193 protein-coding genes, 2 tRNA genes, 1 pseudogene and 1 riboswitch (2 of these 197 cut by a window edge) are annotated in these 228,345 nt (G+C 67.4%); of the genes and pseudogenes, 125 read left to right on the top strand and 71 right to left on the bottom strand.

Annotated features, from left to right (window positions below; translation table 11 throughout):
• From ACX9OW_RS11345 to tkt, 11 genes are all read left to right on the top strand, one after another.
• On the top strand, positions 1-44 hold the 3' end of the coding sequence (locus ACX9OW_RS11345) for a type IV pilus inner membrane component PilO (protein ID WP_053518455.1). The gene continues 613 nt to the left of window position 1, outside the view; only the last 44 of its 657 coding nucleotides appear in the window; its start codon lies off the left edge, out of view; the stop codon is at positions 42-44.
• Positions 44-577 carry a pilus assembly protein PilP gene (locus tag ACX9OW_RS11340; RefSeq protein ID WP_053518457.1) on the top strand — a complete coding sequence of 178 codons (534 nt, stop codon included), beginning with the start codon at positions 44-46 and terminating at the stop codon, positions 575-577. The genes ACX9OW_RS11345 and ACX9OW_RS11340 overlap by 1 nt, the downstream gene beginning before the upstream one ends.
• Before the next feature lie 21 nt (positions 578-598).
• Positions 599-2,569: a type IV pilus secretin PilQ gene (locus ACX9OW_RS11335; protein ID WP_053518459.1), complete on the top strand. Its 1,971-nt coding sequence runs from the start codon at positions 599-601 to the stop codon at positions 2,567-2,569.
• A gap of 172 nt (positions 2,570-2,741) precedes the next feature.
• A complete protein-coding gene (locus ACX9OW_RS11330) occupies positions 2,742-3,767 on the top strand; it encodes an AAA family ATPase (protein ID WP_065175742.1) in 1,026 nt (341 codons plus the stop codon).
• An 8-nt stretch (positions 3,768-3,775) separates the two neighbouring features.
• Positions 3,776-4,705, top strand: a complete 930-nt coding sequence (locus tag ACX9OW_RS11325; protein WP_459062278.1) for a DUF58 domain-containing protein — start codon at positions 3,776-3,778, stop codon at positions 4,703-4,705.
• Positions 4,702-5,151, top strand: a complete 450-nt coding sequence (locus ACX9OW_RS11320; protein ID WP_065175744.1) for a DUF4381 family protein — start codon at positions 4,702-4,704, stop codon at positions 5,149-5,151. Before ACX9OW_RS11325 ends, ACX9OW_RS11320 begins: the two co-directional genes overlap by 4 nt.
• Complete coding sequence (locus ACX9OW_RS11315) at positions 5,148-6,152, top strand: vWA domain-containing protein (protein WP_065175745.1); 1,005 nt, start codon at positions 5,148-5,150, stop codon at positions 6,150-6,152. The genes ACX9OW_RS11320 and ACX9OW_RS11315 overlap by 4 nt, the downstream gene beginning before the upstream one ends.
• On the top strand, positions 6,149-7,948 hold the full coding sequence (locus ACX9OW_RS11310) for a tetratricopeptide repeat protein (protein ID WP_459062277.1): 1,800 nt from the start codon (positions 6,149-6,151) through the stop codon (positions 7,946-7,948). Before ACX9OW_RS11315 ends, ACX9OW_RS11310 begins: the two co-directional genes overlap by 4 nt.
• Positions 7,945-9,639, top strand: coding sequence for a BatD family protein (locus tag ACX9OW_RS11305; protein WP_459062276.1), 1,695 nt, complete (start codon positions 7,945-7,947; stop codon positions 9,637-9,639). Before ACX9OW_RS11310 ends, ACX9OW_RS11305 begins: the two co-directional genes overlap by 4 nt.
• Positions 9,640-9,696: 57 nt before the next feature.
• Positions 9,697-11,016 carry a dicarboxylate/amino acid:cation symporter gene (locus ACX9OW_RS11300; RefSeq protein WP_459062275.1) on the top strand — a complete coding sequence of 440 codons (1,320 nt, stop codon included), beginning with the start codon at positions 9,697-9,699 and terminating at the stop codon, positions 11,014-11,016.
• A 202-nt stretch (positions 11,017-11,218) separates the two neighbouring features.
• On the top strand, positions 11,219-13,216 hold the full coding sequence (tkt, locus tag ACX9OW_RS11295; RefSeq protein ID WP_053518470.1) for a transketolase: 1,998 nt from the start codon (positions 11,219-11,221) through the stop codon (positions 13,214-13,216).
• 118 nt (positions 13,217-13,334) lie between these two features.
• Here the strand turns inward: tkt and ACX9OW_RS11290 are convergent, their stop codons facing one another.
• Complete coding sequence (locus tag ACX9OW_RS11290) at positions 13,335-15,287, bottom strand: acetyl-CoA hydrolase/transferase C-terminal domain-containing protein (RefSeq protein WP_277381050.1); 1,953 nt, start codon at positions 15,285-15,287, stop codon at positions 13,335-13,337.
• A gap of 32 nt (positions 15,288-15,319) precedes the next feature.
• Entirely contained in the window at positions 15,320-15,877 is a 558-nt protein-coding gene (locus ACX9OW_RS11285; RefSeq protein WP_053518474.1) for a flavin reductase family protein, read from the bottom strand.
• A gap of 121 nt (positions 15,878-15,998) precedes the next feature.
• Here ACX9OW_RS11285 and ACX9OW_RS11280 point away from each other — a divergent pair, with 121 nt between their 5' ends.
• The 3 genes from ACX9OW_RS11280 to ACX9OW_RS11270 are packed head-to-tail and all read left to right on the top strand — an operon-like array spanning position 15,999 to position 18,167.
• Positions 15,999-16,364, top strand: a complete 366-nt coding sequence (locus tag ACX9OW_RS11280; RefSeq protein WP_065181668.1) for a BlaI/MecI/CopY family transcriptional regulator — start codon at positions 15,999-16,001, stop codon at positions 16,362-16,364.
• Entirely contained in the window at positions 16,357-17,610 is a 1,254-nt protein-coding gene (locus ACX9OW_RS11275) for a M56 family metallopeptidase (protein WP_459062274.1), read from the top strand. Before ACX9OW_RS11280 ends, ACX9OW_RS11275 begins: the two co-directional genes overlap by 8 nt.
• Complete coding sequence (locus tag ACX9OW_RS11270; RefSeq protein ID WP_053518479.1) at positions 17,607-18,167, top strand: hypothetical protein; 561 nt, start codon at positions 17,607-17,609, stop codon at positions 18,165-18,167. Before ACX9OW_RS11275 ends, ACX9OW_RS11270 begins: the two co-directional genes overlap by 4 nt.
• Positions 18,168-18,222: 55 nt before the next feature.
• Here the strand turns inward: ACX9OW_RS11270 and ACX9OW_RS11265 are convergent, their stop codons facing one another.
• Complete coding sequence (locus ACX9OW_RS11265; RefSeq protein ID WP_053518482.1) at positions 18,223-19,023, bottom strand: MBL fold metallo-hydrolase; 801 nt, start codon at positions 19,021-19,023, stop codon at positions 18,223-18,225.
• A gap of 11 nt (positions 19,024-19,034) precedes the next feature.
• Positions 19,035-19,853, bottom strand: a complete 819-nt coding sequence (locus tag ACX9OW_RS11260; RefSeq protein WP_277381049.1) for a S1/P1 nuclease — start codon at positions 19,851-19,853, stop codon at positions 19,035-19,037.
• A 114-nt stretch (positions 19,854-19,967) separates the two neighbouring features.
• On the opposite strand from ACX9OW_RS11260, the gene ACX9OW_RS11255 reads away from it, so the two are divergent.
• Positions 19,968-21,092: a GGDEF domain-containing protein gene (locus tag ACX9OW_RS11255; protein WP_053518485.1), complete on the top strand. Its 1,125-nt coding sequence runs from the start codon at positions 19,968-19,970 to the stop codon at positions 21,090-21,092.
• Positions 21,093-21,189: 97 nt separating this feature from the next.
• On the opposite strand, the gene ACX9OW_RS11250 is transcribed toward ACX9OW_RS11255, so the two are convergent.
• Entirely contained in the window at positions 21,190-21,819 is a 630-nt protein-coding gene (locus ACX9OW_RS11250; RefSeq protein WP_053518487.1) for an OmpW/AlkL family protein, read from the bottom strand.
• Between the two features lie 192 nt (positions 21,820-22,011).
• Between ACX9OW_RS11250 and gap the strand changes: the two genes are divergently transcribed.
• The 8 genes from gap (at position 22,012) to ACX9OW_RS11210 (ending at position 33,275) form a co-directional block, all read left to right on the top strand.
• Positions 22,012-23,016, top strand: coding sequence for a type I glyceraldehyde-3-phosphate dehydrogenase (gene gap / locus ACX9OW_RS11245; RefSeq protein ID WP_053518489.1), 1,005 nt, complete (start codon positions 22,012-22,014; stop codon positions 23,014-23,016).
• A 127-nt stretch (positions 23,017-23,143) separates the two neighbouring features.
• Entirely contained in the window at positions 23,144-25,801 is a 2,658-nt protein-coding gene (locus ACX9OW_RS11240; RefSeq protein WP_459062273.1) for a DUF2339 domain-containing protein, read from the top strand.
• Positions 25,798-27,171, top strand: coding sequence for a DUF3999 domain-containing protein (locus ACX9OW_RS11235; protein ID WP_193396514.1), 1,374 nt, complete (start codon positions 25,798-25,800; stop codon positions 27,169-27,171). Before ACX9OW_RS11240 ends, ACX9OW_RS11235 begins: the two co-directional genes overlap by 4 nt.
• Positions 27,172-27,294: 123 nt before the next feature.
• A complete protein-coding gene (locus tag ACX9OW_RS11230) occupies positions 27,295-28,470 on the top strand; it encodes a phosphoglycerate kinase (protein ID WP_053518495.1) in 1,176 nt (391 codons plus the stop codon).
• Positions 28,467-29,153, top strand: a complete 687-nt coding sequence (locus ACX9OW_RS11225) for an HAD hydrolase-like protein (RefSeq protein WP_053518497.1) — start codon at positions 28,467-28,469, stop codon at positions 29,151-29,153. Before ACX9OW_RS11230 ends, ACX9OW_RS11225 begins: the two co-directional genes overlap by 4 nt.
• 214 nt (positions 29,154-29,367) lie before the next feature.
• Positions 29,368-30,834 (top strand): pyruvate kinase, encoded by a 1,467-nt coding sequence (gene pyk, locus ACX9OW_RS11220; protein WP_065175757.1) that lies wholly within the window; start codon positions 29,368-29,370, stop codon positions 30,832-30,834.
• A 166-nt stretch (positions 30,835-31,000) separates the two neighbouring features.
• On the top strand, positions 31,001-32,005 hold the full coding sequence (locus tag ACX9OW_RS11215; RefSeq protein WP_053518502.1) for a class I fructose-bisphosphate aldolase: 1,005 nt from the start codon (positions 31,001-31,003) through the stop codon (positions 32,003-32,005).
• Between the two features lie 130 nt (positions 32,006-32,135).
• Complete coding sequence (locus ACX9OW_RS11210; protein ID WP_065175758.1) at positions 32,136-33,275, top strand: ABC transporter substrate-binding protein; 1,140 nt, start codon at positions 32,136-32,138, stop codon at positions 33,273-33,275.
• A gap of 74 nt (positions 33,276-33,349) precedes the next feature.
• Here the strand turns inward: ACX9OW_RS11210 and ACX9OW_RS11205 are convergent, their stop codons facing one another.
• Both ACX9OW_RS11205 and cysK read right to left on the bottom strand, forming a co-directional pair.
• Positions 33,350-33,949 carry an O-acetyl-ADP-ribose deacetylase gene (locus ACX9OW_RS11205; protein WP_053517092.1) on the bottom strand — a complete coding sequence of 200 codons (600 nt, stop codon included), beginning with the start codon at positions 33,947-33,949 and terminating at the stop codon, positions 33,350-33,352.
• Positions 33,950-34,222: 273 nt separating this feature from the next.
• Positions 34,223-35,182, bottom strand: coding sequence for a cysteine synthase A (gene cysK / locus ACX9OW_RS11200; RefSeq protein WP_459062272.1), 960 nt, complete (start codon positions 35,180-35,182; stop codon positions 34,223-34,225).
• A gap of 206 nt (positions 35,183-35,388) precedes the next feature.
• Here cysK and ACX9OW_RS11195 point away from each other — a divergent pair, with 206 nt between their 5' ends.
• The 8 genes from ACX9OW_RS11195 (at position 35,389) to ACX9OW_RS11160 (ending at position 46,740) form a co-directional block, all read left to right on the top strand.
• Positions 35,389-36,372 carry a LysR family transcriptional regulator gene (locus tag ACX9OW_RS11195; RefSeq protein WP_053517088.1) on the top strand — a complete coding sequence of 328 codons (984 nt, stop codon included), beginning with the start codon at positions 35,389-35,391 and terminating at the stop codon, positions 36,370-36,372.
• 351 nt (positions 36,373-36,723) lie between these two features.
• Complete coding sequence (locus ACX9OW_RS11190; protein ID WP_053517087.1) at positions 36,724-37,830, top strand: efflux RND transporter periplasmic adaptor subunit; 1,107 nt, start codon at positions 36,724-36,726, stop codon at positions 37,828-37,830.
• Positions 37,827-40,952 (top strand): efflux RND transporter permease subunit, encoded by a 3,126-nt coding sequence (locus ACX9OW_RS11185; protein ID WP_065181659.1) that lies wholly within the window; start codon positions 37,827-37,829, stop codon positions 40,950-40,952. The genes ACX9OW_RS11190 and ACX9OW_RS11185 overlap by 4 nt, the downstream gene beginning before the upstream one ends.
• Positions 40,945-41,529 carry a GNAT family N-acetyltransferase gene (locus tag ACX9OW_RS11180; protein WP_459062271.1) on the top strand — a complete coding sequence of 195 codons (585 nt, stop codon included), beginning with the start codon at positions 40,945-40,947 and terminating at the stop codon, positions 41,527-41,529. Before ACX9OW_RS11185 ends, ACX9OW_RS11180 begins: the two co-directional genes overlap by 8 nt.
• Positions 41,530-41,697: 168 nt before the next feature.
• Complete coding sequence (locus tag ACX9OW_RS11175; RefSeq protein ID WP_065175761.1) at positions 41,698-43,206, top strand: alanine/glycine:cation symporter family protein; 1,509 nt, start codon at positions 41,698-41,700, stop codon at positions 43,204-43,206.
• Positions 43,207-44,043, top strand: a complete 837-nt coding sequence (locus tag ACX9OW_RS11170) for a TrmH family RNA methyltransferase (RefSeq protein ID WP_065175762.1) — start codon at positions 43,207-43,209, stop codon at positions 44,041-44,043.
• 246 nt (positions 44,044-44,289) lie between these two features.
• Entirely contained in the window at positions 44,290-45,279 is a 990-nt protein-coding gene (locus ACX9OW_RS11165; RefSeq protein WP_111186758.1) for a hypothetical protein, read from the top strand.
• Positions 45,280-45,288: 9 nt separating this feature from the next.
• Positions 45,289-46,740 (top strand): alanine/glycine:cation symporter family protein, encoded by a 1,452-nt coding sequence (locus ACX9OW_RS11160; protein ID WP_459062270.1) that lies wholly within the window; start codon positions 45,289-45,291, stop codon positions 46,738-46,740.
• 118 nt (positions 46,741-46,858) lie between these two features.
• Here the strand turns inward: ACX9OW_RS11160 and ACX9OW_RS11155 are convergent, their stop codons facing one another.
• The 4 genes from ACX9OW_RS11155 to ACX9OW_RS11140 form a co-directional block, all read right to left on the bottom strand.
• Positions 46,859-48,280 carry a M28 family peptidase gene (locus ACX9OW_RS11155; protein WP_053517073.1) on the bottom strand — a complete coding sequence of 474 codons (1,422 nt, stop codon included), beginning with the start codon at positions 48,278-48,280 and terminating at the stop codon, positions 46,859-46,861.
• A 178-nt stretch (positions 48,281-48,458) separates the two neighbouring features.
• Positions 48,459-48,863, bottom strand: coding sequence for a large-conductance mechanosensitive channel protein MscL (mscL, locus tag ACX9OW_RS11150; protein ID WP_053517072.1), 405 nt, complete (start codon positions 48,861-48,863; stop codon positions 48,459-48,461).
• A 52-nt stretch (positions 48,864-48,915) separates the two neighbouring features.
• Complete coding sequence (locus ACX9OW_RS11145; RefSeq protein ID WP_065181655.1) at positions 48,916-49,632, bottom strand: fumarylacetoacetate hydrolase family protein; 717 nt, start codon at positions 49,630-49,632, stop codon at positions 48,916-48,918.
• Positions 49,633-49,710: 78 nt separating this feature from the next.
• Positions 49,711-49,992 carry a hypothetical protein gene (locus ACX9OW_RS11140; RefSeq protein ID WP_128988456.1) on the bottom strand — a complete coding sequence of 94 codons (282 nt, stop codon included), beginning with the start codon at positions 49,990-49,992 and terminating at the stop codon, positions 49,711-49,713.
• Between the two features lie 180 nt (positions 49,993-50,172).
• On the opposite strand from ACX9OW_RS11140, the gene ACX9OW_RS11135 reads away from it, so the two are divergent.
• Positions 50,173-50,508 (top strand): Rieske (2Fe-2S) protein, encoded by a 336-nt coding sequence (locus ACX9OW_RS11135; protein WP_111186756.1) that lies wholly within the window; start codon positions 50,173-50,175, stop codon positions 50,506-50,508.
• A gap of 293 nt (positions 50,509-50,801) precedes the next feature.
• Here the strand turns inward: ACX9OW_RS11135 and ACX9OW_RS11130 are convergent, their stop codons facing one another.
• From ACX9OW_RS11130 to thiS, 4 genes are all read right to left on the bottom strand, one after another.
• Positions 50,802-52,649, bottom strand: coding sequence for an SLC13 family permease (locus tag ACX9OW_RS11130; protein ID WP_053517063.1), 1,848 nt, complete (start codon positions 52,647-52,649; stop codon positions 50,802-50,804).
• A 27-nt stretch (positions 52,650-52,676) separates the two neighbouring features.
• A complete protein-coding gene (trmB, locus tag ACX9OW_RS11125) occupies positions 52,677-53,411 on the bottom strand; it encodes a tRNA (guanosine(46)-N7)-methyltransferase TrmB (RefSeq protein WP_053517060.1) in 735 nt (244 codons plus the stop codon).
• On the bottom strand, positions 53,411-54,205 hold the full coding sequence (locus ACX9OW_RS11120) for a thiazole synthase (protein ID WP_053517058.1): 795 nt from the start codon (positions 54,203-54,205) through the stop codon (positions 53,411-53,413). The genes trmB and ACX9OW_RS11120 overlap by 1 nt, the downstream gene beginning before the upstream one ends.
• A 114-nt stretch (positions 54,206-54,319) precedes the next feature.
• Positions 54,320-54,520, bottom strand: coding sequence for a sulfur carrier protein ThiS (gene thiS, locus ACX9OW_RS11115; RefSeq protein WP_053517056.1), 201 nt, complete (start codon positions 54,518-54,520; stop codon positions 54,320-54,322).
• Positions 54,521-54,727: 207 nt separating this feature from the next.
• Here thiS and ACX9OW_RS11110 point away from each other — a divergent pair, with 207 nt between their 5' ends.
• The 10 genes from ACX9OW_RS11110 to ACX9OW_RS11065 all read left to right on the top strand — a co-directional run bounded on the left by ACX9OW_RS11110 (position 54,728) and on the right by ACX9OW_RS11065 (position 63,409).
• Positions 54,728-56,563: an autotransporter outer membrane beta-barrel domain-containing protein gene (locus ACX9OW_RS11110; protein ID WP_459062269.1), complete on the top strand. Its 1,836-nt coding sequence runs from the start codon at positions 54,728-54,730 to the stop codon at positions 56,561-56,563.
• Positions 56,564-56,691: 128 nt separating this feature from the next.
• A tRNA-Gly gene (locus ACX9OW_RS11105) sits at positions 56,692-56,765 on the top strand.
• Between the two features lie 309 nt (positions 56,766-57,074).
• On the top strand, positions 57,075-57,302 hold the full coding sequence (locus tag ACX9OW_RS11100) for a hypothetical protein (protein WP_459062268.1): 228 nt from the start codon (positions 57,075-57,077) through the stop codon (positions 57,300-57,302).
• Between the two features lie 30 nt (positions 57,303-57,332).
• Positions 57,333-58,490, top strand: a complete 1,158-nt coding sequence (locus ACX9OW_RS11095; protein ID WP_459062267.1) for a hypothetical protein — start codon at positions 57,333-57,335, stop codon at positions 58,488-58,490.
• Positions 58,491-58,578: 88 nt separating this feature from the next.
• On the top strand, positions 58,579-59,457 hold the full coding sequence (rimK, locus tag ACX9OW_RS11090) for a 30S ribosomal protein S6--L-glutamate ligase (RefSeq protein WP_065181793.1): 879 nt from the start codon (positions 58,579-58,581) through the stop codon (positions 59,455-59,457).
• 253 nt (positions 59,458-59,710) lie between these two features.
• Positions 59,711-60,187, top strand: a complete 477-nt coding sequence (locus ACX9OW_RS11085; RefSeq protein WP_459062266.1) for a hypothetical protein — start codon at positions 59,711-59,713, stop codon at positions 60,185-60,187.
• Between the two features lie 89 nt (positions 60,188-60,276).
• A complete protein-coding gene (locus tag ACX9OW_RS11080) occupies positions 60,277-60,750 on the top strand; it encodes a hypothetical protein (RefSeq protein WP_065175768.1) in 474 nt (157 codons plus the stop codon).
• An 8-nt stretch (positions 60,751-60,758) separates the two neighbouring features.
• Positions 60,759-61,436: a response regulator transcription factor gene (locus ACX9OW_RS11075; protein ID WP_053517044.1), complete on the top strand. Its 678-nt coding sequence runs from the start codon at positions 60,759-60,761 to the stop codon at positions 61,434-61,436.
• Positions 61,399-62,766, top strand: a complete 1,368-nt coding sequence (locus ACX9OW_RS11070) for a sensor histidine kinase (protein ID WP_065181651.1) — start codon at positions 61,399-61,401, stop codon at positions 62,764-62,766. The genes ACX9OW_RS11075 and ACX9OW_RS11070 overlap by 38 nt, the downstream gene beginning before the upstream one ends.
• A 259-nt stretch (positions 62,767-63,025) precedes the next feature.
• The gene (locus ACX9OW_RS11065) at positions 63,026-63,409 is read left to right on the top strand and encodes a hypothetical protein (protein ID WP_459062265.1); all 384 of its coding nucleotides are present in this window, start codon (positions 63,026-63,028) and stop codon (positions 63,407-63,409) included.
• Positions 63,410-63,463: 54 nt separating this feature from the next.
• Here ACX9OW_RS11065 and coaE read toward each other — a convergent pair whose 3' ends face one another.
• From coaE to ACX9OW_RS11050, 3 genes are read right to left on the bottom strand one after another with little or no spacing between them, the layout of a single operon-like run.
• Positions 63,464-64,075: a dephospho-CoA kinase gene (coaE, locus tag ACX9OW_RS11060; protein WP_459062264.1), complete on the bottom strand. Its 612-nt coding sequence runs from the start codon at positions 64,073-64,075 to the stop codon at positions 63,464-63,466.
• Positions 64,076-64,085: 10 nt separating this feature from the next.
• Positions 64,086-64,949, bottom strand: coding sequence for a prepilin peptidase (locus tag ACX9OW_RS11055; RefSeq protein ID WP_053517036.1), 864 nt, complete (start codon positions 64,947-64,949; stop codon positions 64,086-64,088).
• Between the two features lie 6 nt (positions 64,950-64,955).
• Positions 64,956-66,215, bottom strand: a complete 1,260-nt coding sequence (locus ACX9OW_RS11050; protein WP_065175778.1) for a type II secretion system F family protein — start codon at positions 66,213-66,215, stop codon at positions 64,956-64,958.
• A gap of 361 nt (positions 66,216-66,576) precedes the next feature.
• Here ACX9OW_RS11050 and ACX9OW_RS11045 point away from each other — a divergent pair, with 361 nt between their 5' ends.
• The 3 genes from ACX9OW_RS11045 (at position 66,577) to pilB (ending at position 71,962) form a co-directional block, all read left to right on the top strand.
• Positions 66,577-67,017, top strand: a complete 441-nt coding sequence (locus ACX9OW_RS11045) for a pilin (RefSeq protein WP_111186751.1) — start codon at positions 66,577-66,579, stop codon at positions 67,015-67,017.
• A gap of 158 nt (positions 67,018-67,175) precedes the next feature.
• Entirely contained in the window at positions 67,176-70,223 is a 3,048-nt protein-coding gene (locus ACX9OW_RS11040; protein ID WP_459062263.1) for a fused MFS/spermidine synthase, read from the top strand.
• 11 nt (positions 70,224-70,234) lie between these two features.
• Positions 70,235-71,962: a type IV-A pilus assembly ATPase PilB gene (gene pilB, locus ACX9OW_RS11035; RefSeq protein WP_053517028.1), complete on the top strand. Its 1,728-nt coding sequence runs from the start codon at positions 70,235-70,237 to the stop codon at positions 71,960-71,962.
• Positions 71,963-72,031: 69 nt separating this feature from the next.
• Here pilB and ACX9OW_RS11030 read toward each other — a convergent pair whose 3' ends face one another.
• Together ACX9OW_RS11030 and ACX9OW_RS11025 are read right to left on the bottom strand one after the other, a co-directional pair.
• The gene (locus tag ACX9OW_RS11030) at positions 72,032-73,405 is read right to left on the bottom strand and encodes a sigma-54-dependent transcriptional regulator (RefSeq protein WP_053517026.1); all 1,374 of its coding nucleotides are present in this window, start codon (positions 73,403-73,405) and stop codon (positions 72,032-72,034) included.
• Positions 73,406-73,459: 54 nt separating this feature from the next.
• Positions 73,460-75,079, bottom strand: coding sequence for a sensor histidine kinase (locus ACX9OW_RS11025; RefSeq protein WP_053517024.1), 1,620 nt, complete (start codon positions 75,077-75,079; stop codon positions 73,460-73,462).
• Between the two features lie 330 nt (positions 75,080-75,409).
• Here ACX9OW_RS11025 and sucC point away from each other — a divergent pair, with 330 nt between their 5' ends.
• From sucC to ACX9OW_RS11010, 3 genes are all read left to right on the top strand, one after another.
• Positions 75,410-76,579, top strand: a complete 1,170-nt coding sequence (gene sucC, locus ACX9OW_RS11020; RefSeq protein WP_005418614.1) for an ADP-forming succinate--CoA ligase subunit beta — start codon at positions 75,410-75,412, stop codon at positions 76,577-76,579.
• Between the two features lie 24 nt (positions 76,580-76,603).
• Positions 76,604-77,479, top strand: coding sequence for a succinate--CoA ligase subunit alpha (gene sucD / locus ACX9OW_RS11015; RefSeq protein ID WP_005418610.1), 876 nt, complete (start codon positions 76,604-76,606; stop codon positions 77,477-77,479).
• Positions 77,480-77,687: 208 nt separating this feature from the next.
• On the top strand, positions 77,688-79,322 hold the full coding sequence (locus ACX9OW_RS11010; RefSeq protein ID WP_065181642.1) for an NAD+ synthase: 1,635 nt from the start codon (positions 77,688-77,690) through the stop codon (positions 79,320-79,322).
• Between the two features lie 72 nt (positions 79,323-79,394).
• Here ACX9OW_RS11010 and ACX9OW_RS11005 read toward each other — a convergent pair whose 3' ends face one another.
• Positions 79,395-80,282 (bottom strand): outer membrane protein assembly factor BamD, encoded by an 888-nt coding sequence (locus tag ACX9OW_RS11005; RefSeq protein ID WP_053517021.1) that lies wholly within the window; start codon positions 80,280-80,282, stop codon positions 79,395-79,397.
• A 113-nt stretch (positions 80,283-80,395) separates the two neighbouring features.
• Between ACX9OW_RS11005 and rluD the strand changes: the two genes are divergently transcribed.
• Genes rluD through ACX9OW_RS10985 form a run of 4 tightly spaced genes read left to right on the top strand, consistent with a single transcriptional unit; the run spans position 80,396 to position 83,073 of the window.
• Positions 80,396-81,385: a 23S rRNA pseudouridine(1911/1915/1917) synthase RluD gene (gene rluD, locus ACX9OW_RS11000; protein ID WP_053517019.1), complete on the top strand. Its 990-nt coding sequence runs from the start codon at positions 80,396-80,398 to the stop codon at positions 81,383-81,385.
• The gene (gene pgeF / locus ACX9OW_RS10995; protein ID WP_065175783.1) at positions 81,385-82,155 is read left to right on the top strand and encodes a peptidoglycan editing factor PgeF; all 771 of its coding nucleotides are present in this window, start codon (positions 81,385-81,387) and stop codon (positions 82,153-82,155) included. Before rluD ends, pgeF begins: the two co-directional genes overlap by 1 nt.
• 20 nt (positions 82,156-82,175) lie before the next feature.
• Positions 82,176-82,682, top strand: coding sequence for a DUF4166 domain-containing protein (locus ACX9OW_RS10990; RefSeq protein WP_459062480.1), 507 nt, complete (start codon positions 82,176-82,178; stop codon positions 82,680-82,682).
• Positions 82,657-83,073 (top strand): thiol-disulfide oxidoreductase DCC family protein, encoded by a 417-nt coding sequence (locus ACX9OW_RS10985; RefSeq protein WP_277381033.1) that lies wholly within the window; start codon positions 82,657-82,659, stop codon positions 83,071-83,073. The genes ACX9OW_RS10990 and ACX9OW_RS10985 overlap by 26 nt, the downstream gene beginning before the upstream one ends.
• 25 nt (positions 83,074-83,098) lie before the next feature.
• Here the strand turns inward: ACX9OW_RS10985 and ACX9OW_RS10980 are convergent, their stop codons facing one another.
• The 5 genes from ACX9OW_RS10980 to ACX9OW_RS10960 all read right to left on the bottom strand — a co-directional run bounded on the left by ACX9OW_RS10980 (position 83,099) and on the right by ACX9OW_RS10960 (position 91,264).
• Positions 83,099-84,409 carry an OmpA family protein gene (locus tag ACX9OW_RS10980; RefSeq protein WP_253120075.1) on the bottom strand — a complete coding sequence of 437 codons (1,311 nt, stop codon included), beginning with the start codon at positions 84,407-84,409 and terminating at the stop codon, positions 83,099-83,101.
• 322 nt (positions 84,410-84,731) lie between these two features.
• Positions 84,732-86,096 carry an alpha,alpha-trehalose-phosphate synthase (UDP-forming) gene (gene otsA, locus ACX9OW_RS10975; RefSeq protein ID WP_346475860.1) on the bottom strand — a complete coding sequence of 455 codons (1,365 nt, stop codon included), beginning with the start codon at positions 86,094-86,096 and terminating at the stop codon, positions 84,732-84,734.
• A complete protein-coding gene (locus ACX9OW_RS10970) occupies positions 86,093-87,874 on the bottom strand; it encodes a glycoside hydrolase family 15 protein (protein WP_053517094.1) in 1,782 nt (593 codons plus the stop codon). The genes otsA and ACX9OW_RS10970 overlap by 4 nt, the downstream gene beginning before the upstream one ends.
• Positions 87,875-87,914: 40 nt before the next feature.
• A complete protein-coding gene (gene otsB, locus ACX9OW_RS10965; RefSeq protein WP_053517008.1) occupies positions 87,915-88,673 on the bottom strand; it encodes a trehalose-phosphatase in 759 nt (252 codons plus the stop codon).
• A gap of 158 nt (positions 88,674-88,831) precedes the next feature.
• Complete coding sequence (locus ACX9OW_RS10960) at positions 88,832-91,264, bottom strand: TonB-dependent receptor plug domain-containing protein (RefSeq protein ID WP_459062261.1); 2,433 nt, start codon at positions 91,262-91,264, stop codon at positions 88,832-88,834.
• A 214-nt stretch (positions 91,265-91,478) separates the two neighbouring features.
• On the opposite strand from ACX9OW_RS10960, the gene ACX9OW_RS10955 reads away from it, so the two are divergent.
• The 4 genes from ACX9OW_RS10955 (at position 91,479) to ACX9OW_RS10940 (ending at position 96,967) form a co-directional block, all read left to right on the top strand.
• Complete coding sequence (locus ACX9OW_RS10955; protein ID WP_053517005.1) at positions 91,479-91,961, top strand: DUF3574 domain-containing protein; 483 nt, start codon at positions 91,479-91,481, stop codon at positions 91,959-91,961.
• 36 nt (positions 91,962-91,997) lie between these two features.
• Complete coding sequence (locus ACX9OW_RS10950; protein ID WP_459062260.1) at positions 91,998-92,849, top strand: XAC2610-related protein; 852 nt, start codon at positions 91,998-92,000, stop codon at positions 92,847-92,849.
• Positions 92,850-92,958: 109 nt separating this feature from the next.
• Positions 92,959-94,677, top strand: a complete 1,719-nt coding sequence (locus ACX9OW_RS10945) for a thiamine pyrophosphate-dependent enzyme (RefSeq protein WP_180875516.1) — start codon at positions 92,959-92,961, stop codon at positions 94,675-94,677.
• A gap of 679 nt (positions 94,678-95,356) precedes the next feature.
• Positions 95,357-96,967 carry a SulP family inorganic anion transporter gene (locus ACX9OW_RS10940; protein ID WP_111187260.1) on the top strand — a complete coding sequence of 537 codons (1,611 nt, stop codon included), beginning with the start codon at positions 95,357-95,359 and terminating at the stop codon, positions 96,965-96,967.
• Positions 96,968-96,993: 26 nt separating this feature from the next.
• On the opposite strand, the gene ACX9OW_RS10935 is transcribed toward ACX9OW_RS10940, so the two are convergent.
• A complete protein-coding gene (locus ACX9OW_RS10935) occupies positions 96,994-97,704 on the bottom strand; it encodes a glutathione S-transferase (RefSeq protein ID WP_459062259.1) in 711 nt (236 codons plus the stop codon).
• Between the two features lie 171 nt (positions 97,705-97,875).
• Between ACX9OW_RS10935 and ACX9OW_RS10930 the strand changes: the two genes are divergently transcribed.
• The 3 genes from ACX9OW_RS10930 (at position 97,876) to ACX9OW_RS10920 (ending at position 102,913) form a co-directional block, all read left to right on the top strand.
• Positions 97,876-98,697 carry a DUF3014 domain-containing protein gene (locus ACX9OW_RS10930; RefSeq protein ID WP_459062258.1) on the top strand — a complete coding sequence of 274 codons (822 nt, stop codon included), beginning with the start codon at positions 97,876-97,878 and terminating at the stop codon, positions 98,695-98,697.
• A gap of 192 nt (positions 98,698-98,889) precedes the next feature.
• A complete protein-coding gene (gene clpB / locus ACX9OW_RS10925; protein ID WP_065174752.1) occupies positions 98,890-101,475 on the top strand; it encodes an ATP-dependent chaperone ClpB in 2,586 nt (861 codons plus the stop codon).
• Between the two features lie 151 nt (positions 101,476-101,626).
• Positions 101,627-102,913 carry an O-acetylhomoserine aminocarboxypropyltransferase/cysteine synthase family protein gene (locus ACX9OW_RS10920; RefSeq protein WP_065182586.1) on the top strand — a complete coding sequence of 429 codons (1,287 nt, stop codon included), beginning with the start codon at positions 101,627-101,629 and terminating at the stop codon, positions 102,911-102,913.
• Positions 102,914-103,094: 181 nt separating this feature from the next.
• Here ACX9OW_RS10920 and ybaL read toward each other — a convergent pair whose 3' ends face one another.
• A complete protein-coding gene (gene ybaL, locus ACX9OW_RS10915; protein ID WP_053519386.1) occupies positions 103,095-104,792 on the bottom strand; it encodes a YbaL family putative K(+) efflux transporter in 1,698 nt (565 codons plus the stop codon).
• A 179-nt stretch (positions 104,793-104,971) separates the two neighbouring features.
• On the bottom strand, positions 104,972-107,359 hold the full coding sequence (locus ACX9OW_RS10910) for a TonB-dependent receptor plug domain-containing protein (RefSeq protein ID WP_459062257.1): 2,388 nt from the start codon (positions 107,357-107,359) through the stop codon (positions 104,972-104,974).
• 332 nt (positions 107,360-107,691) lie between these two features.
• Between ACX9OW_RS10910 and ACX9OW_RS10905 the strand changes: the two genes are divergently transcribed.
• Entirely contained in the window at positions 107,692-109,557 is a 1,866-nt protein-coding gene (locus ACX9OW_RS10905) for an ABC-F family ATP-binding cassette domain-containing protein (protein WP_053519381.1), read from the top strand.
• Between the two features lie 82 nt (positions 109,558-109,639).
• On the opposite strand, the gene ampR is transcribed toward ACX9OW_RS10905, so the two are convergent.
• Complete coding sequence (ampR, locus tag ACX9OW_RS10900) at positions 109,640-110,503, bottom strand: LysR family transcriptional regulator AmpR (protein WP_053519379.1); 864 nt, start codon at positions 110,501-110,503, stop codon at positions 109,640-109,642.
• 176 nt (positions 110,504-110,679) lie between these two features.
• Here ampR and blaL2 point away from each other — a divergent pair, with 176 nt between their 5' ends.
• The 3 genes from blaL2 (at position 110,680) to ACX9OW_RS10885 (ending at position 113,586) form a co-directional block, all read left to right on the top strand.
• Positions 110,680-111,591 (top strand): L2 family extended-spectrum class A beta-lactamase, encoded by a 912-nt coding sequence (gene blaL2, locus ACX9OW_RS10895; RefSeq protein ID WP_193396486.1) that lies wholly within the window; start codon positions 110,680-110,682, stop codon positions 111,589-111,591.
• Positions 111,592-111,675: 84 nt separating this feature from the next.
• On the top strand, positions 111,676-112,890 hold the full coding sequence (locus ACX9OW_RS10890; protein WP_193396485.1) for a cation:proton antiporter: 1,215 nt from the start codon (positions 111,676-111,678) through the stop codon (positions 112,888-112,890).
• Between the two features lie 48 nt (positions 112,891-112,938).
• On the top strand, positions 112,939-113,586 hold the full coding sequence (locus tag ACX9OW_RS10885) for a hypothetical protein (RefSeq protein WP_193396484.1): 648 nt from the start codon (positions 112,939-112,941) through the stop codon (positions 113,584-113,586).
• 93 nt (positions 113,587-113,679) lie between these two features.
• On the opposite strand, the gene ACX9OW_RS10880 is transcribed toward ACX9OW_RS10885, so the two are convergent.
• On the bottom strand, positions 113,680-114,417 hold the full coding sequence (locus ACX9OW_RS10880; RefSeq protein WP_197601399.1) for a DUF3011 domain-containing protein: 738 nt from the start codon (positions 114,415-114,417) through the stop codon (positions 113,680-113,682).
• A gap of 158 nt (positions 114,418-114,575) precedes the next feature.
• Here ACX9OW_RS10880 and aspS point away from each other — a divergent pair, with 158 nt between their 5' ends.
• From aspS to queC, 18 genes are all read left to right on the top strand, one after another.
• Entirely contained in the window at positions 114,576-116,327 is a 1,752-nt protein-coding gene (aspS, locus tag ACX9OW_RS10875; RefSeq protein ID WP_053519369.1) for an aspartate--tRNA ligase, read from the top strand.
• Between the two features lie 16 nt (positions 116,328-116,343).
• A complete protein-coding gene (locus tag ACX9OW_RS10870; RefSeq protein ID WP_128990548.1) occupies positions 116,344-116,661 on the top strand; it encodes a DNA primase in 318 nt (105 codons plus the stop codon).
• 31 nt (positions 116,662-116,692) lie between these two features.
• Complete coding sequence (locus ACX9OW_RS10865) at positions 116,693-117,214, top strand: GNAT family N-acetyltransferase (RefSeq protein ID WP_065182592.1); 522 nt, start codon at positions 116,693-116,695, stop codon at positions 117,212-117,214.
• Positions 117,215-117,293: 79 nt separating this feature from the next.
• The gene (locus ACX9OW_RS10860; RefSeq protein ID WP_053519363.1) at positions 117,294-117,926 is read left to right on the top strand and encodes an esterase/lipase family protein; all 633 of its coding nucleotides are present in this window, start codon (positions 117,294-117,296) and stop codon (positions 117,924-117,926) included.
• A 193-nt stretch (positions 117,927-118,119) separates the two neighbouring features.
• Positions 118,120-118,851: a YebC/PmpR family DNA-binding transcriptional regulator gene (locus ACX9OW_RS10855; protein WP_053519361.1), complete on the top strand. Its 732-nt coding sequence runs from the start codon at positions 118,120-118,122 to the stop codon at positions 118,849-118,851.
• A 105-nt stretch (positions 118,852-118,956) separates the two neighbouring features.
• Positions 118,957-119,478, top strand: a complete 522-nt coding sequence (gene ruvC / locus ACX9OW_RS10850) for a crossover junction endodeoxyribonuclease RuvC (protein WP_053519359.1) — start codon at positions 118,957-118,959, stop codon at positions 119,476-119,478.
• Positions 119,479-119,491: 13 nt separating this feature from the next.
• A complete protein-coding gene (ruvA, locus tag ACX9OW_RS10845) occupies positions 119,492-120,085 on the top strand; it encodes a Holliday junction branch migration protein RuvA (RefSeq protein ID WP_053519357.1) in 594 nt (197 codons plus the stop codon).
• 47 nt (positions 120,086-120,132) lie between these two features.
• Entirely contained in the window at positions 120,133-122,052 is a 1,920-nt protein-coding gene (locus ACX9OW_RS10840; protein WP_053519356.1) for a potassium transporter Kup, read from the top strand.
• A gap of 246 nt (positions 122,053-122,298) precedes the next feature.
• On the top strand, positions 122,299-123,339 hold the full coding sequence (gene ruvB / locus ACX9OW_RS10835) for a Holliday junction branch migration DNA helicase RuvB (RefSeq protein ID WP_065174760.1): 1,041 nt from the start codon (positions 122,299-122,301) through the stop codon (positions 123,337-123,339).
• Entirely contained in the window at positions 123,329-123,760 is a 432-nt protein-coding gene (gene ybgC / locus ACX9OW_RS10830) for a tol-pal system-associated acyl-CoA thioesterase (protein WP_053520250.1), read from the top strand. Before ruvB ends, ybgC begins: the two co-directional genes overlap by 11 nt.
• A 10-nt stretch (positions 123,761-123,770) precedes the next feature.
• Complete coding sequence (gene tolQ, locus ACX9OW_RS10825) at positions 123,771-124,550, top strand: protein TolQ (protein ID WP_053520249.1); 780 nt, start codon at positions 123,771-123,773, stop codon at positions 124,548-124,550.
• 24 nt (positions 124,551-124,574) lie between these two features.
• On the top strand, positions 124,575-125,003 hold the full coding sequence (gene tolR, locus ACX9OW_RS10820) for a protein TolR (RefSeq protein WP_053520248.1): 429 nt from the start codon (positions 124,575-124,577) through the stop codon (positions 125,001-125,003).
• Positions 124,993-126,045, top strand: a complete 1,053-nt coding sequence (tolA, locus tag ACX9OW_RS10815) for a cell envelope integrity protein TolA (protein ID WP_053520247.1) — start codon at positions 124,993-124,995, stop codon at positions 126,043-126,045. The genes tolR and tolA overlap by 11 nt, the downstream gene beginning before the upstream one ends.
• A 181-nt stretch (positions 126,046-126,226) precedes the next feature.
• A complete protein-coding gene (tolB, locus tag ACX9OW_RS10810) occupies positions 126,227-127,546 on the top strand; it encodes a Tol-Pal system beta propeller repeat protein TolB (RefSeq protein ID WP_053520246.1) in 1,320 nt (439 codons plus the stop codon).
• A 64-nt stretch (positions 127,547-127,610) separates the two neighbouring features.
• Positions 127,611-128,129 carry a peptidoglycan-associated lipoprotein Pal gene (pal, locus tag ACX9OW_RS10805; RefSeq protein WP_005418510.1) on the top strand — a complete coding sequence of 173 codons (519 nt, stop codon included), beginning with the start codon at positions 127,611-127,613 and terminating at the stop codon, positions 128,127-128,129.
• Between the two features lie 3 nt (positions 128,130-128,132).
• The gene (gene ybgF / locus ACX9OW_RS10800) at positions 128,133-128,948 is read left to right on the top strand and encodes a tol-pal system protein YbgF (protein WP_053520245.1); all 816 of its coding nucleotides are present in this window, start codon (positions 128,133-128,135) and stop codon (positions 128,946-128,948) included.
• A gap of 229 nt (positions 128,949-129,177) precedes the next feature.
• Positions 129,178-129,879 (top strand): 7-carboxy-7-deazaguanine synthase QueE, encoded by a 702-nt coding sequence (gene queE, locus ACX9OW_RS10795; protein WP_053520244.1) that lies wholly within the window; start codon positions 129,178-129,180, stop codon positions 129,877-129,879.
• 76 nt (positions 129,880-129,955) lie between these two features.
• Positions 129,956-130,621: a 7-cyano-7-deazaguanine synthase QueC gene (gene queC / locus ACX9OW_RS10790; RefSeq protein WP_053520243.1), complete on the top strand. Its 666-nt coding sequence runs from the start codon at positions 129,956-129,958 to the stop codon at positions 130,619-130,621.
• 317 nt (positions 130,622-130,938) lie between these two features.
• Here queC and ACX9OW_RS10785 read toward each other — a convergent pair whose 3' ends face one another.
• Positions 130,939-131,895 carry a DUF2268 domain-containing putative Zn-dependent protease gene (locus tag ACX9OW_RS10785; protein ID WP_459062256.1) on the bottom strand — a complete coding sequence of 319 codons (957 nt, stop codon included), beginning with the start codon at positions 131,893-131,895 and terminating at the stop codon, positions 130,939-130,941.
• 175 nt (positions 131,896-132,070) lie between these two features.
• Between ACX9OW_RS10785 and ACX9OW_RS10780 the strand changes: the two genes are divergently transcribed.
• Positions 132,071-132,146 (top strand) — tRNA-Lys (locus ACX9OW_RS10780).
• Between the two features lie 178 nt (positions 132,147-132,324).
• On the opposite strand, the gene ACX9OW_RS10775 is transcribed toward ACX9OW_RS10780, so the two are convergent.
• The 4 genes from ACX9OW_RS10775 to ACX9OW_RS10760 form a co-directional block, all read right to left on the bottom strand.
• Positions 132,325-132,549: a hypothetical protein gene (locus tag ACX9OW_RS10775; protein ID WP_128990225.1), complete on the bottom strand. Its 225-nt coding sequence runs from the start codon at positions 132,547-132,549 to the stop codon at positions 132,325-132,327.
• A 363-nt stretch (positions 132,550-132,912) separates the two neighbouring features.
• Positions 132,913-133,350, bottom strand: coding sequence for a hypothetical protein (locus ACX9OW_RS10770; protein WP_459062255.1), 438 nt, complete (start codon positions 133,348-133,350; stop codon positions 132,913-132,915).
• A gap of 57 nt (positions 133,351-133,407) precedes the next feature.
• A complete protein-coding gene (locus ACX9OW_RS10765) occupies positions 133,408-133,737 on the bottom strand; it encodes a hypothetical protein (RefSeq protein ID WP_111186739.1) in 330 nt (109 codons plus the stop codon).
• 74 nt (positions 133,738-133,811) lie between these two features.
• Positions 133,812-134,168, bottom strand: coding sequence for a hypothetical protein (locus tag ACX9OW_RS10760; RefSeq protein WP_180875526.1), 357 nt, complete (start codon positions 134,166-134,168; stop codon positions 133,812-133,814).
• A 714-nt stretch (positions 134,169-134,882) separates the two neighbouring features.
• Here ACX9OW_RS10760 and ACX9OW_RS10755 point away from each other — a divergent pair.
• Both ACX9OW_RS10755 and ACX9OW_RS10750 read left to right on the top strand, forming a co-directional pair.
• Positions 134,883-135,731 (top strand): alpha/beta hydrolase, encoded by an 849-nt coding sequence (locus ACX9OW_RS10755; RefSeq protein ID WP_180875527.1) that lies wholly within the window; start codon positions 134,883-134,885, stop codon positions 135,729-135,731.
• An 82-nt stretch (positions 135,732-135,813) separates the two neighbouring features.
• On the top strand, positions 135,814-136,752 hold the full coding sequence (locus tag ACX9OW_RS10750; RefSeq protein ID WP_180875528.1) for an alpha/beta hydrolase: 939 nt from the start codon (positions 135,814-135,816) through the stop codon (positions 136,750-136,752).
• 37 nt (positions 136,753-136,789) lie between these two features.
• Here ACX9OW_RS10750 and ACX9OW_RS10745 read toward each other — a convergent pair whose 3' ends face one another.
• Both ACX9OW_RS10745 and ACX9OW_RS10740 read right to left on the bottom strand, forming a co-directional pair.
• Positions 136,790-137,212, bottom strand: coding sequence for a response regulator (locus ACX9OW_RS10745; RefSeq protein WP_065174769.1), 423 nt, complete (start codon positions 137,210-137,212; stop codon positions 136,790-136,792).
• 92 nt (positions 137,213-137,304) lie between these two features.
• The gene (locus ACX9OW_RS10740) at positions 137,305-138,066 is read right to left on the bottom strand and encodes a CPBP family glutamic-type intramembrane protease (RefSeq protein ID WP_459062254.1); all 762 of its coding nucleotides are present in this window, start codon (positions 138,064-138,066) and stop codon (positions 137,305-137,307) included.
• Between the two features lie 150 nt (positions 138,067-138,216).
• Here ACX9OW_RS10740 and ACX9OW_RS10735 point away from each other — a divergent pair, with 150 nt between their 5' ends.
• The gene (locus ACX9OW_RS10735; protein ID WP_053520162.1) at positions 138,217-138,534 is read left to right on the top strand and encodes a TFIIB-type zinc ribbon-containing protein; all 318 of its coding nucleotides are present in this window, start codon (positions 138,217-138,219) and stop codon (positions 138,532-138,534) included.
• 33 nt (positions 138,535-138,567) lie between these two features.
• On the opposite strand, the gene ACX9OW_RS10730 is transcribed toward ACX9OW_RS10735, so the two are convergent.
• From ACX9OW_RS10730 to ACX9OW_RS10705, 6 genes are all read right to left on the bottom strand, one after another.
• Positions 138,568-139,080: a GNAT family N-acetyltransferase gene (locus ACX9OW_RS10730; protein WP_065174771.1), complete on the bottom strand. Its 513-nt coding sequence runs from the start codon at positions 139,078-139,080 to the stop codon at positions 138,568-138,570.
• An 81-nt stretch (positions 139,081-139,161) separates the two neighbouring features.
• Positions 139,162-140,106 carry a copper resistance protein B gene (locus tag ACX9OW_RS10725; RefSeq protein ID WP_459062253.1) on the bottom strand — a complete coding sequence of 315 codons (945 nt, stop codon included), beginning with the start codon at positions 140,104-140,106 and terminating at the stop codon, positions 139,162-139,164.
• Positions 140,103-141,911 (bottom strand): copper resistance system multicopper oxidase, encoded by a 1,809-nt coding sequence (locus ACX9OW_RS10720; RefSeq protein WP_459062252.1) that lies wholly within the window; start codon positions 141,909-141,911, stop codon positions 140,103-140,105. Before ACX9OW_RS10720 ends, ACX9OW_RS10725 begins: the two co-directional genes overlap by 4 nt.
• A gap of 74 nt (positions 141,912-141,985) precedes the next feature.
• Positions 141,986-142,366, bottom strand: coding sequence for a CopL family metal-binding regulatory protein (locus ACX9OW_RS10715; protein WP_053520158.1), 381 nt, complete (start codon positions 142,364-142,366; stop codon positions 141,986-141,988).
• Positions 142,367-142,520: 154 nt separating this feature from the next.
• A complete protein-coding gene (gene recQ, locus ACX9OW_RS10710; protein ID WP_053520157.1) occupies positions 142,521-144,323 on the bottom strand; it encodes a DNA helicase RecQ in 1,803 nt (600 codons plus the stop codon).
• A 567-nt stretch (positions 144,324-144,890) separates the two neighbouring features.
• Positions 144,891-145,439: a Dps family protein gene (locus ACX9OW_RS10705; RefSeq protein ID WP_053518946.1), complete on the bottom strand. Its 549-nt coding sequence runs from the start codon at positions 145,437-145,439 to the stop codon at positions 144,891-144,893.
• 87 nt (positions 145,440-145,526) lie between these two features.
• On the opposite strand from ACX9OW_RS10705, the gene hrpA reads away from it, so the two are divergent.
• Complete coding sequence (hrpA, locus tag ACX9OW_RS10700) at positions 145,527-149,609, top strand: ATP-dependent RNA helicase HrpA (protein ID WP_459062251.1); 4,083 nt, start codon at positions 145,527-145,529, stop codon at positions 149,607-149,609.
• Positions 149,610-149,655: 46 nt separating this feature from the next.
• Here the strand turns inward: hrpA and ACX9OW_RS10695 are convergent, their stop codons facing one another.
• The gene (locus ACX9OW_RS10695; protein ID WP_065174777.1) at positions 149,656-150,192 is read right to left on the bottom strand and encodes a hypothetical protein; all 537 of its coding nucleotides are present in this window, start codon (positions 150,190-150,192) and stop codon (positions 149,656-149,658) included.
• Between the two features lie 129 nt (positions 150,193-150,321).
• Between ACX9OW_RS10695 and ACX9OW_RS10690 the strand changes: the two genes are divergently transcribed.
• The 8 genes from ACX9OW_RS10690 (at position 150,322) to tsaB (ending at position 162,100) form a co-directional block, all read left to right on the top strand.
• Positions 150,322-152,475: a RelA/SpoT family protein gene (locus tag ACX9OW_RS10690; RefSeq protein WP_279942989.1), complete on the top strand. Its 2,154-nt coding sequence runs from the start codon at positions 150,322-150,324 to the stop codon at positions 152,473-152,475.
• A 30-nt stretch (positions 152,476-152,505) separates the two neighbouring features.
• Positions 152,506-154,077: a hypothetical protein gene (locus ACX9OW_RS10685; protein WP_459062250.1), complete on the top strand. Its 1,572-nt coding sequence runs from the start codon at positions 152,506-152,508 to the stop codon at positions 154,075-154,077.
• A 68-nt stretch (positions 154,078-154,145) separates the two neighbouring features.
• On the top strand, positions 154,146-155,138 hold the full coding sequence (locus tag ACX9OW_RS10680; RefSeq protein ID WP_459062249.1) for a glycosyltransferase: 993 nt from the start codon (positions 154,146-154,148) through the stop codon (positions 155,136-155,138).
• Entirely contained in the window at positions 155,135-156,079 is a 945-nt protein-coding gene (locus ACX9OW_RS10675; protein ID WP_262218571.1) for a glycosyltransferase family 2 protein, read from the top strand. Before ACX9OW_RS10680 ends, ACX9OW_RS10675 begins: the two co-directional genes overlap by 4 nt.
• A gap of 75 nt (positions 156,080-156,154) precedes the next feature.
• Positions 156,155-158,596 carry a penicillin-binding protein 1B gene (gene mrcB / locus ACX9OW_RS10670; protein ID WP_459062248.1) on the top strand — a complete coding sequence of 814 codons (2,442 nt, stop codon included), beginning with the start codon at positions 156,155-156,157 and terminating at the stop codon, positions 158,594-158,596.
• Positions 158,593-159,132 (top strand): hypothetical protein, encoded by a 540-nt coding sequence (locus tag ACX9OW_RS10665; protein ID WP_459062247.1) that lies wholly within the window; start codon positions 158,593-158,595, stop codon positions 159,130-159,132. Before mrcB ends, ACX9OW_RS10665 begins: the two co-directional genes overlap by 4 nt.
• 202 nt (positions 159,133-159,334) lie before the next feature.
• Positions 159,335-161,377 (top strand): ATP-dependent DNA helicase, encoded by a 2,043-nt coding sequence (locus ACX9OW_RS10660; protein ID WP_253118623.1) that lies wholly within the window; start codon positions 159,335-159,337, stop codon positions 161,375-161,377.
• Between the two features lie 9 nt (positions 161,378-161,386).
• The gene (tsaB, locus tag ACX9OW_RS10655; protein WP_459062246.1) at positions 161,387-162,100 is read left to right on the top strand and encodes a tRNA (adenosine(37)-N6)-threonylcarbamoyltransferase complex dimerization subunit type 1 TsaB; all 714 of its coding nucleotides are present in this window, start codon (positions 161,387-161,389) and stop codon (positions 162,098-162,100) included.
• A gap of 156 nt (positions 162,101-162,256) precedes the next feature.
• On the opposite strand, the gene ACX9OW_RS10650 is transcribed toward tsaB, so the two are convergent.
• Both ACX9OW_RS10650 and gshB read right to left on the bottom strand, forming a co-directional pair.
• A complete protein-coding gene (locus ACX9OW_RS10650; RefSeq protein ID WP_053518928.1) occupies positions 162,257-163,141 on the bottom strand; it encodes an energy transducer TonB in 885 nt (294 codons plus the stop codon).
• Positions 163,141-164,088 carry a glutathione synthase gene (gene gshB / locus ACX9OW_RS10645; RefSeq protein WP_065174786.1) on the bottom strand — a complete coding sequence of 316 codons (948 nt, stop codon included), beginning with the start codon at positions 164,086-164,088 and terminating at the stop codon, positions 163,141-163,143. The genes ACX9OW_RS10650 and gshB overlap by 1 nt, the downstream gene beginning before the upstream one ends.
• 242 nt (positions 164,089-164,330) lie before the next feature.
• Between gshB and pilG the strand changes: the two genes are divergently transcribed.
• The 8 genes and pseudogenes from pilG (at position 164,331) to ACX9OW_RS10605 (ending at position 176,116) form a co-directional block, all read left to right on the top strand.
• On the top strand, positions 164,331-164,732 hold the full coding sequence (pilG, locus tag ACX9OW_RS10640; RefSeq protein ID WP_005418455.1) for a twitching motility response regulator PilG: 402 nt from the start codon (positions 164,331-164,333) through the stop codon (positions 164,730-164,732).
• Between the two features lie 18 nt (positions 164,733-164,750).
• Positions 164,751-165,113 (top strand): response regulator, encoded by a 363-nt coding sequence (locus ACX9OW_RS10635; RefSeq protein ID WP_053518925.1) that lies wholly within the window; start codon positions 164,751-164,753, stop codon positions 165,111-165,113.
• Positions 165,113-165,643, top strand: coding sequence for a chemotaxis protein CheW (locus ACX9OW_RS10630; protein ID WP_053518924.1), 531 nt, complete (start codon positions 165,113-165,115; stop codon positions 165,641-165,643). The genes ACX9OW_RS10635 and ACX9OW_RS10630 overlap by 1 nt, the downstream gene beginning before the upstream one ends.
• Before the next feature lie 41 nt (positions 165,644-165,684).
• Complete coding sequence (locus tag ACX9OW_RS10625) at positions 165,685-167,721, top strand: methyl-accepting chemotaxis protein (protein WP_053518921.1); 2,037 nt, start codon at positions 165,685-165,687, stop codon at positions 167,719-167,721.
• Between the two features lie 100 nt (positions 167,722-167,821).
• Positions 167,822-168,094, top strand: a pseudogene (locus tag ACX9OW_RS10620) (Hpt domain-containing protein); the annotation flags it as partial.
• 12 nt (positions 168,095-168,106) lie between these two features.
• Positions 168,107-174,352, top strand: coding sequence for an Hpt domain-containing protein (locus ACX9OW_RS10615; RefSeq protein WP_459062479.1), 6,246 nt, complete (start codon positions 168,107-168,109; stop codon positions 174,350-174,352).
• Positions 174,339-175,655 (top strand): chemotaxis protein CheB, encoded by a 1,317-nt coding sequence (locus ACX9OW_RS10610; RefSeq protein ID WP_459062245.1) that lies wholly within the window; start codon positions 174,339-174,341, stop codon positions 175,653-175,655. The genes ACX9OW_RS10615 and ACX9OW_RS10610 overlap by 14 nt, the downstream gene beginning before the upstream one ends.
• The gene (locus ACX9OW_RS10605) at positions 175,652-176,116 is read left to right on the top strand and encodes a chemotaxis protein CheW (protein ID WP_053518915.1); all 465 of its coding nucleotides are present in this window, start codon (positions 175,652-175,654) and stop codon (positions 176,114-176,116) included. Before ACX9OW_RS10610 ends, ACX9OW_RS10605 begins: the two co-directional genes overlap by 4 nt.
• A 70-nt stretch (positions 176,117-176,186) precedes the next feature.
• Here the strand turns inward: ACX9OW_RS10605 and ACX9OW_RS10600 are convergent, their stop codons facing one another.
• Positions 176,187-176,924: a 16S rRNA (uracil(1498)-N(3))-methyltransferase gene (locus tag ACX9OW_RS10600; RefSeq protein WP_197601054.1), complete on the bottom strand. Its 738-nt coding sequence runs from the start codon at positions 176,922-176,924 to the stop codon at positions 176,187-176,189.
• Positions 176,915-178,306, bottom strand: coding sequence for an adenosylmethionine--8-amino-7-oxononanoate transaminase (bioA, locus tag ACX9OW_RS10595; protein ID WP_065174790.1), 1,392 nt, complete (start codon positions 178,304-178,306; stop codon positions 176,915-176,917). Before bioA ends, ACX9OW_RS10600 begins: the two co-directional genes overlap by 10 nt.
• A 77-nt stretch (positions 178,307-178,383) precedes the next feature.
• On the opposite strand from bioA, the gene nudE reads away from it, so the two are divergent.
• The 10 genes from nudE to ACX9OW_RS10545 all read left to right on the top strand — a co-directional run bounded on the left by nudE (position 178,384) and on the right by ACX9OW_RS10545 (position 185,734).
• A complete protein-coding gene (gene nudE / locus ACX9OW_RS10590; RefSeq protein WP_053520252.1) occupies positions 178,384-178,947 on the top strand; it encodes an ADP compounds hydrolase NudE in 564 nt (187 codons plus the stop codon).
• A complete protein-coding gene (gene cysQ / locus ACX9OW_RS10585; protein ID WP_053520253.1) occupies positions 178,944-179,747 on the top strand; it encodes a 3'(2'),5'-bisphosphate nucleotidase CysQ in 804 nt (267 codons plus the stop codon). Before nudE ends, cysQ begins: the two co-directional genes overlap by 4 nt.
• Positions 179,748-179,759: 12 nt before the next feature.
• Positions 179,760-180,599: a nucleoside triphosphate pyrophosphohydrolase gene (gene mazG / locus ACX9OW_RS10580; protein ID WP_053520254.1), complete on the top strand. Its 840-nt coding sequence runs from the start codon at positions 179,760-179,762 to the stop codon at positions 180,597-180,599.
• On the top strand, positions 180,596-180,922 hold the full coding sequence (locus ACX9OW_RS10575) for a YnfA family protein (protein WP_053520255.1): 327 nt from the start codon (positions 180,596-180,598) through the stop codon (positions 180,920-180,922). The genes mazG and ACX9OW_RS10575 overlap by 4 nt, the downstream gene beginning before the upstream one ends.
• Positions 180,923-180,990: 68 nt before the next feature.
• Positions 180,991-181,293, top strand: coding sequence for a DUF962 domain-containing protein (locus ACX9OW_RS10570; RefSeq protein WP_053520256.1), 303 nt, complete (start codon positions 180,991-180,993; stop codon positions 181,291-181,293).
• A 66-nt stretch (positions 181,294-181,359) separates the two neighbouring features.
• Complete coding sequence (locus ACX9OW_RS10565) at positions 181,360-182,319, top strand: SPFH domain-containing protein (RefSeq protein WP_053520257.1); 960 nt, start codon at positions 181,360-181,362, stop codon at positions 182,317-182,319.
• Position 182,320: 1 nt separating this feature from the next.
• Positions 182,321-182,755, top strand: a complete 435-nt coding sequence (locus tag ACX9OW_RS10560; RefSeq protein ID WP_053520258.1) for an NfeD family protein — start codon at positions 182,321-182,323, stop codon at positions 182,753-182,755.
• 102 nt (positions 182,756-182,857) lie between these two features.
• Positions 182,858-183,970, top strand: coding sequence for a glycine cleavage system aminomethyltransferase GcvT (gcvT, locus tag ACX9OW_RS10555; RefSeq protein ID WP_053520259.1), 1,113 nt, complete (start codon positions 182,858-182,860; stop codon positions 183,968-183,970).
• A 93-nt stretch (positions 183,971-184,063) separates the two neighbouring features.
• On the top strand, positions 184,064-184,459 hold the full coding sequence (gene gcvH / locus ACX9OW_RS10550) for a glycine cleavage system protein GcvH (RefSeq protein WP_180876607.1): 396 nt from the start codon (positions 184,064-184,066) through the stop codon (positions 184,457-184,459).
• A gap of 774 nt (positions 184,460-185,233) precedes the next feature.
• Positions 185,234-185,734: a histone gene (locus ACX9OW_RS10545; RefSeq protein WP_065174792.1), complete on the top strand. Its 501-nt coding sequence runs from the start codon at positions 185,234-185,236 to the stop codon at positions 185,732-185,734.
• Positions 185,735-185,874: 140 nt separating this feature from the next.
• Here the strand turns inward: ACX9OW_RS10545 and ACX9OW_RS10540 are convergent, their stop codons facing one another.
• Complete coding sequence (locus tag ACX9OW_RS10540) at positions 185,875-187,275, bottom strand: serine hydrolase domain-containing protein (RefSeq protein WP_065174793.1); 1,401 nt, start codon at positions 187,273-187,275, stop codon at positions 185,875-185,877.
• Positions 187,276-187,560: 285 nt separating this feature from the next.
• On the opposite strand from ACX9OW_RS10540, the gene ACX9OW_RS10535 reads away from it, so the two are divergent.
• Together ACX9OW_RS10535 and ACX9OW_RS10530 are read left to right on the top strand one after the other, a co-directional pair.
• The gene (locus ACX9OW_RS10535; protein WP_053520263.1) at positions 187,561-188,889 is read left to right on the top strand and encodes an NTP/NDP exchange transporter; all 1,329 of its coding nucleotides are present in this window, start codon (positions 187,561-187,563) and stop codon (positions 188,887-188,889) included.
• 75 nt (positions 188,890-188,964) lie between these two features.
• On the top strand, positions 188,965-189,315 hold the full coding sequence (locus ACX9OW_RS10530; RefSeq protein WP_053520264.1) for a DUF1304 domain-containing protein: 351 nt from the start codon (positions 188,965-188,967) through the stop codon (positions 189,313-189,315).
• A 472-nt stretch (positions 189,316-189,787) separates the two neighbouring features.
• On the opposite strand, the gene ACX9OW_RS10525 is transcribed toward ACX9OW_RS10530, so the two are convergent.
• The 3 genes from ACX9OW_RS10525 to ACX9OW_RS10515 form a co-directional block, all read right to left on the bottom strand.
• The gene (locus ACX9OW_RS10525) at positions 189,788-190,255 is read right to left on the bottom strand and encodes a hotdog fold domain-containing protein (RefSeq protein ID WP_459062244.1); all 468 of its coding nucleotides are present in this window, start codon (positions 190,253-190,255) and stop codon (positions 189,788-189,790) included.
• A gap of 74 nt (positions 190,256-190,329) precedes the next feature.
• The gene (locus tag ACX9OW_RS10520) at positions 190,330-192,807 is read right to left on the bottom strand and encodes an acyl-CoA dehydrogenase (protein ID WP_459062243.1); all 2,478 of its coding nucleotides are present in this window, start codon (positions 192,805-192,807) and stop codon (positions 190,330-190,332) included.
• Positions 192,804-193,721, bottom strand: a complete 918-nt coding sequence (locus tag ACX9OW_RS10515) for an alpha/beta fold hydrolase (RefSeq protein WP_368865986.1) — start codon at positions 193,719-193,721, stop codon at positions 192,804-192,806. The genes ACX9OW_RS10520 and ACX9OW_RS10515 overlap by 4 nt, the downstream gene beginning before the upstream one ends.
• Positions 193,722-193,862: 141 nt before the next feature.
• Between ACX9OW_RS10515 and ACX9OW_RS10510 the strand changes: the two genes are divergently transcribed.
• Positions 193,863-194,465 carry a TetR/AcrR family transcriptional regulator gene (locus tag ACX9OW_RS10510; RefSeq protein ID WP_053520195.1) on the top strand — a complete coding sequence of 201 codons (603 nt, stop codon included), beginning with the start codon at positions 193,863-193,865 and terminating at the stop codon, positions 194,463-194,465.
• Positions 194,466-194,604: 139 nt separating this feature from the next.
• Here the strand turns inward: ACX9OW_RS10510 and ACX9OW_RS10505 are convergent, their stop codons facing one another.
• The 3 genes from ACX9OW_RS10505 to hslO form a co-directional block, all read right to left on the bottom strand.
• Positions 194,605-197,349 carry a TonB-dependent receptor gene (locus ACX9OW_RS10505; protein ID WP_065174797.1) on the bottom strand — a complete coding sequence of 915 codons (2,745 nt, stop codon included), beginning with the start codon at positions 197,347-197,349 and terminating at the stop codon, positions 194,605-194,607.
• Positions 197,350-197,733: 384 nt separating this feature from the next.
• Positions 197,734-198,582 (bottom strand): XOO1806 family protein, encoded by an 849-nt coding sequence (locus ACX9OW_RS10500; RefSeq protein WP_128990771.1) that lies wholly within the window; start codon positions 198,580-198,582, stop codon positions 197,734-197,736.
• A gap of 117 nt (positions 198,583-198,699) precedes the next feature.
• Entirely contained in the window at positions 198,700-199,593 is an 894-nt protein-coding gene (gene hslO / locus ACX9OW_RS10495) for an Hsp33 family molecular chaperone HslO (RefSeq protein WP_180876610.1), read from the bottom strand.
• 77 nt (positions 199,594-199,670) lie between these two features.
• On the opposite strand from hslO, the gene mtgA reads away from it, so the two are divergent.
• Genes mtgA through ACX9OW_RS10480 form a run of 3 tightly spaced genes read left to right on the top strand, consistent with a single transcriptional unit; the run spans position 199,671 to position 201,876 of the window.
• Positions 199,671-200,420, top strand: a complete 750-nt coding sequence (mtgA, locus tag ACX9OW_RS10490; protein ID WP_053520199.1) for a monofunctional biosynthetic peptidoglycan transglycosylase — start codon at positions 199,671-199,673, stop codon at positions 200,418-200,420.
• Between the two features lie 45 nt (positions 200,421-200,465).
• A complete protein-coding gene (locus ACX9OW_RS10485; protein WP_053520200.1) occupies positions 200,466-201,485 on the top strand; it encodes a glycosyltransferase family 2 protein in 1,020 nt (339 codons plus the stop codon).
• Positions 201,445-201,876, top strand: coding sequence for a CBS domain-containing protein (locus ACX9OW_RS10480; RefSeq protein WP_053520201.1), 432 nt, complete (start codon positions 201,445-201,447; stop codon positions 201,874-201,876). Before ACX9OW_RS10485 ends, ACX9OW_RS10480 begins: the two co-directional genes overlap by 41 nt.
• Positions 201,877-202,192: 316 nt before the next feature.
• Here ACX9OW_RS10480 and ACX9OW_RS10475 read toward each other — a convergent pair whose 3' ends face one another.
• From ACX9OW_RS10475 to ACX9OW_RS10460, 4 genes are all read right to left on the bottom strand, one after another.
• On the bottom strand, positions 202,193-204,166 hold the full coding sequence (locus ACX9OW_RS10475) for an AsmA family protein (protein ID WP_459062242.1): 1,974 nt from the start codon (positions 204,164-204,166) through the stop codon (positions 202,193-202,195).
• A gap of 85 nt (positions 204,167-204,251) precedes the next feature.
• Positions 204,252-204,890: a PAQR family membrane homeostasis protein TrhA gene (gene trhA, locus ACX9OW_RS10470; protein ID WP_053519889.1), complete on the bottom strand. Its 639-nt coding sequence runs from the start codon at positions 204,888-204,890 to the stop codon at positions 204,252-204,254.
• Positions 204,891-205,003: 113 nt separating this feature from the next.
• Positions 205,004-206,608 (bottom strand): peptide chain release factor 3, encoded by a 1,605-nt coding sequence (locus tag ACX9OW_RS10465; RefSeq protein WP_065174802.1) that lies wholly within the window; start codon positions 206,606-206,608, stop codon positions 205,004-205,006.
• A 66-nt stretch (positions 206,609-206,674) separates the two neighbouring features.
• On the bottom strand, positions 206,675-207,559 hold the full coding sequence (locus ACX9OW_RS10460; RefSeq protein ID WP_053519887.1) for a M23 family metallopeptidase: 885 nt from the start codon (positions 207,557-207,559) through the stop codon (positions 206,675-206,677).
• A 135-nt stretch (positions 207,560-207,694) separates the two neighbouring features.
• A riboswitch (SAM riboswitch) is annotated at positions 207,695-207,813 on the top strand.
• Between the two features lie 77 nt (positions 207,814-207,890).
• Between ACX9OW_RS10460 and metX the strand changes: the two genes are divergently transcribed.
• From metX to ACX9OW_RS10445, 3 genes are read left to right on the top strand one after another with little or no spacing between them, the layout of a single operon-like run.
• Positions 207,891-208,922 carry a homoserine O-succinyltransferase MetX gene (metX, locus tag ACX9OW_RS10455; protein ID WP_197571440.1) on the top strand — a complete coding sequence of 344 codons (1,032 nt, stop codon included), beginning with the start codon at positions 207,891-207,893 and terminating at the stop codon, positions 208,920-208,922.
• Entirely contained in the window at positions 208,919-210,154 is a 1,236-nt protein-coding gene (locus ACX9OW_RS10450; protein ID WP_459062241.1) for an O-succinylhomoserine (thiol)-lyase, read from the top strand. Before metX ends, ACX9OW_RS10450 begins: the two co-directional genes overlap by 4 nt.
• Entirely contained in the window at positions 210,151-211,218 is a 1,068-nt protein-coding gene (locus tag ACX9OW_RS10445; protein WP_197601062.1) for a homoserine dehydrogenase family protein, read from the top strand. Before ACX9OW_RS10450 ends, ACX9OW_RS10445 begins: the two co-directional genes overlap by 4 nt.
• Before the next feature lie 86 nt (positions 211,219-211,304).
• Here ACX9OW_RS10445 and ACX9OW_RS10440 read toward each other — a convergent pair whose 3' ends face one another.
• Together ACX9OW_RS10440 and ACX9OW_RS10435 are read right to left on the bottom strand one after the other, a co-directional pair.
• On the bottom strand, positions 211,305-212,300 hold the full coding sequence (locus tag ACX9OW_RS10440; RefSeq protein WP_459062240.1) for an alpha/beta fold hydrolase: 996 nt from the start codon (positions 212,298-212,300) through the stop codon (positions 211,305-211,307).
• A gap of 74 nt (positions 212,301-212,374) precedes the next feature.
• A complete protein-coding gene (locus ACX9OW_RS10435; protein ID WP_074899552.1) occupies positions 212,375-213,757 on the bottom strand; it encodes an L-serine ammonia-lyase in 1,383 nt (460 codons plus the stop codon).
• Positions 213,758-213,898: 141 nt separating this feature from the next.
• Between ACX9OW_RS10435 and ACX9OW_RS10430 the strand changes: the two genes are divergently transcribed.
• On the top strand, positions 213,899-214,084 hold the full coding sequence (locus ACX9OW_RS10430; RefSeq protein ID WP_053519891.1) for a thioredoxin domain-containing protein: 186 nt from the start codon (positions 213,899-213,901) through the stop codon (positions 214,082-214,084).
• A 69-nt stretch (positions 214,085-214,153) separates the two neighbouring features.
• Here the strand turns inward: ACX9OW_RS10430 and ACX9OW_RS10425 are convergent, their stop codons facing one another.
• The 3 genes from ACX9OW_RS10425 to ACX9OW_RS10415 are packed head-to-tail and all read right to left on the bottom strand — an operon-like array spanning position 214,154 to position 215,943.
• Entirely contained in the window at positions 214,154-214,726 is a 573-nt protein-coding gene (locus tag ACX9OW_RS10425) for a YceI family protein (RefSeq protein WP_459062239.1), read from the bottom strand.
• 3 nt (positions 214,727-214,729) lie between these two features.
• Positions 214,730-215,302, bottom strand: coding sequence for a cytochrome b (locus ACX9OW_RS10420; protein ID WP_053519880.1), 573 nt, complete (start codon positions 215,300-215,302; stop codon positions 214,730-214,732).
• Entirely contained in the window at positions 215,299-215,943 is a 645-nt protein-coding gene (locus tag ACX9OW_RS10415; protein WP_065174806.1) for a YceI family protein, read from the bottom strand. The genes ACX9OW_RS10420 and ACX9OW_RS10415 overlap by 4 nt, the downstream gene beginning before the upstream one ends.
• Positions 215,944-216,107: 164 nt before the next feature.
• Between ACX9OW_RS10415 and ACX9OW_RS10410 the strand changes: the two genes are divergently transcribed.
• Positions 216,108-219,656: a sensor histidine kinase gene (locus ACX9OW_RS10410; protein ID WP_253118630.1), complete on the top strand. Its 3,549-nt coding sequence runs from the start codon at positions 216,108-216,110 to the stop codon at positions 219,654-219,656.
• 97 nt (positions 219,657-219,753) lie between these two features.
• Positions 219,754-223,284 carry a hybrid sensor histidine kinase/response regulator gene (locus tag ACX9OW_RS10405; protein WP_193396754.1) on the top strand — a complete coding sequence of 1,177 codons (3,531 nt, stop codon included), beginning with the start codon at positions 219,754-219,756 and terminating at the stop codon, positions 223,282-223,284.
• A 21-nt stretch (positions 223,285-223,305) separates the two neighbouring features.
• Here the strand turns inward: ACX9OW_RS10405 and mdtD are convergent, their stop codons facing one another.
• The 5 genes from mdtD to ACX9OW_RS10380 form a co-directional block, all read right to left on the bottom strand.
• Positions 223,306-224,715 (bottom strand): multidrug transporter subunit MdtD, encoded by a 1,410-nt coding sequence (mdtD, locus tag ACX9OW_RS10400; RefSeq protein WP_253118631.1) that lies wholly within the window; start codon positions 224,713-224,715, stop codon positions 223,306-223,308.
• A 91-nt stretch (positions 224,716-224,806) separates the two neighbouring features.
• Complete coding sequence (hemE, locus tag ACX9OW_RS10395) at positions 224,807-225,880, bottom strand: uroporphyrinogen decarboxylase (RefSeq protein ID WP_065182628.1); 1,074 nt, start codon at positions 225,878-225,880, stop codon at positions 224,807-224,809.
• Between the two features lie 36 nt (positions 225,881-225,916).
• The gene (locus tag ACX9OW_RS10390; protein WP_053518663.1) at positions 225,917-226,156 is read right to left on the bottom strand and encodes a WGR domain-containing protein; all 240 of its coding nucleotides are present in this window, start codon (positions 226,154-226,156) and stop codon (positions 225,917-225,919) included.
• Between the two features lie 121 nt (positions 226,157-226,277).
• A complete protein-coding gene (gene aroB, locus ACX9OW_RS10385; RefSeq protein ID WP_197601064.1) occupies positions 226,278-227,390 on the bottom strand; it encodes a 3-dehydroquinate synthase in 1,113 nt (370 codons plus the stop codon).
• Complete coding sequence (locus ACX9OW_RS10380) at positions 227,387-227,929, bottom strand: shikimate kinase (RefSeq protein ID WP_065174808.1); 543 nt, start codon at positions 227,927-227,929, stop codon at positions 227,387-227,389. Before ACX9OW_RS10380 ends, aroB begins: the two co-directional genes overlap by 4 nt.
• A 97-nt stretch (positions 227,930-228,026) precedes the next feature.
• Here ACX9OW_RS10380 and ACX9OW_RS10375 point away from each other — a divergent pair, with 97 nt between their 5' ends.
• Positions 228,027-228,230, top strand: a complete 204-nt coding sequence (locus ACX9OW_RS10375) for a dodecin family protein (RefSeq protein ID WP_053518657.1) — start codon at positions 228,027-228,029, stop codon at positions 228,228-228,230.
• A 6-nt stretch (positions 228,231-228,236) separates the two neighbouring features.
• On the opposite strand, the gene ACX9OW_RS10370 is transcribed toward ACX9OW_RS10375, so the two are convergent.
• A protein-coding gene (locus ACX9OW_RS10370) for a kinase (RefSeq protein ID WP_111186370.1) crosses the window boundary here: on the bottom strand, positions 228,237-228,345 show its 3' portion. 719 nt of this gene lie beyond the right edge of the window; only the last 109 of its 828 coding nucleotides appear in the window; its start codon lies beyond the right edge, outside the window — the gene reads right to left on this strand; it ends in the stop codon at positions 228,237-228,239.

The raw sequence follows: 228,345 nt of genomic DNA, 5'->3' as shown, positions 1-228,345 counted from the left end.
AGGCGCAGCAGAGCGCTGACGCCGGCAAGGAGGGCGGGAAGTGATGCGCGCACAGATCGTACGCGGGTCGATGGTGCTGGCGGTCCTGCTGCTGGCGGGCTGTGGCCGCGGCGTGACCAGCACGCCGGGCGATGCACCGAACCTGGAGAAGTGGGTGGAGGGCGAGCGTGCGCGACCGGCGCAGCCGCTGGAGCCGCTGCCGGTGATGCAGCAGTTCGAGACCTTCGAATACTCCGCGCAGGGCATGCGCGATCCGTTCACCGATGCCTGGACCAATCCGCAGCAGGGGAACGGCGGATTGCGACCGGACCCGAACCGGCGCAAGGAGCCCCTGGAGGGCTTCCCGCTGGACGCACTGGACATGGTCGGCACCATCGGCACCGGCGGCAGCACCGTCGCGCTGGTGATGGGGCCGGACAAGGTCACCTACCGGGTCCGCCCGGGCGGCTACCTGGGGCAGAGCGACGGGCGGGTCACCGCGGTCTTCGAGGACCGCGTTGAACTGATCGAACTGGTGCCGGATGGCGCGGGTGGTTGGCTGGAACGGCCAGCGACGCTCGCGCTGGAAGATCAATGATCGTTTACTGGGGATAGCACGATGACCTTTCACCAAGCCAAGGGGCTGCGTCCCATCCGGCGCTCTACCTTGAACCGTGTCAGCGCGCTGGGAGTCGCGCTGATGCTGGCCTGCGCTCCGGCGCTGGCCGCCGCACCGGCGGAGAAACCGGCCAGCACCGCGGTGGCCCCTTCGGCCCCGGCGACAACTGGCCTGTCGGTGTCCAAGATCGATTTCAAGCGCGGCGATGATGGCGTCGGCCGCCTGATCCTGCAGTTCGACGGCCAGGGCGCGATTCCCGACCTGCGCACGCAGGGCAGCAACGTCGTGGTCGACGTGGGCAACGCGCGCCTGCCGGCCAACCTGCAGAAGCCGATGAACGTGGTCGACTTTGCCACGCCCGTGCAGCGCATCGATGCCAAGCCATCGGGCGCCGGGACCCAGCTGGTGCTGAGCACGGCGGGTACGGTGGAGTCGCTGGCCTACCAGAGCGGCAACGAATACGTGGTCGAGATCAGTCCGCGACAGGCGCCCGCCGCCGTCGGTGCGGTCAACGCCGGTACGGTCACCCAGGCGGCGAAGGCCGTCGGCCAGCGTGGCTACTCGGGCAAGCCGGTCACCTTCAACTTCCAGGACGTGCCGGTGCGCACGGTGCTGCAGTTGATCGCCGAAGAATCCAACCTCAATGTCGTGGCGTCCGATTCGGTACAGGGCAACGTGACCCTGCGCCTGGTCAACGTTCCGTGGGACCAGGCGCTGGACATCGTGCTGCGCGCGAAGGGCCTGGACAAGCGTCGCGATGGCAGCGTGATCTGGGTCGCGCCGCAGGCCGAGCTGGCCAAGTTCGAGCAGGAGAAGGAAGACGCCCGCATCGCCATCGAGAACCGCGAAGACCTGGTGACCGATTACGTGCAGATCAACTACCACAGCGCGACGCAGATCTTCAAAGCGCTGACCGAGGCCAAGGGCATCGGCGGCGGTGGCGGTGGTGGAAGTGGCGGTTCCTCGTCGCAGGAGGAAAGCGGGTTCCTGTCCACGCGCGGCCGCATCGTTGCCGACGAGCGCACCAACACGCTGATGATCAGCGACATCCCCAAGAAGATCGCACGCATGCGCGAACTGATCGGGGTGATCGATCGTCCAGTGGACCAGGTGCTGATCGAAAGCCGCATCGTGATCGCCACCGACACCTTCGCCCGCGAACTGGGTGCGAAGTTCGGCATCAGCGGCAGCCGCGACAATGTCTACTTCAGCGGCAGCCTCGACGCCAACGCCAAGACCCGCAAATCGCAGGTCGATACCGCGCTGGAGAACGCCAAGGCCGTGCGTGAGTGGCAGGCCGGTGGCAGTGTCGGTCCGGCACCCGTGCCGACCGGCTCGACCATCGAGCGTGGCCTGAACTGGAACCTGCCGGTGGCCCTGGCCAACAACCCGGGTTCGCTGGCGCTGTCGATCCTCAACGCGGGCTACCTGCTGGATGTCGAGTTGTCGGCCATGCAGGAGGAATCGCGTGGCGAAGTGATCTCCAATCCGCGCGTGGTCACCACCAACCAGCGCGAGGCGATGATCAAGCAGGGCAAGGAGATCGGTTACGTCACCATCAGCGGTACCGGTGCCGCCGGGGGCGCGGGTTCGACGCCGAACGTGCAGTTCAAGGAAGTCGTGCTGGAGCTGCGGGTGACCCCGACGATCACCAATGACAACCGCGTGTTCCTGAACATGCAGGTCAAGAAGGATGAAGTCGATCGCCTGATCGAACTGCAGGGCTACGGTACGGTGCCGTCGATCAACCGCCGCGAAGTCAATACCGCGGTGCTGGTCGAGGACGGCCAGACCGTGGTGATCGGCGGTGTGTACGAGTTCACCGATCGCAACAGCATCAGCAAGGTGCCGTTCCTGGGCGATGTGCCGTTCCTGGGCAATCTGTTCAAGAAGCGCGGTCGCAACAAGGACAAGGCCGAGCTGCTGGTGTTCGTGACGCCGAAGGTGCTGCGCGTGGCCAAGCAGAACTGAGCCACCGCCTGCAGCAGGTGCGAAACGGGGCCGCCATGTGCGGCCCCGTCTGCGTTGCGGCCATGCATCCACGCAGGGCGTGGACGCTGTTCAGCGTCTCTTGATGCCATCGCCTGGGCACCCTGCGATGATGTCGGGAACCCGTGCCCTCCTGTGCCGGTCAAAGGCCCTCATGAACCTGCCCCCGCCGATGCCCGAATCTGCAATGCCGGCTGCCACGCCGGCCACGTCCCACCTGCACGCGGCGTTCAACACGTTGCGCGAGGCGCTGTCGGCCGAGATCGTCGGCCAGGCCGCCCTGGTCGAGCGCCTGCTGATCGCGCTGCTGGCTGATGGCCATCTGCTCGTGGAGGGCGCGCCCGGGTTGGCCAAGACCACCGCCATCCGCGCCCTGGCAGCGCGCCTGGAGGCCGATTTCGCGCGTGTGCAGTTCACCCCGGACCTGTTGCCTGCCGATCTGACCGGTACCGAGATCTGGCGCCCGCAGGAAGGCCGTTTCGAATTCGTGCCGGGCCCGATCTTCCATCCGATCCTGCTGGCCGATGAAATCAATCGTGCACCGGCCAAGGTGCAGTCGGCGCTGCTGGAAGCGATGGGCGAGCGCCAGGTCACCGTGGGTCGCCACACCTATGCGTTGCCCTCGTTGTTCCTGGTGATGGCCACGCAGAACCCGATCGAGCAGGAAGGTACCTTCCCGTTGCCCGAAGCGCAGCTGGACCGCTTCCTGATGCATGTGCGCATCGGGTATCCGGACCAGACGGCCGAGGCGGAAATCCTCCGGCTGGCGCGCGAACGCGCGCGCGGCGCGCTGGGTGAAGCCCCGGCGGCGCCGGAGAAAATGCCGATGCAGGATGTCTTCCAGGCGCGTCGCCAGGTACTGGACCTGCACATGGCACCGGCCCTGGAACGCTACCTGGTGGAGCTGGTGCTGGCCTCCCGCGATCCGGCCCGCTACGACCCCGCGCTGGGCCGTCGCATCGCGTGGGGCGCAAGCCCGCGCGGTTCGATCGCGCTGGAGCGTTGCGCGCGTGCGCGCGCATGGTTGGCCGGCCGTGACTTCGTCACCCCTGATGATGTGCGTGCGGTGGCTGCGGACGTGCTGCGCCATCGCGTGCTGCCGAGCTACGAGGCGACCGCCGAAGGCTGGGATGGCGAACGGCTGGTGCAGGAACTGCTGGCCCGGGTGCCGGCACCCTGAGCCTGCGCATGACCGATACATCCCAGGAGCATGGAGTGTCCGCCAGCGAAGGCGATGGACTGCGCCCGCAGCTGGCCGAGCTGGTGGCGCTGCGCCGTCTGGCCCAGCGTCCGCCGCCGCCCCGTCGCGGCCGCGCCGGCAATGCGGGGCAGGCACCGTCGCCGCTGCGCGGGCGCGGCATGGAGTACGCCGAATCGCGCGAGTACGTCGCCGGTGACGATGCCCGTCATATCGACTGGCGCGTGACCGCGCGCACCGGTCGTGCCCATACCAAGCTGTTCCAGGCCGAACGCGAACGGGTCAGTCTGATCGTGGCCGATACCTCACCCGCGCTGTACTTCGGCACCCGCGTGCGTTTCAAGTCGGTGCAGGCCGCGCGTGCCGGTGCAGTCGCCGCCTGGTCGGCGCAGCGCCGCGGCGACCGCATCGGTGCGCTGCGCGGCAGTGACCGCGAAGCGCCGGTAGCGCCAGCCGGCGGACCACGCGGCGTGCTGCGCGTGCTCGACGCGCTGACGCGCTGGTATGCGCAACCTCCGGCCGATGATCTGGGTCTGGAGCGCGCGCTGGACCACGCGGCGCGCGTTCTGCGTCCGGGTGCACGGCTGCTGGTGCTGGCCGACCCGCAGCAGGCCATCCGCATTGCGTCGGCGCGATGGGGAGCGCTGGCCCAGCATCACGACCTCAGCCTGGTGCTGCTGGTCGATCCGCTGGAGCTGCAGCCACCGTCGGCGCCCCTGCAGTTCCTTGCCGCCCAGCAGCGCATCGGACTGGACCTGCGCCGCGGCGACGTGCAGGCGCAGTGGCATGCGCATTTCGTTGAACCGCTGCAGGAGCTGCAGCGCCAGCTGGGGGCACGCCGCATCGATGTGCAGGTACTGAGCAGTGATGCGGCCAGCGATGCCTGGCTGGCGCCGGCGCCTACCGAGGTACCCGCATGAGCGCAGCGCTGCCCCTGCGCGATGTGCAGCTGCCACCGGCACCGTCGTGGTGGCCACCGGCCCCCGGCTATCTGATGATCGGGGCGGTTCTGCTGCTGGCGCTGCTGATCCTCGCCCTGCTGTGGTGGCGTCGCCGTCGGCGTCAGCAGCGCTGGTTGCAGGCGTTTGATCGCGAGCTGGCGGGCGCGACCGATGCCGCCGCTGAGGTGGCGGCCATTGCGGGCCTGCTGCGCCGTGCCGCGCGTCAGGCACGGCCGGGCAGCGAAGCGTTGCATGACCACGCCTGGTGGCAGCGGGTGGATCCGCAGGCGACGTTGCCGGCGGCGCAGCGCGATCTGCTTGCCGAGGGCGCGTACCGGCCGCAGGTGGATGCGGCCGATGTCGCAGTGCTGCGCCGCTGGGCACGCGAACGTTACCTGGCGATGCTGCAGGAGCGGCGCCGATGAGTGCGCTGGCGAGTTACTGGCCCTGGCCGGACCTGCAGTTGGCCTGGCCATTGGCGCTGTTGGCGGTGCCGTTGCCGTTGCTGATGCTGGCCTGGAAGCGCCGTGCCGCCCCCGGCGCTGCGCTGCGCGTGCCCTATGCCGCGACCGAACTGGAGGCCCTGGCCGGAGCAGGCCGTATCGATGCGCGCAGGTGGCGCGCGCTGCTGCTGTGGCTGGGCTGGATCGCCCTGTGCGTGGCGCTGGCGCGGCCGCAGCAGTTGGGCGAGGCGATCACACCGCCGCAGCAGGGGCGCCAGATGATGCTGGCGATGGACGTGTCCGGCAGCATGGGCGAGGCCGACATGGTGCTCGGCGGCCAGGCCGTCGATCGGCTGACCGCCGCCAAGGCCGTGCTGGCCGACTTTCTTGACCGTCGTGCAGGCGATCGCATCGGCCTGCTGATCTTTGGTGATCGGGCCTATACGCTGACCCCGCTCACTGCCGACCTGGCCAGCGTCCGCGACCAGCTGCGCGACAGCGTGGTCGGCCTGGCCGGGCGCGAGACCGCCATCGGCGATGCCATCGGCCTTGCAGTCAAGCGCCTGCGCAGCCAGCCCGAGGGCCAGCGTGTGCTGATCCTGCTCACCGATGGCGTCAGCAATGCAGGCGTGCTGGAACCGCTGCGTGCGGCGGAGGTAGCGCGTGCCGAGGGCGTGCGCATCCACACCGTCGCCTTTGGCGGCGATGGCAGCATGCGCTTTCTCGGCATTCCGATTTCCGCCGACCAGGACCCGGTGGACGAGGCGACGCTCAGGCAGATCGCCCGGATGACCGGCGGCCAGTTCTTCCGCGCCCGCGACACGGCCGAGCTTGCAGGCATCTACGCCGAGCTGGACCGGCTGGAGCCCATCGCGGAGAAGGGGCCGACCCTGCGCCCGCGCGATGAGCGTTATCCCTGGCCGCTGGGCGTGGCGCTGCTGCTCGGTGCGCTTGCATGGGCATGGCCGGAGCGTCGTCGATGATCGCCCTGGCATCCCATCTGCCGGACTGGAACGCGCTGCATTTCCTGCGGCCGGACTGGCTGTGGGCGTTGGCCGCGCTGCCGTTGATCGTGGCCGTAGCGGTGTATCGACAGCGCCGGAGCGATGCATGGCGGCAGGCGGTCGATGCCCATCTGCTGCCCCATCTGCTGGCGTCGGGGCAGCGCCGTCGCATGCGCCTGCCGTGGCCGCAGCTGCTGGGCTGGACGCTGGCGTGCCTGGCCCTGGCCGGGCCCAGCTGGCGACAGCAGGCGCAGCCGATGTTCCAGGCCAGCGCACCGTTGCTGGTGGTGCTGGACCTGTCCAGCCGGATCACCGCCACCGACCTGCCGCCGTCGCGCCTGCTGCAGGCGCGGGCCAAGATCGGCACCTTGCTGCGCGCCCGCGAGGGCGGCCAGGTTGGGCTGATCGTCTATGCGGACGATGCCTATACCGTCGCTCCGTTGACCGAGGATGCCAGCAATGTCGCGCTCTATCTGGACGCGCTGTCGCCGGATGTCATGCCGCGCGATGGCCAGCGTGCCGATCGTGGCATCGATTGGGCGACACGGCTGATGCGGCAGACCGGCGCGCCCCAGGGGCAGATCCTGGTGGTCACCGACCAGGCTGACGATGAGGCCGAACTCGCTGCTTCGCAGGCCCGCAGCCTGGGGCTGCAGGTGTCGGTGCTGGGTCTGGGAACTCCGGGCGGTGCCGCGTACCGCGACAGCAGCGGCCAGATCCGCCAGGCCGCGCTGGACGAAGGCCGCCTGCGCGCCGTGGCGACGGCCGGCGGCGGCCGCTATGTGCGGATCGCCGCCGATGATCGCGACCTGCGCGCGCTGGGTGTGCTCGATGCCCGTGAAGGCACAGCGCTGCAGCGGCCGGGTACCGGTCACCAATGGCGCGACGAAGGCTTCTGGTTGCTGCCGCCGTTGATGCTGCTTGCGCTGCTGGCGTTCCGACGGCGTGCGCTGCTGGCTGCCGTGCTGGCGGTCGGCCTGTTGCCGTGGACGGACGGCGCGCAGGCGCAGGCACAGACGCGGCCGGTGCAGGGCACGCTGTGGAAGCGGGCGGACCAGGTGCAGCATCAGCGTCTGGCCGAAGGCGTACAGGCCTACCGCCAGGGTGACTTCGCACGTGCCCGGCAGCAGTTCGAAGGGCTCGACACCGCGGCCGGCTGGTACAACCTCGGCAATGTGCTGGCCCGCCAGGGCCAGTACGACGATGCCATAGCCGCCTACGATCGCGCACTGGCCCTGCAGCCGGGGATGGCCGACGCGGTGGCCAACCGGGCTGTTGTGGATGCTGCACGCAAGCGCAAGCCGCCGGGTGGCCAGCGGCAGAACCCGGGACAGCAGAATCCGCCCCGGAAGCCGTCCTCGACGCCGCAGGATCAGCAGGGCCAGCCACAGCAGGGCCAGCCGTCGGGGCAGGGACAGCCGCAGGCGCCCTCGCAGCGCCCCCCGCCCTCAGACGCCGGCGCCCAGCCGCAACCGCGGCTCGGTGAGCGTGGTGATCAGGGGCCGCCGTCACCGCCCCAGGCCGAGGACGCCCATGCGCAGGCCGAGGCCGACGCGCAGCAGCGACAGCGCATGCAGCAGGCCATCGAACAGGGGCGCGAGGGCCGGGAGAAGAATGATCCGACCGTGGCGGGCGATGACGGCCGCACGCCGCGCCAGCGTGAGGAACAACAGGCGGTGGACGCCTGGATGCGGCGCGTGCCGGATGATCCGGGCGCGTTGCTGCGTGCCAAGTTCCAGCTGGAAAACGAACGCAGGAAGAGGGAAGGGCGATGAACATGCACGGCCTACGCCGGTGTGCGGCAATGCTGCTGCTGTGGCTGCCATTGATGGCCTGGGCACAGCCGCGGGCATGGCTGGACCGCGATCGCATCGCGATGGGCGATACGGTCACCCTCAACGTGCAGAGTGATGCCGGTGCGCCCGACTTCGCGCCGCTGCGCGGTGACTTCGATCTCAGTGGGCAGACCAGCAGCCGCCAGGTGGAGTGGAGCAACGGCAGCATGCAGCAACGCAGTCTGTATGGCGTGGCACTGACACCGCGACGCAGTGGCGCGCTGACGATCCCGGCCCTGCAGGTGGGTACTGCGCAGACCGCACCGCTGACGTTGCAGGTGGATGCCGCCGCCCCGGTCACCGCTGCCAACGGTGCGGCCATGGCGTTCATCCAGACCGATGTCGACGATGACACGCCCTATGTGCAGCAGAGCGTTGGCGTGGTCGTGCGCCTGTTCTTCGCCTCGCAGCTGGCCTCCGGCGAGCTCATCGTGGATACGCCCGCCGGTGCCTCGCTGCAGCGGGTGGGCGACGACCGTACCGACGTGAGGCAGGTCAATGGACGCCGCTACAACGTGGTCGAGCGCCGCTTCCTGCTGATTCCCGAGCGCAGCGGGACACTGCGCCTGGCCGGCGCGCGCTTCAACGGCCGCAGCGCGGGCGGCTTCTTCGATGACTTCTTCGGAGGGGGCGATGGCCGCATGAACGCCACCGGCGCCGACCGCACGCTGCAGGTGCAGGCACAGCCGATGCAGGCGCCGCAGCCGTGGCTGCCGTTGCAGGGCCTGCAGTTGCGCTATACCAGCGCGCCGAGTACTGCGCGTACCGGCGAGGCCGCCACCATCGTGGTCGAAGCGATCGCCGAAGGTGCCACCCGTGCCCAGTTCACCGACCTTCCGGTTCCGGACCTCGGCACGGCGGCGCAGGTGTTCGCCGAACCGGCGCAGTACGAAGAGACCTTCAATGGCAGCACCCCGCGGTTGAAGATCACCCGTCGTTACTCCGTCGTGCCCCGCCAGCCGGGTCCGCTGCAGGTGCCGGGGCCGAGGGTGTCATGGTGGAACGTGCGCGACGGCAGCGCGCAGCAGGCACGACTGCCGGACCTGGCACTGACGGTCAGCGCCGGTACGGGCACTGCCGCGCCCGCCGCGCCGCCGCCGATCGACACCGATGCAGCGCTGCCCGACGACGACACGCGCATTGCGGCCACCGATCCGATCGCCTCGGGGACGCCGAGCCAGCCCTGGCCCTGGATTGCCGCGGTGATCGGCCTGGCGCTGCTGTGGCTGCTGACCCTGCTGTGGGGCTGGCAGCGCGGACGCGGCGGGCCGTCCATGCGCGGTGCCACTCGCCCGCCGGGGCCGCCGTCCGGGCCGGAAGCCAGCGAAGGACGCGGCAGCGTCGCCGAACTGCGCCGGGTGCTGGACGGCGAGGGCTTCGACCAGGTCGAAGCGCAGCTGTGCGCGATGGCAGGTGTACCGCGGCTGGAGCAGGTCATCGCCAGGCTGGGTGATCCGATCCAGCGCCGAGTGCTGCAGGACCTCCAGCAGGTGCGATGGGGCGGGCAGGGAGAGCCGGCACCGCTGCGTGTGCGGTTGCGCGAGGCCTTCCGTGACGGACCACACTGGTCGGGGACCGCCCGCGGCACCGACACTGGGCTGGCGCCGCTGTATCCGCAGCGCCGAACCTGAACCGGCGCCGCTTGCGCGCTTTGTTAGAGTGCATTCATTTTTCGAGGAAACCTGCGTATGACAGCAGCTGCCGCCGGCAAGAAGACGTTGCCCCTGCACTGGAAGATGGGCATCGGCTTCGCGATCGGCCTGATCCTGGGACTGACCGTGCACGCCCTGGGTGGCAGCGTCGATGGTCTGCAGAGCGGTGCCAAGTGGGTCATGGACTACATCACCACGCCTGCATCGGGACTGTTCCTCAACCTGATCTTCATGCTGATCGTGCCGTTGATCTTCTCGGCGCTGATCATGGGCGTGTCCGAGATGGGCGACATCCGCGCCCTCGGCCGCATCGGCTGGAAGACGCTGGCCTATACCGTGCTGCTGTCCGGCATCGCCGTGGCCATCGGCCTGGTGCTGGTCAACCTGCTCAAGCCCGGCGTCGGCGTCGATCCGCAGACCGCCGCGCTGATGCTCTCGGAGAACGCCGAGCGCAGCAAGGAGATCGTCGCCGGCATCCATGGCACGCCGAAGGGCATGGACATGCTGCTGTCGATCGTGCCGAGCAACGTGCTGCAGGCGGCCTCCGACAACGGCGCCATCCTCTCGCTGATGTTCTTCGCGCTGATGTTCGGCATCGGCATGGTGCTGACCGATGACGAGAAGGTCGCCCCGCTGCGCCGCGCCATCGAAGGCGTGTTCGAAATCTCGATGACCCTGATCAACCTGGTCATCCGCCTGGCACCGTATGCGGTGGCCTGCTTCATGTTCAACCTGGCCGCGCTGTTCGGTTTCGAGCTGATCATCCGCCTGGGCGCCTACGTGGGCGTGGTGGTGCTGGCACTGGGCCTGCACATGGTGGTGACCTACGGCGCCGCCGTGTGGCTGTCGGGCCGTTCGCCGCTGTCGTTCTTCCGCGATACCCAGGAAGCGACGGTGATGGCCTTCTCCACCGCCTCCAGCAACGCCACCCTGCCGACCGCGCTGCGCGTGGCCGACCAGATGGGCCTGCCGCAGCGCGTGTCCCGCTTCGTGCTGACCGTGGGCGCCACCGCCAACCAGAACGGCACGGCGCTGTTCGAGGGCGTGACGGTGATCTTCCTGGCCCAGTTCTTCGGCGTGGACCTGAGCATCGGCCAGCAGATCATGGTGATGGCGGTGTGCATCCTGGGGGGCATCGGTACCGCGGGCGTGCCGTCGGGTTCGCTGCCGGTGGTGGCGATGATCTGCGCCATGGTGGGGGTCAACCCGCTGGGTATCGGCCTGATCCTGGGCGTGAACCATTTCCTGGACATGTGCCGCACGGCGCTGAACGTGACCGGCGATCTGGCGTTGACCACCCTGGTGGCCAAGGGCGAGGGCCACGAAGGCCCGGCGCTGGTTCCCGACCGCGACTGAGTCCTGGCGACCTGATCGGGGTCGGATTCCTTTCCGCACGGAAAGGGCTCCGACCCCTTTTCACATGCGGAATCCGGCGGAGATCACGACGTTGCCGGCCAGCGTCCGCACGACCTGGCAAGTGGAACTGACCCCCACCCGGTGACTATGGGACAATAGGCCGCCCGCACGTCCGCGGCCGCCTCCCGATTCCGACAGAACCATGACGCAGCCTACCCGTCGCCAGTTGGCCAACGCCATCCGCTTCCTTGCCGCCGATGCGGTTGAAACCGCAAAGTCCGGCCACCCCGGCATGCCCATGGGCATGGCCGACATCGCCGAAGTGCTCTGGAACGACTACCTTCGCCACAACCCGAGCAATCCGCACTGGTTCAACCGCGACCGTTTCGTGCTGTCCAACGGCCACGGCTCGATGCTGCAGTACGCGCTGCTGCACCTGAGCGGTTACGACCTGCCGATCGAGCAGCTCAAGCTGTTCCGCCAGCTTGGCAGCCACACCGCCGGTCACCCGGAGCGCCATGAAACCCCCGGCGTGGAAACCACCACCGGCCCGCTGGGCCAGGGTTTCGCCAATGCCGTGGGCTTCGCCCTGGCCGAGAAGCTGCTGGCGCAGCGCTTCAACCGTCCGGAACTGGAAGTGGTCGACCATCGCACCTGGGTGTTCATGGGCGATGGCTGCCTGATGGAAGGCGTCTCGCATGAAGCCGCTTCGCTGGCCGGCACCTGGGGCCTGCACAAGCTGGTCTGCTTCTGGGACAACAACCACATCTCCATTGATGGCAACGTCGAAGGCTGGTTCACCGACAACACGCCGGAGCGTTTCGAGGCCTATGGCTGGAACGTGGTCCGCGATGTCGATGGTCACGACCCGGAGAGCATCAAGGCCGGCATCGAGGCCGCGCTGTCGCAGAGCGACAAGCCGACCCTGATCTGCTGCCGCACCACGATCGGCTTTGGTTCGCCGAACAAGGCCGGCAAGGAATCCAGCCACGGTGCTCCGCTGGGCAAGGACGAGCTGGAAGCCACCCGCAAGCAGCTGGGCTGGGAGTACGGCCCGTTTGAAATCCCGCAGGCCATCTACGATGGCTGGCGCGCCAACGGTGCCGGCACCCTGCGCCAGGCCGAATGGGAACAGCTGTTCGACAAGTATGCGGCCCAGTATCCGGCCGAAGCCGCTGAACTGACCCGTCGTTCGCACGGCGAACTGCCGGCCGACTTCGTTGCCCAGGCCGACGCGTACATCGCCAAGGTCGCGGCTGAAGGCCCGACGATCGCCTCGCGCAAGGCCTCGCAGCTGGCCATCGAGGCCTTCGCGCCGCTGCTGCCGGAAATCGTCGGCGGCTCGGCCGACCTGGCGCACTCCAACCTGACCCTGTGGAAGGGCAGCACCTCGGTCGCCAGCGACGACGCCAACGCCAACTACGTGTACTACGGCGTGCGCGAGTTCGGCATGACCGCGATCGCCAACGGCCTGGCGCTGCATGGCGGCTTCATTCCGTTCGATGCCACCTTCCTGGTGTTCAGCGATTACGCCCGCAACGGCGTTCGCATGAGCGCGCTGATCCCGGCCCATGCCATCCACGTCTACACCCACGATTCGATTGGCCTGGGCGAAGACGGTCCGACCCACCAGCCGGTGGAGCATCTGGCCTCGCTGCGCTACATCCCGAACAACGACGTGTGGCGCCCGTGCGATGCCGTCGAGTCGGCGGTGAGCTGGAAGGCGGCGATCACCCGCCAGGACGGCCCGAGCTGCCTGGTGTTCAGCCGTCAGAACCTGCCGCACCAGCCACGGAGCGCCGAGCAGATCGCGCAGATCGAGCGTGGCGGCTACGTGCTGGCCGACGCCGCCGGTACCCCGGACGTGATCCTGATCGCCACCGGTTCGGAAGTCTCGCTGGCCACGGAAGCGAAAGCCCAGCTGGACGCGGCCGGCCTCAAGACCCGCGTGGTCTCGATGCCGTCCACCGATGTGTTCCTGCGCCAGGATGCGGCATATCGTGAATCGGTGCTGCCGAACGCCGTGCGCAAGCGCGTGGCGGTGGAAGCCGGCGTCACTGGTTTCTGGCGCCAGTTCGTCGGCCTGGACGGTGCGGTGATCGGTATCGACACCTTCGGTGCCTCGGCCCCGGCCGACCAGCTGTACAAGCACTTCGGCATCACCGCCGCGCACGTGGTGGACGCCGCCAAGGCGCTGTAAGCAGCATCGCGATGTGATGCAGGGAAGGCCGGCGCAAGCCGGCCTTTCCTTTTGGGCTGGCGCCGGGCCATGCCCGGCGGATCGGCTGCTCGCCGGGCATGGCCCGGCGCTACCGGCTTCAGGCCGTGCGTGCCAGCGCCAGCCGCAGCAGGCGCGCGTCCAGCCGCTCGTGGAAGTCCTTCGGTGACTGCAGGCCCATGCGCTGCAGGTACACCGCATCGCCATCGCCGGCCGGTTGCCGCAGCGCTGCCCAGACGGTACGCAGCTTGTCGCCGCGGGTCTGCGTGTTGGCCTTCAGCCAGCCCAGCGCCTTCACCAGCACCTGCTCGATCTCATTGAAGTCGCTGCCCAGCGGGTAGTCGGGCAGAGTGCCGTCGGAGCGGAAGGGGGCCAGCGCTGCGGCCAGGGCCTGCGGTGTATTGCGCTGCAGCCGCTGCGGATCGGGCTGCGGTGCGGCCAGCAGCTTGCGTGCGGCCTGTGCCTGCTGCAGCAGGCCCTGCTGGAACGGCGCCTCGGTGATCGCCACCATCGCCTGCACGCAGTCCTCGTCGGTCAACCCGCGCAGGTCGGCGATGCCGTACTCGTCCAGGTAGATATCACGCAGATGGCGGGGAATGGTGGTGTGGCCATAGTTCCAGCGCACGTTCGATTCGCGCTGGCCCTTGTCATCGCGCGCGGCGCGGAACATCAGCACGCTGCGTGCTTCCGGCAGGGCATGGGCCATTGCCACGAAGTTGTACTGGCCGCCGACGCCGGACACCACGCGGCCATCGTCCAGGGCATCGGAGACCGCCGCGCCCAGCGCAGTGGCCATCATGCAGGAATTGAAGAAGCGTGCATGGCGGCGCTGCAGGCGCTCCAGCGTCTCGTTGCCGCCGTAAAGCTGGTTGATCTCACTGATGCGGCGCATGCCGATGGCGCGACGTTCATCCGCCGGCAGCTCGCGCAGCCACTGGTAGAACTCCGGCGAGCCCAGGTAGAACGCGCCATGCAGGTATTCGCCTTCGGCGGCCAGCGTGGCATGGTCGATGGACAGCGTGCTGCCGTTCTCGATGCGCTGCATCAGCGCGAGGTCGTCATGCACCTTGCGCTTGATCACGCCGGTCTGGACCAGCCGCCGGAAGCCTTCGTTGAGCATCTCGCTGCAGCCGTACAGGCCGATCTCGAACGGCTCCAGGCCGCCGATTTCCTGTACCAGCGGATGCCGCGCAAGCTGCGGATCCAGCGCGTGCAGCACGCGCCGGTAGCGCGCGTTGTCGGTATGCCGCAGCACCAGTGCATGGCTGAGTGCATCGGCCAGCGTGCCGATGCCGATCTGCAGCGTGCCGCCATCGCGCACCAGGGTGCTGGCATACAGGCCGATCGCATAGTCGGCGTCGGCGACCGGCTGCCGCGGCAGGCCGAACAGCGCCGGATACGGCGGCGGCGGGGTGATGACCAGATCGAAGAAGGACACATCGACCGTGGCGGTGCCGCCCAGATAAGGCAGCTGCGGATCGATCTCGGCCACCATCAGCGGACGCGGCAGGCCGCGTGCGGCGATTGCATCGAGTGTGTCCTGGGTGATGTCGTTGTTGCAGGACAACGAGAGGCGGCGATCGTCCGGGCGCATCGCCACCTTCTGCACGATCACCTGCGGCGCGCGCTGGGCCACCGCATCTGCGGCATGGGTGTAGTTGAGGCTGGTGTAGCTGGACTGCGCCTGCCGGGAACCGAGCAGGGCGCCGGACTGCATGTAGAACTCCTCCACCTGCACATGGGCGGGCAGTGCGTCACGGGCGATCGCGTCGGCGTAGGCCAGGCGGGGGAAATCCTCGCCGAAATGGCGCTGCGCGAAGGGGCCCAGGAAGCGGGCCTCCAGGCCGCTGCCCCACACCTTCGGCGGATTCAACGACAGCGCAGTGTAGAGCTGGAGGGGGTGCGAGGGATCGTTCTCGACCCGTGCATACAGTGCATTGAGCAACCGGTGTGGCTTGCCCAGCGCCAGCGGTGCTCCGATCCGCAGCGGCCCTTCCACGCGCGCGAACAGCCAATCGACGGCGGCGTCCAGGTCGGTGAGGTGTTCGGTCATCCGGGGCAGTCCTGCGTAAGGGGGTTCCGGCATTACAGCATGTCGGGCTTGAACCGCCGTCGACGCGAGACTTCCGCACCGGCCACCATGAAGCGGCCATCGCCGCGGTAGTGCACGGTGCGCGGCAGTTTCGGCCGTGGCGCGACGTGGGCACGCACGATCTCCCAGATGAAAAGGTTGCTGGTCTCGATCTGGCTGTCGTCGTACAGGCGGCACTCGAAGCACGAATGGCACTGGCCGACCAGCGGCGCGCCGACCTCGCGGGCGGGCAGGGCATCCAGGCCGAAGTGCGCGAACTTGTCGACCTCCCGCCCGCTGCAGTTGCCGATGTCCACTACGGTATCGAGCAGCTCCACGCCCGGCACATTGATCACGCATTCGCCGCTGCCCCGCGCCAGCGCGAAGCTGTGGTTCTCGTTCCACAGATAGGTCGCCACCAGTGATGGCGAGAAGCCCATCACCATGTGCCAGCCCATCGTCATCAGGTTGCGCTGGCCACGCCACGCGGTGCTGACCAGCACGATCGGGCCGGGTTCGAGGAAGCGGCGGGCCTGTTCGACGGGGAAATCCTTCTTGGGCAGCGGTTTCATGCGCACTCCAGGACCGGAAGGGCCGATGCTGGGCCAGAGCGCATGAAGTGCAGGTCGATGGAGGGCTTGACAGCAGTTTTGATTACGTGCGTAATCGAATTGTCGATTACGGGCGTAAACAATGAATCCGATCAGTGAGGCCGAAGCCGTCGTGATGGAAGTGCTGTGGCAGCAGGCGCCCCGCGGTGCCGATGAGGTGGTTGCCGCACTGGCCCATCGGGACTGGGCCGAACCGACCATCAAGACGCTGCTCAACCGCCTGCTGACCAAGGGCGCGATCGCTGCCGAACGCGAAGGCCGCCGCTATCTGTATCGGCCACTGCTGCAGCGCGAAGCTTGGGTCGCGGCTCAGAGCCAGGACTTTCTGGGCAGAGTGTTCGAAGGACGGGTGGCGCCATTGGTTGCCCATTTCAGTGAACGCGGCCAGCTCAGCGCGCAGGACATCGCCGAACTGAAGAAGCTGATCCAGGAGCTGGACCATGAGTGAGGTGCTCGACAGCGTGTGGCGGGCCAGCGTGTGGCTGGCGCTGGCGGTGATCCTCCTGGCGGCGATGCGGCCGCTGCTGCTGCGGCTGGGAGGGCCCTCGCTGGCCTATCGCAGCTGGTGGTTGTTGCCCCTGCTGCTGGCAGGCCTGTTGCTGCCGTTGCCTGCGCTGCCCCTGCTGCAGCATGTGCCGACCCTGCCCCTGAACGTGATGCCTGTCGCGCCGGAGGGCGAGCCCACCCAGGTCATGCGCTGGCCGAAATGGTTGCTGCTGGCCTGGATGCTTGGCGTGGCGATCAGTCTGCTGCGCAGCCTGCGTGCGCAGCAGCGCTTCGAACGTATCCTGGGCCGTCTGCAAGCGCGTGCCGACGGCAGCTGGCAGGCCAGTGCCGATCCCGGTCTGCCGGCCCTGGTCGGCCTGTGGCGGCCGCGCATCGTGGTCGGCCCCGATTTCGACCAGCAGTTCGATGCACGCGAGCAGGGGTTGATCCTGGCACATGAACGCAGCCATCGCCGCAATGGCGATCACTGGGCGAACGGCGCGTTGCTGCTGGTACGCGCAGCGTTCTGGTTCCATCCGCTGATGCCGTGGGCAACACGCAGGTTCCTGCGCGACCAGGAACTGGCCTGCGATGCCCGCACCATTGCCACGCAGCCTGCGCTGCGCGGACTTTACGCCAGTACGCTGCTGAAGGCGCAGCTGGTTCACCCGGTTGCGCCGGCAGTGTGTCACTGGCGCAGCCAACCCGTGTTGAAGGAGCGAATCGCCATGTTGAAGCAGTCCAAGCGGAAGGCATTGCCGTGGGTGTCCGGGCAGGTGCTGGTGGTCGGGGTGTGCGCGGGCCTGGCCACGGTGGCGTGGGCAAGCCAGCTCGGGATGGCCGGCGTGTCGTCGATCGGCGTCGAGCCCGCCGAGTACGCGCAGGCCGATGCCGCTGCGGCCGGCCTGCAGCGTTCTGCGCAGGTCGAGAGGATGGCACCGCCGAAGTATCCGGAGTCTGCGTTCCAGCAGGGCCTGACCGGCGTCGTCACCTTGAAGGTCGAGATCGACGCAGAGGGCAAGCCGACCGACGTACAGGTGCTCAGTGCCACCAATCCCGGTGTGTTCGATGCGGTGTCGATCACGGCCGCCAAGGGCTGGACCTTCCGGCCGGCCCTGAAGGATGGGCGTCCGGTGGCTTCCGCCGTGCGGATTCCACTGACGTTCTCCATGAGTGAGGACGAGAGGGAAGCGGAGCGCGCGCGGTGAGGCAGGCCGCGCTGCTGTTGGCCACGCTGCTGGCCGGCTGTGCCACCCAGGAACGACTCGGCGCGGTTGACACCCGCAGCGAGAGTGTCGGCCATCAGCGGTTGCAGCCCACAGCGGCGGGCGGCAGCGGTCAGGTGCAGGCCTATGCGCTGGCAGCGGGCGAAGGCTATCGGATGCCGCAGCTGTATGCGGCGCCTGATCCGAAGGTGGGCGACCGCGATCCGCGTACCGAACTGGCGCCCACCACCATCTGCCTGCAGGTGGTGGTCGATGCAGAAGGCATGGTAGAGCGCAGCCTGCCGCTGACTGACCGCCCCGAGTGCGCCGCCGGCGCTGCAGCGGAGAACGCGCCGCTGCTGCAGGCGGCGCAGGAGGCGGTGGCGATGTGGAAGTACAGCGCTGCCGCGGTCTGCCACTACCCGGTCGGCAAGGTCCCAGCCGACCGCGGCGACTGCGGGAGCGCCGAGCGCATCGAGCCGGTGCCGGTCAGCCTGCTGTACGCCTTCACCTTCGAGATCGTGAAGGGCCGGCAGACCGTCCGCACGCAGGGAAAATGATCACGCGTGATGCCGGGTAGCGCCGGGCCATGCCCGGCCAGCACGGCGTCGTCGATCAGGCGCCGCCCTGGATGTTGGCCTTCACCGCCGGTTGCATCAGCGCCGGCTCGGCCAGCGTGGCGTCGCGGGCCTGGCGCACGCTGACGAAGTCGGCTTCGGCCACGCCGTCATGCACGTGGATGTTGCGCGCGCGCTGCTCGCCGATGGTGGTCTCGTTGGCGATGTCGCGGCCGCCCGGGCCATAGTCGTGGCAGACGAACACGCGGGTGGACTCGGGCAGCGCCAGCAGGCGCTGGATCGAGCGGTACAGCTGCGCCGCATCGCCGCCGGGGAAATCGCAGCGGGCGGTACCGCCGTCGGGCATGAACAGCGAATCGCCCGTAAACAGTGCGTCGCCGATCAGGTAGGCGATGCTGTCGCTGGTGTGGCCGGGCACGGCGATGACCTGGCCGCGCACTTCGCCCAGCGTGAAGGTCTCGCCGTCGGCGAACAGGTGGTCGAAGATGTCGTCTGCGGCAGGAAGCTGCAGGCCGAACCGCGGCGCAAAGGTCGCCTGCACGGCGCGGATGCCTTCACCGATGGCCAGCGTGGCGTGAGGGAAACGCTGCTTGAGCCGCCGCCCGGCCGACACATGGTCGGCGTGGGCGTGGGTCTCCAGCAGCCACCTCAGCCGCAGCCCCTGCTGCTCGATCGCGTGCAGTGCCGGCTGGACCGGCGACTCGCTGCTGGCATCGGTGTCCGGGTCGTAGTCCAGGACCGGATCGATCAGCGCAGCCTCGCCGCTGGCCGGGTCGCTGACCAGGTAGCTGAAGGTATTGCTGTCACGATGGAAGAACGACTGGACCTGGACCGGCATCGGCAACCTCCTCAGCGTGCGGCGAGCACGCGGTTCAGCAGCTGCGCCAGATTCTCGCCGGCCAGCCGCAGCTGCGCTTCCGCCACCGGGCGGTAGCGCGCGGTGTATTCATCGCCGATCTTACGCGAGGCTGGATAAACGCCGGCTTGCATCGAAATGCGGCAGCTGGCTTCAGCCCACGCCTGCGGATCGCGCTGCGGATTGGACTGGCGCGCCAGTTTCGGCGCCGGCAGCGACCGCAGCACCGGCAGATAGCCGTTGTCGTCCAGCTTGCGGGTGTTGAGCATGCCGCTGTCCCACAGCGAATGGAGGTTGGTGCCGCGGTTGCCGTACTGCAGCTGGAAGTCGTTGCCGCCCTTGTCGTGACCGTAGCCGGCATGCATTGGCTGGTGGATGTCGCCGACCAGATGCACCACGAACTTCAGGGCCTGCAGCCTCTCGCCGTCGGTCAGGCTGCGATCGCCGAGGATCGCGCTCTGCGCCTTCAGCGCTTCGACGATGCAGTTGCCGTTGGTGCAGTGCCTGGGCGCTTCGTAGTGGCAGCCGTCTTCGGCGATGTTGACGTAATGCCAGCCGGCGGAACGGCGGCCGAGGCCCGGGTCCTTGGCACGCAGCTGGTCGGCCCAGGGCGCCACGCTGGCGAGGGTGGAACCGGGTTCGGTGGCCAGCAGGCGGTCGACTTCGGCGCGTGCAGCGGGCGAGAGGCGGGAATCCGCTACCTCAGCGACAAGGCGATGACCTTGCGCGCCCCAGGCATGGGCAGGGGCGGAGGCGGACAGCAGAGCCGGCGCGATCGCGGCGGCGAGGAACAGGGAATGCAGGGCTTTCATGCCGGCATTCTAGCGGGGCGGCGGCCGGACGCGTTTGATCCAGCATGGCCGCTCGCCACGCGCCCTTGATGCGCGGACCGTTACGGTGGCGCGGCCACGGGCGGGGACATCGCGATGAGCATCACGGACCGGCGCATCACGGCAATACATGCGGACGACGGCTTTGCCCGCGCGTTCGATGAACAGGTGGTCTGGCGGATGCGCTGGGCCTGTGCCGTTGCCGGCATCTTTTCAATCGGCTTTGCCGTGTTGGACCATTTCTGGCTTCCGCCGGATGTGCATGCACAGGTGCTGCGCTGGCGGCTCGGGCTGCTGCTGCCGGTACTGCTGGTGGCGGTAGCACTCACCTTCGTCCCAGCGTTCCGCCGCCATCTGCAATGGCTGGGGGGCGGTGCTGTGCTGATCAGCGGGCTGGCGCTGGTGACGATGATCTGGACGGCGCATCGCGCCGGCGTGGATTATCCCTATGAAGGCGTCAGCCTGTTCCTGCTGCTGAACTACTTCCTGTGTGGCCTGCGCTTCGGCGTCGCCACGCTGACCGGAACCCTGATCGCATCGGCGTTCGTGCTGGCGGAGCTGCAGGTCGGCCGGCACTGGGCGCAGATGCTGCAGAGCGTGACGTTCGTGCTGGCCAGCAACCTGGCTGGCATCTTCGGTAGTTACATCCTGGAAAGGCAGGCGCGTGCAACCTGGCGCGCCGAGCAGCGGCTGGATGCACTGGCCAACCACGACGGATTGACCGGATTGCTCAACCGGCGCGCATTCGATCGTCGTGCCAACCAGATCTTCCAGCGTTATCTCCGCCGGCCGCACGCGCGTGGCGCCTTGCGCATCGCGATGATCGACATCGACTACTTCAAGCGCTACAACGACCATCATGGTCACCCGGCGGGCGATGCGGTCCTGCATGCGGTGGCGGTGACGCTGGCCGCGCAGCTTCGCGGCGCTGACTCGGTGGTGGCGCGGTACGGCGGTGAGGAGTTCGTGGCGCTGGGGCAGTGGTCGCCAGGCGAGCCGGAAACCGCGCCGTTCGAGCGGATGCGTCAGCAGGTCCAGGCGCTGGCGATCGCCCATGCCGATTCGGACGCCGCGCCGGTGGTGAGCGTCAGTATTGGTGTGGCGCGGTGGCATGACGATGGCGCCGATTCGCTGGAGCAGGCACTGGCGCGTGCGGATGCCGCGCTGTATCGGGCCAAGGCGTCCGGGCGCAACCGGGTCGAGGTGGCCACGGATGGGTAAGCCGAAAAAAGCCCCGGCGATCACCGGGGCAACATGCTGCGGAGGATTCAGCGGTTGGCCGGAGGGCGGGGCAGGCCCGCCACGCCGGAGGCCGCGCTCAGAACTTGAAGACGTAGGAGGCGCCGTAGACCAGCGGATCGATGTTGACCGTACCGATCTTCTGGCCGTCCAGCTTCACCTTGCTGTCGATGTCGATCCAGCGCATGTCCACGCGCAGCGCGCCCTTCTCGCCGATCGCGAAGTCCACGCCGGCGTGCGCGGCCAGACCCCAGGAGTCCTGCAGCTTCAGCCGGCTGTCCTTGAGCGCGCCCGTGGTGTCTTCGCTGAAGAAGGTCGTGTAGTTCACGCCCGCACCGATGAACGGCGACACCTTGCCCTTGCTGTTGAAGTGGTACTGCACGGTCACCACCGGCGGCAGCTGCTTGGTGCTGCCGACACGGCCGAGGCCGTTGATGTTGATGTCGTGCTTGAACGGCAGTGCCGCCAGCACTTCGATGCCCAGGTTGTCAGCGATGAAGTACTCGCCGGTGATGGTCGGCTTGACGTCGTTGTCGACGTCGACCTTCAGCGTGCCACCGGCCAGCCAGCCGTTGTTCGACTTCGGTGCCACCTGGTGCACGCCGGCCGAAAGGGTCCAGTCGCCCTTGGACTGGGCCATCGCCGGGGCGGCGGCGAGGGACAGGGCGGCGGCCAGGCTGGCCACGATCAGGGGAGAGGTCTTGCGCATGGGGGTGTTCTCGTTGCGGGGTGGATGGGGCCAGTCTCGGCCTCACGCCGCGCTAACGCTTTGATCCGGATCAAATCCGGCCAGCCCGCCCGCCACCGGCCCGGTCTGGCCGGCGGTGGCCAGGCCGGGCCTGCTAGACTTGTGGGCCCTATCCACCCCGCCGCACCCGTCGCGGCTGCAGGAGCTTGAGAAATGGCAATCAAGGTTGGTATCAACGGTTTCGGTCGCATCGGGCGTAACGTCCTGCGCTCGGCGGTGCTGAACTTCGGCGACGACATCGAAATCGTGGCCATCAACGATCTGCTGGAGCCGGATTACCTGGCCTACATGCTCAAGTACGACTCCGTGCACGGTCGCTTCAAGGCTGACGTGTCGGTGCAGGGCAACGACCTGCTGGTCAACGGCAAGAAGATCCGCCTGACCCAGGAACGCGATCCGGCCAACCTGAAGTGGGACGAAGTGGGCGTGGACGTGGTCATCGAGTCCACCGGTCTGTTCCTGACCAAGGAAACCGCGCAGAAGCACATCGATGCCGGCGCCAAGAAGGTCATCCTGTCCGCCCCGTCCAAGGACGATACGCCGATGTTCGTGTTCGGCGTGAACGACAAGACCTACGCCGGCCAGGCGATCATCTCCAACGCCTCGTGCACCACCAACTGCCTGGCCCCGCTGGCCAAGGTCATCAATGACAAGTGGGGCATCAAGCGTGGCCTGATGACCACCGTGCACGCCGCCACGGCTACCCAGAAGACCGTTGACGGCCCGTCCAACAAGGACTGGCGCGGCGGCCGCGGCATCCTGGAGAACATCATTCCGTCCTCCACCGGTGCGGCCAAGGCGGTCGGAGTGGTCATTCCGGAACTGAACAAGAAGCTCACCGGCATGAGCTTCCGCGTGCCGACCTCGGACGTGTCGGTGGTCGACCTGACCGTCGAGCTGGAAAAGGAAGCCACCTACGCCGAGATCTGCGCCGAAGTGAAGGCACAGAGCGAAGGCGCGCTGAAGGGCATCCTCGGCTACACCGAAGACAAGGTCGTGGCTACCGACTTCCGCGGTGAGACCCACACGTCGGTGTTCGATGCCGAAGCCGGCATTGCCCTGGACGGTACCTTCGTCAAGCTCGTGTCGTGGTACGACAACGAGTGGGGCTACTCCAACAAGTGCCTGGAAATGGCCAGGGTCGTCGCCGCCAAGTAAGGCCGGCGAAGATCGCGCACGAACCCCGGCCTGGCCGGGGTTCGTCGTTTGAGGGACCGGCCCTGTCGTAGCATGGGGCGGTCCGACCGCCGCCGCAGGGGCGCGGGATCGCATGGGAAGGCACGCAATGGAAGCACTGATAGCCCTGGTCGTATTGATACTGCTGGCGATTCCGCTGCTGCTGGTGGTCGCGCTGGTGATGATCGCCGGCCTGCGGCGCCGGGTCGCTGCGCTTGAGAGCGCACTGGCCGATGTGTCGCAATCGCCGCGCGCTGCCGCGCCACCGCCCGGGCCCGCCCCCGTTCCGGCAACGGACGCGCCAGCCATGGAGCGACCGCGGGCTGCGGCAGCACCTTCTCCCGTGGCGGCCCATGCGCCGGAATCCTCCGTGCCGGCGCCGCCGCGGCAGGCAGCGCCGCCACCACCGCCGCTGCCGGCCACGCCGCCCCCGCCTGCGCCGCCGGTCGAGCCGGCCGGGCCGGGCTTCTTCGAGCGTGGCATCGGCGCCGTCAAACGCTGGTTCACCGAGGGCAACGTGCCGGTCAAGATCGGCATGCTGGTGCTGCTGGCCGGTGTTGCCGCGCTGCTGAAGTACGTCAGTGACCAGGGCTGGCTGGTGCTCCCGGTCGAACTCCGGCTGGCGGCCGTCACCGCTGGTGCGCTGGGCCTGCTGGCCTTCGGCTGGCATCAGCGCGAACGCCGGCGCCTGTTCGCGCTGGCCCTGCAGGGCGGCGCCATCGGTGTGCTGCTGCTGACCATCTTCGCGGCATTCAAGCGTTTTGAGCTGCTTGCGCCGGGATTTGCGTTCGCCAGTTCGATCGCGCTGGTCGCCGGCCTGTGCGTGCTGGCAGTACTGCAGAACTCGCGCACCCTGGCGGTGCTGGGCATCCTGGCGGGCTTCATGGCCCCGCTGTGGCTGTCGACCGGCAGTGGCAACCATGTCGGCCTCTTCAGCTACTACGCAGTGCTCAACGCCGGCATCTTCGCCATCGCCTGGTTCCGTCCGTGGCGCGCGCTGAACCTGCTGGGCTTCGCGTTCACCTTCGGTATCGGCACGTTCTGGGGCGTGCTTCAGTACAGGGCCGAGAAGTTCTCCAGCACCGAACCGTTCCTGCTGCTGTTCTTCGCCTTCTATCTGCTGATTCCCCTGCTGTACGCGCGCAGGCAGCCTGCCGGTCGCCGCGATCTGGTCGATGGCAGCCTGGTGTTCGGCACGCCGTTGATCGCCTTCTCGCTGCAGGCGGCGATGCTGCACGAACAGCCGATGACACTGGCACTGTGCGCGCTGGGCCTGGCGGTGATCTACGCGGTGCTGGCGCGTGCCTTGATCGCCCGGGCCTCGTATACGGTGCTGGCGCAGTCGCACGCGGTGCTGGCGGTGGGTTTCGCCACGCTGGCCGTGCCGCTGGCCTTGTCCGCCCGTGCCACCGGTGCGGTGTTCGCGCTGGAAGGTGCCGGGCTGGCCTGGCTCGGTCTGCGCCAGAGGCGCTGGCTGCCACAGGTGTCCGCTGCGCTGCTGCAGATGGCGGCGGCATTCGCCTTCGTGGCAGGTGGCAACCACTGGCACGAGGACGGGCGCCTGCTGCTCAATCCCACCGCGATCGGTGCGCTGCTGCTGGCCGTGGCGGGGTTGGCGTCGGCGTGGAGCTACCAGCGCCGGGCACGTCATGAGATCGCCCTGGTCTACTACCTGTGGGGCCTGCTGTGGTGGCTCGGCGGCTGGGTGCACGAGATCGGTCGTTTCCTCGCGCATGCCTCGCAGGCCGATGCACTGCTGGTGCTGGCGGCGGCGACCGCCTGGCTGGCAGCCGAGGTGCAGCGCCGGCAACCGGCACGTGCGCTGGGGATGACCGCACTGGCGATGCTGGCGATGGCGTTCCCATTGGCATTGGCGCAACGCCATGCACACCAGCAACCGTTCGCGGGCCACGGCGCCCTGGCATGGGCGCTGTTCGCCGTGCTGGGGGTGCGCACGTTGCTGTGCCTGCGCCAGGGCGGCGACACGGTGGCGCGCATCGCCCAGTTCCTGTGGTGGCTGCTGTGGCCATCGCTGCTTTCGCTGCTGGCCCTGTGGGGAGGCGGCGAGGCTGGCCTGGCACAGGGCTGGACGTTGTTGCTGGTGACGCTGCCCTGGCTGCTGCTGGCCGCCCTGTCACTGTGGCGCTGGGGTTGGCTGCGCTGGCCGCTGGGCCCGGCATTCGATGCCGCACGCGTGCCGCTGCAGTGCGTGCTGTTCGCGCTGCTGGCGACCGGATGGCTGCTGGGCCAGCTGCTGCCGGGCACTGCGGCACCGCTGCCGTGGCTGCCGGTGCTGAACCCGGCCGAGATGGGGCAGTGGCTGAGCCTGTTGCTGCTGGCGCGCTGGCTATACAGCGATGTGGCACCGCCCGCGCTGCGCAGGCTGCGCCTGCCGGTGCTGGCACTGGCGGGCTTCATCGCCCTGACCAGCCTGGTCCTGCATGGCGTGCACCACTGGGGGGGACTGGCCTGGAGTACGTCGATGGCGCGCTACAGCTTGGCCCAGACCAGCCTGACCGTGCTGTGGAGCGTGCTCGGCGTGATCGCCTGGGTATGGGGCTCGCGTCGTGGCCAGCGTGTGTTGTGGATGGTCGGTGCGGTGCTGATGGGCGTGGTCCTGGCCAAACTGGTCCTCATTGACCGCCAGCACCTGGGCAACCTGCTCGGGATCGCATCGTTCATCGCCTATGGCCTGCTGTGTACGGTCGTCGGCTATCTGGCACCGGCGCCACCGGGCGCGGTGCCATCCGTGGAGGAGAACCAATGAGAATGTGGAGCAGGATGGTGGTGCCGGCGATGCTGGGCCTGTTCGCCACCATGGCCGTACACGCGTCCGACTACCGCACGCAGTACGCCGAGCAGTGGCCGCTGACGCTGTCCAGTGCGCAGTCCGGCGCCTATCGGGTGGTGCTGGAACCGGCGATCTACCGCCGTGCAGGCGCAGCAGACCTGGGTGACCTGCAGGTGTTCAACGCGGCCGGACAGGCCCTGCCGTCGGCATTGCTGGCACCGGACGCGCCGCTGGCACAGCCGCCGGTGCAGCGCGAGCTGCCCTGGTTCGCACTGCCGCCGCTGGCCGATTCACAACGCAACGACCTGCAGTTGCTGACCGAGCGCGATACCGACGGCCGTGTGCGCCGGGTCGAAGCGCGTGTCGGCGCCGGAACGGTGAACGGGCAGGGCGGCTGGCTGATCGATGCCAGCGTGCTCGGCCAGCAGCCGCTGGCGGCGCTGGTGCTGGATTGGGCCGACAGTGGCCAGCCGCTGCAGGCGCAGGTGCAGCTTGATGCCAGCGATGACCTGCAGCATTGGCGCTCCATCGGTCGGGACATTCCGCTGGTGGACCTGCAGCGCGCCGGCAAACGATTGCTGCAGCGACGCCTGCAGGTTGACGGCAATGCGCGCTATCTGCGCGTGCTGCCGCAGGGCGACGCGCGACTGCCTGCCCTGCATGGCGTGCTCGCCGAGCTTCCGCCGGCACCGGCGACGTTGCCGTGGGAATGGCTGTCACTGACGCCGACAGCGCAGGGCAAGGGCGAATACACCTTCGAACTGGACGGACGTTTCCCGATCGCGCGCGCCGATGTCGCCAGTACCGACAACAGCCTGGTGCAGTGGACGCTGTTCAGCCGCGACGATGAAGGCGCGCAGTGGCAACGACGCAGTGCACCGTGGATCGCCTATCAGTTGCAGCAGGGAACGCAGGGCCCGCGTCAGCAGTCGGCGGCGCAGGTGCTGGGCGATGTGCACCGCGACCGCTACTGGAAGCTGGTGGCAAGCCCGGCGGAGATCGCCGGCGCCCCCACCCTGCGCCTGGGCTACCAGCCGGAAGTGATGGTGTTCCTGAGCCAGGGCGCTGCGCCCTATGCACTGGCGGTGGGCAGCGCGACGGCGCGCCGCGCGGAGGCGCCGATCGGGGTGCTGATCGAGGAACTTCGCCAGCGCAACGATCCGGCCTGGCAGCCGACGCTGGCACGCCTGGAGGGCCGTCCCGAGCCGCTGGCCGGAGACGCAGCGCTGGAACCGCAGCGGGACTGGAAGGCCTGGCTGCTGTGGGCGCTGCTGGGCGTGGGGGTCCTGGTCGTGGGCGGTCTGGCGGTCAGCCTGCTCAGGCAGAAGCCTTCGCCTTCGGCGTAGATCCCGATGAATCCCGGCCGCGCATGGAGCGGCGCTGCGGCCGGCGCCATCCGTTCTGCCGCAGCCGATACAATGACGGTCTGCCGAACGCCGGCACCCCGTCCCTGAGCCCAAGAGTTGCCCATGTCCATCGTCCGCATGACCGACCTCGACCTCTCCGGCAAGCGCGTGCTGATCCGCCAGGATCTGAACGTGCCGATCGAGAATGGCCGCATCACTTCCGAACAGCGCATCACCGCTTCGCTGCCGACGCTCAAGCGCGCACTGGAGCAGGGCGCGGCGGTGATGGTCACCTCGCACCTGGGCCGGCCGAAGGAAGGCGTGTGGAGCGAAGCCGATTCGCTGGCACCGGTTGCCGCACGCCTGTCCGAACTGCTGGGTCGCGAGGTGCCGCTGGTGCGCGACTGGATCGACGGCGTCGAGGTGCAGCCGGGCCAGCTGGTGCTGCTGGAAAACTGCCGGATGAACGTCGGCGAGGGCAAGGATGACGAAGCCCTGTCGAAGAAGTACGCCGCGCTGTGCGATGTGTTCGTGATGGATGCCTTCGGTACCGCGCACCGCGCGCAGGCGTCCACCCATGGCGTGATCCGTTTCGCCCCGGTCGCCGCGGGTGGCCCGCTGCTGATGGCCGAGCTGGATGCCCTGGCGCAGGCGCTGGACGCACCGGCCAAGCCGCTGCTGGCCATCGTGGCCGGCAGCAAGGTCAGCACCAAGCTGGAACTGCTGGCCAATCTGGTGGGCAAGGTCGACCAGCTGATCGTGGGGGGCGGCATCGCCAACACCTTCATCGCGGCTGCCGGCTACAAGGTCGGCAAGTCGCTGTACGAGCCGGACCTGCTGGACACCGCCCGGAAGATCGTTGCCGACGCCAAGGCGCGCGGGGCCGAGATTCCGCTTCCGGTGGACGTGGTCACGGCCAAGCAGTTCCTGCCCGACGCCATTGCCGAAGTGAAGGCCGTGGATGCGGTCGCCGAAGATGATCTGATCCTGGACATCGGTCCGCAGACCGCTGCCCAGTACGCGCAGCTGATTGCGAATGCCGGCACCGTGGTCTGGAACGGCCCTGTCGGCGTGTTCGAGTTTGAAGCCTTCAGCAAGGGAACCGAAGCGCTGGCGCGTGCCATCGCCACGTCCCCGGCATTCTCCATCGCCGGCGGTGGCGACACCCTGGCAGCGGTCGACAAGTTCGACATCGCCAAGGACGTGAGCTACATCTCCACCGGTGGCGGCGCGTTCCTGGAATTCCTGGAAGGCAAGACCCTGCCGGCCGTGGCCGCGCTCGCCGCGCGCGGCGCATGAACCCGGACGGCACCCAGGCCGGTTCTGCCCACCCGGCACCGGAAGAACGCGCGACGCTCTTCTTCGACCTGGACGGTACGTTGATCGATTCGCAGGTGGGCATCACCACCTGCATCGCTTATGCGCTGCAGAAGATGGAGCATCCGGTGCCGGCGCGGGAAACCCTGCTGGGCTGGATCGGGCCTTCGCTGCGCACCACGTTCGCGCCGCTGTTCATCGAACCGGCGCGGGTGGAGCAGGCCGTCGGGTACTACCGCGAGCGCTTCGATGCCGAGGGCTGGCGCGAGCACACGGTGTACCCCCAGGTGGAGGACGCCCTGCGCACCTTGCATGCGCGTGGCCACCGCCTGGCGGTGGTCACCGCCAAGAACGAGCCGCACGCGCGCCGGATCCTGGCCCATCTGCCCTTCGGCGGATTGTTCGAGGACATCATCGGCTCGACCCTGGATGGTTCGCGCAGCCACAAGCCCGAGCTGGTCGGCGAAGCGCTGCGCCGGCTGCAGGTGTCGCCCACGCAGTGCTGGATGATCGGCGACCGTCGCATGGATATCGAGGGCGCGCGTCACCACGGCCTGCGAAGCATCGGCGTGCTGTGGGGGTTTGGTGGCGAAGCGGAACTCACTGAAGCCGGTGCGGGCCAGCTGGCACGCGAGCCGGTCCAGCTGACGACACTGTTGGCCTGATGCCTCTTTACCGGTCGCGGCGTGCCATGCCCGGCGGCTTTGCCCGAAGCCCGCCGGGCATGGCCCGACGCGACCGGGCACCCTGCGCCGGCGTATGTCCGGGCGATGTCCGTTACATGTCCCGCAGAGTCAGGCAGCACAAGGTTGTAACCGCATACATGGGGCGTGAAGGATGTGCTAATTTCCGTGCTTTAACGGGAGAGGCCCATTCACCATGTTCGAGCGTCAGCGTCGCACCAAGATCCTAGCCACCCTCGGTCCGGCCACCGATCCGCCGGGCGTGCTGGAGGATCTGTTCCGCGCCGGCGTCAACGTGGTGCGCCTGAACTTCAGCCACGGTGACCCGTCCGGCCAGGCCAAGCGTGCCGCCGACGTGCGCGCTGCCGCACAGCGGGTGGGCGTGGAAGTGGGCATCCTGGCCGACCTGCCGGGCCCGAAGATCCGCATCGAGCGCTTTGCCGAAGGCAAGATCCATCTCAAGGCGGGCGACCGTTTCGATCTGGTCGCCTCGCCCAACGCACCGGCCGGCGATGCCACGCAGGTGGGCGTGAGCTACCTCGGCCTGCCGCAGGACGTTGGCCCCGGCGATGTCCTGCTCCTCGATGACGGCCTGATGCAGCTGCAGGTCGTCGAGGTGCAGGGTGAGCGGATCATCAGCACCGTGCTCAACGACGGGGTGCTGTCTGATCGCAAGGGCCTGAACAAGCAGGGCGGTGGCCTGTCGCTGGGCGCGTTGACCGAGCGCGACAAGGAGCTGATCGGGATCGTCGCCAAGATCGGTGTCGACTTCATCGCCGTTTCCTTCTGCCGCAATGCGCAGGACATGAACGATGCCCGCGCGATCGCCGAATCGCACGGCTGCTACGCCGCGCTGGTGTCCAAGATCGAGCGCACCGAAGCGATCGAGAACCTGGAGGAGATCGTCGAGGCCAGTGACGTGGTGATGGTGGCGCGCGGCGACCTCGGCGTGGAAATCGGCGATGCCGAACTGCCGGGCCTGCAGAAGAAGATCATCAAGGCTTCGCTGGCGCAGAACAAGGTGGTGATCACTGCCACCCAGATGCTGCAGTCGATGGTGGAAAGCCCGATCCCGACCCGCGCGGAAGTGCTGGACGTGGCCAACTCGGTGATCGACGGCACCGATGCGGTGATGCTGTCGGCCGAAACCGCTGCCGGTGCGTATCCGGTCAAGGCCGTGGAGGCGATGGCGCGCATCTGCCTGGGCGCCGAGCGCCAGTTCCAGACCGAGACCGACTTCAATGCGTCGCCGCGCAACCTGGAGCGCGCCGACCAGGCCATCGCGATGGCGACCATGTTCCTGTCCCAGCACGTGGGCGTGCGTGCCATCGTGGCCATGACCGAGTCCGGCGGTACCGCGCGCTACCTGTCGCGCTTCCGTGCCAAGGCACCGGTGTTCGCGGTGACCCGCCATGACGGCGCACGCCGGCAGATGGCGCTGATGCGCGATGTGTTTCCGATCAATTTCGACAGCCGTGGCCTGACCCCGCGCGAAGCCGCACGTGGCAGCATCCGCCTGCTGGTCGAATCGGATCTGCTGCAGGCCGGCGATCGGGTGGTGTTCACCAGCGGTGAGCACATGGAAACCCACGGTGCGACCAACACCCTGCGCCTGCTCGAGGTGGGCGAAGACGGTCGCGCCAGCGGTCTGGGCGATCTTTAACCGCTGCGGAACCGGGTCGGAGCCCCACCGGGGCTCTGACCGGAACGCCGCAGGACAGCGCCTGTCCTGAACGGACATTGGAATCGTTTCCAGTCTGGCCTCCACGTCGAGGCCACGGGCTGCGGGGCTATACTTACGTTTTTCCCGCACCCGCCACAGGAAGTACATGAGCATCGAACAGCTGGCTGAAACCGCCCAGGCCATGGTTGCCCCGGGCAAGGGCATCATCGCGATCGACGAATCCACCGGTACCATCGCCAAGCGCTTCGCCGGCGTGGGCATCGAGAACACCGAGGAGAACCGTCGCGCCTATCGCGAACTGCTGCTGACCACGCCGAAGCTCAACGAGCACATTTCCGGCGCCATCCTGTACGACGAAACCATCCGCCAGTCGACCAAGGACGGCGTGCCGTTCGCCAAGTACATGGCCGACCACGGCATGATTCCGGGCATCAAGGTGGACAAGGGTGCGCATCCGCTGGCCGGCTGCCCGGGCGAGCTGGTGACCGAAGGCCTGGACGGCCTGCGCGAGCGCCTGCAGGAGTATTACAAGCTGGGTGCGCGCTTTGCCAAGTGGCGCGCGGTCATCAACATCGGCGAGAGCATTCCGTCGGGCACCTGCATCGAATCCAACGCCCATGCGCTGGCCCGCTACGCCGCGCTGTGCCAGGAATGCGGCCTGGTGCCGATGGTCGAGCCGGAAGTGATCATGGACGGCGACCACGACATCGAGACCTGCTACGAAGTCACCGAAGCCACCCTGCGTTCGCTGTTCGACGCCCTGTATCAGCAGAACGTGCTGCTGGAAGGCACCATCCTGAAGGCTTCGATGGTCATCTCGGGCAAGGACTGCGAAGAGCAGGCCGACGTCGAGGAAGTGGCCGAGTCCACCGTGATGTGCCTGAAGAGCACCGTGCCGGCGATCCTGCCGGGCGTGGTGTTCCTGTCCGGCGGCCAGAGCGATGAACAGTCCACCGCCCACCTCAATGCGATGAACCAGCTGGGCAACCTGCCGTGGCCGCTGAGCTTCTCCTACGGCCGTGCCATGCAGCAGGCGGCACTGAAGCTGTGGGCCAAGGATATGAAGGGCAACTACGCCGCCGCGCAGAAGACCGTGTTCGAGCGCGCCAAGGAAAACGGCCTGGCTGCACTGGGCAAGTGGAACGGTTGATCGGTTCCATCGCAGGATGAACAGGGCAACGCCGGCCTCACGCCGGCGTTTGCTTTTGCGGGTATCTTTTCCGCCTCCCGCGGGCCCGGCCGGCCCGGGGGACACACATGGAAGGCCAAGGAGAAAAAACATGCGTTTGGCAGCAATCACGCTGGCCGTTGCTACGGTCCTCGCCGCAGGCGGTTGCAACCGCTCCGGCAGCAATGCGGATGTGGGCAAGGCCCCGTCGCTCGAGTTCGACAAGCCCGTTTCCGGCGAGATCACCTCGCGCAGCGGCATCAATTTCAATGACGGCAGCCACCACCAGCTGTACCAGATCACGCTGGAGGACAAGCAGCTGGTGGGCATGAAGCTGACCGGTGCCCTCAGTGGCTCGATTGCCGTGTTCAACAATGGCAGCCTGGTCGCCAGCAGCCGCACCGGCTATGAGCGCAGCGGGGATGTATCGCTGGCGTTCCGCGCCAACGGCGCCGGCACCTACCAGGTGGCGGTCAACGCCGACAGCCCGACCGCCTACGGCCCGTATCGCCTGCGGGTGGAGAAGCTGGTGCCCTACGACGGCAAGCCCATCGCAGGCAGTGGCGAAGTCGTCGACATGCTGGTATCCGGATCGCAGGACTACACCCTGCAGGTGGACAAGGCCGGCCTCTATGAGGTCAACCTGTCGTCCGATGCGTTCGATACCGTGCTGAAGCTGAAGGGCGGCGAGATCGACGCGGAAAACGACGATGGCGGTGACAGCACCAATTCGCGCCTGTCGCTGCCGTTGCAGCCCGGCAAGTACACGCTGGGCGTGCGCGGGCTGGACGACGACGCGTCCGGCACCTTCAAGCTGACCGTCGCCCGCACCGAGCTGCCGGGCAACATCGTCGAGCGCGATGGTACCCAACTGCCGCAGTCGGGCAGCGTGTTCACCATGCTCGACAGCGAAGGTCGCCGTCGCTTCCTGCTGACACTGGAGCGTCCGGGCGACGTTCGCCTGGATGCGATCTCCGGTCAGGTGGACACCGTGCTGCGTGTGGTCGGCGGTGACGTCGAGCTGGTCGACGACGACGGCGGCAACGGCACCAACGCGCGTCTGCAGGAATCGTTGCCGGCCGGTCATTACACCGTCGATGTTTCCAGCCTCAGCGACGAGCAGGGCCTGGTCGAGGTGCGCGTGCAGATCGATGGCGCCAGCGCTGCCGGCGCCGCGGCGTCGGCGGCCCGCGCAGCGGCGGATGCGGCGGCCGTGCCGGATGACGCCGCAGTCGACGCGGCCAGCCGCTGACGCGTCCAGGGGCACTGCCGCAATGAAAAGGCCGGGCATTGCCCGGCCTTTTCTTCAGTGCCGCCGCCCCGTGTTCAATGCGCGGCAGCGAAGCCGGTATCGCCCAGTGGCGGCAGCAGCGTGCCGCGCACTTCGTTGTCCGCGTTCTGCCCGGCACTGGCCAGGGCCTGCTGATACGCCTTGGCCGTGGCGGTATTGAAAGCAACCAGCACGATCCGCATCGGCTGTGCATGGCTGCGTTGCCACGCCAGGGTTTCCGTCACGGCGATCTGCGCGGCCTGGTACAGCGGATAGCCGTACACGCCACAACTGATGGCCGGGAACGCGATCGACTGCACCCCGAGCGATTCGGCCAGCTGCAGCGACTTCCAGTAGCAGTTGGCCAGCAGCGCGGGTTCATCGCGCAGGCCGTCGTGCCAGACCGGGCCCACCGTGTGCAGCACGTGCCGCGCCGGCAATGCATGGGCGCCGGTGGCGCGCACTTCACCGGTCGGGCAGCGCACGCCTGGGCGCAGTTCCGGCAGTTGCCGGCATTCGGCCAGCAGGCCGGGGCCGGCGGCACGGTGGATCGCACCGTCCACTCCGCCGCCGCCCAGCAGCGATTCATTGGCCGCGTTGACGATCGCATCCACCGCCAGGGTCGTGATGTCGCCCTGCCACACTTCGATCTTCATGCGTCCGTCTCCTGCCTGTCGGATGTTCCGCGCAGTACCTGCGGCGGCTGTACCCAGCGTAGGGGACAGGCCATCGATGCTGCGTCATGACCGTCTCACGCGCTGCGATCCGACGGTCTTCACGCACGATGGCGGTCGCCACCTTCACGCAGGCTGAAGCAGAAAGGGGTCAGAGCCTTTTCCGGATGGAAAAGGCTCTGACCCCATGTTTCCGAGGTGCGCCGTCAGGGTCAGAGCCCTCTCCCGGACGGGAAAGGGATCCGACCCTGTGCATCACGGCAGGCCGGCCAGCCAGTCGTCGTCGGAACCTTCGTTCACGTCGGCGAACAGGGGCGTGGAGAAGTAGCGCTCGCCGGTATCCGGAAGCATCGCCAGGATCACCGAACCCGGCTCGGCGCGGCTGGCCACATCCAGCGCGCTGGCGACCGAGGCGCCGGCGGAGATGCCGACGAAGATCCCTTCCTCGGCGGCCAGCCGGCGCGCGGTGGCGATGGCGCGTTCGTCGTCCACGCTCAGCAGCTCGTCCACCACGTCGCGGTTGAGCACGTCCGGCACGAAGTCCGGCGTCCAGCCCTGGATCTTGTGCGGCTTCCAGTCATCGCCCTTGAGCAGCGCGGCGCCGGCTGGCTCGGTGGCAATGATGCGGGTCTGCGGCCGTGCGACCTTCAGCACCTCGCCGACACCGGTGAGGGTTCCGCCGGTTCCCCAGCCGCTGACGAAATAGTCCAGGCGCCTGCCGGCGAAGTCGCGCAGGATCTCCGCCGCCGTCGTGTTGCGGTGGTAGGCCGGGTTGGCCGGATTGGCGAACTGGCTGGCGAGGAACCAGCCATGCTGTTCGGCCAGTTCGCGCGCCTTGCGCACCATGCCGCTGCCACGTTCCGCCGCCGGGGTCAGGATCACCTTGGCGCCGTAGGCACGCATCAGCTTGCGGCGTTCCACCGAGAACGTCTCGACCATGGTCGCCACGAACTTGTAGCCACGGGCGGCGGCCACCATCGCCAGCGCCACGCCGGTGTTGCCCGAGGTGGCTTCGACGATGGTGTCACCCGGCTTGAGCAGGCCACGGGCCTCGGCGTCGAGGATGATCGCCAGCGCCAGGCGGTCCTTGACCGAGCCGCCGGGATTGAACGACTCGACCTTGGCGTAGAGGCTGACCTGCGGCGGCGCCAGGCGCTGCAGCTTGACGATGGGGGTGTTGCCGACGGTGTCGAGGATGGAGTCGTACAGGGCCATGGAAGCGCTCCGGAGGCGGGGCCGCGCCAGGACGGCGGGCGGAAGAGGGAGGGCTGGCTGTTCACGCCAGCGGCTGCCGGCTGACCGTAGCGCCGGCATATGACGCCCGGAAATGACCAGATGCCTTTCTTAAACAACCTTTGGTTATAAGCTGGTGACGGTAATTGACCCTAGAGTGGACCTCCGCCCCTGCTGCCTGCCCGCCCATGACGCTGACCCAGCTGCGCTATCTGGTCGCCATCGCCGACGCCGAGCTGAACATCACGCTGGCTGCCTCGCGCGTGCACGCCACCCAACCCGGCCTGTCCAAGCAGCTCAAGCAGCTCGAGGACGAGCTGGGCTTCCTGTTGTTCGTACGCAAGGGTCGCAGCCTGGAGTCCGTTACCCCGGCCGGTACCGAGGTGATCTCCCGCGCGCGCGCCGTGCTGGCCGAGGCCAACAACATCCGCACCTACGCGGCCAACCAGCGCCGCGAAAGCCAGGGTCAGCTGATTCTGACCACCACCCATACCCAGGCGCGCTTCGTGCTGCCGCCGGCGGTGGCGGCGATCAAGCAGGCGTATCCGCAGGTCAGCGTGCACCTGCAGCAGGCCGCCGAAGCCGATGCGCTGGATCGGTTGAACCAGGGTGATGCGGACATCGCCATCATCAGTACGGCCGGTGGGGAGCCTGGCGATGGCATCGCCGTACCGTTGTTCCGCTGGCGGCGGCTGGTGGTGGTGCCCAAGGGCCATCCGCTGGATCGCGCGGGCCGCGCACCGGACCTGGCGGCGCTCGCCCGCCAGCCGCTGATCAGCTATGAATCGTCCACGCGCCCCAACTCGTCGCTGCAGCGTGCCTTTGCTGCCAACGGGCTGGTTCCGGATCTGGCGCTGACTGCGCTGGACGCCGATCTGATCAAGACCTATGTGCGTACCGGCCTGGGTGTGGGCCTGCTGGCCGAAATGGCGGTCAGTTCCCTCGACGAAGACCTCAAGGCATGGCCGGCACCCGCTCCGATCGCCGAGTGCATCGCCTGGGCGGTGCTGCCGCGTGACCGCGTGCTGCGCGATTACGCGCTGGAGCTGGTGCATGTGTTGGCGCCGCAGATCGATCCGCGGGACCTGCGCCGGGTACTGGACGGCAACCAGGTGGCCGCGTGGCCGCTGCCGCCGACCTGGGAATCGCTGACCCAGACCATCACGGTGTGAGGGTGCTCGGGCAGGGCTGCGCCCTGCACCTGCGAAGAACTGGCGCAACAGCAACAACGCGGCCAGGCCCCGATGGATCGGCCGCGGAGAGGAACAACCGGATCGGATCCCCGCCAGGATCCGACCCGGTCCGACGCCCTCCGCCGGACCTGTCCGACTCTACGGCAGCAGCACGCCCAGCGGTCGCCCGGATACATCCCGACATACGCCGACACCGCCGCACAGACCCTTGCATGGAACGGGTTCAGGCCGCTATCGCGACGCCGGTTCCACGCCGGTAAACGCTTGGCATATACCGCCTTCGCGGGGGGATGCCTACACTCGGCGGCCGTGGATCAATCAGGACCGTTCATGTTGGCTCGTATCGCTTCGACCCTGGCCCTTGGCCTCAGCCTGGCCGTCCTGGCCGGGTGCGCAGGCAAACAGGAGGCCGCCGCGCGACGGCAGGGGGAAGCGGTGCCGGTCACCGCGCAGATCGTGCAGCCCACGCAATGGAACGACACCCTGCAGGCGCTGGGTACGGCCAAGGCGCGGGAGTCGATCAGCGTCACCGCCAAGGTCAGTGAGATCGTGGAGAAGGTGCACTTCGAAAGCGGCCAGCAGATCGCTGCGGGTGCGCCGATCGTGACTCTGCGCGGCCAGGCCCAGGAAGCGGCGCTGGTGCAGGCGCAGGCCACCTTCCACGAGGCCGACCAGCTGTACCGCCGGCAGCGCGAACTGGCCACGCAGCGGTTGGTGTCCAGCGCCACGCTGGATACGCAGAAGTCGATCCGCGATGCCGCCGAGGCCCGTGTCGCGCAGATGCAGGCCGACATCGGCGACCGTCGTGTGCGTGCGCCGTTCGCAGGTGTGCTGGGTATCCGCCAGGTCAGCCCTGGCACGCTGCTGACGCCGACCACGGTGATTGCCACCCTGGACGACATCGAGCGCATGCACGTCGATTTCCAGGTGCCCGAAGTGGAACTGGCCGCGCTTTCGGCGGGCGACAAGGTCAGCGCGACCAGCGTCGCGTGGCCGGGGCGCACGTTCGAAGGAGAGGTCACCACCATCGATGCACGTATCGACCCGGCCACCCGCGCGGTGACCGTGCGGGCCGACTTCGCCAACGCCGACCATGCGCTGCGCCCGGGCATGCTGCTCGATGTGCGCCTGTTCCGCCCCGAGCGCCCGGCGCTGGTGATCCCGGAGATCGCGGTGGTGCAGGTGGGCCGTGACAGTTTCGTGTACCGCATCGGCGCCGACGACAGCGTCGAGCGCGTGGACGTGGTCACCGGCGCGCGCCGTGCCGGCGTGGTCGAGATCAAGCAGGGGCTGGCCGCGGGCCAGCGCATCGTGGTCGACGGCACCGGCAAGCTGCGCCCGGGTCTGAAGGTGGCCGCCCGTGATGCGGCGCCGGCCAGCGGTGCCAAGCCTGCCGATGCGCCTGCGCCGGTCGCGACCGAGGAACAGGGCGGATGAAGCTGTCCGACGTTTCCATCCAGCGGCCGGTGTTCGCCGTAGTGATGAGCCTGCTGCTGCTGGTGCTGGGCATCATGTCCTTCACCCGCCTCACGCTGCGCGAACTGCCGGCCATCGACCCGCCCATCGTGTCGGTCTCGGTCGACTACACCGGTGCCTCGGCAGCGGTCATCGAAAGCCGGATCACCCAGGTGCTGGAAGATGCGCTCGCCGGCATCGAAGGCATCGATACCATCAACGCGCGCAGCACCAACGGCCGCTCGCAGGTCAGCATCGAGTTCACCTCCAACCGCGATATCGAGGCCGCGGCCAATGACGTGCGCGATGCCGTCAGCCGGGTTGCCGACCGCATGCCGGAAGAGGCGCGCCCGCCGGAGATCGCCAAGGTCGAGAGCGATGCCGATCCGATCATCTGGTTCAACATGGTCTCCTCGACCATGGATACGCTGGAGCTGAGCGACTACGCCGACCGCTATGTGGTCGACCGCTTTTCCAGCCTCGATGGCGTCGCCCAGGTCCGTATCGGTGGTCGCCAGCGCTATGCGATGCGCATCTGGCTGGACCGCGATCAGCTGGCCGCGCGTGGACTGACCACCGGTGATGTGGAAACCGCGCTGCGCAACGAGAACGTGGAACTGCCCGCCGGGCGCATCGAATCCACCGACCGCGATTTCACCCTGCGCGTGGAACGCAATTACATCAAGCCCGAAGACTTCGCGACCATCCCGCTGGGCAAGGGCAGCGACGGTTACGTCGTGCGCATGGGCGACGTGGCGAAGATCGAGCTGGCGTCGGCCGAGCGCCGCGCCTATTACCGCAGCAATGGCGAGCCGGGCATCGGCCTGGGCATCGTCAAGACCTCCACCGCCAACTCGCTGGACGTCGCGCGCACCGCGCGCGCCGAAGCCGAGCGGGTCGCGTTGACGCTGCCCAAGGGCACGCAGATCTTCGTTGCCTTCGACAACACCACCTTCATCGAAGCGGCCGTCGATCGCGTCTATGCCACATTGGTGGAGGCGATGATCCTGGTGCTGGCGGTGATCTGGCTGTTCCTCGGCAGTTTCCGCGCAGCGCTGATTCCGGCCGTGACGGTACCGGTGTGCCTGGTGGCCGCGTTCATCGCGCTGTACGCGTTCGATTTCTCGATCAACCTGCTGACATTGCTGGCGCTGGTGCTGTGCATCGGCCTGGTGGTCGACGATGCGATCGTGGTGGTGGAGAACGTGCAGCGCCGGATCGATCTGGGTGAGCCGCCGCTGGTGGCGTCCAAGCGCGGTACCACGCAGGTGGCCTTCGCGGTGATCGCGACCACTGCGGTGCTGGTGGCGGTGTTCCTGCCGGTCGGGTTCCTCGAGGGCAACACCGGGCGCCTGTTCCGCGAGCTGGCGGTGGCGCTGGCCGCGGCCGTGGCGCTGTCCGCGTTCGTGGCGTTGACGCTGACACCGATGATGGCCTCCAAACTGCTCAAGCCGCATACCGGGCAGGCGCCGCGGGGCCTGCATGGCTTCGTCAACCGCAACCTGGAGCGGCTGGCCGGCGCCTACGGCCGCATCCTGCAGCGCCACGTCGACCGTACCTGGATCTACCTGCTGGTGATGGCGGCGGCATTGGCTGCCAGCTGGCTGCTGATCAAGGTGCTGCCCTCGGAGCTGGCGCCAGCTGAGGACCGCGGTTCGTTCCAGATCATGATCGACGGCCCGGAAGGCGCAGGCTACGACTACACCGTGCAGCAGGTGCAGCAGGTCGAAGCGATGCTGGCGCCCCACGTGGGAGCAGACAAGCCGATCGTGCGCGCCAACCCGCGCGTGCCCGGTGGCTGGGGAGCGAGCGAGGAAATGCACACCGGCCGGGTGAGCATCTTCCTGCAGCCGTGGCGCCAGCGCAGCGAAGGCACCCCGGAGGTCGCCAATGAGCTGCAGAAGGAGCTTGACACCATCCAGGGCGTGCGCGTGCGCACGCAGGTCGGCGGTGGCCTGGTCCGCAGCGGCGGCCAGCCCTTCCAGATCGTGCTGGGAGGCCCGGAGTACGCCGAGATCGCGCAGTGGCGCGACCGCATCCTGCTGCGCATGGCCGACAATCCCGGCCTGGTCGGCCCCGACTCGGACTACAAGGAAACCCGCCCGCAGATGCGGGTGAACATCGACCGCCAGCGCGCGGCCGACCTGGGCGTGCCCGTCACCGCAATCGGCTCGGCGCTGGAAACGATGATGGGCTCGCGTCGCGTCACCACCTTCGTCGACAACGGCGAAGAGTACGACGTTCTGGTCCAGGCGGGCCGCGACGGACGCGCCACGCCGGCCGATCTGGCCGCGATCCGCGTGCGTGCCACCTCCGGTGAGCTGGTGCCCTTGTCGAACCTGGTCACCCTGAGCGAGGTTGCCGAGGCAGGCACCTTGAACCGCTTCAACCGCCTGCGCTCGATCACCATCAGCGCCGGCCTTGCGCCGGGCTACCCGTTGGGCGAGGCCATTGCCTGGGCACAGAACGTCGCGCGCGAGGAGCTGCCGCAGTACGCGCAGGTGAACTGGAAGGGCGAGTCGCGCGAGTACCAGAGCGCCGGCGGTGCGGTCCTGCTGACCTTCGCCATGGCCCTGCTGGTGGTGTACCTGGTCCTGGCCGCACAGTTCGAGAGCTTCATCCATCCGCTGACGATCATGCTGACGGTACCGCTGGGCGTGCTCGGCGCGCTGGTCGGCCTGTGGTTGAGCGGGGGCACAGTGAACCTGTTCAGCCAGATCGGCATCGTGATGCTGGTCGGCCTGGCGGCGAAGAACGGCATCCTGATCGTCGAGTTCGCCAACCAGCTGCGTGACGACGGCCGCAGCGTGCGCGAGGCCATCATCGAATCATCGATGGTGCGCCTGCGTCCGATCCTGATGACCTCCATCGCCACCGTGGTCGGCGCGATTCCGCTGGTGGTGGCCGGTGGACCGGGTTCGGCGAGCCGTGGCACGATCGGTATCGTGATCATCTTCGGCGTCACCCTGTCCACCTTCCTGTCGCTGTTCGTGGTGCCGGCGTTCTACGCACGGCTGGCCCCGTACACGCGCTCGCCGGAAGCAGTGAAGCGCGAGCTGGAAAAGCAGGAAGCAGCGTCGCCCTCGGTGGGCGGGCATGCCTGACCGTCGCGCCGACGGGGGCGGATCCCTTTCCCCGCAGGAAAGGGCCCCGACCCCAGTGCTGCGCGGCGACGGTTTCCAGCTGCGTCCATGGCGCGGCGGCGACCTCGAATCGCTGCTGCGTCATGCCAACGATGCCGAGGTGTCACGGGGTCTGCGCGACCGCTTCCCCTATCCCTACACACGTGAGGACGGTGAGGCGTTCCTTGCCGGTCGCGTGTTGACCCCGGGCACCCTGGCACTGGCCATCGAGATCGACGGCCAGGCCTGCGGCAGCATCGGTGCCCAGCCGGGCGTGGCCGAGCGTGGGCATACCGCCGAGCTGGGCTACTGGCTTGGTCGGGCGTACTGGGGGCGGGGCATCATGATCCGCGTGGTGGGCGTCTTCGCGCCGTGGGTGATGGACGAACTGCGCCTGTTCAGGCTTCAGGCCACCGTGGTGGACTTCAATCTGGGGTCGGCCCGGGTGCTGGAAAAGAACGGTTTCCACGAAGAGGGTGTGGAGCGCTGCGCCATCTACAAGCGCGGCACCCTGCATGACCTGCGCCGGTTCGCGCGGGTGCGCACCGAGCTGCCCTGAACGGCGCCGGGCATGGCCCGGCGCTACCCGCGGCGGAACCGGTAGCGCCGGGCCATGCCCGGCGGATGCCTTCCGGCGCTATCGCAGCGACCTTCGATCAGGGAGAATCGACCGGTCCCTTCCAGCCGACGGGACGTCCATTCACCCCGCCGACTGGAGAGAGCGCGCGTGGAAGCTACCGTACATTTCGTCAACAGCATCATCTGGAGCAAGGCACTGATCTTCGTGTGCCTGGCGGCCGGCCTTTATTTCAGCGTCCGCACCCGCTTCATGCAGATCCGCGGCTTCGTGGAAATGTGCCGCCTCACCGTCAAGGGCGAAAAGTCCGACGCCGGCGTTTCTTCGTTCCAGGCCCTGGCCATGTCCATGGCCGGGCGCATGGGTATCGGCAACATCGCCGGCGTGGCCACGGCCATCGCCTTCGGTGGCCCCGGTGCGATCTTCTGGATGTGGGTGATGGGCTTCCTCGGTGCATCCACCTCGTATGTGGAATGCACCCTGGCGCAGATCTACAAGACCAAGGATGCCGAAGGCCGCTACCGTGGCGGCCCGGCGTACTACATTGAAAAGGCGATGGGCCTGAAGTGGTATGCCATGGCCTTCGCCATCGCCACGATCATCGCCGCCGGCTTCCTGATGCCGGGCGTGCAGGCCAATGCCATCGCCGACAGCATCATCAATGCCTGCCGTGGCGGTGCGCTGTGCGGGCCGCTGGATGGCCAGGCCTTCGGCATGGAATCGGTTGCCGCGCTCAAGCTCGGCATCGGCATCGTGGTCGCGCTGCTGCTGGGCGTGGTGATCTTCGGCGGCGTCAAGCGCATCGCCACCTTCGCCGAGATCGTGGTGCCGTTCATGGCGGCGGCCTTCATCCTGATGGCCATCGTCATCATGATCCTCAATGCCGACCAGGTGCCGGAGATGTTCGGCATCATCTTCAACAGCGCGTTCGGCACCCATGCGGCGTTCGGCGCGATGATGGGCCTGGCGATCGAATGGGGCGTCAAGCGCGGCATCTACGCCAACGAAGCGGGACAGGGCTCCGGCCCGCACGCGGCAGCGGCGTCGGAAGTCTCGCATCCGGCCAAGCAGGGCTACGTGCAGGCGTTCGCGATCTACTTCGACACCATGATGGTGTGCACCGCCACCGCGTTCCTGATCCTGGCCAGCGGTACCTACAACGTGTACTCGCCGGTGGAAGGCGCGGCTCCGGTGTTCCAGGGCCTGGCCGGCATTCCGGAAGGGGCGGGCTATGCGCAGGCCGGCGTTGAAGCCGTGCTGCCGGGTTGGGGCGCGTCGTTCGTCTCGCTGGCGATCTTCTTCTTCGCCTTCACCACCATCATGGCGTACTACTACATGGCCGAGACCAATCTCAGCTATGTGAACCACAACAAGCACCGTCCGCTGACCGTGTTGTGTCTGCGCCTGGGCATCATCGCCATGGTGGTGTTCGGTGCGTTCCACAACGCGACCCTGGCCTGGGGCCTGGGTGACATCGGCGTGGGCCTGATGGCCTGGCTGAACATCATCGCCATCTTCATCATCCAGAAGCCCGCGATGCTGGCGCTGCGCGATTACGAACGACAGAAGAAGCTGGGCCTGGATCCGACGTTCGATCCCGATGCACTGGGCATCCGGAACGCCGATTTCTGGCGCCAGCGCAAGCAGGAGAACGTGTAAGTGAACAACCCCTGGAACAACCGCCGCCCGTCCGCTCGTCCGCCGCGCGCCACACCGTTGCCGCGCACGGACCTGCCGGCAACGGGCGGCGGTGGACGCGGAGGCAGCGATGAGCTGCGCCTGTACGGCCTGAATGCCGTGCTGGCCGCGTTCGCAGCGCGGCCGCAGGCACTGCGCAAGCTGTATCTGCTGGAGGCCCGGATTCCGCGCCTGCAGCCGCTGTTGAAGTGGTGCGTGGCCAACCGCGTGGGTTACCGCGTGGTCGAGGAGGGCGATCTGAACAAGCTGGCCGGCACCACCCACCACGAAGGCGTGGTGGCCGACGTGCTGCGTGCGCCGACCGTGCCGCTGGCGCAGTGGCTGCAGCAGATCGGCGAAGGCCCGTCACTGGCGCTGTGGCTGGATGGCGTAGGCAATCCGCACAACCTCGGCGCGATCCTGCGTTCGGCGGCGCACTTCGGCGCGAAGGCGCTGCTGTTGCCGGCCGGCAGCACGCTGGCGCTGTCCGGTGCGGCTGCCCGCGTGGCCGAAGGCGGTGCCGAAGCAGTGCCGCTGGTGCAGCTGCCTGCGACCCCGCAGGCGATGGCCCAGCTGCGCGATGCTGGCTTCGGTCTGGCGGCCACACTCGTCGATGGGGGTGACGATGTATTCCGCACGTCGCTGCCGGCGCGTCTGGTCTACGTCATGGGCGCCGAAGGCGAGGGGATGGACCGCGACCTGGCCGGTGAATGTGACCTGCAGGTCTCCATTCCCGGCAGTGGCGCGGTGGAGAGCCTCAATGTGGCCTCGGCCACCGCAGTGCTGCTGGCGCAGTGGGCGAGCCGTCGCGACGGCTGACGGACCGATCGCCGCCATCGGCTGCCAGGACCCGGCCCCCGTGGCCGGGTTTCTTTTGCGCGATGTGCCGGCGGGACCACCGCGGACGTTGTGCAGCGTCAAGGCAGCTTAAGGCGGATAACGTCGTCTCGCGTTGCGTACAGCCTGATTTTTCCGATCAAGCATGCTTTTGAAACTTGCCTCATTGTTGCGCCCTCTTGCTCGACGCAGGTTGGAGTTCCATTCCTGTCAGGCAAGGTGGTCCACATGCATGGTCGTCATCGTTGCGCCCTCGGCGCGCTCCTCTCGCTGTCAAGCCTGCTTGCGTCGGTCGATGTGTATGCCGGCGCACGCAGTCTGGAAGGCGTCAATTTCACGGGTCCGCTGATCACCCCGAATCCGGCCGGCATGCCGAAGGGGCACGGCTACATCGAACCCTATCTGGTACGTGTCGACAGCCGTGATCACTTCGATGACCGTGGCCAGCGCCAGCGCAGCGGTGAACGTAGTGGCGGCTGGACGGTGGTGGTGCCCATCGCCTATGGATTGGGTGAGCGGATCACCGGCCAGGTCAACCTGAGCGCGTCGCGCGCCGAATCCGGTGCCGCCCACAGCCGGGGTTTCCGCGCGGGTGACACCACTGCGCGCCTGCAGTATCTGCTGCAGGCGGCCAATGCGGATGGCACCCGGCCCGCGGTTTCAGTAGCGCTCGTGCAGCGCTTCAGCACGGGCAGCCATGACCGCATCACCGGCAATCCGCTCGACGCGCAGGGTGACGGCGTGCAGCGTACCGTTGCCGCGCTGGGCGTGCAGCAGGTGGTGTGGCTGGGCAACGAGCGGCCACTGCGCTGGCGTGCCCAGCTCAGCGCGGGTCCGGCGCCTTCCCGCACGGCCCTCACCGGTGCCAGCGTGTACGGTACCGCCGCGGGCTTCCAGGGCCACATCGCGCGCGGTTCGGTACTGGGCCTGTCGATCGGCGCCGAATACAGCGTCAACCCCCGCTGGGTGGCGGTGATGGAAGTGGCGGCCAGCCGCGAGACCCGGCAACGCCTCAGCGGCTTCGCTCCCGGCGCGGACGGCGCCATCGCGCGCGTCGACGAATGGCGCCCGGCCAGCCGTACGCTGACTTTCGCCCCCGCGTTGCAGTACCACTTCAGTCCCTCGCTTGGCCTGATCGCCGGCGTGGAGGTCACGGTGGCCGGCCGCAATGCCGCCCGCCTCATCAGCCCCCAGGTCGCCCTGGGCATGTCCTTCTGAGGGGGCGCGATGAACGTCGAATCGATCGTCAATGCCCTTCTCGGCGTGGTGTGGAGCCCTTACCTGGTGGTGCTGTGCCTGCTCGCCGGCCTGTACTTCAGCGTGCGCACCCGCTTCATCCAGCTGCGCGCGCTGCCTGACATGCTGCGCCTGGTGTTCCGCCATGAGCGGTCCGATGCAGGGGTGTCCCCGTTCCAGGCGTTGTCCCTGTCGCTGTCCAGCCGGGTGGGCGTTGGCAATATCGCCGGTGTGGCGATGGCCATCGCCTTCGGTGGTCCCGGTGCGATCCTGTGGATGTGGGTTGTCGCTTTCCTGGGTGCGTCCAGCGCCTTCATCGAATCGACGCTGGCGCAGATCTACAAGGATCGCGACGCCGGTGGCCAGTATCGGGGGGGGCCGGCCTACTACATCGAGAAGGGACTGGGCCAGCGCTGGTATGCGGTGCTGTTTGCACTGGTCGCCGTGCTGGCCGGCGCGATGCTGGCGGGTACGCAGTCCAATGCGATCACCAGCGCGGTGAATGAAGCCTGGGACGTACCGGTCGTGTTCACCACCGGCGCACTGCTGGTTGCACTGGGTGCCATCCTTGTTGGCGGTGTACGCCGCATCGCCGGTGTCGCCCAGTGGCTGGTACCGCTGATGGCCATCGCCTATCTGCTGGTGGCCGCGATGGTGATGGTGCTCAACGCGGACAAAGTGCCGGAGGTCGCAGCGCTGGTGCTGCGCAGTGCCTTCGGCATGGATGCAGCGTTCGGCGCCATGATCGGCACGGCGATCCAGTGGGGCGTGCGCCGCGGCGTGCTGTCCAACGAAGCCGGCATGGGCAGTGGTGCGCACCCGGCGGCCGCAGCGGAAGTCTCCCATCCGGTCAAGCAGGGCCTGGTGCAGTCGTTCTCGGTCTATATCGACACGATGGTGGTGTGCAGTGCGACCGCCTTCCTCATTCTGTCGACCGGCCTGTACAACGTCTACGACCCGGCGGTAAACGGCATTCCGGATGATGCGCGCCTGCTGCTGGGCAACCTGCCCGGCGTCGAGGCCGGACCGCGTTTCGTGCAGCACGCGGTGGAATCGGCATTGCCGGGCTTCGGCCGTTCATTCGTGGCGCTGGCCATCCTGCCCTTCGCGTTCACCACCATCCTGGCGCTGTACTACATGGCCGAAACCAACATCAGTTACCTGTGCCGGGACCGCCGGATGCCGTGGGTGATGGGCGGGTTCCAGCTGCTGTTCCTGCTGGCCACCGGCTACTCGGCGCTGAACAGTGCCACGGTCGCCTGGTCGCTGGGGGATATCGGCGTGGGCCTGATGAGCTGGTTGAACATCCTCGCCATCCTGCTGCTGCAGAGGCCGGCGCTGGCCGCGCTGCGCGATTACGAGCACCACCGTCGCTTGGGGACGGATCCCCTGTTCGATCCGCACCGGCTTGGTGTTCGCAACACCTGCGCGTGGGAACGGTAACTGTCCGGGCAGATGGGGTGACCCAGCCTGGTGGGTGCGATCCCCTCTGGTGGGTGCGGACCTCGGTCCGCACCTCCTTTCCCGCTGCACCCGCCGGGCATCGCCCGGCGTGGCCCCCTCACTCGTTCGGCGGTGTGGTCGCTTTGGCTTCACTGCCGAAGTTGCCGTCGGCTTCTGCGGCCAGGTAGGCGAATACGGTGTATGCCGCCACATTCTGCGCCAGCGCCTTCGGGTCGATCTTGTCCAGCGTGTCGTCGGCGGTGTGGTGCAGGTGGAAGTAGTCCGAACCATCCTGTGCCAGCCACGCCCAGGCGCCACCCTTGGCCGCCAGCGGGCCGATATCCGGCCCCGGGCCGCCCTTGTCGGCTGCGTACTCGATGCCCAGCGGCTTCATCACCTCGGCGATCTGCCGGGTCGCTTCGCGCGAGCCTTCCGGGTTTGGCGAGCCGGTATTGAACGCATAGATGCGGCCGGCACCGAAATCGCTCTCGGCAGCCAGCTGGTGCAGCGCCACGTCCTTTGCATGTGCTTCGGCGTAAGCCTTGCCGCCGTACAGCCCCTGCTCTTCGTTGGCGAACGCGATCACCCGGATCGTGCGCTTGGGGGCCTGCTTGAGCTGGCCGATCAGATGCCCCGCGGCCATGGTGATGCCGACACCTGCGCCGTCATCGACGGCACCGGTGCCCAGATCCCACGAATCCAGATGGCCACCGATCACCACGACTTCCTTGGGCAGGGTGCGGCCAGTGATCTCGCCGATCACGTTGTAGGAGGTCGCCGTACCGTCCCAGCCGCAGTCCAGCGCGACTTTCACCGTAGTGCTGCCACGTGCCAGCAGACGTGCCAGCTGGTCGGCATCGGGCACCGACAGGGCCGCGGACGGTACCGGGGTCAGGCCGTCATCGAATCGGGTGATGCCGGTGTGCGGCACGCGGTGCGAATCGGTGCCGGCCGAGCGCATCAGGAAGCCGACGGCGCCCTTGCGGATCGCTTCGGAAGGTCCCTTGCTGCGGATCGCGCCACCACGGCCGTAGTCGCGGCCATCGCGGAACGGCAGCATCTGGTAATCGACGAAGGCGATCTTGCCCTTCAATGAACCGGCGGGCGCAGCCTGCAGCGCGGCCAGGTCGGCGAAGCGCACAACCTCTGCTTCAACGGTACCGCCCGGGCTGCCACCCAGTGCGGTGATCTGCAGCGGCTGCGGGTTCCTGCCGGTCACGGCGGCGTGTTCGCTGCGGCGCTCCCACTTCGGGAAGGTCACCGGTTCTTTCCAGACCTTGTCGAAACCCAAGGCCTTGAACTTGGCTTCGGCCCAGGCGACCGCACGCGCGTCGGCTTCGCTGCCGGCGATGCGTGGACCGATTTCGGTGGTCAGCGACTCGACCACCTTCCAGCCGGTGTCATCGGCCAGGGCCTGATCGCGCAGCTGCGCGGCCGTGGCCAGCGACGCCGGGGGCAGGGTAGTGGCGCGCGGTGCCGCGAAGGCCGGGGCGGCCAGCAGGGCAAGGGAGGATGCGATGGCAAGGACGCGGCGACGCATGGACAACTCCGGGAAGGGACCAAGCCTTGGAGCTTAACAGTCGTTCAGACGCGCGCATGGGCGGGAGGTCATGTCCGGAGCGAACGCTGTTTTCCGCCACATCCGGCAAAGCGAAAGCCCCGCCGGAGCGGGGCTTTCACATGCGGCGGGCTCGCCGGGTACGGCCCGGCGCTACGCCTTATTTCTTCAGGCTGTCGCGGATCTCGCGCAGCAGCACCACTTCCTCGGCCGGGGCGGCGGGAGCGGCTTCCTTCTTGCGCGACAGACGGTTGATGACCTTGATCACCAGGAAAATGGCGAACGCCACGATCACGAACTGGATCAGGGTGTTGATGAAATCACCGTAGCCGATCACCACCGCCGGAATCTCCTTGCCGTCCGGCCCGATGCGTGCCGGCGACAGCGTCCACGCCAGCTGCGAGAAGTCCACCTTGCCGATCAGCAGGCCCAGCGGCGGCATGATGATCTTCTCGACCAGTGCAGTGACGATCTTGCCGAAGGCGGCGCCGATCACCACGCCGACGGCGAGGTCGATGACGTTGCCGCGCATCGCGAATTCCTTGAATTCGGTGAGCACTCCCATGTGTTTTCTCCTGTGGGGGATGTGGACAGCGCGCAGAGTAGCGCAGGTGGTGTCAGCCGGCGATCACGCCGTGGCGCTCGGCCACGTTTTCCAGGCGCGCGCTGAAACGGTCGCCCGGCTTCAGTGCGGCCACTCCGGACGGCGTGCCCATGAACACCAGGTCACCGGCGCGCAGCTGCCACAGCTTGGACAACTCGTGCAGGATTTCCGGCACGTTCCAGATCATCTGGTCCAGCAGGGCCTGCTGACGCACTTCGCCGTTGACTTCCAGCGACAGGTTCAGCGCCGCCAGATCGCCCACTTCGCCGGCATGCACGATTTCGCTGATCGGTGCGGAGGCATCGAAGCCCTTGGCGGCGTCCCAGGGATGGCCCTTCTCCTTGGCGGCCGCCTGCAGATCGCGGCGGGTCAGGTCCAGGCCGACGGCATAGCCGTACACCAGCGCTTCGGCATCGGCCACGGGAAGCTCGCCGGCCGGGGCATCACGGCCGATGGCCACCACCAGCTCCACTTCGTGATGCAGATTGGCCGTCGCGGGCGGATAGGGGATGGCATCGTCATGGCCGACCACCAGCGCATCGGCAGGCTTGCTGAAGAACATCGGCCGGCCGCGGTCGTCGGCCGCCGGCACCGCGGCTCCCATTTCGCGCGCATGGTCGGCAAAGTTGCGACCCACGCAGTAGACGCGGTGCACGGGGAAGCTGCCACCGCCCACCACCGGAACACGCGGCGTGGCAGGTGCAGGGATCACATCGGAAACGTCGGACATGCGGGCATCCAGGAAGGGAATGCCCGCAGTCTAGAACGCATGGCGCCCGCCGTCAGCGGGCACGCCGGCCGGCAGGGCTCAGCGCGAGGCCGGCAGCACCGGCTTGCGCACCACCCGGTACTCGCCCTCGACCACGGTCGGGTCGGCCGGTCGGGCTGCACCCGCCTTGCGCGAGGCCAGCAGCTTCCACGCCAGGCCGACCAGGATCATCGCCGCACCGACGAACACGCCGATGAACACCATCGCGGCCAGGATCGCCAGGCCGAGCAGGCCCACGGCAACGCGCACCAGCGGGTGACGCGGCTTGCGCGGCGCGAACAGGGTGCGGAACTGGTTGAAGGCGGAATCGCGATTGAACATGGCGGCTCGATAGGCTGGGAAATCAGCGAAACCAGAGTATCGGGAGCCCGCACTGTCATTGAGTGAAAAACTCGTTAAATATAGCCTGTGCTTATTACGAATCAATGACTTGTGTTCATCCTGCAGCCAGTCACCTGAGCAGGCGTGCGACAATGCTTCTTTACTGTCCGAGCCTTCGCCATGACTGCCGCTGTTGCCCTGATCGCCCTTGATGCCATTGCCGATGGTGCGTTTGCCGAGGTCGAGGCAGTGGTCGAGGGCGATGCCGAGTCGTTGCTGCTGTATCGCGACGGCGTACAGGTGCGCGCCTTCCTGAACATCTGCCCGCATGCCGGCCGTCGCCTGGACTGGGCGCCGGGGCAGTTCCTGAAGAGCCGCGAGGGGCATCTGGTCTGCGCCGCCCACGGCGCCTCGTTCGCGTTGGACAGCGGTGACTGCATCGCCGGCCCCTGCAAGGGCGACCGCCTGCGCGCGGTGCCGGTGGACGTGCGTGATGGGCAGGTCTACCTGGCCTGAGGCCGGCTAGGGGGCGGCTCCGTTTTCCGTAGGAGAACGGCTCTGACCCATCAAGCCAGGAGCAGTCGAGCATGGCTCGACTCTGCAAAGGCATCCACGCATAGCGTGGATCTACCGTGTCGACCAAGGTCGACACCTACCAAAGCGGTGCACGACGCTGTTCTGGCAGATCGCAGAAATCTGTCGGACCCACCCCGCCTTCCCACGAAATGCACGCTTTTGCCGTTGAGGTTGCCGGCCAGCGGCCGGCACTACCGGGGTGCAGGGCGCAGCCCTGCCGATGAACCCGACCTTCAGAACATCAGGTTGATCATCAGCACCACCACACAGGTGTAGATCAGCGACAACGGTCCGCCGACCCGCCACATCTCGCGCGGGGTGTAGTTGGCCGGGCCGGTGATCATCGAGATGACCGGATTGGAGGCCGTCATCAGATTGTTGGAGGCCGACAGCGCCACGATCAGTGCGAACGCGGTGGGGTTGCCACCCGCCGCCAGCGCCAGATTCACCGCGATGGGCACCATCACGATGGTTGCGCCGACATGGCTGATCACCAGCGAGAACACCGTTGTCAGCAGCGCCAGGGCCAGCTCCAGCACCCACACCGGTATGCCGGTGGGGAGCTTGTCGATGGTGTGGCCGGCGACCCAGGCCGCCGCGCCGCTGGAGTCCATCGCCCAGCCGAGCGGGATCAGTCCGGCCATCATGAACACGGTTTTCCAGTTGATCGAGGCATAGGCCTCGTCCATCCGCAGCACGCCCGTCAGCAACATGCCGGCCACGCCGGTCATCAGGGTCAGCGCTACCGGAAGCTTGCTGGTCAGCGCGATCAGGATCGTCAGCGCGAATATCGCCATGGCGATCTTGAACTTGTGCGGGCGCTGTTCGCCGGTCGGGTAGTCGGTGACCACCACGAAGTCACGGCTCTTGGCGGCCTGCGCCAGGTCGGTCCAGATGCTGTGGAAGACCAGCATGTCGCCAGCGCGCAGCTGCACGTCGCGCACGTCCTCGCGGATCACCTGTTTGTCGCGGTTGATCGCCAGCAGGCTGATGCCGCGCTCCTTGCGCAGGCGCAGGTCGGCCGCACTCTTGCCGATCACGTTCGAGGTCGGCGGCACCACCGCCTCGGAAATGCCCGCGCGGCTGGGATTGAACAGGTCGCCCAGGTGCTTCAGCCGCGAGGACATGCGCAGGAACTGGTTCTGGGCGAAATCGCCGATCTGCTCGCGCGGACCCATCGCGCCCAGCACACTGCCCACCCAGATGCGCATTTCCGCCGGTGGCGCCAGCCGCGTATCGTTGCCGGTCTTCAGCGCCAGCAGCAGCGGCGCGTCATGCAGGCTCTCGGCCTCGCCCAGGGTCATGCCGACCAGCGGGCTTTCGGCGGTGACCACCAGTTCGAACACATCGCCTTCGATGCCGTAGGTCTTGGCGAAGTAGCTCTCGGTACGGGCCGGGGTGACCCCATCGTTGACCAGGGTCTCTTCCTCGATCAGCTTGCGGTCGCCGTAATAGCGGAAGTACAGCAGCGAGGCGATCAGCAGCGCCACGCCGATCGGCAGCGGCGCGAACATGCGCAGCGGCTCGATGCTGGCCAGGCCGGAGGGCAGGTTGTTGTTGGCCGAGGCCAGCAGGTCGTTCAGCAGGATCAGCGGCGAGTTGCCGACCATGGTCAGCGCACCGCCCATCACGATCGCCGCCGAGATCGGCAGCAGCAGCCGCTGCATGGTCAGCCCGGTACGTGCCGCCAACCGCGAGGCGACCGGCAGGTACAGCGCCATCACCGACGGGTTCTGCATGAAGGACGAGTTCAGGCCGGCGATGGCCGTGGTCATCATCAGCAGGCGCTGCTCGATGCCATGTCCGCGTCGCAGCAGCCAGGCCGCGAGCCGGTTCAGTGCGCCGGTGCGGTCAAGGCCCGCACCGAGGATGGTGGTGGCGATGATGCTCATCACCGCGTTGCCGGAGAAGCCGCCGAAGATTTCCTCCGGGGCGATCAGGCCCGTGACACCCAGTACCACCAGCACCACCAGCGCGACGACGTCGGCGCGGATCCGCTCGAACAGGAACATCGCCATCGTGAAGCCGACCAGCCCGAGTACGAGCTTCATGTCGTTGGTCAGCGTCAGCGCGGTATCCATGTGGGGCGCGGCGTCCTCGGGCGATCGTCAGGTGCGGTCGTACAACAGGTCCCAGACGCCATGGCCGAGCTTCTGGCCGCGGGTCTCGAAGTGGGTCTGCGGCCGCCATTCCGGGCGCGGCACGCTGCCCCGCGGACCGGCCCGGTTGACCAGGCCGGCGGTCGCATCGAGCACGTCCCACATCTGTTCGGCGTAGTCTTCCCAGTCGGTGGCGCAGTGCAGGCGGCCGCCCGCACGCAGCTTGCGCACCAGCAGCTCTGCGAAGGCCGGCTGCAGCAGGCGGCGCTTGTTGTGGCGCTTCTTGTGCCACGGGTCCGGGAAGTAGATGCGCACTTCATCGAGCGCGCCATCGGCGATCTCGTTCTGCAATACTTCCACCGCGTCATGGTGGTACAGGCGCACGTGGTCGGCGTTGTCGTCGGCCAGGGCGTTCAGCAGGCGGCCGACACCGGGCGCGTGCACTTCGATGCCGATGTAGTCGCGCGACGGGTCATGCTGGGCAGCAAAGCGCAGTGCAGCGCCGTTGCCGAAGCCGATCTCCAGCACCTTGTGCGCCGGGCGACCGAAGGTGGCGTCCAGGTCGCGCGGCTGGCCGCTGTAATCCAGGCCGAAGCGCGGCCAGCGTTCGTCGAACGCGCGCTGCTGGGCAGGCGTGAAGCGGCCCTGGCGCAGCACGAAACTGCGCACCTCGCGGCGCCCCTCGCTGACGGTGAACGGCTTGGGCGGGGCCTTGGACCCAGCGCTGTCGAAAGGATTGGTCATCAGCCGATCAACCCATCCACCGGCGACGACGCGCTGGCGTAGCGCTTGCGCGGGATGCGCCCGGCCAGGAACGCCTCACGGCCGGCTTCGACCGCCTTGCGCATCGCGCTGGCCATCAGCACCGGGCTGCGCGCGCCGGCAATGGCCGTGTTCATGAGCACGCCATCGCAGCCCAGCTCCATCGCGATCGCCGCATCCGATGCCGTACCGACGCCGGCATCGACGATGATCGGCACCCGGGCGTCTTCGATGATCTGCAGCAGGTTGTACTTGTTCTGGATGCCCAGGCCCGAACCGATCGGCGCGGCCAGCGGCATCACCGCAGCGCAGCCGATCTCTTCCAGGCGCTTGGCCAGGATCGGGTCGTCGGAGGTGTAGACCATGACCTCGAAGCCATCCTTGACCAGCTGTTCGGCGGCCTTGAGGGTCTGCATCACGTCCGGGTACAGGGTCTTCTGGTCGCCCAGCACTTCCAGCTTGGTCAGGTTGTGGCCGTCCAGCAGTTCACGGGCCAGGCGGCACGTGCGCACCGCGTCTTCGGCGGTGTAGCAGCCGGCGGTGTTGGGCAGGATGGTGAAGCGCTCCGGCGGCAGCACGTCCAGCAGGTTCGGCTCGCCGGGGTTCTGCCCGATGTTGGTGCGGCGGATGGCCACGGTGACGATCTGGGCGCCAGCGGCCTCGGTGGCCAGGCGGGTTTCTTCCAGATCCTTGAACTTGCCGGTGCCGGTGAGCAGCCGCGAGCCGTAGGTCTTGCCGGCGATCACCAGCGAATCGGGGGAGACATGAACGTTCATGGCGCGATTATCGCTTATCCGCCTGAAGATGGGGTCGTCACTTCGATGCCGCCGGGAGGCAGGCGCAGGGGCAGCGCCTGCCTCCCGGCGAGCGCGCAGCGCGGGCGTCGTGCCTCAACCCCCACCCAGGGCGTGCACGATCTCCACCACGTCACCTTCGGCAAGGCGGTGCTCGCCATGGCGGCTGCGGCTGACGATCTCGCCATTGACCTCGACCGCCACCCGGCGCTGCAGCAGCTGCTCGGCCTCGAGCAGGTCATGGAGGGTTGCCGAAGCGTGCAGGGTGCGGGGTTCGCCGTTGAGCTGGATGTTCATGGCGGCATTGTCGCGTATGGCCCGTCAGGACGGAAACCATCCGTTCCTCCGCACGGCGCCCGCATCGGCGCAGCCTGCGATTGGCGGGCTGCGCGGCAATTCATGCGGCGGCGCAGCGTGAGCAATCGTCGGTGCGGTGAAACCATTCACCGTGCGCCGGCGTACGCACGCCGGATCCTCAATGACGTCCCCACAGGAGTTCTTTACATGCTGCTCAGCAAACGCCCGATCCGCTCCCTGATGGCGGCCGCGATCGCACTGGCCGCGGTTCCGGCCATGGCAGGCGAATCCCCTTACTCGCACGCGGTGTTCTTCGGCGACAGCCTGACCGACGCGGGCTATTTCCGGCCGCTGCTGCCCCCGGCAACACAGCAGGTCACCGGCCAGTTCACCACCAATCCGGGCTGGGTCTGGTCGCAGCAGGTCGCCAACTACTACGGCCTGAATGGTACGCCCAACGGCAATGGCCAGAACGGCGACAACTATGCCGCCGGCGGTGCGCGCGTGTCGGTGGAGGTCAGTGGTGCCCTGGGGCCCATTCCGTCGCTGAAGACGCAACTCACCCGCTACCTGGCCGCAAATGGCGGCAAAGCCGATGCCAACGCGCTGTACACCGTCTGGGGCGGCGCCAACGACCTGTTCGCGGCCGCTGCGGCGCCGGCACAGGCGCAGGCCATCATCGGCGCGGCCGTCACCGACCAGATCGCCCTGGTCGGCGCGCTGAAGCAGGCGGGCGCCCAGTACGTGCTGGTGCCGAACCTGCCCAACGTCGGCCTGACGCCGTCCTTCCGTGGCCCCAATGCCGCCGCCGCCACCGCGCTGTCGGCCGGCTACAACAACGCCCTGTATGGCGGGCTGAAGCAGGCGGGCATCGAATTCATCCCGCTGGATACCTTCACGGTGCTCAGTGAAGTGGCCGCCAATCCGGCCATGTACGGTTTCACCAACGTCACCAGCACGGCCTGCACCATCGACCCGGCCAATTCGACGCAGAGCATCATCGGCTGCAACCCGACGTCCTACGTCAGCCCGGATGCCGCGAAGACCTACCTGTTCGCCGACGGCGTGCATCCGACCACGGCAGGCCATGCACTGCTGGGCCAGTACGCGGTATCCGTGCTGGAAGGCCCGCGCCTGCAGCAGGTGCTCAGCCATTCGGCGCAGACCATCGGCCGTTCGCGCGCCGACCAGGTCGGCATGCATCTGGGCGGTCGTCCGGCTGACGGCCTGTCGTGGTGGGGCGGTGTGCGCGGCGACATGCAGCGTTATGACCACGCCGATCTCTACGACGGCCTGGCGCCGGCCGGCCTGTTCGGTGTCGACTGGTCGCGTGACGGCATGGTCTTTGGCGGCTTCGGTGGATATGGACGCATGGATGCCGATTTCGGCAACAGCCGCGGCGATTTCACCCAGTCCGACACCACGCTGGGCCTGTTCGCTGGCTGGTACGGCGAGCGTGCCTGGGTCAACGGGCAGGTCAGCTACAGCTGGCTCGACTACGACGTGACCCGCAAGGTGCAGCTGGGTCCGGCCACCCGTGAGCATGGCGGTTCGGCAGATGGCAGCAATCTCACCGCCGCCATCAATGCGGGGTACGAGTTCGGCACCGAGGGCGGCTTCCGCCACGGTCCGGTGGCTGCCGTGATCTGGCAGAAGGTGAAGATCGACGGCTATACCGAGAGCGCCGACGCCGGCACGCTGGCCACTGCGCTGGGTTACAACAACCAGGAGCTGGACTCCACTGTCGGTCGCATCGGCTGGCAGGCGCGCTTCGATGGCGGCACCTTCAAGCCCTACGTGCAGGCCACCTACGACCACGAGTTCGAAGACACCAAGCAGGCCAGCGCCTGGCTGCAGTCCCTGCCGGAGCTGGGCAGCTACCGCGTGCCGGGCCTGAAGTTCGACAAGGACTACGCCACCGTGGTGCTGGGCGCCCGCACGGAGCTGTTCGGGCTGCAGAGCAACATCGGCCTGAGCACCTCCACCGCGCAGAAGCGTGCACGTGACGCGACGCTGTTTGCCAGCTTCAGCGGCAGTTTCTGACGAACGCACCTTCCCAGGCCCCGCAAGGGCCTGGGAAGGCTGCATGGCAGCGTCGGGCCATGCCCGGCGCATGCGGTGGCCACCATTGCGCAACACCGGCCCGACCGCATAGACTTTCACCACGCGACGCGGGCGTAGCTCAATGGTAGAGCTGTAGCTTCCCAAGCTACTGACGAGGGTTCGATTCCCTTCGCCCGCTCCATGTCTCCCAACGGTTTGCGCCATTTCCGGCGCTCCGCAATATCCAGACCGCTCCGCGATTCAGCGCGAAGAAGCAGCCTGTGCCCTCTCTGGGCCCACGCGTAGCCGCTCAGGACCGCGCGATGAATTTCCGGATGATCCCGCGGTTCCAGGTGAACGCAGTTTCTGTCGCTTTTGACCTGAGCCGCCCGTGTCCACTGGGCACCCGCAGTCCGCCAGAATCGCGTCGGCTGGAGGTTGGAACAGGGGAGGATGGCAATCACATCCGGCGTCCCGTAGTTTTGGGGGCGCACATACACGGAGTCATGTGATGGAACACAATGAGCAGTCGAAGCAGGAAGTTGGCCGTGGCCCCGATCCTGTTATGCCGGTTCGGCCTGTTGGCGTGATTGTGTTTGCGTTTCTTGCCGCCATTGCGGCGTTTCTGGCGAGCGCGAACATCTTTCTTGGCTTTTTCCCCTCACATCTTCTGGAGGGCGCAGCGGTTGCATTCGGGCTTCTGGCATTCGTGCTGGCCAAGAGAGCCGGTCTTCGATAGCTGCCAGACACTTTGCGGCGGCTGACCTGCATGGCCCTGACCCGTACCGCGTTGCGGCTCATCATCGAATGGCTGCCGTTGCTGATGCTGGTGGCGGTGTGCATCGTGTGGTGGTCGCCGTTGGGTGTGGTGGCTGGACTGGTGGCCGGCGGCGCCGTCGGCAGCGTGTTGCAGCGTTTCCCGCGCATCGGGGCTGACGCCGGAGGCGCGACGCTGCGCTCGGAGCCGCTGCAGCCCTTCGCTACGGAGCCGCCCTCTGACGATGTGCTGTTGGATTACGGTGAGATTGGTATGGGAGGGCCCGTTTCCAGCACGCAGATGTTGCGTGACGGCGCCATCGTCGATGGTATCGACGTTTCAGGGGGCCAGGGCTGCAGCGCTGGGTGGATTGATCTGGAAGGCACATCGTTGCGCCTTGCTCACGCCTGGATCCGATACCGCCAGGTCGTGATGGTTTACGACGAGCGGCGCAAGGTGCTGATGCAACTGCCCGGTCTACCGCCGCATGAACTTCAGCAAGCCCTGGATGGGCACCGGTGGCAGTACGGTGATCGTGCTGCCGCCGACTGGGTGTGCAGCCTGCTTGGCGAGCGGACGCAACTGCAGGCCTACCATGGGCTGTGGCTGGCACCCGATCATCCGGCGTTGGCCGACCCTCCGCTCTCGCAGCTGCGCCATGTGCTGCCCGACGGCCGCATTCTGCGGGCTTCGCTGCTGTTGCCGGACGATCTGCGCCTGACGGCCCACCCTGAGCTGTTCTGCAAGGTAAGGCCCTATGCGCTGCAGCTGGACAATGTCGACAGTGAGCGGCATGTCTGCGACTTGAAGCGGGTGATGGTCAGTCCCGGCAACCAATGCCTGGTGGTGCACGGCGTAGTGTTGCGCGAGGACATGCGGCCGCTCGGGGGCATCTGGCTGGTCCACCAGCATGGTCGGTGGCTGGCCATGAGCACGAGCGCGTGGGCAAGGGTGGGGACGTCCCGTGAATTCGTCTCGGTGGATGTGCTGGACGTGAGCGATGATGGCATCGTGCAGTGTGAGGCCTACACTGAGACGTGGGACGGCAGTACGATGCATCGCCAAGCTGTCACCTATGCATGGCTGGAGCTGGCGTTGGAGTGGCGGGAGACAGCGCTGATCGTGCATGCACGCAACGGACGCTTCACACTCCGCGTACCACGTCGCTGATCGGCGGCCTCCTTCACGCACCTGAGGCAATCATCCGCCCGCCACACGGCCGCGCTATGCTGCGCGCCTGCCGACCGATCCCGCCGCGATGAAGCTCGCCATCCTGTCCCGCAACAGCTCCCTGTATTCCACCCGCCGGCTGGTCGAGGCGGGGCGTGCGCGCGGCCACACGGTGCGCATCCTCGATCCGCTGCGCTGCTACATGCGCATCGCTGCCGACGGATTCTCGATGCACTACAAAGGGCGGCCGATGACCGGTGTGGACATGGTCATTCCGCGCATCGGTGCGTCGATCACGCGATATGGCACTGCGGTCCTGCGCCAGTTCGAGCTGATGGGCGCGCGTACGCCCAATCCGTCCGACGCGATCCTGCGCTCGCGCGACAAGCTGCGCGCGCATCAGCTGCTGGCGGCCAAAGGCATCGACATGCCGGTCACGGTGTTCGGCGACAACCCCGATGACACCGTCGATCTGCTGTCGATGCTGGGGCCGCCGCCGCATGTGGTGAAGCTCAACGAGGGAACGCAGGGGCGCGGCGTGATCCTGACCGAAAAGGCCAGTGCCTCGCGCGGGATCGTCGAGGCGCTGCGTGGCCTGTATGCCAACTTCCTCATGCAGGAGTTCATCGGTGAGGCCAAGGGGGCCGATCTGCGCTGTTTCGTGGTCGGCGACCAGGTGGTGGCCTCGATGCAGCGGCAGGCACCGGAAGGCGACTTCCGCTCCAACCTGCACGCCGGCGGCACCGCCGTGGCGGCCAAGGCCAGCCGCGCCGAACAGCAGGTCGCGGTGCGCTCGGCCAAGGCACTGGGGTTGTCGGTCTGCGGCGTCGACCTGATCCGCTCGCAGCGGGGCCCGCTGGTGCTGGAGGTCAACTCGACCCCGGGCCTGGAAGGCATCGAGGCAGCCTGCGGGGTGGACGTGGCCATGCGCATCATCGAGCACGTCGAGAAGCTGAAAAAATCCTGATTTTTCAGTAAGTTGAGATTCTCTTTGGGCGGCGAGACGCTGCTTTAACATGCCTTTAATCGGTGCGGGCGTAGGCTTCAGCGAACCGCAGCTCTGCCTCTCAGCAGGATCGGTATCGGGATACGACTTCAGGCCCAGGCGGGTGCACCGCCTGGGCCTTTTTTATGCGCGTCCGTAGGCCACGCGCCACTTGTGGCGGCCCGGAGGCGCTCGTAGAGTTGGGCCTTCGTTCCGATGGACCGGGAGGTAGGCGATGTATCGCGTCACGATGATCGCGTTGGTGCTGTGCCTGTCGGGCGCTGCTGTCGCCAAGACAGAGAAGAGCGCCCTGCAGATGGATCGCCAGGCTCCGGTTGCCGGCCAGGTCCAACAGGTCGAGAAGGCGCTACAGGCGCCGGAGTACGCCGAACTGAGCGCCGATGACCGCAGCCAGATCCAGCAGGCGCTGGCCCGCATCACCCAGCGCATGGGGGACCGGCAGCGGGTCGATGAGCTGCCGCCGCAGGTACAGGCGCTGGTGTTCAACGACCAGGAGCGGGTCAACCAGCTGCTCGCCCGCGCGCACGACGACAGCCGCCAGGTCTGCACCTACCAGCGCACCACCGGCAGCAACATGCCCAAGGGCCGTTGCCTCACTGTCGCCGAACGTCGCCGCATCGAAGAAAAGGGCAAGGCGCTGATCAATGACCAGCGCACGTTCAACAATCTCAACCCTGCCAGCAACCGCTAGGCCGTCCGCCGCCCCCACGCGTGGCACTTGCTGGCGTGAAGGTGGTGCGAATACAGTCGGCTCTCAACTCAGACAAGGATCCGTTTGCCATGAAGTCCCTCCTTTTGCCTGCGCTCCTGTTCTCCGGATTGGCCCTGGCCGCCACCGCCTCCGCATCCAAGCAGGGCGGCGAGGTCTTTGCCTCCGGCAAGCCGCTGCAGCAGCAGCTCGAGCGCATCGAAGTCGAACTCAACGACGGCGAGACCTACAGCGAACTGACGATGGCCGACCGCAGCCGGGTCCGCGAAGCGCTGGTGCGCCTGCGCGCTGCCGTGGAGCAGTACCCGAACCGGGATCTGATGCCTGAACGGGTACGAACCGATGTCATCAACGACCAGCAGGTCGTGAACACGGTTTTGACACAGTCACGTGAAGATAGTCGTCTAATATGCCAACGTGAGAAAGCCACGGGTTCGAACCGGCACACGACGCAGTGCATGACTGTCGCCGAGCGCGCCCGGCAGAAGGACAAGGCACAGCGTGATATGGGCCAGGCCCAGCGCGTCGGAAAATTCGTCAACTAGAGGTGACAGTGAGAATCCTGGTAATCGAAGACAACAGCGACATTGCGGCCAATCTGGGCGACTACCTCGAGGACCGGGGCCACACCGTGGACTTCGCCGCCGATGGCGTGACCGGACTGCATCTGGCCGTAGTGCACGAGTTCGACGCGATCGTGCTGGATCTCAACCTGCCGGGAATGGACGGAATCGAGGTCTGCCGCAAGCTTCGCAACGAAGCACGCAAGCAGACCCCGGTGCTGATGCTGACCGCTCGTGACTCGCTGGACAACAAGCTGGCGGGTTTTGATTCCGGTGCGGACGACTACCTGATCAAGCCGTTCGCGCTGCAGGAAGTGGAAGTGCGTTTGAACGCGCTGTCCCGACGTGGCAAGGGGGTGCAGACCCGCGTGCTGGAAACCGGCGACCTGGAGTACAACCTGGACACGCTGGAAGTGCGCCGCCAGGGCAAGCTGCTGCAGCTCAACCCGACCGCACTGAAAATCCTGCAGGCGCTGATGGAAGCGGCGCCGGCCGTGGTCACCCGCCAGGAACTGGAAACCCGCGTGTGGGGCGAGGAGCTGCCCGACTCGGATTCGCTGCGCGTCCATATCCACGGTCTGCGTGCCGTGGTCGACAAGCCGTTCGAAGTGCCGCTGATCCAGACCCGCCATGGCATCGGATACCGCATCGCCACCCCGGAAAGCTGATCCCGTGGCAACCAAGGGGGAGCGCCGGCGCACGCCGTATCGGCGCCGCCTGCGCAGTCGAATCATCGTGTCATTCGTGTTGTTGGGCTTCTGCCTGACAACACTGTTCGCGTTCGCTACCAACTGGGCACGCCTGCGCGTGGAGAACCAGCTGGTGGAGGAGCTGATGAACCGCAACATCGACGAGTATGCGCGGCGCTATTACGAGCATCCCGGGCACAACCCGGATGCGCCGGTGCTGCAGATCCGGGCGTACGCGTATTCCAAGGACAAGTTCGACCGGGTGCGCGAAGAGCGCGCGCAATGGGCGGGCTTTGCCGATGGCATCCACAGCGTCAGTGGCGATGAACACGGAGAGCCCTATTCCTACAAGCTGGCCGTGCGAAAAACGCCCGACGCTTGGTTCTTCCTCGCCTATGACATGACCGACAGCATGCGCGGTGGCAAGCAGCTCAACCGCGCACTGGTGCTGTCGGTGCTGGTGTTCAGCCTGCTGTCGCTGGTGCTGGGCTGGTGGTCGGCCTCGAAGGTGATGAAGCCGGTATCGGACCTGGCGGCCCGCCTGCGCGCCTACCGGGGCGGCACCAGCGAGCCTGAGCCGCTGGCGCCGCGCTTCCCCGACGACGAAGTGGGCCAGCTGGCCCAGGCGCTGGACGACTACTCCTCGCGATTGACCGAAGTGGTGCAGCGCGACCGTGAGTTCAATGCGGACGTCAGCCACGAACTGCGCACGCCGCTGGCGGTGATCCGCGGCGCCACCGAGCTGCTGCTGACCCGTCCCGGCCTGGATGAAAAGGTGCTGCAGCGCCTGCAGCGCATCCAGCGTGCCGAGCAGCAGTGCAGTGATCTGATCGGCGCTTTGCTGCTGCTGTCGCGGAACGAGCGGGGGCAGGGCACCAGCAATGTTGCCCGTGTGGCCGAGCAGCTGCTGGACGCGCACCGCGCGCAGCTGGGTGGCAAGCCGCTGGAACTGGCACTGGAGGGCGAGCGCAACCTGGTGATCGACGCGCCCGAGGCCGCGCTTTCGGTGGCCCTGGGCAACCTCATCGGCAACGCGGTGAAGTACTCGCAGGATGGCGAAGTGCGCGTGCACGTAGGGGCGAACTCGGTCTCGGTCACCGACAGTGGTCCGGGCCTGAGCGAGGAAGATGCGGCCAAGCTGTTCCAGCGCGGTTACCGCGGTACGCACGCGGGCCACTCGCAGGGCGGCGGCATCGGCCTGTCGATCGTCAGCCGCCTCTGCGACCTGTACGGCTGGCAGGTCAGCGTGCGCCCGGGGGGCGAGCGGGGCGTGATCGCAACGCTGACGTTCTCGCCCAGGCCGCTGTAGCAGATCCTTTGCCTGCGGAGCAGGGCCCGGCCCTGCAGGGACGCCTCTTCCAGGGCGTCGCTGTCGCTAACGGCATGAACGCATCTGTTCTGCACGGCCAGACACCCGGCGCGCGCACGCTCTGCCGCGTCCGCTGCGTGTCCGATCTCACGGTTCCGGATAGTTATAGGGCAGTTGACGCTTTTACCTCCTGATTGCCGGACGTGCAGATGGCCAAGATGCCAGTCCGCGCACTCTGCCGGCTGCCAGGAGCATCGCCATGTCGCATCGCATCCGTTACCCCAAGCTGCATCAACTGGTCGGTGATTCGATCAGCCAGTTGTCTCCGGACGTCGCCCAGCGCGTCGAGGACGTACTGTCCCGCTGCGACGGCCAGATGCCGGCCCAGCAGACGCCAGTCGACGCCGGCGGCGTCAGCGCCGACGCAGCGCAGCCTGCCGATCTCAGGCGCGCCGTCGAAGGTCTCGGCACCCTGACCCGGGTGATGTACGCCGCGCACATCGCGCGCACGCGGGGTGGCCAGCAGAACGTGCTGCCACCGGGCGCGATGGAAGGCCTGATTCTGGCCGCGCGGGAACTGACGTGTCACGTGCAGCAGCAGCTGCAGGCCGAGAGAATCAGGGGGACAGCCACATTGCAGTGATGGTCGGGGGCACTGCCACGACGATTCTGCAACGCCGGGCACGTGCCCGGCGGGTCAGCCCGCGGCCAGTGCCAGATAGCGCTGGTGCAGCGCCTCCACCTGCGCCTGCAGGTCGTCCGGCTGCCCATCGTTGACCACCACGTCATCGGCCACTGCCCGGCGCTGCGCGCGGCTGGCCTGGGCGGCGATCATCTGGTCGGCCAGGGCGGCGTCGATGCCATCGCGCTGCATCAGCCGGGCGTGCTGTACGGCTTCCGGTGCATCCACCAGCAGTATCCGGTCCAGCCATGGATAGGCCTGGCGGCCGCCCACCTCGGTCAGCAGCGGAATCGCAGCAATGGCGTACGGGCTCGGCGCCTGCGTGCACTGCTGCTGCATCAACAGGCGGATGGCGGGGTGGGTGATGGCTTCCAGTGCCGTCCGTTCGGCCGGGTCAGCGAAGACATGGGTGCGCAGGCGCGCCCGGTCCAGGCTGCCATCGGCCAGCAGCATGTCCGTGCCGAACCGGTCGGCAATGCGGGCCAGTGCCGGGCTGCCGGTGGCCACCACCGCGCGGGCGGCCAGATCGGCGTCGGCCACCACGATGCCCAGCGCTTCGAAGCGCCGCGTCACTTCGCTCTTGCCGGCCGCGATGCCGCCGGTCAGGCCGACCACGTAGCGGCTCACGGCGGCCCCCTCAGCGCAGGCCGCTCAGGGCCAGGTAGCGCTCCACCAGCGGTTCGCCCCACATGAAGAACAACCAGCCGGCGATGGCCAGGTACGGGCCGAACGGAATCGGCGTGGCGCGATCGCGTCCCCGGCTGTAGAGCCAGATCGAACCGACGATGGCGCCGATCACCGAGGACAGCAGGATGATCGGCAGGATGCCCTTCAGGCCGCACCAGGCGCCGAGCGCCGCCAGCAGCTTGAAGTCACCATGGCCCATGCCCTCCTTGCCGGTCAGCTGCTTGAACAGCCACCAGACCGTCCACAGCGACAGATAGCCCACGGCCGCGCCGACCAGGGCCGGCTTGGCGGGCATGTACAGATTGTCGATGCTGCCGATCAGGCCCAGCCACATCAGGGGCAGGGTCAGCTGGTCGGGCAGCAGCTGGGTGCGCAGGTCGATGCCGGACAGCGCGATCAGGAAACAGGTCAGCACGATGGCGCCGAAGCCCTGCCAGCCGAAGCCGAACTGCCACACGCAGGCCAGCACCAGCAGGGCGGTCATCGCTTCCACCAGCGGGTACTGCAGCGAGATCGGCGCCTTGCAGTGGCGGCATTTGCCCCCCTGGATCAGCCAGCTGAACAGTGGGATGTTCTCGTACCAGGACAGCTTGTGCTTGCAATGCGGGCAGTGCGACGGCTCGACCACGATGCCCGGCGGCGGCGGCTCGTAGAAGTCCGGTTCCTCCAGCACTTCGCGCGCATCGCGCTTCCACTGCCATTCCAGCCGCTTGGGCAGGCGCAGGATGACAACATTGAGGAAACTGCCCAGCAGCAGTCCCAGTCCGGCCGCGGCGGGGTAGCCGAGGCCGGGGTGCTGGTCGAGAAAAGCCATGTATTTTTATCCGACGACGGCGCCCAGTTTGAAGATCGGCAGGTACATCGCAATGACCAGGCCGCCAACAATGGTACCAATGAACACCATGATCATCGGTTCCAGCAGGCTGCTCAAGGCATCCACGGCGTTGTTGACCTCCTGCTCGTAGTATTCGGCGACCTTGAACAGCATGGTGTCAAGGGCGCCGGCCTCCTCGCCGATGCCGGTCATCTGGATCACCATGTGCGGGAACAGGTTCAGCTGCTTCATCGCCATGTTGACCGGATAGCCGACCGAAACGTCGTCGCGCATGCGCAGCACCGCCTCGCCGTAGACCTTGTTGCCGGTGGCGCCGGCGACGATGCCCAGCGCCTCCACCAGCGGCACGCCGGCCTTGAAGGTCACCGCCGTGGTGCGGGAGAAGCGGGCGATCGCACTGTTGTGCATGATCTGCCCGATGACCGGGACCTTCAGGATCAGCCGGTCGACGGTGTGCTGCATCTTCTCCGATCGCCGGTAGGTCATGGCGATCGCCACCACCGCGCCGATGGCGACGATGGCGATCAGCCACCACCACGACACCATGAACCGCGACAGGTTCACCACCATCTGGGTGAATGCCGGCAGGTCGGCGCCGAAGCTCTGGAAGACTTCCTCGAACTGCGGGACCACCCAGACCAGCAGGATCGTGCTGACCAGGAACGCCACCACCAGCACCATGGCCGGGTAGAACAGCGCCTTCTTGATCTTGCCCTTCAGCGCCTCCAGGTTTTCCTTGTAGGAGGCGATGGTGTCCAGCACGGTCTCCAGCACACCGGCGCTTTCGCCGGCCCGCACCAGGTTGCGGTAGAGCTCATCGAACTGCACCGGATGCTTGCTGATGGCCTCGTACAGCGACGAGCCGCCCTCGATGTCGGTGCGGATCGTGTCCACCATCTTCTTCATGCGCGGGTTCTTGTGCCCGCTGCCGATGATCTCCAGCGCCGACACGATCGGCACGCCGGACTTCATCATCGTGGCCATCTGCCGGCTGAAGAACGCGATGTCCTTCGGAGAGACCGGCTTGCCGGCCGCACCGAACAGCGGCTTCGGCTTGGGTTTGACCTGGCCCGGGCTGATGCCCTGCCTGCGCAGTTCGGCGCGCAGCAGGTTGGCGTTCTTCGCCAGCTGCTCGCCCTTCATCTTTATGCCCCGCTTGTCGGTCCCCTCCCAGACAAACGGCTGCAGCTCCATCGTGGCGCGGGCCACGGGCTCCTTCTTGATCGCACTGCGACTCACAGACATGTTGGCTCCCCAGGCCCGCCATCCCCAGGCGGGCATCCTGAGCGGCGATGGTAGCTGGTTCAGACCCGTCCGGGGAGCCTGCCGGCGTGACGGCGTGCAGGGTTTTCGACGCGTCGAGGCGGAAGGTGACGCGCTGCGTCACATTGCCGCGTCCATCGCAGATTCGGAGCAGGGGGGTTCCCATCCGCGAAATAGCTGCCATCATTGGCGCGGGGAAATCGGGCGAGGCGTGGCCATGGGAGATTGGCACGCAACCTGCGTTGATCCACCCGCGGGGGCGGGCAGCCTGCTCATCCGGTCATCTGGCCGGCCGGTTGCCGTACCCGGAAAATCAACCACCACTACTTGGGGACGTACCACCATGAAGAACCAGAAGGGCTTCACCCTGATCGAACTGATGATCGTCGTTGCGATCATCGCCATCCTGGCCGCCATCGCGCTGCCGGCTTACTCGAACTACACCAAGAAGGCCAAGGTCTCGGAAGTGATCCTTGCGGCTTCTTCGCTGCGTACCGACGTGTCGGAATACGTAGCCAGCAACAATGCCCTGCCGCCGGCCACCTGGGAGCCGGATTTCCAGCAGACCCAGTATGTGGACAAGCTGGAATGGGATGCGACCACCAAGACCATCACCGCGACCGCGCGTAACATTGCTGACGACATCAATGGCGATACCATCACGCTGAAGGCCGACGACAGCAACGTGGCGAATGGCGTCATCCCGAAGTGGACCTGCGAAGGTTCCATCGCTTCGAAGTACCGCCCGGGTTCGTGCCAGGGTGAGGCCGCAGCCGCCGAGTAATTGGCGTTCGCTGCTCGCATACGGAAACGGGGAGCCCAGGCTCCCCGTTTTCGTTTCAGCGCTGCGGGTTGACCGGATCCTACCTGGCCACACGCTTGCATTGAGTCCGCGAAGTTTGTTCTTCTGTTGAAATCGACCGTGCGACTGGGGAGTTCGCAATGCGCCGTCCTTCATTCAGCCATGGCCCATGGCTGCTTCTGATCTTCGTGCTCTCCGGCTTCGCCGGGCTGATCTACCAGTCCATCTGGACGCAGTACCTGGGGCTGTTCCTGGGGCATTCCTCGCACGCGCAATCGCTGGTGCTGATCCTGTTCATGGGCGGCATGGCGCTGGGGGCGTGGCTGGTCAGCCGCCGCAGCACGCTGCTGCGCCGGCCGCTGCTGGCCTACGCGGTCATCGAGCTGGTGATCGGGGTGCTGGGCATCGGTTTCGACGGGCTGTTCCAGGGCGTGACCGGTTGGGCGTACACCCACCTCATGCCGGGCATGGAGGGCACCTCGTCCACGGCGCTGCGCTGGGCGCTGGCCACGGCCCTGGTGTTGCCGCAATGCATCCTGCTGGGCGCGACCTTCCCGCTGATGAGTGCGGGTTACATGCGCCTGCAGCCCGGGTCGCAGGGTGAGGTGCTGGCCGGGCTCTATTTCTCCAACAGCCTGGGCGCGGCCGCCGGCGCCCTGGTGGCGACCTACGCGCTGCTGCCGGCGGTAGGGCTGCCGGGCACCGTCCTCAGTGCCGGCCTGCTCAACATCGTGGTGGCCATCCTGGTCTATCCACTGGCCCGCGACGGCAGCGCGCCTGCGGTAGTGGCCTCCGCCGCGTCGGCTGCCGGCGGCGTACGACCGGAGACTGCAGTGCCGGTGCGGCTGGTGCTGCTGGTCGCAGCGGCGACCGGCGCGTCATCCTTCGTCTACGAAATCACCTGGGTGCGCATGCTGTCGCTCGCACTCGGCACCACGCTGCATTCGTTCGAGCTGATGCTGGCGGCGTTCATCCTCGGCATCGCCTTCGGCGGCCTGTGGCTGCGCCGCCGCGCCGACCGGATGCCGTCGCCCCTGCGCGTGGCCGGCTGGGTGCAGGTGTGGATGGGGCTGGCGGCGCTGGCCTCGATGTTCGTCTATGCGCAGGCCTTCGATTGGGTCGGCTGGCTGATGCGGGTCATCGTGCGCAGTGCGGATGGTTACGTGCTGTACAACCTGGCCAGTGCCGCCATTGCCGGCCTGGTGATGTTCCCGGCGGCGTTCTTCGCCGGCATGACGCTGCCGCTGCTGACCCTGGCGCTGCTGCGCGCCGGGCAGGGCGAGCGCGCGATCGGCCAGGCCTATGCGTTCAATACGCTCGGCGCGATCGTCGGTGTGCTGGCGGCCATCCATCTGCTGATGCCGCTGCTGGGGCTGAAGTACGCGCTGCTGGTCGCGGCGGTGGTCGACATCGTGCTGGGCCTGGTGCTGCTGCAGCGCCTTCGGCTTGCGGCCCCGGGCCGTCTGCGCTCGCCACTGTGGCAGGCTGGCGCGCTGGGTGTCGCTGGCGTAGTGGCGGCCGTCGTGCTGGTCCGCTTCGATCCGCTGGTGCTGAATTCGTCGGTGTACCGCCATGGCACGGCCCGTCTGGCGGATACCGCCACGATGCTGTTCTCGCGCGATGGGCAGACGGCCACCGTGGCGGTGTATGAGAGCACTCAGCCGATCGGCCGCATGCGTGCCATCGCCACCAACGGCAAAGTGGATGCAGGCATGGCCGTGTCGATGGCACAGGCACCCACCAGCGACGAATCGACCATGATCCTGCTGGCGGCTCTGCCGTTGGCGCTGCGCGATGATTACCAGCGCGTCGGTGTGATCGGTTTCGGATCCGGGCTCAGCACGCACACGCTGTTGGGCGACCAGCGCGTCGGGCGCGTGGAAACGGTGGAGATCGAGCCGGCCATGGTGGAGGGCGCGCGCCTGTTCGGCGAGCGTGTCGAGCGCGCCTTCAACGACCCGCGCTCGCACGTGGTGATCGACGATGCGAAGTCCTATTTCGCCGCCAGCCCGCGCAAGTACGATCTGATCATTTCCGAGCCGTCCAATCCCTGGGTGGGTGGAACGGCGGCGCTGTTCAGCGACGAGTTCTATGCGTTCGTGCCACAGCAGCTCAACGAAGGTGGCGTGTTCGTGCAGTGGCTGCAGCTGTATGAGATCACCCCCGAACTGGTCAGCTCGGTACTGGCGGGGCTGCTGGAACAGTTCTCCGATGTGCGCGCTTACCTGGCCAATCGTGGCGACCTGATCCTGGTGGCGACGCCGAAGGGCACGTTGCCGCCGATGAAGGGCAGCCTGTTCCAGCAGCCGCAGCTGCGCGGGGAACTGGCGCGGATCGGCGTGCATTCGGTGGCCGATCTGGAGAACGCCCTGTCCATGGATGACGCAGCGCTGCGCGCCTTCGTTCCTCTGTATCCGGCCGCGCGCAATTCCGATTACTTCCCGACCTTGAAGTTGAATGCTCCGGTAGCACGTTTCCAGGGGGCGTTCACCCGTGATTTCCAGCAGGTGATGACGGCCCCCTGGCGGATCGTCAGCGCCCCGCCAACGGGGCAGGTGGCAGGTGCTGCGGCGGCTCTGCCGCAACCGGCGTCCAGCCGGGATGACAAACGCCCGACCGCACGGGCCGTAGCAGCCTTCCTGCAGGGCGAGGCGCCCACGGATGCGGCGGATGCCGATTGGATGAGTGCGCAGGCGCTGCGTGGGCTGGCAGCGCGCTGCGAACTGGACGGATCTCCGATGGAAACCACCCGGCTGCTGTTCGTGCTGGCCGGAGAAACGATCCCGTTCCTGCCGGCAGCGCAGCGGGCGGCCCTCTGGGCGCAGCGCGACTGGATGGACTGCACCCCGGCCGATCCCGTCGTGTCCGCCAGCCTTGCCCTGGTTGCCGCCGCGGCCACCGACGACCACCACGCTGTACTCACGGAAGGCCGGCGATTGTTGGGCAGCGAGCATGCGCCGATGCTGCTGGCCGACCCTGCCACCGGCTATTATCTGTTCGGTGCAATGCAGCACGCTGCGCGGCAGCTGGGGGATACCACGGCGTCGCGGCAACTGACGGACCAGTACTGGAAGGCGCTCGCGCCCGATGCGAGAGGAAACGGACCCCTGCGTTTGCTGAGCTACCTGGCCGCTATGGGCCGGCAACCCGTTTCTGAAACTGAATTCCGGCCGTCAGGGCACGAGTAACGAGGAATCCCATGAGCGTTGTTTCATCCCCCAACCTTGTCGGCATCACCGGGCTGGCGCGCCGCCTGGTCCAGGATGGTGCGCTGGACGAGGCCACCGCCCGCGACGCCATGACCCGGGCCGCCGCCGCGCGGCAGCCGCTGCCGCAGTGGTTCGCGCAGAACAAGGTGGTGGGGGCAGCACAGCTGGCCGCGGCCAATGCGGTTGAGTTCGGCATGCCGCTGTTCGACGTCTCGACCTTCGATGCCAGCCAGAACGCGATGAGCCTGGTCAGCGAGGAACTGCTGCGCAAGCACAACGTACTGCCGCTGTTCAAGCGTGGCGGCAAGCTGTTCGTCGGCACCAGCAACCCGACCCACGCACTGGACGAGATCAAGTTCCACACCAACCTGGTGGTGGAGCCGATCCTGGTCGACGAGGACCAGATCCGCCGCACTCTGGAACAGTGGCACGCCAGCCACGACACGCTGGGTGACGCGCTGGGCGGTGACGATGAGGGGATGGCCAACCTCGACGTGGGCCTGGGCGATGAGGATGGCGCGGGCGGCGACTCCGGCATCGATGCCAAGGGCGACGACACCCCGGTGGTGAAGTTCGTCAACAAGGTGCTGGTCGATGCGATCCGCAAGGGCGCGTCGGACATCCATTTCGAGCCGTACGAAGACGATTACCGCGTGCGCCTGCGCATCGACGGGCTGTTGAAGATGGTCGCGCGCGCGCCGGTGAAGTTGAACCAGCGCATCGCCGCGCGCCTGAAGGTGATGGCACAGCTGGACATCGCCGAGAAGCGCGTGCCGCAGGATGGCCGCATCAAGCTCAACCTGTCCAAGTCCAAGCAGATCGATTTCCGTGTGAGCACGTTGCCGACGCTGTTCGGCGAGAAGGTCGTGCTGCGCATCCTCGACGGCAGTGCCGCCAAGCTGGGCATCGACAAGCTCGGCTATGAGCCCGACCAGCAGAAGCTGTTCCTGGATGCGATCCACAAGCCATACGGCATGGTGCTGGTGACCGGGCCGACCGGTTCGGGCAAGACGGTGTCGCTGTATACCGCGCTGGGCATTCTCAACGACGAGACGCGCAACATCTCCACGGCGGAAGACCCGGTGGAAATCCGGCTGCCCGGCGTCAACCAGGTGCAGCAGAACAACAAGCGCGGCATGACGTTCGCCGCTGCGTTGCGCTCGTTCCTGCGCCAGGATCCGGACATCATCATGGTCGGCGAAATCCGCGACCTGGAGACCGCCGAGATTGCCATCAAGGCCGCGCAGACCGGCCACATGGTGCTGTCCACCCTGCATACCAACGACGCGCCGCAGACCATCGCGCGCCTGATGAACATGGGCATCGCGCCGTACAACATCACCAGCTCGGTGACCCTGGTGATCGCCCAGCGTCTGGCGCGACGGCTGTGCCCGAACTGCAAGCGCCCGGCGCAGCTGCCGGAGCATGCATTGCTGGCCGAGGGCTTCACCCAGGCCCAGCTGGATGAGGGCATCCAGCTGCATGAGGCGGTGGGCTGTGATGAATGCACCGAGGGTTACAAGGGCCGCACCGGTATCTACCAGGTGATGCCGATGACCGACGAGATCGCCACGATCGTGCTGGCCGGTGGCAATGCGCTGCAGATTGCCGAAGCCGCGCAGGCGATCGGGGTCAATGACCTGCGGCAGTCGGCATTGAGGAAGGTCGCGGCGGGTGTGACCAGCCTGGCCGAGATCAATCGCGTTACCAAGGATTGACGCGGTTGTGCTGGCGGGGTCGGAGCCCTTTCCTGCGGAAAGGGATCCGACCGCTGGGTCTTGCGGCCCTTACTCCATGCCCAGCTTCTTCAGCTTGTAGCGCAGCGCGCGGAAGGTGATGCCCAGCTGCGCGGCGGTACGGGTCTTGTTCCAGCGGTTTTCTTCCAGCGCGCGCTGGATGGCGCTGCGTTCGAGCTGTTCGATGTACGAGGGCAGGGCGGCACTGCCCGGCTGCAGATCGACCACGGCTTCGGCGGCCGTGCCGTTGCCGGGCATGCGGGGGGCGTGCTGCGGCAGGCGCAGATCGTCGACACCGATGCGGTCTTCCTCGGCCAGGGCCAGCGCGCGCTCAAGGATGTTCTCCAGTTCGCGCACGTTGCCGGGGAAGGCGTACTGCGCCAGTGCCTCCAGCGCCGAGGGCGCGAGCAGCGGCGTGGTGCGGCCGTGGCTGCGGGCCAGCCGTGCCAGCACGGCAGCGGCCAGCTCCGGCAGATCCTGGCGGCGTTCGCGCAGCGGCGGCACCTTCAGTTCGATCACATTGATGCGGTAGTACAGGTCGTGGCGGAAGCGGCCGTCCTCGACCAGCTCGGCCAGATCCTTGTGGGTGGCCGACAGGATGCGCACATCGACCGGTTCCTCGCTGGCCGCACCCACCGCGCGCACCGACTTCTCCTGGATCGCGCGCAACAGCTTCACCTGCATCTGCAGCGGCAGCTCGGCGACCTCATCCAGGAACAGGGTGCCACCATGGGCGGCCTGGAACAGGCCGGGCTTGTCGGCGTGGGCGCCGCTGAAGCTGCCTTTGCGGTGGCCGAAGAACTCGCTCTCCATCAGTTCGCCGGGAATCGCGCCGCAGTTGACCGGCACGAACGGCCCGGCAGCACGTGCCCCCTGGGTGTGGATGGTCCGCGCGACCAGTTCCTTGCCGACGCCGGATTCGCCGAGGATGTAGACCGGGGCCTGGCTGCGCGCCACTTTGCCGATGGTGGCACGCAACACGTCCATCGCCGGCGAATTGCCCAGCAGCCGGGCGCCCTGTTCGGCGACGGGGCCCGGTACGGGCCGCTCGCTGTTGTTCAGTTCCAGCGCGTGCTTGACCAGTCCGCGCAGTACGGCGATGTCCACCGGCTTGCTGACGAAGTCGAAGGCGCCCGCCTTCAGGGCTTCCACTGCCAGATCCATGCTGCCGAAGGCGGTGATCATCGCCACCGGTGTGCGCGGGTAGTGCTGGGCGATCTCGCTGACCAGCTCGATGCCGTTGCCATCCGGCAGGCGCATGTCGGTGATGCACAGGTCATAAGGATTGCTGGCCAGCAGCTCGCGCGCTTCGGCGAGGTTGGCTGCAGTACTGATGCGCAGCCCCATGCGGCCGAGCGTCAGCACCAGCAGTTCGCGGATGTCGCGTTCGTCGTCGACGACGAGGGCGCTGCGGGTTTCGTTCATGGGCGGAAAAGATAAACGAGGGGGCTGAAAGCGACAAATGTTTGACGCACAGAATCAGGATCCATCGGGCAGCAGCGTGTGCGGACCTGGCAGGACCAAGCGGAAACACGAGCCGCCGGCCGGCACCGGGATGTAATCCAGCCGTGCCTGGTTGGCCCTGCACAATTCGCGGGCAATGTACAAGCCCAGGCCGGTGCCGTGCTCGGAGGTAGTGAAGAACGGCCGGAACAGCTGCGCCGCCACGCTTTCGGGAATGCCGGGGCCACGGTCCATCACGTCGATCACCGCGCTGCGTTCGTGCCGGGCCACACGCAGCCGCACGCGGGCCGGCTGCTGGCCGATGCGGCCGTACTTCAGGGCGTTGTGCACCAGCACGGTCAGCACCTGGTAGAGGTGGCGGGTGTCGACCTGCGCCGGCACGGAGGTGTCGCTGACGATCGGTTCGATGCTGTCGGTTTCCAGCGTCTGGCCTTGCTTGTACTCCAGCACGAAGCGGCGCACGAAGGCGACCAGATCCACGTTCTCCGGCGTGGCACGTTCGCGCCGGGCCAGGCCCAGCACGCTCTCGACGATGCCGTTGGTGCGCTGGCACTGCTGGCGGATGATCTGCAGCAGGCGGCGGTCGCTTTCGTTGAAGCCGGTACCTTCTTCCAGCAGCTGTACGGCATAGTTGATCGCCGCCAGCGGATTGCGGATCTCATGGGCCAGGCTGGCCGAGAAGCGGCCCATCGCCGACAGGGTGAGCGACTCGGCGCGCCGCGACACCACGCTGGAATCATCCAGGAAGACCAGGGCCAGTTCGCTGCCGGCCAGCAGGCGCGCGAAGCGCGGTTGCACTTCGGGTTGGTCCGGATTGAGCTGCAGCGGCAGTTCGTCCTGGGTCCAGCCGTTGCGCCAGCGCTGCAGGCGACGGGCCAGCTCGGGTGCGACGCTGGCCAGATCGAGGCGGCCGGTTCCGCCCGCACCGTCGCTGTCGCCGAGCAGCATCGAGGCAGCCTCGTTGGCCAGCGTGATGCGGCTGTCGGCATCCACCACCAGCACGCCGGTGCGCATGCGGCGGATGATCAGTTCGTTGATCTGGAACAGATTGGCCACCTCGTCACCGCGCTGGTTGGCCAGCTGCTGGTTGCGGCGGGCGCGGCTGCCGACCTGGTAGCTGATGAAGGCCAGGGCCAGGTAACTGGTCGTGAACATCGCCAGCTCGGCCAGGGTGCGGGTCGGGTCGCCGCCCTCCAGCAGCTTCCACAGGTATTCGCCCACCGTTGCCAGGCTCGCCGCCAGGGCCAGCCCAAGGCCCCAGCTCAGCGGCAGCAGGGTGGCGGCCGCGGCGATGTTGAACAGCAGCGACATCGAGATGCCGGCACTGGCGCCGGGCAGGGCGTGGGCCAGCAGGATGGCGGCGATGATGTCCACCAGCACGCCGGTGACCACGATCGGCCGCAGCCAGCGTTCGTTGCGGCCGATCGCCAGGGCCAGCAGCGACAACGCCAGGTAGGCCGCGCCGACGGTGTAGGCCAGCCGCGGGTGGTGGGCCTCGCCGACCATCATCGACAACGGGCTGTACAGCAGGGCGGCGATGACGGCTGCGATCAGCACCCGGTACAGGGCGAAGAAGTACAGCTCGCGCCGCGGAATCGATTCGATGCGGTCGATCAATGAAGCACTGGGTGACACGCCGGAACTCCCCTTCTGGCTGCCTGGATCTGGGTTGTGCGACGGGCATGCCCGAGCGGACGCAGATGCCCAGTATACGGTCGTGGCGATGCCCGGCCGCGGGTCCGCGTCGCGCAATCGGCCTGTGGCGAGGGCGGCCGGGCGGCTGCCGGCGATCCGCAACTGCCTGAATGACAGCGGAAATCCGCCCGGATCCGGTACTGCGTACAGACTTCTTTGCGCCCCGGCGCCGGCTCGGCCACAATAGTGGGCCCGCCGCGGTCCGTGCCGGTGCCTCCCCCGGAGGCCCTGAGGAATTGCGTGCGGTCGTTCCTATTCCCACGGTGACGCATGAATTTCCACGAATACCAGGCAAAACAACTGCTTGCCGAATACGGCATCCCGGTCCCGGCCGGCAAGGTCGCGGCTACTCCGGACGAGGCGGTTGAAGTCGCCCAGTCGCTGGGCCAGGGCCCCTGGATGGTCAAGGCGCAGATCCACGCTGGCGGCCGCGGCAAGGCTGGCGGCGTCAAGTTCTGCAAGACCGTCGATGACGTGAAGGCCGCAGCGGCCAAGATGCTCGGCACCAAGATGGCCACCTACCAGACCGCCGGCGTCGAGCTGCCGATCAACCTGGTGCTGGTGACCACCGCCGGTGAGATCGTCAAGGAACTGTACCTGTCGGTCCTGGTGGATCGCGGCACCCGCACCATCAGCTACATCGCCTCCTCGGAAGGCGGCATGGAAATCGAGCAGGTGGCTGCCGAGACCCCGGACAAGATCCACACCCTGAATGTGGACTTCGTCGAGGGCGTGCAGGGTTACCACGGCCGTGACATCGGCTTCAAGATGGGCCTGACCGCCAAGCAGGCCGGCCAGTTCGCCAACATCATGGTGAACCTGTACCGCATCTTCAACGAAAAGGACCTGGCGCTGGTTGAGATCAACCCGCTGGCGATCCTGGACGACGGCAACCTGTACGCGCTGGACGGCAAGTTCAACAGCGACGACAACGCCAACTTCCGCCACAAGGAACTGGTCGCGATGCGCGACAAGTCCCAGGAAGATGAAACCGAAGTGACCGCTTCGGAGCTGGACATCAACTACGTCACCATGGACGGCAACATCGGCTGCATGGTGAACGGCGCCGGCCTGGCCATGGCGACCATGGACGTCATCAAGCTCAACGGCGGCGAGCCGGCGAACTTCCTGGACGTGGGCGGCGGTGCCAACAAGCAGCGCGTCATCGAAGCGTTCAAGCTGATCCTGTCCTCGGACAAGGTGGAAGGCATCTTCGTCAACATCTTCGGCGGCATCGTCCGCTGCGACATGATCGCCGAGGGCATCATCGCCGCCGTGAAGGAAGTGGGCGTCAAGGTGCCGGTCGTGGTGCGCCTGGAAGGCACCAACGTGGAAGAAGGCAAGCAGCTGCTGCGTGACAGCGGCATGGCCATCATCCCGGCTGACAACATCAACGACGGCGCCAAGAAAGTCGTTGAAGCGGTCAAGAACGCCGCCTGATCCACGACACCGAAGGAAATTCCCATGTCTGTTTTGATTAACAAGAACACCAAGGTGATCGTGCAGGGCTTCACCGGCCAGCAGGGCACCTTCCACGCGACTCAGATGATCGAGTACGGCACCCAGGTTGTTGGCGGCGTGACCCCGGGCAAGGGTGGCACCACCCACATCGACCTGCCGGTCTTCAACACCGTTGCCGACGCCGTGCAGAGCACTGGCGCCAATGCTTCGGTCATCTACGTGCCGCCGCCGTTCGCGGCCGACGCGATCCTGGAAGCCGCAGCTGCCGGCATCAAGGTCATCGTCTGCATCACCGAAGGCATCCCGGTGCTGGACATGCTGCGCGTCAAGAACGTGCTGACCCGTTCCTACCCGGACACCGTGCTGATCGGCCCGAACTGCCCGGGTGTCATCACCCCGGGTGAGTGCAAGATCGGCATCATGCCGGGCCACATCCACAAGCCCGGCAAGATCGGCATCGTGTCGCGTTCGGGCACGCTGACCTATGAAGCGGTCAAGCAGACCACCGAAGTCGGCCTGGGGCAGTCCACCTGCATCGGCATCGGCGGCGACCCGATCAACGGCCTGAACTTCGTTGACTGCCTGAAGCTGTTCAACGAAGACCCGCAGACCGAAGGCATCATCATGGTCGGCGAGATCGGTGGCGACGCCGAGGAAGCCGGTGCGGAATACATCAAGAACCACGTGAAGAAGCCGGTCGTCGGTTTCATCGCCGGTGCCTCGGCTCCGGCCGGCAAGCGCATGGGCCATGCCGGTGCGATCGCCTCCGGCGGCAAGGGCACGGCGGAAGGCAAGTTCGCCGCCATGGAAGCGGCTGGCGTCGTCACCGTGCGTTCGCCGGGCGACCTGGGCGCTGCCATCGCCAAGCTGGTGAAGTAAGGTTGTTGCCGGCTTCCGGCCGGCACGATCTGTAGAGCCGAGCCCATGCTCGGCTTGCTTTGGAAAAGCCGCCTCCGGGCGGCTTTTCTGCGTCTGGGCGTCGCGCAGTCATCCGCCGGGCATGGCCCGGCGCTACCCGCAGGGTCCGCCCGGCAGGCACACGGTGCGGCGTTACAATGGGCCATTGCAACCACAGGCTGGACCTTCCATGGCTTCGATCCGCATCGCGATGGCGCAGTTCGATTTTCCGGTCGGCGATGTCGCCGGCAATACCGAGCGCATCATCGAGATGATCGGCCAGGCGCGCGATGAGTATGGCGCCGGGCTGGTGATGTTCCCCGAGCTGGCGGTCAGCGGCTATCCGCCGGAAGACCTGCTGCTGCGTCCGGGGTTCCTGTACGAATGCGAGCAGGCGATCGCGCGCATTGCGGCTGCCTGCCGCGGTATCACCGCCGTGGTCGGCTGGCCGCAGGCGGCGGGCGCGGTGGTGTACAACGCCGCCAGCGTGCTGCGCGATGGCCGGGTCGAACAGACCTATCGCAAGCGCGAGCTGCCCAACTACGCGGTGTTCGACGAGCGCCGCTACTTCGACGTCGATCCTGATGGCGGCAGCTGCGTGTTCGACGTCGACGGCATTCCGGTGGGCCTGCTGATCTGCGAGGACCTGTGGTTCGCTGAGCCGCTGGCCGATACCGTGCGTGCTGGCGCGCAGCTGGTGGTGGTGCCCAATGCCTCGCCCTACGAGCGCGGCAAGCACGCCCAGCGCGATGCCGTGCTGGCCGCGCGCACCCGCGAGAGCGGTGCGGCGATCGCGTATCTCAATGTTGTCGGTGGCCAGGACGCACTGGTATTCGACGGCGCTTCGGTGGTGGCCGATGGCGACGGTACGGTGCACCCGGCTGCCGCTGCGTTCGTCGACCAGTGGCTGGTGGTGGAGTACGACGGTGCCAGCCGTCGCTTCATGCCTCACGTCTGGATGGACGATGGCGACGAGAGCATGGACGCCCTGGCCTGGCGCGCGGTGACCCGTGGCATCCAGGATTACTGCCGCAAGAATGGTTTCACGAAGGTGTGGCTGGGCCTGTCCGGCGGCATCGATTCGGCCCTGGTGCTGGCCCTGGCGGTGGATGCGATGGGGGCCGAGAACGTGACTGCCGTGCGCCTGCCGTCACGCTATACCGCAGGCCTGTCCAACGATCTGGCTGCAGAGCAGTGCCAGGCGTTGGGAGTGAAGCTGGAAGCGGTGTCGATCGAGCCGGCGTTCAAGGGCCTGATGGAATCGCTGGCGCCGCTGTTCGAGGGCACAACCCCGGATGTGACCGAGGAGAACCTGCAGTCGCGCAGCCGCGGCGTGATCCTGATGGCGCTGGCCAACAAGTTCGGTGGCCTGCTGCTGACCACCGGCAACAAGAGCGAGTATGCGGTCGGCTACGCCACCATCTACGGTGACATGTGTGGCGGCTACGCGCCGTTGAAGGATCTGTACAAGACCGAAGTATTCGGTCTGTCGAAGTGGCGCAATACCGTGGGGGGCGCGCCGGTGATTCCGCCGGCCGTGATCAGCCGCCCGCCGTCGGCCGAACTGCGCGAGAACCAGCTGGACCAGGATTCGCTGCCGGCCTACGACGTGCTGGACGGCATCCTGTACCGCTACGTCGACCAGGAGCAGTCGCGCGCCGAGATCGTTGCAGCCGGTTACGATGCGGCCGTGGTCGACCGCGTGCTGCGGCTGGTGCGCATCAGCGAGTGGAAGCGGCACCAGGCCGCACCGGGGCCGAAGGTCTCCCGTCGCGCCTTCGGCCGCGAACGCCGCTACCCGATCAGCAACGGCTACAAGGGCTGAGGCCCGTGCCTCCGCAGGGCCCGGCCATGGCGGGCCCCACAAAAAGGAAGGGCCCCTTGCGGGGCCCTTTTCTTACTTCTTTTCCAGCCGCGCGTTGCGCTGGCCGGTACTGGCGGACTTCTCGCCTGCGAACGGGTTGAGCTTGCGGATCATCCAGGGGTACTTCGGCCAGTTGCCTGCCAGCCACGGGTGATCGGGCTGGTTCAGCTCCAGCACGCGCCGGGCATCGTCGGCCAGGGTCTTGTTGCCCAGGTGGGTGTAGGAGTCGGCCAGGACTGCCACGGCGTCGTACTGGAAGGCGCTCTGCGGATAGGTTTCCAGCAGGTAGTTGGCCCGGCCAGCGGCCGACACCCAGGCGCCACGGCGCATGTAGTACAGCGCGTTGTCCAGCTCGTGCTGGGCGAATACGTCACGCAGCTCGATCATCCGCTGGCGGGCGTCGGCGGCGTAGCGGCTGTTCGGGTAGCGGTCAACGACGATGTTGAAGTCCGAATACGCCTGGTGCGGCGTGGACAGATCGCGGCGGCTGGGGTCCAGGGACCATACGCGACGCAGGAAAACCGTATTGCGGTTGGAGTTGGCCAGGCCGCGCAGGTAATACAGGTAGGCGATGTTGCGATGGGTCGGATAGGTCCGGATGAAGCGGTCGATGCTCGACACCGCATCGTCGTGCTTGCCGGCCTTGTACTGCGCGTAGGCGGTTTCGATCATCGCCTGTTCGGTGTACGGGCCGTAGGGATACTGGGCCACCAGGCGACGGAAGCTGGCTTCGGCGCCGCTCCAGTTGCCCCCCTTCATCAGCGTGTGGCTCTTCTCGTACAGCTGTTCGACCGGCGTCCCCTCGTCGGGGCGATCACCCTTCTTGGCGCCGCGATGGCAGCCGGTGGCGGCGATGACCAGCACCAGCAGCAGGGCGGTGAGGCGGACGGGCGCGGAGAGCATGGCGGAGCGTCGGATCATGGGGTCAAGGCGGGACGCGTCTGGAATACGAAGGGTCGATGATAGCCTAGTGTCCTGTCCTGCGACTGAAACCGACCGCCGGGACCCCAAAATTTCAAAGATACCCCCCTGCCATGTCTGAACAACCCTCCGAATCGGCCCGCCAGGCCATCGTCCCCGACACCGCCGCCGGCCGGCGTTTCGACGCCGTCGTGGCCGAACTGTTCCCCGAGTACTCCCGTTCACGCCTGACCGAATGGATCAAGGCCGGCGACGTCCTGCTCGATGGCGCCCAGGCGCGGCCGCGCGATCCGCTGCGCGGTGGCGAGGTGGTGACCCTGAACGTGGTGCTGGAGACCCAGACCGATGCCCAGCCGGAGGACATCCCGCTGGACGTGCTGTTCGAGGACGAGCACCTGCTGGTGATCAACAAGCCGGTCGGCCTGGTGGTCCACCCGGGTGCCGGCAACCACAGCGGCACCCTGGTCAATGCGCTGCTGTACCGCGACCCGTCGGTGGCGGTTCTGCCGCGCGCCGGCATCGTGCATCGCCTCGACAAGGACACCAGCGGCGTGATGGTGGTCGCCCGCACCCTGGAGGCGCAGACGGCCCTGGTCGAACAGCTGGCCGCGCGTGATGTGCACCGCCAGTATCTGGCCATCGTGATGGGCGCTCTGGTGGCCGGCGGCACCGCCGATGCGCCGATCGACCGTCATCCGCGCGACCGCCTGAAGATGGCGGTGCGCGAAGACGGCAAGGACGCGATCACCCATTACCGCCTGCGCGAGCGCTTCCGGGCGCACACCGCGCTGGAATGCCGGCTGGAAACCGGCCGCACCCACCAGATCCGCGTGCATATGGCGCACCTGCGCCACCCCATCATCGGCGACCCGCTGTATGGCGGCGCGCTGAAGCTGCCCAAGGGCGCCAGCGACGAACTGGTGGCGGCGCTGCGTGGCTTCAAGCGCCAGGCCCTGCACGCCGAGACGCTGGAGTTCGTGCATCCCATCACCGGCGAGCCGGTGCGCAATTCGGCGCCGGTACCGGACGACATGCTGCACCTGATGAAGGTGCTGCGCGAAGACAGCGAGGCCTTCACCGAGCGCGAGCGGGATCGCTGGTGATGGCGACCGCGCTGCCGCTGCTGCAGGCTGACTGGCCGGCGCCGCCGGGCGTGCGGGCGCTGACCACACGCCGGCACGGCGCGGGCATTTCGCCGGCACCCTTTGCCCAGTTCAACCTGGGCAACCGGCACGCAGCCGATGGAGATGCGCCGGCCAACGTCGAACACAACCGGCAACTGCTGCAGCAGGGACTGGCGCTGCCCTCCGCGCCGCACTGGCTGCGCCAGGTGCATGGCACCACCGTGCTGCGCTTTGATGGCCCGCCAGTGGCCGGGGCCAGCGAGCCGGTGGCCGATGCTGCGGTGACGTCGGTGCCGGGGGTGGTGCTGGCCATCCTGACCGCGGACTGCCTTCCGGTGGTGTTTGCCGCCGCCGACGGCAGCGAAGTGGGCGCGGCCCATGCGGGCTGGCGCGGCCTGGCCGATGGCATGCTGGAACACACGGTAGCCGCGATGCGCACCGCGCCGTCGCAGCTGCGGGTCTGGCTGGGCCCGGCGGCAGGGCCTGCCGACTATGAGATTGGCGAAGAGGTGTATCAGGCCTTCGTCGGCCACGAACCGGCGGCGGCCGCCGCCTTCGTGGCCACCCGCGCGGGGCACTGGAAGGTCGATCTGTTCGCACTGGCCCGCCAGCGCCTGCAGTCCGTGGGCGTGGACCCGGCCCAGGTGTCTGGCGGCACGATCTCCACCATTGCCGATCCGGACCTGTATTCGCACCGTCGCGACCGCCGCACCGGCCGCATGGCAACGCTGGCCTGGATCGCTCCCTGACCGTGCCGCTGTTCGCGCAGGTGCTGGGGCCGGCCTTCACCACCCTGGCAGCACCGGTGCAGGCGTTGCATGCGGCGCCGCTGCCGTGCCGCCGTACCGGGCAGGCGCGGATCGCACGGGGCCGCCATTGGCTGGTGCCCATGCTGGCCGCGTTGGCGCGGCTGCCGAAGGAGGCGCACGCCTTGCCGGTCGAGGTGGTGTTCAGCGTCTGCGGGCAAGGCGAGCAGTGGGCGCGACGTTTCGGGCGCTGGCCGATGGTGTCGCGGCTGTGGGCACAGGAAGGCGGTCTGCATGAGCAGCTCGGTGCGGTGCCCTTCGGATTCGAGCTGCGGGCGCGTGAAGGCGGCATCGACTGGTCGGTGCGCAGCGTCCGCGTGTTCGGCCTGCTGCCGCTGCCGACGCGCTGGTTCGACGGCGTGCGCTGCCGCGAGGCCTGGGCCGCAGAGCGCTACACTTTCCTGGTTGATGTGACATTGCCCTGGATTGGACCCCTGATCCGTTATGAAGGCTGGCTCGACCCGCAGTGACGCAGTGATCGTGTTCGATGGCGTCTGTGCGCTGTGCAGCCGCTGGGTGCGTTTCCTGCTGCGTGTGGACCGCCACGGGCGCTATCGCTTCGCAGCGATGCAGGGTACGCATGGCAGCCTGCTGCTGCGCAGCCATGGGCTGGATCCGCAGGACCCGCGCTCCTTTCTGCTGCTGGACGAGCAGGGCGCCTGGACTGACACGGACGCGATCCTGCGCGTGCTGACCGGGCTGGGAGGCGCATGGCGGCTGGCGGGCGTGCTGCGCCTGTTGCCGCGCAGCTGGCGGGATGCCGCCTATCGCAGGCTGGCCCGCAACCGATACCGCTGGTTCGGTCGTCACGACCGCTGCACGCTGGCGACGACGCAGCAGGCCGGCCGTTTCCTGGACTGATGTGCCGGTCGGTCCGCGCGCGGTGTCAGTGCGGAGCCGCAAGCAGCCGATAGGCGATGCGCTGGTTGCGCGCGCGGCCGTCCTCGCTGCGGTTGTCGGCTACCGGATGCTCCTCGCCGTACCCCACCGCGACCAGCGTCGGTGCCGGCACGCCATGCGCCTGCAACGCCGTCACCACCACGTCCGCACGCTGCTGGCTGAGCTGCCGGTTGGCCTCGGACGCGCCCTGGCTGTCGGTGTGCGCGGCCACTTCCACCCGTGTGCCCGGCGCAGTGCTGCGCAATGCGTCGGCCACCACCTGCAGCGTTTCGCTGGAGCTGCCGCGCAGTTCGCTGGAGCCGGGATGGAACTCCAGCCGGGTCAGGTTCAGCGCAGCGATCCGCTGCGCGGCGCCGGCATCGGCCGGCAGCCGCGACAATGCCGCCCGGCCCGGACCCCACAGCCCACTCATCCGCAGGGCGGGGAAATCCTGGCGGAGCTGCCGCGAGATCGCCAGGCGCCGCTCTTCGCTCAGGGCGGTGGAGTCGATATCCAGCTGGTTGCCGGCGAACTCCAGGCGCAGTCCGTCGCCCTGCAGGCAGGGCAGGGTGCGGATCAGGCGCTCGAACCAGCGCGGCGACCGGGCCTGCGGATCGATCTCGATACGGCCACTGACGTGCCCTGCGCCATGCACCGCAATCAACGCGCTCCACAGGCGGCGGCGCAGGGCGTCGCTGGGCAGGCTGCCATGGACCGAGACCTGCGTGCCGCGCTGGTGCAGGAACAGCCGCGCGTCGTGTTCGCGGACGATCGCCTGTGGCGTCCACAGCGGCGTGCGTGCCTTCAGCTGCAGCCATGCGGTAGCGCCGAGCACGACCACGGCGGCCATCATCCACAGCAGGCTGCGCAGGGCCATGCCCTGCACCCGCGGGGTGAGCAGGGTGCCGGCCATCTGCGGTCGCTGCCGCTGCGGGCGATTGCGCAGCTGGCGCGGCTCCGAAGGGGCCGGCTCGATGGGCTGGGACGTCAATGCGATCAGCCCCGGCAGCAGATCGCAGGCCACGACCCGGAACGCCCCCGATGACAGTCTGCTGCGCCGGGCCAGCCGGTCCATGACCGGATCACCCAGCGCACGCTGCAGGTCGCTGGCCAGCACCGGCAGCGGCGGCTGCCCGGGACGCCGCCAGGATCGGAAGTGAACCCCCAGGCCCGCCTGCTCGAAGGTCTGCTCCAGTCCGTCCAGTCCCCGTGGGTGGGAGGCTATCCAGCCGGCAATCACATCAACCACCCAACGGGTGCGATGGCCCAGTCCCAGGCGGTGGCTGGCTTCTTCGATGAAACGGTCGTACGCGTGCATGCAGTGGATCCCCGGAGTGATGTGCACGCAGTCGTGCACGGTGCGGCTTCTGTCGATTGCAGGAGCTCTGGGGGCGCCACTGTGGGGAGGTCGCGTCAATGCGAAATGAAATATCGCCGGTTCATTTTCTTTCGTTTTCCGCGATGGCGTCGCGAGGACGCCACGCAGCTGGCTGGAAGCCTTGGGGCAGCAGGACGTTCGCCTGCCTGAGTGCCACTTGCGACAGCGGCTGTGGAGATCACGCCACAGCTGCGGGATGGTTGCATGCGCAATTACTTTCGAGCCAAAAGCGTCAAGTTTCGGCGTACAGAATGCGCCTGATTCAGCCTTCGAGGGCGTCCAGGTAGCTGCGCCGCCAATGGTTGATGTCGTAGGTACGCAGGTGCTCCATCATGGCGTGCCAGCGCTCCTGGCGCTTGCGCAGCGACATGGTGGCGGCCGTGGCGATGGCATCGGCCACGCCGTCCAGATCGTGCGGGTTGACCAGCAGCGCCTGCTTCAGTTCATCGGCGGCGCCGGCCAGAAGGGACAGCACCAGCACGCCCGGATCCTCCGGGTCCTGCGAGGCGACGTACTCCTTGGCGACCAGGTTCATGCCATCGCGCAGCGGGGTGACCAGACCGACGGCCGCCGCGCGGTAGAAGCCGGTGAGGGTGGCATGGGTGAAGTTCTGGTTGACGTAGCGAAGCGGCGTCCAGTCCGGCTCGGCATGGCCACCGTTGATGTGCCCGGCGATCTGTTCCAGCTGGCTGCGCAGTTGCCGGTACTCGGTGACATCACCGCGCGAGACCGGCGCGATCTGCAGGTAGGTCAGGGTGCCGCGCTGGTCGGGGTGGCGCTGCAGGTAACGTTCGAAGCCGAGGAAACGTTCGGGCAGCCCCTTGGAATAGTCCAGGCGGTCCACGCCGATGGCCAGCTGCCGATCCCGCAGACTGGCCCGCAGGTTCTTCACGGCGGCCTTGGCCGCTGCGGTGCTGGCCTGACGCGCGATAAGCCCGGTGTCGATGCCGATCGGGAAGGCGGCAGCGCGGAAGCGGCGCCCCCCCGGGGCCTCCAGTTCGCCGTTGTCGAGCACGCGACCGCCGCCGAACAGCCGCAGGTAGGTCTGGAAGCGGTCGGCATCGCGCTGGGTCTGGAATCCCACCAGGTCATAGGCATACAGCGCGGAGAACAGCCGCAGGTGGTCGGGCATGGCCTGCAGCAGGTCCGCCGAGGGCATCGGGATGTGCAGGAAGAAGCCGATGCGGCAGCCGATGCCGCGCTCGCGCAGCAGGGCACCCAGCGGGATCAGATGGTAGTCGTGGATCCAGACGATATCGTCCTCGCGCAGCAACGGCGCGAGCTTGTCCGCGAACATCGCATTGACCTTGTGATACGTCTCGCGCGTGCCGCGGTCATAGTCGACCAGGTCCAGGCGGAAATGCAGCAGCGGCCACAGCGTGCGGTTGGCGAAGCCGTTGTAGTAGCCGTCCACCTCGCGCTTGTTCAGGTCCATGGTGACGAAGCGGATGTCGCCGTCCTGCTGTTCATGCAGCGCGCCGCTGCCATCACGCACGGTCTTGCCACTCCAGCCGAACCACATGCCGCCGCGCTCCTTGAGCGCAGCCAGCAGGCCCACCGCAAGGCCCCCGGCGCGGCTCTCGCCGGGCACGGCAACGCGGTTGGAGACCACCACCAGACGACTCATGATGCCTCCTGCCAGGAACGCGACAGGCGCATCGCTGCCGTGATCAGACCCACATGCGAATACGTCTGCGGGAAGTTGCCCCACGCTTCGCCGCTGTCGAAGGCCAGGTCCTCTGACAGCAGGCCAAGATGGTTGCGCTGCTTCAACAGCGTCTCGAACATCTCGCGTGCCTCATCCATGCGCCCGATCGCCGCCAGCGCATCGATGTACCAGAAGGTGCAGATGGTGAAGCTGGTTTCCGGCTCGCCGAAATCGTCCGGTGCGATGTAGCGGTACAGCGAATTGCCATGCTTGAGGTCGCGGCCGATGGCCTCGACGGTGGCGATGAAACGTGCGTCGAGTGCATCGATGAAGCCGATGTCGGCCAGCAGCAGCAGCGACGCGTCCAGGCGATGGCCGTCGAAGGTGTCGGTGAAGTGGCCCAGCGATTCGCTCCAGGACCGCTGCATGATGCGCGCGTGGATGATGTCGGCGCGCTCGCGCCAGTAGCGTGCACGGTCATCGCGCTTGAGCCTCACGGCGATCTTGCACAGGCGATCGCAGGCGGCCCAGCACATCGCGCTGGTGTAGGTGTGCACCTCGGTGCGGCCGCGGAACTCCCACAGGCCTGCGTCGGGGACGTCGTGCAGGGCAAAGGCCTGTTCGCCCAGCGGTTCCAGCCGGGCAAAGGTATGGGCATCCCCGGGGTCCTGCAGGCGACGATCGAAGAACAGCTGGGTGGAGGCCAGCACCACGCTGCCATACACGTCGTGCTGGCGCTGCACCCAGGCCAGGTTGCCGCGGCGCACCGGGCCCATCCCACGGTAGCCGGACAGGCTGGGAACTTCATCCTCGTCCAGCTTGGCCTCGAATCCGATGCCGTACAGCGGCTGCAGCGTGCCGTCGGTGGTGGCGAGGTTGAAGATGTAGCCGAGGAACTGCTCCATCGTACGGGTGGCGCCAAGCCGGTTCAGCGAACGCACCACGAACGCAGCATCGCGCAGCCAGCAGTAGCGGTAGTCCCAGTTGCGCACGCTGCCGGGAGCTTCGGGAATCGAGGTGGTCATCGCCGCGATGATCGCCCCACTGTCCTCGTACTGGCACAGCTTGAGAGTGATCGCGCTGCGGATCACCGCGTCCTGCCATTCCAGCGGGATCGACAGATAGCGCACCCATTCGCGCCAGTAGTCACGCGTGCGCTGGAACGCTTCCTGCACATAGCCGCTGATCGAGCGGTTGAGCGATTCATCCACGCCCAGGATCAGGTGCACAGGGTGGTTGAGCACGAACGGCAGGCCATCACGGACCATTCGGACCGGCACATCGGTGGTCAGCCGCAGCACGTGGTCGGGCAGGATCCAGCGCACGTGGTTGCTGCCCCACGTGGATTCGGGAACACGTGCGCCCCAGTCGGCCAGCGGCCGTGCGCGGATGACGATACGTGGGCTGCCGGCCAATGGCCGCACCTGGCGGATCAGGCTGACCGGCCGGTAGAAGCGGTCGTTCTGCCGCCAGCGTGGCGCGAAATCGAGGATCTCCAGCGCACCTCCATGCGTGTCGCGCAGCACCGTGCGCAGGATGGCGGTGTTGGTGAGATATTCCTGCTCGCTGTCGGCGAAGTCCTCCAGCTCGACGGCGAAGTCGCCGCCTGTCTGCTGGTTCGGGCCCAGCAGCGCACAGAAGGTGGGGTCGCCGTCAAAGGTGGGTAGGCAGCTCCAGACGACACGGGCATGTTTGTCGACCAGGGCGCCGAAGCTGCCGTTGCCGACCACGCCCAGATCAAGATCGGGTTGGGTCATCACGCGGTACATCTCGGTTGCGGCCGTGGGGGTGGCCGGGTCAATAGGCATTCTCGCGCAGCCAGGCGTGCACGCTGCGTATGTCAGGCAGCGCGAACACGGCGGCGCTGGGTTCACGCTCGCCGATCAGCACGCTCCAGCCATGCTGGCCGTTGGCGGCGTCGAATCCGAATTCATCCGTCAGGTCATCGCCGAGGAACACGGGCAGGCGGCCCCGGAACGGCAGGTACTGCATCATCCGCCGGATCGCGCGGCCCTTGTCGGTGCCGACGGGCACGAACTCGACCACGTGATCGCCGGGTTGCAGGCGGTAGCTGGAGCGACCGCGCACATGGCGGTCAGCGAACGCCCGCACCTCGCTTCCAGCGTGCGGCGCCTCGCGCCAGTGCAGGGCCAGGCCCACACCCTTGTCTTCTACCAGTACCCCGGGATGGCCATGGGCAAAACGCATCGCCTGCTGATGCAGGGCATGCAGCCATTCGGCGGTGTCATCGTCATGTTCGTCGCGCAGCACGCGTCCGTCCTGGCCACGCAGTTCATGGCCGTGCAGGCCGGCCGCAGGCAGCTGCAGAGGCGCGAACAACTGGTCAAGCTGTGCCAGAGGACGGCCACTGACCAGTGCTACGGCACCTTCCAGGCGGTCGCTGATACGACCGATGGCCTCACGCACATCGGGCAGCAGCTGCACGGCGTCCGGTCGTGCAGCGAATTCAATCAGGGTGCCATCGACATCGAGGAACAACGCGCAGGCATCGTCCAGCAATGGAGGTGGCGGACGCAGGGGGAGCGGTTCAGCCATGACGCCCAGCCTGCCAGCGTGGGCGTGTACGTGGGGTCGAGAGCAGGCGACGACGGTGCGTCGGCGCTGTCTGTCGATTGCCGGCACAAGGGAGCGGTACCGGAGCGGGGCAGTGCGGACCCGTGGTCCGCACCACCGCAGACACGCGTCAGCCGCGGTCAGAACGTGTAACGGACGCGGCCGTAGTAGTAGGCGCCGTTGCTGCCGATCGGCGAAAGCACGTCGTAGGGCAGATTGCCGAAGTAATGGATGTCCTCATTGGATCGATCCGGATAGTTGTCGGTCAGGTTCTGTCCGCCGATGGCCACGCTCCATCGGGCGCTGATGCGATACTCCACTTCTGCATCCAGCTGCCATTCGGCCTGGTAGGTCTGGCGCGGAATGTAACCGTCACCGAAGTTGAAGACACGGGTGACGCTGCCATAGCGGTTCACCCGGCTGCTGAGTGACCAGCGGTCATTGCTCCATGCTGCAGAGACGCTGCCGCGCGTGCGCGGGGTGGCGTCGGTCAGCGTGTTGGTCTCTTCGATGCCGAACAGCACATAGTCCGGATCGAGCGCCTGCAGTTGTGCAGGGGTGGCCAGCACGTTCTTCAGCGTGGTCTTGGTGTAGGCGTAAGTGCCGGTCAGCAGCAGTTGGCCGTTGCCCAGCGCCTGCCGCCAGTTGCTGACCAGTTCGGCGCCACGGGTACGTGTATCGGCGGCATTGACGAAGAAGCTGGCGCTCTGCAGGCCACTGACGCCGTAGTTGGCGGCGACGTAGTCGGTCAGCGCATCGCCAGTGATGCTTTCGGACAGCGCGATGCGATCATCGATGTCGATCTGGAAGAAGTCCAGCGACAGGTCGAAGTGTTCACCGATGCGGCTGGTGAAGCCCAGCGACGTGTTGATCGACTTTTCGGGCTTGAGGTCCTGCGCGCCCAGGCCGCAGGCAATCGGATTGTTGACCGACAGCAGCCGGCCCTGCACCAGCTGGCCGCCGGCGTTGTAGCCAGTGGAGGTCGACTCGTAGCCGATCTGTGCCAGCGACGGGGCGCGGAAGTTGTTGGAGATCGCGCCACGCAGGGCGAAGGCCGGGGTGAACTGGTAACGCAGGCCGAGCTTGCCGGTCAGTTCGCCGCCGAAATCATCGCTGTGCTCGTAGCGCGCAGCCAGGTCGCTGGAGAAGTGATCGCCGAACTGGCTGGACAGGCTGGCATAGGCGCTGGCCACGTCGCGCGACAGGGTGGCGGCATCCTGCGGCGTGAGGCCGCCGCCGGCCTGCGAGCCGGTGGGACGGTCGGTAAACGGGCCGGCCGCATAGCTGGCGGGGTCGCCGGGGCGGGTCTGGTAGCGCTCATGGCGCGCTTCCGCGCCCAGGCCCAGCGTATGGCTGATGCTGTCGCTCTGGGTGAACACACGGCTCAGGTCCAGGTTGCCGACGGTCTGAGCGTACTCATAATCAGCCGTCTTGAAGCGTGTCGGGCTGGCCGGGCCCAATGAGGCGTTGAGCGAATCACGCAGGCGATAGGTGAAATCGTTCTGGCCATGGTCCAGGCTGCCGTCGTAGCTCCACTCACCCCATTGGCCGCGCACACCGGCGACCGCCTGCACGTCGCGGTTCTCGCCTTCGGAGACCGGCCGGTAACCGTTCGGATAGACCTCCTTCCAGTTGGCCTCGCCGTCCGGGTAGCGGAAATAGTTCGCGCCTTCGGTGTCACGCTGGTTGAAGGTACCGAACGCGTAGAAGGTGGAGGTCTGGCCGACCGGGATTTCAGTGTTGAGCCACAGGTTGATGTCCTTGCTCTCACCATCGCCCAGCACGTAGTTGCGCTTGCCCTGCAGTGCCAGGTTGTCCGGGGTCTGGTCCCACGGTGGAATCTGGTCGAAGCCGGCGCGGTTGGTCCCGTTGCGGTGCTTGTACTCCAGGCCGACGCGCAGGAAGCCACCGTCCTCACCCAGCGAGGTGCCCACTTTGGCGCTGATGTTGCCGGCCTGCCCATCGGTAAGGGTGCGGCCGATCGGCTTCAGATCGGTGTGATTTGCACCGTAGCTGGCTTCGATCTCGCCGCCGTCGCCACCATTGTCGAGGATCACATTGATGACACCTGCCACGGCGTCGGAGCCATACAGCGCGCCGGCACCGTCGCGAAGCACTTCGATGCGCTTGATCGCGCTGACAGGGATGGCATTGAAGTCGACCGGCGTGGTGCCCTTGCCGATCTTGCTGTCGGTGTTGACCAGGGCGGTGTGGTGGCGGCGCTTGCCGTTGATCAGCACCAGTACCTGATCCGGCGACAGGCCGCGCAGCTGCGCGGCGCGGACGTGGTCGGCGCCACCGGAATTGGACTGGCGCGGGAAGTTGAACGACGGCAACAGCGCCTGCAGCGCACTGCCGAGTTCGCCGTTGACCACGCCGGCCTTGCGGATGTCTTCGGCGGTAAGCACATCCACCGGCGAGGTGGATTCGAGCACCGTGCGGTCGGCGGCACGGGTGCCGGTGACGATCACGGTGTCGAGGTTGGTGGCGTCCTGGGCCAGGGCCGGGGCGATGGGGGAGAGCGCAAGGGCAATGGCGAGGCCGAGCGGCGACGCGGGCAGGCGGGCGGACATGGGGGCTCCAGCAACAACGACGACGGGGAAGGGGGAGATAGTTTCACTTACATCCATCCGGATGAAGCGATATATTATCTTCGCGTGATGACCGGTGCTGATGCAAGCCCCTGCCGGTCCGGCATGAGCTGATGCCCTGTTGGCATCAGCACGCCGGGCCGGTGGCGCTGTACGCTGCCGGCTCGCACTGTCCCCCTTCCCCGGAGCTGTACCGATGAAACACCTTGGCCTTGCCTTCGCCGTTCTGCTCGCCGCCAGTGGCTGCGCCAGCCTCTCCTCGCAGGCGCCCAGCGCCTACGCTACGGCCACGACCGCTGAACTGAAGGGGGATGCCGCACGCCCGTCCGCTGGCCAGGGCTGGGTGCGCAGCGAGCTGTACTTCGGGGTGGGCGAGGAGCAGGGCGCCGGCAACCGACCGCAGGCCGATACCATCAGCGAGGCGCAGTGGCGGACGTTCCTGGACAAGGAAGTGACCCCGCGCTTCCCCGATGGCCTGACCGTGTTCGATGCCTACGGCCAGTGGCTGTTCCGGGGTGACGCTGCGCCGAACCGCCTGCGCACCAAGGTACTGGTGGTGCTGCACGAAGACAGCCCGCAGCGTCGTGCCGACATCGAAGCCATCCGCCTGGCGTGGAAGCAGCAGACCGGGCACCAGTCGGTGCTGTGGTCGCGACAGGCCGTTGACGTATCGTTCTGACCGGGAGGCGCCGCCCTGGCGCCGCAGGGAAAGACGATGAGACACAGGGACACCGTGATTGGCCTGCTGGCGGGCCTGCTGGTACCGCTGGCGCACGCTGCTGACAGCGATGCGCCGCTGCGCTTCGAGGCGGCACCTGGCATTGGCGTGCAGGCTGAGGTGGCGGAGGACGGCAGCATTGCCGTGCAGCTGCTGCCCTCTGGCAAGCGGCTGAGCCTGCCGGGTGCCCCGGACGTCGACGGCAATTCGCGGTTGTCAGCCGAGGATGTTGATTTCGATGGGCGCCCGGAGCTGGTTGCGCGCGCGTCGGTCGGCATGGTCAATGAAGCGGTGGCGGTGTATCGCTACGATCCGGCCAGCGGTGGTTTCCGCGCGCTGCAGGCCGAAACCCATGGGCGTGACAACTGCGGCGGCCTGATGGGGCTCACCGTTGATGCCGCCACGCGCACGTTGACCAGCAGCTGCCGCAGCGGCCCGATGTGGTACACGGACCAGTACCGGTTTGCAGGCGCGAAACTCTATCTGTACCGCGCCGAGCGCGTCTTGATGCTGGGCGATACCCTGAACGCCGCACTGCGTTGGGTGCAGGCCGACGAGCAGGGCCCGTCGGCGGTCTGGCGCACCTTTGATCCCACCGGTCGTGTGCTGGAGAGCGCGATCGCTGATGGCCTGGGCGCACCGCCCGACGGCCCGCTGCGCAGCCAGCAGGCCACCGTGGTGCCGGCGCGCCTGTTCCTGTTCGACCGGCCCGGTGCGCCCAGCACCCGGCGTTACCTGCTGCAGGGCGACCGCGTGGAACTGCTGGATGAACACGAGGGTTGGCTGAAGGTGCGGTACCGCAACCCGAAGAGCGGCGCGGTGGTGGGCTGGATCAACGTCAACGATTGACCCGATATCGCTCTGCAGTTTGCCTGTCGAGGCGATGCGTGGCTTGCCCACGAAGGCATCACCTCGTCGGGTCTAGCCTCGGACGTTCCCCCGTTCGAGGATGCATCCGATGAGCAAGCGCGTTGCCGAGATCGTTGTCGATACCCTGCAGCAGGCGGGTGTCCGCCGCTGTTATGGCATCGTCGGCGACACGTTGAACCACGTCACCGATGCACTGCATCGCAGCGAAATCGAATGGGTACATGTGCGCCACGAAGAGGTGGCCGCCTTCGCCGCCGGCGCCGACTCGCTGGTGAGCGGCGAGCTGACGGCCTGTGCCGGCTCCTGCGGTCCCGGCGGCCTGCATTTCATCAATGGCATCTTTGAAAGCAACCGCAACCGCGCACCGATGGTGCTGATCGCCAGCCAGGTGGTGACCAGCGAACTGGGCATGGAATTCCCCCAGGAAGTGGATTTCAAGGCGGTCTATGGCAGCTGCACGGTGTTCTGCGAACAGGTGCACAGCCCGGCGCAGGCACGACGCGTGGTCGCCCTGGCCTGCCAGGCGGCGATCAGCCGCCGCGGCGTGGCGGTGGTGATCCTGCCGGCCGACATCAGCCAGGCCGAGGTGAAGCACGATGTGCCGTTCTCGGTGCACTACGCCCAGCCGGTGCTGCGCCCGTCGGATGGCGAGCTGCAGCGCATCGCCGGGTTGCTGGGGCAGGGCAAGCGCATCGGCATCTATGCCGGTGCCGGTTGCCAGGGCGCCCATGCGCAGCTGCTGGGACTGGCCCGGCGCCTGCAGGCCCCGATCGCGCACACCTCGCGTGCCAAGGACTTCGTCGAGCCGGACAACCCGTACAACATGGGCATGACCGGCATCTTCGGCATCGAATCCGGGTTCCACACCCTGATGGAGTGCGACACGCTGCTGCTGCTCGGCGCCGATTTTGCCTGGGGGCAGTTCTATCCGGACAAGGCGACGATCATCCAGGTCGATCGCGATGGCAGCCATCTCGGTCGCCGCCATCCGGTGAACCTGGGCGTGGTGGGTGACATCGCACCGACGCTGGATGCACTGCTGCCGATGCTGCCACCCCGCGAGGACAGCACGTTCCTCGACGAGTGCATCGAGCGTCGCGACAAGGCGCTGGCCAAGCGTGAGCAGGAGGAGCAGCCGGGCGAGGGCGAACTGATCCATCCGCAGCACCTGACCGCGCTGCTGTCGAAATACGCCAGCGACGATGCGTTGTTCACCGCCGACGGTGGCTCGCCGATGGTGTGGGTGCTGCGGCATATCCGCGTCAATGGCCGTCGCCGCACGCTTACCAGTCTCCTGCACGGCACGATGGCCAATGCGATGCCGCAGGCGCTGGGCCTGCAGAAGGCGTTCCCGGGCCGGCAGGTGATCTCGCTGTCGGGCGATGGTGGCCTGGCGATGCTGCTGGGCGATCTGCTGACCGCCGTGCAGGAGAAGCTGCCGATCAAGGTGGTGGTGTTCAACAACGGTTCGTTGAACTTCGTGGAGCTGGAGCAGAAGGTGGAAGGGCTGCTGGACAACTACACCGATCTGAAGAATCCGGATTTCGGCCGTCTGGCCGAGGTGATCGGTTTCCATGGCCGCACGGTCACCCGCAGCGAGGACCTGGAGGAGGCCGTACAGGACTTCCTCGCCCAGCGCGGTCCGGCATTGCTGGACGTGCATACCAGCCGGGCGGAGCTGGTGATGCCGCCGCAGATCGAGGCCAAACAGGTGGCGGGTACGGCCCTGTATGCGGCCAAGGCGGTGTTGAATGGCCGCTTCGACGACGTGAAGCATCTGCTGGTGGACAACTTCCTGAAGAAGTGAGGGTTGGGGTTTTATGCAGGGCTGCGCCCTGCACCTGCTACGAGCCAGAGCCAGAGCAGAAGCGGGTTATCTGGGGGATGGCGGGGTGGGTCAGGTTGCGGGGGACGCCGTAAACCCGTCCTTGGGGGCTTGGCCGCGGCATCCATGCCGCGGACACCCCCGCAACCGGACCCACCCCGCCTTCGACAGATTCCTGTGATCTGTCGGAATGGCATGGCTGTTGCCTGATGGGTGTCGACCTTGGTCGACACGGTAGATCCACGCCATGCGTGGATGAACGAAGGAGTGATCGGGATGATCTTCTGTAGCCGAGCCATGCTCGGCTCAGAGGCTTCGCGTATGGCAGCCGAGCATGCGCTCGGCGCTACAACGAGAGCCTGCCTTTGCTTTTGATCTTTTGATTCTCTTCCGTGGCTGGCACACGCGGGAAACTGTCAGGGGCCGGGCGGGTGGGCGTCGCGGGGGTGTCCGCGGCATGGATGCCGCGGCCAAGCCCCCAGGGATGGGTTCACGGCGTCCCCCGCGACGCCCACCCGCACGGGCCAGCCCGGGAATCTGCGATTTGCGTCCAGCCACGAGGGGCCCTGCCGTTGGCTGGAACCCATCATTCCACCGTGGAATTGGCGCGCCGGCCCCGCTGGGCCTACCATCGGCGCTCCCCACCCCCATCGCCCCTTCCATGTCCGCTCCCGCTTCCGCCGCACCGCGTCGCTGGTTCGTCGCCGGTGACTTCAATGGCTTCTTCGGCCTGGTCGTCGACAACCTCTCCATCCTCGGCTTCATCGCCATGGCGTTGGTCGGCATCTTCCAGTTTCCCGCCGACGTGGTGTTCGGCCGAATGTTTCCCGGTACCGCCTTTGGCGTGCTGATCGGCAATCTGCTGTACACGCTGATGGCGCGCCGGTTGGCGGCACGCACAGGGCGTGATGACGTCACCGCGATGCCGCTGGGGCTGGATGCACCCACCAGCATCGGCATGGCGTTGCTGGTGCTCGGTCCGGCGTTCGTCGCGTTCAAGCAGCAGGGCATGGACCCGCATGCCGCCGGCATTGCGACCTGGCAGCTGGGCATGGCGGCGCTGGTCATCATGGGCGCGCTCAAGCTGGTGCTCTCCTTCTTCGGCGAAGCCGTCACCCGCGCGCTGCCGCGTGCAGCGTTGCTCGGCTCTATCGCCGGCATCGCGCTTGTACTGATGGGCCTGCTGCCGTTGCTGGAAACCCTGCGTTCGCCACTGGTCGGCTTCACCACGTTGGGCCTGCTGCTGTATGTGCTGATCGCCAAGGGCCGGCTGCCGGTGCGTGGCCCGGGTGTGCTGCTGGCGTTCGTGTTCGGCACCGTCCTGTACTACGGCCTCGGTCTGGCGGGACTGGGGGCCCCCGGCTTCCACGTGCCGGCGTGGACGCCGCCGCAGGTGGTGCTGCCGCTGCCGACGCTGGGCTTCCTGGACGGCCTGCCCACGGCAATGACCTACCTGCCGCTGCTGTTGCCGTTCGGCCTGCTGATGGTGGTCGGTGGCATCAACGTGTCCGAGAGCGCGCGCGCGGCCGGGGATGATTACCGCACCCGCGATATCCTGCTGGTGGAAGCGGTGGCCACGCTGGTGGCCGGTGTCTGCGGCGGTGTCGCGCAGACCACCCCCTACATCGGCCAGCCTGCATACAAGCACATGGGCGCACGCAGCGGATACACGCTGCTGACGGGCCTGTTCGTCGGCATCGGCGGCATGCTGGGCATCATTTCCGGGCTGGTGCAGTGGCTGCCGCTGGCGGTGCTGGCGCCGATCATCGTGTACGTCGCCATCGACATCACCACCCAGGCCTTCCAGGCCACACCGCGACAGCACGCCGGAGCGATGGTGTTCGGCTTCCTGCCTTCGGTGGCCTACCTGCTGGCGATCAAGGCGCCGGGCTGGATCGCACCGGACCAGCTGCCGCAGCTGCTGACCAAGCTCGATGGACACGGCCTGCCGGAACTGGCCGTGATCTTCACTCTGGGCAACGGCTTCATCATCACCTCGATGCTGTGGATTTCCGCCGTGGCCGCGATGGTTGACGGCCGTCTGCGCCGCGCCTGCGGCTTCCTGCTGGTGGCGGCTGTGCTGACCCTGTTCGGCCTGATCCACTCGGTGGATCCGCGCGGCGGCATCTATCTGCCGTGGGACCTTGAAGGCCTGGCGCGTACCATCAGCTGGCAGTTTGCAGGGGCTTACGTGGCGCTGGCACTGCTGCTGGGGCTGTTGTCGCTGCAGAAGCAGGCGGTGAAGCCGCTGGGTGATCGCGCCGATCATTGACCGGGAACTCCGGGCATGGCCCGGCGCTACCGCTCTCCGTCCAGCTCGGGGTAGTGGCGGAAGATGCCGTTGGTGTTGAACGCCAATCGCCGCTCCGACGCGAGATAGGCAGCGATGTTCGGTCGCTTCGCCACCCGCTCCTGCAGTGCCCGCAGCAGGGGCAGGCGCGGCGTGAGTGCCTGCATCCGGCGCGGGAACATGTAGTCCAGCCCGCTCATCAGCTGGAACAGCGACAGATCCACGTAGGAGTGCTCGCGCAGTGCATGGCGGCCACCGTTGGCCGCCAGCACCTGCTCGAAATAGCCGAGGAACTTCGGCAGCCGCTCGCTGCGCAATGACGCCGCACGTGCGTTGGCTTCGGTCTTCTGTTCCTCGTAGTACTTCGACGTGGCAATCGGATGGTGGGTGTCGTGTACTTCAGCCACCAGGTCGGCAATGGTCAGCTGCAACTGCAGCGCCTGCATGCGCCGCGCCGCGGCCTGCGGCACCAGATCCAGGGTGGGGCCGAGAAAATCCAGGATCGCTGCGACCTGCGCGATGACCTGTCGCCCCGCCTTGAGGAACGGGGGGGCGAACGGTTGCGCGCCCTCACTGTGGCCATCGAGAAAGGGCTGCATCACGGCGTCGCCATGTATCCGCGCCATGTCGATGTAGTCGGCGCCAGCGTCTTCCAAGGCCAATCGTACGAATTCGCCACGTCCCTGGATGCCGGTCCAGTAGTACAACGCGTAGTGCATGACACGGTCTCTCCACGAAAAGATGCACAGCCTCGCGCAGCGCGCGCAAAGCAGGCGTGAGCGTGCCCTGCGTGCGGCGCCAACCCCAACGGCAGCGGAACACGCGGGGAACCCTCGGGAATCGAGAGGGTCACACCTTGTCCATGCAGATGGAAAACGAGGGACTGCATCATGCAGAGTGGAAAGGCGGTATGGCCCTGGGTGCTGGGTGTGGTGGTGATCGGTGGCGCGGGCGGTTGGCTGTTCCGCGATCAGCTCAAGAGCCTGGCGGACGGTGTCCCGGTGCCGGTGCAGTCGCCCCCCGCCAGTGCTGGCGCACCGCCACAACCGAAGGCGGCCGCAGAAACCGCACCGGCGCCGCCCGCCATCCAGCATCCGCTGGACACCGAAGCCGCGGCCGATCCCGCGCTGCCGAAACTGGCCGACAGCGATATCGCGGCCTGGAGCGCATTGAGCCAGCTGTTCCAGGGGGAGGGGCCGCTCACCCTGCTGCTGCGCGATCACCTGATCCAGCGCCTGGTGACCCAGGTCGACAATCTGGACAAGCTCAGTGTTCCGCCGACCGCATTGGCCGCGCGGCCTCTGCCGGGGAGCCTGCAGGTCGAGCCGGGCGAGGGCGGGGAACGCATCGCCGCCAGCAACGCCGCGCGCTATGCGCCCTATGTGCAGGCATTCACCGCGCTGGACCCGGCGGCAACGGCTACGGCGTACAAGCGCTTCTACCCGTTGATCCAGCAGGCCTATGTCGATCTTGGGCGGCCAGAGGGCTACTTCAATGATCGCCTGGTGGCGGTGATCGACCATCTGCTGGAGACCCCGGAGCCGGAGCAGGCGCCCCTCGTTCAACGCGATGAACGGGGCCGCTACCGCTTCGTGGATCCGAATCTGCAGGCGCGCTCGATTGGCCAGAAGGCCCTGCTGCGCATGGATGTGGCGCAATCGCGGGCGGTCAAGCAGCAGCTCCGGGCGATCCGCAGCGCGATCGCGCGCTGAGCGATCGCGGGCGCGGCCCGCCATGCGTAACTGATCCGGATCAACGCGCCGACCACACCCGCTCCGGCATGCTGGCCCCAGGCTGACTGGCCCCGGGGTGCAGTCGCAGCCACCCTTGAAACCGGGTGGTGCAACCGCATCTTTCCAGCATCGCCGGCACGGGCCGGCACTGACGACCGATGAGGATTCGCAATGCGGATGGACAAGCTCACCTCGCGTTTCCAGCAGGCGCTGGCGGACGCGCAGTCGTTGGCCGTGGGCCGCGACAACAGCATCATCGAACCGGTCCACGTGTTCAGCGCACTGCTGGACCAGCAGGGCGGCAGCACGCGCCCGCTGCTGGCGCAGGCCGGTGTCAATGTACCGGTGCTGCGCGAGCGCCTGGACGAGGCGCTGGACGCGCTGCCGAAGGTGTCCGGGCAGGCCGGCAACCTGTCGATCGGCAATGATCTCAACCGCCTGCTCAACCACACCGACAAGCTGGCCCAGCAGCACGGCGATGCCTTCATCGCCAGCGAGTGGTTCGTGCTGGCGGCGCTGGAGGATGGCGGCACGCTTGGCATGGCGCTGCGCGCCGCCGGTGCCGACAAGGCGCGCCTGCAGTCGGCGATCGACAAGCTGCGCGGCGGCGAGAACGTGCAGTCGGAGAACGCCGAAGAGCAGCGCCAGGCGCTGGAGAAGTACACCATCGACCTGACAGCGCGCGCCGAGAGCGGCAAGCTGGACCCGGTGATCGGCCGTGACGAGGAAATCCGCCGCACCATCCAGGTACTGCAGCGCCGGACCAAGAACAACCCCGTGCTGATCGGGGAACCCGGCGTGGGCAAGACCGCGATCGTGGAAGGGCTGGCCCAGCGCATCATCAACGACGAAGTGCCCGAGGGCCTGCGCGGCAAGCGCGTGCTGTCACTGGACATGGGCGCGTTGATCGCCGGCGCCAAGTTCCGCGGTGAATTCGAGGAGCGACTGAAGGGCGTATTGAACGACCTGGCCAAGAACGAAGGGCAGATCATCCTGTTCATCGATGAGCTGCACACCATGGTCGGGGCCGGCAAGGCCGACGGTGCGATGGACGCCGGCAACATGCTGAAGCCGGCGCTGGCGCGCGGCGAGCTGCACTGCATCGGTGCCACCACGCTGGACGAATACCGCAAGTACATCGAGAAGGATGCCGCACTGGAACGCCGCTTCCAGAAGGTATTCGTGGGCGAGCCTTCGGTGGAGGACACCATTGCCATCCTGCGTGGGCTGAAGGAGAAGTACGCCCTGCACCACGGCGTTGAGATCACCGACCCGGCGATCGTTGCTGCGGCCACGCTGTCCAACCGCTACATCACCGACCGCCAGCTGCCGGACAAGGCCATCGATCTGATGGACGAGGCCGCCTCGCGCCTGCGCATGGAGATCGACTCCAAGCCCGAGGAACTGGATCGGCTGGAGCGGCGCGTGATCCAGCTGAAGATCCAGCGCGAAATGCTGAAGAAGGAGAAGGACGATGCCTCGCGGCAGCGCCTTGCCGATCTGGAGAATGACATCGAGGTGCTGGAGCGCGAATTCTCCGACCTCAATGAAATCTGGAAGTCGGAGAAGGCCGCGCTGCAGGGCGCAACGAAGATCAAGGAGCAGGTGGAGCAGGCCAAGCTGGAGCTGGAAGCCGCGCAGCGCCGGCAGGATTTCGCCAGGATGAGCGAGATCCAGTATGGGCTGCTGCCCCAACTGGAAAAGCAGCTGGCGGCTGCCCAGGAAGCCGAGCACAAGGACTTCAAGCTGGTGCAGGACCGGGTGACCGATGAGGAGATCGCCGAGGTCGTGTCGCGCTGGACCGGCATCCCGGTGAACAAGATGCTCGAAGGCGAGCGCGACAAGCTGTTGCGGATGGAAGAGGTGCTGCACAACCGCGTGGTCGGCCAGGAAGAGGCGATCAAGGTGGTGTCCGACGCGGTGCGTCGCTCACGCGCGGGCCTGTCCGACCCGAACCGGCCTGCCGGCTCGTTCCTGTTCCTGGGCCCGACCGGCGTCGGCAAGACCGAACTGTGCAAGTCCCTGGCCGAATTCCTGTTCGACAGCGCCGACGCGATGATCCGCATCGACATGAGCGAGTTCATGGAGAAGCACAGCGTCGCCCGCCTGATCGGTGCACCTCCGGGCTACGTCGGCTATGAGGAAGGGGGCTACCTGACCGAAGCCGTGCGTCGCCGTCCGTACTCGCTGATCCTGCTCGACGAGGTCGAGAAGGCGCATCCGGACGTGTTCAACATCCTGCTGCAGGTGCTGGACGATGGCCGCCTGACCGATGGCCAGGGCCGCACGGTGGACTTCCGCAATACCGTCATCGTGATGACCTCGAACCTGGGCTCGCACCAGATCCAGGACATGAGCGGTGACGACAGCCCGGAGGCCTACATGCAGATGAAGGCCGCGGTGATGGGGGTGGTGCAGGCGCACTTCCGTCCGGAGTTCATCAACCGCCTCGACGATATCGTGGTGTTTCACCCGCTGGACAAGCAGCAGATCAAGCAGATCGCCCGCATCCAGATGCGCGGGCTGGAGAAGCGGCTGGCCGAGCGCGGCCTGAAGCTGGTGGTGTCCGACGCCGCGTTCGACCTGCTGGGCAATGTGGGCTTCGATCCGGTATACGGCGCACGCCCGCTGAAGCGCGCGATCCAGTCGCAGCTGGAGAATCCGCTGGCACAGAAGATCCTGTCGGGCGCCTTCGCCAACGGTGACACCATCGAGGTCGGCAACGACGGCGGTCACCTGGTGTTCGCCAAGGCCTGATGTCGGCCGGGTTCCCGCCCATGGGGGCGGGAACCTGCGGGCTGCCGGGCAGGTCCTGATAACCACAGGTTACGGGCTCATCGCCAGCGGCTCTCAGCGTGCGCGGTGGGGTCGCCTATCGTGCAGGTTTCCCCGGATGGAACCTGACGCGATGAGTGATCCGCAGTGGCAACTGGAAACCCTGGCCGTGCACGGCGGCTACCGGCCCGACCCGACCACGCGCGCAGTGGCGGTGCCCATCTACCAGACCGTGGCCTACGCCTTCGATGACACCCAGCACGGCGCCGATCTGTTCGATCTGAAGGTGCAGGGCAACATCTATACCCGCATCATGAATCCCACCACCGACGTGCTGGAGCAACGTCTGGCCGCGCTGGAAGGCGGGATCGGTGCGCTGGCGCTGGCATCCGGGCAGGCTGCGATCACCTATGCGATCCAGACCATCGCCGAAGCAGGCGACAACATCGTCGCCGCCAGTGCGCTGTATGGCGGCAGCCTCAATCTGCTGGCGCATACGCTGCCGCAGTATGGCATCCAGGCGCGATTCGCCGATCCGGCCGATCCGTCAGCCTTTGCTCCCCTCATCGACAACCGAACCAAGGCGGTGTTCGTGGAGTCGATCGGCAATCCACGCGGGAATGTCACCGACATCGCCGCGATTGCCGAAGTCGCCCATGCCGCCGGCGTGCCCTTGATTGTCGACAACACGGTTGCCACGCCTTTCCTGCTGCGCCCATTCGAGCATGGCGCGGATATCGTGGTGCACTCGCTGACCAAGTACCTCGGCGGCCATGGCAACAGTCTGGGGGGAGCGATCATCGATTCGGGCCGCTTCGACTGGACGGCGCAGCCACAGCGTTTCGCCCGTCTCAACCAGCCGGACCCGAGCTATCACGGTGTGGTCTACACCGACGCCCTCGGCCCGGCCGCCTACATCGGCCGGGCGCGGGTGGTACCGCTGCGCAATACCGGCGCGGCACTGTCGCCGTTCAATGCGTTTCTCATCCTGCAGGGCATCGAGACCCTGGCCCTGCGCATGGAACGGATCAACGCCAACGCGCTGGCCGTGGCGCAGTATCTGAAGCAGCATCCCAAGGTGGCGTGGGTGCGCTATGCCGGCCTGCCGGATGACCCTGAGCATGCGGGCGCACAGCGTTACCTGCGTGGGCAGGGCTCGGGCGTGCTGACCTTCGGTCTCCCTGGCGGACGTGAGGCCGGTGCCCGCTTCCTGGACGCACTGAAGCTGTTCACGCGGCTGGTCAACCTGGGTGACGCCAAGTCGCTGGCCACCCATCCGGCATCCACCACCCATCGCCAGCTGGATGCCGATGAACTGGCCCGTGCCGGGGTCAGCGAAGACACGGTGCGGCTGTCGATCGGCATCGAGCACATCGGCGACCTGCAGGCCGACCTGCAGCAGGCGCTGGCCGGCGCCTGATAGCCAGGCGCTTGGTCGTCATCGCCAGTGGCGATCACCACCGCCGCCGCGATGCGCTACGGTGGAGCTGCCTCTCCAAGGCGTGGCACTGGTGTTACCTATCCCCGGTCGATGCGGGTCGACCGGGGATTTTTCATGGCAGCCGCCGGGCATGGCCCGGCGCTACGCCATCCGCCCTGCCTCACACCACCGGAATGCTGTGCTGGCCGAGATTCCGGTAGGGCGGGGTGGACATGATCATCTCCGCCAGCGAATAGGCCAGCTCGCGCTCGGCCATCACCGTGCCATCGGCGCCATGTTCCAGCAGGTGCTTCACTTCAGCATCGCTGTGTGCCCGTGCCAGCAGGGTCAGCTCGGGATTGATCGCGCGCAGTTTGGCCAGCGCTTCGCCGGCTTCCAGTGGCTGCGGAATGGCCAGGACGGCGATCTTGGCGCGCTCCGGGTGGGCCTCGGCCAGCACCCGGTCGGCCGCGGCGCTGCCACGGATCGCCGCGAGGCCACTGGCATGTGCACGCTCGACATGGTCCTTGTTGTCATCGATCACCAGCACCGGTACGCCGCGGTCGCGCAGCACCTGCGCCAGCTCGCTGCCGACGCGGCCGTAGCCGATCACGATGGCGTGGTCATGCAGGTCGCGCGAGGGCCCGGTGGCTTCTTCCGGCTCCGGCGCCTGCGGCAGCTGCTCCTGCTTCGCCTGCCAGCGGTCGAGCAGGCCGAACACCAGCGGGTTGAGCATGATCGACACCAGTGCACCGGCCAGCACCAGCGACTGTCCTTCCTTCGGCAGGATCTGCAGCGAGACACCGAGGCCGGCGATGATGAAGGCGAACTCACCGATCTGCGCCAGGCTGGCCGAGATGGTCAGCGCGGTGCTGCTCGGGTGGCCGAACGCACGCACAATGAAGAAGGCGGCGGCGGACTTGCCGAACATGATGATCAGCACCGTGGCCAGTACCTGCCACGGATGCTGCACGACGATGTTGGGGTCGAACAGCATGCCCACCGAAACGAAGAACAGCACCGCGAACGCATCGCGCAGCGGCAGCGAATCATGCGCCGCCTTGTGGCTCAGTTCCGATTCGTTGAGCAGCATCCCGGCGAAGAACGCGCCCAGCGCGAAGGACACGCCGAACAGCATGGCCGAACCGAAGGCCACGCCCAGTGCGATCGCCAGCACTGACAGGGTGAACAGCTCGCGCGAGCCGGTGCCGGCGATGCGTTCGAGGATCCAGGGAATGACCCGCCGACCGACCACCAGCATCACGGCCACGAACAGGCCAAGCTGCACGAACGTCCAGCCCAGATCGGCCAGCACGCTGCCGACGGTGTGGGTTTCCTTGGCCGCATCGGGGCCGAACACGCCGGCGAGCACCGGCATCATCACCAGTGCCAGTACGCAGGCCAGATCCTCCACGATCAGCCAGCCCACTGCGATCTTGCCGCGCATGGTCTCCAGCAGGCGGCGCTCTTCCATCGCCCGCAGCAGGACCACGGTACTGGCGGTGGCCAGCGAGAAGCCGAAGATCACCCCATGCAGTGTCGGCCAGCCCATCAACCACGCCACGCCCCAGCCGAGCAGGGTGGCCACTGCGATCTGGCCGATGGCACCCGGGATGGCGATGGCCTTGACCGCCATCAGGTCCTTCAGCGAGAAGTGCAGGCCGACGCCGAACATCAGCAGCATCACGCCCAGTTCGGCCAGCTGGTTGGCCAGCGCCTGGTCGGCGACGAACCCCGGGGTGAATGGCCCCACGCAGATGCCAGCAACCAGATACCCGACCAGGGGAGACAAACGCAGCTTGTTGGCCAGCGCGCCGAAGATGAAGGCGAGCCCCAGGCCAACGGCGACGATGTTGATCAGGTCGGTGTCATGGTGCATCGGCACTCGCAGGGTTCGGGGAGGGGGATGTCCCGATTTTCACCCAAGCGGCCAGATGCAGCAAACCCGGCAGGTGGAACGGATGGTTTGAGCAGTACAGGGCCGATCCCTTCTGCCGGAACAGAAGGGATGCAGGTTCCACCGCGCCGCCGGGCGTGGCCCGGCGTTACCGGTGCCGCTTACCAGGTGTACCGGATACGCCCGTACACATACGCGCCGTTGAAGCCGAACGGCGAGTAGTTGCTGTACGGCAGCATGCCGAAGGTCGAGTTCTGCAGGTCCGCCGTCCGGTCCGGATACTTGTCCAGCAGATTGTCCGCGCCGACGGTCAGGGTCCAGTTGCTGCTCGGCTTGTAGCTGGCCGAGGCATCCACTACCCAGGCATCACCGTAGGTCTGGTCACGCAGCGCGGTGGCCGAATTGCGCACGGTGAACTTGCCGTAGCGTGTGGCCGCCAGGCCCAGCTCCCAATGATCCGAGCGCCAGGTGCCGCTGAGGATCGCCTTGTCGCGCGGATAGCTGTCCTCGATGCGGCCGATCTCATCGCGGCCGATCAGCGACTGCGAGATACCCAGCGTCGGGAACACCGACGGAGACCCGTTCACCCGCTTCACTTCGGTTTCGTTGTAGCTGTAGGCCGCCGTCAGCTCCAGGCTGCTGGCACTGAAGGGCACGGTATAGCTGGAGACGAAGTCCACGCCCCGCGTGCGCGTGTCCAGTGCATTGGTGAAGTACGAGAAGGCCGTCACCTGCGGGAGGCCCAGCCCGCCCAGCAGCGCGGCTGCAGCCGGCGTGGTGGTGATGTTGGAGGACAGCGCGATGCGATCGTCAATGTCGATCTGGTACGCATCGATGGTCACGTACAGGCGGTCCACCGGCTGCAGCACCAGGCCCAGGCTGTAGCTGGTGGAGGTCTCGGCCTTCAGTGGCGAGGCGCCCAGCGCCTGTGCGGCCGGGCTGGTGGTGGGGAAAGTGCCGCGTTCGAAGAAGTCACCGTTGATGATGGTGCTGGTCACCGCCTGGTAGCCCTGCTGGCCCAGCGATGGCGCGCGGAAGCCACTGGACGCGGTGGCCCGCAGCGCGACCTTGTCGGTGAACGCGTAGCGTGCCGAAAGCTTGCCGGAGAAGCGGTCACCGAAGTCCGAATAGTCTTCGTAGCGCCCGGTGAGGCCGGCGGAGAACTTCTCGGTCAGGTCCGCTTCCAGGCCGGCGTAGACCGCATAGTTGTGGCGGTCGGTATGCACTTCATTGGTCGGGGTGAAGCCGGCGAAGCCCTGCGCGCCGCTGCCGGTGTATGAATTCAGCTCGCCCGGGTTCTGGTCCCACTTCTCCTTGCGGTACTCACCACCGAAGGACAGCGTCACCGGATAGGCCAGGCCCCAGTCCAGCGACTTGGTCAGGTCGGCATTGAAGATGTCCTGCTGGTACTTCAACGTGCCGTCGTAGAACGAGCTCGGGCTGGCCGTGCCCAGGCTGTAGTTGATGGTGTTGCGGGTGTGGAAATCCAGGGTGTTCTCGCCGTGGTTCAGGCTCAGGTCCCAGGTCCAGCCGCTGTCGGTGCTGCCCTTGACGCCGGCCACCAGCGAGCGGTCCTTGGAGTACTGGTTGATCTGCGGCACGAAGCCGTCGGGGTAGATCTGGGCCAGCAGGGCGCCCTGCCCACTGTGGTTGCGCGAGCGGTAGAACGCGAACGAGGTGATGTCGCGGTTGCTGAGCAACGCGCTGGCGTAGCCGGTAACGCGGTCGCTGAAGTCGAAGCTGGCGTTGGCCGAGGCGGCGGTCGCATCCACACGCGGATCGCCGACCACGAAGGTCGTCTCGCCGATGCCAGGGAAATTGCCGGTGTTCGGTGTGCTGCCCTGGTAAGGACCGGCGCGGTTGCTTTCATCCTGCTGGCTGATCTGCCCGGCCACGTGCAGGCGGCCACGGCCGCTGCCGAACTCCACGCCGGTATCGCCGGAGAGCTGGTACTTGTTGCCATCGCCGGCCGAATACTGGCCGTAGTCGACGGCCAGGCTGCCGCCGCTGCCGCTGCCCTTGAGCACGATGTTGATGACGCCGGCGATGGCGTCCGAGCCGTACTGCGCCGAAGCGCCATCGCGCAGCACTTCAACGCGCTCGATGGCGGCGATCGGAATCGCATTGATGTCCACCGCCGACGAGCCGCGGCCGATGCTGCCGTTGACGTTGATCATGGCGGAGGTGTGGCGGCGCTTGCCGTTGACCAGCACCAGCACCTGGTCCGGTGACAGGCCACGCAGCTGCGCCGGTCGCACGCCGCTGGTGCCGTCGGTCAGGGCCGGGCGCGGGAAGTTCAGCGAGGGCAGGGCACGCGACAGCGCGGTGGCCAGTTCGCTGGTGCCGGTGGACTGCAGAACCTCGGGGGTGATGATGTCGATCGGGGACTGCGATTCGGCGACCGTGCGGTCGGCCACGCGGGTACCGGTGACGATCACGGTGTCCAGTGTGTTGGCGGCAGTACCGCTCTGCTGGGCGGCGGCGAGGAACGGAGAGCCACCGAGTGCGACAGCGACGGCGGCGGCGATCAGGCTGGTCTTGCGGGTCATCGGGACGGAACTCCGGTTGGCGGGGACGGCACCGGTATCGACATCACGAGGTGAAGCGGACGACGGTTGTTGCGGTGCGCAAAATAGGAATTAACGGGATATTCAGTGCCTGTCAAATGCCGGCCATCGGAAAAAACGTTGCAGCAGCAACCATTTAGCCGCGATGGGCATCATCATGAGAGGGGCCCGGGACGCGTGCGGTGAGGACGTGGGAGAGAGGAAACGCCAGCCGCTGCGCATCCCGGGGCGCGTCAAGTATTCGTTAACGCTAGAATTGCGTCGCAGGAACAGTGCTCACCAGCACATTCCATCCGGTTATATGGACCCCCCCGATGATTTCGCTTCGTAATTTCGCCTTGCGCCGCGGCGAGCGGCTGCTGTTGTCCAACGTCGACCTGACCCTGCATGCCGGTTACCGGGTGGGCGTGGTCGGCCGCAACGGTGCCGGCAAGTCCAGCCTGTTCGCGGCGGTGAAGGGCGAACTGGAGGCCGACAAGGGCGACGTCGACCTGCCCGGCAAGGTCCGCATTGCCAGCGTGGCCCAGGAAACCCCGTCGCTGCCGGATCCGGCGTTGAGCTTCGTGCTCGGTGGCGATACGGAAGTGGCCGCCGTGCTGGCCGAAGAGGCCGATGCGACCGCCCGTGAAGACTGGGAGGCGGTGGCCAATGCCCATACCCGGATGGCCGAGATGGGCGCCTATGACGCCGAAGCACGTGCCGGCAAGCTGCTGCACGGCCTCGGCTTCCCGGCCGAGACCCACCACCGCGCGGTGTCCTCCTTCTCCGGTGGCTGGCGCGTGCGCCTGAACCTTGCCCGCGCGCTGATGATGCCCAGCGACCTGCTGCTGCTCGACGAGCCGACCAACCACCTCGATCTGGATGCGGTGTACTGGCTGGAACAGTGGCTGCTGAAGTATCCCGGCACGCTGCTGCTGATCTCGCATGACCGCGAGTTCCTCGACAACGTTGCCACCCACACCCTGCACCTGCATGGGGGTGGCGCCAAGCTGTACCCGGGCGGCTACACCGATTTCGAGCGCCAACGTGCCGAGCAGCTGCGCCAGCAGCAGATCGCGCACGAGAAGGAACAGGCCGAGCGGGCCCACCTGCAGAGCTTCATCGACCGCTTCAAGGCGCAGGCCAGCAAGGCCGCGCAGGCGCAGAGCCGCATGAAGCGCCTGGCCAAGCTGGCCGGTACCGAGGCCGTGCGTGCCGAGCGCGAGTTCCGTATCGAGTTCGCGCCGCCCGCCAAGCTGCCGTTCTCGCTGATCCGCCTGAATCATGTCGAGGCGGGCTATGGCCAGGACGCCGTGATCCTGCACAACGTCGGCTTTGGTCTGGAAGCGGGACAACGCATCGGCCTGCTCGGCCCCAACGGCGCCGGCAAGACCACCCTGGTGAAGACCCTGGTGGGCGAGCTGGCACCGATTGCCGGAGAGCGCATGGCCCATCCGGACCTGAAGATCGGCTACTTCGCACAGCACACGGTCGAGTCGCTGCACGAAGGCCAGTCGCCGATGGAGCATTTCCGCGAGATCGCGCCGGATGCGCCGAACCAGTCGTTCCGCGATTTTCTCGGCAAGTGGAATTTCCCGGGTGATCGTGCATTCGAGCCGGTCGATGGCTTCTCCGGTGGTGAGCGTGCGCGCCTGGCGCTGGCGCTGATCGCCTGGCAGCAGCCGAACGTGCTGCTGCTGGACGAACCGACCAACCACCTGGACCTGGAAATGCGCGAGGCGCTGGCCGAAGCGCTGGCAACCTTCGAAGGCGCGATCGTGATGGTCTCCCATGATCGCCACCTGATCGGCCTGGTCTGCGATACCTACTGGCGCGTGGCCGATGGCGTGGTCGAGCCGTTCGACGGAGATCTCGACGCCTACGCTGCGTGGCTGCGCACCCGTCCGCAGGCGCAGGGCACCAAGGCGCGCATGGAGCAGGTGGAAGAGCCGGTGGTGGTCAAGACCGCACCGGTGGCGCAGGTCGTGCAGAAGAAGCCGGTGAATCCGCACAAGCTGGCCGCGGCGGAAGCCAAGGTGGCCGAGCTGGAAGCCGGCCTGGCCGAACTGGACCGTCAACTGGCGGACCCGGCCAACTATGCCGACAGCACCCGCATGGCCGTGCTGGGCCGTGATCGCGAAACGGCCGCTGCGCAGCTGGAAAAGGCTGAAGCTGCCTGGATGGAGCTGCTGGAGTCCTGATGGAGGGCGCCGGGCCATGCCCGGTGGTGTTCCCGATGTACTGCGCTCGCCGGGCTTGGCCCGGCGCTACCGCTCGCATGCATCAGCCCTGCGCCTGCAACCACTCGCGGAAGCGCCGTGCAGGCTCACGCTCGGCGCGTGAGCGCAGCCTCGTCAGCCAGTAGCGGCCCAGTTCCAGCGTCGTGGCGAACGGCTGCAGCAGCCGTCCTTCCGCCAGTTCCTGTTCGAACATGCGCAGCGGCAGCAGGGCCACGCCGGCCCCTCCGGCAGCGGCCATGGCCAAGGTCAGCGACGAATCGAATACCGGCCCGCGCGCCTCCACGCCGCTGACCCCGGCCGCCTGCAGCCAGCGCGGCCATTCGTCATTGCGATAGGAGCGCAGCAGCGGCAGCGTGCCCAGATCACGCGGCTGTTTCAGCCGGCGTGCCAGGGCGGGGGCGCACAGCGGTGCGAACGGCGCATCCAGGATGGCCGTGCAGGCCTGCCCCTGCCAGTCGCCCTCACCGAAGCGGATGGCCAGGTCCAGGCCTTCGCCGGCAAGATCGATGCGGTTGTTGTGCGTCTGCACGCGAAGCTCGATATCCGGATGCGTGGCCTCGAACGCGGCCAGGCGTGGCAGCAGCCAGCCGGTGGCGAAGGTACCCACCACGCCCAGCGTCAGCACTTCGCGGGCCGCTCCCCCCGTGTAGCGCGCGATGCTGGCCGAGATGCGCTCGAACGCTTCGTTGAGCACCGGGAACAGCGCGGCGCCTTCATCGGTGAGGGCGACGCCGCGAGGCAGGCGGTGGAACAGGCGGATCCCCAGCCGGTCCTCCAGCCCCCGGATCTGATGGCTCAACGCGGCCTGGCTGACGCACAGCTCAAGCGCGGCGCGGGTGAAGTTCTGGTGGCGGGCCGCTGCTTCGAAGGCGCGCAGGGCGTTGAGCGGCAGAGTCGGATGCAGCATCGGAAAGCCGTGAGCTGAAATGATGACTGATCGTAGCGGGATCCGGATGGTTCGTGGAATCTCCGTTGAATGCCCTTCTTAGGCATGAATGAAATTGATGGCACGTGCTGAAAAAACGCGCTGGTCAGGCGCGGCGGGGGCTTTCGATAATCGGGTTCACTTTCCGGAGGTCCTGCATGTTGCCCCGTCGACGATTCCTTCAGTTCAGTACTTCAGCAGTGGTGTCTTCACTGGCTCTGCCGCTGATCGCCCGTGCTGCCGGCAGGGGCGTTGGCACGTCGGCGGCGGCTGGCGCGATCGCCGCCGCCACGGACTTTGCCGCCCTGGAAAAGGCCTGTGCGGGCCGGCTTGGCGTGACCGTGCTGGATACCGCCAGCGGTCGCCGCATCGGCCATCGCCAGGATGAGCGGTTCCCACTGTGCAGCACGTTCAAGACGGTGCTGGCGGCCACGGTGCTGGACCAGTCCCGGCGCGTGCCCGGGCTGCTGGACAGGCGCGTGCCGGTGCGCGAGGCCGACCTGCTCTCGCATGCGCCGGTGGCGCGCCGCCACGCCGGCAAGGATCTGACCGTACGCGACCTGTGCCGGGCAACGATCATCACCAGCGACAACACGGCGGCCAATCTGTTGTTCGACGTGGTGGGCGGGCCGCCCGCCGTGACGGCCTTCCTGCGCGCTCAGGGTGACAGCGTGACCCGCAGCGATCGTCTCGAGCCGGAACTGAACAGCTTCGCCGAGGGTGATCCACGTGACACCACCACGCCGGCGGCGATGGCCGCGACCCTGCAGCGGCTGGTGCTGGGCGATGCGCTGGCGCCGGGCGCGCGCCAGCAACTGGCCGACTGGCTGATCGACAACGAAACCGGCGATGCGTGCCTGCGCGCAGGGCTGGGCGCGCGCTGGCGGGTGGGCGACAAGACCGGCAGCAATGGCGAGGATGCACGCAATGACACCGCCGTTTTGTGGCCCATGGGGGGAGGGGCACCTTGGGTGATTACGGCCTACCTGCAGGCTGCGGACATCAGCAACGATCAACGCGCCAGCGTGCTGGCGCAGGTTGGACGCATCGCGGACAGGCTGATCGGCTGACGCCCGCCCGTCTCCGGGCCGGGCTTGCTCCGAGGGTCGTGCGCGCGCATCCTGCGCGCGTTCGAAACCACACGGAAGTCCCCCATGAGTCATGAGTTGATCTACCTGCTGCTGATCTTCGCGCTGCTGGTGATCCCGCGCGCGCTGCAGCGCTTCAGCCTGCCCGCACCGCTCACCTGCCTGCTGTTCGGGATCATCGGCATGCTCTGGCTCGGGGACCAGGCGCACGACGCGGTGATCGGGCTGCTGGCCACGCTCGGCATCTCGTCCCTGTTCCTGTTCGCAGGTCTGGAGGTCGATCTGCAGGCGTTGCGCCGTGGCATGTGGCCCCTGCTGGCGCATCTTGTGGTGCGCAGCGCCACCCTGTTCGGCGTCGGCTGGCTGGCCTGGCGCTACGCCGGCCTGCCGTGGCAGGCCGCGGGCCTGCTGGCCTTGGCGCTGCTGACGCCCTCCACGGGTTTCATCATGGATTCGCTGTCGCGGCTGGGTCTGAGCGAGGACGAGCGATTCTGGGTGACCAGCAAGGCCATCGCCGGAGAGCTGCTGGCGCTGGCGGCACTGTTCATCGTGCTGCAGGCCGGCGATCCGGGTCACATGGCCCTGTCCAGCCTGGCCCTGCTGGCGATGATGGTCGGCCTGCCGCTGCTGTTCATCGCGCTGGGTCGCTGGGTGGCGCCGCACGCGCCCGGTTCGGAGTTCTCGCTGCTGGTCATGGTCGGCATGGTCGCTGCCTACATCACCTACCTGCTGGGGGTGTATTACCTGGTGGGCGCCTTCATCGCAGGCCTGGTCGCACGGCTTCTGCACCAGCGCATGCCGCTGCTGGCCTCGCACGAGAACCTGCATGCACTGCGGCTGTTCGCATCGTTCTTCGTGCCGTTCTACTTCTTCAATGCCGGCACCAAGGTTCCCGCCGAGGCATTGAGCTTCGAAGCGCTGGGGCTGGGCATCGTGATCACCCTGGTGGTGCTGCCGCTGCGTATCGGCGTGGTCTGGCTGCAGCGCCGGCTGATGTTCGGTGAGAGTTTCCGCAGCAGTCTGCGCGTGTCGCTGGCGCTGGCGCCGACGCTGATCTTCACCCTGGTCCTGGCCGCGATCATGCGTGAGCGGTTCCAGATTCCGGCGGTGCTGTTCGGCGCATTGCTGCTGTACGCGGCGCTGACCACCCTGCTGCCCTCGCTGGTGTTCCGCACGCCCTTCGATGTCGACCCGGTCGAGCAGGAACCGGTCGGGGCGGGCGAGGCCGCACCGGTGGCGGCAACCGAGACCCTGGCGGAGGGCGTGGACACGAGCCGTTGAACGGGCCAGTGGTTTGCGCAGGCCGGCCATGGCCGTTAGGGTTGGGGCATGAAACTGCCTGCCCTCGTCACTGCTTCTGTCGCCCTGCTCACGCTCGCAGCCTGCTCACAGCCCTCGCATACGGTCGCCCACGACGTGGCGACGGCTCCGGCCGACGCCTTCATGGCTGCGATCGCCGCCCACTGCGGCCAGGCGTACGAGGGCAAAGTGGTGGAGGACACGCCGGCACCGACCGGCAAGGACCCCTTCGCCGGGCAGCGGCTGGTCATGCACGTGCGGGGCTGTGCCGATCCCGGGCATGAGCTGCGCATCCCCTTCCATGTCGGCGACGATCATTCGCGGACCTGGGTCCTGACCCGCACCGAGAGCGGGCTGCGGCTCAAGCACGATCACCGGCATGCCGATGGCAGCCCCGATGCGATCACCCTGTATGGCGGCGACAGCCGTCCGCCGGGTACCGCCGAACGCCAGCAGTTCCCGGCCGATGCCGATTCGGTGGCCATGTTCCGCCGCGCCGACATGCTGGCGTCCACCCACAACGTGTGGGCGATGGAGATCGAGCCGGACCAGCGCTTCGTCTACGAGCTGACCCGTCCCGAAGGCCGCCGCTTCCGTGTGCAGTTCGATCTGAGCAAGCCGGTGGCGTTGCCGCCGGCACCGTGGGGCGACGAGGCTCCGCCGGCAACCGCGCCGTAGCGCTCCAATCGTGCCTGGCGGTGCCGGGCCATCCCCGGCGAGCGCGGCGGCGACGGTGCCGCCGTGCGCCCGCAGGTTCGTTTCATCTTCCCGTCAGCGCGTGCCGAAGCGGGCCCGGCAGCCGTTGCTCACCCAGACCTGGCCTCGCGCATAGCCCCAGCTGCGGCCCTCCTGGCAGGCGCTGCCCGACAACTGCTGCTGCAGCACCGGCCGGCCCTGACGCTCGTCCCAGTCACAGTTCTGGGTGCGGTTGTTGTTGCTGCTGCAGGTGATGGAGTAATTGCTGTTGCCGCCGCCGCCCCAGCCGCCGTTGCCGCCGCCCCAGCCACCGCGGGCTTCAGCGAACTCGGCGCGGCAGCCATTGCTGACCCACACCGCGCCATTGCGCACGCCCCAGGTGCGGCCTTCCTGGCAGGGACTGCCGGACAACTGGCGGACCAGGCGGGCATTGCGCCATCCGACCGGACAGCTGCGTTCACGGTTGTTCTGGCTTTCGCAGCGGATGGTGTCGCCGTTGTTGCCCCCCCAGCCGCCATTGCCACCGCCCCAACCGCCGCGACCCTCGACGAATTCGGCACGGCAGCCGTTGTTGACCCAGATGCTGCCGTTGCGGCTGCCCCAGGTACGGCCTTCCTGGCAGGCCGAGCCGGACAGCTGGCGTACCAGCTGCGCGCTGCGCCAGCCGGTCGTGCAGACCCGTTCGCGGTTGTTCTGGCTTTCGCAGCGGATGACGCCGTTCTGCGCGGCGGCGGGGGCGGGGGAGAGGGTGAGCCCGGCGAGGGCGCCCAGGCTGAGGGTGACGGCCAGGCTGGCCAGGGACAGCGTTTTCATGGCGAATCCCCATACGGTGTGTGGTGCGCGACTATAAGGACGGAACGGATAAAGCCCGTGTGACTGCCCCGCATTTGCCCCGGCCGGGGCCTCGGCCGCAGAATACGGGGCTTTCCGGCCCCATCGGGTGCCGGCGTTCTCCAGCGGAGCTTTCCCCCATGCGTACCCACTTCTGCGGCCTGGTCGACGAGACCCTGATTGGCCAGACTGTCACCCTCGCCGGCTGGACCGACGTGGCCCGTAACCAGGGCGGCGTCTGCTTCATCGATCTGCGCGATCATGAAGGCATCGTGCAGGTGACGGTCGAGGTCGACAACGCCGAAGTGTTCGCGGTCGCGGCCAGCCTGGGCTATGAGGATGTGCTGCAGGTGGAAGGCGTGGTGCGTGCCCGCCACGCGGTGAACGACAAGATGGCCACCGGCAGGGTGGAAGTGATCGCCACGGCCATTACCGTGCTGAACAAGGCGGCGCCGCTGCCGTTCCACGCCCACGAGAATCCGGGCGAAGATACCCGCCTGAAGTACCGCTACCTGGACCTGCGCCGCCCGGAAATGCAGCGCATGCAGCGCACCCGCATCAAGCTGGTGCAGGCGCTGCGCCGTCACCTGGATGCGCGTGGCTTCCAGGACATCGAAACCCCGATCCTGACCAAGGCCACCCCGGAGGGCGCGCGCGACTTCCTGGTGCCGGCGCGCATGCATCCGGGCGAGTTCTACGCTCTGCCGCAAAGCCCGCAGCTGTTCAAGCAGATTCTGATGGTGGCCGGCTTCGACCGTTACTACCAGATCGCGCGCTGCTTCCGCGATGAAGCGCTGCGTGCCGACCGCCAGCTGGAATTCACCCAGCTGGACATGGAGTTCGCCTTCGTGCGCGAGCGCGACGTGCAGGATTTCGTCGAAGAGATGATCCGCGCCATCTTCAAGGAAGTGGTGGACGTCGACCTGGATGCCAGCTTCCCGCGCATGACCTGGGCCGAAGCGATGCGCCGGTATGGGTCGGACAAGCCGGACCTGCGCATCGCGCTGGAACTGGTGGACGTGGCCGAGCTGGTCAAGGGCAGTGAGTTCCCGGTGTTCACCGGCCCGGCCAACGACGCCGATGGCCGCGTCGCCGCGCTGCGCATCCCCGGTGGCGCAGCGTTGAGCCGCAAGCAGATCGATGAGTACGCTGCGCACGCCGCCAAGTACGGCGCCAAGGGCCTGGCCTACATCAAGATCGCCGACAACGGCGAGGTCAGCTCGCCGATCCAGAAGTTCTTCAGCGAAGACGCCTTCGCCGCGCTGGTTGCCCACGTCGGCGCCGGGAAGGGTGACATCGTGTTCTTCGGTGCCGGTGGCTACAACAAGGTCTCCGACTTCATGGGCGCACTGCGCCTGAAGGCCGGCAAGGACTTCGGGCTGGTCGCCGATGGCTGGCGCCCGTTGTGGGTCACCGATTTCCCGATGTTCGAATGGGACGACGAGGCGCAGCGCTATGTCGCCCTGCATCACCCCTTCACCGCACCGGCTGTGGACGATATCGCCGACCTGCGCGCCAATGCCCGTACTGCGGTCTCGCGCGGCTACGACATGGTGCTCAACGGCAATGAAATCGGCGGCGGCTCGATCCGTATCCATCGCCCGGACATGCAGAGCGCGGTGTTCGAGCTGCTCGGCATCGGTGCCGAAGAAGCGCGTGCGAAGTTCGGTTTCCTGCTCGACGCGCTGAACTACGGCGCGCCGCCGCACGGCGGCATCGCATTCGGCATCGACCGCATCGCCGCGCTGATGGCCGGCACCGAGTCGATCCGCGACGTCATCCCGTTCCCGAAGACCACCGGTGCACAGGATCTGATGACCGACGCGCCGTCGCCGATCGTCGACGAGCAGCTGGCCGAAGTGCACATCCAGGTTCGCCCCAAGAAAAACTGATCAGGAGATCCAGGCAATGACCGAGTTTGCGTTTTCGCTGGAGTGGGAAAAGCTGGGCAATGAAGGCTCCGAGGCCAACCTGGTCACCGAGCGGGCACGCGTGTTCGGTGGTTGGCTGGTCCGCGTCGGCACCAACCCGTCGGCGATGGCCCTGACCTTCGTCGCCGACGGCGAAGGCCGCTGGGACGGTGAAGACTTCGGCGTCGAGGATTACGAAGACGACGAAGAGGAAGAAGAGTACGACGAGGACGAGGAAGGCGAAGAAGAGGACGAGGACGAAGAGGAGTACGAGGAAGAGGACGAGGAAGACGCGGAATCGCCTGAAAAGGCTTGACCCGCCCTTCGCGCTGACGTCAACTTCCTGCATGTACTCGATCCGCCGCGCCACCGTGGACGACGCGCCGACCTTGTCGGCGCTGGCCGCACGCACGTTCACCGAGACTTTCGGCCACCTGTATCCGCCGCAGGACCTGCAGGCGTTCCTGCAGGAGTCCTACACGGTCGAGCGCCAGCGCACGATCCTGGCTCACCCGGATTACGCCGTGTGGTTGCTGGAGCGGGAAGGGGAGGCGGTCGGTCATGCCGCCGCCGGCCCCTGTGGCCTGCCCCATCAGGACGTGAAAGCGGGGGATGGCGAGCTCAAGCGCCTGTATCTGGTCAAGTCGCAGCAGAGTTGTGGCTGGGGCAGCCGCCTGCTGGAAACCGCGCTGGCGTGGCTGGAGCGCGACGGCCCGAGGACACTGTGGCTGGGCGTGTGGTCGGAGAACTTCGGCGCACAGCGCTTCTATGCCCGTTACGGCTTCGAGAAGGCCGGGCAGTACCTGTTCCCGGTCGGCCAGACCAACGATCTGGAGTTCATCCTGCGCCGCGCGCCGCGAACGGCCTGAGCGCGTTCACCGCCGCTTTCTGCCGGCGTGTGTTCAATCACCTCACGTTTCCGCCCCGCTGATCGCCAGGCTGTTGCACATGACACCCCCCGTACTGCTGCTCCATGGCATCTGGAACGCCCGCGCCTGGGTAGGGCCGCTGGCGTGGCGCCTGCGCGCGCGCGGGTTCCGGGTGCAGACCTTTGGCTATTCCTCCGTGTTCGGCGGCCCGGATGTAGCGGTACCTCAGCTGTTGGAGCGTCTGGCCGATGCCGGACCGCTGTCGCTGGTCGGCCACAGCCTTGGCGGGCTGCTGGCGCTGGAGGCACTGCGCCGGCAACCGCAGCTGCAGGTACAGCGCGTGGTCTGCCTTGGCTCGCCGCTGCGCGGCAGCGGTACCGCGCGTTCGCTGTCCGAGCATGGCTGGGGCCTGGCCTTGGGCCGCAGCAGCGAACTGCTGCTTGACGGCCTGCCCGACTGGCAGGGCACGGCCGCGGTCGGCCTGATCGCCGGTTCGGTGCCGCATGGGCTGGGCAGCCTGCTCGGCGCGATCGACGATGCCTCCGACGGCACGGTGGCGCTGGCGGAAACCCGCCTGCCGGGTCTGGCCGACCATTGTGTGGTGCGTACCAGCCACAGCGGCCTGGTGGTTTCGCCCGATGCGGCACGGCAGACCGCGCACTTCCTGCGCCACGGCCGGTTCGATCACAGCCGCGACGCTGCGGCCGCGTAGGCGCCCGGTCGATGCGCACCGTCCGCCGGGCATGGCCCGGCGCTACCCCGGCAACGACCCTGCGGCGCTTTCCCCGGTAGCGCCGGGCCATGCCCGGCGAGCGCAGCGGTGTCCATCCGCCCTAGACACGGTTGCAGCGCCCGATCAGGTAGAATCCGCGCCTTGATCCTGAAGCAGCCAGACGGTAGCACCCATGGGTAGAGGCCCCTCCATCGAAGCCCGCAAGAACGCGTCCGACGCGAAGCGCGGCAAGATTTTCACCAAGATCATCCGCGAGATCGGCGTGGCCGCGCGCGGCGGTGGAGGCGACCCCAACAACAACCCGCGCCTGCGCGTGGCGATGGACAAGGGCCTGGCCGTGAACATGTCCAAGGACGTGATTGAACGTGCGATCAAGAAGGCCACCGGTGAGCTGGAAGGCGTCGACTACGAGGAAGTGCGCTACGAGGGCTATGCGCCCGGCGGTGTGGCGGTGATCGTCGATTGCCTGACCGACAACCGCGTGCGCACCGTGGCCGATGTCCGCCACGCGTTCAGCAAATGCGGCGGCAACATGGGTACCGAGGGTTCGGTGGCCTTCATGTTCAAGCGCCTGGGCGTGCTCAGCTTTGCCCCGGGTGCCGACGAGGAGGCGATCACCGAAGCGGCCATCGAGGCGGGCGCCGATGACATCGTCGTCTATCCGGACGATGGCTCGATCGACGTGGTCACCAGCCCTGACGCATTCAACGCGGTAAAGGAGGCGATGACTGCCGCAGGGCATCTCGCCGACCACGCCGAGATCACCTTCCGCGCCGACAACGACATCAAGGTCGAGGGCGAGGTCGCCCTGCAGGTCCGCAAGCTGCTGGACATGCTTGAAGACCTGGACGACGTGCAGGACGTGTATTCGAACGCCGAACTCGGCGCCGACGCCTACGCCTGAGCCGTCACCGACGGCCTGGGCGCGGGCCGTTGAACGGTCACCGCGGACAGTCATGAGCCCATACGCCTGCCAGCGCTTCCCGTTCCGCCCCGCCAGGAGCGCGGCATGACCCGCATCCTCGGCATCGACCCCGGTTCACAGCGGACCGGGGTGGGCATCATCGATGTCGATGCCGCAGGGCGCGTCATCCACGTCCATCACCAGCCCCTGGTGCTGCTGGGCGCCGACGATTTCCCGCAGCGGATGAAGCTGCTGGTGCTGGGCCTGGCCGACCTGTGCCGCGAGTACCAGCCGCAGGAAGTGGCGATCGAGCGCGTGTTCATGGCGCGCAACCCCGATTCGGCGCTGAAGCTGGGCCAGGCCCGCGGCGCAGCCATTTCGGCCGTGGTGCTGCGCGACCTGCCGGTGCACGAATACGCCGCCAGCGAGATCAAGCTGGCCGTGGTCGGCCGTGGTGGCGCGGAAAAGCAACAGGTTCAACACATGGTCGGGCTCATGCTCAACCTGAAAACCAAGCTGCAGGCCGACGCGGCCGACGCGTTGGCGGTAGCGATCACCCACGCCCACGTAAGGGCGACGGCCAACCGCCTGGGGCTCAGCGCCCGCCAGGCGTGGGGTCGCAAATGAGGAGCTGCACGCAATGATCGGTCGACTGCGCGGCATCGTCGCCTACAAGGCGCCGCCGTGGCTGGTGGTGGACGTGAATGGAGTGGGCTACGAACTGGAGGCGCCGATGAGCACCTTCTACGACCTGCCCGAGCTCGGACGCGAGGTCACGCTGTACACCCATTACGCGCAGAAGGAAGACAGCGTCTCGCTGTACGGCTTCCTGCGCGAGGGCGAGCGTCGGCTGTTCCGCGATGTGCAGAAGGTCAGCGGCATCGGCGCGAAGATCGCGCTGGCCGTGCTGTCCGCTGTCAGCGTCGAGGAATTCGCGCGCATGGTGCAGGCGGGCGACATCACCGCACTGACCCGCATCCCGGGCATCGGCAAGAAGACCGCCGAGCGCATGGTGCTGGAGCTGCGCGACCGTGCGGCCCAGTTCGGTGCCGGCGGGGCGCTGCCGACCGGCAGCGGTCCGGCCCCGGCCGACCCGCTGTCCGATGCCACCGTGGCGCTGCAGCAGCTGGGCTACAAGCCGGCTGAAGCGGCCCGCATGGCCCGTGATGCCTTCAACGAAGGCGACGAAGTGGCCACGGTCATCCGCAAGGCCCTGCAGTCGGCGCTGCGCTGAGCCGCGTCCTTTCCCTCCCCCATCGCCTGAGCTTCGCCAGGAGTCCCATGTCCAGCAGTCAAACCCCGCACGCAGCCGCCCCTGGCGGACACGGTCACGCGCCCCCGGCCGGGGGACTGGCGCTGGTCATCGGTGCGATCGGTGTGGTCTTCGGTGACATCGGTACCAGCCCGCTGTACACCCTGAAGGAGGCGTTCTCGCCGCACTACGGGCTCAACAGCGACCACGACACCGTGCTCGGCGTGCTGTCGCTGGCGTTCTGGGCGCTGAACATCGTGGTCACCCTGAAGTACGTGACCATCATCATGCGCGCCGACAACGATGGCGAGGGCGGCATCATGGCGTTGATGGCGCTGACCCAGCGTACGCTGCGCAACGGCTCACGCTCGGCCTACGTGGTGGGCATCCTGGGCATCTTCGGTGCGTCGCTGTTCTTCGGTGATGGCGTGATCACCCCTGCGATCTCGGTGCTTGGTGCCGTCGAGGGCCTGGAGGTGGCCGCACCGGGCCTGCACGCGTTCATCGTGCCGATCACCGTGGTGGTCCTGCTGATGGTGTTCGCCGCGCAGCGTTTCGGCACAGAGAAGATCGGCAAGGCGTTCGGCCCGATCACCTCGGTGTGGTTCATTTCGCTGGCGGCGATCGGCATCTACAACATCATCGATTCGCCGGAAGTGCTGAAGGCGTTCAACCCGTGGTGGGCGATCCGCTTCTTCATGGAGCACAGCTGGCACGGCATCTTCATCCTTGGCGCCGTGGTGCTGGCGGTCACCGGTGGCGAGGCCCTGTATGCCGACATGGGCCACTTCGGTGCCAAGCCCATCCGCCATGCCTGGTACTTCTTCGTGCTGCCGTGCCTGGTGCTGAACTATCTGGGGCAGGGCGCGCTGGTGCTGAACCATCCCGAAGCGGTGAAGAATCCCTTCTTCGAAGCGGTCCCCGACTGGGCCCTGTATCCGATGATCATCCTGGCCACGATGGCGGCGGTGATCGCCTCGCAGTCGGTGATCACCGGCGCGTTCTCGGTCTCGCGCCAGGCCATGCAGCTCGGCTACATCCCGCGCATGCGCATCAAGCACACTTCGCACGACACCATCGGCCAGATCTACATCCCGGGCATCAACTGGGGCATCGCGGTGATGGTCATCGGCCTGGTGCTGGCCTTCCGCAGCTCGTCGAACCTGGCCGTGGCCTATGGCATCTCGGTCTCGGCCACCATGCTGATCGATACGCTGCTGCTGGCCCTGGTCGCGCGCTCGCTGTGGCCCAAGGCGCGCCATTGGATCCTGCCGCTGTGCGTGGTGTTCTTCATCATCGACGTCGGCTTCGTCATCGCCAATGGCGCCAAGCTGCTGCAGGGCGCCTGGTTCCCGGTCGTGCTGGGCATCTTCCTGTTCACCATGATGCGCACCTGGCGCCGTGGCCGAGAGCTGCTGCGCGACGAGATCCGCAAGGACGGCATCCGCATCGACACCTTCCTGCCGGGCCTGATGCTGGCGCCGCCGGTGCGCGTGCCGGGTACCGCGGTGTTCCTCACCGCTGACCCGACCGTGGCTCCGCATGCACTGATGCACAACCTCAAGCACAACAAGGTGCTGCACGAGCGCAACGTCTTCCTGCATGTGGAAACCCTGCCCATTCCCTATGCGATGGAGGGGCAACGGCTGAAGATCGAATCGGTGGGCGACGAGTTCTACCGGGTCTATGTCCGCTTCGGTTTCATGGAGACGCCGGACGTACCGTTGGCGTTGATGCGCTCCTGCGACCACGGCGGGATCTATTTCGATCCGATGGACACCACCTTCTTCGCCAGCCGCGAGACCATCGTCGCCACCGCCAACCGCGGCATGCCGATCTGGCGCGACAAGCTGTTCGCACTGATGCATCGCAATGCTGCGCCGGCCACGGGCTTCTTCCGGATTCCGGGCAACCGTCTGGTTGAGTTGGGCGCACAGGTCGAGATCTGACTGCCGGGGTCGGAGCCCTTTTCCGCAGGAATGGGCTCCGACCCCATGTCTTGCGTCATCCACACATCCATCCACGCATGGCGTGGATGTACTGTGTCGACCCGGGTCGACACCCACCAGGAACCGGACCCACCCCGCCATCTGCCAGGACGTCCGCTTCGGCTGTTGCTCTGGATGTTGCCGTTGCTTCTGCGGGCGCCGGGCGCAGCCCGGCCGAAACCCGCGCTTTTGCCGCATAATCAGCACATGACCGACGACCGCATCATCGGCGCCGGCGCCACCCGCGAGGATGACGCCGCCGACGCCAGCATCCGCCCCAAGCGACTGGCCGATTACCTGGGCCAGGCGCCGGTGCGCGAGCAGCTGGAGATCTACATCGAAGCGGCCAAGGCCCGCGGCGACGCGCTCGACCATGTGCTGATCTTCGGTCCGCCGGGGCTGGGCAAGACCACGCTCAGCCACGTCATCGCCAACGAACTGGGGGTGGCGCTGCGGGTGACATCCGGTCCGGTGATCGAAAAGGCCGGTGATCTGGCCGCCCTGTTGACCAACCTGCAGCCACACGACGTACTGTTCGTGGACGAGATCCACCGCCTGTCGCCGGTGGTCGAGGAAGTGCTGTACCCGGCGATGGAGGATTTCCAGATCGACATCATGATCGGCGAGGGCCCTGCGGCCCGCTCGATCAAGATCGACCTGCCACCGTTCACGCTGATCGGGGCCACCACCCGCGCCGGCCTGCTGACCGCGCCGCTGCGCGACCGCTTCGGCATCGTCCAGCGGCTGGAGTTCTACAGTGTCGAGGAGTTGACCCGGATCGTACGCCGCTCGGCCACCATCCTGGGCATCGACTGCACCGCCGACGGCGCAGGGGAGATCGCGCGCCGTGCGCGTGGCACCCCGCGCATCGCCAACCGCCTGCTGCGGCGGGTGCGCGACTACGCCCAGGTGAAGGCGGGTGGCCATATCGACGTGGCGGTCGCCCAGGCGGCCATGCAGATGCTCAAGGTCGACCCGGAGGGTTTCGACGAGCTCGACCGGCGCCTGCTCAGGACCCTGGTGGACTACTTCGACGGCGGCCCGGTCGGCATCGAATCGCTGGCCGCCGCGCTGTCCGAAGAGCGCGGCACGCTGGAAGACGTGGTCGAACCCTACCTGATCCAGCAGGGCTTCCTGGTGCGCACCGCGCGCGGCCGCATGGCCACCCACAAGGCGTACCGGCACATGGGCCTGAAGCCGAAGAACCCGCCGCAGGACCTGTTCGCGGAGGTTCCCGATGTCGGTTGAGCCACTATTCAGTTGGCCGACACGCATTTACTGGGAAGATACGGACGCAGGCGGGGTGGTCTACCACGCCCGCTACGTGGCCTTCATGGAACGGGCCCGGACCGAATGGATGCGCGCGCTGGGCTATGGCCAGGAGCGCATGCGCAGCGAGCACGGCATGGTCTTCGCGGTACGTGCCATGCAGATGGACTTCATCCGGCCGGCGCGGCTGGATGACCTCCTGCAGGTGAGTGCCACGCTGGTCCAGCTGAAGAAGGCCAGCATGGTCTTCGATCAGCGGATCGAGCGCGACGGCGAACTGCTGCTGTCGGCGCAGGTCCGCATCGCCGCACTGGACGCGGCCAGTTTCCGCCCGCGTGGCATGGACGACGCCGTTCTTGCTGTGCTGCAACCCTACCTCCACCCCGAATCCGAACACTGAGGAACAACGGATGATCGCAACGCTCCTGGCCCTGCAGGCCACGGTCACCGAGGCACTGCCGGCTGACGTCAGCAACGCCGCGACCCAGACCCTTGCCCAGGCCACCACCGGCGGCGGCATCAACTACCTCGAACTGATGGCCAAGGCCAGCCTGCCGGTGAAGATCATCGTGCTGCTGCTGCTGGTCGGCTCGTTCGTCAGCTGGGTGATCATTTTCCGCAAGGCCCGCGTGTTCAAGCAGGCCACCCGCGAGGCGGACGAGTTCGAGAACCGCTTCTGGTCCGGCGCCGACCTGGGCAAGCTGTACAGCTCGGCCACCGACCGCAGCCGCAACGTGGGCGGCCTGGAGGCGATCTTCGAGGCGGGCTTCCGCGAGTTCACCCGCCTGCGCGACAAGCGCCGGCTGGATGGCCGTGCGCAGCTGGAAGGCGCGCAACGTGCGATGCGCACCACCTACACCCGCGAAGTCGATCAGCTCGAGCGCAATCTGGAACTGCTGGCCAACATCGGCTCGACCGCTCCTTACGTGGGCCTGGTCGGCACCGTGTTCGGCATCATGGTGACCATGCACGACATGATCAGCAGCGGTGCCCAGGCCGGCATCGCCTCGGTCGCCCCGGGCATCTCCGAAGCGCTGTTCGCCACCGCCATCGGCCTGTTCGTGGCAATCCCGGCGGTGTGGGCCTACAACCGCTTCACCACCCGTGTGGAGCGCATGTCGGTCCGTTTCGAGACCTTCGCCGACGAATTCAGCTCCATCCTGCAGCGCCAGAGCGCTGGCGACGAGTAAGCGCCTGACCCGGGAGTCCAAGCCATGTCCGCTGCCATCGGTCGCCGCAAGCGCCGCAAGCTGAAATCGGAAATCAACGTCGTTCCCTATATCGACGTCATGCTGGTGCTGCTGATCATCTTCATGGTCACCGCGCCGCTGCTCACCCTGAGTTTTGACGTGGACCTGCCGAACTCCAATGCCAAGGCGCTGGAGAGCAAGCAGGATCCGGTGATCGTTTCGGTGCGCCAGGACGGCCAGTTGAGCCTGAAGCTGCCCGACGCCAAGGAGCCCACGGCCGTGTCTGCCGAGGAGCTGGAAGGGCGCCTGGCCGGCATCGCCGCACAGGACAAGGGCCTGCGCGTGATCGTCGCCGCCGACCGTGCCGTGGCCTATGAGAAGGTCATCGCGGCGATGGACGTGATCAAGCGCGCGAAAGTGGACAAGGTAGGCCTGGCCACCGATGCACGCTGAGACCCTGCCGCCTCCGCGACAGCAGGAACCGGGCTGGGGCCTGCCCCTGGCGCTGGCCGTGCTGGTGCACCTGCTGGTCGCGCTGGTGTTCATCCTGGCGTGGCTGTGGTCGCCCACGCGCAATACCGATGCCGCTGCCGGTGATCCCTCGGTCGAGGCCAGCCTGGCGCTGTCCGCGTCGGAGGCGGCCGCTGCGCGCCAGGCCCTGCGCCAGTCGGAGAAGCTGGAAGATCTGCCGCCGCCGGTTGCCGAGCCGATTCCGGTGCCCGAGGACACCATTCCACCGCCGCAGCCGATTCCCGAGCCACGTCCGCAGGATGCCCCCACGCCGCAGCAGCAACAGGCGCAGGAGCGTGTCGCCCAGCCCGATACGCAGGACCAGGAGGCGGTGAGCGCACTGGCCATCTCGCAGGAGAAGGCCCGGCAGGAACAGGAAGCCAAGCGCCGCCAGGAGCAGATCGACCTGACCGAGCGCAAGCGCCAGGAAGAAGCCGAGCAGAAGCTGCGCCTGGCCAAGCAGCAGGAAGAAGACGCCAAGAAGAAGCGTGCCGAGCAGGAGCGGCAGGCCGCCGACCAGGCCGAGGCCGAACGGCAGAAGAAGATCGCCGAGATCCGTGCCAGGCGCGAACAGGCGGAGAAGGAAGCCAAGCTGGCCGAGCAGAAGCTGCGCCAGGTCGCCGCCGCACGCAACGCCGCCGGCAGCGCGCCGGCCGGCAACACCGGTGCGGCACAGCCGGCCGCTGGGGGCGGTGGCAACAGCGATGATCTTTCGGCGAAGTACGCTGCCGCGATCCAGGCCAAGGTTCGCAGCGCCTGGACGCGTCCAGACAGTGTGCCGCTGGGCCAGCGCTGCCAGATCACCATCACGCAGATTCCGGGGGGGCAGGTGCTTCAGGCCAAGGTGGGCGCCAACTGCCCCTATGACGAAGCCGGCAGGCGTTCGATCGAGGCCGCAGTGCTCAATGCGCAGCCGTTGCCCTATCGCGGATTCGAATCGGTGTTTGCGCGCACGCTCAACCTGACCTTCACCGCGCAGGATTGATCGGCCGCGCGGGCCGGCCTGCGGGTCGCCCCGTCGCGCGGCAGCCGACCGATACGTTAATGGGGCGTGAGAGGACGGGCTGGAACTGACCCGGAATTCACGTACCCTTGGTTCATGATTGCGAAGCGGTTCACCGCCGCTTTGCTATCCCTCGTTCCGGTTTCCCCCTATTGAGCGCTCCATGAAGAAGATGCCTCGTTGGCTTGCCGTGTTTGCGGCCCTGTTGCTGCCCTTCGCTGCCGTCGCGCAGCAGAGGGGACTGGATATCGACATCATCGGTGGCAACGCGTCCGCGCTGCCGATCACCATCGTGCCGATGCCCTACCAGGGCTCGTCGGCCGCACCGCAGACCGATGTCGCCGGTGTGGTCCGCGCCGACCTGGAACGTTCGGGCCAGTTCCGCACCCTGCCCGAAGCGCAGATCGTGGAAAAGCCCGTCCGTGGCGGCGAGATCCAGTTCGCCACCTGGCGCGCGCTGAAGCAGAACTACATCGTCGTCGGCCGCGTGCTGGACGCCGGTGCCGGTGCCTACCGCGTCGAGTACGAACTGTTCGACGTGCCGAAGGGCGAGCGCCTGCTCGGCCTGGCGATGACCGCCCGCGGCAATGCCATGCGCGACGTCGCCCACCAGATGGCCGATGCCATCTACGAGAAGATCACTGGTGTCCGGGGTGCCTTCTGGACCCGCATCGCCTACGTGACCGCCAGCGGCAAGGGCGACGCCATGCGCTATGCGCTGATGGTGGCCGACTCCGATGGCTACAACCCGCAGACCATTGTGCGTTCGGCCGAGCCGCTGCTGTCGCCGTCGTGGAGCCCGGATGGTGGCAAGCTGGCCTACGTCAGCTTCGAGCGCGGCAACTCGGCCATCTACATCCAGAACATCGCCACCGGTGCCCGTGAGCTGGTCACCAGCTTCCGCGGCATCAACAGCGCGCCTGCGTTCTCGCCGGACGGCCGCAAGCTGGCCCTGACCCTGTCGCGCTCCGGCAACCCGGAAATCTACGTGATGGACCTGGGCAGCAAGCAGCTGACCCAGCTGACCAACCACTTCGCCATCGATACCGAGCCGACCTGGGCACCGGACGGCAGCGCGGTGTACTTCACCTCCGACCGCGGCGGCCGTCCGCAGGTCTACAAGGTCGGTGCCGGCGGCGGCAGCGCCGAGCGCGTGACCTTCCAGGGCAACTACAACGCCAAGCCTTCGGTGTCCTATGACGGCAAGAAGATCGCCGTGGCCCAGGGCTCGGGCAACAGCTACAAGATCGCGATGATGGACAGCTCGCTGGGCTCGCCGCGCTGGAGCACCCTGTCCCCGGGTTCGCTGGATGAATCGCCGAGCTTTGCGCCCAACGCAAGCATGGTGCTGTACGCCGCCCGCGAAGGTGGCCGTGGTGTGTTGTATGCCGTTTCGGCCGATGCGCGGGTTCGCCAGCGCCTGGTTCTGGCCGATGGTGATGTGCGCGAGCCGGCATGGTCCCCATACCGTACCCAGCGCTAAAAGAGTGTTAATATTTTCGCTGTCTTGAACCCCTCATCGGCCTAGGAGCCACAAAGGTATCGCCATGAACAAGTCCACCCGTGTTCTGCTTGTTTCCCTGCTGTCTGTGGCCGTCCTGGCCGGTTGCTCGAAGAAGGTGAAGGAAGAGCCGGCAGCCCCGGTCGACACCGGCACCTCGACCACCACCCCGACCGGTCCGTCGACCTCCGGCCTGTACGGCCCGGGCGACCTGGATACCGATGCCTGCCTGCGCCAGCGCGTTGTCTACTTCGACCTGGACAAGGAAGACGTGAAGCCGGAATTCCAGGCCATCATGGCTTGCCACGCCAAGTACCTGCGTGACCGCCCGTCCTCGCGCATCACCCTGCAGGGCCACACCGACGAGCGTGGTTCGCGCGCGTACAACCAGGCCCTGGGCGAGCGTCGTGGCAACGGCGTCAGCTCGGCGCTGCAGGCCAACGGTGGCTCGGCTTCGCAGCTGACCGTCGTGTCCTACGGTGAAGAGCGTCCGGTCTGCACCGAGTCGAACGAGTCCTGCTGGTCGCAGAACCGTCGCGTCGAAATCGTCTACACCGCGCAGTAATCCATGCGCATTGGCATCAAACTGATGCTGGTCGTTGCGGCAGCCCTCGTGGCTGCCGCACCGGCGCATGCACAGCGACAGAGTCTGGCCGATCGTGTCGGCGCGCTCGAGCAGCAGATGTACAACAACAGTGCCAACCAGGACCTGTTGAACCAGATCAACCAGCTGCGGCAGCAGGTGACCAGCCTGCAGGCCTCGATCGAGCAGTTGCAGCACGACAACGCCCAGCTCAAGCAGTCCGCCCAGGATCAGTACCTGGACCTGGACAGCCGCCTGAACCGGTTGGAAGGTGGCAATGCCCCGGTCCTGCCCCCCGTTCCGGCGAACGCGCCGCAGGCCGCACCGGCCCCGGCCAAACCGGCAGCGGCGGCCACTTCCGAGCGGCCGCCGTCCATCCATGGCGATCCCGGCAGTCTGGCCGCCACGGGCGACGAGCGCACCGCCTACAACGTCGCCTTCGATTCGCTCAAGGCCGGCAAGTACGATGATTCGGCGCAGCTGTTCCTGAGCTTCCTGCAGTTGTATCCGAACGGCGTGTACGCGCCGAATGCGCTGTACTGGCTGGGCGAGAGCTACTACGCCACCCGCAATTTCCCGATGGCCGAGACCCAGTTCCGCGAGCTGCTCTCACGCTATCCGACCCATGACAAGGCCGCGGGCGGCCTGCTCAAGGTCGGCCTCTCGCAGTATGGCGAGGGCAAGGTCGATCAGGCCCAGCAGACGCTGGAGACCGTCGTGGCGCAGTACCCCGGCTCGGACGCCGCGCGCACCGCGCAGGACCGCCTGCAGTCGATCCGCCTGGGCCAGCAGATCCGCTGACCGGGCGTACAATATGTGTCCCGTAGCGCCGAGCTCATGCTCGGCTGCTTTCGTTTCCGGATCGGCCAACCCGCCCGGATCCGGTAGCGCCGGGCCATGCCCGGCGGCTCGCATCACCGGCTGGGCCATGCCCGTCCGGTTGCTGTTGTAGAGCCGAGCCATGCTCTGCTGCTTTCGTTACCGGCCACGGTAGCCCACCCGCCACGTGTCCCACAAAGAAGTTCCCGCCATGACCGCCGTTACCCCGTCCAACGCCGTCGCCACCCCCAGCGACATCGTGCAGTCGCCCCTGCCGCGCCTGAAGATCACCGAGATCTTCACGTCGCTGCAGGGCGAAGCCGATACCGCCGGCTGGCCGACCGTGTTCGTGCGCCTGACCGGCTGCCCGCTGCGCTGCCAGTACTGCGACACCGCGTACGCCTTCCACGGCGGCACCTGGTGGGATATCGACGACATCGTGGCCGAAGTGCTGGCCCAGGGCGTGCGCCACGTCTGCGTGACCGGCGGCGAGCCGCTGGCGCAGAAGCGCTGCCTGGTGCTGCTGCAGAAGCTGTGTGACGCCGGCCTGGACGTCTCGCTGGAAACGTCCGGTGCGCTGGACGTCAGCGCGGTGGACCCGCGCGTATCACGCGTGGTCGACATCAAGACCCCGGGTTCGGCCGAGGTGGCGCGCAACCGCTGGGAGAACCTGCCGCTGCTGACCGCACGCGACCAGATCAAGTTCGTCATCTGCAGCCGCGAGGACTACGACTGGGCCAAGGCCCTGCTGGCCGAGCACGAGCTGGTGAAGCGTTGCACGGTGTTCTTCTCGCCCAGCAAGGGGGAGATCACCGCGCGCCAGCTGGCCGACTGGATTGTTGAAGACCGGCTTCCGGTACGCTTCCAGATGCAGCTGCACAAGATTCTGTGGAACGATGAGCCGGGCCGCTGAGGCCACCCTTGTTTCCTGATGCAACTCCGGCGCGGGACAGCGTGCTGGCTTTCCTCCCCCAACCGGAAGATTTTCCATGAAGAAGGCAGTCGTGCTTCTCTCCGGCGGCATGGATTCAGCCGCCGTCATCGCCATGGCCCAGGAACAGGGCTTTGCCGTGCATGCCCTGAGCGTACGCTATGGCCAGCGCCACACCTCCGAACTGGACGCCGCCGCACGCGTGGCCAAGGCCCAGGGCGTGGTCGCGCACAAGACCGTGGATGTGGACCTGCGCAGCATCGGCGGCTCGGCACTGACCGATGACATCGACGTACCCGAGGCCGGCGGTGCCGGCATTCCGGTCACCTACGTGCCCGCACGCAACACCATCATGCTGTCGCTGGCCCTGGGCTGGGCCGAAGTGCTGGGCGCCAACGACATCTTCTGTGGCGTCAATGCCGTGGATTACTCCGGCTACCCGGACTGCCGCCCCGAGTTCATCGCCGCCTTCCAGACCCTGGCCAACCTGGCGACGAAGTCCGGCGTGGAAGGTGCAGGCATCAAGGTGCACGCGCCGCTGCAGTTCCTGAGCAAGGGCCAGATCGTCAGCGAGGGTGTGCGCCTGGGCGTGGACTTCGGCCTGACCGTGTCCTGCTACAACGCCGATGCCAACGGTGCCGCGTGCGGCCACTGCGATGCCTGCCGCCTGCGTGCACAGGGCTTCGCCGACGCCGGCGTGGCCGACCCGACGCTGTACGCCTGAGGTGATGGGGGCTGATGCCCCAATGGTGGGTGCCAACCTTGGTTGGCACTGAGCGCTGGGCAGGTCTGACTCTGGTGGGTGCCAACCTTCGTTGGCACTTTGCGCCGGGCAGGCCTGACTCTGGTGGGTGCCAACCTTGGTTGGCACTTTGCGCCGGGCAGGCCTGACGCTGGTGGGTGCCAACCTTGGTTGGCACTGTGCGCCGTGCAGGTCTGACACTGTTGGGTGCCAACCTTGGTTGGCACTGTGCGCCGGGCAGGTCTGACACTGGTGGGTGCCAACCTTGGTTGGCACTGTGCGCCGGGCATGGCCCGGCGCTACCGCTGCTGCAACCAACCCGAAGCTTCGATGAAGGCCCGCACCGCCTTGGGATCGGCGTAGTCCAGCTCGATCATCCGCGCGATCCCCGCCTTCTCATCGGCCTGCCGGCGCATGTACTCCTGCGCGATGCGATAGCCGGCGTAGTAGCCGATGTCGCTCACGCCGAACGGATTGCGGGCACTGTTGTACAGCCAGTTGTCCAGGTCATCGCCGTCCATCTCGGCGATGAACCGGGTACGTATCTCCGCCTCGTGCAGCGGGCCGTAGTCATAGAGCGGCAGGGCAGGGCGCCTGCCGCTGATGCGCTCGGCGATGTACTCGGCCACACCCTCGCGTACCGCGTACTGCGCCAGATTGCCGGTGGTCTCGCGTTGCTGGGTGTGCACATACTCATGCAGGTTGTTCTGCGCGTTGTTCGCGCCGGGGCGGCTGTCATAGAAGATGCGCAGGCGGCTGCGCATCGGCTCCGGCAGTTCGCTGACATCCACGCGCTCGTCGCCCAGTGCCATCTCCGCACCGATCAGCACCTGGTCGCCCAGCGTGGTGCCGCCGGTACGCAGCACGCCCACCGCATAGGTGATCGTGGCCGGGCGCAGGGCGGGGTAGAGCGTGCGGAAGGCGGCCAGATCACGCTCCAGCGAGGCACTGGCCCGCTGCGCGTTGGTCGTGAGTGGTCGTACTGAGGTCCAGAAGCGCGGCCACGCGTTCATGGCCTCGGCGTATTCGCGGGCGGTGTAGTTGCGCACGTGCATCAGCGCGTGCAGGCCAGGGCTACCCGGATCGATATAGCGCTGCTGGACCAGCGCCACCCGGCGCTCGGCATCGGGTTCGGTGCGCACGGCATCGTAGGTGGCCCAGAAGCGGGCGATGTCGTCGCTACGCACCGGGGACGGCGCTGCCAGCGCGGCGCCGGGCAACAGCAGTGCGGCGATCAGGGGCAGGCAGCGGCGCATCCAGGCTCTCCAGTGGGGATCAGGGATGGGATGCGCGGTGCGGGCGGAAGGTTTAAGCCGGTTCAAGCCGGCTGCCCGGGCGCTTGATTGCCCGGGCTGCGGGTATGGGGTTTCGCGTCGCGTGGCAAAGTGGGGTAGAATGCCCACCCCCGCCACGCGGCTGGGGCAGTGCACCGGGCCGTTAGCTCAGTCGGTAGAGCAGAAGACTTTTAATCTTTTGGTCGTAGGTTCGAATCCTACACGGCCCACCATGTGCACCAAGGGTTTCAGCCCTTCCCCCGCGCTCCGCAAAATATCCACCGCTCCGCGCGGTGCTTGGCTGCGGCCGCCTGATCGACTATCTCTGCTTTCAAATCGAGCGATCGCAATTGCCAATTGGGGTAAGGCGCAAAGACCTGAGCCTTTGCGCCGATGTTCATGTGGGGAACGTTACTCGAAGATCACTTGATCGCCTTGGAAGAACTGGCTCCAAGTATTCACAACCACGCAGCCATCGTTGTTGCAGTACTTTTCCGTACATTGGTACCAGCCACCCCCGAGAGGGCTGCAGGTTGTTTGAAAGCCGGCGGCCTTCGCTTCAGGCACCACACCAATTGTAGACATCGCACCGATCGTGACAGCAATGAAACCGAACAGGATGTTATGGGTCTTCATAATCACTCCTCTAGGTCTTGGCTAGCTCGACATCTACGAGCGGTTCAGAGTCTTTCAGCTCTCCGATTTCCGTGCTATAGGGAAATTCCTACATTTTGGTTTCCCGAACTCGCCTCGCGCGTGTCCACAGAACGCAGGTGATGGTGGCAACAACCATTACGCCGGCCCAACGCCAGCTGCGGCCAGACCAGTACCCAGTTTCATTGCTCCCAGATCACGGCCAGTGGCCGGCCAGACGCGTGGGCCGTTCCGTCCAGATTGCCGCCGCTGCCAGAGGCCGGTTGCGCCAGAGCCAAGTTGAAAAGCGGTGCCGGCTTGCGCGAGGCGCGTTTGGTCCAGCAGCAGCCCAGGAGCGTAGCTCGATTACTTGATGCTCTCGGGGCTGAAGCCGCGCTTGAAGTGATACTCAACCAGCATCCACCCGCTATCGATCCCTGTATGGGCCCAAGTTTCGATGGAGCCATCTGCCTGGCGACTCGTGATCGTGATCGCCTCGCCCTGCCGCCCTGAGGCGGGCAGCTCCACAGTTGAGCCGCTGGATGTTCGAGTCAGCGGTTGCGGCTCAATCTGCCTGCGGACAATCGAAATCTCTCCCCCAGAGGTGACGGGCGCGTATCCGGGAGACCGTGCCTTGACCCACGCCAGAATGGACGCGGCCTCGACGGAGCCTGCTGGCCAGGTCGTCCGCGATTCCACGGTGGTGCGCGCCTTCACGGGTGCGGCGTCTGCACCGACCAGTGCCGGGCCGACAAACACACTCGTCAACAGCGCGATGCCGAAAGCAAGCGACGTCATCTGCATGGGAATTCCTTTCCTTGGACAGCGATCAATGGGTGCGTTCCCCACCTCCTGTGGAGACTACTTCGCCGTCGCAGCCTTGGCCTCTGCTGCCTCGCGTTCCGCCGCCACGGTGGCAGCCACATTCGCAGCGCGGGCGGCGGCGTTCGCGGCCCGCTCCGCCGTGGCACGATCCGCATCGAACTGCGCCAGCCGTTGGATGCTGTATCTGCGCTCCAGTTCAGCTGATGCAGCGAAGCTGTCGGGATGCTTCGCGGCGCAGGCCTGCTGCACCAGTTGCACCGCACGGTCGGACAGCCCGGGCTGGAGGTTAGCGAGCAGGCAGTCGCCATACGGAGCGGATGCGGTTGGGCCTGCGGCCAGTGCGACGACGATCATTGCATTCAACATGCGTACCTCCTTGTAGGTTTGAACATGACGATGGACCGGTCCGGCCCGAGTATGGACCGCTTTGCGGCAGCGGGCTACTCGGCCCGCACATCCCGGCACACCAGCTCGGCCAAACTGCGGCAGGCGAAGAACAGCCCTTCCACTACCCCGGCGTCCAGATGCCGGTCCGGCGTGGCCATTTCCCGGCAGCGGTCGGCGGCGTGCAGCATTTCCGCCACGGTGAGCATGCCGATGGCCGCCCGCTCCACCCGCGACAGGGCAACCCCACGCCCCGGGGAAACGTCGGCCTCAGGCCAGGGCAGACCATCGGCACCTTCACCCGCGCGGATGCGTTTCAGGCAGCCCAGGAAGGTGCTCAGTTCGGGCGATGGGTTGTCGTCGTCATCATCGATGCTGGCGGCGTGTGAAGCATAGTGCGGACGTTCGGTCATCTCGGCTTCCTCGGCTCTTGCGTGGACGTGCCACCGCGCAGAGCGGGTGGCGGGCGATGCGTGGCTGCAAGCCGGGATGACATCAAGCAATTGACCGGCGGGTCCAGAGACCCCCACGCACCGCCCGCCATGAAGGCCGATGGATCACCCGCCGGCACCATCCAGTGATGATGCCGACGGGGGAGCGCAAACAACATGCTTGAAAGTAATCACGGGCTTGCAGGCCCGGTGCCACTTGTTGTCGGTGGCGCTGCATGGTGATTACGCACGCGCTTGGATTTCAATGAGGATTCTCCGAAGAGAAATGTGGAACCAAGGCGCGCGACGATGGTGGCGCAGGTGCATCTGATGCGGCAAGCGACAGCACGCGACGTGTTGATGCTTACGCCCGGTTTATCGCGTTGGAAGTTGTCGAGAACAGCGGGTGGCGGCGACCGTGCCGTGATGTGTCGCGTGGAAAATGGGCGTGACTTTCGCCTGCAGCGGTGGCAAGGCCTGCGAGTCGTACCCTCGAAAATCGGTGCATTTGCGACGACCGAGATGTTGGCGTCCGCGCCAGAGCGAGGTGTTGTAGAGCCGAGCCATGCTCGGCTGCAGTTCGCGTCAGGGCCAAGCCGAGCGTGGGCTCGGCTCTACAGTGATCCATCCACGCTTGGCGTGGATCTACAGCGACCTCGCGCTATGCTCGGCCTCTTTCCCAGGACGGGTTCCCCCATGCGCCCCATCGTGCTGTCGCTGTTGTTGTCCGCCGTCTCCCCCGCGCCACTGATGGCCGCCGAACCCGCGCCGTCCGCGCAGACAACGCCGGCCGCGCCGCTCGTCATCGGCGAGACCTTCACCGTGCAATCGAAGGCGCTGGGCGAGACCCGCCGCATCAATGTCTACCGCCCGCAGCCGTGGGGCCTGGATCCGAAGGCACCGCTGCCGGTGCTCTACATGCCCGACGGCGGCATCGGCGAGGACTTCCTGCATGTGGCGGGGCTGGTGCAGGTGCTGACCGGTAACGGCAGCATGCGCCCGTTCCTGCTGGTCGGCATCGAGAACACCGAGCGCCGCCGCGACATGACCGGCCCCAGCAAGGACCCGCAGGACCAGAAGATCGCGCCGCGCATCGGCGGTTCGGCGGCCTACCGCGCCTTCCTGCGCGATGAACTGATGCCGCAGGTGCGCCAGCGCTACCCGACCACCGACGAGCGTGCGTTGATCGGCGAATCGTTGGCCGGCCTGTTTGTGGTTGAAACACTGCTGCAGGAACCGACCCTGTTCAACAGCTACATCGCGCTCGATCCCAGCCTGTGGTGGAACCGTGGCACCTTGCTGGCCGGCGCAGCCACGCAGCTGCCGGCGGTGACGCAGGCAAAGCCACGCGTATTCCTGGCCAGCAGCGGGCAGCCGGAACTGGCCAGTTCCGCGGCGCAGTTGGCCACGCTGCTGCAACAGCCGTCGCCGTCGCCCCTGGTGAAGTACCTGCCGCTGCCGGAAGAAACCCACTCCACGATCTATCACCCGGCCGCATTGCAGGCGCTGCGCACGCTGTTCCCCGCGCCGCCGGCTTCGCCCTGACCGCACTGGCACCGGCGTGCACCGCATGCAAGGATGCGGCAGCGGCGCCGTCCGGTGCGCCGCCCGTAACGGGAGCGTGTGGATGCAGCGTGTGCGTGGATGGAGTGTGGCGGCCTGTCTGGCCGTAAGTGGCTGTGTGATGTCGGTGGCGCCACCGGCGGCGCAGAGTGAGGCAAAGCAAAGCGCGTCTACCGTCGCGCCGGGTGTGGTGCTGCCGGATACCGAGGCGCTGCGCGTGCACGATCCGTTCGGCCGCGATTACCCGGTGTGGGTGGCGTTGCCGGCCGACTACGCCGCACATCCGGAAAAGCGCTATCCGGTGCTGTACGTGACCGACGCGCTGTACAGCTTCCCGCTGGTACGCAGCGTGCGACACATGGTGGGGCAGCGGGGCGTCAACATCGAAGACTTCATCCTGGTGGGGCTGCCGCCGCAGGAGGGGCTGACCTCCAGGCAGAGCCGCTCGCGCGACTACACGCCCAGCGACCCGGCACGTACCGATCCGCGGGACTACAGTGATGACGTCAGCTACGGCGGTGCCGCGCACTATCGCGACTTTCTTGCCGAGCAGGTGCTGCCGATGATCGATGCGCGCTACCGCACCGATCCGGCGCGGCGCGCCTATGCAGGCCATTCCTATGGTGGCCTGTTCGGTGCCTATGTGCTGACCACGCGCCCGGACATGTTCCGTAGCTACATCCTGTCCAGTCCGTCGCTGTGGTTCGATGATCATCGCGTGCCGCGCATGCAGGCGGAGGCCAAGGCGCCGACGCAGCCGACCACGGTGGTGCTGTCGGTAGGCAGCTTTGAAACGGTCAAGCCCGAGCCGCGTTACTTCACCCGCAACGACATGCTGCGCGACAACGCCGAGTTCGCCGAGCAGCTGCGCAGCAGCGGGCGTTCGTTGAAGGTGGAGAACATGGTGATCGATGACGAGGACCACTTCACGGTCTACCCGGACGTGATCACGCGCGCGCTGCTGAGGGTGTTTCCGGGCACCGGGCCGTACAGCAGCGGTTGATGGCGGATGTCATCCACACAGGACGTGGATGGACGCTTCACGCCGCCTGTGCATCCGGCCCGGTCAATACGCCCACATCCGCGTGGCGGAAGCACAGGCGGATCGCATCGAGCAGCTCGCTCATGTTGTACGGCTTGGGCAGGAAATGGATGCCGTCGCGCAGCTGCGGCAGGACGGCGTGCTGGTCCATGCCCGATGTCACCAGGATCGGCAGCTGGGGATGCAGGCCGCGGACCCGGTTGGCGGCTTCAATACCGCTGATCGGGCCCAGATTGACATCGGTGAACAGCAGGTCGAAGCGCTCACCGGCGGCCAGCAGTCCAAGCGCTGCTTCTGCAGAGCTCACCCCCACCACGTGGCAGGCTTGGCTTTCCAGCGCCATGCGGCTCAGTTCGCGGGTCTCCTCCGCGTCCTCGATCAGCAGGACGCGCGGTTCAACGTGGCGCTTGGACAGCAACATGACGCGACAACTCCGGACAGCGACGGTGAAAAGGCGCGCAAGTATGCGCAATCCGGTAGTGATCCCGGCGTGCACGGCAAGCCACGTGGATGTTACAGGCGGCGGCGCCGGCGCATGTCCCAGGCCAGGACCGCGACCGCCAGCAGAGCCGTGCCGATGCGCAGGCTGGTGGCCTGCCAACCCAGCGCCACGGCGTCGTCCAGGCTGAACACGTTCCAGGCCAGGTTCATCGACACATGCAGCACCAGGCCGCACCACAGGGTGTTGCCATCCAGGCGGTCCAGCCAGGCGAAGACGAAGCCGCCCAAGGCGATCACCGTACCGACGAACAGCGCCACCCCGCCGCCATCGAAACCGCCGAATCCAAGCCAGTGCACCATGCCGAACAACAGGGCCTGCGGGAGTGCGAGCAAGGGCCACGGGCCGCGCACGATCTTCACCAGCAGAATGAAGCCCAGGCCGCGGAACAGAATCTCTTCGGCCAGCGGGAACAGAACGGCCAGCATCGTCGCATCGAGGGCGGTCAGCGCCGTGTTGGGTCGGCCGAGCACGGCCAGACCCACCCAGCAGGGCAGGCTGGCCAGCAGCACCCATAGCGGTCCGCGCATCCCGTTGCCGCGCAGGCCGAGGCTTTCGGCCAACCCCATGTGGCGCGGACGCAGCAGCAGGGCCAGCAGCACGGCCACCAGCACCGCCAGGGCGTTGTCGAGCAGGCTGCCGCCATAGGGGATCGGCAGGCCGGGGATGGGCCGCCCCAGCGCCGCCGCGATGTCACGTACGTTCAGCCCCAGGCCCGTTCCCAGCAGGACCAGCAGGATCCGGGCGGCAGTCGGCAGGCGGGACAGGGCACTCATCAGCGCATTCCATGCGGGACCAGGCCACAGTGTGCGAGGCGGCGCGATGCAGGGCACGCGCCGGAAGTCCCCCTGCCATCGGTCATGCGTTGCCGGACAGTCATCGCAGAGCAGGTAGAGTCCAGAGCAGACCTGACAGGAGCAATGCCGATGCTGTGCCCCGTGTGCAAGACCCAGACCCTGCAGATGGCCGAGCGCCATGGCATCGAGATCGACTACTGCCCGAATTGCCGCGGCGTGTGGCTGGATCGTGGCGAACTGGACAAGATCATCGAGCGCGCCAATGCCGGTGCGGCGGTGCCGCCACCGCCGCCAGCACAGGCACAACCGGCGGCAGTGCCACCGCCGGTGATGCACCGCGATACCCGCCACCTTGGCCAGCGTCACGACGAAAACCGTGGCCAGCACGGTTACGGCTACAAGAAAAAGAAGAAGGAAAGCTTCCTGTCCGACCTGTTCGATTTCTGACAGGCCCACGGGGCAGCGGCGATCCCGGGGGCGTCAGGCCCGGCGCAGGATGAACTCGCGATCGCGGCTGTCGCCGACGATGAAGTCGTATTCGCCGGCCTTGCTGCAACCGTAGCGCGCGTAGAAGCGCTGTGCGCCGAGGTTCTCCTCCCAGACGCCGACCCACAGGGTGCGGCGCTGCGGCGTATCCAGCCAATGCAGGAACGCCTCCATCAGGCGCGCCCCGTGGCCGCCGTTCTGGTACGCCGCCAGCACATACAGGCGCTTGAGTTCGATGTCGCCGTCGCGGGCGTCGACATGCGGCAGGGTGTTGGCTCCTGCGGCCAGATAGCCAACCACCGTATCGCCATCGAGCAGCAGCCAGACCGCGCTGCGTGGATCGGACAGCTCGATGCGCTGCGGCTGCGTGCTGTAGTGCGCGTGCAGGAACGCATGCAGATCCTGCGGCGGATAGGAGTCGCCCCAGGTTTCGGTGTAGGTGGCGATGGCGATCGCTGAGAGCGCTTCAGCGTCGGCGAAGGTGGCGCGGCGGATCTGCAAGGCCATGATGCAAGCTGCGAAAGAACGTGCCGCAGTGTAGCCGGCCCCGGTCTGAACCGAGGCCGGCTGCTGCACGCATTGTGCCGACTAGAACCACATGCGCACGCCCGCTACCCAGCGCGTGTCGCGCGCGTGGTCGCCGGCATAGTCGGCGGTATCGCCGAAACTGCGCTCATGGGTGATACCGATGTAAGGCGCGAAGCGGCGGCTGAACTCGTAGCGCAGGCGCAGTCCGGCCTCGACCTTGTTCAGGCCGCGCCCGATGCCGTACTCCGGTTCGTCCTTGCTGGCCACGGTGGCCTCCACCAGCGGCTGCAGGATCAGCCGGTTGGTCAGCAGCACGTCGTACTCCACTTCGGCCTTGGCCAGCAGCTGTCCGCCGGAGCCGGCATAGAGCGTGGCCGAACTCTCGAACTTGTACGGCGCCAGGCCCTGGATGCCGATGGCCGCCCAGGTTCGGGAATCGGCGGGGCGGAAGTCCTGGCGGACACCCACCAGTACATCCCACCAGGGCGACACGCTGCGCCCGTACAGTGCTTCCACCGCCGAGGATTCGGTGCGGCCCTCACTGCGCTCGCCATCGGTGCGCAGCCACAGGCGGTTGATGTTGCCGCCGATCCAGCCGGTGGCCTCCCAGGCTTGGCCGTTGCTGTTTTTGCCGTCCCAATGCTCCAGGCGGTCGATCAGCAGCAGGCTGTTGATCTCCGGCGCATGCTCCATCGCGCCATGGGCGATGGGCGGGAACGCGGCGGCACGATCGGCGTCGGTGGGCACTGGAATCGGCTCGCGCGGCTCGGTCGGCGCGGACGTGCCGTGACCCATCGCCGCGTGATCCATCTGCGAGTGATCCATCGTCGAATGATCCATCTTCGAGTGATCAACCGCGTCTTCGGCAGTGGGCTGCTTGGTCTTCGGCGCCGGTGCCGGTGCGGGCGTGGGCATGTCATGGCCCGCGTGCGACTGTGCGAAAGCAGGCAGTGCGACGGTCAGGGCCATTGCCAGCAGGCTGGGGGAGGAAAGGGAGCGTCTCATTCTTCGATCCTCACTTCGCGCATCATCCCCGCTTCCATGTGGTAGAGCAGGTGGCAGTGATAGGCCCAGCGGCCGAGCGCGTCGGCGCGAACGCGGTAGCTGCGGCGGGTGCCCGGCGGCATGTCCACCGTGTGCTTGCGCAGCTGGAAGTTGCCCTGCGCGTCCTCCACATCGCTCCAGACGCCATGCAGGTGGATCGGATGCTGCATCATCGTGTCGTTGACCAGCACGATGCGCATGCGCTCGCCGTAGTTCAGCCGCAGTGGCTCGGCGCTGGCGAATGGAATGCCGTCGAACGACCAGGAGAACTTCTCCATGTGGCCGGTCAGGTGCAGCTCGATCTCACGGCTGGGCTCGCGGCCATCGGGATCGTCGAACAGGCTGCGCATCGCGCCGTAGGTCAGCACCTGGCGGCCGTTGTCGCGCAGGCCGATGCCTGGATCGTCCAGCTTGGGATCGGTGGCCGAGCTCTGCATGTCCACCAGCGGATTGTTGCGTTCGCTGGCCGGGTGCTGCGGAGCCTTGCCGGTGGTCGTCGCGCCGCCATGCGCGCCGTGCCCCATGCTGGCGCCGCAGCCGCCTTCCATGCCTTTCATCGCGGCCATGTCATGACCGCCGTGACCGCCGCCCATGTCGTGACCCATATCGCTCATCGTCAGCAGCGGGCGTGGGTCGCGGGCGGGAACCGGCGCCTGCAGGCCGTGGCGCACGGCCAGGGTGCCGGCCGCGTAGCCGGTGCGGCCCATGTCCTGGCAGAAGATGGTGAACGCATCCTGCCCGCTGGGTTCGACCAGCACGTCGTAGGTCTCGGCGGGGGCGATGCGGAACTCATCGATGCTGACCGGATGGATGTACTGGCCATCGGCAGCGACCACGGTCATCTTCAGGCCGGGAATGCGCACGTCGAAGTAGGTCATCGAGGCGCCGTTGATGAAGCGCAGCAGCACCTTCTCGCCAGTGCGGAACAGCCCGGTCCAGTTGCCGGCCGGCGCGGTGCCGTTCATCAGGTAGGTGTACGTATGCGCGTTGATGTCGGAGATGTCGGTGGGTGTCATCCGCATCCGTCCCCACATGCCGCGGTCGGACAGCGCCGCAGACCAGCCATCGCGGCGCACATCGCGCACGAAGTCGGGCAGGGTGCGCTTGTAGTAGTTGTCGTGCTCGGCGAGCTTCTTCATGCGCCGGAACAGTGCACCCGGGTCCATGTCGGTCCAGTCCGACAGCATGATCACGTGCTCGCGGTCGTGCCGGTACGGGGCCGGCTCGGCCGGGTCGATGATCAGTGCGCCATACAGGCCGGCCTGCTCCTGGAACATCGAATGGCTGTGATACCAGTACGTGCCCGACTGCTTGAGCTGGAAGTGGTAGTGGTAGGTCTCGCCGGGACCGATGCCGTTGAAGCTCAGGCCCGGGACGCCGTCCATGTTGGCCGGCAGCAGGATGCCGTGCCAGTGGATCGAGGTCGGGTGGCGGTCCAGCGTATTGCGTACGAACAGATCCACGGTCTGGCCCTCGCGCCAGCGCAGGATCGGTGCCGGCAGTGAGCCGTTGACGGTGATCGCCGGCCGGGTGCGACCAGTGAAGTTGGCCAGCGATTCGCCGATGGCCAGTTCCAGGCGGGTATCGGTCAGCACGGCGGGTGCGCCGGCCAGGCGCGGGGCGGCACTGGCCGCAGCGAGCGCTCGCTGCGGCACGCCGACCGAGGCGATGCCGGCAACCACGCCGCCAGCGGCGAGACCCTGAACGAACAGGCGGCGCGACGGCATGGGCAGGGCGCCCGGGCCGGGGGGAATGCGGGTATTCATGGTGGTGACTCCAGACACGGTAGGACGCCGGCAGCGGGCCGGCTTGAGTGCGCGTGGCGCACGACGCGTGTGGATCAGGCGATGGGAGGGCGGGAAAGTGGCGGCAACGGCGGCGCCGGGCGGCCGTTGGCCGGCATCGGCTGCGGTGTCAGCGACAGGCCGGGACCGGCCATGAAGGGCAGCGCCTGCACCGCCAGCAGGGGATGCTGGGCGCAGCTGCGCAGGCAGTCCTTGATCTGGCAATGCGCATCGTGGGCCGCCGGTTGGGCCTGCGGCGCCTCGTCGGCGGACATGGCGGCGTGGTGATGGCAGTCGGCGTCGCCCGCCATCGTCGCCATCATCACGTGGGCCATGCGGCCCATCTCCTCATGACCGCTGGCCATGGCCGCGTTCAGCCCGTTGAGCAACAGGCTGAGCATGAGCACGACGCGGAGCAGGGTCGAGGCCAGGGACATGGCGCTAATCTAGCCGCAAGCGGGCCCGGATGCACTTCCGGCTGAATGGCCGGTTCAAGATTGGAGCGGCACCAATGTAGAGCCGAGCCCGCGCTCGGCTGCTTCTGCGGCAATGGCAGCCGAGCGTGGGCTCGGCTCTGCAGGAGGCCGGGCGCTACCCCTCTTCGCGCACGATTTCCACCAGGCGCGGACCATAGCGGCTCAGCTTGGTGCCACCGATGCCGCCGACCCGGGCCAGCTCGTCCAGGCTGGTGGGGCGCTGTTCGGCGATGTTGCGCAGGGTACTGTCGTGGAAGATCACGAAGGCCGGCACGTTCTGCTCGCGGGCCAGTTCGGCACGCAGGCCGCGCAGGGCATTGAACAGGGCCAGATCCTGCGGGGGGACCGACAGGCCGGTGCGCTGCGCGCTGCGTTCGCGGCCGGCGCTGGTCGCAGCCTCGCGGCGCATGTTCACCGTGCGGCGGCCCTTCAGTACGTCGCGGCTGGCATCGGTCAGGCGCAGGCCACCGTGGCCTTCGCTATCCACTTCGAGCAGGCTGGCGGCCACCAGCTGGCGGAATACGCTGCGCCAGGTCCGTGCATCCAGGTCGCGGCCGATGGCGTAGGTGCTGAGCTGGTCATGACCTTGCTGGCGCACCTTCTCGTTCTCGCTGCCGCGCAGGATGTCGATCAGGTGGCCGACGCCGTAGCGCTGGCCGCTGCGGTAGACGCAGCTCAGTGCCTTCTGCGCGGGAACCGTCGCGTCCCATGCCGCTGGCGGGGTCAGGCAGTTGTCGCAGTTGCCGCAGGGGCGGGGATAGGTCTCCCCGAAGCCGGCCAGCAGCACCTGGCGGCGGCATTGCATGGATTCGCAATAGCCGAGCAGGTGGTCGAGCTTGGACCGCTCCAGCTGCTTGCGTTCCTCGCCGGCTTCGGACTGCTCGATCATCTGCTTGAGCAGCACGACGTCGCCCAGGCCGTAGCACAGCCATGCTTCGGCCGCTTCGCCGTCGCGGCCGGCGCGGCCGGTTTCCTGGTAGTAGCCTTCCATCGACTTGGGCAGGTCGGTATGCGCAACGAAGCGCACGTCCGGCTTGTCGATGCCCATGCCGAAGGCGATGGTGGCGCACATGACGATGCCGTCCTCGCGCAGGAAGCGGCGCTGGTTGTCCGCGCGGACGTCGGCGGGCAGGCCGGCGTGGTAGGGCAGGGCGTTGAAGCCCTGTCCGCGCAGGTACTCGGCGGTTTCCTCGACCTTGCGCCGCGACATGCAGTAGACGATGCCCGCCTCGCCGCGATGGCCGCGCAGGAAATCGGTCAGCTGCTTGCGTGCGTTGTCCTTCTGCACCACGGTGTAGCGGATGTTGGGGCGGTCGAAGGAGCTGACGAAATGGCGGGCATCCTGCAGGTCCAGGCGCTCGGCGATCTCGCGCTGGGTCGGCGGATCGGCGGTGGCTGTCAGGGCAATCCGGGGAATCTGCGGCCAGCGCTCGTGCAGCACCGTCAGCTGGCGGTACTCGGGGCGGAAGTCATGGCCCCATTGCGACACGCAATGGGCTTCGTCGATCGCGAACAGGGCGATCCGGCTGCGCGAGAGCAGGGACAGGAAGCGACCCGTCAGCAGGCGCTCGGGTGCGACATAGAGCATGTCCAGCTCACCGGCCAGCAGTTCGCGTTCGACGCGGCCGGCAGTGTCCGCGTCCAGCGTCGAGTTCAGGTATTCGGCGCGCACACCCAGCTGGCGCAGGGCTTCGACCTGGTCCTGCATCAGTGCGATCAGCGGTGAGATGACAATGCCGCATCCGTCGCGCAGCAGGGCGGGCACCTGGTAGCACAGCGACTTGCCACCACCGGTGGGCATCAACACCAGGGCGTCGTGACCGGCAGCCACGTGCTCCACGATGTCCTGCTGCGGACCACGGAAATCGTCGTAACCAAAGACGCGGTTGAGCAGGTCGTGCGCGGGACGGGAAGCCATCGCGCTAGTTTACCCCGGAGGGAGGGGTAGGGGTTCGGCAGGGCTGCGCCCTGCACCTGCAGAGGCAACTGCAACGGCAACGGCCGGAGCAAAAGCGGGTTTCCTGTGAGTTGGCGGGATGGGTCCGGTTGCGGGGGACGCCGCAAGTACGTCCCTGTAGGCTCGGTCGCGCCATCCATGGCGCTTACGCCCCCGCAACCGGACCCACCCCGCCTTCGACAGATTTCCACGATCTGTCGGGACATGCCTTTGGGTCGGATCCGTTTTCCGCAGGAAAACGGATCCGACCCCATTCTGTTTGTCGATATCTGACAGATTTCATCCACGCAGGGCGTGGATGGCCCCACCGTCACCGGGAACCTGTGGAAGGCGGGGCGGTGTGGGCTTGCAGGACCGTTGGCGCCATGGATGGCGCCATCGAGCCCCCATGGACGGGTTTACGGCGTGTCCTGCAAGCCCACACCGCCCCGCCCAATAAGCAGACAGCCCAGAGCCGGCTGTTGCCTTTGACGTTGCACTGGCTTGCAGCAGGTGCAGGGCGCAGCCCTGCCGAACACCCCCCAACCCTTACTGGAGCAGGGAGCGCAGCATCCACGCATACTTCTCGTGGGTCTGCAGGCGCTGGGTCATCAGATCCTCGGTCGGGGCATCATCGCCCTTGGCCGCCACCTCCAGCACTTCACGCGCCGTACGGCAGACCGCTTCGTTGGCGACCACCAACTGGCGTACCATTTCCCGCCAGTCCGCACTGTCGGTCAGGCCCGGCTCCTCGGCGATCGAGGTCAGCGCAGCGAACTCCCGGTAGGAGCCCGGGGCATTGAAGCCCAGCGCGCGGATGCGCTCGGCCACATCGTCCAGGGCCGCCCATTGCTCGGTGTACTGTGTTTCAAACATGGTGTGCAGCGAGTTGAACATCGACCCGGTCACGTTCCAGTGGAAGTTGTGCGTCTTCAGGTAGAGCGTGAACGCGTCAGCCTGGAAGCGCGACAGACCGTCGGCGATCTTCTTGCGGTCGCCCTGGGTGATCCCGATATCGATATTGGGGGCCGACGGCGCCGCAGCGGCAAGCTTCTGCTTGCCGGTCTTGGCCTTGGTCGGGCTCTTGGTCTTCGCCATGGGGTTCCTCCTTTGTGGAATCGTTGGTCTTCACAATAAATCAGTCTTGACGACTGTTTGCTTTCAAAGTTTTAAACGAACCGATTGATGAACGCTATCGACAAAATGCCGCAGTCCCGCCTGCGCCAACAGCGCGCCGCCATCGACGGCGCAATGAGCCGCGACCGGGGCCGTTTGCTGGGGATGCTCTCGCGTTGCCAGGCCAAGCCACAGGATGCGGCACTGGCTGCTACCTTCGAGCAGGCCTTGCAGGCGTCGGTGCAGCGCCGGCAGAAACGGGCGCAGCAGCAACCAGCCATTACTCTGGACCCCCAGCTGCCGATTGCGCGTGAAGCCGATGCCATCATCGCGCTGATCCGGGATCACCAGGTGGTGGTGATCGCGGGCGAAACGGGCTCGGGCAAGACCACCCAGCTGCCCAAGCTGTGCCTGGCCGCCGGCCGTGGCCAGGCCGGCATGATCGGTTGCACCCAGCCGCGCCGGATCGCCGCACGCGCGGTGGCCAGCCGCGTGGCACAGGAGCTGCAGAGCGAGCTGGGCCAGCTGGTCGGCTACCAGGTGCGCTTCAACGACAAGGTCAGCGAGGACAGCCGCATCAAGTTCATGACCGACGGCATCCTGCTGGCGGAGATCGCCAGCGACCGCTGGCTGTCGAACTACGACACGATCATCGTCGATGAAGCGCATGAACGCAGCCTCAACATCGACTTCCTGCTCGGCTATCTGAAGCAGCTGCTGCGCAAGCGGCCGGACCTGAAACTGATCGTCACCTCGGCCACCATCGACACCGACCGTTTCGCCCAGCATTTCGACGACGCGCCGGTGATCAGCGTGGAGGGCCGTACCTATCCGGTCGAGGTGCGCTACCGCGCGCTGGAAGGCGAGGGCGAGCAGGAGGGCGAACGCACCGTCAACGATGCGATCGTGTCGGCGATCGACGAGATCACGCGCCTGGACGCGCGGGGCGATGTGCTGATCTTCCTGCCGGGTGAACGTGAGATCCGCGACGCCCACCAGTCGCTGGAGCGACGCCGGTACCGCAATACCGAGGTGCTGCCGTTGTATGCACGGCTGTCCAACCAGGACCAGGACCGGGTGTTCAACCCCGGGCCGAGCCGGCGCATCGTGCTGGCCACCAACGTGGCCGAGACCTCGCTGACGGTGCCGCGTATCCGTTATGTGGTCGATCCGGGCTTCGCCCGCGTCAAGCGTTACAGCCCGCGCAACAAGCTTGACCGCTTGCACATCGAGCCGATCTCGCAGGCCAGCGCCAACCAGCGCAAGGGCCGCTGCGGCCGTATCGCCGAGGGCATCTGCTACCGCCTGTATGCGGAGGCCGATTTCCAGGCCCGGCCGGAGTTCACCGATCCGGAAATCCGCCGCTCCAGCCTGGCCGGGGTGATCCTGCGCATGCTGCAGTTGGGTCTGGGCCGCATCGAGGATTTTCCTTTCCTGGAAGCACCGGACGAACGTGCGGTGGCCGATGGCTGGCAGCAGCTGACCGAGCTGGGCGCGATCGACAGCGAGCGGCGCATGACCGCGATCGGCAAGCAGATGGCGCGCCTGCCGGTGGATGTGAAGCTGGCACGCATGCTGGTGGCGGCACAGGCGGCCGGCTGCCTGCGGCCGATGCTGGTGATCGCCTCGTTCCTGGGCATCCAGGACCCGCGCGAGCGACCGGCCGAGGCACGGGGGGCCGCCGACACCGCGCATGCCCAGTTCGCCGACGGCCGCTCCGAGTTCGTCGGCGTGCTGCGCCTGTGGGATGCCTACCGGCAGGCCCATGAAGATCTGACCCAGTCCAAGCTGCGCGACTGGTGCGGGCGGCATTTCCTTGGATTCCTGCGCATGCGCGAGTGGCGCGAGCTGCATCGCCAACTACGCTTGCTGTGCGAGGAGCTGGGCTGGAAGGAAGAGCCCGTGGAAGCATCGATGGCACCGTTGCTGGCGGGCAGCAGTGCGCCGGCGGCCGCACGTGATGACGCGGCAGCGGTGAAAGCCACGCGGGGCCAGCTGCACCGCGCTGCCCGCCTGGCCCGCGAGGGCAAGGCAGACGCCGTGCCGGCGCCGGTGGCGGCGCGGGCGCAGAAAGAGCAGGCGCCTGCCGGCGGCGGCTTCAGTGAACGCGTGCGGGCTTCGGCCTATCAGACGCTGCATCGTGCACTGGTGGCGGGCCTGCCTACGCAGATCGGCCATCGCACCGAGAAGGGGGATTTCCTCGCGCCGCGCCAGCGCCGCTTCTTGCCGTTCCCCGGTTCCGTGCTGTCCAAGCGGCCACCCCCCTGGTTGCTGGTGGCCAACCTGCTCGACACGCAGAAGGTGTGGGGCATGACCCTGGCGGCGATCGAGCCGGACTGGGTGATTGCCGAGCTGCCGCACCTGCTCCTGCGCAAGCACTTCGACCCGCATTGGTCGCGTGCGCAGGGCCAGGTGCTGGCATCGGAACAGATCAGCCTGTTCGGTCTGGTGCTGGCGCCGAAGAAGCCGGTGCATTATGGACGCATCGCACCCGGCGAGGCGCACGACATCTTCGTGCGGCAGGCGCTGGTGACCGGCGAGATCAACACCCGCGCCAGCTTCGTGGCAGACAACCAGAAGGTGCTGGAGGTGGCGCGCGAGGAAGAAGCGAAGCTGCGCCGGGCTGGCATCGTTGCCGATGAAAACTGGCAGGGGCGCTGGTATCTGGACCGGGTTCCCCCCCACATCCATTCGGCGTCCGGCCTGGACGCGTGGTGGAAGGAACTGCCGCCCGGACAGCGCAAGGGGCTGCACTGGACGCTGGCGGACCTGCTGCCGGGAGAAGGCAGCGAACAGGAGCGTTACCCGAAGTATCTGCCGCTGGGCCAGGCAAGGCTGCCGCTGCACTACCGTTTCGAGCCGGGTGCCGAAGATGATGGTGTCACCCTGGAGGTGCCGCTGCACCTGCTCAACGCGCTCGATCCAGTGCAGTTGGGCTGGCTGGCGCCAGGCTTCGTCGCCGACAAGGCGGCAGCGCTGATCCGCAGCCTGCCCAAGGCGATGCGCCGCAATTATGTGCCGGCCCCGGATTTCGGCCGTGCGTTCCATGAGGCGTTCCCCAATGCCAGTGCCGATGCGATCACCGGCGAACTGGCACGCTTCCTGTCGCGCGCGACCGGCGCCCCAGTCGCGGCGACTGATTTCGAGCCGGATTCCATCGAGCCGCATCTGCACATGAATCTGCGACTGCGCGACGAGCAGGGCAAGGTGCTGGCCACCTCACGTGACCTCGACGCGTTGCGGGCGCGATTCGGCGGCCGTGCCGGTGATGCCTTTGCCGCGCGTGCCGGTCGCGAGATGGCGGCCGATGGGCTGCGCACCTTCCCGGCTGCGCCGATTCCACTGCAGGTACCCGGTGAGGCGGGCGTGCCCGCCTATCCGGCGCTGCTGGACGAGGGTGACAGTGTGGCCCTGCGCATCTTCGCCGACCGCCAGCAGGCCGAGGAGGCCCACCCACTGGGCGTGCGCCGCCTGCTGGAGATCGCCCTGGCCGACAAGGTCAAGCAGGCCCGCAAGCAGCTGCCGGTCGGTGCCAAGACGGGCCTGTTGTATGCGGCGATCGAATCGCAGGAGCGCCTGCGAGGCGATCTGGTCGATGCGGCGATGAACGCCGTGCTGGCCGAAGGACTGGAAAGCATCCGCGATGCGGCGGCCTTCGAACAGCGCCGCGAGCATGCAGCCAAGGCCCTGTTTGGCGAGGCGATGTCGCGGCTGAAGCTGGCCGAGACCATCCTGGCGCTGGTGGCGGAACTGAAGCCGATGCTGGAAGCGCCGTTGATGGGCTGGGCACGGGGCAACCTGGACGACATGGAAGCGCAGCTGGCGGGATTGATCCACCCCGGCTTCCTGCGCGACACACCGGCTGATGCGCTGGCCCAGTATCCCCGTTACCTGAAGGCGATGATCCTTCGCACCGAACGTGCCAAGCGCGACCCACCACGTGACCAGGCGCGCATGCTGGAACTGCATCCGTTCCTGGAGGCGCTGGCTGCCGGTGAACAGCAGGGCCTGCGCGAGCGGCCACAGTGGCAGGCGCTGCGCTGGGATCTGGAGGAGCTGCGGGTTTCGCTGTTCGCCCAGGAACTGGGGGCGCGCACCGGCATCTCGGCCAAGAAGCTGGCGCAGCGGGTGGCGGCACTGCGCCAGGCATGAAGCGTGCAGCCGGGCAGTGCCCGGCTGCATTCGGACGGATTGCGCGTTACTTGGTGCGACGGACCTTGGGCTGGGTATTGACGCCCTCGACCTTCAGGTACCACACACCCATCACGCCCGGGGTGATGCTGACCTTGGGCGATTGCCTGCGGACACCGGAAATTGACGTCGTGTCGGTCTGTTCCCATTGCTGGCCGTTGTCCAGCGAGTAGACGCGGCCCTTGCCGAAGCCGCGGAACTCGCCCTGCAGCACACCGGTGATCGGCTCATTGCTGCCGAAGTCGAAGAAGCCACGGTTCTTGCGGATCACTTCCTGTCGCCCCTCCTCGCGCGCTTCCTCGCGCACGGCGGCAACCGCCTCGGTGGCAGCGGCTTCGACCTTGCCCTGCAGCCAGCGGTTGAGCGAGGCCAGTTCGGCGGCGCTGAGCTTGTCCAGGCCGGCGGCCTTGAACTCGGCCGGTGACATCTGCTGCTGCAGATCGCCCTCCACCACGCGCTGCGCCAGGGCGGGCGCGGACAGGGACAACAGCACGGCGGCACAGGCCAGCAGCCGTGGACGGGCGCGCAGGACAATGGAAGGCATGACAGGTCTCTCCGGGGTTTGCCCGCGAGTGTAGCGGCATGTGCTCATGCCCGGCGATGCAGCGGTGGCGATTGTCCCTGAACGGTGCCGGCGCTAGTGTAGGGGCCTCTGTCTTGCCTGCTCGATGCTGTGAACCGCGCTTCCGTCCCCGGCCTGGATGCCTTGTTGAACCGTCCCTCGGCAGCGGTGCTGCCCGCTCCGCTGCGCCAGGCCCTGCGCGAGTACTGGGAAGCTGCCGGGACTGACACGCAGATGCGCGCCAGCTGGTCGGTGCTGGGCGACACCCTCGATGCCCTGTCAATGCTCTCGGCGGACGAAGGCGCGGTGGTCGCGGCCCTGCTGTTCGACCTGCCCGGCCTGCGCGCCCACCTGGAGCAGTTGCCGCTTGGCAGCCACCGGGCGGCGGTGATCGGCCTGCTCGACGGCCAGGACGCGGCCGACCCGGTATGGGCGCTGCACGCCGGTCGCGAGGCCGGACGCAACAGTGAGGGCCTGCGCCGGCTGCTGCTGGCGATCATCCGCGACCTGCGGGTGGTGCCGATCCTGCTGGCGCGGCAGCTGGCGCGCATGCGCGCGGCCGACAGGCTGGAGGAGGAGCAGCGCCGCGCGCTGGCCCAGCTGACCCGCGACATCCATGCCCCGCTGGCCAACCGCCTGGGCATCTGGCAGCTGAAGTGGGAGCTGGAAGACCTGGCGTTCCGCCATCTGGAGCCGGACACCTACCGACGCATCGCCCGCGAGGTGGATGAAACGCGCATCGCCCGCGAGCGTTACGTCGAGAACGTCAAGAAGGTGCTCTCGCGCGAACTGTCGGCCCAGGGCATCAAGGCCGAGGTCAGCGGGCGGCCGAAGCACATCTACAGCATCTGGCGGAAGATGCAGAAGAAGCGGCTGGCGTTCGACCAGCTGTATGACATCCGTGCGGTGCGGGTGATGGTCGACGACGTCGCGGCCTGCTACGCCGTGCTGGGCGTGGTGCACGCGCTGTGGGCGCCGGTGCCGAGCGAGTTCGATGATTACATCGCCCGACCCAAGGCCAACGACTACCGTTCGCTGCACACCGCCGTGGTCGGCCCGGAAGGGCGCACCATCGAAGTGCAGATCCGCACCCACGAGATGCATGCGCAGGCCGAACTGGGCGTGGCTGCGCACTGGAAGTACAAGGAAGGTGGCAAGGGCGCCGAAAAGTCCTTCGACCGCAAGATCACCTGGATGCGCCAGCTGCTGGAGCAGGCGCAGGACGGGCAGGGCAATGAGCTGGCCGGGGCACTGGATGCGGAGCTCACCGAGGACCGCGTCTATGCGCTGAGCCCGAAGGACGAAGTGCTGGATCTGCCGCAGGGGGCCACGCCACTGGACTTCGCCTACCAGGTGCACACCATGGTGGGACACCGCTGCCGCGGCGCCAAGGTGAACGGCCGCATCGTGCCGTTGACCTACCGCCTGCGCAGCGGCGACCGCGTAGAGATCCTTACCGGCAAGGAGGCCGATCCGCGCCGCGACTGGCTGATACCGGCCAACGGCTTCCTGGCCAGCAACCGCTCGCGCGAGAAGGTACGCAGCTGGTTCCACAAGCTTGACCGCGCGCGCAACGTGCAGGCCGGCCGCGAACTGCTGGAGCGCGAGCTCAAGCGGCTCGGGCTGCAGCATTCGGATCTGGCGGCCGCGGCGAAGAAGTTCCATGCCGACAGCGTCGACGACCTGTACATCCAGGTGGCGCTGGGCGATACCGGCCCCAACCAGATCAGCCGCGCGCTGCTGGAGGCCGAACGTGCGGCCAGCCAGCCAGCGCCGCCGACCCTGCCACGCCCGACCGCACGGCGCGAGAACCTGGGCAAGTCCAAGTTCACCGTGCAGGGCGTGGGCAACCTGCTGGTGCAGCTGGCACGCTGCTGCCAGCCGGTGGCGGGCGAACCCATCGTCGGCTACCTGACCCGTAGCCGGGGTGTCACGGTGCATCGCGCAGACTGTGCAGCGCTGGCCCGCCTTGCCGCGGCCAGCCCGCAACGCATCCTGCCGGTGGAATGGGGGCAGGCGGGCGGCGGTTACGAAGTGGACGTGGTGGTCGATGCGGTCGATCGCCGCTGGCTGCTGAAGGACATCACCAACCTGATCGCCCAGGAAGACGCCTACGTGCTCGACATCCACAGCGACAACGTGCGCAACAGCGGCCGTGCCCACCTGCGCCTGCGGCTGAAGGTGAGCGATTACGGCCAGCTGTCGACGCTGCTGGGCAAGCTCGATGCCTTGCCCGGTGTCAGCGAGGCACGTCGCCTCGGCTGAGCTTCACGCCACCCCGGCTACCCTGCACGCATGGAACGCGAGCCTCCGCATCGCCCTCACGGCGCCGAACATCCTGCGCTGGACCGCGTCCGCCGTGAAGGACGTTGGTGGTGGCTGCAGGCGCGGCATGCGCGCCGGGTCTGGCGCTGGGCGCTGGTGGCGGCGATGGCGGTGTTCGTGCTGCTGGTGCTGCTGCGCAAGCCGCTGGCGGACTGGTTCTGGGACGAACCGCAGATCGAACAGCTGCTGGCCGAAGGTGATCGTGCGCTGGCGGCGGGACGGCTGACCGCCACCGATGGCAGTGGTGCGCGCGAGCGCTACCAGGCCGCGCTTGCGCTCGACGGCGATCGCCCGCAGGCGCGCGAGGGCCTGGCACGGACCGGTGCCGCTGCGTTGCAGCAGGCGCGGGACCGGCTGCAGGCCGGGGATCTGGACGCCAGTGCGCAGGCCTTGGCGCTGGCACGCGAGCTGCAGGTGCCGCAGAGCCAGACCGATGCGCTGGCGCGCCAGCTGCAGGCACGTCGCACGGCCGGGGCAGGGATTGGCGCGATGCTTGCGCAGGCGCGCAACGCACTCGCCGCCGGGCGCCTGGATGACGGCGACAGCAGCGCCCTGCCGATGTTCCAGCGCATTCTGGCCCTGCAGCCGGACAACCTATCGGCGCTGGAAGGTCGCGAGGATGCACTGAGTGACCTGCTGCAGCAGGCGCGTGCCCTGGCCGCGCGAGGTGATCTGGCCGACGCGGCCGCGGTGGTGCAGCGGGCACGTCAGTTCGATGCCGGGCACGCCGACCTGCCGGCCAGCCAGGAAGCACTGGCGCAGGCGATGGATCAGCGATTGCGGCAGGCGCAGCGTGCGTTGAAACGACAGCAGCTGGAAGCGGCGGCGGCGGGCTTCCAGGCGGTCCTGGCGGTGGCGGCCGACGATCCCAGTGCCCAGCGCGGCCGGGAGCAGACACTGCAGGCGGTCCTCGCACGCAGCCAGAAGCGGGCCGATGACTTCCAGTTCGAGGCGGCACAGCGCGATGCCGCATTGGCAGCGTCGCTGGGTGCCTCGGCAGCGGCCAGGCAGCAGCTCGAGCAGCGCCTGCAGCGTGCACGGCAGGCGCAGCAGGCCCTGCAGCAGCCGTCGATCAGCAGCAGCCAGCGCGAGCGGCAGCTGCGTGATCACCTGCGCCAGGTCGAACGCGCCGAGCGTGCAGGGCAATGGATCAGTCCGCCCGGGCACAGTGCCTTCGATGCGCTGCGCGAAGCGCAGTCGCTGGCCCCACGCGACACCCGCGTGAAAGCGGCTGCCACGCGGCTGCTGCCGGCCAGCCGCCAGTGCTTCGACGACAACCTGCGCCAGAACCGGGTGCAGGCCGCCGGCGCCTGTCTGCAGGCGTGGCAGACGCTGGCGCCGACCGACGCCGGGTTGCCGACCGCACGGCTGCGCTTGGCCCAGCGCTGGCTGGCGATCGGCAGCGAACGGCTCGGCAGCGGCGATCTGGCATTTGCCTCGCATGCCGCCGAGCAGGCGCGGCGGCTGCAACCGGACCTGGCCGAACTGCCGCCATTCGAGGAACGGCTGCGGCGCGCAGGTGGCGAGCCGCAGCCGCGCTGATGCGACGACCATTCGTGCCGGTGGTGCCAGTCGGGTATAGTCCAGCCGCTCCGGCCGCTCCCCAGAACATGTCCAGCGTCGCACCCACCGTCTCCGTTGCCTTGTGTACCTGGCAGGGTGAGCGCCATGTCGCCGCCCAACTGCGCAGTATCGCCGCGCAGAGCGTACTGCCGACACAGGTGGTGGTGGTCGACGATGCTTCTGCCGATGGTACCTGGGCCGTGCTCCTGCACGAGGCTGAAGCGCTGCGTGCGGCCGGCATCGAGGTGGTGCTGCGGCAGCAGGAGCAGAACGTCGGTTACGTGCGCAATTTCGAAACCGCATTGTCGGCCTGCAGCGGCGACATCGTCTTCCTGTGCGACCAGGACGATGTGTGGCATGCCGACAAGGTCGCCACCTTCCTGCAGGCGTTCGCCGCGCGGCCCACGGTACAACTGCTGCACAGCGATGCACGGCTGGTCGATGCGCAGGGCCGGCCGCTGCCGGCGACCCTGTTCCAGGCGCTGTCGATCAGCCGCCGCGACCTGGACCGGGAACACCGCGGTGAAGGCTTCGAGCTGCTGATGGGCCGCAATCTGGTGACCGGCGCCGTGACCGCGCTGCGGCGTGGCCTGATCACGCAGGCGCTGCCGGTGGCCAAGGGCTGGATCCACGACGAATGGCTGGCGCTGGTGGCGGCGGCAAGCGGTGGCCTGGACAGCATCGAATCGATCACCACCGATTACCGGCAGCACGGCGACAACCAGGTGGGCGCGCGTCAGCGCGGGCTGCTGGAGCGGGCCGTGGGCAGTGGTTCCGCGCGCCGCACCTATCTCGCGGCGGCGTTGGCCCGCCTGCGCTCATTGCAGGAGCAGGCACGGCTGGGCCGGCCGGCACTGGATGCCGCACAGTTGGCGACACTGGACCAGCGCCTGCGCCATGCCGAGGCACGGGCCTGCGCGCCAGCCCGGCTGCCGTCCCGCATGCTGCACATCGCCCGTGAGCTGGGCAGCGGCCGCTATCATCGTTTTTCCAACGGCCTGCGTTCGGCGGCCAGCGACCTCGTGCAGGGAATCCAATGACTTCGCAGATGCCGGCAGCCCGCGCTGCCTTCGACGCGCACCGCGTCTGCGCCGTGATCGTCACCTATGGCCCCGATCCGGAGCTGCTGCGGCGGGTGGTCGACAGCGTGCTGCAGCAGGTCGGGCATCTGGTGGTGTTCGACAACGGCAGCCGTGGCGTGGATGTGCAAGCGCTGCTGGGCGCGGCGCCCGGCATCAGCCTGCTGGCCTCGCCGCACAACGTCGGGCTCGGCAGTGCGCTGAACCGGTCGTATGAGCAGGCGCAGTCATTGGGGTTCGACTACGTGCTGCTGATGGATCAGGACAGTGTGCTGGAGCCAGGCATGGTCGACGTGCTGGGCACCGCGCTGGTCGAGCTGGCGGTCAATGAGCGGATCGCTGCGGTGGGACCGCAGTTCCGCGACGCACGCAGCGGCATGCTGGCCCCGTTCGTCCGCTTCGGCTTCCCCTTCAACCACAAGCTGCGTGGCGGCCCGGGCCAGCGCATCTCCTGCGACTTCCTCATCACGTCCGGATCGCTGGTGCCGATGTCGGCGCTGCGTGACATCGGTGCGATGGACGAAAGCCTGTTCATCGACAACCTGGACATGGACTGGTGCTTCCGCGCCAAACGCAGTGGCCACGCGCTGTACGGAATCTGCGATGCGCAGATGAGCCACAGCATCGGCGAGGAACTGCTGCCGTCGCGGGCGAAGCCGGACGGTGTGATCGTGCACAAGCCGTTCCGCCTGTATTTCATCATGCGCAACCGCGTGCTGCTCTACGGGCGCGCCTATACGCCGCGGGTCTGGATCGCGCAGGACGTGCCACGCCTGCTGCTGAAGCTGGTGGGCAACGGGCTGTTCCTGGCGCCGCGCTGGATTCGGTTGCGGTTCATGTTGAAGGGGCTGTGGGACGGCATCCGCGGCCGGGCCGGTCCGCTGCCGCCGGGCCATCGCTGAACGGACGACCGATCGAACCTGTCTTGGGGAAAGGGCTGGGGTAGACTCCGCTGACGCCCCTGCCATGCTTTTCCCGTGCCCCGACGCTACGATTCCGACGACCACGACGATTTCGACGACGACGACCAGGAGGGCGGCAGCTCGCCCTGGCGACGCAGGCTGATCACCTGGAGCATGGCAGCGGTCGCACTGGGACTGGGTTTCCTGATCCCGTACACCCTGTACCTCAACCAGCAGGTGACCCAGCGTTTCGGAGAGCTGCGCTGGCAGATCCCGACCCGTGTCTACGCCCGCCCGCTGGTGCTGACGCCCGGCAAGGCGATGGATGCGGCGACCCTGAAGACCGAACTGGCCGCGTCCGCCTACCGCGATGACGGCGAAGGCAGGGAGCCGGCCACCTACGCGGTGAAGGGTGGCCGCTTCGTCATTGCCAGCCGTGGCTACGCCGACGTCGATGGCCGGGTGGCCGCACGTCGCGTCGAGCTGTCGCTCGCTGGCGGCACCGTCGCGTCGCTGCGCGATGCCGACAGCCGCAAGGCGCTCAAGGCCGCCCGCCTGGATCCGGCACGCATCGCCACGCTGTACGGCCAGAAGCAGGAAGAGCGTCGCCTGATCCGCATGGACGAGGCGCCGGACCTGCTGGTGACCGGCCTGCAGGCGGTGGAGGACAAGGACTTCAACCGCCATCACGGCATCGACCTGTCGGGCATCGCCCGTGCGGTCTGGGTGACCGTCCGTTCCGGCGGGCAGAGCCGGCAGGGTGCGTCCACGCTGACCCAGCAGCTGGCCCGCAGCGGCCTGCTCGGCATCGGCAAGGAGCAGACCCTCACCCGCAAGTTCAATGAAGTGCTGTATGCGTTGATCATGGAAGCGCGTTACGACAAGCGCACCATTTTCGAGGCGTATCTGAACCAGGTGTACCTGGGCCAGCGCGGCAGCCAGGCGATCCATGGCATGTCCTCCGGCGCCGAATTCTGGTTCGGCCGCGACCTGTCGTCGCTGGAAACCGAGCACATCGCGCTGTTGATCGGCCTGGTCAAGGGCCCGTCCTACTACGACCCGCGACGCAACCCGGAACGCGCGCTGGATCGTCGCAACTTCGTGCTGGGCAAGCTGCGCGAAGCGGCGCTGATCGACGATGCCGAATACCAGCGGGCGCTGAAGGCTCCGCTGGGGGTGCCGAAGACACCGGGCCTGGTCGCCGCCAACCGCTTCCCGGCCTATGTCGATCTGGTCCGTCGCCAGCTCGGCCACGATTATCCCGAGTCCGCACTGCAGGGCGCGGGCCTGAGCGTCATGACCGGCATGTCGCCGTCCGCGCAGGCCTACGCCGAAGGCGCTGTGACCCGTACCATCAAGTCGCTGGAGAGCAAGCGCCGTCCCGAGCTGCAGGCCGGCATGGTGCTGACCGACGTGCATAACGGCGACGTGCTGGCAGTGATCGGCAGCCGCGAGGTCTCCGAGGTCGGCTTCAACCGCGCCATCGAGGCGCAGCGCCCGGTCGGCTCGCTGCTCAAGCCGTTCGTGTACCTGCTGGCGCTGGCCCAGCCGGACCGCTACTCGCTGGCGAGCTGGGTTGACGATTCGCCGGTGACCGTCCAGTTGAGCCGTGGCCGCAACTGGAGCCCGGGCAATGCGGACAACCGCAGCCATGGCACCGTGCGGCTGATCGATGCGCTCGCCAATTCCTACAACCAGGCCACGGTGCGGGTCGGCATGCAGGTCGGTCCAGAGCGTGTGACCCAGCTGATCCACGTGCTGGCCGGCATCAAGGCCGAACCGAATCCGGCCGTGATTCTCGGCTCGACCGACCAGAGCCCGTATGCGATGGCGCAGCTGTACCAGTTCCTGGCCTCGGGCGGCGAGATCCAGCCGTTGCACGCGGTGCGTGGTGTGCTTGATCCGCAGGGCAAACTGCTCAAGCGCTATGACAAGTCGCCTGCGCCGGCACAGGAAGGCGATTCGATCGCGGCCAACCTGATCAGCATCGGCCTGCAGCAGGTGGTTGCCAGCGGCACCGCGCAGCGCCTCAACGCAGACGGCCTGGGCCGCCTGCAGCCGGCCGGCAAGACCGGTACCACCAATGATGGCCGCGACAGCTGGTATGCCGGCTACACCGGCGACCACCTGGCGGTGATCTGGATGGGCAACGACCAGAACGAGCAGGCCGGGCTGTATGGCGCCACCGGTGCGATGCGCGTGTGGTCGGGCATCTTCCAGCGCCTGCCGAGCGCGCCGCTGCGGGTCAGCAACAAGGGGCTGGACTGGCAGCCGATCGCCGCCAGCGGCACCAACAGTACCGATGAGGGCTGTCCGGGCGCGCGGCGCTTCCCGTTCGTGGTCGGCTATGCGCCGGCATATGCGCCCTGCGCGCCGGAGGTTTCGCCCGAAGCCCAGGACGGCGCCGGCAGCGAAGGCGGTGGCTGGCGCAGCTGGTTCGGCCTGGATCGCAAGCCGGAACCGGCGGAAGAACCCGCAGCCGCGCCGGCGGCGACCACTCCTCCTCCGAGTCGATGAATCCGATGACGCTTCGAACTTTCCTGCATCCGCTCACCCTGGTCGGCCTCACTGTGGTGCTGGCCGCCTGTGTCAGCAGCGCGCCGCCGGTGGTCAAGCCGGTCGCCGCTACCACCACGCCGGTGCAGCGCCTGGCTGCGGTCGAAGCGGCGGCGGGACCGGATGACAAGGAACTGTCGGTGCAGCCGCTGCGCGATCCACAGGTTGAGGATCTGCGCCAGACCGCGCTGACGCAGCGCCAGGCCAACGATCTGCCGGCCGCCGCCGCCAGCCTGGATCAGGCTCTGCAGATCGTCGCCGCAGACCCCGCAGTGCTGCAGGAGCGGGCCGAAATCGCCCTGCTGCAGGGCAAGTGGTCGGAGGCGGAGACGTTCGCGCGCAAGGCCATCGATCTGGGGTCGAAGACCGGGCCGCTGTGCCGGCGCCACTGGGCGACGATCGAGCAGTCACGGCTGGCGCGCGGGGAGAAGGAGAACGCGGTGTCGGCGCATGCACAGCTGGAAGGGTGCACGGTACCGGGCATCAAGCGGTACTGAGGTATTCCCCTCCATCGGGCGCGTCACACGCCGCGCGGGCCGCGGGCGAGAACAGAAAGATCAGAAGCCGGTCGCGCGCTCGCGATGGGGTCAGAGCCGTTTTCCGAAAGGAAACGGCTCTGACCCCTTCCAGTTCAGTCGAGCAAGCTCGACGCTACAAACGGGTGCCGGGCAGCGCCCGGCCCGGTATCCTTTCCGTCTGATGTCCGACCTTGTCCACGCCAGCCGCGAAGCACTCAGCGCAGGCGGCGCGCTTGCCTCGCACCTGGATGCCTTCGTCCCGCGTCCGGCACAGCTGCGCCTGACCGAGGCCATCGCCGATGCGCTGCAGCAGCGCGACCTGCTGCTGGCCGAGGCCGGCACCGGCACCGGCAAGACCTTCGCCTACCTGGTGCCGGTGCTGCTGTCCGGCCTGCGCACGATCATTTCCACCGGTACCCGCGCGCTGCAGGACCAGCTCTACCATCGCGACCTGCCACGCGTGCGCCAGGCACTGGGGGTCGGCCTGCGCAGCGCGCTGCTGAAGGGGCGTAGCAATTACCTGTGCCGTTACCGCCTGCAGCAGGCGCGTGGCGAGCCACGCTTCTCCAGCCCGGAGCAGGCGGCGCAGTTCCAGCGCATCCTGGCCTGGTCCGGTCGTTCCGAACATGGCGACATCGCGGAACTGGAAGGCCTGGCCGATGACTCACCCTTGCTGCCAATGGTTACCTCCACCGTCGACAACTGCCTGGGCACCGAGTGTCCGTTCTGGGATGACTGCTTCGTGGTGCGCGCGCGGCAACGCGCTCAGGCTGCGGACGTGGTGGTGGTCAACCATCATCTTCTGCTGGCCGATCTTGCGCTGAAGCAGGAGGGCTTCGGAGAGCTGCTGCCGGGCGCACAGGCCTTCGTCATCGATGAGGCGCACCAGTTGCCTGAACTGGCAGCGCAGTTCTTCGGTGAGGGCTTCGGCATGCGACCCTGGCAGGAGCTGGGCCGGGACTGTCTGGCCGAGGCGCGCGGTGTCGGTGGCGCACAGTCAGCGCTGCAGGCGCCGGTCGATCAGCTGCAGGAGGCACTGCGTGCGCTGCGCTCGGCAATGGATGGCCTGCCATCCCGTGGCACGCAGTGGCGCGCACTGGCGATGCCGCAGGTGCGCGATGGCTTTGATGCGGTCATGACCGGTCTGGTGAATCTGGAGCAGGCGCTGCAGCCGCTGCGCGAAGCCGCCGCAGGCCTCGATGCCTGCCACGCACGGGCGCGCGAGGCGGTATCGCGTCTGGGGCGCTGGCTGGGCGATGACGAACCGGCGCTTGATTTCGATGCCGACCCTGCGCAGGCGGCGAGCGCCGATGTGCTCTGGTACGAACTTACCCCGCGCGGATTCCGCTGCCAGCGTACGCCGATGGATGTGTCCGGTCCGCTGCGCGAGCATCGCGAGCGCAGTCGTGCCGCATGGATCTTCACGTCGGCGACGCTGACCGTCGGTGGTGGCTTCGATCACATCGCCCGCCGGCTCGGCCTGGATGATCCGCAGACACTGGTCCAGTCCAGTCCATTCAACTGGCCCGAGCAGGCACTGTGCTACCTGCCCGAAGGCCTGCCCGATCCCGCCGCGCGGGGGTTCGGCACCTCGCTCATCCAGGTCCTGCGGCCGGTGCTGCAGGCCTCGCAGGGCCGTGCATTCCTGCTGTTCGCCTCGCACCGGGCCCTGCGCGAAGCGGCTGAGGCGCTGCGCGATGGGCCGTGGCCGCTGTTCGTGCAGGGCGAGGCGCCACGCGCCACCTTGCTGCAGCAGTTCCGCGATTCCGGCAACGGCGTGCTGCTGGGCTCGGCCAGTTTCCGCGAAGGGGTGGACGTGGTCGGCGAAGCATTGAGCGTCGTGGTGATCGACAAGCTGCCCTTTGCCGCGCCGGACGATCCGGTCTACGAGGCGCGGCTGGAGGCGATCCGCAGCCAGGGGGGCAATCCGTTCCGCGACGAGCAGCTGCCGCAGGCCGTGATCGCGCTGAAGCAGGGCGTCGGCCGGCTGATCCGCAGTGAGAGTGATCGCGGCGTGCTGGTGCTGTGCGACCCGCGGCTGCTCAACCGTGGCTATGGCCGGGTCTTCCTCGACTCGCTGCCACCTTTCCGCCGTACCCGCAGTCTGGCCGATGTGCAGTCCTTCTTTGCGCCACAATGGCACCCCGCCACCGATGCTGGGGCGCCGGACGTCCCTGTGGCGGCCACGCACCCCGCCCCGGGTGGCACGTTCCCCCTGTTCTGATCCGACCCGATGAAACTGCTCGCCTTTGAAACCGCCACCGAAGCCTGTTCCGTTGCCCTGCACGTAGACGGGCAGGTCCTGGAACGCTTCGAGATCGCCCCGCGTCGGCATGCCGAGCTGAGCCTGCCGTGGGCCGACGCGCTGCTGGCCGAGGCCGGTATCAGCCGCCGCCAGCTCGATGGCATCGCACTCAGTCGTGGTCCGGGTGCCTTCACCGGGGTGCGCCTGGCGATCGCCCTTGCCCAGGGCATCGCACTGGCGTTGGACCGTCCGCTGCTGCCGGTATCGACCCTGCAGGTGCTGGCGCTGCGTGCGCCGGCAGAAGAAAGGCAGATCCTGTCGGCGATCGACGCACGGATGGGCGAACTCTACGTCGCGCGTTTCGAGCGCGTGGACGGCCTGCCGATGCCGTGCGATGCAGAGCGGGTGTGCGCACCGGCCGCAGTAGCGTTGCCGGACGATCTGTCGGTGTTCGGTGTCGGCACTGGATTTTGTGCGGCCGAGGGCGCGCTGGTCACGCAGCTGGGGGCGGGCCTGCGGGGATTCGACGCCGCGGCGCTGCCGCGGGCATCGGACGTGCTGGCGTTGGCGGTGCCGGCCTTGGCACGTGGCGACGGCATCGCGCCGGAGAGGGTGGAACCGGCCTACCTGCGCGACAACGTGGCCTTGACCCTGGTCGAGCAGCAGGCCGCGCGCGAGGCCAAGGCGAAGGCCAACGGCTGAGCCTGCACAGACGTACCTGCGGCGTCCCCGCCGCCCGGCACCGCCGCGCCAGGCGTCACTACACTGACCGCCGCTTTTGCTTTTGCTTTTGCTGTTGACGTTGCTGTTGCCGTTGCCTTCAGCGGGTCCCGGGTCGCAGGCCCGGGCAACACCCCCCTACCGGTCGTCGCGCAGTTCGCCGCCGGGCAGGAACACCCACGTGCGGGTGACCTGCAGGATGTCGATCCCGTCCTCGGTACGCGGCAGCGGCGGGAACGGCTGTGCCAGCGTCACCACCCGCAGCGCGGCCTCATCCAGCAGCGGTGTTCCGCTTGAACGCAGGATGCGGCTGCTTTCCACACTGCCATCGCGACGCACGCCAACGCTGATGACCACCTGGCCGCCGAGACGGCGTTGCCGTGCCTCGTCCGGATAGTTCAGGTTGCCCACCTGCTCGGCGCGGTCGACCCAGGCGCGCAGGTAATTGGCATAGGCATATTCGCGCGTGCTGGCCGAGACGAATTTGCGGTTCGGTCGCTTGGCGTACTGCGCCGAGCGCAGGTGGACCTCGGCTGCCAGCCGCGCCATCTCCGCATCGCGCTGCTCGCGTGCGGTCATCGGTGCGTCCGGCACCGGTTCCAGTGGCGTTGGCTGGGCCTGCGCACGTGCCACCGTGTCCTGGCCATTGCGGCTGCTGACCACGCGGGCCTGCGGCGGTGGCACGGGCGCTGCGGATTGCTGCTGCTGTGGCACCGGGCTGACCCCGGCCTGGGCCTGCGGCACGATCCCGGCCTGGTTGTCGCGCGGACGCTGCGCGCGGTCGTGGTCACCGCCGCCTTCCTGGCTGGCGGCGGCCAGGAAGTCCGCCTGCTTCGGCGTCAGCGCGGTGCGGGTCTGGCTGAAGATCACTTCCAGCGTGGGCACCAGTGGGGCCTCGCCCTTCACGGCGAAACCCACCCCCAGGATCAGCAGGACGTGGACCAGCACCGACAGGGTGAGGGTGGCACCCAGCCGCTGCGCTTCGCGCGGCGGCGGTGGCAGGACGGCGGGTGCGGCGGGCATCAGCGCAGGCCGGCCTCGAGCGCGTCGAACAGCGTGCCGGCGATGTTCAGGCCGTACTGCGCGTCCAGTTCGCGCACGCAGGTGGGGCTGGTGACGTTGACTTCGGTCAGGTAGTCGCCGATCACATCCAGGCCAACGAAGCGCATGCCGCGGCGCTTCATTTCCGGTCCCACCTGCGCGGCGATCCAGCGGTCGCGCTCGCTCAGCGGACGGCCTTCGCCGCGCCCGCCAGCGGCCAGGTTGCCGCGGAACTCGTCGCCCTGCGGAATGCGCGCCAGGCAGTAGTCGACCGGCTCGCCGTCAATCAGCAGGATGCGCTTGTCGCCAGCACTGATGTCCGGGATGAACTTCTGTGCCAGCGCCAGCCTGCGTCCGCCATCGGTCAACGTTTCCAGAATCACGTTCAGGTTCGGGTCGCCCTGGCCGCTGCGGAAGATCGAGCGCCCTCCCATGCCATCCAGGGGCTTCAGCACGGCCTGCCCATGTTCCAGTGCGAAGGCCTTCAAGGCCTTGGCGTCGCGGCTGACCAGGGTCGGCGGACAGCACTGCGGGAACAGCAGCGCGGCCAGTTTCTCGTTGTAGTCGCGCAGGCCCTGCGGATTGTTGACCACGCAGGCGCCGGCCGCAGCGGCCACGTCCAGCACCTGGGTGTCGTAGACGTATTCGGCATCGACCGGCGGATCCTTGCGCATCAGCACGATCTGGCCGGGACCGAACTCGGTCCGGGTGAACCCGCCCAGCTCGTACCAGCCGGCGGGGTCGTCGCGGACCCGCAGCGGGGCGGTCTGGGCCACCGCCACGCCACCTTCCAGGGCCAGTCCGCCCGGCCGCACGTAGTGCAGGGCATGGCCGCGGCGCTGGGCTTCCAGCAGCATGGCGAAGGTGGTGTCCTTGGCGATCTTGATGTGGGCGATGGGGTCCATCACCACGATGACGTTCAACGGCATGGGCGCACCTGTCAGGCAAGGCGTTGATGGTAGCGGCAACGCCCGCCGTGCGCCTCCCCCGCGGCGATGCAACGCTGCGTCCGTCCCCCGGGCCGCGCACCGTATGCGAACCCCGTCACGTTCAGCCCGGTAGCACGGCCCGCGTGATGGGCCGGCCTTGAAGCGGGCGCGGAAAGTGCGATATAGATACGCTTTCGTAGCGGCCCCCGCCTGAGACCGGGCCGTGCGCTTGGGGATAGGCAATGACTGAAAACACGACTGCGGGCGGGGAACTCGCAGGACTCCGGGTGATGGTCATCGATGATTCGAAGACCATCCGCAGGACTGCGGAAACGCTGCTCAAGCGCGAAGGCTGCGAGGTGGTCACCGCCACCGACGGCTTTGAAGCGCTGGCGAAGATTGCCGACCAGCAACCGCAGATCATCTTCGTCGACATCATGATGCCGCGTCTGGATGGCTATCAGACCTGCGCGCTGATCAAGGGAAACCAGCTGTTCAAGGCGACCCCGGTGATCATGCTGTCGTCCAAGGATGGCCTGTTCGACAAGGCGCGGGGGCGCATCGTCGGGTCGGAGCAGTACCTGACCAAGCCTTTTACGCGCGAAGAACTGCTGGGTGCCATCCGCACATACGTCAACGCCTGACCAGGGGGGAAAGGCACAATGGCTCGTATCGTCCTGATCGAGGATTCACCGACCGACCGCGCGGTGTTCACCCAGTGGCTGCGCCGTGCCGGCCACGAGGTGCTGGAAGCGGACAACGCCGAGGATGGCCTGCAGCTTGTCCGCGACCAGGTGCCGCAGCTGGTGCTGATGGACGTGGTCCTGCCGGGCATGAGCGGTTTCCAGGCCACCCGGGCGATGGCCCGCGACGCCGCGACCCGGCACATCCCGGTCATCATCGTCAGTACCAAGGCGATGGAGACCGACAAGGCGTGGGGGCTGCGCCAGGGTGCGGCCGACTACATCGTCAAGCCGCCGCGCGAGGATGAACTGATCGCGCGGATCAACGAACTGGTGGCCTGATGCGCTCGCCTTTCGACATTCTCGAAGCCTACGAACGGCGCAGCCTGGCCCATGCGGTGCAGCTGCCGGGCCGGCAATTCGTCCAGGACCTGTGGCGAGGCGTCGGCTATCGCGTCGGCCAGCGCCGGCTGGTGTCCGATTTCCGCGAAGTGGTGGAGATCGTGCCGATGCCGCCGGTCACGCCCGTGCCCTGCGCGCAGCCCTGGCTGCTGGGCGTGGGCAACCTGCGCGGCAACCTGTTCCCGGTGGTCGACCTGAAGTACTTCCTGGAAGGCACACGCACCGTGCAGCAGGAAGGGCAGCGCGTGCTGATCATGCGCCAGGCCGGCGGTGACGTCGCACTGACCATCGACGAACTGTTCGGCCAGCGCAGCTTCGAAGCCGACCAGCAGATCGAGGCCGGCAGCCTGGCCGAGGGTCGTTACGGGCACTTCGTCGAGCGCGGTTTCCATGCTGACGGCCAGGACTGGGGCGTGTTCTCGCTCTCGCTGCTGTCGCGCACTCCTGAATTCCGGCAAGCCGCGGCCTGAGGCCGGGCATCGCCCCCTGCACTGAAGATCGAGGTTGAACGATGAGTACTGCTTCGGACGCCACCAAGACCGGCAAGCTTCGGCTGGGCGGCAGCAACCTCTGGCTGGCCCTGCTGCTGGCATCGATGATCCTGTTCGGCGTCAATACCGGCGTAGCGACCTGGCAGGGCAGCCGCCTGGCCGATGCCGGTTCCAAGGCCGCGGACCTGCAGGTGCTGTCGCAGCAGCTGGCCAACCAGGGGCGTGACGCGGTGGGCGGCAATGCCCAGGCGTTCACTGCCTTCAAGGCCACCCGCAACGCGATCGAACAGAATGTCTCGACGCTGCAGGGGCGCTACGGCAAGGAACCGGGCGTGTCGCGGGCGATCTCGACGCTGGGTGAAACCTGGGCGCCGCTGGGCAAGCAGGCCGGGCAGCTGGTCGCCAGCGAGCCGGCGGTGCTGGCCCTGGCCGGCAATGCCAACAACTTCACTGGCGCGGTGCCGGGGCTGCAGGCGCAGCTGAACGAGGTGGTGCGCGCGATGTCGGCTTCGGGTGCACCGGCCGCGCAGGTATACAGCGCGCTGCAGCAGGTCGTGGTGGCCGGCTCGATGGCCCGACGGGTCACCGAAATGCGTGCGGGCGGCTCTTCGGCGGCCGCCGCGGGCGACGCACTGGCGCGTGACATCACCGTGTTCTCGCAGGTGCTCGACGGCCTGCGCAACGGCAACGAGGAACTGGGCATCACCGCAGTGCGTGGCCCGGCCGCCGTGGCCGCGCTGGAGCAGTCGCACACCCAGTGGCAGGCGATGAAGGCCGATGCCGATGCGATCCTGGCCAGCTCGCGCCAGCTGTTCGCCGCGCAGTCGGCGGCCACCGCGCTGGGCCAGGGCTCGGCGCACATGCTGGATGACAGCCGCAAGCTGTTCGAAGCCTTCTCTTCGTTCGGCTCGGTGTCCGATACCCGCCTGTTCCCGAACTTCTGGATCGGTGTAGCGTCCGGTGCGCTGTCGCTGATCGCGATCATCGGTTTCGTCTCCACCAACGTGCGCAGCCGCTCGCGTGAGCAGGAGCTGCGCTACCAGACCCAGGTGGAGTTCAACAGCCGCAACCAGCAGGCGATCATGCGCCTGCTGGACGAAATCTCCTCGCTGGGCGAGGGCGACCTGACCGTCAAGGCGTCGGTGACCGAGGACATGACCGGCGCCATCGCCGACGCGATCAACTACGCCGTCGACGAGCTGCGCCACCTGGTGACGACCATCAACGACACCTCGGCCAAGGTCGCGCTGTCCACCCAGGAAACCCAGGCGACGGCCATGCAGCTGGCAGAAGCAGCCGGCCACCAGGCCAACCAGATCACCTCGGCCTCGGACCGCATCGGCGAAATCGCAGCGAGCATCGAGCAGGTTTCGCGCAACTCGGCCGAATCGGCCGACGTGGCTCAGCGCTCGGTGGTGATTGCCGCCGAGGGTGCCGGCGTGGTCCGCGAGACCATCCAGGGCATGGACCAGATCCGCGACCAGATCCAGGAAACCTCCAAGCGCATCAAGCGCCTGGGTGAGTCGTCGCAGGAGATCGGCTCGATCGTGGAACTGATCAACGACATTTCCGAACAGACCAACATCCTGGCATTGAATGCAGCGGTTCAGGCCGCGTCGGCGGGCGAAGCGGGCCGCGGTTTCGCGGTCGTGGCCGACGAAGTGCAGCGCCTGGCAGAGCGCACATCGGGCGCCACGCGCCGTATCGAGAACCTGGTGCAGGCCATCCAGGCCGACACCAACGAGGCCGTCACCTCGATGGAGCAGACCACCGCCGAAGTGGTGTCCGGTGCACGTCTGGCCGAAGACGCCGGTACGGCACTGACCGAGATCGAGCGCGTGTCCAATGCACTGAACACCCTCATCAAGAACATCTCCATCGCGGCCCAGCAGCAGTCCGCAGCCGCGTCGGACATCACCCGCACGATGGGCGTGATCCGCCAGATCACCGGCCAGACCTCACAGGGTGCCGGACAGACCGCGGAGTCGATCGGCCACCTCGCGCAGCTGGCTGCCGACCTGCGTCGTTCGGTCGCCGACTTCAAGCTGCCGGCGTGACGCGGGCAGGGCGAAGAGCAAGGAACCCGTCGATGAAGCATTTCCATTCCCCACGCCAGATCCAGCGCGGCCTTCGCGCGGCGGCGACCGGAGCCTGTCAATGAGCACTCTGCGCGATGCGATGAGCCACGCAGCGCTGGGTTGGGTCAAGCCCGAGCTGGACGAGACCCTGCGCCAGGTGCGCAACGAGGTCGAGTACTACGCCGAGGATCCGTCCGATGCCAGCCGCATGCGTATCTGCGCCGGCCACCTGCACCAGGTGCAGGGCACCCTGCGCATGGTCGAACTGTACGCCCCGGCAATGGTGGCCGAGGAGCTGGAGCAGCTGGCCAATGCGATCGGCAGCGGCCAGGCGTCTGATCGCGACGAGGCCTGCGCCACGCTGATGCGCGGCAGCGTGCTGCTGCCCGACTATCTGGAGCGCCTGCAGAACGGCCACCGCGACATTCCGATCGTGCTGCTGCCGCTGCTCAATGACATCCGCGCCGCGCGCGGTGCGGCCGGCATCAACGAGAGTGTCCTGTTCGCGTTCGCTCCCGACAGCGTCACCGCCACCGAAGCCGAGCTCGACCATGCGCGCGGCAGCCTGAGCGGGCGCAACCGCGAACTGCTCGATACGGTCGGCAGCGCGGTGAAGGAAGAGCTGCTGCGCATCAAGGATGCGCTGGACCTGCATCTGCGCACCGGCGGTGCAGCAGAACAGCTGCAGACGCAGGCCGACGAACTGGGGGCCGTGGCCGATACGCTGGGCATGATGGGCCTGGGCGTGGCCCGCGGCGTGGTCGTGCAGCAGCGCGACGCGCTGCGCGGCGTGGTCGAGGGCCGCCAGCAGATCGACGAGAACCTGTTGCTGGACATCGCCGGCGCGCTGCTCTACGTCGATGCGTCGCTGGATGACCAGGTTGCCCATCTGGGTGCGGATGGCAGCGGCGAGGATGACCCTGCCGCCGTGGAAAACCGTCGTACCGTCGAGGTGCTGGCACACGAGGCCATCGCCAATTTCGCTGCGGCCCGCGAGCACTTTGTCGCGTTCATCGAAACCAGCTGGAACCACGCGGAACTGCAGGACGTGCCGCGCCTGCTCGGCGACGTCGCCGGTGCACTGCGGATGCTCGACCTGGGGACTGCCGCCGACTACCTGCGCGGCGTGCAGCAGTACATCGACGCCGAGCTGATCGGTCGCCAGCGTGTGCCCAGCGGGCGCCAGCTGGATACGCTCGCCGACGCCATGGCCAGCCTGGAGTACTACCTCGAAGCCCTGCGTGATCGTCGTCCGGGCCGTGAGGACATTCTGGAGATCACCCGCAGCAGCCTGGAAGCGCTGCGCTACTGGCCGCTGCCGGAGCGCGCCGCGATCGACGAGGCGCCGCAGGGCGTGCAGGCGGTCGAGCGCGAGGCGGTTGACCTGCAGGTGATGCCATTGCAGCCCGGCCATGTCGACATCGATGTGAGCACGGCCGCGCCCGCCGCCGGCAGTGTGGCTGCCGCCCTGCCGGACTTCGTCTTCGATCCGCCGCTGGCACCGCCAGTGACCGACAACGGGCTGATGTTCGGTGGGTTGTCGGCACCGGTCGCGGTACCCGGGACGACGCCCGATGCCGGTGGCTCGCTGGTGTTCGCTGCGTCCAGCGCACCGGCCCCGGCCGTGCCGCAATGGGACCTTGCCGCTGTGGAGGTCGGTGCCGGGCACTCGGACGATGCACATGCGCCTGCCTTGGCCAGCGACGAAACGATCGATCCGGCACCGGCCGAGGCACCGCAGTGGACGCTGTCCCAGGTGGACGACATGGCGGATGCACCGTCGGTCTCCGGCGACGACACGGTGACGTTCGCGTCCAGATCCGGTACCCCGGATATCACGTCGGCGCCGGTATTCGATCCGGTGGCCGCCGAGCATGGCGCCGCGGATGTGGCGGCTGATGAAGTCGTATTCCGTTTCGACGCCGATGCACTGGACAACGCCGACGACGTGCTGTCCTTGCATGCGATGGAAACGCTGGTGCTGGAAGACGACGCAGACCTGCATCCGGTGCTGGACAGCGTTGATGCGGAGCCAACGGATCCGGTCACCCTCGCCGCGGACGCATCGCCTGCCGCAGATGCAGCACCGGCGGTGGCCCTGATCGAGATCGACACCATCGCACCGATCGATTTCAGCGAAGCCGATGCCCGGTTCTTCGCTGAACTGAGCGCCGCCGCGGAGGACTTCAACCCGCGGGCGATGCCATCGGCCGCCGACGCGCCGGTCGCGATCACGGCTGCGTCCGAAGCGGGCTTCGATGCCGGCTTCGACGATGATGCGGAGAACATCGACGAGGACATCCGCGAGGTGTTCCTGGAAGAGTTCGACGACGAGCGTGCCAACCTCGGCGCGCTGCTGCCGGCATGGCACGCGCAGCCGGACAATCTGGACCGGCTGCGGCCGATCCGCCGCATCTTCCACACCCTCAAGGGCAGCGGCCGTCTGGTCGGTGCGCGGACGCTGGGCGAGTTCGCGTGGAAGATCGAAGGCATGCTCAACCGTGTGCTTGACGGCAGCCGTCCGGCCACGCCGGCCGTGCTGGCGATGGTTGATCACGCGCATGCCGCCTTGCCGCAGCTGAGCGACGCACTGCGTCATGGCCAGCGCATCAGTGTCGATCTGCAGGCGATGCAGGCCGTCGCCGATCGCGTGGGTGCCGGCGAAGAGACGTTCTACGTGCCGCTGCCGGCTGCGGCGCCCGCACCGGTGGCGCCGGCGGCGGAAGAGGGCGAGGACGAGATCAGCCGCATTCTCGAAGCGGAAGCGGCGACGACAGCCGACGCCGGGAACGCGACCGCGGTCGAGGGGACTCCGGCCAATATCGACAGCGTGCTGCGCGAGATCCTCGAAGCCGAGGTGGAGGTCCACCAGGCAACCCTGCAGGCGTGGCTGCGCTCGGCGCAGCAGGCACCACAGCCGGTGAGCGATGCGCTGCTGCGCGCCGTGCACACCATGAACGGCGCCTTCGCGATGACCGAGGTGCCGGAGATCACGGCGGTCACGGGCGGCGCCGAATCCTATATCAAGCGGGCCCTGGCCGCCGATGTGGTGCCGGGCGACGACGGTGTTGCTGCGCTCGATGCGACCGCGCAGGCCATTACCGCGACCATGGAAGCATTGCAGGCGGAGCAGCCGCGCATTGCGCCTCAGCCTGCGCTGGTACAGCGCCTGCAGGCCCTGGCCGGCGAACTGCCGGAAGCGCGCTGGCCGCTGGTGGGGCTGGATGACGAAGAGGCGCTCGCGACCGATGGAGAGCCTGCGCACGAGGTGGACGCGCAGCTTCCTGCCGATGCGCAGAGCGACATCGACGCCGAAATCAACGCCGGGATCGACAGTGCACCTGCTGACACCCATGACGTGCCCGCAGCCGATCCGGCGAAGGACGGACTGGACATGGCCGAGCTCACGGCCAGTGATGACCTTTCGCGCTACTTCGACGCCGGTTGGCCGTCGCTGGGCGGTACCGGACAGGAGGCCGCAGCCACGCTGCCACCGGTCGCTGCCGCTGCCGATGAATCCGCAGCGGTCGTGTCGCCGGTGGTCGCCGATGCGCTCCCCGCGCTGGCCGAAGACGCTGCGCTGACAGGCGCGGACGACCTGTCGCCGTACCTGGACGCCAGCGCGCTGCCGGTCGACGACCGTGATGCGGATGAGGCGGCGGACGCCGCCGCGTTCACAGAAGCGATCGACCTGAATACGTCATGGGATGACGTGGAAGGGTTCGATGCGAGTGATGACGCTGCTGCACTGCCACTCGACAGCACGCTGTCGAGCCTGCAGGATGACATGGCTGCGCCGGGTTTTGCGGAACCGGTCACATTGGAAGCTGCGCTCGAAGCCGGCCTGCATGTGATCGACGAAGAGCAGACTCCGGCCGACGACGGGCAGTGGTCCGTGCTCGGCCTGCAGGCCAGCGAACTCGCGCCGGGCGAGGCAGAGGCCTTCGCCGAGGATGCGGACGTCGGCGGGGAGACGGCGGTCGGTGAAGGAGAGAGCGCCGACCCGCCGTCCCCGGCGACGGTGAATGCCGGGGAGTCCCTTGCAGAGCCTGCGGTCGATCCGCAGCCGGCAGCCGCGCCGCCGTCACCGTTCTTTGAGATGGAAGACGCGCCGGGCCAGGGCAGCGGCGCTGCCGGACCGGGCGGTTCCACGCCGGTCGAGGGTCCGGTTGCCGAAGATGACGTGCCGGCACACGAGCCGATCGAGCCGATGCCGGAACCGGAACCGGAAGGCAGCGTGGGCGAGGAGCCTGCCGATCTGCTTGACTTCACCGTGTATGACCGCGAGCTGGTCGACATCTTCGTCGAAGAAGGCAAGGACCTGCTTGATCACTGCGATGGCCTGATCAGCGAGCTGCGCGATGCGCCGCAGGACCGCGAAGTGCTTGCCGGCCTGCAGCGTGACCTGCATACGCTGAAGGGCGGCGCACGCATGGCCGGCATCAACGCCATCGGCGACCTCGGCCACAGCATCGAATCGCTGCTGGAGGTGGTCGCGGCGGGGCGCACCGAGATCGAGCGCCGCGACGTGCAGCTGCTCGAGCGCGGTTTCGATCGCCTGCACCAGCTGCTGACCCGTACCGGCGAGCATCGTGTGGTGGAACCGGCGCAGGACCTGGTCGATGCTTTCGAGGCACGTACCGCCACCGATCCGGCAGCGGCTGCCGCCGTCGGCACGGCTGGCCCGGTGGAGACTGAAACCACCGTCGTACCCGCGAACGTTGCCCTGGTCGATGCACCGCTGTCCGCGCCGTTGCCGGTCGAAAGCACGGTCGAGGACGATCCGCTGGCACGTCCCCAGCAGGAGCAGGTGCGCGTGCGCGCGGATCTGCTCGACCGCCTGGTCAATCACGCAGGTGAGGTGGCGATCTACCGGTCGCGCCTGGAGCAGCAGCTCGGCGCCTTCCGCGGCGCGATGGGCGAGCTTGAACGCACCAACGCGCGTCTGCGCGACCAGCTGCGTCGCCTCGACCTGGAGACCGAAGCGCAGATCGTTGCCCGCTACCAGCGTGAGCAGGACCAGGCCGACCAGAAGTTCGATCCGCTGGAACTGGACCGCTTCTCCACCCTGCAGCAGCTCAGCCGTGCGCTGAACGAGTCCGCCGCCGACCTGGGCGGCCTGCAGGGCGTGCTGGACGATCTCTCGCGGCAGTACGATGCCTTGCTGCAGCAACAGTCGCGCGTCAGTTCGGAGCTGCAGGATGGCCTGATGCGTGCGCGGATGGTGCCGTTCGACGGCCTGGTGCCGCGTCTGCGCCGCGTGGTGCGCCAGGCCGGCATCGACACCGGCAAGCAGGTCCACCTGACCCTGGAAGGCACCCATGGCGAACTGGACCGCAACGTCCTCGACCGCATGGTCGCGCCACTGGAGCACATGCTGCGCAACTCGGTGGCCCATGGCCTGGAGGCGCCGGAGCAGCGCCGTGCCGCCGGCAAGCCGGAAGAGGGCGAGATTGCCATCCGCCTGCATCGCGAAGGCTCGGAAATCGTGCTGGACGTGGCCGATGACGGCGCCGGTCTGGATCGGGAGGCGATCCGTCGCCGCGCGATCGACCGTGGCCTGCTGGCCGCCGACGCGCAGCCTGCCGATCACGAACTGGACAATCTGATCTTCGCATCGGGCTTCTCCACCGCCGACCAGGTCAGCCAGCTGGCAGGCCGCGGCGTGGGCATGGACGTGGTGCGCAATGAAGTGCGCCAGCTGGGTGGCTCGGTCGATATCCAGTCGGTGCGTGGCCAGGGCGTGCGTTTCACCCTGCGCCTGCCGCAGACGCTGGCCGTCACCCAGGCCGTGTTCGTGCAGATCGGCGAAACCACCTTTGCCGTGCCGGTGGCTTCGGTCAGCGGTATCGGCCGCCTCTCGCGCGAGCGCTTCGAGGCCGCCGACAGCAGCTATCGCTACAGCGGCGAAGACTATCCGCTGTACGACCTGGGCAGCCTGGTCGGCCAGGCACCGGCACGTGCCGAGGGCCAGGCGCAGGTGCCGCTGCTGCTGGTCCGCGCCGGCGACCTGCGAGCTGCCGTGGCGATCGACCAGGTGCTGGGCAACCGCGAAATCGTGGTCAAGCCGGTCGGCCTGCAGATCGCATCGGTGCCGGGCATCTACGGTGCCACCATCACCGGCGATGGCCGTGTGGTGGTGATCCTGGACGTGGCGCCGCTGGTGCGTCGTTACCTGGCCAACCCGACGCCGCCGGTGCTGGTCAATGCGCCGCGTCAGGAACGGCAGGTGCCGCTGGTGATGGTGGTCGACGACTCGCTGACCATGCGCAAGGTCACCGGCCGCATCCTGGAGCGCCACAACTTCGAGGTCAGCGTCGCCCGCGATGGCGTGGAGGCGCTGGAGCGGCTGGAGGAGCGTGTTCCCGACCTGATGCTGCTGGATATCGAGATGCCGCGCATGGACGGCTACGAGCTGGCCACCGCGATGCGCGCCGACCCGCGTTACCGGGACGTTCCGATCGTGATGATCACCTCGCGCAGCGGCGACAAGCACCGGCAGCGCGCTTTCGAAATCGGCGTCCAGCGCTACCTGGGCAAGCCTTATCAGGAGCTGGACCTGATGCGTAACGTGTACGACCTGCTGGGGATCGCCCGTGTCCGAGAGTGAAGCCAACCCGGCCGTCGCCCTGCTGGCCCGGCCTGGCGCGGCGCGTGAGCGCCTGCGCGAAGCACTGGCGCACGCCGACGTGCAGATCGTGCTGGAAGACGACCCGAATGGCCTTGAACCGCAGGCGCTGCATGACGCGCGGCCGCAGTTCGTGGTGATCGCACTGGAAGCGGCGATCGAGGACGCACTGGAACGCCTGGAGCCCGTGCTGTCGGCCCCGGGCCTGACCCTGGTGTTCGACGAAGCCGAGCTGGCCGCGCGCCGGAACGGCTGGGAGGCGCAGCGCTGGGGGCGTCACCTGGCCGCCAAGCTGCATGGACACCAGCAGGTGCTGCCGCCGGGCGCCGAGGACGAACCGGCCCTGCAGCTGGAGCCCGGTCGTCCTGCGCCGCCACCTGCACCGCAGGAGGCAGCGCTGCAGACGCACCTGCAACAGGCACACCGCTGGGCCGACGACGTGCCAGCCGATGGCCTGTACGCACCGCCGGCGCAGCTGCATGAACCGGTCGCGTTCGAACACGCTCTGGCCGCGCTGCAGCCGATCGTGCCCGAACCGCCGGAAGCGCCGGTCGCACGGACAGAACCCCCCACGGCACCGTCGGTGACGTTCGATCACACCGCGTGGTCGCTGGTGGACGAGTCGGCCGATGCCGCCACCCCGGCGTACGCCGCAGCGGAGGTCGAGGCGCGCTCATCGTCGTTCGATACCGACCACCTGAGCCTGGTCGACCTGGATGCGGCCGCCCCGCCCGGCGCACGCGCGGGCGCGCTGCTGGTGCTGGCCGGGATCGGTGGCCCTGATGCGTTGCGTCGCCTGCTGGGCGCGCTGCCTTCGGCATTGGCGGTGCCGGTGCTGGTGCACATGCGCCTGGATGGGGGCCGCTACGGCAATCTCGTCAAGCAGATGGCGCGTGTCTCGCCGCTGCCGGTGCAGCTGGCCGAAGCCGGCCAGCGCGCCACGCCCGGGCAGGTGCATGTGCTGGCCGATGACATCGGCGTCCGCGCGGCCAGCGACGGCCTGCATTTCCTGACCGACGCGCAGGGCATCTCGATTGCCGCGTTGCCGGCCCAGTACACCGCACTGGTACTGCTCAGCGGTGCCGATCTGGGCCATGTCGGGCCGGCGCTGGACCTGGCTGCCGCCGGCGCGTGGGTGGCTGGGCAGGTGGGGGAGGGATGCTACGACCCGGCCGCCGCCACCGCCGTGGTGGCCGCCGGCATGGCCGCTGGCGAACCGCAGGAACTGGCGCAGATCATCGCCGCGCGCTGGGGCGAGGGTGACCACAACGGAGAAGCTCCATGAGTTACGCCAGCAACGATGAAATCCGTGGTGTCCTGATCCAGGCCGGCAACGAACGCGTGCTGCTGCCCAATGCCACGGTGGCCGAAATGATGTCGCGGGTGCCGGTGCAGCCGGTGGCCGACGCCCCCCGCTGGCTGGTCGGCGAGATCGCCTGGCATGGCTGGCAGGTGCCGCTGGTGTCATTCGCACGGCTTTCGGGGCTGGGGGACGAGGCAGCCGGTGTCCACAACAAGGTGGTGGTACTGAAGGCGCTCAGCGGCGATCAGCAGCGGCCGTATTACGCGTTGCTGACCCAGAACTTCCCGCAGTTGATCTCGGTGCCGCGCGATGGTCTGCTGGCCGATGCGTCGGAGGAGACCCTGCCGCAGATCGTGCACATGCGCGTACTGCTGGGTGAGCAGAGCGCGCTGCTGCCGAATCTGGACGCACTGGAAAGCGCGCTGGCTTCACTGGCGGCCTGAGGCCGCCCCCCGGACACCGGCCGCCAAGCATGGCCCGGCGCTGCCGTTGGCGTGCAGGTTGTCGGTGGACCTAACCGAGATCACCCAGCCGCGCCTGCAACGCGGCGATCGCGGCCAGCCCGGCGGTTTCCGTGCGCAGGATGCGCGGGCCCAGCTGCAGGCCCTGGAAGCCGGCGGCGGCCAGCTGCTCGCGGTCGCGTGGCGACCAGCCGCCCTCCGGGCCGATCGCGATCACGATGCCGCCCGCGGGCGCCGCTGCCAATGTCGACAGCCGGTGCGAACCCATCGGGTCCAGGGTCAACCGCAGCGTATCGGCGGGCAGCGCAGCGGTCGCCTGCGCCAGCGACAGCGGGGCACCCACCCGTGGAATGCACGCGCGCCCGGACTGGCCACAGGCCGACTGCACGACGTTGTTCCAGTGCGCCACGCGCTTTTCCGCGCGGGCCGCGTCCAGCTTCACCTCGGTACGTTCCGCGTTCACCGGCAGGATGCTGCTGACGCCGAGTTCGGTGGCCTTCTGCAGGATCAGGTCCATCTTTTCGCCGCGCGCGATGCCCTGCATCAGGGTGATGGCCAGCGGCGATTCGATGTCGATGGCCTGCACGCTGTCGATGCGTGCCTGCACTTCGCGCTTGCCGACCACGGTCAGCGTCGCAGCGTAGTCATGGCCATCGCCGTTGAACAGGACGCAGCCATCGCCTTCGCGCAGGCGCATCACCCGCACCAGGTGGTTGGCGGTCTCCTCGGGCAGGGTCACGGTCTGGCCGCTGTGCAGCGGCAGGTCGATGGGACAGCGGGTCACGCGCATGCAATCGCCTCGTCGATGGCGGCCAGCGTGGTATGCGCCAGCAGATCCAGTTGTTCGTCGTCCACGCAGTACGGTGGCATCCAGTACAGCACATCGCCCAGCGGGCGAAGGACCACGCCGCGCTTCAGTGCTGCCTTGTACGCGTGCAGGCCGAGCCGCAGTCCGGGGTCGAAGGGCGTGCGCCTGTCGCCGCCGCGCGACAGTTCGAATGCCACCACCATGCCGGCCTGGCGCACATCGGCCACATGCGGGTGGTCGGCAAACGGTGCCGCGAGGGTGCCCATCACCGATGCGGTGCCGCGGTTGCGCGCGATCACATCGTCGCTGCCGAAGATGTCCAGCGTCGCCAGCGCCGCAGCGCACGCCAGCGGATTGCCGGTATAGCTGTGCGAGTGCAGGAACGCACGCTCGCGGGAGTCGTCGAGAAAGGCGTCGTACAGGGCCTGCGTGGCCAGGACCGCGGCCAGCGGCAGGAACCCGCCGGTCAGGCCCTTGGACAGGCACATCAGGTCCGGCATCACCCCGGCCTGTTCGCAGGCGAACATCGTACCGGTGCGACCGAAGCCGGTGGCGATCTCGTCGGCGATCATGAACGCACCGTGCGCGTCGCACAGCTCACGCACGCGCTGCAGGTACACCGGATCATGCATGCGCATGCCACCGGCGCACTGCAGGCGGGGTTCCAGGATCACCGCGCATACTTCACCGGGGTGCTGGTCGAACAGCGTCGCCAGGCCATCGGCGGCCTGGCGCGCACGCTCGGCGGCGCTCTGCCCTGGCTCGGCCAGGTAGGCGTCGGGCGAGGGTGCGAACAGCCCTTCGGCCAGCAACGGCGCGTACACCCGCCGGTACAGTGGGATGTCGCCCAGCGCCAGCGCACCGAGCGTTTCACCGTGGTAGCCGTTTTCCAGCGCGATGAAACGCGTACGCCGGGTCTCGCCGCGGTTATGGAAGTAATGGAAGGCCATTTTCAATGCCACTTCCACCCCGGCCGAGCCGTTGTCGGCGTAGAACACCTTGGCCAGCGGATCGCGCCCGGCCTGCCGCGGGGCCAGTGCCAGCAGGCGTTCGGCCAGGGTGATCGCCGGCTCATGGCTGAAGCCGGCCAGCATCACCTGTTCCAGCTGGCCGGCCTGGGCCGCGATGGCGCCGCCGATGCGGGGCTCGGCGTGGCCGAACAGATTCGTCCACCAGCTGCTGACGGCATCCAGATAGCGGTTGCCGTCATGGTCGATCAGCCACGCACCCTCGCCGCGCGCGATCGGCACCAGCGGCAGGGTGTCGGGATGCTCGCGCATCTGTGTGCACGGATGCCACAGCACCTGCAGGTCGCGTTGCCGCCAGTGCAGGGCCAGCGGGGAGGGGGTTGGGTCTGCTAGCATTTCGGGCTCATGAACATGTTGCTGCCTGCACATTCTATCGGCCCCGGCGCCCGCGTCGGCCGCCGCGGAGATTCCGCATGAACGATGACCGTGCCAGCCGTCGCCTGCCGATCATCCATCGGATCACCGATGAAGAGAACGGTCCCTTCCAGCGCCAGCATCTGGATCTGGAATTCTCCAATGGTGAACGCCGCCGCTTCGAGCGTCTGGTCAGTCGTGGCCACGGTGCGGTGGTGGTGGTGCCCATGCTCGACGACGAGACGGTGCTGCTGGTACGTGAATACGCCGCCGGGGTACATCGCTACGAGCTTGGCCTGGTCAAGGGCCGGATCGATGCCGGCGAGACCCCCGAGCAGGCCGCCGATCGCGAACTGAAGGAAGAGGCCGGCTATGGCGCGCATCGGGTCGATGTGCTGCGCGCCATGACGCTGGCGCCGACGTACATGAGCCACCAGTCGTGGCTGGTGGTGGCGCGCGACCTGTATCCGGAAAAGCTGATCGGTGACGAGCCCGAGGAGCTGGAGGTGGTGCCCTGGAAGCTGTCCGAGCTGGACCGGTTGATGCTGCGCGAGGACTTTTCCGAGGGCCGCTCGCTGGCGGCGTTGTTCATCGCCCGCCAGTGGCTGCAGGGAGCCCGATGATCAAGCTGACCACGGATCTGCGCGAGACCGCGATCGCCATCGCGCAGGAAGCCGGCCAGGCCATCATGCAGGTCTACGCCGAAGGATTCGACGTGCGGATCAAGGACGACAACAGTCCGGTGACCGCCGCTGACCTGGCCGCCAACCAGGTCATCGAGCAGGGTCTGCGGCAACTGACCCCGGATCTGCCCATCCTGTCTGAAGAGTCGGCCCAGGTGCCCTGGGAACTGCGCCGCCATTGGGGCGCCTACTGGCTGGTCGATCCGCTTGACGGTACCCGCGAGTTCGTCAAGCGCAACGGCGAATTCAGCGTCAACATCGCCCTGATCTACCAGGGTGCCCCGGCGTTTGGCGTCGTGCTGGCGCCGGTCACCGGCATTCTGTGGCACGCCATGCGCGGCGAACTGGCGTACCGCCGGCAGGGACTGCACGACACCGTGCTGCGCACGCGCAGCCCGGCGACCGCTCCGCTGCGGGTGGCGGCAAGCCGCTCCCACCGCTCGCCGGAAACCGAAGCGCTGCTGGCGCGCATGGGCCGCATCGAGACCATCGCCCAGGGCTCGTCGCTGAAGTTCTGCCGCATTGCCGAGGCGGGCCTGGATGTGTACCCGCGGCTCGGCCCGACCTCCGAATGGGATACCGCCGCCGGCCAGTGCGTGCTGCACGCGGCGGGCGGCGCGGTCCTCTCGGCGGCGACCGGCAAGCCTTTCCGCTACAACCGCCGCGAGACGCTGTTGAACGGCGATTTCATCGCCCTTGGCGATACCAGCCTGCCGTGGCGCGACTGGTTGTCCGACTGACCTGGAGGCCGCATGAGCGCGCATGACACCCCCACCGCCGGCAGTGCCGCCAGCACCGAACTGGAACGCCTGCTGGCGATCATGGCCCGCCTGCGTGATCCGCAGGGCGGCTGCCCGTGGGACCTGGAGCAGGACTTTGCGACCATTGCCCCATACACCATCGAGGAAGCCTACGAAGTCGCCGACGCGATCGATCGCGGTGACCTCGATGATCTCTGCGACGAGCTCGGCGACCTGCTGCTGCAGGTGGTATTCCATGCTCGCATGGCCGAAGAGCAGGGGGCGTTCGCTTTCGCAGAGGTTGCCCGCGCGATCAGCGACAAGATGCAGCGCCGCCATCCGCATGTCTTCGCCGATGTCAGCGTCGATGATGCCGATGGGGTCATGCGCAACTGGGATGCGATCAAGCGCGCGGAGCGGGCAGCCAAGGGCGAACAGGACCATTCCGCCCTGGCTGGAATCTCGCGGGGCCTGCCGGAGTGGCAACGCGCGGTGAAGCTGCAGTCGCGCGCGGCCAAGGTGGGCTTCGACTGGCCGGGCCCGCTGCCGGTCCTGGACAAGGCCGCCGAGGAACTGCAGGAACTGCGCGAGGAGTTCGAGCGCGGCGACATCGCCGGCAACAAGGCGCGGCTGCAGGAGGAACTGGGCGACCTGTTGTTCGTCTGCGCCAACCTGGCCCGCCACGCCGACATCGACCTGGGCGCCGCGCTGCGCGGTGCCAACCACAAGTTCGAGCGTCGCTTCCGGGCCATGGAGGCACAGGCCGAGGCACAGGGCACATCCCTCGCCTCGCTGGACCTGGACGCGCAGGAAGCGCTCTGGCAGCACGCCAAGGCCGCCGAGAAGGAATGAAGACACTCGGCCTGTTCCTGCTGACCGCGCTGGCCGAGATCGTCGGCTGCTACCTGCCGTGGCTGTGGCTGCGCAAAGGAGGCAGCGTCTGGCTGCTGCTGCCGGCGGCGGCCAGTCTGGCCCTGTTCGCCTGGCTGCTGACCCTGCATCCGACCGCCAGTGGCCGCGTCTATGCCGCCTACGGTGGCGTGTACATCGGCACCGCGCTGTTCTGGCTGTGGCTGGTCGATGGCATCCGGCCCAGCCGCTGGGATCTGCTGGGTGCTGCACTGTGCCTGGCGGGCATGGCGGTGATCATGTTCGGGCCGCGCCAGCCGGGCTGACCGCCGGCGGTGCCAGGCCCGCCGGAAAGGGGCATGATGGGGCCGATCGTGGCGTTGAGAGTGCGCACATGTCCCGTTTCTCCAGCTTCCGTGACTTCTATCCGTTCTATCTCAGCGAGCACCGCCATCCGGTGTCGCGGCGCCTGCACTTCATCGGCAGCTGCGGCGTACTGCTGCTGGTCGCTGCGGCGATCCTGCGCGGCCAGCCGCTGCTGCTGTTGACGGCATTGGTCTGTGGGTACGGGTTCGCGTGGGTGGGGCACTTCTTCTTCGAGAAGAACCGCCCGGCCACGTTCCGCCACCCGCTGTACTCGTTCCTAGGCGACTGGGTGATGTTCATCGACATCCTGCGCGGGCGGGTGCGGTGGTGAGAACGTGTGCACGCCGCATTCACACGCTATGCTCGGGGTTGGACGTCTACCGATAAGGAAAGCCTGATGTTCCCGACCATGTTCTTTACCGTGGTACTGGCCTTCGTGGCCGTGGTCATCCTGTTCAAGGCCGTGCGCATGGTGCCGCAGGGATATGAATGGACTGTCGAGCGGTTCGGCCGCTACACCCACACCATGACCCCCGGCCTGCACTTCCTGATCCCCATCGTGTACGGCGTGGGGCGCAAGGTGAACATGATGGAGCAAGTGCTGGATGTACCCAGCCAGGAAGTGATCACCAAGGACAACGCCGCCGTGCGCGTCGACGGGGTGGTGTTCTTCCAGGTGCTGGACGCCGCCAAGGCCGCCTATGAGGTGGCCAACCTGGAAGTGGCCATGATCGCTCTGGTCCAGACCAACATCCGTACCGTGATCGGCTCGATGGACCTGGACGAATCGCTGAGCCAGCGCGAGGTGATCAATGCCCAGCTGCTCAGCGTGGTCGACCATGCCACCAACCCGTGGGGCGTGAAGGTGAACCGCATCGAGATCCGCGACATCCAGCCGCCCCGCGATCTGCTCGACGCGATGGCGCGGCAGATGAAGGCCGAGCGCGAGAAGCGTGCGCAGATCCTGGAGGCGGAAGGCTCGCGGCAGTCGGAGATCCTGCGCGCCGATGGCGAGAAGCAGGCCACCGTGCTGGAGGCGGAAGGGCGGCGCGAGGCAGCGTTCCGCGATGCGGAGGCACGCGAGCGCCTGGCGGAAGCCGAAGCGATGGCGACCAAGGTGGTGTCGGCGGCGATCGCCGAGGGCGATGTGCAGGCGATCAACTACTTCGTCGCCCAGAAGTACGTGGAAGCGTTCAAGGAACTGGCCAGCTCGCCGAACCAGAAGCTGGTGCTGATGCCGATGGAGGCCAGTGGGGTGATCGGCTCCATCGCCGGCGTGGCCGAGCTGGCCAAGCAGGCACTGGCGAGCCAGGACAACAAGGCGGCCGGCAAGCGACCGCCGCCGATCGGAGGCTGACATGCGCTGGGACGTCGTCGCCTGGGGGGCGCTGGCCCTGCTCCTGTTCGCTGCGGAGGCTCTGCTGCCCGGCGCGTTCATGCTGTGGATCGGCATCGGCGCTGCAGCGGTGTTCGTGCTGGTGGCGATCTTTGCCGGCATTCCGCTGCTGTGGCAGGTGGTCGCCTTCGTCGTGCTGAGCGTGCTTTCGATCCAGTGCTACCGGCGCTGGGGCAGGTCGCGGGCACGCGCCAGCGACAAGCCGTTGCTGAACCGCCGCGCCGAGCAGCTGATCGGTCGGGTGGTGCCATTGCAGCAGGGCATCACGGACGGGCAGGGTCGGGTCAGCATCGACGATGCGTACTGGCAGGTCAGCGGTCCGGAACTGCCGGCCGGGGCACGGGTGCGGGTGGTCGCGGTGCAGGGCAGCACGCTGGTGGTTGAAGCGGCCAGCTGAGCCTGCGGGCGGTGCGTGCGCGAACCGCTGCGGTGCGGCACGCCCGTGGGCGATCGATCTGGGATAATGGGGGTTCTTGTTTCCTCTGCTGCCGGAACGGTCATGACCCAGAAGACGCTGCTCAACGATACCCACCGCGCCCTCGGCGCCAAGATGGTCGATTTCGGGGGTTGGGACATGCCCATCCACTACGGCTCGCAGCTGGATGAGCACCATCTGGTGCGTCGCGAGGCCGGCGTGTTCGACGTCAGCCACATGACCGTGGTGGACCTGCGCGGCGAGCAGGTCAAGCCGTTCCTGCGCCGCCTGCTGGCCAATTCCATCGACAAGCTGAAGGTGCCGGGCAAGGCGCTGTACTCGTGCATGCTCAATGCCGAAGGCGGCGTCATCGATGACCTCATCGTCTATTACCTGGGCGAGGACTTCTTCCGCATGGTGGTCAACGCCTCCACCCGCGAGAAGGATCTGGCCTGGCTGCGTACGCAGGCCGCTCCGTTCAACGTGTCCGTTGAACAGCGTCCTGACCTGGCCATCCTCGCGGTGCAGGGGCCGCAGGCGCGCGAGCTCGTCATTGGTCTGGTCGGCGCCGCCGACCGCGAGGCGCTGGGCAAGCTCGGCCGCTTCGCCGCGCTGCAGGTGCGGTCCGATGAGGGCGTCGAACTGTTCGTTGCCCGTACCGGTTACACCGGTGAGGACGGTTTCGAGATCCTGCTGCCGCAGGAGGCCGTGGTCGGGTTCTGGAACCGCCTGCTGTCTGCAGGCGTGAAGCCGGCTGGCCTCGGTGCCCGCGACACCCTGCGCCTGGAGGCCGGCATGAATCTGTACGGCCAGGACATGGACGAAGCCATCAGCCCGTACGAAGCCGCACTGGCCTGGACGGTGTCGCTGGACGAAGGCCGTGACTTCATCGGTCGCGACGTGCTGGAAGCGCAGAAGGCCGCCGGCAATGCGCGGCAGATGATCGGCCTGGTGATGGACGAGAAGGGTGTCCTGCGCCACGGCCAGGTAGTCACCACGGCCGGCGGCCAGGGCGAAATCCTGTCCGGCACCTTCTCGCCGACGCTGGCCAAGGGCATCGCCTTTGCCCGAGTGCCGGCAGGTGACCTCGGCCAGGTCACGGTCGATATCCGTGGCCGGCAGGTGCCGGTGCGCGTGGTCAAGTTCCCCTTCGTGCGCGAAGGCCAGGCCCAGCCCGGCGTGCTCGCCGACGCCTGATCCGAACGTGCCGGACGTCACTGACAGCAGTGGCGGCCGGTTGGTTACACTAGCCCCGTTTTTTCCACCCCCTGCAAATCCTGGAGCAGTCCCATGAGCGAGATCCCCGGCGACCTCAAGTTCCTCAAGTCCCACGAGTGGGCCCGTGTCGAAGGCAATGGCCGCGTTACTGTCGGTATTTCCGACCACGCCCAGGGCCTGCTGGGTGACCTGGTCTACGTCGAACTGCCGGAGGTCGGCGCCGACGCCAAGGCCGGCGAGCAGATCGCTGTCGTCGAGTCGGTGAAGGCGGCTTCGGACGTCTACAGCCCGATCAGCGGCAAGATCGTCGAGGTCAACTCGGCGCTGTCGGACAAGCCGGAAACCATCAACGAAGATGCCTACGGCGAAGGCTGGATGTTCGTGGTCGAGCTGTCCAACGCCGAAGAGATCAACGAGCTGCTGGACCCGGACGCTTACGCCGAAGTCCTGGAGAACGACGACCACTGAGTCGTTGTTTCCTGGTTTGAAAACGGCCACCTTCGGGTGGCCGTTTTCGTTCCGGCGACCGCGCCGGACTCATGACGCCCGGTTCGCTGCACACCCACGACGCGGCATCAGGCGCTTCGGAAGGGTGTCTTCGGACGCGCGCAGTTTTGCGCAAATCCGCGTTTCCACCCCGCGCCGGCGCGTTCGAATGTGAAAACTTTTCCTGCCTCGTTGCGGCCCCGTTGTGGTGGCGCGGCAGGCCGCTGCGATACGTAGCCCGGGCGCGCGCGCGAGGTGGCGCAGGAATGGCACGCATCTACGCAGAGTGCTTATTTCAAGTGTTTTTTCTTGAGCGCGCGCGCACGCAGTGGCGCGCGTGGCGGTCGTGTTGCGCACGCCAGCGGTGTCTGCGGAAGCGAAACGAGGACGCTGGAGACGGTGTCCGGGACGGCGCCAATGTGAAAATTTTTCGCGGGGGTTGTTGACAGTAAAAAAAAGCGTGATTAGGTTTCGCCTCAGCAGACCTTGCCTGCCCAACCGAGTGCGCAGAATCAATCGTCCGATGCGAAGCAGCCCCTCGAAAGCCACCGCGATCCCCAAGACGGTGGACATGGCCCCGCTTCCCCCGGAGAAATGCAAGGCAACTCCCGTTCCGATGCCTGCTCCGCCGATCGAGGCAGGCATTGCCGCATCCGTAACGGCGCGCCTGACGCGCCGGCGGTCCCCGCACGCAGCATCCGCGGGTTTGATCCACCTGGGCGTTTCAACTCCCTATCACTGACGAGGAGCCATCCCATGGCAACCAAGAAAGCTGCGAAGAAAAAGCCCGCCGCCAAGAAGGCGGTGAAGAAGGTCGCTAAGAAGGCCGCTGCCAAGAAGGCAGTGAAGAAGGTCGCAAAGAAGGCGACCGCCAAGAAGGCGGTGAAGAAGGCTGCGAAGAAGGTCGCCAAGAAGACCACTGCGAAGAAGGCAGTGAAGAAGGCGGCAAAGAAGGTAGCCAAGAAGCCGGCGAAGAAGACCGCGAAGAAGGCAGTGAAGAAGGTCGCCAAGAAGGCAGCGAAGAAGACTGCAAAGAAGGCCGCCAAGAAGACCACTGCCCGCAAGCCGGCCAAGAAGGTCGCCAAGAAGGCGACCAAGAAGGCCGTAAAGAAGGTTGCGAAGAAGGCGGCCAAGAAGGCGACCAAGAAAGCTGCCCCGAAGAAGGCAGCGAAGAAGGTCGCCAAGCGCAAGCCGGCCGCCCGCAAGAAGAAGGCCGCTCCGGTCGCTCTGCCGGCAACCCCGGCGCCGCTGATCTAAGTACTTCCCGATAGCCGTACCCTGAAACCCCTTCCTCGGCTGCCCAGCGAGGAGGGGGTTTTTTTATCCCCTGCCTGCAGCCCGCAAGAAAAAAGGGCGACCGATGGGCCGCCCTTCCGGTGATGCCAGGGAGTGCCGGTTCAGCGCGGCGAGGCGACCGCGCGGTTGCTGGATGCACCCTTGCCCTTGCGCTTGTCCTGCTGCGCCGGGCTTGCGCCCTCGGCCATCAGGTTGTCGCTGCCGAAGTCGGTATCCACGTCCAGCCAACGTTGCGAGGGAAGGCCAAGCGCGGAGTCGAGCACGGTCGGCAGCAGGCCGCTGGGCAGGCCGCTTTCGCCGTTCCACATGATCGCGATGCCGAGATCACGCTCCGGGACCAGAGCGACAAGGCCACGGTAGCCCTGCACGGCGCCGGCGTGGAACACCACGTCATGACCGGCGTAATCGAAGGTGCGCCAGCCGAGCGCGTAGCCGGCCGAATGCAGACGCTCGCGGCGCCAGCCCGACCGCATTTCGCCCGGCGTGTTGATCAGGCTCGAATGCAGGGTGGCCAGCAGCGGTGCCGGCAGCACGTCGGGGCGATGACCGGTGTGGGCCAGCAGCCACTGTGCCATGTCGCTGGCACTGGCGTTGACGCCGGCCGCCGGCGCGACCCGGTAGTAGGTCGGCTTCGGCGTCAGCGACACCCAGCCATTACGGCTGCGCACATGCGGACGTGCCCACCGCGAACTGGCCTGGATGCCGGCCAGGCCGAGGCTGGCATCGTTCATGCCCAGCGGCTTGAAGATGCGGCGCTCGACCGCCTGCTCGTAGAAGCTGCCGGAGGCGGCGTAGACGACGTCGCCGATCAGGCTGAAGGCCACGTTCTGGTAGGCGTAGCAGTCGCCTGGCAGGCACTTGAGGCTGGTGTTGGCCAGCTTCTGGGTCAGTGCGTAGTACTCGGCGTTGCCTTCGATGTCACGGTCGTAGGCGTTGTAGGGCAGGCCGACGCGGTGGCTGAGCACGTCGGCGACGGTCAGACGCTCGGTGGCTTCCGGCGAGTTGAGGCGGAAGCCGGGCACATAGTCGGTGACCTTGCTGTCCCAGCGCAGCGTGCCGTCATTGACCAGCAGGCCGGCCATGGTGCCCGCGAAGGCCTTGGACAGCGAGGCCAGCCGGAACACGGTATGGGCATCGACCGGCAGCGGATTGTTGACGTCGGTGACGCCGTAACCGCGCGCACTCAGCACGCGTCCGCCCTGCACGATCGCCACCGCCATGCCCGGCACGCGCTCGCCATAGGTGAGCTGCTGCGCCATCGATTCGATGTTGGCAACGTTGAAGCCGGGGGCGGGTGGCTGCACCTGCGGCATCAGGCCGGTACGGTAAGCGGCCGGCTGGGTATGAGCGACGGCCGGCGCGGCCGCGGTCTCGATGTTGGCCGGCATCGGTGGCAAGGCCGGCGGGGTCTGCGCGGTGGTGGACAAGGCAACGGGCATCAGCATGCCCAGCAAACCGGTGGCCGCCGAACGGATCGGACGACGCAGGCTGTTCTTTTTCATCGGTTGGACCCGTGCGCGACTGCTGATGGCGATTCTAGCGCCGCTTTTCGCCTGTGCACAAACAAAGCGAAGATGAATGCGCATCTCGTTGAAAAAGTTGGAATTTTGACGCTGCCGGATTGTGTATCCGAACGTGTCGGCGGTCGCCCGTGCGAGTCCCCTGCGGTGCCACCTGCGTGCCGCGCTGGCGATGTTGCAGTGCATTGGCTAACGTACGCGCTTTGCCGCCCCCCCGGAGCCTGCCATGCCGCTGTCCAACCGCTGCCTGCTGGCGTGGGGCGCCGCATGAGTTCGGTGCAGGACGGGAGGCCGTTGCGCGGGCTGCTGGCAGCGCTGCGCGAGTCCCCGGCACTGTGGTGGTCGTTCCTCTACTTCTTCTGCCTGCTGAGCGGCTACTACGTGCTGCGACCGGTACGCGAGGCGATGGCGGCTTCGGCCGACCTGGAGACGGTGTTCCCGCCGGTGCTGATCGCCTGGTTCGCCAGCCACGGCATCGCACTGAAGGATTTCGTCCTGCAGTTCCTGTTTTCCTGCGTGTTCGTGATCATGCTGGTGCTGCAGCCGGTCTATGGCTGGCTGGTCAGCCGCTTTCCGCGGCGGGTATTCCTGCCGGCCGTGTATGGCTTCTTCATCGCGACCCTGCTGGGCTTCTACGCACTGTTCGACAGTGGCGTGCCGGGGCGGGGCATGGCCTTCTTCTTCTGGGTCATGGTGTTCAACCTGTTCGCCGTCGCCGTGTTCTGGAGCTTCATGGCGGATGTGTTCTCCAACGTGCAGGCCCGTGCGTACTACGGCTACATCGGCGCGGCCGGCACGCTCGGCGCGTTCCTCGGCCCGATCATCACCAGTGCGCTGGTGCAGCGGGTGGGTATCGCCAACCTGATGCTGGTCTCGGCCGGCTTCCTGATCGTGTGCCTGCTGTGCATCTGGCGCCTGCGGCACTGGGCGGTGCTGCGTGAACGCGAGCAGCAACTGGTCTCCGGCGAGCAGCCGATGGGCGGCAGCGTGCTTGATGGCCTGAAGCTGATCGCGCGCGAGCCCCTGCTGCGCTGGCTGGCCATCATGGTGGTGTTCGGCGTCGGCGTGGGAACGCTGCTGTACAACCAGCAGGCCAGCATCGTGCGCGCGTCGTTCACCGACCCTGCGGCGAGCACCGCATTTTTCTCGCGCATCGATCTGGCGGTGAACGCGCTGGCCCTGCTGATGCAGCTGGGCCTGACCCGCTGGCTGCTGTCGCGCCACGGCATCGCTCCGGCGCTGTTGATTCCCGGCTTCGCGATCCTGATCGGCTTCTCGGTGCTGGCGGCGTCGCCGATGCCGCTGATGGTGGCGGTGGTGCAGGTGATGACCCGGGCCAGCGAGTTCGCCCTGGCCAAGCCGGCACGCGAGACGATCTATACCCGTGTCGACCGGCAATGGCGCTACAAGGCCGGTGCGGCCATCGACACGGTGGTCTATCGTGGTGCCGACCTGAGCTTCACCTGGGTGCACAAGGGACTGGCATTGTTCGGTTCGCACGTGGTGTTCATCGGAGGCGTTGCGGTGGCCGCGTTCATGACGCTGGCCGCGTTCGGCGTGCTGCGCGAAGAGAAGAAGCTGCCCCGCGACCGCTGATTTTCCGGGGTCAGATCCTTTTCCGGCAGGAAAGGGATCTGACCCCATTCTCCATCCCTGTTCAAGGAACCGCCCATGTACTGGATCGCACTCGCCCTGACTCTGCTGGTCGCCCTGCTGCACGTCTACTTCCTGGTGCTGGAGATGTTCCTGTGGACGCGGCCACTGGGGCTGAAAACGTTCCGCAACACGCCGGAGAAGGCGCAGACCACACAGGTGCTGGCGGCCAACCAGGGGCTGTACAACGGCTTCCTGGCGGCCGGCATCGTGGCGGGGCTGGTGATGGCACAGCCGGTGCTGGTGACGTTCTCGCTGGCCTGCGTGGTCGTGGCGGGGTGCTATGGCGCGTACAGCGTGAGCCGCCGGATCTTCATGATCCAGGCGCTGCCGGCGATCCTGGCGCTGGTGCTGCGCGCGCTGGTGTGAGTTCCGGCCAACGGCGCAGCCCCTCGTGGGTTGGCCGCGTAGAGCGTGTCATGGGTTTGGCCAGGCAGGTTGGGTTCGCGGGGGACGCCGCAAGTACGTCCCTGTAGGCTTGGCCGCGGCATCCATGCCGCGGACACCCCCGCGAACCCAACCCGCCCGGCCCCTGACAGTTTCCGCGGGCGTCCAGCCCACGGAGAAGAAAAAAAAGAGCAAACAGCAACACCAACAGCAAAAGCGGCCGATGGGCTGCTTTTGCTTCTGCTCTTCTTTTTTCTTCTGCGTGGGTTGGACGCCGCACAGATCTGTCAGAGGCCGGATGGGTCGGGCCGGGCGGGGTATCCGCGCCATGGATGGCGCGGCTAAGCCCCCAGGGATGGGTTCACGGCGTCCCCGCCTGGCTCGACCCATCCGGCCCAACCGATAACCGCATGCCGCGACCAACCCACGAGGGGCGGCGCCGTTGGCCGGAACCTCACTTGGCCGGCGACATCCACATGTCGATGACCGCGCTTAACACTTCGGTCCCTGCACGGTCGCGCACGCTCACCGTCACCGGCAGCGCATAGCCCTGGGCCGCGACCACGATCGGCTGCGCCGGCAGTGCCACCGCCTGCAGCGTGCCGCGTGCCTTGGCCAGGTACTGCACCTGCATGCCCTTGGGGATCCAGCGCATGCCCTTCGGCAGTGATGCATCAACCATCAGCCCGGCCGTCAGTTCGGCCAGATTGCACATCGCGATCGCGTGCACCGTGCCGATGTGGTTGCGCACCCTGCGTCGGTCCGCCAGCGTACCTTCGCAGCGGCCGTTTTCCAGGCGGGTGATGCGCGGCGCGATGCTGGCGAAGTAGGGCGCCTTGAAGCACACCGCGCGCGAGAACAGCCAGGTGCCGGCAGGCCAGCGCTGCAGGCGGTTGTAGAGCGAGAGCAGGGGCGTGGACATGGTGGGATTCCGTTGGGCGGATAAAGCGACGGCGGGCCGAGGCCCGCCGTCGAGGCAACGCGTGTCGCGGGCGATCAGGCGGCCTGCGAGTGCGGGTCCTTGTGCTGGCGGTCGTAGTAGCTGGCCGCGCGCAGTTCGTGGGTGTCGAAGTCGTCCACGGTGATGGTGTCCAGGGTCAGCGTGCGCAGCTCTTCCAGCAGCGTGCGCTCGTCCTGGGTGATCACACCTTCGGCCACGGCTTCGTCCAGCTGGCTCTGGAAGTCCAGCGCCTCGATGCCCTTGCTCTTCAGCGCCTTCAGGAACTTGCGCTCCACCGGCTCGGCCATGATGGCCTTGGCCAGATAGCTGTTGATGCGGCCGCCCGGGTTGTTCTCGCACGGGGTCAGGAACACACCCTGTGCCAGGCGGTCGCGCGCTTCGTTCGGCGCCATCAGCAGAGCGGCGACGCGACGGCTCAGGCGATCACCCGGTGCTTCGGCGCGGCGGCCCAGCGGGAAGATCAGTGCCCACATCAGCCAGCCGATCGGACGGATCGGGAAGTTGCGCAGGGCGGCCGACAGCGATTCTTCGATCTTGTGCACGCTGTCATGGAAGGCCCACGCCAGCAGCGGCTGGTCGGCCTGCGGTGCGCCCTCATCGTGGTAGCGCTTGAGCATGGCGCTGGTCATGTAGATGTGGCTCAGCACATCGCCCAGGCGGCCGGACAGCGATTCCTTGAACTTCAGCTTGCCGCCGAGCGTCATCATCGAGATGTCGGCCATCAGCGCCAGATTGGCCGAATAGCGGTCCAGCTTGCGGAAGTAACGGCGGGTGTAGGCATCGCCCGGGGCGGCACCGAAGCGAGCGCCGGTCAGGCCGAACCAGAACGAGCGCACGGCGTTGGAAATGCCGTAGCGGATGTGGCCGAACAGGCTGCGGTCGAATTCCTGCAGGCCGGCACGGGTATCCGGATCCTGTGCAGCCTTCATCTCCTTCAACACCCACGGGTGGCAGAGAATCGCACCCTGGCCGAAGATCAGCAGGCTGCGGGTCATGATGTTGGCGCCTTCCACAGTGATCGCGATCGGCGCAGCCTGCCAGCTGCGGCCGGCGAAGTTGCGCGGGCCGAGGATGATGCCCTTGCCGCCGATGACATCCATCACGTCCGAGATCACCTCGCGGCTCATGCTGGTGCAGTGGTACTTGGCGATCGCCGACGGTACCGATGGCACGTCGCCGCGGTCGACGGCGGCAGCCGTGGCCTGCGACAGCGCGCTGATCTTGTAGGCCTTGCCGCCGATACGGGCCAGTGCTTCCTCCACGCCTTCAAAGCGGCCGACCGACAGGCCGAACTGCTTGCGGATGCGCGCGTAGGCGCCGGTCACCGCAGCGCCGGCCTTGGCGCCACCGCTGGCGGTGGACGGCAGCGTGATCGAACGGCCCACGGCCAGGCATTCGTTGAGCATGTTCCAGCCCTTGCCGGCCATGGCAGCGCCGCCGATGAGCTGGGTCAGCGGGATGAACACGTCCTTGCCGCGAATCGGGCCGTTCTGGAAGGTCGAGTTCAGCGGGAAGTGGCGGCGGCCGATCTCGACGCCGGCGGTATCGCGCGGCAGCAGGCCCAGAGTGATGCCGATGTCGCGGGTCTCGCCGATCAGGCCATCCGGGTCGTACATGCGGAAGGCCAGACCGATCAGCGATGCGACCGGAGCCAGGGTGATGTAACGCTTGTCGAACGTCAGCCTGACGCCCAGCACCTGCTCGCCATTCCATTCGCCCCGGCAGACGATGCCGTAGTCGGGAATCGAGGTGGCATCGGAGCCGGCAAACGGGCCGGTCAGGCCGAAGCAGGGCACTTCACGACCGTCGGCCAGACGCGGCAGGTACTGGTCCTTCTGCTCCTGGGTGCCGTAATGCACCAGCAGTTCGCCCGGACCCAGCGAGTTCGGCACGCCGACGGTCGAGCTGACCACCGAGGATACCGAGGCCAGCTTCTGGATCACCTTGTGGTGGGCCAGCGCAGAGAAGCCCAGGCCGCCGTATTCCTTCGGGATGATCATGCCGAAGAACTTGTTCTTCTTGATGAAGGCCCACAGCTCCGGCGGCAGGTCGGCGTGGACGTGGGTGATCTCCCAGTCGTTGACCATCCGGCACAGCTCTTCCACCGGGCCGTCGAGGAAGGCCTGCTCCTCGGCGGTCAACTGCGGCTTGGGATAGTTGAGCAGGATGTTCCAGTCCGGATCGCCGGTGAACAGCTCGCCTTCAAAACCGACCGAGCCGGTTTCCAGTGCGATGCGCTCGGTCTGCGACAGCGGCGGCAGTACCTTGCGGAACACCTTCATCATCGGACCGGTCAGCAGCAGCTTGCGGATGAACGGCAGCAGCAGCGGTACTGCGATCACGGCCAGCACGGCGGCGGCGACGATCGTGGCGGTCTGGTTGACGTAGGGGATGAACCAGCAGGCGACCAGCAGCGCGGCGCTGATCAGCGTCCAGGTGACCAGCCGCATGCGGTGGTAGGCGGCGAATGCACCTGCCAGCAGCAGGGCAAGGAAGGGAAGAACGATGCTCATGAGCGTGCTCCGGTGACGTGCTCGTTTGTGACGGACGAAGCTGCGGCGTCCACCGCAGGCAACACGTCCAGATAGTCCAACACAGTAGCGGTAAAGGCGTCGTTGTCGTCGCCGGCGACCATGTGCGTGGCCTGCGGCAACTGCACGTGGCGCGCGTGCGGGGCCAGCGCCAGGAATTCGGCCACGGTCTGCGGCGTGACCAGGTCACTGCGACCCCCACTGACCAGCAGCATCGGGCACTTCACCTGGCGCGCGGCATCGGCCAGCGCATCCTGGTGCTGCTCGCTGTCGCGGGCCAGCTCGGCGACCAGGCGCGGATCCCAGTGCCAGCGCCAGCGGCCGTGACCATCCTCGCGCAGCAGCGCGCGCAGCGACTGCTCGGATTTGCGAGGCCGGTGCGGCATGTAGGCGGAAATCACGTCGGCGGCCTGGGCCAGCGAGGCGAAGCCATCGGGATGGGCGGTCATGAAGGCGAGGATGCGCTCGACGCCCGCGGTATCCCAGCGCGGGGTGATGTCCACCAGCACCATCGCCGAGAACAGGCCCGGCCAGCGCGATTCGGCCAGCAGGCCGAACAGGCCGCCCATCGAGGCGGCGACCAGCACCGGCGGGCGCGGCTGTTCGCCGGCCAGCACGATCAGGTCGTCGGCGAACTGCTCGCCGTGATAGGGCAGGTCGGCGGCATTCCAGTCCGAATCGCCGTGACCGCGGGCGTCGTAGGCCAGCGTCTGCAGGCCGGCAGCAGACAGCGCGCGGGCCGTGGCGTTCCAGGCATGCCGGGTCTGCCCGAAACCGTGGGCGAACAGCACCCGGCCGCGGCGGCCGTGATCGCTGGCCGTGGCGGCCAGCCGTGTGCCGTGCGCGGCTTCCAGACGCAGGTCGTGGAACGCAACGGGTGTGGGGGGAGTAACCATACTTGCTAGTATGGATCGGTTGCGGGGGATGTCAATACTGCATGGTATGGTGCGGCGCATCAGGTGGCCGGTCTGCACAGCGGAGCCCTTCGGCTGCATCCGCGTACTGCAACGAACCCCGCCGTATGGTTAAATCACTCCATGAATCAACCTGACGCTTCTGCCGGCGAACCGCGCGCCGGCCGCAACAGCCGCCTGAGCGCCGAAGACTGGGCCCAGGCGGCCCTCGATCTGATTGCTGAACAAGGCGTGGGTGCCGTCGCGGTGGAACCGCTGGCGCGGCGCCTCGGCGTCACCAAGGGCAGCTTCTACTGGCATTTCCCCTCGCGCGACGCACTGCTGCAGGCGGCGTTGGAGCGGTGGGAGCTGTTCGAGCAGGAGCAGGTGTTCGGCAGCCTGGAAGACGTGCCGGATCCGCGCGCGCGCCTGCGTCAGCTGTTCCAGATGGTGGCGCACGAAGTGCAGCCGCACATCATCTACAGCGAGCTGCTGAAGGCGCTGGACCATCCGATGGTGCGGCCGGTCATCGACCGCGTTTCGCAGCGTCGCCTCGATTACCTGATCGCCTCGTTCCGTCAGGCAGGCCTGAGCTCCACCGACGCACGCCACCGTGCACGCCTGGCCTATGCGGCTTATGTGGGCTTCCTGCAGCTGTCGCTGCAGCTGCAGCAGCCGAAGCAGGCGCGGGAGGATTTCGAGGCCTATGTCGAACACCTGATCGAGACGCTCATCCCGAACGGCTGACGGTTTCCGTTGCCCACGAGAAAGCCGCGACCTGATCGCGGCTTTTTTGTTGCCGGTGCAGGGTGGTACGCGCCGGCAGTGCAGAAAGAACAACGGCCCCTTGCGGGGCCGTTGCTGCAGTCATCGATCGATCAACCGATCAGAACTTCTGCTTGTACTGCATGTACATGTAGCGGCCCGGCAGGTCGTACTGCGGGTCGAACATGTTGTAGGACACCGTGTACGAGACCGGCGGATCCTTGTCCCACGCGTTGTTCAGGCCCAGCATGATGGTGCCCTTCCACGGGGTGTTGTAGCGCACCTGGATGTCGTGGTACGTGGTGGCACCAATGTGGTTCTTGCGACCTTCCGGATCCGAGCAGTAGGCACGGGTGGATGCGCCCAGCAGGCAGTCTTCGGTCATGCCCGACTTGTAGCGCAGGCCGTAGTTGACACCGAAGTCACCGTAGGACCAGTCGACGTACAGGTTGGAACGGACGCGCCAGTACGGATCCTGGTCCAGATAGCGGCCCTGACGGCCATCAACCGGAGCATCTTCGGTCGACTTGGTCTCCCACTTGCTCAGGTAGGTGCCGTCCAGGCTGACGGTGAACTGGCCGAACGAGGTTTCCGGCAGCTTGTACAGCACGCCCAGATCCCAGCCCTCCACCTTGTACGACGCCAGGTTCATCAGCGGCATGTCGACGTTGGTGATGGTGTAGCGCTCGTTGATGGTGCCGTAGTTCGGGTCACGCGTGATCAGACCGCAGTAGGCTGCCTGCTGCTGCGCGGTACCACCGTAGCAACGATCCATGATGTCGCCGATCGCCGGACGGGTGATGGCGTCTTCGATCTTGATCTGCCACCAGTCCAGGGTCACGTTCAGGCCGGAGACGAAGCTCGGGCTCCACACCAGGCCCAGCGTCTTGCTGGTCGAGGTTTCCGGCTTCAGATCCGGGTTCGACTTCCAGGTGAACGGCTCGACGGTCTGCAGCGGGCCAGACTCGCCATCGGTGTTCGGCTGGACGAAGTTCGCCGGAACGCCCTGGGCGATACACTGCGCCAGCACTGCGCCGGTCGGGTTGTTGGCCCGGGCACACGGGTCGGCGTAGGTCTCGAACGAATCGGTGTCGCCGCGGTACAGGTTGTTGATGCTCGGAGCGCGGAAGCCTTCGGAATAGTTACCACGCACCATCAGGTCTTCGATCGGCTTCCAGCGGAAACCGAACTTGTTGTTGGTGGTGTTACCGAAGTTGCTGTAGTCCGAGTAACGGGTCGCCACGCTGAAGTCCAGCAGCTGGGCGCCCGGCAGATCGGCCAGGACCGGGATCGACAGTTCCAGGTAGAACTCGTCCAGGTCGTAAGCACCCTTGGTCGGCGCAGCGCCGTTGCCGGTGCTCAGGCCCGCTGCGATGAAGGCGTCGGGGTCGAACTGGCCGCTTTCCCTGCGGTTCTCATAACCGGCAGCGAAGCCCAGCGCACCGGCCGGCAGCTGCACGATCTCACCGGAGATGTTGGCGTAGTAGCTCTTCGACACCAGGCTGGCCGAATCGTGCGCGGTGAACGAGGTGTAGTCGAGTGCCGCCTGCGAGATCGAACCTTCGCCACCCAGCGGATTGATCGGTGCGCAGCCCGGAATGACGGCTCCGCCTGCGGTCAGACAGACAGCCTGGCCATCGCGGAGCGCCGACGGACCATACGCCTCATCCAGACGCTGGATGTTGAACAGGCCGTACGTCAGGTCGTTCTGGTCGGTCTTGTCGTAGCGGTAGCCGACATCCCAGTCGAAGTTGCGGTCGGCGAACTCGAAGAAGCCTTCAAAGCCACCGTAGAAGTGCCAGTTCTTGACGTTCTGGTTGAACGAACGGCCGCCGGTTTCATTGAAACGACGGTTCACGCCGGTCAGGTCCTGGCCGTACGGGTTGTACATGCTGTCCGCGCTGAGCGTCATGCCCGTCACCGGCATGGCCGCCAGCAGCTGCTCGGACTTGCGCTCGTTGTACATCGCCTCGGTGCGGAAGGAGATGTTGTCCGTGATGTTGTACGAACCCACAGCGAACAGCGAGGTGCGCTCGTTCGGGGTCAGCAGGTAGTTGTCCGGCGCGGTGTTGTAGCCGTGCACGTTGCTGACGAACGGGGTTTCCACGCCATTGATGATGACGTAGCGCTGATCATTGCGGACGTAGGAGCCCGGGATGCCGGTGCCGCTCTGGCCGCTGAAGAACGGCGGGCCGCCAGCGGAGATCTTGCGATTGCCGGCCATGACCTCCTTCTCGTTCACGTAGGACGCACCCAGCACCAGCGACGCACGGTCGGTGGTGGTGCCGATGGTGAAGTCATAGGCTTCACGATCGCCGTCGCCCTGGCTGTACTGGCCCTTGTAGAAGTTTGCCTCGGCGCCGTCGAAGTTCTGCTTGGTGATGATGTTCACCACGCCGGCGATGGCATCCGAACCGTAGATGGTCGAAGCGCCGTCCTTCAGGACGTCGATGCGCTCGATCATCGCGGTCGGGATGGTGTTCAGGTCGACGCTGCCGTCCAGACCGGTGGTCCAGCGACGGCCGTTGACCAGCACCAGGGTGCGCTCGGCGCCGAGGTTGCGCAGGCTGACGCCGGCCGAACCGTCACCACCGTTGTTGAAGGTGCGGTTCAGTGCGGCACCGTTGGCGGCGACGCGCTGCAGGATATCGGCAACCGAGGTCACACCCTGCTTTTCGATATCGGCGCGGGTCAGGCTCAGGACCGGCTGCGAGGTTTCGATGTCGGTGCTCTTGATGCGCGAACCGGTCACCGAAATGCGATCCAGGTTGGTCGCTTCCTGCGCCTGGGCGGTTACGGACGTGGCCGCACCCGCGATCAGCGCGACGACAACAGCGTCACGCAGCTTGTTGGACTGGAAATTCATTGGCTCTCTCTCTCCAAGAAATCTTGGCTGGGGTTATGCCCGGCGGGGAAGCGAAAGTGCGCTTCCAAATCGCGAGGCTGAGCCGATAGTAGCGGGCGCCTGCAAAGAATTAAAGCTGTGTTAATCAAAGCTGTGATTTGTGTAAATTGATGGAATGTCAATACTTTTCAACGGCTTGCAGTAGGGTTTGTGGCATGGTGCCTCGTTTGTTAAAAAAAAATGATGAAAAAAGTTTCCATTGATATGTATCGAAACATGTCGCGGCGGCGAGAAACGCACACATTGCGACAGAGCCGGAGGGGCGCAGAGGGAGTGCGGCACACGCAAACGCAACGGGCGCCTTCCGGCGCCCGCGATGTCACTGCATGAGGGAGGTGCGAGCGGTCAGAGATCCTGCTCGTAACGCACATACGGCACGGTGCCGTCGTCGTTGCTCTCGTTGCGTGGAGAGAAGGGGTTCTTGCCGCGGCTGATCACGTTCTCGGCGCCGACGGTGAGCTGGCCGGACCACGGCGTCCGCCAGGTCAGGCCGATGCCCAGACCTTCCCACTTGCCAGGGCGGCCGGGTACGTCGACCACGCGGCCGATGATGCTGCCGGTGAAGTTGCCGTAACCGGCGCCGAGGCTGAGGCTCTTGCTGTCCCAGCGATCGACCAGGGCCGGCGAGGCATCGGCCAGCGGAACCAGGCGTGCCTTGGCGTAGGTGCCGGCGATGGACACGAATCCTTCGCGGCCGATGTTCTTCTGCGCGAACACGGTCAGGTCGTTCTGCTCGGCACGCAGCGACGGCGTCTTGTTCGGGCCGGCCAGCCAGGCGGGCAGTGTTTCGCGACCGGTACCGGCGGTGATGCCCAGGCGGCTGCTGCCCCGGTTCAGGGCAGCCGTGCCGGTGAAGCGGCGGCTGCTGAGGTCATCGTCGTCGCCCAGGCTGGCCAGCATGCAGTGGCTGGCCAGACCGCTGATGCTGGTACTGCTGCTGTTGCTGCAGAGCAGGCCCAGCGAGTCGCCCGACGACAAGCCAAAGGCCGCATCCAGCGAATTGCGGCCGAAATGCCAGCGGGCGCCGGCGGCCTGCTCACCGGTGGGTTCCAGGTAGAGCAGGGCTTCGACCTTGCCGCTGCCCTTGTTCCACACCGGCAGCACCGTGCGGGTGTCCTTGCTCTGCGCATGCGCGCCCGCGACCGCGCCAAGGGCGATCAGCAGGGCCAGCGGTAGACGCAGATAGGTACGCATCGGACCAGTTCAGACAGGGACAGACAACGGAAGTTCCCGCAGGGGCGGGGACTCGATCCTAGGGTGTTTATGATTTCTTAACAAGCCTTGATCCTCCCCAGGTGCAAGACCCGCCGCTTACTGAAGGCGTTCAGGTGCCGGAACAGCCCCCTCGGCACCGTGGAACAGTATGCCGAACTCCGTCAACGGGAAGTGATACTCCCGTCCGCAGAATTCGCAGCGGACTTCGACCTCGCCGGTGGCTTCGGCCGCCGCCCGCGCCTCTTCCTCGCCCAGCGACTGCAGCATCGAGGCGACCCGCTCGCGCGAGCAGGAGCAGGCAAAGGACAGTGGCTTGCTGCCCATCAGCTCCGGGTTCTCCTCATGGAACAAGCGGTGCAGCAGCTGCTCGGCGGGAGTAGCGAGCAGTTCGGCCCTGCCCAGGGTCTCGAACAGGGCACTGGCGCGTGACCAGCCATCTTCGTCGCCCTCGTCGCCGGGTAGTTTCTGCAGCAGAAGGCCGCTGGCCCCCGTGCGGTCGGCGGCCAGCAGCAGTCGCGTCGGCAACTGCTCGGACTGCCGGAAGTAGTCCTCGAAGGCCTCGTCCAGTTCCGCGGCGCTGAGCCCGACCAGGCTCTGGTAGCGCTGCGGTTCGCGCGGGTCCAGCCCGGGGTTCTCGATGGTGATGGCGAGGAGGGCGTCATCGCCCAGGCTGGACAGGTCGCGCGGCGCGTCGGCGCCCTCGCTGAGCTGGGCGATGCCGCGCAGGGTGCCGGCGGCGGTGCATTCGGCGAACAGCGTGCGCAGGGTCGTGCTGCTGCGCAGCTGGATGGACAGGCGGCCGTCGACCTTGGTGTGGCCGGTGAACAGCGCCGAGGCCACGCAGGCTTCGCCGAGCAGCTCGGCTGCGGCGTCCGGGTAATGGGCATGGGACAGGATTTCCTGCCAGGTGGCCTGCAGGCGCACGTGTACGCCGCGGACACCCGCGTCGGGAAGCAGGAAGCGGATCAGGGAATCAGGTTGGGCGGTCATCGGCTCACATCGCGCGGAAACAGGGGTGGTTGCCGGATAATGCGCCGACAGCCAGGCAGAAGAAGGATGCACCACTAATGGGGGCAGGGGGAGAGCAGGACAAGGTGAAGGTGGCCGGGGACGTTCCGCGCCGCCGGCGTTGGCACTGGAAGCGGCTGCTGTGGCTGCCGGTGCTGTTCGTGGCCTTCAGCTGCCTGCAGGTGCTGGTGCTGCGCTTCGTGGATCCGCCCATTTCCAGCGTGATGCTGTGGCGCTACGGGGAGGCGCTGGGTGCGGGCGACTGGGCCTACCGGCTGCACTACCAGTGGCGGGATCTGGACCAGATGGCGCCGAGCCTGCCGATTTCGCTGGTGGCGGCCGAGGACCAGCGTTTCCCCGAACACAGTGGGTTCGATCTGCAGGCCATCGAGAAGGCGCGTGACCACAACGCGCGGGGCGGCCGGCTGCGCGGGGCCAGCACCATCAGCCAGCAGGTGGCCAAGAACCTGTTCCTCTGGCAGGGCCGCAGCTGGATCCGCAAGGGCCTGGAGGTCTGGTACACGGTGCTGATCGAAACGTTGTGGCCCAAGCAGCGGATCCTGGAGATGTACGCGAACATCGCCGAGTTCGGTGACGGCGTGTACGGTGCGCAGGCGGCGGCGAAGACCTTCTGGGGCAAGGACGCCGCGCGCCTCAGCCCGGCCGAGAGCGCACGGTTGGCGGCCGTGTTGCCGGCACCGCGGCGCTACAGCGCGGCCTCGCCCGGTCCCTACGTACAGCGTCGCGCCGCGTGGATCCAGCGCCAGGCCCGGCAGCTGGGCGGCGCTGCGTACCTGGCCGAGGACTGAGGCGGGCGTCTGCGCCGCTCCGCACTGGCGACGTACAATCCGGGCATGATCCGTGAACGCCTCACCGTCGTCATTGCCGCCTGCAACGAAGCTCTGGCGCTGCCGGTACTGCACCCGCGCCTGTGCGCGGTACTGGATGCGATGCCGGACATCGATGGCCACATCCTTTACGTGGACGACGGCAGCCAGGACGGAACCTGGGAGGTGATCGCCACGCTGGCGCAGTCCGAGCCACGCGTGTCGGCGCTGAAGCTGTCGCGCAATTTCGGCAAGGAGGCCGCGCTGACCGCCGGGCTGGATCTCGTCCGCGAGGGTGCGGCGATGATTCTCGATGCCGACGGCCAGGATCCACCGGAACTGCTGCCGCAGTTCGTGGCGCGGTGGCGCGAGGGCTATGACAACGTCTATGGCACGCGCCGGGCGCGCGCGGGCGAGAGCTGGGTCAAGCGTGCGACCGCGGCGATGTTCTACCGGGTGATCGGCCGCCTGTCGCGCACGCCGATTCCCGCCGATACCGGGGACTTCCGCCTGCTGTCGCCACGCGCGCTGAGCGCGTTGCGTGAAATGCGTGAGCGTCACCGTTTCATGAAGGGGCTTTTCAGCTGGGTTGGCTTCCGCCGGGTGGCGGTGCCGTACCAGCGCCACCCGCGGGTGGCCGGCAGCAGCAAGTTCAGCCTGTGGCGGCTGTGGAACTTCGCGCTGGAAGGCATCACCGGTTTCTCCACCGTGCCGCTGCGCGCGGCCACCTATCTGGGCCTGGCCACTGCGGCGGTGGCCTTCGTGTTCGGTGTATGGGTGATCGTGAAGGCCGCGATGTACGGCGACCGCGTGGCGGGCTGGCCGACGATGATGGCGGTGATCCTGTTCCTGGGCGGTGTGCAGCTGATCGCGCTGGGCCTGATCGGCGAGTACCTGGGGCGCCTGTATGAGGAGTCCAAGCAGCGTCCCCTGTACCTGGTTGACGCCTGGCTAGCATCGTCCGTGGCAGACTCCGTCGTGCAACCCACCCTGGGAGGGCAGGCAGATGACGTCGGTACGGCAACTGTTGGACGGCAAGTCCCCTGAAGTGCATGCGGTCGCGCCCGGCGCGGCGGTGATCGATGCGATCCGGCTGATGGCCGAAAAGGGCATCGGTGCGGTGCTGGTGATGGAAGGGCCGCGACTGGTCGGCATCCTGTCCGAACGTGATTACGCCCGCAAGATCGTCCTGCGCGATCGTTCCTCACGCGATACGGCGGTAGCCGAGATCATGACTGCGAAGGTGGTGACGGTGGCGCCCGGCGAACAGGTCGAACATTGCCTGCAGCTGGTCACCGATTACCGTATCCGCCATCTGCCGGTGGTGGAGGGGGGACAGGTGCTGGGCGTGATTTCCATCGGCGATCTGGTGAAGTCGGTGATCGATGCACAGCGCCGCGAGCTGGACCAGCTGCAGCAGTACATCGTGGCGGGATGAGTTTTCGCTGGCGGGCCTGCGGCCCGCCGGCCCGCTGTTCGGAGCCAAAGCCAAAGCCAAAGCCAAAGCCAAAGCGGCGCCTTGCTGATGCGCGGGAAGGCGGAGGGCATGGCCGTGCAGGACACGCCGTAAACCCATCCATGGGGGCTCGATGGCGCCATCCATGGCGCCAACGGTCCTGCACGGCCATGCTCTCCGCTTCTGGATACATTGCTGGGAACGCGGTGGGTAGCGGCCAGCCTTGGTTGGCAACACCTTGTGGTTCCGCGCGTGCCTCTCAATTCGCGATCCATACAGCCGCCGCGAACAAACGTGCCTACTTCGCGTACTGGCCGCCGCAGTCGGCGTCCTTGCCGGGGCCCAGTTCGATCGTGGCCAGTAGCGCGGCCGGTGGCGCGATGCTTCCCAGTGCCAGGGCGACCGCACCGCGGACGCCGAGCGCCTTGAAGTCCGGGCGGAACGAAGGATCCTTGAACGTTCCGGCGATGTGCAGCGGCGAGCGCAGCACGAGGATGCTGCGGTCCTTCGGCCGTGGCTTCAGCAGCAGGTCCAGCGACTCATCGCGCAGGCTGACGGTGCCTTCGCCGAGAATCAGCGTGTCGGTGGTATCGACGGCGAACGTGCGGCTTGTCATCAATCCCTCGCGTACGCCGAAGTCGGCAAAGGCGCAGCGCAGCGGAATCTGCTTGTCGCCGGTCACCAGGAACTTGACTGCCTCGGTGATGTCCAGCCCGGCCAGTTCCATCACCAGATTGCCGACGTGGCCACGTCCCATTGCCAGGCCCACATCGCCATTGCTGCTGCCCAGCATGGCGGCGATCGAGTTGCCGCGGCCGCTGAGGTCGATTTCGCCACCGATGCCGCCCTTGGCCTGCTCGGCCAGCTTCGCATCCGGGAACAGTTGTCCCAGCTGCACGCCGCGCACGCTGGCCTTGAGCGCGGTGGCGATCTGCGGCTGCCGCGCATCCATGCGGATCGTGCTGCGGATGTCACCACCGGCCACACCGAAGTTCAGCGGGTCCAGCCGCAGCACGCCATCGTCCAGCAGCAGATGCGCATCCATATCGTCAAGCGGCAGCGATGGTGCGTTGATGCGATGTGCCTTCCAGCGCACATCGGCATCCATCGCGCGCAGCTTGCCCAGGTTGTACGGCGTGTCAGGCAGCACCCTGCTACTCGCGGCCACACGTGCGGCCTCGGCCTTCTGCTCGGCGTTGGCGGTCTCGCCGCCACCGGTTCTGGGCGGGGCGCCGACAAAGCCGGCCAGGTCGTCGAAGTCCAGCCGGCGGGACTCCAGCGTGGCCGTCAGGCGCGGGCGCGCACCACCTGTTTCGAACTTCACATTGCCGCCGAGATCGCTGTCGCCGACCTTGCCGGTGAACTGCTCGTAGCGCCACACGTTATGGTCGCGCTTCAGGCGCCCCTCCAGGGCATAGGGCGGCGAAGGCGGAATGGCGATGCCCAGCAGGGGATACAGGTCGGCCAGATCCTGGCCACTGAGCGCGAAAGCGAGGTCGAGCACCTGCAGCTGGAAGGGATTGGTCAGGGTGCCACGGGCGACGGCATGGGTGGCACCTGCACGCCCATCAAGATGGATGCGGAAGGGATGATCGCTGTCGGTCAGTTCCAGCGGAGATTCGGTGCCGCCGCGAAGGGTGAAAGGATTGCCCTGCCAACGACCCTTGCCCTGCACCAGCAGGGGCGGCGCGGCATCCGCCTGCCTGGGCCGGCCACTACGCACATTGACATGGATGTCGGTGCGACCCGCCGCGTCGATGAACTGCAGGCGGCCGTCATCGATACGCAGCCGCTTGAGCTGGGGCGTGGCGCCGCCGCGGCTGTCACCCAGGAAATCCCAGTTGCCCGGCTCGCCCTTGCGTGGGGCGGTTTCCAGCAGCACGTCGGGACGGGTCAGGCGGATCTCGGGGAGCTGCACGCTGCCCCGCAGCAGGGGCCACACCCGCAGGTCGATTTCGACCCGGTCGGCACTGGCCATGTTCGGCTGCTTCGCCCATGACGCATTGGCGAACGTGACGGTGTCGGCGCGGATCGTGCTGGTACGGCCGAGGTCGACATCCAGGTGGCCGATCTGCAGCAGGCGGCCGGTCCGCGCCTGTACCGCCCGCTCGACCGGCCCCTTGAACCAGTTCCAGTCCCAGAGCGCGATCAATACCAGGATGGCCGCCAGCAGGAACACCAGCACCGCCAGCCAGCGCTGGCCTCGCGGGCCAGGGCGGCGGAAGCGCCAGCGCGACGGACGCGGCGGAGCAGGGGAGGCAGTCGCATTCACGCTGCCATGGTTGCCCTGCGCGGGTGGACGCAGCGCGAAGCGTTCATGTGCGCGGTGTGCACATGAACGCGTGTGGCACGGATATCTACAGCACCTGCATGGTCACCGCGACGAAGTGGCAGACACTGCCGCCGATCACGAACAGGTGCCAGATCGCATGCGAATAGGGGATCGATTCGCGGTGATAGAAGTAGGTTCCCAGCGTGTAGGAGATACCTCCGGCCAGCAGCCAGCCCAGCGTCCAGCCATCGATGGAGGCCAGCATGGGCTTGACCGCGACGATCACCAGCCAGCCCATGGCCACGTAGATGGCGGTGGACAGGCGCTTGAAGCGGCCGGTATAGAACAGCTTGAACACCACGCCGGCCAGGGCCAGCGTCCAGATCGCGGCGAACAGGCCCCAGCCCCAGGGGCCGCGCAGGCCGATCAGCGTGAACGGCGTATAGGTACCGGCGATCAGTACATAGATCGCGCAGTGGTCGAAGACCTTCAGCCTGCCCTTGGCAACCGGATGCTGGATGGCGTGGTAGAGGGTGGAGGCGGTGTACAGCAGCAGCAGCGCGATGCCGAACACGATCGCACCTGCCAGTTGCCAACCATCGCCGTAGATGGCGGCCAGGGTGATCAGCACGGCACCCGCACCGAGCGCCAGTACGGCGCCGAGACCGTGGGTCAGCGCACTGGCGATTTCTTCGCGGATCGAAGCAACGGAAGTCGAGGACATGGCGTAGGCATCATTCGCGGGGAGGGGGACCCGCGCCCCCCTATCATCGCCGCGATGGCGGGCGCATGCACGCCCGCCTCCACACGGAAGTCCGATGTCCTGACTGGCCGGATTCAGCCAGCGGTTAGGGTGTGCGCGGCCTCGCGGGTGGCGGCAAAGCGCACGTCGGGCGCGCGCTCCTGTGCCAGCTGCAGGTTGACCCGGGTCGGCGCGAGATAGACCAGATGGCCGGCGGCGTCCAGCGCCAGGTTCAGTGCGTTCTTCTCGCGGAACTCTTCCAGCTTCTTCTCGTTGCTGCAGTGGATCCAGCGCGCCGTGGTGACGCTGACCGGCTCGAAGGTGGCTTCCACGCCGTACTCGTCCTTCAGGCGGTAAGCGGCCACGTCGAACTGCAGCACGCCCACCGCACCCAGGATCAGATCGTTGCTGGTCAGCGGCCGGAAGAACTGGGTCGCGCCCTCTTCGGAGAGCTGGGCCAGGCCCTTCTGCAGCTGCTTGAGCTTGAGCGGATCGCGCAGGCGCGCACGGCGGAACAGCTCCGGGGCGAAGTTGGGGATGCCGGTGAAGGTGACGGCCTCGCCTTCGGTGAAGGTATCGCCGATGGAAATGGTGCCGTGGTTGTGGATGCCGATCACATCGCCCGGCCAGGCCTCGGCGGCGATTTCACGGTCGCTGGCCATGAAGGTCAGGGCGTTGGCCAGCTTCATCTCCTTGCCGGTGCGCACGTGGAAGGTCTTCATGCCCGCGCTGAAGCGGCCCGAGCACACCCGCATGAAGGCGACGCGGTCGCGGTGCTGCGGGTCCATGTTGGCCTGGATCTTGAACACGAAGCCGGTCAGCTTGCTCTCTTCCGGGGCGATCTCGCGGCCGGTGGTGGCGCGTGCCTGCGGCGATGGCGCGTGCTCGACGAAGAAGTCCAGCAGGGGCTGCACGCCGAAGTTGTTCACGCCCGAACCAAAGAACACCGGCGTCTGCTTGCCCTCGCGATAGGCCTGCAGGTCGAACGGATGGCTGGCGCCCTGCACCAGCTCCAGTTCATCGCGCAGGTCGGCCAGCATCTGTGCGCCGATCTTCTCGGCCAGGCCGGGAGCGTCGATCGACGGGAAGATGGTCGAATCCTGGCGGGTGAAGTTGCGACCCGGTTCGTACAGGTGCACCTCGCCGGTCAGCAGGTGGACCACGCCCTTCAGGCGCTGGCCCATGCCGATCGGCCAGGTGACGGGCGCGCACTGGATGCCCAGCACGGTTTCCACTTCATCCAGCAGTTCGATCGGATCCTTGCCCTCGCGGTCCAGCTTGTTGATGAAGGTCATGATCGGGGTGTCGCGCAGGCGGCACACTTCCATCAGCTTGATGGTGCGCTCTTCCACGCCCTTGGCCACGTCGATCACCATCAGTGCCGAGTCCACCGCGGTCAGCACGCGGTAGGTGTCCTCGCCGAAGTCGGCGTGGCCGGGGGTGTCGAGCAGGTTGACGATCTTGCCTTCGTACGGGAACTGCATCACCGAGGAGGTGACGGAGATGCCGCGTTCCTTCTCCAGCGCCATCCAGTCGGAGGTGGCATGGCGGGCCGCCTTGCGGCCCTTGACCGAACCGGCCATCTGGATCGCGCCTCCGAACAGCAGCAGCTTTTCGGTCAGCGTGGTCTTGCCGGCGTCAGGATGGGAGATGATGGCGAAGGTGCGGCGACGCGACGCTTCGGTGGCGACTTCGGACATGGCAGTGGCGCCCGCCCGGGGCGCTTTTCAAAGAGATAAGCGCCTGATTATACCGGCCGTGGCCGGTCAGCGCCCGGCCGCGCCCTCGGCATCACCCTGGCGGGCGAACTGCAGCTGTCCCTGGGAGGCGAAGATGCGCACGGGTACCGAGCGCAGCGCCATGCCGCGGTTGACCTGCACCACGAAATGCAGGTGCGGGGCGCTGCTGTAGCCGCTGTTGCCGGACAGGCCGATCGGCTGTCCGGCCTGCACGGCCTGGCCACGACGCACGCGCATGCCGCCTGCCTGCAGATGGCCGTACAGCGCCATGCTGCCGTCGCTGTGCAGGACACGGATGAAATTCGCCCTGCCGCCGTCGCGCTCGCGGTCCTGGCCGTTGCCGCGGAAGCCGTCCTGGATCTGCATCACCGTTCCCTCGCGCGCGGCCAGCACCAGCGTCGCCTCGGGCAGGGCGAAGTCCACGGCGTCGCGGTTCTCCTCGTCATCGTGGCTGAACCGGCCCTGCGGCGCCTGGTCCACGCGCAGGCGTGCGGCGTCGAACGGCAGGCGGTAGGCCACGTCTTCGGCGCGGGCGTCGGGACGGCCCGGTACCGACTGCAGGCGTACGTCGAGCGTGCTGCCGCCCACGGGCGAGGGCAGGTGACCGACCACGAAGCTGCTGTCGCCCTGCACCAGCGACCGTACCGGCAGGCCCTCGATGGGGCGCCCGGGTCCAGCGCGCAGTTCAACCTGTAATGGGCCGGCCAGGGTGTTGTCGATCCGGGCCTGCCAGTATTCGCCCACCTGCTGCAGCCGCAGCTGCGCCATGGGGACCGCCTGGCCGATGCCCTGCGTGCCGGGGGCGGGGGCCGGTGAGGGCACCAGGCCCCAGCCCTGCCGCCAGTCGGCAGCTCCGGCGGTGGTGCTGACCAGCAGCGGCAGCAGCAGGCAGGACAAGGGCAGGCGCGGCATCGGGCGTTCCGGACAGGGGGACCGCCGCGACTGTACCTGATCCGCGAAAGGTGGGCCGCAGCGATCGCTCTGTGCATTCATCGCTTTATCCGCATGAAGGGATTGACATGCGCGGAAAGCGATGGCATCGTGGCTCCACCATCGAGACCGGCAGAGGGACAGGCCCTTTGAAGCCGGGGCAGCCCGCAGGCGCGCAAGTGCCGGCGTAGGTGCCAAATCCTGCGGGGACCGTGGCGTCCACCGGAAGATGGTTCGAACCATGCACCGCAGGTGCATCTCGAACGCGAGCCCCGCGAAGGCTCGATGGCCGATTCCCCTAACGGATCCCGCCATGAGCTTCGCCCCCAGCACCACGCTTCGCCCCGAACCCTTTGTCCCCGTCAGCGTGCCGGTCGAAGACCGCGTGCACGCCGAGCGCGGCGAGTTCGCCGCGGTGCTGTCGATGCGCCACGCCGGCGCGTGCCCGGTACGCGTTCGCTACGAATGGGTGGGACCGGTCGATGCACCGGTGGTGGTACTGGCTGGCGGCATCTCCGCCCATCGCCATGTGGCGTCCAACGCGCAGTTCGCCGAGAAGGGCTGGGCCGAGGAACTGGTCGGCAGTGGCCGCACGCTCGATCCGCAGCAGCTGCGCGTTCTGGCGTTCGACTTCATCGGTGCGGATGGCGCGCTGGACGTGCCGATCGACACGGCCGACCAGGCCGACGCGCTGGCCCTGCTGCTGGATCACCTGGGCATCCGCACACTGAAGGCCTTTGTCGGCTACTCCTATGGCGCCCTGGTCGGGCAGCAGTTCGCTGTCCGCCATCGCGCCCGCGTGCGCCAGCTGGTGCTGGCCAGTGGTGCGCACCGTCCGCACCCCTATGCCGCGGCGTGGCGTGCGTTGCAGCGCCGGGCGGTCGCCCTGGGACAGCTGCAATGCGGTGAAGACCATGGCCTGGCACTGGCCAGGCAGTTCGCGATGCTCAGCTACCGCACGCCGGAAGAGTTCGGCGAGCGCTTCGACGCTCCGCCCGAGGTGGTCAACGGCCGCGTCCGTGTGGCCGCCGAGGACTACCTCGACGCGGCGGGCGCGCAGTACGTCGCGCGCACCCCGGTGACCGCCTACCTGCGCCTGTCCGAATCGATCGACCTGCACCGCGTGGATCCCACCGCCATCCTGCCGCCAACCGTGGTGGTGGCCGTGGAAGGCGATCGGCTGGTGCCGTTGGCCGACCTGGTCGGTCTGGTCGAGGGGCTGGGTCCGCGCGGCAGCCTGCGCGTGCTGCGCTCCCCATACGGCCACGACGCCTTCCTCAAAGAAACCGATCGCATCGACGCGATCCTCGCTACCGCCTTCCGCACTTCTGGAGAGACCGCATGAGCCTGCACGCCGCCGAGCCGTCCTGTTGTCGCACCACTGCCGCCGTCCGCGCCGGCATCGATCGTGACACCGCCCATGGCGCGGTCACTCCACCGATCGTGCTGTCGTCGAACTTCAGCTTCGAAGGCTTCGGCAACAAGCGCCAGTACGACTACACGCGCAGTGGCAACCCGACGCGCGACCTGCTGAGCGAAGCACTGGCCGAACTGGAAGGCGGAGCCGGTGGCGTGGTCACCGCTACCGGCATGGGCGCCATCAACCTGGTGCTGAATGCCCTGCTGCAGCCGGGCGACACGCTGGTGGTACCGCACGATGCCTACGGCGGCAGCTGGCGCCTGTTCAACGCGCTGGCGAAGAAGGGGCATTTCGAACTGGTCACCGCCGACCTCACCGACCCGCGCACGCTGGCGCAGGCCCTGGCCACCCAGCCACGGCTGGTGCTGGTGGAAACCCCGTCCAACCCACTGCTGCGCATCACCGACCTGCGCTTCGTCATCGAGGCGGCGCACAAGGCCGGGGCGCTGGTGGCGGTCGACAATACGTTCCTGTCGCCGGCGCTGCAGCAGCCGCTCTCTTTCGGTGCCGATCTGGTGCTGCATTCGACCACCAAGTACATCAACGGCCACAGCGATGTCGTCGGCGGTGCGGTGATCGCACGTGATCCCGCGCTGCACGAACAGCTGGTGTGGTGGGGCAACGCACTCGGGCTGACCGGCTCTCCCTTCGATGCTTTCCTGACCCTGCGCGGCCTGCGCACGCTGGATGCACGCCTGCGTGTGCACCAGGAGAACACGGCCTCGATCGTCGCGCTGCTGGACGCGCACCCCGCCGTGGCCCGGGTGTATTACCCCGGCCTAGCCGACCATCCCGGTCATGCCATCGCCGCACGCCAGCAGAGCGGCTTCGGCGCGATGCTGTCCTTCGAGCTGGCCGACTGCGCCGGCGAGGATCCGCACGCTGCCGTGCGCGCGTTTGTCGATGGACTGCGCTGCTTCACCCTGGCCGAATCGCTGGGCGGCGTGGAAAGCCTGGTCGCGCATCCGGCGACCATGACCCACGCAGCGATGAGCGTTGAGGCGCGTGCTGCCGCTGGCATCAGCGAAGGGCTGCTGCGCCTGTCGGTCGGCATCGAGGCCGAGCGCGACCTGCTGGCCGATCTGGGTGCGGCGCTGGCCCGCGCCGAAGCGGTGATCGACGCTGCCGCACGTCGCAAACAGGTGGTGGACGCATGAGCGCGCTGGCTGCCGAGATTCCGGCGCTGGGCGGCGGTCGCCTGGCACTGCTGGGCACCGGGACGGTGGGCTCTGCGTTCGTGCAGCGCTACCAGGCCCTGCAGGCGCGCGGCCTGGAACTGCCCAGCGTGCAGTGGCTGGCCAACTCGCGTACTGCGCTGGCCATTGACCGCGATCTGGCCCTGCCGCTCGAACTGGCGCGGCGCGCACCGCGTGGCGGCCAGAGCGTGCCACCGTGGGCCGGTGCCGAAGGGCTGGAGCGTGGCGATGTGGTGGTTGATGCCACCGCCAGCGAAGACGTGGCCGCCCGCCATGCGCAGTGGCTGGCGCGCGGGGTGCATGTAGTGACGGCCAACAAGCTGGGCCGGGGCGGGCAGCTGTCACGCGCGAAGGCCATCGCCGAGAGCTGCGCCGACAGCGGCGCCCGGTACGGCGACAGTGCCACCGTGGGGGCGGGACTGCCGCTGTTGAGCAGCCTGCGCGCGCTGGTGGCCGGGGGGGATCACATCCACGCGATCGAGGGGGTGTTGTCCGGTTCCCTGGCCTGGTTGTTCCATCGCTATGACGGCCGTTCGCCGTTCTCGGCTGCAGTGCGCGAGGCGCTGGCCGCGGGTTACACCGAACCGGATCCGCGCCTGGATCTGTCCGGCGAGGATGTGCGGCGCAAGCTGCTGATTCTGGCGCGCAGCAGCGGACTGGCGCTGGATGCCGCACAGGTGCACGTGGATTCACTGGTGCCTTCGGCGTTGGCTGCGCTGCCGCTGGACGACGCATTGGCCGAACTGGAGCAGCTGGACGCACCGCTGCAGGCGCGCTGGCAGCAGGCGACGGACAGCGGCCGTGTTCTGCGCTTCGTCGGCCGGGTCGACGCTGACGGCGCACAGGTGGGGCTGCGTGAACTGCCGGCCGATCATCCACTGGCGCAGGGGGCGGGCACCGACAACCGCGTCGCGATCCACAGCGACCGCTATCGCACCCAGCCGTTGCTGATCCAGGGACCGGGAGCGGGCGCGGAAGTCACTGCTGCCGCATTGCTGGATGACGTGCTGCGCATCGTGGGATGAGCAGCGTCCCGCTGCGCCCGCCGGGCATGGCCCGGTGTTATCCGCACCGCTGCGCTCGCCGGGCCATGCCCGGCGGATCCGCAGTTTCAGCGCCCTTTCAACACCTTCAGCAGCGCGGCATTGAACTGCCTGGGGTCCTGTACCTGCGGCGAATGGCCCAGTTCGGCGAATTCGACCAGCGTCGCGCCGGCAATCGCCGCAGCGGCCGATTTGCCCAGCGCCGGATAGTTGCCCAGCCGTGCCTTCACTTCCGCCGGCGCCAGGTCACGACCGATCGCGGTGCGGTCCTTCTGGCCGATGAACAGCGCGGTCGGCACCTTCAGATTCTTCAGCTCGTACACCACCGGCTGGTTGAACACCATGTCCGAGGCAAGCGCCTGGCTCCAGGCCACTGCCTGCCTGCCGTCGCCCTCGTACATGCCCGCTTGCATGCGTGCCCAGGTTTCATAGGCAGGCTTCCAGGTGCCGTCGTAGTACACGTCCAGCTGGTAGCGGCGGATGCTCTCGTAACTGGTTTTCAGCTCGCCGGCATACCAGGCATCGACGCTTCGCCACGGCACGCCCAGCGCCTTCCAGTCCTCCAGGCCGATCGGATTGACCAGCGACAGGCTGCGCAGGTCCTGCGGATAGGTCAGTGCATAGCGCACCGCCAGCATGCCCCCCATCGAATGGCCGACCAGATGCACGGGCAGGCCGCCGAGCTGCAGCTGCTGCAGCAGTGCATGGGTGTTGGCGGCGAGCTGGCCGAATGAATACTGGTAGCGCTCGGGCTTGCTGGATTTGCAGAAGCCGACCTGGTCAGGTGCGATCACGCGGTAACCGGCGACGAGCAGGGGAGGGATGGTTTCCTTCCAGGTCGCCGCGCAGAAATTCTTGCCATGCAGGAGCACCACCACGCCGATCGGCGCGGTCGTCGGCGCGATGTCCAGATAGGCCATCTGCAGCGGTTGCTGCTGCGATTCCAGGGTGAAGGTCTGTACCGGATGGCCGTAATCGAAGCCCTCCAGCCGCGGCCCATAGGCGGGAGCGGCAGCGGCGGTGAGGGGCAGGCAGGCCAGCAATGCGGCGGCGATCACGCGCATGGGACATTCCGTGACAGGGGATGCCCGAGCCTAACCGGAATGCGGTGACGGTGTCGTCCGGCAGATGCCCGTCATCAGCACTCGATGACATTCACCGCGAGGCCGCCGCGGCTGGTTTCCTTGTACTTGTCCTGCATGTCGCGGCCGGTGTCGCGCATGGTCTTGATGACCTTGTCCAGCGACACCTTGTGCTTGCCATCGCCGCGCATTGCCATGCGCGAGGCGTTGATCGCCTTCACCGCACCCATCGCGTTGCGCTCGATGCAGGGAATCTGCACCAGCCCACCGATCGGGTCGCAGGTCAGGCCGAGGTTGTGTTCCATGCCGATTTCCGCGGCATTCTCGATCTGGCTTGGATTGCCACCCAGCGCCGCGACCAGGCCGCCGGCCGCCATCGAGCAGGCCACGCCCACTTCGCCCTGGCAGCCTACTTCGGCACCGGAAATCGAGGCATTCTCCTTGTAGAGGATGCCGATCGCGGCCGAGGTCAGCAGGAAGTCGAACACACGCTGCTCGTTCGCACCCGGGCAGAACCGGTCGAAGTAATGCAGCACCGCGGGCAGCACGCCGGCCGCACCGTTGGTCGGCGCGGTCACCACGCGGCCACCGGCGGCGTTTTCCTCGTTCACGGCCAGCGCGTACAGATTGACCCAGTCCAGCGTGGTCAGCGGATCGCGCATCGCCGCTTCCGGCTTCGACGACAGCTCGCGGTACAGCGCCGGCGCGCGACGGCCGACCTTCAGGCCGCCCGGCAGCACGCCTTCCTCGCGGATGCCGCGCGTCACGCACGACTGCATCGCGCTCCAGATCTCGCGCAGCTGGGCGCGGATCTCGTCCTCGCTGCGCCAGCACTTCTCGTTCTCGAACATCAGCTGCGCGATGCTCAGGCCGCTGCGTGCGGTCTGTGCGAGCAGTTCGTCGCCGCTCTTGAACGGATAGGGCAGCGGGGTTTCGTCGGGCACGATGCGGTCATCGGCCGCGTCGTCCTGGTTGACCACGAAGCCACCGCCAACGGAGTAGTAGTCGCGCGTGGCGATCACTTCATCGTCGGCGTTGTACGCGGTGAAGCGCATGCCGTTGGTGTGGTACGGCAGCTTCTGCCGCTTGTTCATGCCGAGGTCGCGCTTCTCGTCGAAGGCGATCTCATGCTGGCCCATCAGCTGGATGCGCTTGCTGCTGCGGATGCGTTCCAGCGTGGACGGAATGATGTCCGGATCGATCAGGTTGGGGCGCTGGCCTTCCAGGCCAAGCAGGATCGCCTTGTCGGTGCCATGGCCGCGACCGGTCAGCGCCAGCGAACCGTAGACGTCGGCGCGGATGCGTGCGACCTCGTGCAGGCGGCCGGGGTCGAGCAGCCAGCGATGGATGAACCGCTCGGCGGCCTTCATCGGTCCGACGGTGTGGGAAGAGCTCGGGCCAATGCCGATCTTGAAGACGTCGAACGTGCTGACAGCCATGGATGCCAAACTGCGGGTACCGGACAAGCGGCTATTCTAGCGGCTTGCCGGGCCCTCCGATGGCTGCGGCGCAGCATTTCCGCCAAGCGAGGCAAGCCGGTGTTGACCCTGTTCCAGCGTGACGACTGCCACCTGTGCGATATGGCCCTGGCCGAACTGGCCAAGGCACGCGCGCCCGAGTTCGAATCGGTGTTCCTGGATGACCATCCAGCGCTGGAGGCGCACTACGGCGCGCGGGTACCGGTGCTGCGCGACGAGGCGGGCGGCCGCGAACTGGACTGGCCCTTCGATGCGGCGCGGGTGCGGGCCTGGCTGGCTGCGGGGTGAAGCCGCCGGGCATGGCCCGGCGCCACCCTGTATCACCGTTCCAAGGTGGAGCCGGGCATGGCCCGTGGCTTACTTCGCGTCGAACTTCACGATCGTGCTGATCGCGGTTTCGTCGGGGATGGTCTTGGTGTCGGCCCAATCGCCGGCGCCGACGCTGAAGTCCAGGCGCTTGACGGTGGCCTTGCCGGTCAGCACCGGCTGCGTGCCCGGCTTCCAGGTGAAGGTGAGCGTCACCGGCTTGCTGACACCACGCAGCTCGAGCGTGCCATCGGCGGCGAACTGGTCATTGCCGATGGCGCGGAAGCCCTTCGCGGTGTAACGCGCGGTGGCGAACTTGCCGACATTGAAGAAGTCCGCGCTCTGCAGCGTCGAGTCACGATCGCTGTTGCCGCTCCTGGCGCCGGCCAGCGGAATCACGACGTCGAGTGAGCCGGCCGCCGGATTGGCGGGATCGAAGCTGAGCTTGGTGGCGAAGCCCGGGAAGCTACCGGTGAACACTTCGCCGTCGTACTTGCTGGCAAATACCAGGATCGAGCCCGCGCTGGGAGCCTGTGCATAGTCCGCGGCCAACGCCGGGGCAGTGGCCAGCATGCCGGCCAGGGCAGCGGCCACGGCCGCCGGGGTGGTCAGTTTCAGATTCATCGGTCAGTCCTTCTGGGGAGAGGCAAGCCAGCCACGCGGCAGCATGCGGCTCAACGTCGCGTCGCGCTGGAACAGGTGGTGGTAAAGGGCAGCGCCGGCATGGGCCAGCACCACAGCGATCAGCAGCCAGAAGCCGTACTCATGGATCGCATGCGACACGGCGACGACCTGCGGATCCGGTCCGCTGAGCTTGGGCACATCGACCAGGCCGAACCAGCGGAAGGGCCGCAGCCCGCTGGCAGAGTCGTACAGCCAGCCCGAAAGCGGAATGGCGAACATCAGCACGTACAGCAGCACGTGGGTAGCGCTGGCGATGCGCTCCTGCCAGCTGGGCACACCCGGCACCGGCTTGGGCGCACCGGCGTAGAGGCGCCAGACCAGGCGCAGCAGCACCAGGGCCAGCACGGTGATGCCGATCGACTTGTGCGCGGTGTAGACCCAGAAGTATTTGGGCGTCCTGGGCAGTTCGCCCATGGTCAGGCCGACCACGCCAAGGGCGAGGATCAGTAGTGCGATCAACCAGTGCAGGGTCTGGCTGACACTGCCCCAGGCGGCAGGGGAGTTCTTGGCGGTCATGCGGGGTCCTTGGGGGCCGTCTTGCTGTCGGAGTGGGGAACCGGGGCAGGAGTTCCCGGCCTGTCGCTGCGGTCGAGGAAGGCCTCGGCCTCGATCCGTACCTGTACTGCGTCGCCGATCACCCCGGGCCAGGCGGTGATGCCGAACGCGCGGCGGCTCAACGTGGTGCTGGCGGAAAAACCGGCGGTGCGGCGGAACGGCGGCAACGGATAGCGTTTGATGGCATTGAGGGTCACATCCAGCGCGACCTCCTGGCTGACCCCGCGCAGGGTCAGCGTGCCGAACACACGGGCGTGGTTGGCATCGATCGGTTCGACCCGCGACGATACGAACCGGGCGCTGGGAAACCGCTCGCCATCAAGCAGGCTGCGGGCCAGCGTGGCCTGGTTCCATTTGGCATCTCCCAGATCCAGCCGGGCGACCGGCACATCGACCTGCAGGGTTGCCTCGCGCCAGTTGTCGGGATCGAACTGAAGGTGGCCCTCACTGCCCGATACCGTCCCCATGGCCTGCGAGTAGCCGGCATGATCGATCATGAACAGCACCCGCGTGTGCACCGGATCCAGCCGGTAGGTATCGAGCTGTGCCCAGGCGGGCGCAGCGGCGAGCAGCAACGGCAGCAGGAGCAGGCGGGGTCGCATCGATGGCGGGCTCCGGGAGGGGACGCTGCGATCATACGCACAGCCCCCTGACAACGCTGCGTGCATGGCTGCAACAGTTCGTGGTGGCGGTGCCACTGGAAACGGGCTGTTGCAGTCGTGAAGCCTGGGCTGTGTGACAATCGCGGCTGGATCGGGGGTTCAGGATGACGAGTGGCTGGCGTCTGTGGTGCCGAGGCATCGCAGTAACGGGTCTGCTGCTGTTGGCAAGCGCCACGGTGGCCGCGACTCTGGACATGGCTGGGGAGACACCACGACTGCGCCGCTTCGGCGCCGCCGAGGGCTTGCCGTCGCGCATGGTCGTGGCCCTGGCCGAGGACCGCCAGGGGTACATCTGGGCGGCCACCGATGGTGGGCTGGCCCGCTATGACGGCACGACGCTGCGGGTCTGGCAGCATGAACCGGAGCGGCCGGGTTCGCTGCCGGGCAACGAGATCGAGACCCTGCTGGTGGATCCGCTGGACCGGGTGTGGGTCGGCATCAACGGCAAGGGCATCGCCCGGCTGGACGCGGATCGCGAGCGTTTCTCCAGCTTCGCCGCGGTGAACAATGAATGCCAGAGCCAGTTCTGGACACTGGCCTACGCGGGCGATGCGCTGTGGATCGGCACCAGCGGCCATGGCGTGTGCCGCTTCGGCGAGGATGGCAGCCTGCGCTTCTTCCAGCATGATCCGCAGCGCCCCGACGGCTTGCCCAGCAACACCATCTTCAGCAGCCTGGTGGACGCGCAGGGCCGCCTGTGGGTCGGTACCGAGGCCGGTGTCGCCCGCTGGAACGGCAACGGCTTCGAGGCCATCGCGCCGCGCGAGCTGGGCAGGGTCAGCGTGCTGCGTCTCAGCCGCGACCCCGATGGATCGATCTGGGTCGGCAGCCAGAACGAAGGCCTGTTCCGCATCGATGCCCAGGACCGCGTCAGCCGTCCACGCTGGTCCGGCAGTGATCGCTTTCGCTCGGCACTGGTGCTGGCGGATCGGCAGGGAGGCTACTGGGCAGGTACCTCAGATGGGCTGCTGCGCGGTGATGCGCAGACACTGTGGCGCCTGGAGGGCGATCGCGGCAGCGGCTTCCTGACCGCCCACAGCGGCGTGCTCGATCTGCTGCAGGACCACGAAGGCGGGGTCTGGGTGGCCCTGCTGAGCCAGGGGTTGGCCTATCTGCCGCCGGACTGGCGCCGCTTCTCCACCTGGAACCAGCTCGACGGCAAACCGCTGGACAGCCAGTACCTGCTCAGCGCGGCCACCGATGGCCGGAATTACTACGTGAGTTCGGCACACGGCGTGTACCGGATCGATGCGCAGGGCGTGCTGAGTCTGCTTGCCAGTGATCGCGAGCTGGGCAGTGGCGCGGTCTGGTCGGTATTGCCGCGGCCGGACGGCCGCCTCTGGCTGGGCCGCGCCGGGCGCATCACCGTCTATGACCCGGCCACCCGCGCAACCCGGGAGTGGCGCATCGACGGCGGCTCCGACCTGCGCCAGCGCATCGACCTGATGCGGCAGGCGCCGGATGGCACCGCCTGGGTGTCGGTGATGAACGTCGGCGTGCAGCAGCGTCTGGACGATGGCCGGGTGCTGCGCAGCTTCCCCGTCGAGGGATTCCGCGGCCTGGGCGATGCGCCGATCGAGCAGATTCGATTCGATCCGCGCGGGCAGGCCTGGGTGATGGGGGACATGGGCCTCTGGCGCCAGCAGGGTGAGCGCTTCGAGGCGGTTCCTGGCGTCTCGCGGGGATCGATCTACGACCTGGTGTGGATCGATCCGCAGCAGCTGTGGCTCGCCCGCCAGGGCGCCTTCGAGCGCTACCAGTGGGACGGCATGAGCCTGCGCCTGGTGCAGCGCGTCGATGCTGCCGCCGGCGTGCCACCTCTGAGCATGGGTGGGCTGGCCTTGGCCGACGATGGCCGCCTGTGGGCCACCACGCCGCGCGGTCTGCTGCGCTGGGATCCGAAAACGAAGCGGCTGAGGCAGTTCACCGAGCGCGACGGACTGCCCGATGCCGAATTCACCGGCCGACCGCCTGCGGTGAACGCCGATGGCCGCGTGCTCGCGGTGACCCAGACCGGCGCGGTCGGTTTCGACGTCAATGCCGCCGACACCCCACTGCCATCCTCCGCGCTGGTGATCGCGCAGGTGCGCGTACGTCGCGACGATGCGCGCGGCTGGCAACCCCTGCCGACCACCGGGGTGCTGCTGCTGGGTCCGGATGACCGTGATCTGCAGATCGACGCGCGGCTGCTCTCGTACGGCAACCCGCAGGGCAACCGCTATCGGTTCCGGGTGCAGGGCTATGACCAGAACTGGGTGGAGCAGGGCGGCGATGGCCAGCGCACGCTGTCGCGCCTCGCGCCCGGTGCCTACGTGATCGAAGTGCAGGCGGCCACCGACAGTGGTCCGTGGACGCCGTCGCAGCAACTGCAGGTGAAGGTATTGCCGCCCTGGTGGCGCAGCGGCATGGCGATCTTCGGCTACCTGCTGCTGGGCTCGTTGCTGCTGCTGGTGCTGGCATGGGCGATCCGCAGCCGTCTGAGAAGGCGCCAGCAGTGGCAGCTGACCGTGCACAAGCAGCAGCTCGCCGAGCAGGCCTCGCAGGCCAAGAGCCACTTCCTGGCCACGCTGGGTCATGAGGTGCGCACGCCGATGACCGGCGTACTGGGCATGAGCGAACTGCTGCTGGCCACATCACTGGATCCGGTACAGCGCAGCTATGCCGGATCGATCCAGCAGGCGGGCAGCCATCTGCTGCGTCTGGTCAACGATGCCCTGGACCTGGCCCGGATCGAAGCCGGGCGGCTGGAGCTGGACCTGCGTCCGTTCGATCTTGCCGCGCTGTTGGACCAGGTGCAGATGCTGATGCGGCCGATGGCGCAGCAGCGCCAGCTCGATTTTGTACGCGAGGATGCCTTGCCCGGCCCGATCAGCGTCAGTGGCGATGAAATGCGCATCCGCCAGATCCTGCTGAACCTGCTCGGCAATGCCATCAAGTTCACCGAGCGCGGCCAGGTCGGCCTGGGCGTGCGGCTGCAGGAGGATGGCGGCGGGGTGTGCTTCGAGGTGTTCGATACCGGCCCCGGCATCAATGCCGAACAGCAGCAGCGTCTGTTCCATCGCTTCGAGCAGGCCGATGGCCCGCGGACAGCATCGCGCTATGGCGGCAGCGGGCTGGGCCTGGCGATCTGCCAGGAACTGGCCGTGGCGATGGGTGGGCGCATCGATGTCGACAGCCAGCCGGGCAGGGGCGCACGGTTCCGCGTGCAGCTGCCGCTGCCGTGGACCCGCCAGGCTGCCCACAGTGGTTCCGACAGGGCGTCGCCACCGCCGCTGCCGCCGCTGCGCATCCTGCTGGTCGAAGATGACGCCACGGTAGCGGACGTCATCGCCGGCCTGCTGCGCGGTCGTGGCCACGACGTAGTGCACGTGCTGCACGGCCTGGGAGCCTTGTCGGAGATCGCGACCGAGGGGTTCGATGTCGGTCTGCTCGACCTGGATCTGCCGGCCCTGGACGGAACGGCGATCGCCCGTCAGCTGCGCGCCATGGGCTATGAGCTGCCACTGGTGGCGGTGACCGCGCGGTCCGATGCCTATGCGGAGGCGCAGGTGCTGGCCGCCGGTTTCGACGGCTTCCTGCGCAAGCCGGTCACGGGCGACATGCTGGTGGCGGCCATCGTGCAGGCTCGCAGCAAGCGCCAGGGTGAGGGCTGATTGCGCCGGCGCCGGGCGTGAACGGCGCGACTTTCGGTTTACCATGCCGACGCCCGCACGACGGGGCACCATCTGGGAACGCGTGAGGAGGCGATCAGTGGCGTATCTGCGGTCGGCGATGCTGCTGATGCTTCTGCTGTGCTGCCTGGCGCCCGCTGCCGCACAGCCGGTACCGCCCACGCCCCGGCAGGTGACGGTGTTCGATGGCCTGCCGTCCAACACCGTCAACCGCATGGCGGAGGACCGCTACGGCTACCTGTGGATCGCCACCAATGACGGGCTGGCACGATACGACGGCCGCAACTACCGGGTCTGGCGCTCCGAGGATGGCCTGCGCGACAACCGCATCTGGACCGTACTGGTCGATACCCGCAACCGCTTGTGGATCGGCACCGAGAATGCCGGCCTGGTAAGGATGTCGGCCGACCGCCGGCAGCTGCGGTTCTTCGACCGCAGCAGCCAGCCGCTGATGAGCACCAATACGATCTGGAGCCTGGCCGCCACCCCCGATGGCTCGATCTGGTTCGGTACCCACGAAGGCGGGCTGTACCGGGTGGATGGCAATGATCGCGTGCAGCGCTTCCTGCCCGAGGCGAACAATCCGCGCAGCCTGCCGGCCGCTGCGGTGCCCTATCTGGCCACGCTGCCCGACGGCAGCCTGTGGGTGGGCACCAAGCATGGCGTGGCGCGTTGGACCGGCAGCGATTTCGAGCGGGTCGGCGACGAGCAGGTGCCCGGCCAGCTGATCAACGGTTTGACCGCCGAACCTGACGGCAGCCTGTGGATCAGCACGCTGGCCGGCGCATTCGTGCGCCGGCCGGATGGTCGCTTCGAGCGGCAACCCTGGTCGGTGCCGGCCGGCGACGAGGTGCTGGGCATGATGCTGCGCGATGAGCAGGGGGGCTACTGGCTGGACACCCGCAGCGGACTCGGTCGCGCGGTCGATGGCCAGTACCAGACGGTGCCGCTGTACAGCGCGATCGCGCGCGGCCAGGTGCGGCCGAACTGGACCGGCGCCTACGAGGATCGCGAGGGCGGCATCTGGCTGGCCAGCACCAATGCCGGTCTCTGGCATTTGTTGCCACGGTGGTGGCAGTTCTCGGTGTTCTCGCGTCTGGAGGACGATGCATCGTCACTGCGCAACGCCTACGTACTCGGCACCAGTGCGTCCAGCAACGGAGGTGTCTGGACGGTCGGCAGCCACGGCGCGCTGGATCGCTTCAATCCCCGTACCGGCCGGATCGAGCAGTTCCGGCGCGGCGTCAATGGCATCCACTGGCTGACCTCGGTTCGCGAGGACCGCCATGGCCGGGTCTGGATCGGTTCGTCCGGAGCGCTGCTGCGCTATGACCCGGCACGCGACGAGCTGCGCCGCTGGGGACGCGACGCGCCTGCCGATGCCGCGATGGAGGGCGATGTCGACGCACTGATGATCTGCGACAGCAACAGCCTGTGGTTGATGATGCCCGCCGGCCTGCAGCAGCGCGATCTGGAAGGTCGGCTGCTGCTCGAACTGGACAATGGCCAGAACGGACTGCAGACCGGCCAGCTGAACCAGGATCTGGTATGCGGTCCGCAGAACCAGCTCTGGCTGGCCAGCAGCCGCGGGCTGCTGCAGTGGCAGCCTGAGCAGCAGCGCTTCCAGCCGGTGCCCGGCGCGCCGGCAACGGCACTGTACGCGGCGTATACCGGCAGCGACGGCCAGGTGTGGCTGTCCGAGGACGGCCGGTTGTCGCGCTATCGATGGAGCCAGGGGCGTCTGGAGCGGCAGGGGGTCATTGGTGCCGAACAGGGATATCCGGCGGTTTCCGCCACCGGTCTGGTGGTCGATGCGCAGGGTGTGGCCTGGGCCACCAGTGCACGCGGCCTGGTGCGGGTCGGCGCGGACGGCCAGAGCGTGCGCCTGTATGGCGTGCACGATGGCCTGCCCAGCCAGGAGTTCCGCGCGCATACCTTGATTGCGACGTCTTCGGGACGGCTGGTGGCAGGCACGCCGGCCGGCGTGGTGGTGTTCGATCCGGAACAGGTGCGGCCTTCGGTGCGCCGCGCACCGCTGGTGATCGAGCGGGTGGAGGTGCGCCGCAACGAGCAGGTGCTGGACCTGACCCACGACGCACCGTTGCTGATCGCCGACGGCGACCGCGATCTGCGCATCGTGGCGCGCCTGCTGTCCTTCGCCGATTCGGCCTCCAATTCGTATCGCTACCGCCTGGCTGGCTATGACCCGGACTGGGTCGAGGTCGGGCCCGCCGGTGAACGCCTGTTCTCGCGGCTGCCGCCGGGCAGCTATCGGCTGGAAGTGCAGGCGCGCTCGGCCGATCACGTCTGGTCGCGGGTGCAGACCCTGGAGTTCCGCGTGCAGCCGCCGTGGTGGCGCAGCCTGTCGGGCCTGCTGGTGCTGACGTCGATCGCGTTGCTGCTGACCAGCTGGTTTGCATGGCTGTACCGTCGCCGCCTGCAGCGTCGCCACGCCTACCAGCTGGCGTTGCACAAGCAGGAACTGGCCGAGCAGGCCTCGGCAGCCAAGACGCGCTTCCTGGCCAATCTGGGCCATGAGATCCGCACGCCGATGACCGGTGTGATGGGCATGAGCGAGCTGCTGTTGTCCTCGCCGCTGGATCCTCAGCAGCGCGGCTACACCCAGTCCATCCGCCAGGCGGGTGAGCATCTGCTGCATCTGGTCAACGATGCGCTGGACCTGGCGCGGATCGAATCCGGACGCCTGGAACTGCAGTCCCGGCCGTTCGCGCTCCATTGCCTGCTGCAGGACCTGGCCGCGCTGATGGGGCCGCTGGCCGCGCAGAAGGGACTGCGTTTCGTCCTGGACAATCGCTTGCCGCCCGGCCTGCAGGCCACCGGCGATGCGATCCGGGTGCGGCAGATCCTGCTGAACCTGCTGTCCAACGCGGTGAAGTTCACCAGCCGTGGCACCATCACCCTGCATGCCCGGTGCGATGAGGCGATGCGTGCACTCCAGTTCGAAGTGCGTGACACCGGGCCGGGCATCAGCCAGGAACAGCAGCTGCGCCTGTTCCGCCGGTTCGAGCAGGCTGACGGTGCACGTACCGCGGCGCAGTATGGTGGCAGTGGCCTGGGGCTGGCGATCTGCCGCGAGCTGGCGCAGGCGATGCAGGGCCGGATCCAGGTCGAAAGCCAGTTGGGGCGCGGAACCTGCTTTGGAGTGATGCTGCCCCTGCCGCTGGAAGTGGACGCCGACGCCGATGCGGACAGCGCCGCGCGGAGCGAGGATGCAGTAGCGAACATGCCCCCCCTGCGCGTGCTGCTGGTGGAGGATGACGCGACGGTGGCCGATGTCGTGCAGGGTCTTCTGAGTGCGCGCGGCCATGAGGTGGTGCATGCCGGGCATGCGTTGGCGGCGCTGCGCGAGATCAGCGGGAGTGATTTCGATGTGGCCCTGCTTGACCTGGACCTGCCGGGCCTCAGCGGCTTCGAGCTGGCCGAGCATCTGCGCAACCAGGGGTACACGCTGCCGTTGCTGGCGGTGACCGCGCGCACGGACCCGGACCTGCAGAAGCAGGTGGAAGCGGCCGGGATCGGCGGTTTCCTGCGCAAGCCGGTCACGGGCGAGCTGCTGGTGGAGGCCATCGCCAAGGTGTTGGGGCGCTGAGGCCGGGCACAGTCCGGCAGGCTACTCCGCGACGTGTTCGACCTGGCGGGGTTCGGGCTTGGTGTCCGGCAACTGCCAGAAGATCATCGTCGAAGTCAGTGTGATCGCGCCCACGCACAGGAACGTGGCGTGCAACGCCGCCGTTGCGCCGTGGCCCTCCAGGTGCGTGCCGAAGGCGGCCAGCAGGCTGCCCGCCGCCGCCGCGCCGAAGCCGGCAGCCAGCATCATCACCATCGACAGCAGACTGTTGCCCGAACTGGCGAACTCCCGATCCAGATCGCGCAGGGTCACGGTGTTCATCACGGTGAACTGCAGCGAATTGACCGCACCGAAGAAGGCCAGCTGCAGCAGGCGCCAGCCCAGGTGCTGGCCCGGCGTCATCAGGATGAAGCTGGCCATGGCCAGGCCCACCAGCACGGTGTTGGTCATCAGCACGCGCCGATAGCCGTAGCGTTCGACCAGCTTCACCGCCAGCCGCTTGGAGACCATGCCGGCCGCGGCCACCGGTACCATCATCAGTCCGGCGTTCATCGGTCCCAGGCCAAGGCCCACCTGCAGCAGCAGCGGAATCAGCATCGGCATGGCGCTGCTGCCGATGCGTGAGAACAGGTTGCCGAGGATGCCGATGCGATAGCTGGGCACACGGAACAGCGCCAGCGAGAACAACGGCGCGGTCGAGTTGGCCGCGTGCAGCCAATAGCCCACCAGTGCGGCCAGCCCCGCCACGGTCATCAGCATCACCAGCGCGTGCGGCGTACCCAGCCCGGAGATGCCGTCCAGCGCCAGCGACAGCACCACCATCGCAAAGGCCAGCATGATGTAGCCGCGCAGGTCGAAGCGGGTGCGGTGGCTGGCGTAATGGTCCGGCATCATCTTCATCGCAGCGATGAAGCCGATCACGCCGATCGGAAGGTTGATCAGGAACACCCAGTGCCAGGAGGCGATCTCGACCAGCCAGCCGCCCAGCGTCGGGCCGATCAAGGGGCCGATCAGGGCGGGGATGGCGATGAAGCTCATCGCACGCAGGAAGTCCTCGCGCGGCACCGAACGCATCACCGCCAGGCGGCCGACCGGCAGCAGCATCGCACCGCCGATGCCCTGCAGCACGCGGGCACCCACCAGCTGATGCAGGTGCTGGGCCAGCGCGCAGGCCAGCGAGCCGAGGGTGAACAGGATGATCGCCACCAGGAAGGTGCGCCGGGTGCCGTAGCGGTCGGCGATCCAGCCGGAGGCGGGAATGAACGTGGCGACCGCCAGTGCATAGCTGAACACCACCGACTGCATCTGCAGCGGACTCTCGCCCAGGCTGGCCGCCATCGCCGGCAGCGCCGTGTTGACGATGGTCGAGTCCAGCATCTGCATGAAGATCGCCAGGGACACCAGCCACAGCAGGGGGCGCTGGCGGTTGTAGGTCGATGGCGATGTGGACATGGGTTGTGGCCGGTGCAACGTGGGGGCGCCATGATCGCGCACTGCGGGTCACGGCGCGATCAACACCGCGCCGCAACCGCATGCGCACGGCTCAGCGCTGGCTGTGCGCGTGCACCGCGTCGACCAGTACCTGCACGTGGGCCGGGTCCATGTCCGGTGACATGCCATGGCCCAGGTTGAACACGTGGCCCTCGCGCGACCCGCCATTGCCGGCGGCGTAGGTATCGAGCACGCGCGCGGCAGCGGTGGCGATCGCATCGGGCGAAGCGTACAGCGTGGTGGGGTCGAGATTGCCCTGCAGGGCAACGCGACCACCGGTGCGGCGCAGCGCTTCGTCCAGGTCCAGCGTCCAGTCCAGGCCCAGTGCATCCGCACCGGTCTGCGACAGTGCTTCCAGGTGCAGGCCGGTGCCCTTGCCGAACAGGATCAGCGGCGTACGCTCGCTGCCTTCGCCACGGTCCAGGCCCTGGGCAATCCGCTGCAGGTAGCGCAGCGAGAATTCGCGGTACATCGCCGGCGACAGCACGCCGCCCCAGGTGTCGAAAACCTGCAGGGCCTGTGCGCCCGCGGCGCGTTGCGCGCCCAGGTAGGCGATGACCGCGTCGGTGGTGACCTCCAGCAGGCGGTGCAGGGCCTGCGGGTGGTTCAGCGCCATGGCCTTGATGCGCGAGAAATCCTTGCTGCCGCCGCCTTCCACCATGTAGCAGGCCAGTGTCCATGGGCTGCCGGAGAAACCGATCAGCGGCACCTGGCCATCCAGCTCGCGGCGGATCAGGCGCACCGCATCCATCACGTAGCCCAGGTCCTGCTCCATGTCCGGCACCGCCAGCCTGGCGATGGCGGCTTCGTCACGTACCGGGTGGCGGAACTTGGGGCCTTCGCCTTCGACGAAGTACAGCTCCAGCCCCATCGCGTCGGGGATGGTGAGGATGTCCGAGAACAGGATGGCGGCATCCAGTGGGAAACGCCGCAGCGGCTGCAGGGTGACTTCGCAGGCGATCTCCGGGTTCTTGGCCATCGCCAGGAAGCTGCCGGCCTTGGCCCGGGTCGCGCGGTACTCCGGCAGGTAGCGGCCGGCCTGGCGCATCAGCCAGACGGGCGTGCAATCCACCGGTTCGCGGCGCAGAGCGCGTAGCAGGCGATCGTTGCGGAGAGGGCTGGTCACGTTGAACGTTCCTTGGATCGAAGGTGGGCAGCGGCGTCAGTCGCCGTGCGAAAGGATCTGGAAGCCACGATGCAGTTCGGCATCGCGCGCCTTCTCGAAGGCGTGGCGGGCTTCGTCGGCCTGCAGGAACAGCTCGCGGCGCAGCTGCGAGCGGCCACCGACGCGGCCGCTTTCGCGCAGCAGCTCCCAGCCGCCGAAAAGATCCGGCTGCAGGCTCAGGCGCAGGAACCGCGGTGCCTGCGCACCGGCCTCGGGATGTTGCAGGTAGACATGCATGGCCCGATTGTAGCGGGGCCAGGGTGACCCCGGCCGCAACGCGGTAGCGCCGGGCCATGCCCGGCGGACGCTCAGGAAACCCCGGGTAGCGCCGGGCCATGCCCGGCGAACGCGGAAGCGATCAACCCTGGCCCAGCACCTTCAATACCGCTGCTTCATCCACGTCCGGCACCACCTCGGCCCGACCCATGCCGCGCCAGAGCACCAGGCGCAGTCGACCGGCCACGTTCTTCTTGTCCAACCGCATGCGGCCGAGCAGGGCCTGCGGATCCAGGCCGGCCGGGATCGCGACCGGCAGCCCGAGCCTTTCCAGCAGCGCCTGCAGGCGCGCGCGGTCGGCATCGTCGGCCAGGCCGAGATCGGTGGACAGCCTGGCCGCCAGCACCATGCCCACTGCCACCGCCTCGCCATGGTTCAGCGCATCGCGGCCCGGCGCCGAATAGCCCTGTTCGGTTTCGATGGCATGGCCGAAGGTGTGGCCGAGGTTCAGCAGGGCACGCTCCCCCTTCTCGAACGGATCGCGCTCGACGATGGCGGCCTTGTGCCTGCAGCTGCGGGCGATGGCTTCGGCCAGCACCGCGTCCTCGCCAGCGGACAGCGCGTCGGCGTGGTGCTGCAGCCAGTCGAAGAAATCCGCATCGCCCAGTGCGCCGTACTTCACCACCTCGGCCAGCCCCGCGCGCAGCTCGCGCGGCGGCAGGGTGGCCAGCACCGCGGTATCGGCCACCACCGCGCGCGGCGGATGGAAGGCGCCGACCAGATTCTTGCCGGCAGGAATGTCTACGGCAGTCTTGCCGCCCACCGACGAATCGACCATCGCCAGCAGCGTGGTCGGCAGCTGCACGCAGTCGATGCCCCGCATCCAGCAGGCTGCGGCGAAGCCGGCCAGGTCGCCGACGACACCCCCACCGAGCGCGAACACACAGGCATCGCGGGTGGCGCCCAGGGCTGCCAGCGCTTCGATGGCGCGGCCGAATTCGGCCAAGGTCTTGGAGGCTTCGCCGGCAGCCAGCACGTGTTCGCCGACGACCAGGTCCGAACGCGCGGCCAGCAGGGTCTGCTTCAGCCGCGCCAGGTACAGCGGGGCGACGTCACTGTCGCTGAGCAGCAGGACGTGGCGCCCCCGCACGTGGCGGGCGAGGGCAGGGCCATCGCTCTGGACGCCGGCGCCGATGGAGATGGTGTAAGGGCGGTCACCGCCAACGGCGACCTGCAGCGGAGTGGGGGAAGTCATGCGATCAGGTCCTGGCGCTGCCATTGCGCGGCGAGCTTGACGACCAGCTGGGCGGTGGCGTCGGCAGCGGTGTACGGGTCGGTATCAAGGGTGAGGTCGGCCAGTTCGCGGTACAGCGGATCGCGATGGGCGGCCAGGTCATGCAGCACCTGCTCGCGGTCGGGGCGCTGCAGCAACGGCCGGGCCTTGTCGCGGGCCAGCCGTTCCAGTTGCGCGGTCACGCTGACGCGCAGGTAGACCACGAAGCCACGGCGGGCGATCAATGCCCGGTTGTCCGGGTCCAGTACCGCTCCGCCGCCGGTCGAGACCAGTTGGCCGTGGCCCTGCAGGAGGCGGGCCAGCGCGTCGCGCTCGAGGCTGCGGAAGCCGGTTTCGCCGGAGTGCTCGAAGATCGTGGGAATGCTGGCTCCGGCGGCGTCGACGATGGACTGGTCGACATCGACGAAGTCCAGCGTGAAGCGCTCGGCGAGGCGGCGGCCGATGCAGGTTTTGCCGGCGCCCATCGGGCCGATCAGGATCAGGTTCGGAGCAGGATTCATGCACCCTGATGCTAACACCTCCGTGCCCCGGCCTTTACGTCCTTCACGCCAGGGTGGACTTCCTGCGGGGATTCCCGCGTTCAACGGAGTACAGGCCATGTCGGTTGCCAAGGTCATCGAAATCACCGCCTCTTCGCCCACGAGCGTGGAGGATGCCGTGCGCAGCGGCCTGAAGAAGGTCTCCGGAACCGTGAAGGGCATCCAGGGGGCCTGGATCAACGAGACCAAGGTGGTCACCAATGGCAGCGGTGAGATCACCGAGTGGCGGGTCAATCTGCGGGTGACCTTCCTGGTGGAATGAGGGGCGTCAGCGCAGTGCCTGTACCTGGCGCTGCGCATCCAGCACCACCACCCGGTCGGCGAGGGCCGGCAGTGCATGCAGTGCCTGCCGGCTGACCCGCTCGAAGTACTGCACG

This window comes from Stenotrophomonas genospecies 5, assembly GCF_054473825.1.
Note: the sequence above shows the minus strand (reverse complement) of the source record. Positions and strands in the feature narration are given on the sequence as shown.

Coding starts and splice junctions, on each gene's coding strand:
- ACX9OW_RS11340 (WP_053518457.1), top strand. CDS start 44: ATGCGCGCACAGATCGTACGCGGGTCGATGGTGCTGGCGGTCCTGCTG.
- ACX9OW_RS11335 (WP_053518459.1), top strand. CDS start 599: ATGACCTTTCACCAAGCCAAGGGGCTGCGTCCCATCCGGCGCTCTACC.
- ACX9OW_RS11330 (WP_065175742.1), top strand. CDS start 2,742: ATGAACCTGCCCCCGCCGATGCCCGAATCTGCAATGCCGGCTGCCACG.
- ACX9OW_RS11325 (WP_459062278.1), top strand. CDS start 3,776: ATGACCGATACATCCCAGGAGCATGGAGTGTCCGCCAGCGAAGGCGAT.
- ACX9OW_RS11320 (WP_065175744.1), top strand. CDS start 4,702: ATGAGCGCAGCGCTGCCCCTGCGCGATGTGCAGCTGCCACCGGCACCG.
- ACX9OW_RS11315 (WP_065175745.1), top strand. CDS start 5,148: ATGAGTGCGCTGGCGAGTTACTGGCCCTGGCCGGACCTGCAGTTGGCC.
- ACX9OW_RS11310 (WP_459062277.1), top strand. CDS start 6,149: ATGATCGCCCTGGCATCCCATCTGCCGGACTGGAACGCGCTGCATTTC.
- ACX9OW_RS11305 (WP_459062276.1), top strand. CDS start 7,945: ATGAACATGCACGGCCTACGCCGGTGTGCGGCAATGCTGCTGCTGTGG.
- ACX9OW_RS11300 (WP_459062275.1), top strand. CDS start 9,697: ATGACAGCAGCTGCCGCCGGCAAGAAGACGTTGCCCCTGCACTGGAAG.
- tkt (WP_053518470.1), top strand. CDS start 11,219: ATGACGCAGCCTACCCGTCGCCAGTTGGCCAACGCCATCCGCTTCCTT.
- ACX9OW_RS11290 (WP_277381050.1), bottom strand. CDS start 15,287: ATGACCGAACACCTCACCGACCTGGACGCCGCCGTCGATTGGCTGTTC.
- ACX9OW_RS11285 (WP_053518474.1), bottom strand. CDS start 15,877: ATGAAACCGCTGCCCAAGAAGGATTTCCCCGTCGAACAGGCCCGCCGC.
- ACX9OW_RS11280 (WP_065181668.1), top strand. CDS start 15,999: ATGAATCCGATCAGTGAGGCCGAAGCCGTCGTGATGGAAGTGCTGTGG.
- ACX9OW_RS11275 (WP_459062274.1), top strand. CDS start 16,357: ATGAGTGAGGTGCTCGACAGCGTGTGGCGGGCCAGCGTGTGGCTGGCG.
- ACX9OW_RS11265 (WP_053518482.1), bottom strand. CDS start 19,023: ATGCCGGTCCAGGTCCAGTCGTTCTTCCATCGTGACAGCAATACCTTC.
- ACX9OW_RS11260 (WP_277381049.1), bottom strand. CDS start 19,853: ATGAAAGCCCTGCATTCCCTGTTCCTCGCCGCCGCGATCGCGCCGGCT.
- ACX9OW_RS11255 (WP_053518485.1), top strand. CDS start 19,968: ATGAGCATCACGGACCGGCGCATCACGGCAATACATGCGGACGACGGC.
- ACX9OW_RS11250 (WP_053518487.1), bottom strand. CDS start 21,819: ATGCGCAAGACCTCTCCCCTGATCGTGGCCAGCCTGGCCGCCGCCCTG.
- gap (WP_053518489.1), top strand. CDS start 22,012: ATGGCAATCAAGGTTGGTATCAACGGTTTCGGTCGCATCGGGCGTAAC.
- ACX9OW_RS11240 (WP_459062273.1), top strand. CDS start 23,144: ATGGAAGCACTGATAGCCCTGGTCGTATTGATACTGCTGGCGATTCCG.
- ACX9OW_RS11235 (WP_193396514.1), top strand. CDS start 25,798: ATGAGAATGTGGAGCAGGATGGTGGTGCCGGCGATGCTGGGCCTGTTC.
- ACX9OW_RS11230 (WP_053518495.1), top strand. CDS start 27,295: ATGTCCATCGTCCGCATGACCGACCTCGACCTCTCCGGCAAGCGCGTG.
- ACX9OW_RS11225 (WP_053518497.1), top strand. CDS start 28,467: ATGAACCCGGACGGCACCCAGGCCGGTTCTGCCCACCCGGCACCGGAA.
- pyk (WP_065175757.1), top strand. CDS start 29,368: ATGTTCGAGCGTCAGCGTCGCACCAAGATCCTAGCCACCCTCGGTCCG.
- ACX9OW_RS11215 (WP_053518502.1), top strand. CDS start 31,001: ATGAGCATCGAACAGCTGGCTGAAACCGCCCAGGCCATGGTTGCCCCG.
- ACX9OW_RS11210 (WP_065175758.1), top strand. CDS start 32,136: ATGCGTTTGGCAGCAATCACGCTGGCCGTTGCTACGGTCCTCGCCGCA.
- ACX9OW_RS11205 (WP_053517092.1), bottom strand. CDS start 33,949: ATGAAGATCGAAGTGTGGCAGGGCGACATCACGACCCTGGCGGTGGAT.
- cysK (WP_459062272.1), bottom strand. CDS start 35,182: ATGGCCCTGTACGACTCCATCCTCGACACCGTCGGCAACACCCCCATC.
- ACX9OW_RS11195 (WP_053517088.1), top strand. CDS start 35,389: ATGACGCTGACCCAGCTGCGCTATCTGGTCGCCATCGCCGACGCCGAG.
- ACX9OW_RS11190 (WP_053517087.1), top strand. CDS start 36,724: ATGTTGGCTCGTATCGCTTCGACCCTGGCCCTTGGCCTCAGCCTGGCC.
- ACX9OW_RS11185 (WP_065181659.1), top strand. CDS start 37,827: ATGAAGCTGTCCGACGTTTCCATCCAGCGGCCGGTGTTCGCCGTAGTG.
- ACX9OW_RS11180 (WP_459062271.1), top strand. CDS start 40,945: ATGCCTGACCGTCGCGCCGACGGGGGCGGATCCCTTTCCCCGCAGGAA.
- ACX9OW_RS11165 (WP_111186758.1), top strand. CDS start 44,290: ATGCATGGTCGTCATCGTTGCGCCCTCGGCGCGCTCCTCTCGCTGTCA.
- ACX9OW_RS11160 (WP_459062270.1), top strand. CDS start 45,289: ATGAACGTCGAATCGATCGTCAATGCCCTTCTCGGCGTGGTGTGGAGC.
- ACX9OW_RS11155 (WP_053517073.1), bottom strand. CDS start 48,280: ATGCGTCGCCGCGTCCTTGCCATCGCATCCTCCCTTGCCCTGCTGGCC.
- mscL (WP_053517072.1), bottom strand. CDS start 48,863: ATGGGAGTGCTCACCGAATTCAAGGAATTCGCGATGCGCGGCAACGTC.
- ACX9OW_RS11145 (WP_065181655.1), bottom strand. CDS start 49,632: ATGTCCGACGTTTCCGATGTGATCCCTGCACCTGCCACGCCGCGTGTT.
- ACX9OW_RS11140 (WP_128988456.1), bottom strand. CDS start 49,992: ATGTTCAATCGCGATTCCGCCTTCAACCAGTTCCGCACCCTGTTCGCG.
- ACX9OW_RS11135 (WP_111186756.1), top strand. CDS start 50,173: ATGACTGCCGCTGTTGCCCTGATCGCCCTTGATGCCATTGCCGATGGT.
- ACX9OW_RS11130 (WP_053517063.1), bottom strand. CDS start 52,649: ATGGATACCGCGCTGACGCTGACCAACGACATGAAGCTCGTACTCGGG.
- trmB (WP_053517060.1), bottom strand. CDS start 53,411: ATGACCAATCCTTTCGACAGCGCTGGGTCCAAGGCCCCGCCCAAGCCG.
- ACX9OW_RS11120 (WP_053517058.1), bottom strand. CDS start 54,205: ATGAACGTTCATGTCTCCCCCGATTCGCTGGTGATCGCCGGCAAGACC.
- thiS (WP_053517056.1), bottom strand. CDS start 54,520: ATGAACATCCAGCTCAACGGCGAACCCCGCACCCTGCACGCTTCGGCA.
- ACX9OW_RS11110 (WP_459062269.1), top strand. CDS start 54,728: ATGCTGCTCAGCAAACGCCCGATCCGCTCCCTGATGGCGGCCGCGATC.
- ACX9OW_RS11100 (WP_459062268.1), top strand. CDS start 57,075: ATGGAACACAATGAGCAGTCGAAGCAGGAAGTTGGCCGTGGCCCCGAT.
- ACX9OW_RS11095 (WP_459062267.1), top strand. CDS start 57,333: ATGGCCCTGACCCGTACCGCGTTGCGGCTCATCATCGAATGGCTGCCG.
- rimK (WP_065181793.1), top strand. CDS start 58,579: ATGAAGCTCGCCATCCTGTCCCGCAACAGCTCCCTGTATTCCACCCGC.
- ACX9OW_RS11085 (WP_459062266.1), top strand. CDS start 59,711: ATGTATCGCGTCACGATGATCGCGTTGGTGCTGTGCCTGTCGGGCGCT.
- ACX9OW_RS11080 (WP_065175768.1), top strand. CDS start 60,277: ATGAAGTCCCTCCTTTTGCCTGCGCTCCTGTTCTCCGGATTGGCCCTG.
- ACX9OW_RS11070 (WP_065181651.1), top strand. CDS start 61,399: ATGGCATCGGATACCGCATCGCCACCCCGGAAAGCTGATCCCGTGGCA.
- ACX9OW_RS11065 (WP_459062265.1), top strand. CDS start 63,026: ATGTCGCATCGCATCCGTTACCCCAAGCTGCATCAACTGGTCGGTGAT.
- ACX9OW_RS11055 (WP_053517036.1), bottom strand. CDS start 64,949: ATGGCTTTTCTCGACCAGCACCCCGGCCTCGGCTACCCCGCCGCGGCC.
- ACX9OW_RS11050 (WP_065175778.1), bottom strand. CDS start 66,215: ATGTCTGTGAGTCGCAGTGCGATCAAGAAGGAGCCCGTGGCCCGCGCC.
- ACX9OW_RS11045 (WP_111186751.1), top strand. CDS start 66,577: ATGAAGAACCAGAAGGGCTTCACCCTGATCGAACTGATGATCGTCGTT.
- ACX9OW_RS11040 (WP_459062263.1), top strand. CDS start 67,176: ATGCGCCGTCCTTCATTCAGCCATGGCCCATGGCTGCTTCTGATCTTC.
- pilB (WP_053517028.1), top strand. CDS start 70,235: ATGAGCGTTGTTTCATCCCCCAACCTTGTCGGCATCACCGGGCTGGCG.
- ACX9OW_RS11030 (WP_053517026.1), bottom strand. CDS start 73,405: ATGAACGAAACCCGCAGCGCCCTCGTCGTCGACGACGAACGCGACATC.
- sucC (WP_005418614.1), top strand. CDS start 75,410: ATGAATTTCCACGAATACCAGGCAAAACAACTGCTTGCCGAATACGGC.
- sucD (WP_005418610.1), top strand. CDS start 76,604: ATGTCTGTTTTGATTAACAAGAACACCAAGGTGATCGTGCAGGGCTTC.
- ACX9OW_RS11010 (WP_065181642.1), top strand. CDS start 77,688: ATGGCTTCGATCCGCATCGCGATGGCGCAGTTCGATTTTCCGGTCGGC.
- ACX9OW_RS11005 (WP_053517021.1), bottom strand. CDS start 80,282: ATGATCCGACGCTCCGCCATGCTCTCCGCGCCCGTCCGCCTCACCGCC.
- rluD (WP_053517019.1), top strand. CDS start 80,396: ATGTCTGAACAACCCTCCGAATCGGCCCGCCAGGCCATCGTCCCCGAC.
- pgeF (WP_065175783.1), top strand. CDS start 81,385: ATGGCGACCGCGCTGCCGCTGCTGCAGGCTGACTGGCCGGCGCCGCCG.
- ACX9OW_RS10985 (WP_277381033.1), top strand. CDS start 82,657: ATGAAGGCTGGCTCGACCCGCAGTGACGCAGTGATCGTGTTCGATGGC.
- ACX9OW_RS10980 (WP_253120075.1), bottom strand. CDS start 84,409: ATGCACGCGTACGACCGTTTCATCGAAGAAGCCAGCCACCGCCTGGGA.
- otsA (WP_346475860.1), bottom strand. CDS start 86,096: ATGAGTCGTCTGGTGGTGGTCTCCAACCGCGTTGCCGTGCCCGGCGAG.
- ACX9OW_RS10970 (WP_053517094.1), bottom strand. CDS start 87,874: ATGACCCAACCCGATCTTGATCTGGGCGTGGTCGGCAACGGCAGCTTC.
- otsB (WP_053517008.1), bottom strand. CDS start 88,673: ATGGCTGAACCGCTCCCCCTGCGTCCGCCACCTCCATTGCTGGACGAT.
- ACX9OW_RS10960 (WP_459062261.1), bottom strand. CDS start 91,264: ATGTCCGCCCGCCTGCCCGCGTCGCCGCTCGGCCTCGCCATTGCCCTT.
- ACX9OW_RS10955 (WP_053517005.1), top strand. CDS start 91,479: ATGAAACACCTTGGCCTTGCCTTCGCCGTTCTGCTCGCCGCCAGTGGC.
- ACX9OW_RS10950 (WP_459062260.1), top strand. CDS start 91,998: ATGAGACACAGGGACACCGTGATTGGCCTGCTGGCGGGCCTGCTGGTA.
- ACX9OW_RS10945 (WP_180875516.1), top strand. CDS start 92,959: ATGAGCAAGCGCGTTGCCGAGATCGTTGTCGATACCCTGCAGCAGGCG.
- ACX9OW_RS10940 (WP_111187260.1), top strand. CDS start 95,357: ATGTCCGCTCCCGCTTCCGCCGCACCGCGTCGCTGGTTCGTCGCCGGT.
- ACX9OW_RS10935 (WP_459062259.1), bottom strand. CDS start 97,704: ATGCACTACGCGTTGTACTACTGGACCGGCATCCAGGGACGTGGCGAA.
- ACX9OW_RS10930 (WP_459062258.1), top strand. CDS start 97,876: ATGCAGAGTGGAAAGGCGGTATGGCCCTGGGTGCTGGGTGTGGTGGTG.
- clpB (WP_065174752.1), top strand. CDS start 98,890: ATGCGGATGGACAAGCTCACCTCGCGTTTCCAGCAGGCGCTGGCGGAC.
- ACX9OW_RS10920 (WP_065182586.1), top strand. CDS start 101,627: ATGAGTGATCCGCAGTGGCAACTGGAAACCCTGGCCGTGCACGGCGGC.
- ybaL (WP_053519386.1), bottom strand. CDS start 104,792: ATGCACCATGACACCGACCTGATCAACATCGTCGCCGTTGGCCTGGGG.
- ACX9OW_RS10910 (WP_459062257.1), bottom strand. CDS start 107,359: ATGACCCGCAAGACCAGCCTGATCGCCGCCGCCGTCGCTGTCGCACTC.
- ACX9OW_RS10905 (WP_053519381.1), top strand. CDS start 107,692: ATGATTTCGCTTCGTAATTTCGCCTTGCGCCGCGGCGAGCGGCTGCTG.
- ampR (WP_053519379.1), bottom strand. CDS start 110,503: ATGCTGCATCCGACTCTGCCGCTCAACGCCCTGCGCGCCTTCGAAGCA.
- blaL2 (WP_193396486.1), top strand. CDS start 110,680: ATGTTGCCCCGTCGACGATTCCTTCAGTTCAGTACTTCAGCAGTGGTG.
- ACX9OW_RS10890 (WP_193396485.1), top strand. CDS start 111,676: ATGAGTCATGAGTTGATCTACCTGCTGCTGATCTTCGCGCTGCTGGTG.
- ACX9OW_RS10885 (WP_193396484.1), top strand. CDS start 112,939: ATGAAACTGCCTGCCCTCGTCACTGCTTCTGTCGCCCTGCTCACGCTC.
- ACX9OW_RS10880 (WP_197601399.1), bottom strand. CDS start 114,417: ATGAAAACGCTGTCCCTGGCCAGCCTGGCCGTCACCCTCAGCCTGGGC.
- aspS (WP_053519369.1), top strand. CDS start 114,576: ATGCGTACCCACTTCTGCGGCCTGGTCGACGAGACCCTGATTGGCCAG.
- ACX9OW_RS10870 (WP_128990548.1), top strand. CDS start 116,344: ATGACCGAGTTTGCGTTTTCGCTGGAGTGGGAAAAGCTGGGCAATGAA.
- ACX9OW_RS10865 (WP_065182592.1), top strand. CDS start 116,693: ATGTACTCGATCCGCCGCGCCACCGTGGACGACGCGCCGACCTTGTCG.
- ACX9OW_RS10860 (WP_053519363.1), top strand. CDS start 117,294: ATGACACCCCCCGTACTGCTGCTCCATGGCATCTGGAACGCCCGCGCC.
- ACX9OW_RS10855 (WP_053519361.1), top strand. CDS start 118,120: ATGGGTAGAGGCCCCTCCATCGAAGCCCGCAAGAACGCGTCCGACGCG.
- ruvC (WP_053519359.1), top strand. CDS start 118,957: ATGACCCGCATCCTCGGCATCGACCCCGGTTCACAGCGGACCGGGGTG.
- ruvA (WP_053519357.1), top strand. CDS start 119,492: ATGATCGGTCGACTGCGCGGCATCGTCGCCTACAAGGCGCCGCCGTGG.
- ACX9OW_RS10840 (WP_053519356.1), top strand. CDS start 120,133: ATGTCCAGCAGTCAAACCCCGCACGCAGCCGCCCCTGGCGGACACGGT.
- ruvB (WP_065174760.1), top strand. CDS start 122,299: ATGACCGACGACCGCATCATCGGCGCCGGCGCCACCCGCGAGGATGAC.
- ybgC (WP_053520250.1), top strand. CDS start 123,329: ATGTCGGTTGAGCCACTATTCAGTTGGCCGACACGCATTTACTGGGAA.
- tolQ (WP_053520249.1), top strand. CDS start 123,771: ATGATCGCAACGCTCCTGGCCCTGCAGGCCACGGTCACCGAGGCACTG.
- tolR (WP_053520248.1), top strand. CDS start 124,575: ATGTCCGCTGCCATCGGTCGCCGCAAGCGCCGCAAGCTGAAATCGGAA.
- tolA (WP_053520247.1), top strand. CDS start 124,993: ATGCACGCTGAGACCCTGCCGCCTCCGCGACAGCAGGAACCGGGCTGG.
- tolB (WP_053520246.1), top strand. CDS start 126,227: ATGAAGAAGATGCCTCGTTGGCTTGCCGTGTTTGCGGCCCTGTTGCTG.
- pal (WP_005418510.1), top strand. CDS start 127,611: ATGAACAAGTCCACCCGTGTTCTGCTTGTTTCCCTGCTGTCTGTGGCC.
- ybgF (WP_053520245.1), top strand. CDS start 128,133: ATGCGCATTGGCATCAAACTGATGCTGGTCGTTGCGGCAGCCCTCGTG.
- queE (WP_053520244.1), top strand. CDS start 129,178: ATGACCGCCGTTACCCCGTCCAACGCCGTCGCCACCCCCAGCGACATC.
- queC (WP_053520243.1), top strand. CDS start 129,956: ATGAAGAAGGCAGTCGTGCTTCTCTCCGGCGGCATGGATTCAGCCGCC.
- ACX9OW_RS10785 (WP_459062256.1), bottom strand. CDS start 131,895: ATGCGCCGCTGCCTGCCCCTGATCGCCGCACTGCTGTTGCCCGGCGCC.
- ACX9OW_RS10775 (WP_128990225.1), bottom strand. CDS start 132,549: ATGAAGACCCATAACATCCTGTTCGGTTTCATTGCTGTCACGATCGGT.
- ACX9OW_RS10770 (WP_459062255.1), bottom strand. CDS start 133,350: ATGCAGATGACGTCGCTTGCTTTCGGCATCGCGCTGTTGACGAGTGTG.
- ACX9OW_RS10765 (WP_111186739.1), bottom strand. CDS start 133,737: ATGTTGAATGCAATGATCGTCGTCGCACTGGCCGCAGGCCCAACCGCA.
- ACX9OW_RS10760 (WP_180875526.1), bottom strand. CDS start 134,168: ATGACCGAACGTCCGCACTATGCTTCACACGCCGCCAGCATCGATGAT.
- ACX9OW_RS10755 (WP_180875527.1), top strand. CDS start 134,883: ATGCGCCCCATCGTGCTGTCGCTGTTGTTGTCCGCCGTCTCCCCCGCG.
- ACX9OW_RS10750 (WP_180875528.1), top strand. CDS start 135,814: ATGCAGCGTGTGCGTGGATGGAGTGTGGCGGCCTGTCTGGCCGTAAGT.
- ACX9OW_RS10745 (WP_065174769.1), bottom strand. CDS start 137,212: ATGTTGCTGTCCAAGCGCCACGTTGAACCGCGCGTCCTGCTGATCGAG.
- ACX9OW_RS10740 (WP_459062254.1), bottom strand. CDS start 138,066: ATGAGTGCCCTGTCCCGCCTGCCGACTGCCGCCCGGATCCTGCTGGTC.
- ACX9OW_RS10735 (WP_053520162.1), top strand. CDS start 138,217: ATGCTGTGCCCCGTGTGCAAGACCCAGACCCTGCAGATGGCCGAGCGC.
- ACX9OW_RS10730 (WP_065174771.1), bottom strand. CDS start 139,080: ATGGCCTTGCAGATCCGCCGCGCCACCTTCGCCGACGCTGAAGCGCTC.
- ACX9OW_RS10725 (WP_459062253.1), bottom strand. CDS start 140,106: ATGAGACGCTCCCTTTCCTCCCCCAGCCTGCTGGCAATGGCCCTGACC.
- ACX9OW_RS10720 (WP_459062252.1), bottom strand. CDS start 141,911: ATGAATACCCGCATTCCCCCCGGCCCGGGCGCCCTGCCCATGCCGTCG.
- ACX9OW_RS10715 (WP_053520158.1), bottom strand. CDS start 142,366: ATGTCCCTGGCCTCGACCCTGCTCCGCGTCGTGCTCATGCTCAGCCTG.
- recQ (WP_053520157.1), bottom strand. CDS start 144,323: ATGGCTTCCCGTCCCGCGCACGACCTGCTCAACCGCGTCTTTGGTTAC.
- ACX9OW_RS10705 (WP_053518946.1), bottom strand. CDS start 145,439: ATGGCGAAGACCAAGAGCCCGACCAAGGCCAAGACCGGCAAGCAGAAG.
- hrpA (WP_459062251.1), top strand. CDS start 145,527: ATGAACGCTATCGACAAAATGCCGCAGTCCCGCCTGCGCCAACAGCGC.
- ACX9OW_RS10695 (WP_065174777.1), bottom strand. CDS start 150,192: ATGCCTTCCATTGTCCTGCGCGCCCGTCCACGGCTGCTGGCCTGTGCC.
- ACX9OW_RS10685 (WP_459062250.1), top strand. CDS start 152,506: ATGGAACGCGAGCCTCCGCATCGCCCTCACGGCGCCGAACATCCTGCG.
- ACX9OW_RS10680 (WP_459062249.1), top strand. CDS start 154,146: ATGTCCAGCGTCGCACCCACCGTCTCCGTTGCCTTGTGTACCTGGCAG.
- ACX9OW_RS10675 (WP_262218571.1), top strand. CDS start 155,135: ATGACTTCGCAGATGCCGGCAGCCCGCGCTGCCTTCGACGCGCACCGC.
- ACX9OW_RS10665 (WP_459062247.1), top strand. CDS start 158,593: ATGAATCCGATGACGCTTCGAACTTTCCTGCATCCGCTCACCCTGGTC.
- ACX9OW_RS10660 (WP_253118623.1), top strand. CDS start 159,335: ATGTCCGACCTTGTCCACGCCAGCCGCGAAGCACTCAGCGCAGGCGGC.
- tsaB (WP_459062246.1), top strand. CDS start 161,387: ATGAAACTGCTCGCCTTTGAAACCGCCACCGAAGCCTGTTCCGTTGCC.
- ACX9OW_RS10650 (WP_053518928.1), bottom strand. CDS start 163,141: ATGCCCGCCGCACCCGCCGTCCTGCCACCGCCGCCGCGCGAAGCGCAG.
- gshB (WP_065174786.1), bottom strand. CDS start 164,088: ATGCCGTTGAACGTCATCGTGGTGATGGACCCCATCGCCCACATCAAG.
- pilG (WP_005418455.1), top strand. CDS start 164,331: ATGACTGAAAACACGACTGCGGGCGGGGAACTCGCAGGACTCCGGGTG.
- ACX9OW_RS10635 (WP_053518925.1), top strand. CDS start 164,751: ATGGCTCGTATCGTCCTGATCGAGGATTCACCGACCGACCGCGCGGTG.
- ACX9OW_RS10630 (WP_053518924.1), top strand. CDS start 165,113: ATGCGCTCGCCTTTCGACATTCTCGAAGCCTACGAACGGCGCAGCCTG.
- ACX9OW_RS10625 (WP_053518921.1), top strand. CDS start 165,685: ATGAGTACTGCTTCGGACGCCACCAAGACCGGCAAGCTTCGGCTGGGC.
- ACX9OW_RS10615 (WP_459062479.1), top strand. CDS start 168,107: ATGCGCGGCAGCGTGCTGCTGCCCGACTATCTGGAGCGCCTGCAGAAC.
- ACX9OW_RS10605 (WP_053518915.1), top strand. CDS start 175,652: ATGAGTTACGCCAGCAACGATGAAATCCGTGGTGTCCTGATCCAGGCC.
- ACX9OW_RS10600 (WP_197601054.1), bottom strand. CDS start 176,924: ATGCGCGTGACCCGCTGTCCCATCGACCTGCCGCTGCACAGCGGCCAG.
- bioA (WP_065174790.1), bottom strand. CDS start 178,306: ATGCTAGCAGACCCAACCCCCTCCCCGCTGGCCCTGCACTGGCGGCAA.
- nudE (WP_053520252.1), top strand. CDS start 178,384: ATGAACGATGACCGTGCCAGCCGTCGCCTGCCGATCATCCATCGGATC.
- cysQ (WP_053520253.1), top strand. CDS start 178,944: ATGATCAAGCTGACCACGGATCTGCGCGAGACCGCGATCGCCATCGCG.
- mazG (WP_053520254.1), top strand. CDS start 179,760: ATGAGCGCGCATGACACCCCCACCGCCGGCAGTGCCGCCAGCACCGAA.
- ACX9OW_RS10575 (WP_053520255.1), top strand. CDS start 180,596: ATGAAGACACTCGGCCTGTTCCTGCTGACCGCGCTGGCCGAGATCGTC.
- ACX9OW_RS10570 (WP_053520256.1), top strand. CDS start 180,991: ATGTCCCGTTTCTCCAGCTTCCGTGACTTCTATCCGTTCTATCTCAGC.
- ACX9OW_RS10565 (WP_053520257.1), top strand. CDS start 181,360: ATGTTCCCGACCATGTTCTTTACCGTGGTACTGGCCTTCGTGGCCGTG.
- ACX9OW_RS10560 (WP_053520258.1), top strand. CDS start 182,321: ATGCGCTGGGACGTCGTCGCCTGGGGGGCGCTGGCCCTGCTCCTGTTC.
- gcvT (WP_053520259.1), top strand. CDS start 182,858: ATGACCCAGAAGACGCTGCTCAACGATACCCACCGCGCCCTCGGCGCC.
- gcvH (WP_180876607.1), top strand. CDS start 184,064: ATGAGCGAGATCCCCGGCGACCTCAAGTTCCTCAAGTCCCACGAGTGG.
- ACX9OW_RS10545 (WP_065174792.1), top strand. CDS start 185,234: ATGGCAACCAAGAAAGCTGCGAAGAAAAAGCCCGCCGCCAAGAAGGCG.
- ACX9OW_RS10540 (WP_065174793.1), bottom strand. CDS start 187,275: ATGAAAAAGAACAGCCTGCGTCGTCCGATCCGTTCGGCGGCCACCGGT.
- ACX9OW_RS10535 (WP_053520263.1), top strand. CDS start 187,561: ATGAGTTCGGTGCAGGACGGGAGGCCGTTGCGCGGGCTGCTGGCAGCG.
- ACX9OW_RS10530 (WP_053520264.1), top strand. CDS start 188,965: ATGTACTGGATCGCACTCGCCCTGACTCTGCTGGTCGCCCTGCTGCAC.
- ACX9OW_RS10525 (WP_459062244.1), bottom strand. CDS start 190,255: ATGTCCACGCCCCTGCTCTCGCTCTACAACCGCCTGCAGCGCTGGCCT.
- ACX9OW_RS10520 (WP_459062243.1), bottom strand. CDS start 192,807: ATGAGCATCGTTCTTCCCTTCCTTGCCCTGCTGCTGGCAGGTGCATTC.
- ACX9OW_RS10515 (WP_368865986.1), bottom strand. CDS start 193,721: ATGGTTACTCCCCCCACACCCGTTGCGTTCCACGACCTGCGTCTGGAA.
- ACX9OW_RS10510 (WP_053520195.1), top strand. CDS start 193,863: ATGAATCAACCTGACGCTTCTGCCGGCGAACCGCGCGCCGGCCGCAAC.
- ACX9OW_RS10505 (WP_065174797.1), bottom strand. CDS start 197,349: ATGAATTTCCAGTCCAACAAGCTGCGTGACGCTGTTGTCGTCGCGCTG.
- ACX9OW_RS10500 (WP_128990771.1), bottom strand. CDS start 198,582: ATGCGTACCTATCTGCGTCTACCGCTGGCCCTGCTGATCGCCCTTGGC.
- hslO (WP_180876610.1), bottom strand. CDS start 199,593: ATGACCGCCCAACCTGATTCCCTGATCCGCTTCCTGCTTCCCGACGCG.
- mtgA (WP_053520199.1), top strand. CDS start 199,671: ATGGGGGCAGGGGGAGAGCAGGACAAGGTGAAGGTGGCCGGGGACGTT.
- ACX9OW_RS10485 (WP_053520200.1), top strand. CDS start 200,466: ATGATCCGTGAACGCCTCACCGTCGTCATTGCCGCCTGCAACGAAGCT.
- ACX9OW_RS10480 (WP_053520201.1), top strand. CDS start 201,445: ATGACGTCGGTACGGCAACTGTTGGACGGCAAGTCCCCTGAAGTGCAT.
- trhA (WP_053519889.1), bottom strand. CDS start 204,890: ATGTCCTCGACTTCCGTTGCTTCGATCCGCGAAGAAATCGCCAGTGCG.
- ACX9OW_RS10465 (WP_065174802.1), bottom strand. CDS start 206,608: ATGTCCGAAGTCGCCACCGAAGCGTCGCGTCGCCGCACCTTCGCCATC.
- ACX9OW_RS10460 (WP_053519887.1), bottom strand. CDS start 207,559: ATGCCGCGCCTGCCCTTGTCCTGCCTGCTGCTGCCGCTGCTGGTCAGC.
- metX (WP_197571440.1), top strand. CDS start 207,891: ATGAGCTTCGCCCCCAGCACCACGCTTCGCCCCGAACCCTTTGTCCCC.
- ACX9OW_RS10450 (WP_459062241.1), top strand. CDS start 208,919: ATGAGCCTGCACGCCGCCGAGCCGTCCTGTTGTCGCACCACTGCCGCC.
- ACX9OW_RS10445 (WP_197601062.1), top strand. CDS start 210,151: ATGAGCGCGCTGGCTGCCGAGATTCCGGCGCTGGGCGGCGGTCGCCTG.
- ACX9OW_RS10440 (WP_459062240.1), bottom strand. CDS start 212,300: ATGCGCGTGATCGCCGCCGCATTGCTGGCCTGCCTGCCCCTCACCGCC.
- ACX9OW_RS10435 (WP_074899552.1), bottom strand. CDS start 213,757: ATGGCTGTCAGCACGTTCGACGTCTTCAAGATCGGCATTGGCCCGAGC.
- ACX9OW_RS10430 (WP_053519891.1), top strand. CDS start 213,899: ATGGCCCTGGCCGAACTGGCCAAGGCACGCGCGCCCGAGTTCGAATCG.
- ACX9OW_RS10425 (WP_459062239.1), bottom strand. CDS start 214,726: ATGAATCTGAAACTGACCACCCCGGCGGCCGTGGCCGCTGCCCTGGCC.
- ACX9OW_RS10420 (WP_053519880.1), bottom strand. CDS start 215,302: ATGACCGCCAAGAACTCCCCTGCCGCCTGGGGCAGTGTCAGCCAGACC.
- ACX9OW_RS10415 (WP_065174806.1), bottom strand. CDS start 215,943: ATGCGACCCCGCCTGCTCCTGCTGCCGTTGCTGCTCGCCGCTGCGCCC.
- ACX9OW_RS10410 (WP_253118630.1), top strand. CDS start 216,108: ATGACGAGTGGCTGGCGTCTGTGGTGCCGAGGCATCGCAGTAACGGGT.
- mdtD (WP_253118631.1), bottom strand. CDS start 224,715: ATGTCCACATCGCCATCGACCTACAACCGCCAGCGCCCCCTGCTGTGG.
- ACX9OW_RS10390 (WP_053518663.1), bottom strand. CDS start 226,156: ATGCATGTCTACCTGCAACATCCCGAGGCCGGTGCGCAGGCACCGCGG.
- aroB (WP_197601064.1), bottom strand. CDS start 227,390: ATGACTTCCCCCACTCCGCTGCAGGTCGCCGTTGGCGGTGACCGCCCT.
- ACX9OW_RS10380 (WP_065174808.1), bottom strand. CDS start 227,929: ATGAATCCTGCTCCGAACCTGATCCTGATCGGCCCGATGGGCGCCGGC.
- ACX9OW_RS10375 (WP_053518657.1), top strand. CDS start 228,027: ATGTCGGTTGCCAAGGTCATCGAAATCACCGCCTCTTCGCCCACGAGC.